Source organism: Desulfovibrio sp. X2 (genome assembly GCF_000422205.1).
In the GTDB taxonomy this organism is placed as follows: Bacteria; Desulfobacterota; Desulfovibrionia; order Desulfovibrionales; family Desulfovibrionaceae; genus Alkalidesulfovibrio.
Map to the genome: position 1 here is coordinate 1 of NZ_ATHV01000001.1, position 169180 is coordinate 169180.

A 169180-nucleotide genomic window follows, 5' to 3' on the forward strand; every position below is an offset into this window, starting at 1 on the left:
CGTATTTTGCGGACGTCACACGAGAAGAGGAATGCCTCCGGCGGCCAGGGCGGGGGCTGCGCGCCCCCGCCCTGGACCCACCCCGCGCCAGGCTGAGCCTGGACCCCTTTCGCGACGGACAGGCGGACGAACGGGCGGGGCGTCGCCCGGGCGTGGGAGGCCGCTCCCTTGATCCCCCGAGAGCGACGGAATCCCGTCCTCCTTTTTCGCCATCTCCTTTGCCCTGAGCCTTCAGAAGCGTCCGTCGGCATCGTCATGGTCAAAGGAGGCGGCGGGGAAGAAAAATCCGGTCCGTTCCCCCTCCACAGCCAGCAGCGTACCGGGCCTCGGCCCGGGCGGCTCGGGATCCATCGGGCGACGCTTCGCGGGCGAAGGCGGGTCGAGGGAGTGCCTCCCTCGCGTGAGATGGGCCAGGAAGGGGCGGGGACTCCGTAGGGATGATCCCTTCCTGGCCGCCGGAGGCATTCCTAGATCGGCACGAACACGAGGCAGAGGATGTCGTTGTCGTAGCCGTCACCGCGTTTGTATTCTCGGTAGCCGGAGGAGACCTGGGCGCCCATGGCGTAGGCGCGGCCGTCCATCTCCACGACGGCGGACTCGCGTTCGCCGTTGTCGAGGTGGAAGAAGCGGTCGGAGAGGTTCAGCCGTTTGCCCACGGGGTAGTCCGGGCTGGTGGAGGAGACGATGCGTTTGCCGCGGTCGGCGAAGACGCCGAAGCTGCCGTCCACGATCTGCTTCATCTCGTTGCGGGGCAGGGCGTCGAGGAGCATGGCCATGAACTGCGGCTCGGCGTCGAAGACGATCTGGATGACGCCGACCGCCGGCTCCCCGGCCGACTGGGCGCGCACGGCCGTGCTGTAGACGTAGGTGGGCCTGCCTCCGTAGAGCGGGGTGGGCTCGAAGGCGGAGACGCAGTAGTCCTTGCTCGTGCTGAGCCCCATGGCCCTGTGCACCAGGGCCGGGTCGAGCTTCATGCCCACGAAGTCCTGGCCCGAGGGCAGGTCCTGGTCGGTGAAGCGTTCGTTCAGGCCGTCCGGGGGGGTGGAGCAGGCCACGACCACGCCGTCGGCGTCGGCCAGCAGGAGGCGCAGGTAGGGGGTGTAGAGGTTGTTGATGTACTGCAGGTTGCCGGTCAGGGCTTCGCGTTCGGCGGCGTCGAGCCCGCGTTCGGCATGGCGGGCGAGCAGCGAGCGGAAGAGGGGGGTAAGGGCCCACCAGCAGACGTCGTTGGCGCGTTCGTAGAGGTTCCGGTCCGCGATGTTGTTGCCCTGGAAGGCGCGGAACTGCACGTCGTTGAAGAGGGCGTCCACGACGGTCTGCTGGAGGTTCTTGATGGCGTCGAAGAAGAGGCCGTCGATCTCGTCGCCGATCCAGTTGACGAAGCGCAGCACCTCGACGAAGCCGTCGGCCTTGAATTTGGCGGCCTTGACTTGGCCGTTCAGGCTGTCCAGCTTCATGTCGGCCAGGAGGTCGTCGGATTCGTTCTTGATGGCGGTGAGGTCGCGCGAGAAGTTGCGCAGCTGTGATCCGGAGGACTGGCCGCCGTTCTCCCCGCCGTGCCGGAAGGCCTCGGCGGTGCCGATCATGGCCATGCCGTACCACGTGAGGCCGTAGAATCCCTGGTAGCCGTCCGTGGCCACGGTGCTTACGAGATAGGGCTTGGCTTCGAACTCGAGCAGCCGGAATTCGGCCTCGACGTCAACGGGCACGGTGAGGCCGAGGGGCAGCGTCTGGGGATCGTTTCCGGCGATGATCCGCCCGCCCTCGTCGAGGACGGCCACGCGCATGAGGTCGTTGCCCTGGCGCAGGTCGCTGAAGATGCGCTCCATCTCGTCCTTGAAATCGAAGCAGAGGAAGAGGACGCCGAGGGCTTCCTGGGTGTCGGGGTCCTTGATGGTCTGGGAGTAGAGCAGGGTCTCGCCCTTGCCGGGCCTGAGGTCGGTCCCCCTGAAGGTCTCCAGGTACTTGTCCTGCGCCTGCATGCGCTCGATGCGCAGCGTCTCGGCGAGCAGAGGGTCGGCGGACTTCCTGCCGTAGGCCTCGCCGCGCGCGAGGCTCGAGCAGATCCTGCCCCGGGTGTCGAGGATGAGGATCTCGTCGTAGACGGTGTACTCGTGGCGGTAGTCCTCGAGCCGCCTGCGCAGGGTCTCGGAGCAGGCCGCGGCCTCTCCGTCCGCGTCGTCGTCCGAGGCGTCGCGCACGCGCCTCAGAAAGCTCACGATCTCGGCGTCCGTTGCCAGGTAGCCGACGTCGGCCGTGCGTTCGTATAGGTTCCGCTTGAGGATGTTGATGGTGAACTTGGCCGCGTCCGTGATCTCGAGCACGACCTTCTTGGCCATCTCGTAGAGGATCGCGTCCACGAGGCGGCGCTGAATCTCGCTGTACTTGGAGCGGGTGGAGCCCATGTCCTGGATCAGCGGGCCGAAGAGCCTGCCGGCGTCCGAATCCATGCGCCCGGTCTCGATCATGCCCGCGGTGATGGCGCCGTCCCAGCGCTTGTTGATGGAGCGGAACGTCCTGATATAACCGGAAACTTCCGGCATGGCCTGGAGCAGGTTATCCCGATGTTGCGCCACATGCTGTGTTTCCATATAACAATTTTTGTATTACCCCCTAACGAGATAGGTTTTATTATAGGTCAATTTTACAAAAAATGGAATGCTGGATTTTCGAGATGAACGCCGTAGCATCATGCCGCACGAGACCGAAGGACGCCTCGCGCAGGGACGGCGACTCAATCGGCGGCATGCCGCGAATCCCGCATCGGACGTGAAGATCGGGTCCGCAGGTGGTCCTCTCGTACAGGGGCGGGGAATTCGTCGGGAGATGCAGAGATTGCTGGAGAGGGCTGACGAAAAATGGAAAAAGATCGGAGCATGAAAAAAGAGCCGGGTCCCTCGCGGGGCCCGGCTCTTTCGAGGCGTATGGCGATGAAGCGGTCTAGATGACCTTGTTCAGGCTGTACTCGATGATGCCCTTGGCGCCTGCGGCCACGAGCTGGGGGATGAGGTCGCGGACCACGGACTCGCCGACCACGATCTCCACGGACAGCCACGGGGACTTGTAGAGGTGGGCCACGGTGGGGGCGGTGATGGCGGGCAGGGTCTGCATGATGGCGTCGACCTTGTCCTCGGGAACGTTCATCTTCAGGCCCACGAGCTTCTCGGCCTCGAGCGCGCCGGTCAGCAGCATGTTGATCTGCTCGATCTTGGTGCGCTTCTCCGGGTTCTCCCAGGCGGTCTTGTTGGCGATGAGGCGCGTGTTGGTGATCAGCACGTCCTCGATGATGCGCAGGCCGTGGGCCTTGATGGTCGTGCCGGTCTCGGTGACCTCGACGATGGCGTCGCACAGTCCCTGCACGACCTTGGCCTCGGTGGCGCCCCAGGAGTACTCGACGTCGACCTTGATGCCGCGTTCGGCGAAGTAGCGCTTGGTGAAGCCGACGAGCTCGGTGGCGATCTTCTTGCCCTGCAGGTCCTCGGGCTTGCGGTAGGGCGAGTCGCCGCCCACGGCCAGGACCCAGCGCGCCGGGCGGTTGGAGACCTTGGAGTAGACCAGGTCCGAGACCACGACCACGTCGGACTCGTTCTCCATGATCCAGTCCTTGCCGGTCAGGCCCACGTCCAGGGTGCCGTCGGCCACGTAGCGGGACATCTCCTGGGCGCGGCACATGGCGCAGGAGATGTCGGCGTCGTCGACCTCGGGGAAATAGTTGCGGTGGCTCGGGTTGATCTTCCAACCGGCCTTGGCGAAGAGCTTGATGGTGGCGTCCTGCAGCGAACCCTTGGGGATGCCGAGCTTGAGCTTGTCCTTGGACATTATTTGTAGACCTCCTTGGGGTCGAAGACTTTCTCGGAGACGATCTCGGGTTCGCCCGAGCCCACGATCTCGCGGTAGAAGCAGGAGCGGTAGCCCTCGTGGCAGGCGGCGCCGCCCACCTGCTCGACGATCAGCAGCACGGTGTCGGCGTCACAGTCCAGGCGCACGTTGTGCACCTTCTGCACGTGGCCGCTGGTGCCGCCCTTGTGCCACAGCGTGTTGCGGCTGCGGCTGTAGAAGTGGGCCTCGCCGGTCTCCAGCGTCTTGTCCCAGGCTTCCTCGTTCATGTAGGCGAGCATGAGGACCTCTCCGTCCTCGATGTCCTGCACGATGGCGGGGACCAACCCCCCGCACTTGGCGAAATCAGGCTTCATTGAGCGCTCCGCGTCATTGTCGAAATATGTACGAAAGGCACGAAAGACGCTTCGCATAACGTGTTTCCGCATGGGGCGCAAGCGGCCGGGAACGGGGGGAGTATGACGTTTTCGTTACGCGGCCCGACCCTCGGCCGGACCGGTCCTGCGGCGCGCCGCTGTCGGACGGCGGGAGGCGGGCGCCGTGCGGGGGACGGGGAAGGGGAGGGCCGGGCCCTCCCCCCCTGGGCATGGACGGCGGGGGTGCCTAGTCCAGGGCCTCGTCGATCCAGTTGAGCGCCGCGGCCACGTTGGGGAAGCCGAGCGTGGAGGTCAGGCAGATGACCGAGTGTTCGATCTCCTCGCGGCTGGCCCCGGCTTCCCTGGCGCGCCGCGCGTGGCTCTGCACCGAGCCGGTGGACAGCGAGGCCGCCGCCGCGCCGAGCTGGATGAGGCGCACGGTCTTGGCGTCCAGGGGGCCCATCTCCTGCACGGTCTTGCCCAGGGCCTGGACGGCGTCCATGAAGGCCGGATACCGTTCCGCTATCTTGCGGTAGTGCTTGGGCGGCTTGTCCTTCTTTTCCATGTTCGCCTCCGCGTTCGGCTGAGTGTCTGTGGACATGACGAAATCGGTCCCATGAACTAGGATACAGAAAAAAACGTGACCCGGCTAGGCATGCCGGAAAGGGGGCTCAGGTGGAGGAGAAGGGACGGACCGTTTCCGCCTCGCGCTTCGAGCAGGCGAGGATGATCCTGCCGCAGGACACCAACCCGTACGGCAGCGTGCACGGCGGCGTGCTGATGAAGGAGATAGACGAGGCCGCGGCCGTGGCGGCCATGCGCCATTGCCGCATGAACACGGTCACTGCCTCCATAGACCGCCTGGATTTCCATTCCCCGGTGCAGGTGGGGGAGCTCGTGAGCTTCAAGGCCTCGGTCAACGGGGTGGGGCGCACGTCGCTCGAGTGCGGCGTGCGCGTGGAGGCGGAGAACATGCTGAGCGGCGAGGTGCGCCACATCGCCTCGGCCTTCCTGACCTTCGTGGCCCTGGACGAAAACGGCCGCCCGGCCGGGGTGCCGCCGCTCGTGCCCGAGGACGCGGAGGACGAGCGCAGGATGCACGAGGCCTCCTGGCGCCGGGAGTCGCGCGCGGCCCGCCGCCGGGGCTGAGGCGCGGGGAAAGCCCGCGTCCGGCTCCCGGCAGGCAGTCGGGAATCAGGACAGGCCGATGCTCACGGGGTCGAGCTCGCCCGCGAACGAGATCTCGGCCTTGCCGCGCAGGAAGACCGCGCCGTCCGCGTAGGTGATGGTCAGCTCCTGGCCGCCGCTCGTGGTGACCGCCACCTCGGGGCCGGTGAGGCCCAGGGCGTGGGCCAGCACCGTGGTGGCGCAGGCGCCCGTGCCGCAGGCCAGGGTCTCGCCTTCCACGCCGCGCTCGTAGGTCCGCAGGAGCGCGGAGCCCTTGCCCGTGACCTGGGCGAAGTTCACGTTGGTCCCGGCCGGGGCGAAGCGGGTGTGGAAGCGCACGGCGCGGCCGAGCCGCGCCACGTCCACGGACTTCACGTCGTCCACGAAGATCACGGTGTGGGGCACGCCCGTGTTCACGAAGTGGGCCGTCAGCTTCTCGCCGCCCTCGAGCTCGAGGGAAATGTTCAGCTCCTGGCCCAGGGGCGCAGTCAGCCTGACGCGGGCCTCGTGCTCGGCCTCGAAGACCTCGGCGTCGACAACCCCGGCGTCCGTGCCCAGGCGCAGGTGCGCCGGGGCCATGCCCAGGAGGTGGGCCAGGCGCGCGGCGCAGCGCGAGCCGTTGCCGCACATCTCGGCGCGCGAGCCGTCCGCGTTGTAGAAGTCCCAGACCACGTCCACGTCGCTGCGCCCGTTCGGCAGGTCGAGGAAGAATATGCCGTCCGCGCCCACGCCGAAGGCACGGTGGCAGGCGGCGCGCGCGAAGTCGGCCATGCGCTCGCGGGGATACTTGAGCGTGCGGTTGTCGATGACCACGAAGTCGTTGCCGGTTCCCTGCATCTTGAAGAAGGGGATCGTGGCGGAAGAGGTGAAATTCATTGCTGCTCCGTTGGGCGAAGAATATCTGCTTAATTTACTACAGCGCCCGATGGGTGTCGAGGGGACGGGGTTTGAGATGGGCGAAGAGGCCCCGGGCCATTGCCCCAGGGGGTGCCTTGGGGTAAAGATGCGGGAATGGGGGCGCGCGAAGAGCCGTGTTGCTGCGGCTGGAGCGCGCCTCTGATTTGGAGCGTGCGAGTGAAGAAATCCCTGCAGCGCAAGGCGATGACGCCTGCAATGCCGTGCCGCAAAGCTCTCGGGAAGGCCGCGTGAAACGTCTCGCCGCGGCATTGCTGCTGCTGTTCCTGCTCCTGGGAGCTGTCTGGTGGGGGCTTCGCTACGCCTCCGAGAACGCGGCGCGCCGTGAGATGCAGACCCTCGCCGCACGCATCTCGACCCATGCCCGCCTGACCTGGCAGGGGCTCTCGGTCAACCTGCTGCAGCGCAGCGTGATCCTCTACGACGTCCGCGTGGCCGTGCCCTCCGAGGATCCGGTCGTGGTCTTCACGGCCGAGAAGGCCTACATCCGGCGGCCCGGGGAGAACCATTTCTACGTCGATCTCGTGGGCATCGCGCCCGAGCCCGACGAGGCGGCCAGGCTGTCCGGCCTGCTCGGCTGCGCACCCGGGGACCTGCGCGCGGCAGCGGCCGTGGACGCGGTCTGGGATCCGCTCACCTCGGGCCTCACCCTGAAGAGCCTCGAGCTCTCCGCGCCCGCGCTCTGCACCCTGCACCTCTCGGGCACGCTCCTGAACCTGCCGCCGCCGGACAGCATCGGGCCCACGCTCTCGGTGCAGGCGGTCTTCATCCAGCTGAAAAGGCTGACCGCCACCTACGTGGACCACTCCCTGGCCGACCGCCTGCTGGCCCGCGAGGCCAGGCGGCTGGGCGCCGATCCCCTGGCCTACCGCCGCGCCCTGGCCGGGATCATCGACCGCGACATCCAGGACTGGACCGGCAAGGCGACCACGCCCGAGGACAAGATCGTGCTGGCCAACGCCTCGCAGGCCGTGCGCACCTTCCTCGAGCGGCCCGGCACCCTGAGCCTGCAGCTCGCGCCGGACAAGCCCGCCTCGCTGGTCGAGATACTGCTCTTCCCCCCGCTGGAATCCGCGCGGCGCCTGAATCTCAGGCTCTCCGCCCAAGAGGGCCCGCCGAAGCCCGCCGCCGTGCCTCCGGCCCCCGCGGCCGAACCCGGCACCCCCGCTCCTCCGAAGGCCCCGGCACCGTCCACGGCCCCTGCGGCCCCTCCGCCGCCCGCGCCCGCGGCGCCGCCTCCACCGGCCCCGTCCGCCGCCAAGCCCGCGCCTTCGGCCAAGCCTCCGGCATCCGCTCCCGGGGGCACGTCCGCTCCTGCGCGGCCTGAATGAAGACCGCGGCGAAGAGGCCGGGCTCTCGATCCACGCCCTGCGCCGTCGGATAGCCGCCCCATCCCCGAGCGCATCCCCGGCGGTTGTCCCCCGCATCCGCCCGCTCCCCCAGACGATGGCCCAGACGATGGCCGAGACGATGGCCGCAGACCCGGGCGGCTCGATTGCCGCGCCGCCCCGTCCGGGCTACAAGCGGTCCATGGACGAAAAGAAGATACTTCGGCTCGGAGAGCTCCTGCGCGCCCGACACTGGAACCTGGCCACGGCGGAATCGTGCACGGGCGGCCTCATCGGCCATCTCGTGACCTCGGTCTCCGGGGCCTCGGACTGGTATCCGGGCGGCGTGGTGGCCTACGCCAACGAGATCAAGGAGCGGCTGCTCGGCGTGCCGGGCGAGGTCCTGGCGACGCAGGGGGCGGTCAGCCGCGGGACCGTGCGGGCCATGGCCGCGGGCGTGCGCGCCGCCTTCGGCGCGCAGGTCGGCGTGAGCGTCTCGGGCGTGGCCGGACCCACCGGCGGCACCCCGGACAAGCCCGTGGGCACTGTCTGGATAGGCTGGAGCTGGCCCGGCGGCGAACGGCAGGAGCTTTTTTCCTTTTCGGGCGACCGCGGCGCGGTCAAGGCGGCCAGCGCCGCTGCGGCCCTGTCCGGCGTGCTGTCCCTGCTCGAGGAGGCGGCCGAAGCCGCCGCGCCCGCCGAGGGGACCTGATGCGGCTCTTCGTGGGGTTGGCGCTGCCGCAGGAGTACCAGGACGGCCTGGCCGACCTGGCGGCCGCCTGCCGCAGGCGCGGCCTCGCGGGCCTTTCCTTCACCAGGCCCGGCAACTGGCACCTGACGCTGCGCTTCCTGGGCGAGGTGGACGAGGCGCGCGTCGAGGAGCTCGCAGGCGCCCTGCGCGGCGTGGCCTGGGAGGCCTTCACCCTGCGCGGCGGCGGGGCGGGCGCCTTTCCCGACCTCTTGCGGCCGCGCGTGGCCTGGATCGGCCTGGCCGAGGGAGGGGAGGAGTGCCGCAGGCTCGCCGAAAGCGTGCAGGTAGCGCTCGCGCCGCTCGGCTTCGCGCCGGAGGAGCGGAAATTTTCGCCGCACCTGACCCTGGCTCGGGTCAAAGGGGATCAGCGCCGGGAAAAACGCACCCGGACGACGGAGGGGGCCCGGAAAACGGCGGGGGGAAATGCGGCGGAAGACGTGACGGAATGTCTGCGCGAGGCGGCGCGCAGGCGTTGGCCAGCCTGCGTCGTGCGCGAGATGGTGCTGTGGCGGAGCGTGCTGGGCGGGGGCGGTCCCGCCTACACGCGTCTTGCGGAGTTTCCTGCTCTCGGGCCGGGCCCTAGATGTAGTCGCCCCGGTTGAATTTGTAGGTTTCGGTGACGTTCAGGATTTCCATCTCGTCGACCACGGACTTGAGACCCGGGTTGGTCTCGGCCATGTTCGGGTTCTCGGCCTTGAGACGTTCGATCTCGCCGCCGATGTGCTCGAGCTTGCTGTAGGCTTCCTTCAGTTCGGAACCGTCGCTGTTCGCGTCCAGCTTCCCGGCATAGTCTTCCCAGTCGCTCATGATGTTGTCGAGGCTCTCCATGACCTGTGGCTCCGCCTGAGTTTGCTCGACGGCCGGCGCGCTGGCCAGCAGCAGCGGATTGATCCCCAGCGGGGGCGTGGCCGCCGCATCCTGGGTCGAGACCGTCTCGCCCGACAGCTCCTGGGCCAGCAGATCCCCGAACGAGCCGCTCCCCTGGTTGGCTCGCTGGGTCTTCTGCTCCGCCTGTTGCTGCTCGACGGCGCTAACGGGATCGTTGGTGATCTTCATGGCCATCTCCTCTTCCGGTTTGGTCAGGGACGAGCAAAAATCCTGCCAACCCGTCAATTTTCTAACCTATCGGAACATCGTGAAATTTCTTTAGGAGGCCGCGGGAAGTTTTTTCCCCCCGCCCCGGGGCGGCCGATTGTGCCGCCCGCCCGAACCTGTTCCGACACAAGCACGATACGCACGAAGAAAGCCCTTGTCTATCAGTGGGCTATCTGGCAAAAAATAGGCTAAGTCGGTAAAGCGGCTCGGAGCCGCCATATTCACGGGATCGACCGACGTTGTATTGTCTGTTTTCAGTGAGGCCCTGAGCGGCCAGGAGGTGTGTCATGGCGGAGATCAAGCGTATTCTGTGCGCAGTCGATTTCTCGGAGGCCAGCCCCATCGTGGCGGAGTACGCCGGGATGCTGGCCAAGAAGACGGGGGCCGAAGTCCTCGTCCTCTACGTCGCCCCGTCGCTCTCCCAGTACGTGGGCTTCCACGTCCCGCCCAGCTCCATAGAGAACTTCGTCAAGGACATCGTCTCCGGCGCGGACGCCACCATGGCCAAGTTCCTCGAGGAGCACTTCCAGGGCGTGCAGGCCAAGGGCGAGGTCGTCACCGGCTACGCTGCCGAGGAGATCCTGAACCAGGCCAAGCAGGACAAGGTGGACCTGGTCATCATGGGCACCCACGGCCGCAAGGGCATCGACCGCATCCTCTTCGGCTCCGTGGCCGAGAAGGTGGTCAAGTCCGCCTCCATGCCGGTGCTCACGGTCCGGCCCGAACACTACGAGAGCGAGTAGCGCGGCCGGGTAGCGCGGCCAAGTATCTTCCGACCCGCGCGGGCCTGGCACGCCCGCGCGGGATCGCACCCCGTGCCCGAAGCCGCCAAGGGGCATCCCCTTGGCGGACGCATTTCGTCTCCCTCTCGGGGGAGGCCCCCCCGTCGGGGACCCTCGGCGGGAAGGAAACGGTATCCGTGAAGCTGCTCATGTTCTACGGACCGGAGTTCTGGTCCAAGCCCTTCCGGAAGACCCTGCCCGAGGCGGGCGAGGCCCCGGGCGAACTCTCGGTGAGCGCCGCCGCCGTGGTCTTCTACCAGTGCGAGGAGCATGACGCCGGACGGAAGGCGGCAGTGCTCCAGAAGACGCTCAAGAACATCAAGTGGCTGGCGGGCAAGTTCTCCACCAGGCGTGTGGTCCTGCACTCCTTCGGCCACCTCTCCGCGAGCAAGGCGGACCCGGGGTTCGCGCGCGGCCTGATGGACGAGGTGCGCGCCCGGCTCGAGTCCGTGGACTACGAGGTCCACGAGACCCCCTTCGGCTGGCTCAACGAATGGCGCATGCACGTCTCCGGGGAGTCCCTGGCCAAGGTCTTCAAGGACATCTGAGGCCAGGGAGGCGCGGCCGGAACAGCCTGAGCCGCGTCTCCGGCGTGCGCCCCGGCCGCTCGCACGACCGGGTGCCGGACCCTCGACGGCGTCCGGCGGCGAACGACTAAACCCGCCCCGGACCGGGGGGATGACCGGGGCGGAAGAGAGAGGACCATGGACCTCTACTCGGGAATCATCTCCAGCCTGCGCACGGCGGACATCTCGGCCGTCATCGAGGACGTCGCCGCCACCGCCTCCAGCAGGCTGGCCACGCCCTGGACCCTGGTCACCGTGCGTTTTCCCGACGGCACGCAGGGCCGCGGCATTTGCCATAACGGCCTGAGCCTCGGCAGGGCCGAGACCGTGGCCTCCCTCGTGGGCTGCGACGCACTGGGCGCGGCCGAAAGCCTGCTCACCTGCGCGGCGGGGCCCTTCTCGCGCTCCCTGGCCGCGGCGACGCTCAACGCACTCTCCGCGCCGCTTTTCTCGGACCCCTCCCTGCCCGGCCGCCTCGGCGTGCGCTGCTCGGACCTGCTCACCGAGCCCTGGGACCCGGCCGCCTTCGTCCCCGAGAAGGGGCGCGTCGCCTTCGTCGGCTACCCGCCGTGGGAGGTCGCGGTCGTGCGCGAGGCTTCCGCCCGCGTGACCGTCATCGAGGACGCGCCGCGCGGTGACTTCTCCGTCCTGGACACCCGGGGCACCGCGCCGGACGTCGCCGTGGTCGGCGTGGGCGAGCGCGAGGCCGTGCTGGCCGAGGCCGACACCCTGTTCATCCTCGGCGACGCCGCGGTGCACCAGGACCTGCGGAACATCCTGCGCGCCGCACCGAGGGCGCGGCACAAGGTCCTCTTCGGGCCGAGCACCTCCGTCTTCCCCGGGCCGCTCTTCGACATGGGCGTGACCGACCTCATGGCCATGACCTTCCCGACCACGGAAGACTTCCGCACCGAGTTCCTCCAGTCGCGCGGCTACTGGTACGGCCTGCCCGGCGTGCGCGCCTATCTCTTCTCGCGAACGCCCAAGGCCTGAGGACACAGCGGCTCCCCTTGCGCCCGGCCCCGCTTCCGGGTACATGCCGGGCGTCGGAACGAACAATCATCCTTTCCGGAGGAAGCGCATGCCGCTCTCCCGCATCCCCGCAATCTTCCGCATCATCCTCTCCGTCCTCTGCCTCGGGCTGCTGCTCCTGGCCTCTCCGGCCGCAGCGGCCCAGAACCAGCCTGCCCCGGCCCCCAAGGACGCCCTCGAAGGCACCTGGGACGTCAGCGGCTGGGAACCCGGCCTGAAGACCACGGCCGAGCCGTCCTACACCGGGCAGGTGCAGCTGCACAAACGCGGCGACGGCTACGCCTTCGACGGCATCATCGACGGCGGCGAATACTTCGGCGTCGGCCTCTACGATCCGGAAGCCAAGACCCTGAGCCTCGCCTTCCAGGGCCCTTCCGGCGAAGACGCCGGACTGGCCGTGTTCAAAGTCAAGGGCGACACCCTCGAAGGCCACTGGCTCTACCAGACCGACGAGGAAGGGCAGATCGGCACCGAAGTCTGGCACCGGACCGCGGCGGGCAAGTAGCCCGGATGCCTCCGGCGGCCAGGGCGGGGGCTGCGCGCCCCCGCCCGACGTGGTCGTCACGACCCACCCCGCGCCAGGCTGAGCCTGGACCCGCTTCGCTTGCGGCATCTGGGCAGGCCGGGCAGACGAAGCCTGGGCGTGAGGGGCAGCAGAATTGAAGTGCCCGGGTTTTTCCCCGCGCCAAAGCGCGCGGAAAAAATCCCGGGTACGGTCGCCGTCGGGGAAGATTCCCCGAACCCCTCACCCACGAACGAAAGCCCGCCTGTAGAACCTCTTCCCCTTCTCCTTTGCCTGAGCCTGCAAAGGCGCTCGCGCGGATTTTCAAAGGCAAAGGAGATGGCGCGGGCCGTTTTTTTCGCCGGACGGCGAAAAAAACGGCCCGATCTTCCCGTCCGGCCGCGGCGCACGACCGTACCAGCCACACAGGCCTTCCACGCCCAGGCAGCCCCGGGTGCATCGTCCGTGCGTATCGCGTGCGAAGGCGGGTCGAGGGGGTGACCCCCTCGCGGGGGGTGGGTCCAGGGAGGGGCGCGGAGCCCCTCCCTGGCCGCCGGAGGCAGTCTTACTCTTCTCTCACTCTGCCGCCGCCTTGACCACGGCTTCGGCGGCGAGCAGGGCGGCGCCCAGGGCGCCGCAGAAGTCGGGCTCGTCGGGCACGAGGAGGCCCGCGCCCTGCTCGGTGCCGAGCTCCGCGGCGAGCAGGGCGCGGGCGCAGGGGTTTCGCGCCACGCCGCCGACGAAGGCCACGGGCGTTGCGGCGGACACGCGGCGCAGGAGCGCGGCGCTGCGCCGGGCGATGGCCAGGTGCAGCCCGAGGGCGATGTCCTCGGGCCGCTTGCCCTGGGCCATGAGGCTCGTGGCCTCGGTCTCGGCGAAGACGGTGCACATGCTGCCGATGGGCGTGGGGTTGGAGCCTTTGAGCGCGTAGGCGCCGAACTCCTCCACCGGGATCTGGAAGGCCTGGGCGGTGTATTCGAGGAACTTGCCGGTTCCCGCGGCGCAGCGGTCGTTCATCTCGAAGCGTTCGGCCCGGCCCGCCTCGGAGAGCACGATGGCCTTGGTGTCCTGGCCGCCGATGTCGAGCACGGCGCGGGCCTCGGGCACGAGGAAGCGGGCGCCGCGCGCGTGGGCCGTGATCTCGGTGACCTGGCGCACGGGCCAGGGCAGGTCGAGCCTTCCGGCCAGTTCGCGGCCGTAGCCCGTGGCCATGAGCAGCGCCGGGCCCGCGCCCGCCTCGTGTGCGGCCAGCTCGTCTGCCAGAAGGCGGCGGCACTGCGCGGCGGGGTCGAAGGTCGTGGGCAGGCGTGCCCGGGAGACCTCCGCCCCGTCGGCAAGGGCCACGAGCTCCATGGAGCGCGAGCCGATGTCCAGGCCGAGGACCCTCGGGCCGCGCGCCTCGCGGACCCGCGCGTGCGTCGTTTTCGCCACGGCTAGTCCAGGGTCTCCACGAAGGCGCCGATGCGCGTCTTCAGCTGCTCCACGTCGTCCATGGAGTAGTCGGTCTCCACGGCGAGCATGGGGATCTTCTCGTCCGAGAGCTTCTTCGCCACCTTGAAGGCCTCATGGGTGTAAGGCTGGCAGAAGAGCAGGCTGTAGTGCAGCACGCCGTCGGCATGGGCGGCCTTGGCCTCGGCCGCGATGTTGTCCAGCCGCTCGTCGTTGGGGGTGAAGCAGGCGCAGTCGATGCGCAGGTAGCGGTCCACCAGGGCCTCGATCATGTCGTTCACGGTCTCGCCGGACTCGTCCACCAGGTCGCGCGAGTTGCGCGTGCCGATGCAGGACTCCTCGCCCACGACCACGGCGCCGGTGGACTCGGCCACGTAGGGCACCTTCCAGTTGGGCACGGCCATGGGGCAGCCGGAGAGCAGCAGGCGCGGCGCGCCCTTGGGGGCCACGCCCTCGCCCGCGGCCACGCGCGCCTCGAGCTCGTCGCACAGCTCGTTCATCTTGGCGGTGAAGCGCACGGGGTCGTCGTAGAAGCTGATCTGGTTGATGAGCAGGGCGTCGCGGCCGGAGATGGGCGCGGGATCGGCCGCGCGCAGGGCGTTCAGGCGCTGCAGGACGCGGCGCTTGGCGTTCACGGTCCTGATGGCCTCGCGCAGCTTCTCGGTGGTGATCTTCCTGCCGGTCAGCCTCTCCAGGGCCTCCTTGTAGCGCCAGACCTCGGCGCGCCACAGCTCGCGGTCAGAGGAGCGCTTTTGCTGCGGCACTTCCATGACGTACATGGGCGCCACCTTGCCGAAGGCCTCGTAGGCCTTCTTCTTGCCGTCGCAGGTGGTCTCGCCCACGATCATGTCGCAGGACTCGGTGAACGGGCAGAGCTTGGCCAGCTTGAAGCCGATGAAGGACTTGATCAGGGCGCAGGTGTTGCGCGGCACCATGGTCTCGGCCTGCTCGCGGCCCGCATCCGCGCCGGAGCACAGCCCCACGTGCACCGCGTCCGCGGCCAGGGTCAGCTCCTCGGGCACGAAGACGCAGAAGGTGCCCACGATCTTCTTGCCCTTCGCCTTCTCGTCCTGCAGCTCCTTGATACGCAGGCCGTGCACCTCGGAGAGCACGAAGTCGAGATACTCCGCGCCCTTGAGGCGTCCCTGCTGCGACATGTAGATGTCGCCGTAGAATTTGCCCAGGACCTCGAGGAGCGCGTTGTGCGCATCCAGGTCGAGGTCCAGCTTCTCCCACATCTCGTTGTAGCTCGCGGCCATCGTTTCCTCCGGTTGTGACGACTGGTGGCGGTTGGATCGCCCAGTCTCACGGAGCCCCACGGCCAAGACAAATCGTTTATTGCCAAATTTCGAGAGAGGACCGATCGATTTTTCCGATAAATCCGGAGCGGGGAACGGGCCTGTCGCCCCTGCCGGGCTGGGCCGCGGACGCCTGCCGCTCGAAGGGTTTTCAGGGGGAGGCAAAACGGATATCGTGCGGGCGGTGCCCGGCGGCACCGGACCGTATGGAAACGGAAAAGACACACGACATGCGCGAAGCACCGGCAACGGGCAGGCTCACGGCCAAGCTCGAGGCCCTGGGCAGCCTCGGCGTGCTGGTCAAGGCCGAGGAGACGCTCGCCCGGCCGGGGCGGCGCGTTCCGCGCCATATCTTCCACGACCACACGCCGGTCTGGGCCTACGAGAATCCCCGCCTGCAACGTCCCTGGGCCGACGCCTCGCGCCTGCTCTTCGAGATCCTGCCCGCCGGGCTCGGGCCGGACGAGGTCGCGGCCAGGACGCGCTTCATCGTCTTTCTGGGCGCGGCGGACAGCCCGGAGTTCGAGGCCTTCTTCGCGCGCGGCGACTGCCTGACCCTGCTCTTCGAGCCCTCCGCCGAGGTCCTGGGCGAGTTCCTGGACCGCGTCCGCCCCCGCGACCTGGCCCGGCGCAAGGGCTGCGTCTTCCTGGGCGATCCGGCCGAGTTCCCCACGCCGCTCGCGGCCCTCGTCCCCGAGGGGGCCTTCGCCGCGGGATTTCCGGTCTTCTATGTCCAGGAGGGGCTGGCCGGGGCCCTGCCGGAGTACGTCGCGGGCCTCGTGGAGCAGATCGAGTTCCTCTTCTGGCGCAGCCGCGTCTATCCCGTGGAAGGGCAGCAGTGCCAGCGGAGCCTGCCGCTGCGCGAGATCAAGCGCGGGGCCATGTACGACCAGCAGCTGCACTACTGCGCCAACCTGTCCGCCTACCTGCGCCATCCCTCCATCGCCGCGCTCAAGGACGCGCTCGCGGGCGAGACGGCCGTGCTCGTGGCCGCCGGGCCGGACATGGAGCGCAGGCTGCCGCTTCTGCGCCGTCTGCGGGAGCGCGCCGTGATCATCGCCGTGCACCGCGCCCTGCCCGTGCTCCTGAAGAACGGGGTGCATCCGCACTTCACGGTCATCAACGACAGCTCCATGGCCGCGGGCGCCTTCTTCGACCGCCTGCCCGAGCGCGTGCCCTCGACCCTGGTGGCGCACTGCCTGTGCGCGCTCGGCGAGGACCGCTTCGACAGGACGTTCCTCTTCGGCAACGTCTTTTCCGAGGTCTTCGGCGAGCGGCCGGGCCTGCGCGTGCACGGCTCGGTGATCACCGCGGCCTACTCCCTGGCCGCGTGGCTCGGCTGCGCGCGCTGCGTGCTGGTCGGCGCGCAGCTCTCGGGCAACGACCCCTGGAAGCTCGGCTACACGCCCTCGGACGTGTTCGGCGGGGGCGCGGACGGCGCGAAGCGGCCCGAGCGGCCCCTGACCGGGGCCTGGCCGCAGCTCTATCCCGTGGACACGCCCACCGGCCGCCTCTACACCACGCTCAACTTCCGCGACGCCGCGCTCTGGCTGCTGGACGAGATCCGCGCGCAGGGCGTGCCGTGCGTGAACACCACGGCCGAGAGCATCATCCGCGGCGCGGGCGTCACCTTCGAGGAGGAGCCCGAGGTGCCGGACTCTCCCGGCATGGCGGCGCGCCTGGCCGGGCTGGCGGAGACGCCGCCCCCGGCCGTGGACAGGGCCAGGGTCCTGGCGCACGCGGCCGCGGAGATGTTCCGCTGGCGCACCATCGCCCTCACGGCCGGACATGCCTCGGCCGAACTGCACGCGGCCCTCGTGGACGCCCAGGCCCTGGTCGGGACCGGCGTGGCGATGCCGGGCAGCCTGGGCAACGACCTGCCGTCCATGGTGAACAAGGCCATGGAGATCCTCGGCACCTTCGACAAGGACACGGTCAGTGGGCTGCTGGAGCGCTACCCGGACTTCAGCCACCCCCGCTTCCATGCCCTGGTCTTCGCCGCGCCCGGGGGGGCTCCGGGGGGCGTGCCCTATCTCCTGCGCCGGGCAGAGGGGCTCGTCTACTACTTCGACAACGTCGCGGCCATGGCGCGCGGCTTCTGCCGCGTCCTGGCCGGGCAGCTGGAGCGCATCGGCCGCCTGGGGTGAGCGGCCCGGCCCGAGGCGGCCCGCTTCCCGCGGCGCGGCCTTGCCGCTGCGACTCCTTTCCTGCATCATCCCCCAAATCCAGGCCCGCGCCCCGAGCGCGACGGACGGAAGGAGGCAGGAACGCATGAAGCCCCGCACGCAGGACCCCTCTCCCGAGGAGGCCCGATTCTCGGCGGACGTGCATGAAAGCGCCGTGGTGGACGAGGACGTGGTCATCGGTCCGGGCACGCGCGTCTGGCACTTCTCGCACCTCCTCTCCGGCACGCGCATCGGCGGCGGCTGCACCATCGGGCAGAACGCGGTCATCGGACCGGACGTGCGCGTGGGCAACGGCTGCAAGATCCAGAACAACGTCTCGGTCTACAAGGGCGTGACGCTCGAGGACGACGTCTTCTGCGGGCCGTCCGTGGTCTTCACCAACGTCAGGGTCCCGCGCAGCCGCATCCCGCGCATGCACGAGCTCTCGCCCACCCTGGTGCGGCAGGGCGCCACGCTCGGGGCCAACTGCACCATCGTCTGCGGCCTGACCATCGGGCGGCACGCCTTCGTGGGCGCGGGCGCGGTGGTGACGAAGGACGTGGCCGACCACGCCCTGATGGTGGGCAATCCGGCGCGGCGCATCGGCTGGGTCTGCGCCTGCGGCGAACGGCTCGACGCATCGCTGGTCTGCCCGGTCTGCGGCACGGCGCACGAACCCGCGCCGCACGGGCTGCGGCAGGTCGGAGAGAGGGAGAGGTAGCCGGACGGCGGGCCCGCCCGGACGGGATCTTCAGGGGGCCGTGGCCTCGGCCGCCTCGCATGTCCGGTCGGAGGCGCAGAAGAGCCCGCGGGCCTCGTTCACGGCGCCCGTGGCGCCCACCAGCAGCAGCACGTCGCCCGGGGCCAGGGGCCGGGCGGGCGGCGGGGGCATCAGCACCTCGCCGTCGCGGCGCATGGCCAGGACCGTGACCTGCAGCCGCTTGCGCAGGGAGAGGTCGGCCAGGCTCCTGCCGTCCGCGGCCGAGCCCCGGGCCACGGTCAGGCGCAGGGTGCGCACCCCGGGCAGGTAGAGCTCCACGTGCCCGGCCCTCTCGTTGCCGTCGGGCCCGACCGTTTTGCGCAGCATCTCGTAGCCCTCGGCGCGCACCTCCTTGATGAAGGAGGAGATCTCCTCCTCGGGCACGAGGAAGGCGGCCAGGACGCGCGCCAGGACCTCGGCCGAGGCCTCGTACTCCGCGGCCACCACCTCGTCCGCGCCGAGCCTCCTGAGCTCGGCCACGTCGCCGAGGTAGGGCGTGCGGGCCACGATCAGCACCTCGGGCGCCAGGTCGCGCACCGCGAAGACGATTCCCCGGCAGGCCGCGGGGTCCGAGATGGTCACGGCCACTGCCCGGGCCCGCGTGACGCCCGCGTGCTCGAGGATGTGCTCGGAGGTGGCGTCGCCGAAGAAGATGGGCCTGCCCGCCTCGCGCTCCGCGCGCACGGTGTCCGGGTTGCCCTCGACGACCACGTAGGGCAGCCGCCAGAGCTCGGCGGCCTGGGCCATCTGGCGGCCGCCCGGTCCGAAGCCCACGATGATCAGGTGGCCCTGCAGCCGCTCCGTGCCTTCGGGCGGCGTGGCCAGCCCGTGCCCGGCGAGCAGGCCGGGCAGGCGCGTGCGGCGCAGCGCCCGGGCCATGCGGACCCCGGCGCTCATGACGAAGGGCGTGGCGATCATGGTCAGCACCGCGGCGGCCAGGAAGATCTGGTACGCCTCGACCGGCAGCAGCCCGGCCGCCACCCCTCCCTGGGCCAGGATGAAGGAGAACTCGCCCACCTGGAAGAGGGAGAGGCCCGTGAGCAGGGCGGCGGGCAGCCCGAGCCCGGCCGCGAGGCCCGCGGCCGTGCCGGTCAGGGATTTGCCCGCGCTGAGCAGCAGGGCGGTCAGGAGCACGATTCCGATGTTCGCGGCCATGAAGTGCAGGTCGAGCAGCATGCCCACGGAGATGAAGAAGAAGCTCATGAACAGGTCGTGGAACGGCATGACCACGGCCACGGCCTGATGGCCGTAGTCCGATTCCGCGATCACCAGCCCGGCCAGGAAGGCGCCCAGGGCGAGCGACATGCCGAGCTTCCAGCTGAGGAAGGCCACGCCCAGGCACAGGGCGGCCACGGCCATGAGGAAGAGCTCGCGGTCGCGCGTGCGGGCCACGCGGGTGAGCACGGCCGGGGCCAGGCGCTGCGTGAGCAGCAGCGTCAGGCCCACGAGCAGCCCGGCCTTGGCCAGGAGCAGGAGCAGGTCCTCGGCCACGCCCAGGAAGCCGCCTCCGCCCGTGCCCGCGAGGATGGGCGTGAGCAGCATGAGCGGCACCACGGCGATGTCCTGGAAGATGAGGATGCCGAGCGCCGCGTTGCCGTGGGGCAGGTCCGCCTCGCCCCTGTCCTTCAGGAGCTTCAGGACCACGGCCGTGGAGGAGAGCGAGGCCAGGAAGGCGATGAAGACGTCCTGGCGCAGCAGGAGGTTCGGCCAGAGGACGAGCAGCACCACGATGCCGAGCGCCGCGGTGGCCAGCATCTGGACGGTCCCCCCGCCCAGGGCCAGGCGCTTGATGGTCGCCAGCCGCTTGACCGAGAACTCGAGCCCGATGGTGAAGAGCAGCAGGACCACGCCGAGCTCGGCCAGGAGCTCGATGGAGTGGGGGTCGCGGATCAGGGCCAGGCCGTGGGGCCCGCACAGGATGCCCGCCAGCAGGTAGCCCACTCCCGTGGGCACGCGGGCCATGCGGCAGGCGAAGACCACGGCCGCCGCGGCGCAGATGAGCAGCACGAGCTGTCCGAGAACGTCCATGAGAGCGAGTTGTACGTGGGCCCCGGCCGGGTGTCGAGACGAATCGGCGGGGCCGGGCCGTTCTCAGGACAGGCCGAGGAGCAGGATGCGCGCCCCCACGAAGGCCAGGGCCAGGGCCAGGCTCTGGATGATGAAGCGGCCCTTGATGTGGTTCGAGAGGTAGGCCCCGGCCTGCGCCCCGCCGAGCACGCCGATGGATAGGTAGAGCGTGCGCTCCAGGCCGTGGTGGAACGAGCCGATGGCCACGTGGGTCAGGGTTCCGGCCAGGGCCATGAGCATGAGCACGAAGTGCGAGGTGGCCGTGGCCACGTGGACGGGGAAGTCCAGGAGATAGATCATGGCCGGGACGTGGATGATGCCGCCGCCGATGCCGAGGAAGCTCGAGACGAAGCCCACGAAGACGCTGATGACGACCCCGCGCCTGAGGGGGAAGGCGTATTCGTGCACCACGCCCTGGCTGTCCACGATGCGCCTGTGCGTGAGGTGCCCGCCCTCGCCCTCCGTCCTGGCCCGGGGCTGCGACCCGGGGCGCGGCGAGCGCATGATGAGGAAGACGGCTCCGGCCACCAGCAGGGCGCCGAAGATGGTGTCGAAGGCGCGGCGCGGCAGGAGCCCGGTGCCGAGCGCGCCGAGCACCGCGCCAGGCGTGGCGGCCAGGGCGAAGGCCAGGCCGGAGCGGTAGTCGATGCGGCGCATGGAGGCGTAGGCCCCGGTGCCCGAGGCGGCGTTGAAGAAGACCACGGCCAGGGAGATGCTGGTCAGCACGTCGGCCTGCTCGTTCGGGAAGAGGAGCAGCAGCAGCGGCATGAGCACGAAGCCGCCGCCCGCGCCGATGAGCGTGCCGTACGCCCCGGTGCCGAAGCCCAGGAGGATGAAGCCGAGCGCCTGCGCGAGGTCCATGTGCGCCATACGCTGTGTAGTAGCGCGGCGGGACGGGAAAGGGAACCGCCGGGCCTCACTCTGCGGCGAGCAGTTCCGCTCCCGCCGCTGGGAAGGACAGGGTGACGCGCGTGCCGCTCTTCTCCCCGGCCTCGTCCTGTCCGGGCTCGATGGACACGTCGCCCTTCAGCTGCTCCACGAGGCCGCGCACGAGCATGAGCCCGAGCGACTTGGCCTCGGAGATGTCCGCCACTTCGGGCATGCCCACGCCGTCGTCGGACACGCTGAGCACGATCTGCTCCTGCTCGCGGCGCATCCTGAGGCGCAGGCTGCCTCCGGCGCGGCCCACGAAGGCGTGGCGCACGGCGTTGGTGATCAGCTCGTTCAATATCAGCCCGCAGGGGATGGCCTTGTCCATGGGCAGGGAGAGGGCCTGGGCATCGACCGCCAGGGAGATTCTCGAGCCGCGCTGGAACGAGGCCACGAGGCGGGAGGCGAGGTTCTTCAGGTAGGCGGCGAAGTCCACGCGGGCGAGGTCGTGGGAGCGGTAGATGCTCTCGTGGACCAGGGCGAGGGTGGTGATGCGGTTGCGGCTCTCGGCGAAGATCTCCTGCAGCCCCGGATCGTCGATGCCGCCGGACTGCAGGTTCAGGAGGCTCGAGATGATCTGCAGGTTGTTCTTCACCCGGTGGTGGATCTCGCGCAGCAAGATGTCCTTCTCCTCCAGGGAGCGCCTGAGTTGCTCCTCGTAGGCCCTGCGCTCGGTCATGTCGCGGCCGATGCAGAAGATCATGCCCGCGTCGAGCAGGGGCTGCGCGCTCCAGGCGATCCAGCGCGTGGTGCCGTCCTTGCAGCTGTGGCGGACCTCGACCTGGAAGACCGGGATGCCGCGCAGGACCTTGGCCGTGGCAGAGGAGGCCAGGAAGGCGTCTTCGTCCATGACGGTGTCGCGCCAGCCGCGGCCCAGCAGCTCCTCGGCCTCGTAGCCCAGGGCCTTGCCCCAGGCCGGGTTGATCTGGCGCAGCCTGGCGTCCGTGTCCACGATGCAGAGCAGGTCCGGGGAGAGGGTGAAGAGCAGGGCCTGCTCGCGCCGGGCCTGGGCGCGGTCGTCGCGGGCCAGCAGGGCGGGCACGGCCACGGAGAGGAATTCCGCCACCCCCGAGAGCACGGCACGCTCGCGCTCCGTCCATTCCCGCTCCACGGGCGCGTTGAGGCTCAAGAGGCCGTGCAGCCCCTCGTCGTGGCGCACCGGGACGTCGAGCAGGGCCACGGTGCCCTGGGCCGCGAACTCGTGCGCGAAGGGCCGAAGCGGCGGTGAGGCGGCCACGTCGCTCACGGCCACCACGTCGTTCTGCCTGAGCAGGGCCAGATAGTCCGGCGCGGCGTTGAGGTCGAAGCTGCCGCCCGCGAGTGGGGCCATGCCTTCGGGCGCGGAGCAGGCGATGACCGAGCGCGTCCCGTCCTTGTCGACCACGGAGTAGCTGGCCCGCATCCCCGGGGCGAAGTCAGCGATGCGGCGCAGAACGTGGTCCAGGAACTCCTGCAGGGTGAGCTCGAAGAGGTTGGCCGAGGCGATGGAGTTGACCATCTCCAGCCGCTCCGTGTGCAGGCGCAGCCCCTCCTCCGCCAGGCGCCGCTCGCGTATCTCCTCGGCCAGCCGCTCGGCCATCTCGTCGAAGGCCCTGGCCAGGCGGTGGATCTCGCCCTGGCCGGGCGGGAGGTTCGTGCGCGCCGTGAGGTCGCCTCCCCCGAGCCTGCGCACGGCGGCCATGAGGGCCGAGACCTGGCGGAAGACGAAGACTTCGCCGCCCACGAAGATGACGGCCATGGACAGGAGCGCGACCAGGCACAAGAGGAGGTTGTAGCGCGTGAGCCGCGCGCCCATGGCCGCGAAGGCCTGCTCCTCCGGGCGGCCGATGCAGACGTCCAGGGAGCTTGCGCCGATCTTGAGCGGCGAGCAGGCGAAGAGGTATCTGCCGGCCGCGAGCCCTTGGGCCACGAAGGCGCCCCGGCCCGCGACGTTCCGGATGCCGCTGAAGAGCTTGGTGTCGGCGATGTTTTGCCCCACGAGCGCCGTGCCGTCCGGATGGCGCGCCAGGATGGTGCCGTCCGGGGTCAGGAGCGTCAGGCTCGAATCGGGCGGCAGGGAGATCCTGCCGATGACCGCGAGGATGCCGTCCAGGCTGGCCGAGACGGCCAGGATCCCGGAGACCGAGCCCGCGTCGTCGGTCAGGGGCAGGGCGAAGTTGATCTCCGCCCGTCCCGTGGCCGGGTCGAGCCGGTATTCGCTGCTCGTGAAGCGGCCCGTGCGCATGACCTCCCGGAACCAGGCGCGTTCGGAGACGTCGTTTGCGCGCGGCTCGGCGGAGGAGGCGCAGACCGTGTGGCCGGACGGGGAGAGGAGGCGGATGGCCGAGTACCGCGGGTAGCGTTCGCGCATCTCGGCGAAGAGGAGGGAGCAGGCGTTCGCCTCCTTGTCCGCGACCTGCGGGGTGCGTGAGAGGGTAATCAGGAACTGTTCCACGCCCTCCACGAACTGGTGCTCGGCAAAGGCCACGGAGTCGGCCAGCCGTTCGGCCTCGTGCAGCACGTCGTTCTCGGCGGAGATGCGCATCTCGCGGCGGGCGGAGAGCGTCACGAGCACGATGGGCACGAGGCCGCAGACAATGATGAGCAGCAGCCGGAAGCGGAGGCTGCCCACGATGCGGCCTACTCGGGTCGCGGAACCGGTCCCCTGCGAGAGGTCCCTGGCGGACATAGCCCCTCCGTGGCATGCGTGACACGACGATTTCAATTTATACGATTCGATGATTTGTGCTAATGATATTTCAACGGAGCGTATTCCCACCGCGAGCCAAGGGAGGGCGAGGTGCACGAGGAACACTGCGGCAAGCCCCGGGGCGCGGCGCCCGGCAGGCCTTCGGGCGGACAGGACGCCGTGGTCCAAGACGAGCCCGGACTCGCGCGGATGATCGTGTCGCGCAGCCCGGTGATCCTCTTCAAGCGCCTCCCGTCCCCGGATCCCCGGCTGGTCTTCGTCTCGGAGAACATCTCCCGCTTCGGATACTCGGCCGCGGATTTTCTGGAGGAGCGCGTGACCTGGCGCGACATCGTGCTGCCCGAGGACATGGAGCGGATGCGCCGCGAGATCCTCGACCACGCCGACGCGGGCAGCGACGAGTACTCCCAGGAGTACCGCATCGTCACCCGCGGGGGCGAGGTGCGCTGGGTGCACGACGTGACCACGGCCGTGCGCGGGGCGGACGGGAAGATCGCCTACTACCAGGGCGTGGCCACGGACGTGACGGAGCGCAAGCTGGCCGAGCTCTCGCTGCGCGAGAGCGAGGAGCGCCACCGCCGCATCCTGGAGACCGCGGCCGAGGGCTTCATGCTGCTGGACCCCGACCTGCGCATCGTCGAGGTCAACGAGGCCTACGCGCGCATGCTCGGCTACCCGCGCGACGCGCTCAGGGGCAAGACGCCCGCTGAGCTGGCCACGCCGGAATACGCGCGCTGGCTCGCGCGCAACCGCGAGGTGCTGCTCTCGCACGAGCACCGCATCTTCGAGGGCACGCTGCGCGGCAGGGAGGGGCGCACCGTGCCCGTGCTGATCCACGCCAACACCCTGCGCGACGTGGAGGGCCGCGTGGAGGGGCACGTGGCCTTCGTCACCGACCTCACGGAGCAGAAGCGCTCGCTGCGCCTGGCGGCCGAGGTCCAGCGGAGCCTCCTGCCGAGCGAGATGCCGGTGGTCGCGGGGCTCGACGTGGCGGCGCGCTCCGTGCCCTGCGAGGACCTGGGCGGCGACTATTTCGACCTCGTGGCCGGGCAGGGGCCGGACGGCGCCGGACTCACGGCCGCGGTGGGCGACATCTCGGGGCACGGCGTGGATTCGGCCCTGCTCATGGCCGCGGCGCGCGGCAGCGTGCGCCAGCAGCTGGCCAGCGGCGCGGAGCTCGGCGCCGCCCTGGCCGCGACCAACCGCGACCTCTTCCGCGACTTCCTGGCCACCTCGCGCTTCATGACGCTCCTGGCCGTGCGCCTGGACGGCGGCGGCAACCTCGAGTGGGCCCGGGCCGGGCAGGACCCTCCGCTGCTCTACGATCCGCGCGAGGACGCCTTCGCCAGCCTGCTCGGCGAGGGTCTGCCGCTCGGCGTGCTCGAGGACGCCCCCTACGCCCAGGAGCACTATGGCCCCCTGCCGCCGGGCACGGTGCTGGCGCTCGGCACGGACGGCATCTGGGAAGCGTCCGACCAGAGCGGAGAGCTCTTCGGCAAGGACCGCTTCATGGACGCGGTGCGCAGGTCCGCCCAGGGCAGCGCGGCCGAGATAGTGGAGGCCGTCTTCGCCGCGGTGAGCGAGTTCCAGCAAGCCTTGCGGCCTCAGGACGACATCACGCTCGTGGTCGTGAAGACCCTGGCCTGAGGGATTCCTTTCCCTTCGCGGCCGCCGCAGGGCGGCCATTCCTTCCTCTTATCCTCCGAAATTCCCTTTTCTCCTGCCATTCGGGAGATTCGTCATCTGTCGTTATATTTTTGATCGCGAGACTGGCGGCAAGCGCGTGCATGCCCTATGGTGTGAACATAGAAAAATCTGTCAGCATGTACCAATCAGCAAATTTTTCGGGGGGTTGTATGAAAAACCTCAAGTTGGGGATCAAGATGGGGCTCGGCTTCGGCCTGCTCATCGTCATTGCCTGCGTGCTCGGCGGGCTGGCCGTCTACAGCATGCGCGGCGTCAGCCAGGATGCGGACAGGCTGGACACGCAGTTCGTGCCCGAAGTGGCCAAGGCCAACGGGCTCGAGCGCGCCTACAGGGCCGCCATGCTCGAGACGCGCACCCTCTCCTTCACGGGCGACGAGGAGACCCTGCAGGCCGTGCGCCGGACCATGGGCGAGGTCAAGGAGGCCTTGCGCAAGGTCGAGGAGCATGCGCAGGCATTTCCGCAGCTGACGATCCTGCGCGAGAACGTGGCCAAGGCCAAGGAAAAGATCGCGCTGTACGAGTCCCTGAGCGACGAGACGGCCGCGCTGCAGGCGGGCATCGCCAAGGACCGCGACAAGCTCGACACCGCGGGGCAGCAGTACATGCGGAATTGCACCACCTTCCTGGCCGACCAGAACACGAGCATGGAGCGGGAGATACAGGCAAAGGCCCCCCCCCAGGTCCTGGCCGAGCGGCTGCAGAAGATCACCTGGGTCAACGAGATCATCGCTGTGGGCAACGACACGCGGGTCAGGAACTTCAAGTCCCAGGCCATGCGCGATCCCGAGATGGCCAAGGCCGCCTTGGCCAACTTCCCGAGGATCGACGAACTGCTGGGCAAGCTGCGCTCGATCACGCACAAGGAGAACAACCTGCAGCAGATCGAGCTGACCAAGAAGGCGGCGGACGACTACCATGCGGCCATGGCCGCGCTGTTGGACGCCTCGGTCAAGTTGGATGAGGTCACGGTGAGGCGCAACAAGGCCGCCGCCGAGGTCTTGACCGCCTGTCGCGAGACGGCCGACGCAGGCATGGAGCACACCTCCAAGATCGCCCACGAGTCCGTGATATCGCTGAACCGGGCCTCCTCGGTCATGGTCAGCGGGCTGGCCGTGGCCCTGCTCCTCGGTATCGTCCTGGCCGTCTACCTGACGCGCTCCATCACCCGGCCGGTGATCATGGGCGTGGACTTCGCCAAGGCCATGGCCGGGGGCGACTTCAGCCAGCGCCTGAACATCGACCAGAAGGACGAGGTGGGCGTGCTCGCGGGCGCGCTGAACGACATGGTCGAGCGCATCGGCCAGGTCGTGGCCGAGGTGCGCGGCGGGGCGGAGAACGTGGCCTCCGGCAGCCAGGAGCTCTCCGCCTCCTCCGAGACCCTCTCGCAGGGGGCCACGGAGCAGGCTGCGAGCGTGGAGGAGATCTCCTCCTCCATGGAGGAGATGGCCTCCAACATCCGGCAGAATGCCGAGAACGCCCGGCAGACAGAGAAGATCGCCCTGCAGTCGGCCAAGGACGCCGAGGACGGCGGCCAGGCCGTCACCGAGACCGTGTCTGCCATGAAGGAGATCGCGGAAAAGATCTCCATCATCGAGGAGATCGCCCGGCAGACCAACCTCCTGGCGCTGAACGCGGCCATCGAGGCGGCGCGTGCGGGCGAGCACGGCAAGGGCTTCGCCGTGGTCGCGGCCGAGGTGCGCAAGCTCGCCGAGCGCAGCGGCCAGGCCGCGGGCGAGATCAGCGAGCTCTCCGGCCGCAGCGTGGAGGTGGCCGAGAAGGCGGGCGGCATGCTCTCCAGGATGGTCCCGGACATCAAGCGCACCGCGGACCTCGTGCAGGAGATCGCCGCGGCCAGCGCCGAGCAGGACGCGGGCGCGGAGCAGATCAACAAGGCCGTGCAGCAGCTGGACAAGGTCGTGCAGCAGAACGCCTCGGGCGCCGAGGAGATGGCCTCCACCTCCGAGGAGCTCTCCAGCCAGGCCGAGCAGCTGCAGTCGACCATCTCCTTCTTCCGCATCGGCGCGGACGAGGGGACCCCCGGCGGCGTGAAGCACGCCGCGCACAAGGCGGGACCCCGCGCGCTTGCGGCGCGGACACCGGCCCGGCCTGCCCGGTCCGCGCCGAGCGGGCTTGCCCTGGAAATGGACGAGGACGCAGCCGACGGCGACGAGGGTTTCGAGCGCTTCTAGCGGGTGATCCGGCGGGCGGGCCTCCGGGCGCCGCCCGTGCCGCCCGTGCCGCGCAAGGCGCGTGCTCCGGGTGAGGGAAGCCGAGCGCCGGGCGCGCTCAGGCGCGCGGCAGGATCACGTGCAGGGTGGTGCCCTCGGTCTCCGAGGTGGTGAAGGCGACGTCGCCGCCGTGGGTGCGGGCCACAAGCCGCGCGATGTAGGTCCCGATGCCCGTGCCGCCCGGCTTGCCCGAGGTGCTGTACTTCTCGAAGAAGTTCGCGCGCACGTCCTTGGGCACCGTGCCCTGGTTGTGCAGCTTGATGCGCGCCGTGCCGTTCTCGAAATGCAGCGCGACGCGCAGGGATGTGCCCGCGGGCATGGCCTCCAGCGCGTTCTTCACCAGGTTGTCGAAGAGGCACTGCAGCAGGTCGCATTCGCCCTGGACCTCGAAGGATTCGCCCTCCCGCGGAGGGCGGCCGTCCACCAGCACCTCGATGGCGGCCGACTTGGCCGAAAGCAGGGCCGCCTGCTCGCGCCGGATGGAGCCGAAGACCGCCAGGAGGTCGCACGGCGCGCGCAAAAGCTCGTATTCCCCCTGCTCCATGCGGTGCAGATCCAGGGAGAGGCTGATGATGCGCATGGCCCGCTTGCCCGATTCCTTGAGCAGCTCCACGAGGCGCTGCTGCTCCTCCGAGAGGCCGCCCATCATGGCCAGGGCCTGGGCTACGGACACGGAGTTGCCGAGCGGCGTGCGCAGGTCGTGGCGGATCATGCGCTCCACGTCCTCCCTGACCTGCTCGAGCCGCTTGCGCTCGCCGATTCCCATGTGGATGCCCGCGGCGCGCAGCGGCCTGCCTTCCTCGTCCCACTCCACGGCCCTGCCCGAGCCGAGTATCCAGACGTAGCCCCCGGTTTTGGTCCGCATGCGGAATTCCACGGCGAAGGAGGAGGAGTTCAGCACCATGTGCCGCCTGTTGACCTCGAGGACGCGCTCGCGGTCGTCGGGGTGCAGCATCTCCGCGAAGAAATCGACGGCAGGCGGGACCTCGCCCGGCTCGTAGCCGAGCAGGCGCTGCCACTGGTCGCTGTAGAGCACCTCGCCCGTTGCCACGTTCCAGTCCCAGTAGCCGAGCCCCGCGCCCTCGATGACCAGCTCCAGGCGCCGCTTGGCGCGCAGGGTCTGGCTCTCCTCCTCCTTGCGGGCGGTGATGTCGCGGATGACCACGATGCCGTGGGATTCGCCGTCGTCGGCGGTGTTGCGCCAGGCATGGAGCTCGGCGGGGAAGGGAGTGCCCCCGGACGTCTCGATCGTCCGCTCGAAGTTCACGCGCTCCTCGGAGGAGAGATGCGCGGCGATCTCCGCGACCTCTTTCCCGATGGCCGCGCGTACCGCTTCCTGCGAGCCGCCGAAGGCATTCAGGGCTGCGGGGTTGATTTCGGAAATGGTGCCGTCGAGCATGAAGCGGACGATGGGGTAGGGCGAGTTCTCGAGGAATGCCCGGGTCCGTCGGCGGCTTTCCTCCTCCTGCCGGGCTGCCTGGTGCAGCCGCCGCCTGGAGAGGATCGCGCCCACGGCCAGGACCAGGGCCGCGAGCAGAAGAAGGAATTCGCCTCCGGCGTCGCGCAGGGTGTCCGCGAACCAGGTGGAGAGCAGGGCCTTCTTGTCCAGGACCACGGCCACCAGCAGGTCGCTGTTCGGGATCCGCGCAGCGGCGACGACGCCCGAGGCGGTGACCGCGGAGAGGAATCCCTTGCCGCGCAGGAGCGCCTGCTCCTCCTCGTCGAGCACGGGCGCCTGCCCGTTTCCCCCGGCGGCAGGCTCGTCAGGGGAGGCTGCCAGAAGGCGCAGGCCCGAGGTGTACAGGGCCGCGACCCGGACGTTGTCCAGGGACAGGCCGGAAAGGGCGACTCCGAGCCGCTTTTGGCCGAACAGCGCGGCCGTCAGGGTGCGGGAGCCTGCCGGACCCGGCGCGAGCCGGGCCACGAGCAGGCCGGGCACGCCGCTTTCGGCCTGGCTCAGGCCGAGCACGGCCGTCTCGTCGCCGCCCTGCTTCAGGCGCGTCCTGAGGGCCGCGAGGAACCCGGGCTGAAGACGGGCGCCGCCGTTCTCGTAGAGCGTGGTCTCGTTTCCCTGCGCATCCGCCATGAGCAGGGCGTCGAGGCCTGCCTGGGCCGCGGGCCGGGCGAAGAGCCCCTGCAGTTCCTGCGTCGAGGTCGTGCCCCGACTCACGTGCTCGGCCAGGCTTGCGAGCACGCAGTCCGCGCTGCGCAGCAGCCCCTGCAGGCTGCAGCTGCCCAGCGCCGCCCCGTCCTGGGCCTGCTGCCTGGCGAGGCGCAGGAGGTCCGCGCGGCTCTGCTCGGCCGTGTAGACGATCTGCCCCGCGGCCAGAAGCACGAGAAGCGCCGCCGCCGCAATGCCCAGGATGCCGAAGCGGGACTTCATGGGGCCGGCTGCGAAAGGTTCGGAGGCGGGAGGTGGTCCGGGGCGGCGCCGTCCACTGCGGCCCGCCGGGCGGGCGGGAATGGCCGCGGCGTGGGGCGAAGGCCGCTTCCGTCCGCCGCCGGGGCAGGCTGCGGACACGCCCGTCTCGGCATGTTGCCGGAAAAGGCGGACGCACGGGCGGACAAGAAAATATCCAGCATGAAAAAGTCTATTACGTCATTGGAATGAGAATTTACACGCCATGGCATGGTGTTTTTTTCGGAGAATCACCCGGAAAGCGAAAACGCTCCGCCGTTCGGGAGGATGCGTTTCCGGGAGCCGGGACCGGACAGGAGGGGCCGCGCCCGGGCGGACGCGCTCAGTCCACGAGCGCGACCTCGTCCCCGGGCCGGGCCGTGCCGCCCGCCAGCACGCGGGCGAAGACGCCCTTCTTGGGCATGATGCAGGAGCCCACGAGGGAGTGGATGGCGCACTTGTCGTGGCAGCGCTTGCCGATCTGGGTGATCTCGAGCAGCACGTCGCGGCCCACGCGGAGCTTCGCGCCCACGGGCAGCGCGGCCGGGTCCAGCCCCTCGACGAGGATGTTCTCGGCATAGGCGCCGGGGCCGATCTTCGGATGCTCGGCGGCCACGCGGGCCACCTCCTCGGCCGACAGGAGGCTCACCTGGCGTTCTCCGCCGCCGTGGGCGTCTCCCTGCACCCCGTATTCCACGACCAGGGTGATGCGCTCCACCGGCATCTTGGAGATGCCCTTGCGCTCGCTCGTGCAGACCGCGGCCACGCGGCCGTGGGTGGCGGACGGACTGGACAGGGACTTGGACATGGCGACCTCCGAAGGAAGGAATCGAATGCCGCCTCAATATCCTACTTTTCGGGTATGAATCAAGCGTTGTGCTCTGCGTGCGGTACCGGTGCGAAGAAAGGGCATAAAAAACGGGGCGGGGCATCCATGGATGCCCCGCCCCTGATGGGCGGTCGGCCGTGGGGCCGGTTTCAGCAGATGATGTCCGCGCTGATGTCGGAGAAGACGATGCGGTCCATGTACTCGGCCTTCTTGCCCTTGTTCCACTGCGACACCGGGCGGTAGTAGCCCACGATGCGCGTGAAGACCTCGGTCTCGGCGCCGCAGTCCGGGCACTCGAACTGCTCGCCCCGGATGTAGCCGTGCTCCTTGCACACCGAGAAGGTCGGGGTGATGGAGAGGTAGGGGATCTTGGTCTTGGTGAAGGCCTTGACGATGAAGCTCCGCAGCGCCTTGGTGTCGGCCACGGCCTCGCCCAGGAAGGAGTGGAAGACCGTGCCGCCGGTGTACATGGGCTGGAGCATGTTCTGGTGCTCCAGGGCGTAGAAGACGTCCGCGGTCTCGCCCACGGGCAGGCAGGTGGAGTTGGTGTAGTAGGGCGTGCCGTTGCCCGAGGCCGCGATGCCCTCGTAGAGCGACTTGTCGATCTTGGCCAGGCGGTAGCTCGTGCCCTCGGCCGGAGTGGCCTCGAGGTTGTAGAGGTTGCCCGTCTCCTCCTGGAAGCGGCGCGTGAGGCCCTGCAGGTGCTCCAGGGCGTGCTGCATGAGGCGGACGCCCGCCTCGGTCTGGATGCCCTTGCCGAGCAGGTTCAGGCAGGCCTCGTGGCCGCCCACCAGGCCGATGGTCGAGAAGTGGGCCTTGTAGCCGTTCTTCAGGTAGCGCTTGGTCCAGGGGAAGAGGCCGCGCTCGAGGTTGTCGTTGACCAGCTTGCGCTTGAACTCCAGGGAGTCGCGCGCGAGCTCGGCGTACTCGGTGATCAGGTCGAGGAAGTCCTCCTCGCCCTGGGCGAGGTAGGCGAGCTTGGGCAGGTTCAGGGTGACCACGCCGATGGAGCCGGTCAGGTCGCCCGCGCCGAACAGGCCGCCGGTCTTCTTGCGCAGCTCGCGCAGGTCCATCTGCAGGCGGCAGCACATGGAGCGCACGTCCTCGGGGTCGAGGTCGGAGTTGATGAAGTTCTGGAAGTAGGGCGCGCCGTACTTGGCGGTCATCTGCAGGAGCAGCTCGCCGATCTCGGACTCCCAGGGGAAGTCCGGGGTGACGTTGTAGGTCGGGATGGGGAAGGAGAAGATGCGGCCGTGGAAGTCGCCCGCGAGCATGACCTCCACGAAGGCCTTGTTGATCATGTCCATCTCGGCCTGGTAGTCGCCGTAGGTGGAGTCGAGCATCTTCCCGCCCACGATGACCGCCTCCTTGGCGATGTGCTTCGGGGCCTTGAGGTCGAAGGTCAGGTTGGTGAAGGGCGACTGGCCGCCCCAGCGCGAGGTCGTGTTCAGGTTGAAGACGAACTTCTGCATGGCCTGGCGCACCTGCTCGTAGTCCAGGCCGTCCGCCCGGATGAAGGGCGCGAGGTACGTGTCCACGTTGTTGAAGGCCTGGGCCCCGGCCCATTCGTTCTGCAGCGTGCCCAGGAAGTTGACCATCTGTCCGAGGATGGAGTCGAAGTGGCGCGCCGGACCGGCCGAGGAGCGGCCTTCCAGGTTGAAGCCCTCGAGCAGCAGGTCGCGCAGGCTCCAGCCCGCGCAGTAGCCGGCCAGGCCGAAGGACAGGTCGTGGATGTGGAAGTAGCCGTGCTGATGCGCGGCGCGGATCTCCTCCGGATACTTCTCCAGGGCGTAGCGGGCCTGGACCGTGCCCGAGAGGTGCAGCATGAGCCCCTGGAAGGAGTGGGTCATGTTGGCGTTCTCGTTGACGCGCCAGTCCGCCTTGTTGATGTAGTTGTCGATCGTCTCCTGGATGTCCACGTACGCCTGCTTCTGCTCGCGCAGCTGGCGGCGCTTCTCGCGGTAGACGATGTAGCGGCGGGCCACGTCGAAGAGACGCGACTCCATGAGCACGGTCTCGACCAGATCCTGGAGCTGCTCCTGCTCGGGGACGTCCACGCCCTCGAGCTTGATCTCGACCTTACGGGCGAGGCGCCTGGCGAGAAGCGGGTCCTTGATCCCGCTGGCCTTCAGGGCCTTGAGGATGGCGTTCGCGATGCGGTCCGTGGACCACGTCTCCAGGCACCCGTCTCTTTTCCGGATCTGGCTGGGCATGACTCCTCCTGGGGGGAACATAGGCGTTGATGGTCAGGACGTGGCCTGCGGGCAGACAGGCCCGCACGGCCGCGATGTCGTCGTCGTCGAGCAGGGGCACGCGGGTGCAGCGGAAGGTGAAGACCCCGGGGCGGCTTCGGGCGAGGTCGAAGATGCGGGAGAGCCGCTCCTCGGCCTCTTCGGCCGTGGCGTGCCTGCCCGTCAGGGCGGGGTACTTGGCCCACGGACCCTTGACGTCCACGTGGACCTCCTCGACGAGGCCTGCGGCCAGGACCTCGGCGATGATCTCGGGCCGCATGCCGTTGGAGTCGAGCTTCACGGGCATGCCCGCGGCGCGGATGTCGCGCAGGAAGTCCGCCAGATGCGGCACGGCCGTGGGCTCGCCCCCGGAGACGGTGACGCCCTCGAGCCACCCGGCGCGGCGGGAAAGAAAGTTGAGCACGTCCGGCTTGTAGAGCACGGGCAGGGTCTCGGGCTCCCAGGCCAGGCCGAAGTTGTGGCAGGTGGGACAGCGCAGGTTGCAGCCGCCGAGGAAGAGGACGGCGCAGGGACGGCCGGGCCAGTCGCACAGGCTCAAGGGCTGTATGCCTCTCAGGTGTCCCCAGGCGTCTGCCGGAATGTCGAACATAGTCTCCCGTTGGTCGGCAGGCCGCGCCGCTGCCTTCCTCGAAAAGGAAAGGGGACGCGGGCGGGGCCTGCGCGTGCTGCGGCGCACCGTCGCCCGGCCCGCAGCGATGCCGGTTCGGCCGGTCCGCGCTCCGGCGCGGGCCGGACGAAGCCGCGCCTTCGGAAAGGGGGCTGTCCGGACTGCATCCGGCCGTGGGGGGGCGGCGGTGCTGTCGTCTGGCTGTCTGCCGTGCCCGGCCGCTGTGCGCGGCGCGGAATGTCAATACTGTTGTAGCGTTGCACAGTGTATGGCTGCGCTGTGCAATGCACGATGCATTCTAGTATAGCAGGCCGCGGCCTTTGTACAGCATCGCCCCCGTTTTTCGGGGCCGCGATTCGTCCACAGCCCCGTCTGCCTTGCCGTGCTCGTGCTCTGCGCCGTGCGCGCCCCATTTTCCACAGTGCATATTCCGAGGGAAGCGAGGCGCATCAAGGGTGTCGTGCTTCGGTTGTGGAGGATATTTTTTCTCCACAAAAAGCGACGAAAGTGTGACCTCCCGGCGTCCTTGTGCGTCACGAAGGGCCCGGGGCCGCGCGCCGTGCGCGTTTGTGCCGCGCGCCCGGACAGTCCGGAACGGTGTGCGTCGCCGGGCGGAGCCGGACGAGGGCCGCGTCGGCCGTCCCGGTGTACGCCTTCGGCGGACGGACTTCGTCCTGGGCCATACTCCGCAAGGGCTCCCGGAGGTCCGGCGACGTCCGCCCACCGGCGCCGCGGGGCGGACTGGGAAGGAAGGCGCAAGAATTTTGCACAGGATAGGGGGCCGGAATGGCGTCTCTTCTTGTCCCGACCAGGGGGCGCGGAGGGGCTGCGGCGCCGCCGCGCAGGCGTCCGAGGCACGCCGCCCCCCTTGCGCATCGGGCCGGATTGACTACTATATGCAAGGAACACGAACCTCAGACCTTCAGGGAGAACGACATGACCCATTTCGCCGCGCGCCGCCCGGTCGCCGCCTGCCTGACGCTCCTTCTCGCCGTGGCCCTGGCCTCGCTCTCCGCCTGCGACGGAGGCGGTGCCAAGGGCAGTCCCGGGGGGCTCGTGGGCTGGGAGAAGGGCAGCGCCTTCGACCAGAAGTACAACGTCGCCGAGTTCGACAAGATCAAGGGCTATTTCGTCAAGATCAGCGACGTCACGCCCCTGCCCGGCATGGCCGAAGGCTCGGCCGTGGTCCTGAAGGACCGCGCGGACGGCGAGCCCGTGACCGTGATCGTGGGACCCTCGAGCTTCGTGCACGAGGATCTGGAGAAGCTCGGCCTGCGCGACGGCGAGCGCATCAACGCCTACGGCGCCTGGACGCGCCTGGGCGACAAGGACGTGCTCATCGCCACCAAGATCAAGAAGAACGAGAAGGAATTCCTCAAGGTGCGCCGTACCAAGGACGGCATGCCCTACTGGTCCATGTCCAAGGAGGATTTGGCCAAGGAGCGCGAGGCCATGGCCGACGAATAGCCTGCTTCCCGGACGCGCCGACCGCGCCCGTCGGATGTGTCCGGATGGGCCCGGCGTCATGGTTCGGCACTGACCGGCACTGATCGGCACTGATACGTGCAAGCCCGCGGCCCGCGGCGCCCCATGCGGCGTCGCGGGCCGCGACGCGTTCAGGGTGCGTGGTTGAAGGCGCGTGCTCCGGAGGCGAGCCTCGCGGCGCCGCCTCAGCCGTCCACGGACAGGGTGGAGGGCGGAGCGGAGTCGTCGGTGTCGGGCAGGGACCCGGCAGGACGGCTCGGTTCGGCGTCGGCCTCGGGCGGCGCCACGTCCCACTCCTTGCCAGCGACCTGGGAGTACAGCCCGCGCGCGTCCCGAAAACCCGGGTTGCGGCGCAGGGCGCGCTCGAGGAAGGCCTCTGCCTGTCCCGTGTCGCCCGCGTAGAGGTAGGCCTTGGCGATGTTGTAGAAGAGGTATTCGTCGTCCGGGGTCAGCTCCAGGGCCTGGCTGTAGGCGTGGATCGCCCCGGCGTAATCGCCCTTGCGCCGAAGCTCCACGCCCAGCGCGTTGTAGGGATTCACGGCGTCCGGATCGGCCTTCAGGATCTCCACGAAGATCTCCTTGGTCTCCTGCAGGCGGTCCTGCAGGGCGTAGATCTCCGCGGCCGTGCGCAGCTCCTCGAGGTAGCGCGCCGTGTCGTTCAGCCCCCGGTAGGCGTGGGCCAGTCCCTTGTGGGCCTCGGCGAAGAGCTCGCCCAGGGCCACGGCGCGGTTGAAGGCGACCATGGCCGTGCCGTAGCGCTGCGCCTGAAGGTGGCGCATGCCCACGTCGAAATAGCGGTGGGATTCCTCCTCGCCGTCCACGATGCTGCGGAACTCCTCGGCCGCCTCGGAGAACTTGCCGAGGCTCAAAAGCTCGTGGGCCCTGGCCAGCTTGGCCTCGCCCTCCTCGTCCAGGGCGGCGGAGTCCACGGCCATCTGCAGGTGGCGCTCGAAGGTGGCCAGGGCGTAGGGCCTGAGCACGTAGCCCGAGCAGCCTGCGGAGATGGCGTTCAGGACCTGCTCGCGCCTGTTCTCCTGCGTGACCATGACCACGGGCAGGAGGCGGCCTTCGGGGCTGCGCCTGAGCATGCGCAGGAAATCGAGGCCGGACATGTCGTCCATCTCGTCGTCCACGAGCAGCACGTGCGCCGGGTCCGTGGGCATCTCCTCCATGACCTCGGCGCCGCTGCCGAGAACGTCGGGCTGCGGCAGGCGCAACCGCTTCAGCGAGCGCCTGTCCGTGGTGACGTTCGTCTCGCTGTGCGTCAGGATGGTGATCTTCTTGATTGTGCGCGCCATGGCCGAACTCCAAGGCCTTGTGTGTCAGAAAACCTCGCAGGCGTACACCCCCAAGGTTCCACCCGGTCCGGCACGCCCGGACAGAGGGCATACCGCCTCCGAGGCTTGGCCGCCGTGTTTCCGACCGCGCCATGTGGTTTTCTTCGAGCCGAACCGTGGTATGGTAACCGGGAAACCCTGTCCGGGAGGTCCCATGCGCCACGCTCACCCGCTCTGCTTCCTCCTGCTCGCGTTCCTCGCGCTGCCCGCGTGCGGCGGAGACGTCGCGCCCGGCCAGCGCGCCGCCCGGGAGGGGGAGCATGCGCCGCAGCAAAGCGCCCAGGCCGTGCGCCGCATGGTCCAGGAGAGCGAGGAGTCCGTGGGCACGGTCAGGCCCAAGACCGAGATCAGCGTGGCCGCCCAGGTGCTGGCCCGCGTGGCCTCGGTCCTGGTGCGGCCGGGCGCGCGCGTGGACAAGGGCCAGACCCTGGTCACGCTCGACCCGCGCGAGTTCGAGGCCCGGTCCGGGGCCGCGGCCCAGAGCCTGGCCGAGGCGCGCGCCTCGCTCGGCCAGTCCGAGCAGGCCATCACCGCGGCCCGCGCCCAGGCGGACAAGACCCGCACCACCTACGAGCGGCTGCGCGCCCTCTACGCCCAGGGCGCCGTGGCCGCCGAGGAGATGGAGAGCGCGCGGCGCGACATGCTGCAGGCAGCGGCCGCCCTGAACCAGGCCCGCGAGGGCCAGGCCCAGGCCCAGGCCGCGGTCAGGCGTTTCGAGAACCTCGAGCGCGAGGCGGACATCAACCAGGGCTACACGGTCATCACGGCGCCCGAGGCGGGCGAGGTGGTGCGCCGCCTGGTCGAGCCCGGGGACGTGGCCTCGCCGGGCAAGCCGCTGCTCGTCCTGCAGACCGGCGGCAAGCTCTGGCTCGAGGCCGCGGTGCGCGAGGGGCTGATCGGCCGGACCCCGGTGGGCGAGCGGCTGACCGTGCACATCGACTCGCTCTCGAGCGACCTGCCCGGCACCGTGGAGGAGGTCGTGCCCTCGGCCGACCCGGCCACCCGCACCTTCATCGTGCGCGTCGGCCTGCCTCCCGCACAAGGCCTCTACCAGGGCATGTTCGGCAGGCTCATCATCCCCGTGGGGCAGCGCGAGGCCGTGCTCGTGCCGCGCGCCGCCCTCCGCCGCGTGGGCCAGCTCTCCACGGTGCTCCTGAAGACCGCGGAGGGCTGGCGCGACGTCTACGTGCGCCTCGGCCGGGTCCAGGGCGGGGAGGTGGAGGTCCTGGCCGGGCTTTCGGGCGGCGAGACCGTGGGGCTTTCGGACGCCTCCGGAGGCGGGGCCGATGCCGAGTGAGGAGCGTCCCCCGCAGGGGACCCCGGGGGACGGCGCGCCGAATCCGCCCGCGGGCCACGCGCAGAGCGCGGCCGGGCGCCTGATCGGCACGGTCGTCGCGGCCTTCCTGGAATCGCGCCTCTCCCTCCTGCTGCTCATCTTCTCCCTGCTCGTGGGCATCATCGCCGTGCGTGCCACGCCCAAGGAGGAGGAGCCGCAGATCGTGGTGCCCCTGGCCGACGTCTCGGTCTCGGTGCCCGGGGCCTCGGCCGAGGAGGTCGAGAAGCTCGTGACCACGCCGCTCGAGCGCATCCTCTGGCAGATCGACGGCGTGGAGTACGTCTACTCGGTCTCGCGACGCGACCAGGCCCTGGCCACGGTGCGCTTCTACGTGGGCGAGAACCGCGAGGACGCGCTCGTCAGGCTGCACAACGCCATCACCCGGAACCTCGACCTCGTGCCGCCCGTGGTCCACGGCTGGACGGTCAAGAACGTCGAGGTGGACGACGTGCCCATCGTCCTCCTGACCCTCTCCTCGCCCAAGCTTTCCGACTACGAGCTGACGCGCATCGCCGAGGAGATGGTGCCGCGCCTGGCCGAGATCCCGGACGTCTCGCTCGTGCAGCTGGCCGCGGCCCGGCCGCGCGAGGTGCGCGTGGAGCTCTCGCCCGAGCGCATGGCCGGTTTCGGGGTCACGGCGCTCGAGGTGCGCGACGCCCTGGCCGGCGCGGACGCGGCCGTGACCGCAGGCGACCTGACGCGCGCGGACAAGGAGCTTCGCGTCACGGCCAACAGCTTCATCATGAACGCGGCCGAGGCCGGTTCCGTGGTCGTGGCCGTGCACGACGACCGCCCGGTAACGCTTTCGGACGTCGGCCGCGTGGTGGACGGCCCGGCCGAGCCGGACGCCTACTCGCGCCACGCCTTCTCCCTGCGCGTGGCCGCGGAGCGCGGGGCGGGGCATGAAGACGACTCCCGCTCCCTGCCCTCGGTGACCATCGCGGTGAGCAAGAAGCGCGGCAGCAACGCCGTGACCGTGGCCAAGGCCGTGCGCGAGCGCGCCGAGGAGCTGCGCGCCGACGTGCTGCCGAGCGGCGTGGAGCTGACCGTGACGCGCGACTACGGGGAGACGGCGCACGCCAAGGTCTCTGACCTCCTCTCCTCCCTCGGCTTCGCCATCGCCACCGTGGTCCTGCTGCTGGTCCTGACCATGGGCTGGCGGGAGTCCCTGGTGGTGGCCGTGTCCGTGCCGGTCAGCTTCTCGCTGGCGCTCGGCGTGAACTATCTCCTCGGCTACAGCATCAACCGCGTGACGCTCTTCGCCCTCATCCTCTCCCTCGGCCTGGTGGTGGACGACCCCATCACCAACGTGGACAACATCCAGCGCCACATCCGCCTGAATCCGGGCGAGCCCCGGCGCGCCGCGCTCGCGGCCGTGGCCGAGGTCCTGCCGCCGGTGATCATGTCGAGCCTCGCGGTCATCGTCTCCTTCCTGCCGCTGTACTTCATCACCGGCATGATGGGCCCCTACATGGCGCCCATGGCGGCCAACGTGCCCCTGACCGTGACCTTTTCCACCGTGGCCTCCCTGACCGTGGTCCCCTGGCTGGCCTACCTGCTGCTCAAGGACCGGGCCATGCGGCCGGTGTCCGAGGGCGCGCGGGCCGGGGGCGGGGCCAATCCCGTGGTGCGCCGCCTCTACGAGCGCGCGGTGCTGCCCTTCCTCGAGAGCCGGGGCCGCCGCCGCGCCCTGTGGCTGGTCATCCTCGGGCTGCTCGTCGTCTCCGTCTCCCTGCCGCTCCTGCGCCTCGTGCCGCTCAAGATGCTGCCCTTCGACAACAAGAACGAGCTGCAGCTGGTCATCGACATGGACGAGGGCACGCCGCTCGAGGCCACGGACCGCTGCGTGCGCGCCTTCGAGGAGTATCTGCGCGGCGTGAACGAGGTGCGCGACGTGACCACGTTCGCGGGCACGGCCTCGCCCGTGGACTTCAACGGCCTCGTGCGCCAGTACTATCTGCGCCGGGGCGGCAACGTGGCCGACATCCGCATCACGCTCGCCGACAAGTCGCGCCGGGCCGAGCAGAGCCACGCCATCGCGCTGCGGCTGCGCCGCGACCTGACGGCCATCGCGACAAAGTTCGGCGCGCGGCTGAAGATCGTGGAGACGCCGCCCGGGCCGCCCGTGGTGGCCACCCTGGTGGCCGAGGTCTACGCGGAGCCGGGCATATCCTACGGCCGCCAGCTCGCCGGGGCCTTCCAGGTCGAGGACATGATGCGCGGCCAGCCGCTGGTGGTGGACGTGGACGACTCGGCCGAGACCGAGCGCGACCGCCTGGACTTCGTGCTCGACAAGACCAAGGCCGCGCTGCACTCGGTCACGGCCGAGGACGTGGCCGCCACGCTCTCCCTGGCCCTGTCCGGCGCCGCCCCGGCCATGGTCCACGAGCCCTACGAGCGCCAGCCCCTGTACCTGCGCCTGGTCCTGCCGCGCTCGCGCATGGCCGACGTCACGGAGCTCGAGCGACTGCCCCTGCGCGGCAAGGGCGGGGAGATCGTGCCGCTGGGCGAGCTCGGCCGCTTCGAGAAGGTTCCCGAGGACCAGCCCATCCTGCACAAGAACCTGCGCCGCGTGGCCTACGTCTTCGGCGACACGGCGGGGCGGCCGCCGGGCGAGGCGGTGCTCGACATGCAGTCGTACCTGCGCGCGCATCCCCTGCCGCAGGGGTTGACGGCCGAGTGGGCGGGCGAGGGCGAGTGGAAGATAACGCTCGACGTCTTCCGCGACCTCGGCATCGCCTTCGCCGCGGCGCTCGTCTGCATCTGGGTGCTTCTGGTCATCGAGACCGGCTCGCTCGGGCTGCCCGTGCTCCTCATGTCCGCCATCCCGCTGACGCTGCTCGGCATCATGCCGGGCTTCTTCTTCCTCAACCTCGTGGCCGGGCGCACGGTGGACGGCTTCCCGGACCCCGTGTTCTTCACGGCCACGAGCATGATCGGCATGATCGCGCTGGGCGGCATCGTCATCCGCAACTCCGTGGTGCTCATCGAGTTCGTCAAGGACGAGCTGGCCCAGGGCACGCCGCTTCGGGAGGCCATCGTGCGCAGCGGCTCGGTCAGGCTCCGGCCCATCGTGCTCACGGCCGCGACCACGGCGCTCGGCGCCTGGCCCATCACGCTGGATCCCATCTTCTCGGGACTGGCCTGGGCGCTCATCTTCGGCATCGCGGCCTCCACGCTCTTCTCGCTGCTGGTGGTGCCGGTGGCCTATTACGCGGTGTACGGAAAGGAGGCGGAGGAAGGGCCGGGAAGCGGGGGAGGGGAGAGCGCCGTCTAGCAGCCGTTTCGCCGTTCACCGCCGCGGCGTCGCCGCTGGCCGAAAAAAGGCCGAGCCGGGCGGCATGCTTCTTGTAGATGGGAAGCCCAGGAGGCGCGGTCCAGGAGCGCGGCCTCCCGAACGAAATCCCAAGGAGGCGCGACATGTATCTCTACCATTGCTCGGACCCGGACTGCCGCGGCCACATCAAGGCCTGGGAGCGGTGCAGCGACGTCAAGGCCTTCGCGGCCACGCACGAAGGCTGCCGCAGCTGCTCCGAGCCCGCGGCCACCTGCCTGACCTGCCCGGGCTCCGCCGCCTCCGGACTCTACTCCTTCGGCCTTCTATCCGCTGGAGTAGCCTGATTTTGGCCGTTCCGCGGGGCGCGGGGGGTCTCGGAGACCTTCCGCGTCCCGCGTCCTCATTTCCCCTTTTTTCGGAATGAAATGAAACGTCCCGGTCCGGTTTCCTCGGACCGCGGGCGCGACCGGCGTCTTCCCGGAATGGGGAGCTAGGGGGCGACCACGGCGAGCCGACGCGTAAGGCGGATGCCCGCCTCGTCCACGCGGGCCAGCCAGGGCCAGGCCTCCACGCCCGCGTCGAGGGCGGCGTAGAAGGCGCGGGCGTAGTCCTCGTCCACGCACCAGGCCGGGCCGAAGCAGGCCGCGTCCGCCCGGGTGACGAGGTAGAAGGTGGCCACGCGCGCGCCCTGGGCGCAAAGCCGCATGAGCTCCTCCAGGTGCTTCCTGCCGCGCTCGGTCCGCGCGTCCGGGAAGAGCGCCGCCCCGTCCTCGGCCAGGGTCACGTTCTTGCACTCCACCCACAGCGGCCCGTCCGGCGTCTCGAAGCGCGCGTCCAGGCGCGATTCGCCGCTCCTGGCCTCGGGCCTGATCGCCGTGGCCCCGGCGAGCTCGGGCAGGAGGCCCTGCGCAAAGGCCCAGGCGAGCAGGCGGTTGGGCGCCAGCGTGTTCACCGAGCACCAGCCGCCGCCCGCGGCCACGGCCTCCAGGGTGTAGGGCAGCCTGCGCTTGGGGTTCGCGGCGGGCGAGAGCAGGGCCTCGGTGCCCCGGCGCACGAGGCCGAGCATGGAGCCGGAGTTGTTGGTGTGCGCCCACAGCCGCTCGCCGCCGAGCTCCACCTCCACCAGGAAGCGCTTCTCGCGCCGCAGCAGGACGCCCGGCCGCGTGCCGGGCGGGAAGGGGAAGACCGGGGCGCTCACTTTATGTGCTGCGTGGTCTGCGGCAGGGGGCCGAGTCCGCTCTCCTTGGAGCGGAAGGCGGCGAGACGCGGCAGGTCGGTCTTCATGCCGGTCTCGTCGAGGCGCACGAAGGTGATGGTCGTGGAGACGATGTGCGTCTCCTGCGTGGCGCCGGGCGCGTCCGCCAGCACGGCCACGTTGTAGGTCACCGAGGTGGTGCCCTGGCGCACGGGCTCGATGGAGAAGCGCAGGATGGAGCCGCAGGGCGCGGGCTTCTTGAAGACGATGTTGTCCATGGCCATGGTCACGAGCTTGCAGCCGGGAAAGTCGAGCGAGGCGGCCAGCCAGGCGAATTCGTCGATCCAGCTGAGCATGGCCCCGCCGAAAAGATGGCCGTAATGGTTCAGGTGCTCGGGCCGCACGATGCAATAGGTGTCCAATAGAATGCTCCTCGGATGGTGTGGACTTCCTTATGGGCCGGGCGCGGCACGCCGTCAACACGGCCCGCGTTGCTGTTTCGCCAGGGGGTCTCCGGCCGGAGGACGTAGCCTCAAAGCCCCATGTGCCAGGCCATACTCGCCGCCAGATGGCGTGTTTTGCACAATATCGTTCAAGCCGATTGAATATTTTTTTTGAACGGCGTACGAGTCGCGCATGGAATTCGAGTGCATGTCGCTGGAAGACCTCGGGATCGAGGGCGTGCAGCAGCTCCTCTACGTCGAGCGCTACGCTTGGCTGTCCCTTTCGCCGGACATGGCCGCTGTCATATCCCTGGACGGGATGTTCGAGGACTGCAACACGCACTGGGAGAACCAGGTCGGCTACCCGCGTGAGGTACTGCAGGGCGGCTATCTTGTGGAGTACATCCACTTCGACGACCGCGAGCGCGCCCTGGCCGAGATGCAGAAGCTGGTCACCTCGGACATCGGCTCGGCCAACCTCTCGTTCCGTTTCCTCTCCCACGACGGCGACTTCCATCGCCTCGGCCTGAACGTCGTCTACTCCCCCTTCCACGAGGCCTATTTCTGCACGGGCCGCGACCTCGACCGTGTTCAGGCCGCGGACAGCACGCGCCTGGCCTACCGCGACGCCCTCACCGGCCTGGGCAACCGCCTGCGCCTGGAGGAGGACCTGCCGCGCGCCCTGGCCCAGGCCAAGAACCAGGGCACCGTGGCCGCCGTGGTCTTCATCGACCTGGACGGCTTCAAGAACGTCAACGACACGCTCGGCCACCGCGGGGGCGATTCCCTGCTCGTGCGCGTGGGCGAACGCATGGCCCATTGCCTGGGCGACATCGGGCGCATCTACCGCCAGGGCGGCGACGAGTTCGTGGCCCTGCTGCCCCTGTGCGAGGGCCGGGACAAGGCGGAACAGGTCGCCCGCCTCCTGGTGGAGTGCCTGCAGCCCGCATTCCTGGTCAACGACCTCGAGGTGCGCGTCGGCGCCTCGCTCGGCGTGGCGCTCTATCCGCACGACGCGCAGGACACGAACGGCCTTCTGGAAAAGGCGGACCTGGCCATGTACCGGGTCAAGAAGGCGGGCAAGAACGCCTTCGCCTTCCACGGCGACACCGCCCAGACCTGCGCCTGAGCCGCGAGCAGGGCCCGGCCATGCCTCCCCCGGAAACCACGCCGCCCTCGGACCGCAAGCCCCTGTGCATCGAGGTGCCGGGCGTCGGGCGCCTCGAGCTTTCCCACCTGGTCCTCGACTACAACGGCACCCTGGCCCTGGACGGCGAGCTGCTCGAGGGCGTGGCCGAGCGCATGCGCGTCCTGGCGGGCCTGCTCACGGTCCACGTCCTGACCGCGGACACGCACGGCAGCGCCGCCGACAGGCTGGCCGGTCTCCCCGTGCGCCTGGCCCTGGTCACGCCGACCGAGCAGGAAGAAGCCAAGCTGCGCTACGTCACGGTGCTGGGCGCCGCGCGCTGCGCGGCCGTGGGCAACGGGGCCAACGACACGGCCATGCTGCGCGCGGCCGCCCTGGGAGTGGCCGTGATCGGCCGAGAGGGAGCGGCCTCGGCGGTCCTTGCGGCAGCGAGCGTGGTCGTGCGCGACGTGCGTGACGGCCTGGACCTCCTGCTGCGTCCCCTGCGCCTGGCCGCCACGCTGCGCCGCTAGCCGCTAGCCGCTTCCGCTCAGCCCTGCGCTACTGCGCAGGCTTCACGGTCAGGTTGTTTTCCACCTTCTTCACGCCGGTCACCGCCGCCGTCACCTTGCCTGCCTCGGTCACCATGTCCTGGTTGTTGACCGTGCCGCTCAGGGTGACCACGCCCTGGTTCGTGTCCACGCTGATCTGCATGGAGTTGAGCATGGAATCCTGCAGGATGGCGGCCTTGACCTTGGTCGTGATGGTCGCGTCGTCCACGTACTGCTCGGTGGACTTCTCCTTGCTCGCCATCTCCTTCTTCTCGTTGCCCGAGCACCCGAAGGCCAGGGACAGCAGGGCGAGGCATGCGAACGCCTTCATGATCTGCTTCAGTGTCGGCATGGCTGCACGCTCCTTTTGCGATAGCATCGCAAGTGGTTGTAACAGGTTTTGGAATATGAGGGGATTCCAGAGCCTAGCGGGGATATTACCGTAGCGGCACCAGCTGTCAACACGAAGGCTGCGTTTTTCTGCTTTGCTGCTGCGCGGGAAATACGTCCCGAACATGGCGTGACGCACGAGAAAAGAGACGTCATGCGCGGCCGCGCGCGATGCTCCGGGAAAACCGGATGCGCGGAGAAATCGGATTCGAGGGAGAGGGAGGAGTCCCTGGGCTACTGCAGGCGCACGAGGCGGAAGCCGGAGCTCGGGTCGCGCGCCTGCGCGTCGCGCTCGTAGCGGTTCACGCAGCGGGCGTTGCGCAGCGGGCTGCCCAGGCGGCCGCCGCGCAGCACGCCGGGCCCTTCGGCCTGCTGCCCCGCGTGCAGGGGGTAGGGGGCGTAGGTGTCGTCGGTCCATTCCCAGACGCCGCCGGACATGTTCTCGAGGCCCAGCAGGTTGGGGCCGGACGAGGCCTGGACAGGCGCCTCCAGGTTGCCGGACATGCGGCCGTCCGGCGTGGAGAAGGGGAAGAGGCGGCCGCCGCTGCGGCAGGCGTTCTCCCACTGCGCCTCGCTCGGCAGGGCGTAGTGCGCGCCGGTCTTCGCGGAGAGCCAGGCGGCGTAGGCCCGGGCGTCCTCGCGGCTGACCCCGCTGGCCGGGGCCGTGGCCGCGTCCGGCAGCGGGGCGTAGCTCCCGTCCGCGTGCGACAGGCCCGGAAAGTCCCCGCCGCGGCCCGTGGCGTTCAGGAAGGCGGCGAAGGCCGCGTTGTTCACCGGCGTGGTGGAGATGGCGTAGGCGCCCGGGCAGGCGGGAAAGACCGGCTGCTCGTCCGGTTCGCAGACCGGGTTCCAGGGGCCGCAGCCCATGTCGAAGCAGCGTCCGTCCAGGGGGATGAAGGTCAGGCCGCTCACCGGCTCGGGTTGAAGCTCCACGGCCACGAGCTCGCCGTCCACGGCGCCCGCCAGGCCGCCCGGAAAATCCTCGCCCGCCTCCCAGACGATGCGCTTGCCGGGCCCGGCCGTAACCGTGCCCAGGTCTCCAGAGAGGTGCAGGGCGCGCGGGTCGAGGAGCTTTTCGCCCAGGCGCAGGAGCAGGCCCACGTGGGCCGTGGGCGTGGTCGAGGCGAGGTCGTAGGTCAGCACGACCCGCTGCCCGTCCTGCGCTGTGGCCAGGTTGAGCGTCGCGGCCGCTCCGGCCGGGGCCGGGCGCAGCACGAGCGCGGCCAGGAGGCAGGCCAGGGCCGTGAGCAGGAAGGGACGCGCGCTTCGGCGGCGGGAGGGCTGGCTGAAAAGCGGCGCGTCGCTGCGCATGGGTCGGTCGGCCTAGCCTTTCCCCGCGCGCGGCGGGATGTTGAGATGCAGGCGGAAGAAGACGCTGTGCGGACCGGCCTGGTCCTGGGCGGAGGGCGGGACGTTCCCTGTCGCCGCCGCGGAAGCGGGAGCGGGCGGGGCCGGGGGAGCGGACTGCGCCGCCTGCTGCCCCGCCTGGGAGTTCGCGGCCGTCTCCACGGCCGGCCGGCCGGGCGCGTCGGACGCGGAGAAGAGCGAGACAGGCCGAAAGCCCAGGAAATAGGCGGCCACGGCGAGGCCCACGGCGAGAAGGAAGACACCCGCCACGGGCAGGAACCACGTCTTGGCCACGAGATAGCGCTTGAGGCAGGCGCGGCAGCGGAAGGGACGGTAGGGCAGCAGCGGACCGAAGAGCGATTCGGCCACGCGCTTGCGCGAGGGCCAGAATTCCCGGCTGCCGCAATGGGGGCACGTGTTGCTCGGCGTTCTTCCCTGCATGTCCTCGTTCCGAGTCCAGGTGGCCAAATTTCGTGGCCTTGTCCCGTGGGCGAATCCGGATGGCCGGAAGCAGATTCCTGTAACCTTTTACAGTATTTTCGTGCCGGAATCCAGAGCGGCGTCAAAAAAGGCCTGGCGTGGGCGGCGGACAGGGCAGGCCGCGGGCAGCGGCCAGATACCGCCCCCGGGCCTCGGGATTCTCGCTGGCCTCGGCCCAGTGCAGGAGGATCCGCCTGAGATGCGTCGCGCGGATTTCCTCAGCGCGGGCAAGGCGCCGGGACGCGTCGCCTGCGGCGGCGAGGGAGTCGAGGAGCGTGGCCATGGTGCGGGCACGGTGGCGCATGCGGTGGTGCGCCTCGACCTCGGCCCGTCCCGCCGCGGCCACGCGGGCGCGGCGCTCGGGCTCGGCCAGCAGGCGGCGGGCCAGGGCGGCCACGGCCGCGGCGTCGCCCTGCGGATAGGTGAAGAGGTGCTCGCCGTCCCGGAACAGCTCCTCCTGGCCGTTGGCGATGGCCGGGGTCAGCAGGCAGGCCCCGCAGGCCAGGGCCTCGGGCACGCGGTAGTTGAGGTCCCCGCGCTCGGCCACGTTGAGCACCAGCTTGGCCTTGGGGAAAAGTCCGCGGTAGTCGCCGCGCATGACCGCAAGGCCCGGGAAGAGCCTGCCCAGCTCGTCGAGGAAGCGCACGCGGCCGGGCGTGGTCTCCGGGTCCACGGTGCCCACGAAGAGCAGGTCCCATTCGGGCTCGGGCGGGCTCTCGGGCGGGCGGTCCGTGTCCTTGGCGAAAGGCGGCAGCCAGACCAGGCGGTCTGGCGCGAGGCGGGAGGCGAAGGCCGGGATGTGGTCCTTCAGGCTCACGGCGCAGGCGTCGAAGGCCTGGGCCCAGGCCGGGTACCAGGCGTGGATGTGGCTGTCGATGCAGAAGAAGCAGGTGGGGCAGGGGAAGCTCTCCACGCCCACCATGGGCAGCGCGGCCGAGCGATCCACGTAGACCAGGGCCTCGGGCTCCTCGCCCGCCGCGGCCCTGATCTCCTCCCAGCACAGCGGCACGCCGGGCCGGAGCGGCACGTGCAGCGGCCGCCAGCCGAACTCGGGCATGTGGTCCTTGAAGGCCAGCCCGCCGATCCAGGCCACGTTCCTCATGCGTCCTCCCCGCCCGTGTGCCGGGTATTCTCCTCGCTGCGCGCGGCCCGCAGGGCCATGACCCGCAGGTAGCCGATGAAATCCTTCTCCCCGATGAGCTTGCAGTCCACGTAGTGGCCCGCGTACTCCGCGAAGTCCATCTTCCTGCCGTAGACCTCCCACAGCCTGTCCGGCGCGGCGAAGGAGAGGCCGAAGCGGCTGGCCACGGCCGGATGCACGGGCAGCTCGATCTCCCCGAGCTCCTCGGGCACGGTCGCGGCCTCGGCGTCGGAGAGGGGCGGCAGCCCCAGGTGGGCGAGCACGCCGTCCGCCACATGGCGCAGCAGAGCCTTTTTCGGGTGGTTCACGGTGAAGAAGAGATGTTCCTTCCTGTACCGGCACAGGATCAGGTCCACGTACTTGATGGGCGTGTGCGCCTCCTTGCGCCGCTCGTGCTCGAGGGACGCGGCGGCGAGGGCGTCGAGGTCGCAGTATTTGGCCGGATCGGTGCGCAGGTAGAGGTGCAGGACCTGGGCGCGGGAGAGGCCGCGCTCGAGAAGGGCGTCGAGCAGCACGTCCGAGTAGTCGAAGTCCGGGGCCGAGGTCCACAGCGGCCAGTAGCCCTTGAAGAAGAGGTTCGGGATGCACAGGCTGGTCGCGCCGGGAGGGAGCCTGGAGAGGAGCGCGGCGGAGGAGAGCTCGCCCCACTCGGGGCCGAGGTGCTGGTAGAGGAACAGCCCGCAGGTGGAGAGCGCCTCGGCCGGGACCTCCTCGCGCGTGTAGTTCAGGACCACGCCGCAGCGATGGCGCGCGGCGAAGCCGGGCTGCGCCAGGAGCAGGCGCGCCAGGGGCTCGCCCTGGCAGTTGGCGTGGATCAGGCAGGTCTGCACGCCCCCTTGCTAGCACGAGGCGCGGCCCGGGCCAAGCGGGCGCCGCACAGGCGCCCGCGGGCAGGCCGTCGGCAGGCCGTCGGCGCAGCGATCCTCCGCAGGATACGGCTAGGCGTATCCTGCGGACGTCACACTAGAAGGACAGGTCGAGGTTCAGCTTCTGCCCCGCGGCGAGGTCGAAGACGTGGCTGCGCAGTGAATGGGTCTCCATGGTCACCATGATCTCGTAGCCCGAGGCGGGCTTGAGGCCCGAGAAGGCGTAGCCGCCGTCGAAGCCGGTCACGTCCGTGTCAACGGTGGTGCCGTTCAGGCTCAGCTCCACGATGGCACCGATCACGGAATCGCCCGAGGGCAGGGTGATCTGGCCCGAGACGGACGCAGACTGCTGGGCGAGCGCGGGGCTCGGGGACAGGAGCGGGGAGAGCAGCGCGCACAGGCAGGCGGCGGCGAGCAGCAGGACGAGCCCGGAAAAGGGGGCGGGAATGCGGACGCGCACAGGGGACTGACGCATGGGACCTCCGGTTCGGCCGCCCCTATCATTGCCGCATTCCGCAGTAAATGGGGTCGGCGATCGGCCCGGGACGAGCCTCGCCGGGCAGCACGGCGGAATGTCCCCGGACAGCCCCCCGGCCTATCTGGCCGCGGCGTCCTGGGCGATGTTCTCGAGCGCCCAGGGCACGCCCTTCTTGAGCACCTTGCCCAGGGCCTGGTCGAAGCCCCCCACGATGCCGGTCATGCCGTTTCGCGTGAACGGCACCTCGGCCTCGAAGGACCGCGAGTCCACGATGCGCGACGCGGGCTGGCGGACCAGCTTGAGCACGATGCGCACGTTGGCGCGCGGCGCGGACGGGCCGAAGTCGTCGATCTGGAATTCCCGGATGTCCGCGAGCAGCAGGTAGTCGGCGCGCAGGATGCTGGAGTCGCGCCCCACCGCCGTGATCAGGCCGGTGTTCTCGAAGGACTCGAGGAGCAGGGTCTGGACCATGGCGGGCAGGTGGCCTGTCCAGCGCACGCCCTTGTAGTAGCGGTACTCCAGGGGCTCGGGGCGCAGGGCGATGCGGTCCGTGTCCAGCGCCCGGCTGGTCGTGGGCATGGCCAGGGCGAGCTGGCTGTCCACCCTGGGCGCCTGGGCCTCGAAGGTGGACTTGGGCGAGAGGGTGTAGATGTCCGGGGCCGGGCCGTTGCCGGGCAGCCCCGAGCAGGCCGCGAGGACGAGCAGGGCGGCGAGCGCGGTCGCGGGCGCCAGGACGCGGGCGAGGATCTTCAGGCTGCGGGCGGGGCTCATTTCACGGGCTCCTCGGGCAGGCGGTTGCCGAACAGGAAGGATTGCGGGTTGGACTCCACGCGCTCGGACAGCCGCTCCAGGCTGGCCGCCAGGGCCGAGGCCTCGCGCAGCAGCCGGTTCAGGTTGGCCAGCCCTTCGTTGGAGAAGGCGGCCACGCCGGGCGAGGATTCCTTGACCGCGCGGTCGAGGTCGTCGGCCAGGGTGCGGAACGAGGCCGCGGCCTGGGCGAGATCCTTGTCGATGAACACGTCGGCCCGGGCGAAGGTGTCGCGGGCCGCGCTCATGGCCGTGTCGGCCTTGTCGAAGGCGGTCTGCGCCCGGCCCAGGATGACGTCCATGCGGTCGGCCATGGAGCGCATGCGGCCCGAGACCTCGGCGATGTTCCTGGCCGCGGCCCCGGCGTCCGCCAGGGTGCGGTCGATCTCCCCCCGCCTGTTCGCCACCGTGGCGGTCACGTCGCGCACGTTGCCGATGATCTGGGTCAGGGCCTTGCGGTTCTCGGGGCTCAGGACCTCGTTCAGGTTGTTCAGGAGCACGATGGCCCGGTTCAGGACCTCGGGCGCCGAGGCCACGAGCTCGGCGAGCTCGGAGCGCTGCGAGGGGATGACCGGGACCTCCTGGCCGGGCTTGGCGCGCAGCGGCGGGCTGTGGTTCGCTCCGCCGAGGATCTGGACGAAGGTCACGCCGGTGATGCCCTTGGGCTCGAGCTTGGCCACGGAATCCTCGCGAATCGGGGTGTCCTGGCGGATGTCCACGCGCACCCGGACCTTGGAGGGATCGTCCGGGACCACGGCGATCTCCTTCACCTGGCCGACCTTGATGCCGTTGAACTGCACGTCGCTCGCGGGCGCGAGGCCCGAGACCGGGGCCTCGAAGTAGATGTCGTAGAGCGCCGTGTTGCGTTCGAGCTGCGCCTTGGCCTTCCACCAGACGTAGCCGAAGCCGGCGAGGATCACGAGCAGGGTGAACAGTCCCACGGCCACGTAGCGCGCCCGGATCTCCATCAGGCGGCTCCCTGTCCGGCCGGGGCGGGGCCCGGCGCCTCAGCCCCGGGCGTGTCGTGGCAGGCGGCCGCGGCGCGGCCGCGGGGACCGAGGAAGTATGTCTTGATCCAGGGCTCGTCCACGCGAAGAATCTCCTCCAATGTTCCAATAGCACATATGCGCCGCTCCGCAAGCACGGCCACCCGGTCGCAGACCGTGTACAGGGAGTCGAGGTCGTGGGTGACCATGAAGACCGTGGGGCGCAGCGTGCGGTGCAGGTTCAGGACGAGCTGGTCGAAGCCCGCGGCGCCGATGGGGTCGAGCCCGGAGGTGGGCTCGTCCAGGAAGAGGATGTCCGGGTCCAGGGCCAGGGCCCGGGCGAGCCCGGCGCGCTTGCGCATGCCGCCGGAGAGCTCGGAGGGGTACTTGCACCCGGCCTCGGGCGGCAGGCCGACCATGGCCAGCTTCATGGCCGCCAGCTCGTCCATGAGCCGCTGCGGCAGGCGCAGGTGCTCGCGCATGGCGGTCTGCACGTTCTGGGTCACGGTCAGGGAGGAGAAGAGGGCGCCGTCCTGGAAGAGGACGCCCCAGCGCCGCTCCAGGGAGTGGAGCTCGCGCGCCGAGGCGTCGTGCACCTCGTGCCCCAGCACGCGCACCGTGCCCGCCTGGGGGCGGCGCAGCCCGATGATCGTCTGCAGCAGCACGGACTTGCCCGCGCCCGAGCCGCCGATCACGCCGAGGATCTCGCCGGGCAGGACCGCGAGGTCGAGATTCTCGTGCACCACCTGCCGCCCGAAGCGGTTGGTCACGCCCTTGACCTCGATGACCGGCCGGTGTCCGTCCACGTCCCCTCCTCAGTAGCCCAGGATGCTGAAGAACGCGGCGAAGGCCGCGTCCAGGACGATGACCCAGAAGATGGCCTCGACCACGGAGCGCGTGGTGCGCTCGCCCACCGAGGCGGAGGAACCCTGCACCTCGAAGCCCTCGAAGCAGCCGATGGCGCCGATGATCACGGCGAAGAAGGGGGCCTTGATGAGGCCCACGCGGAAGTGCCACGGCCAGGGCAGGCTCTGGAAGCGCTCGAGGAACGCGGCCGGGGCGATGCCGATGGACGACCAGCACATGAGCCCGCCGCCCAGCACGCCGAGCATGTCCGCGATGAAGGTCAGCAGCGGGACCATGAGGACCAGGGCCAGCAGGCGCGGCAGGACGAGCATCTCCAGGGGGTCGAGCCCCATGGAGCGCATGGCGTCCACCTCCTCGTTGACCACCATGGCCCCGATCTGCGCGGTGAAGGCGCTGCCCGAGCGGCCGGCCACGATGATGGCCGTGAGCAGGGGGGCCATCTCTCGGTATACGGCCACCTCCAGCATGTTGATGGTGTAGAGCTCCGCGCCGAAGCGGGCGAGCTGCTGCACGGCCACGAAGACCATGACCGTGCCGATGAGGAAGGAGAGCAGGGCCACGATGGGCACGGCGTCTATGCCCACGGCCTCCATGTGGTGAACGGCCGAGGTCAGGCGCAGCCGCGCGGGCCGGAAGAGGGTGCGCGCCGCGCAGGCGAGCGCCATGCCGGTGAAGCCGATCTGGCGCAGCGTATGGCTCGTGACTCGGATGAGGCCCGCGCCCATGCGGTTCAGCATCTCCAGGAAATAGAGGCGCGGTCCCGCTGGCAACGGCAGCTCCGGCGTGAAGGCGGCCACGTGGGCCAGGAGCAGCTCCTGCTCTTCTGACGCCCCGCTGAACTCGACCTCGCAGCCTTTCGTGCGCAGGGCCCTGCGCGCGCGCTCCACGGCCCAGGCCCCGGCGGAGTCCATGACCGTGACGCCGGAGACGTCGAAGCGCGTCCGCCCCCTGCAGTCCAGGCTCTCGAGCCCGGCGGCGGCCGCGGCGAGCCACTGGACGGTCCAGGCGCCGCGCAGCACGACGCGCCCGCCGTCCGCAGAGCCTGCGGACATGCCGTCCGCGGGCTCGACGGACACGCTCGGCGGCGTCTCCCGGGGCGGGCTGCCGGGAACGCCTGGGGTGGAAGGGGGCGCGGGAATATGCCGCATGGTTTCTGGTACATGCAACCGGGGCGAGGGGCAAGGTGGAGGAGAGGCAAAAGGGCCGGAAAGGCGGTTTACAAAGTTCTTTGAATGGTGTTCAGTCGTCACCATCTGGCTGGTGGAGGAAAAGGGATAATCGGAAGGAATTGAGGCCCTTCGCCGCTCCGGGGCGAGTTGTTTTTTCTTACCTGCCAGGGTATGATTTGAAAAATGCGGCAAGCCGTCGCGCGGGAGGCGGCGGCGCGGGAGGCGTATGGCCGATCAGGGCGGCAGCGGCGGACGACGTCCGGCCGGAAAGCCCGACGTGACGATGGCGGAATGCCCGAGCGGGAAGACCTGCGAAGGGTGCAACGGCTGTCCGCGGCAGAGCCGACAGCTGTCTGCCGCCGTCCGGGCCGGTCAGTTCGCCATGTGGGAACTCGACGTCGGCAGCGGCCGCCTGAATTTCGGCCCCGGCATGACCGAGGTCTTCGGCGACGAAGCAGCGCAACGCCTGGCCACCCTCGGGGATTTTTCCGCCCGCGTGCATCCGGCCGACAGGGGCATGGTCATGGAGCGGCTGCGCTCGCACCTGCAGGGCAGGACCCCGGCCTTCGACGCCGAGTTCCGCTTCCTGATGGAGAACGGATCGCCGCACTGGGTGCGCTGCTTCGGCGAGAGCGTGCCGAGCCTGGACGGGGCTCCGCAGATCGTGGCCGGGACCTGCGTGGACGCGGACGCCCCGCACCGCGCCCGGGCCTCCCTGGCCGAGGCGCGCGCCACCAGCCGCCGCGTGCGCAAGGCGCGCGACCAGTTCCTGGCCAATGCCAGCCACGAGCTGCGCACGCCCCTGCACGGGCTGGTGGGCATGCTGCAGCTCGCCACCTTCGCGGAGGAGCCCTCGGAGACCGCGGGCTACCTCGACATGGCCCAGCAGGCGGCCCGCCAGCTCCAGGAGACGATCGGCCGCCTCCTCGACATGGCCCACGTGGCCGCGAGCCCGCCGCGCTCCGGAGTCTCGGACTTCGAGCCCGCCCCCTTCTTCTCCGGCATCGCCGGGGGCATGGCCGCGCGCTGCGCCGACAAGGGGCTCTCCTTTTGCATGCAGCTGGACGGGGACCTGCCCGCCATGCTGCGGGGCGACGCCCGCCATCTTTCGGAGATCCTGCACCACCTCCTGGACAACGCCGTGCGCTTCACCGAGCGGGGGGAGGTGGCCCTCGTCGTCTCGGCCCTGCCCGGCCAGTTCCTGGGCGGGGTCAACCTGCTGGCCGTGGTGCGCGACAGCGGCCCGGGCATCCCGCCCGAGAAGCAGGAGCAGGTCTTCGAGCCCTTCGCCCTGGGCGAGGACGTGCTGACCAAGAGGAACAGCGGCATGGGGCTCGGCCTCGCCCTGGCGCGCAGCCAGGCCGAGGGCATGGGCGGCCGCGTCTGGTGCGAGAGCGAGCCGGGCTCGGGCAGCTCGTTCCACCTCCTCGTGCCCATGCGCGTCTCCTCCTGCACCCTCTAGCAGTCCGCCGGAAAAGGGCGATCCGTCGTCCCGGCGGCAGATTGCGCTGCCGCCCGGGCTTTCCCATCGGTCGGCCGGATGCATGGCTGATCGCCCCCGTTTTCTCCGGCGTGGCCTTCGCGGCGGCTTTGCCGTATGCTCGCGGACCGGAGGCGGCATGGAGCTCTATCTCGTGGGCGGCGCGGTGCGCGACGAAATCATGGGCCGCGCGGGCGCGGACCGCGACTGGGTCGTGCTCGGCGCGGGCGAGGGGGAGTTTCTCGCGCGCTTTCCCGGCGCTCGGCAGGTGGGGCGCAAGGGCATCACCTGGATCTGGCGCGGCGAGGAGTACACCCTCTCGGACGCGGCGGACATCGCGGCCGACCTCGCGGTCCGCGACCTGACGGTGAACGCCCTGGCCCGCGGCGGGGACGGGCGGCTTTTTGCCCACCCGCGGGCCCTGGCCGACATCAGGGACAGGATGCTTCGGCCCGTGGCCGCCGCGAACTTCCTGGCCGATCCCCTGCGCGTGCTGCGCGCTGCCCGTTTCGCGGCCTGCTTTCCGGACTTTGCCGCGGCCCCGGAGCTGATCGCGGCCATGCGCCTGGCCCGGCCGCACCTGGCCGAGCCAGCGGCGGAGCGCGCGGGGATGGAGCTGCGCAAGGCCTGCGCCTGCCCGGCACCGGGCCGTTTCATGGCGCTCCTGGCCGAGGCGGGCTGCCTGGCCCCCTGGTTCGCGGAGCTGGCTTCGCCGGAGACGGCCGCCGAGGCCGGAGCGCGCGCCCAGGCGACGGCCGAATTTCTGGCCGAATCCCAGGCCGAATCCCAGGCAGGAGCCCCGGTCGGGGAATCCGGTGCCCAGGCGGTCTTCATGGCGCTGTGCAGCGTGCTCGACGCGGCCGGGGCCGAGGCTCTGGTCGAGCGGCTGCGCCTGCCCGTGCCCTGGCGCAGGGCCGCCCTGGCGGCGACGCAGGAGCTGGCGCAGCTTCTCGCCTACCAGGACCTTTCTCCGGGCGACAAGGCCGCGGCGCTGCACCGCCTGCACGTCCTGAAGCTCACGGACCAGGCCCTGGCCGCGGCCGCGGCCCTCTGTCCGGGCTTTCCGGCCGAGAGGGCGCGCGCGGACCTGAAGACGGTCCTCTCCGTGCGCCTGCCGCCCACGATGCGGGATCGGGGCGAGGCCTCGGGCGAGCTTCTGGCCCGGCTGCGGGCCGAGGCCCTGGCCGCGCGGCAGGGCTGACCGCAGGGCGGCCTCGGAAGAGCGGGCCCGGCCCCCGGGCGGCCCCGGCGGCGCGTTCAGCGCCGCGTCCGCGGGGCCGCGCGCGGCGTGGGCGCGAGCCCCGGGAGGGGCGTCGCCAAATTTTCACTTTACAAATGCGGCACAAGGCCCTATCGGCCATGTCCCCGGCGTTTTACAACCCCGCTGGGTAGTGTATATTTCCGCGAAGATTCACGCGGTCTTGGAGGGCGGTACATGGTGAAGAAGGACGCGCTGGAACGCTGGACCGTCGAGCAGTCGGCGGAGCTCTACAACATCCGCAACTGGGGCGCGGGCTATTTCGACGTCGCCCGCGACGGCCACGTCGTCATCACGCCCTTTCTGGACAACAAGAAGGTCCGGGTCTCCATCCCCAAGATCATCAAGGGGCTGCGCGAGCGCGGGCTGGACATGCCGGTGCTGCTGCGCGTGGAGAACATCCTCGACTCGCAGATCTCGCTCCTGCACGAGTCCTTCCGCACGGCCATGGACCGCCTGGAGTACAAGAACGTCTTCCGCGGCGTCTATCCCATCAAGGTCAACCAGCAGGAGCAGGTGGTCGAGGAGATCACCCGCTACGGCGGCAAGTACCACCACGGGCTCGAGGCCGGCTCCAAGGCCGAGCTCATCGCCGCGCTCTCCATGCTGCGCGACCCCGAGGCCTGCCTGATCTGCAACGGCTACAAGGACGAGGAGTTCATCGACCTCGGCCTGTACGCCCGCAAGATGGGCTACAACATCTTCTTCGTCCTCGAGATGCCCTCCGAGCTCGAGCTCATCCTCGAGCGCTCCGAGGCGCTCGGCATCGAGCCGCTGCTCGGCGCGCGCATGAAGCTCGCGGCCAAGGCGGGCGGCCACTGGACCGAGTCCGGCGGGGACCGCTCCATCTTCGGCCTGGACACCGCCCAGCTCGTGCAGGTCGTGGACCGGCTGAAGGCCGGGGACAAGCTGCACTGCCTGCGCCTGCTGCACTACCACCTGGGCTCGCAGATCCCCAACATCCGCGACATCCGCACCGCGGTCTACGAGGCCTGCCGCGTCTACGCCGGGCTCGTGGACGAGGGCGCGACCATGGGCTATCTCGACCTCGGCGGCGGCCTGGCCGTGGACTACGACGGCTCGCACACCAACTACTCCAACTCGCGCAACTACACCCTGGACGAGTACTGCGCCGACGTGGTCGAGGCGGTCATGCAGACGCTGGACGAGCGCGGCGTGGACCACCCGGTGATCATCACCGAGTCCGGCCGCGCCCTCGTGGCCTACTATTCGGTCCTGCTCTTCAACATCCTGGACACCGCCCGCTTCGAGGCCCTGCCCCTGCCGCCCGCCCTGCCCGAGGACACGCCGACCATCATCGAGAACCTCTACGAGGCGGCCAAGTCCATGTCCGTGCGCAACGTGCAGGAGAGCCTGAACGACGCCATCTACTACCGCGACGAGACGCGCGCGCTCTTCCGCCACGGCCACATCACCCTGCGCCAGCGCGCCCTGGCCGAGAACATCTTCTGGCACATGGTCATCCAGGCCGCGCTGCACCTGAAACAGCTGAAGCAGGTGCCGCCCGAGCTCGAGGACCTGGAAGATTCGCTCTCCGACGTCTACTACGCCAACATGAGCGTCTTCCAGTCCGTGCCCGACTCCTGGGCCATCGGCCACATCTTCCCCATCATGCCGGTGCACCGCCTGGACGAGATGCCCACGCGCCGCGCCATCCTGGCCGACATCACCTGCGACTGCGACGGCAAGATCGACCGCTTCATCGACCAGCACGCCGTGGCCAAGGCCCTGCCCGTGCACGAGCTGAAGGACAGCGAGGAGTACTACCTCGGAGTCTTCCTCGTGGGCGCCTACCAGGAGACGCTCGGCGACCTGCACAACCTCATGGGCGACACCAACGTGGTCAGCTTGCGCATCCACGAGGACGGCAGCTTCGACTTCGTGCGCGAGATCGAGGGCGACGCCGTGGGCGACGTGCTCTCCTACGTGGAGTTCAACCCCAAGAAGCTCAGCTCCAAGTTCCGCGAGACCGCGGAAAAGGCGGTCCGCGAGGGCCTCATCTCGGCCCGCGAACGCCGCGAGATCATGCGCGCCTTCGAGGACGGCATGCGCGGCTACACCTACTTCGAACGCTAACGCGCCCCTTACCGCCCGGCGGCAGGGAGAAAAGGAGACACCCCCATGTCCAAGACGCTCATCATCGGCGCCGGAGGCGTGGGCCGCGTGGTCGCCCACAAGTGCGCCCAGGCCCCGGAAATCTTCTCCGAGCTCATGCTCGCCTCGCGCACCAAGGAGAAGTGCGACGCCATCGCGGCCGAGCTGCCGCGCCCCGTGTCCACCGCCCGCGTGGACGCGGACAAGGTCCCCGAGCTCGTGGCCCTGCTGAAGGACTACAAGCCGAAGCTCGTCATCAACGTGGCCCTGCCCTACCAGGACCTGACCATCATGGACGCCTGCCTCGAGTGCGGCGTGGACTACCTGGACACCGCCAACTACGAGCCGCCCGACGTGGCCAAGTTCGAGTACAAGTGGCAGTGGGCCTACCAGGACCGCTTCGAGAAGGCGGGCCTCATGGCGCTGCTCGGTTCAGGCTTCGACCCGGGCGTGACCAACGTCTTCACGGCCTACGCCAGGAAGCACCACTTCGCGCGCATGGACCAGCTCGACATCATCGACTGCAACGCGGGCGACCACGGGCAGGCCTTCGCCACCAACTTCAACCCCGAGATCAACATCCGCGAGGTCACGGCCCGCGGCCGCTACTACGAGCACGGCGACTGGGTCGAGACCGACCCGCTCTCCTGGGCCTGGACCTACGACTTCCCCGAGGGCATCGGCAAGCGCAAGTGCTTCCTCATGTACCATGAGGAGCTGGAGTCGCTCGTCCGCCACTTCCCGGAGATCAAGCGCGCCCGCTTCTGGATGACGTTCGGCGAGAACTATCTGAAGCACCTGAGCGTGCTCGAGAACATCGGCATGACCCGCATCGACCCGGTCGAGTTCCGCGGCCAGAAGATCGTGCCCCTGCAGTTTCTGAAGGCCGTGCTGCCCGATCCGGGCTCGCTCGGCCCCCTGACCAAGGGCCGCACCTGCATCGGCAACGTGATCGCGGGCGAGGGCAAGGACGGCAAGGCCAAGCGCTACTACATCTACCAGATCTGCGACCACGAGGAGGCCTACCGGGAGACCAACTCCCAGGCCATCTCCTACACCACGGGCGTGCCCGCCATGGTCGGCGCGGCCATGATGGTCAAGGGCATCTGGCACAAGCCCGGCGTCTGGAACATGGAGCAGTTCGATCCCGATCCCTTCCTGGAAGAGCTTGCCAGGCGCGGCCTGCCCTGGAAGGAGACCTTCCTTGACTGACGGGAGCGCGAAGGGAAGCCCGGCGGCGCTGTCCGCCGGGCTCGCCTTCGACCCGGCCCGCGTGCCCACGCCCTCGTACGTGGTGGACGCGGGCCTGCTCCGCAGGAACGCGGAGATCCTCGATTCCGTGCGCAGGCGCACGGGCTGCAGGATCCTCCTCGCGCTCAAGGGCTTCGCGACCTTCGCCGCCTTCCCGCACATCCGCTGGGCGCTCGACGGCTGCTGCGCCAGCTCCCCGCACGAGGCGCGCCTCGCGCGCGAGGAGTTCGGCGGCGAGGTGCACTCCTTCGCCGCGGGCATGACCGAGGCGCACGTGCGGGAGTTCGCCGAACTCTCCGACCACGTGGTCTTCAACTCCTTCGCCCAGCTCGACCGCTTCCGCCCGATCCTCGAGGCGGCCGCGCATCCGCCGCACGTCGCCCTGCGCGTGAATCCCGAGCACTCCGAGGGCCACACGCCCATTTACGACCCCTGCGGCCCCTGCTCGCGGCTGGGCATCCACCGCGCCGAGTTCGCGGGCCGCGACAACCCCATGCGCGGCATCTCGGGCCTGCACTTCCACACTCTCTGCCAGCACAACGCCGATGCCCTGGCCCGCACCCTGGCCGCCTTCGAGGAACGCTTCGCGGACCTCATTCCCGGCCTCTCCTACGTCAATTTCGGCGGCGGGCATCACATCACCCGGCCGGACTACGACCTCGACCTGCTCTGCGAGACGATCAACGCCTTCAAGGCCCGCCACGGCGTGCAGGTCTACCTCGAACCCGGCGAGGCCGTGGCCCTGAACGCGGGCTTCCTCGTCAGCGAGGTCCTGGACGTGGTCGAGCGCGGCATGCCCATCGCCATCCTCGACACCGCCGTGCCCTGCCACATGCCGGACGTCATCGAGATGCCCTACAGGCCGGAGATCATCGGCGCCGGGATGCCGGGCGAGAAGGCCCACACCTACCGCCTGGGCGGGCTCTCCTGCCTCGCGGGCGACGTGGCCGGGGACTACTCCTTCGATGCCCCCCTGCGCGTGGGCGACCGCCTCGTCTTCTGCGACATGGCCATCTACTCCATGGTCAAGAACAACACCTTCAACGGCGTCAACCTGCCCGCCATCTGCCTGCGCGAGCCGGATTCCGACTCCCCGCGCGTGGTCAGGACCTTCGGCTACCAGGACTTCAAGGAACGGCTCTCGTGAGCGGCCAGCCCCTCTTCCACGCCGACGAGTTCCCGGCCTGCGCGCCCGATCAGGCCTTCTTCCACGTCATCCCCTGCCCCTTCGAGGCCTCGGTCTCCTACGGCGGAGGAACCGCGGACGGCCCGGCCGCCATCCTCGCCGCCAGCGCCCAGCTCGAGGCCAACGTCGGCCGCCGCCTGCCCGGCAGCCGAGGCATATACACGGCCCCGGCCATAGACTGCTCCGGCTCGCCCGAGGACGTGCTTTTCCGCATAGAGGCCGCGACCGCAAAGGCCCTCGCGCTCGGCGCCGTGCCCGTGCTCCTCGGCGGCGAGCACACCGTCTCGCTCGGGGCGTTTCGCGCGTGCGCAAAGCTCGACCGACCCGTGGGCCTCATCCAGTTCGACGCCCACGCCGACCTGCGCGACACCTACGAGGACTCGCCGTACTCCCACGCCTGCGTCATGCGCCGCGCTCTGGACCTCGGCCTTCCCATCTTCCAGATCGGCGTGCGCGTGCCGAGCGTCGAGGAACTCGACTGCCGCGACGCGCACCCGGGCCGCATCCGCCACCTCGACGCACGCGCCGTCTGGGAGCGCGGCATCCCGGACCCGCTCCTGCCGCCCGACTTTCCCGAGGACATCTACGTCACCTTCGACGTGGACGGCCTCGACCCCTCCATCATGCCCGCCACCGGCACGCCCGTGCCCGGCGGACTCACCTGGCGCGAGGCCATCCTGGCCCTGGAGCGCGCCTGCACCGGCCGCAGGCTCGTCGGCTGCGACGTGGTCGAGCTGGCCCCCCGGCCGCACGACCACGCCTCCGACTTCGCCGCCGCCCACCTGACCTACACGCTCATGGATCTGGCCGCCGCCCGGTAAGGGCGAACGGAGAAGATGCCTCCGGCGGGCAGGGAGGGGGCTGCGCGCCCCCTCTCTGCACCCTCCCTGCGCCAGGCTGAGCCTGGACCCCTTTCGCACGCGTCGCTTCGGGTGATCGGATAAGCTTCTTCTGGGCGTGGCAGGCCGCAAAACGAAGCGGGCGGGATTTTCTCCTGCCCCTCGCTGCGCTCGGACCACGAAAAAATCTCGCCCTCGCACGAACGGAAGACCAAGTCTCCATTTCCTCCCGCAAGGCGGCTCAAAGCGTGTCGGATGCAAGGAGCAAGAAAAAATCGCGCCCGAAGCGTATTGCACATACGCGAGGGCGCGATTTTTTCGCAGCGACGCCGCAGGCGGCGCGTTTTCAGCGCCCGGTCAACGCAATAGGAAGTCGGCCTTGAGGGCAAACGAGACGAGCTCGGCCACGGAGTGCAGGTCGAGCTTCTTCATCAGGTTGGCGCGGTGTTTCTCCACGGTCTTGACGCTGATGCAGAGCTTGTCGGAGATTTCGCGGTTCTTGAGGCCGCCCGCGACCAGGGCCAGGATCTCCTTTTCGCGGCGGGTGAGCACGGCGAACTGGCCGTCCTCGTCCTCGCCGTCGTCCGGCAGCGGCGTGATGTGCAGGTCCGGCTCGAAGTAGCGGCCCTCGTCGAGCACGGCGTTGATGGCCTGGGCCAGCTTGTCGCGGTCGGCGTTCTTGAGCAGGTAGCCGTCTGCCCCGGCCTTGAGGGCCAGACGGACGAGGTTCTTGTCCTCGTAGGCGGTGAGGATGAGGATGCGCGTCCCGGGGCAGGCATCCTTGATGCGCGAGGTGGCCTCGATGCCGTCCATGCCGGGCATCCCGATGTCCATGAGCACGACGTCGGGAGAGAGCTCCGCGCTCTTCTCCACGGCCGTGCGTCCGTCGGACGCCTCGCCGCAGATGCAGAAGCCCGGGTGCGTGGCCAGCAACCGGCACAGTCCTTCACGGACTATGGCGTGGTCGTCTGCGACCAGAAGCCGGGCGCACGGCTGCATGTATCCTCCTCTTGCGGCAGCAGAAGTGCGGCTGTGCCGAGACTACTTCCGCGAGTTGTCTTATATACGCTTCCCCCTGTTCCTTCAAGTGAAATAAAGAGCAATGTCCGCCTCAGCCGATCTTCATGCCGGGCTCCTGCGTCGCGATGGTCATGTCGGACGCCGCGGCGCCTTTCCTGTCGGCGCGCCAGCTGATCTCGATATTGATCTTGGCCTTGTCCTTCTTGGATTCGAGTTCCATTTCAAAGTCCACCACCGTGGGCGGCACGAGGGTCACTGCATCGTCGCCGAGGCTGACGTGCAGGGTGCCGGCCTTGAAGGAGGCCAGCACGTCCTCGAGGGTGGCCACGACGCGGGAAAGTTCCATGACGCTGTCGATCTTGACCTTGCTCTTGCTCATGACCTGCTCCTTATGCGGGTTGCCTGGGAAGGCTTATCTTGAGTTCGGTGACGTCGTTGCGGATGAGGAAGATCGAGCCGCCGAGCCCGATGATGCGTTCGGCCATGCGGGAGAGAGGGGTGTCCTTCTTGTCGTGCAGCTTGAGCTTGCGGAAGAGCCGCCCGTTGTCTCTGGCCGATAGGCGCAACCGGTTGTCGGGCCCGTCCGATATCTCCACGCGCAAGGTCGCGGCCTTGAGCTTGGAGTGGGACTTGGGCAGGGCTCCGTAGAGCAGCTCGAAGACCATGAAGTCGAGGAAGAGCGCGGTCTCCTGGGGCACTGGGAGGCACTGCGCCAGCACCGAGGCCGACAGGGACGCCTCGGGTATCCCGAATTCCGCGAGGAGATGGGCCAGCCCGTGGTCCATGGACTCGGCCAGGCGCGCGGCGTCCCAGAGCGGGGCCGTGGTCCAGCCCTCGGCTCCCTGGGCGGCGAGGGCGCGCTCGAAGGCGCTCTGCGAGGCGCCGGTCCTGCCCGGTCGGGTGCCCACGCCCTCGCCCAGGATGCGCGAGAGCGTGAGGCGGGCCTGCAGGGGCAGCGCGGCCGGAGAGGAGGGGAGCGGCGGCGCCTGCAGGCGGCCCTCGAGGGGCCCGGCGTCCTCTGTCCGGGCCGCGGGCAGGTGCAGGAAGGTGAAGAAATAGGCGGGCCGTCCGGTTTCGTCCGTGCCCAGGTGGCGGTCGGCCTCCACGCTCAGGGGGCGTCCCTCCCTGGTGCGCAGCAGCAGACGCTGGCGCACGGAGGAGCCGCCGAGGAGCACCTCCTCGCAGAGCTGCTCCTCCTGATCGTCCGCCTCGCTGCCCAGGGGGCCGGGGCAGACGTCGTCGGGCCAGAACATGGTCGGGATCTGGGCCGGGCCCCAGCCGAGGAGTTCGCGGAAGGCCTGGTTGGCGTAGAGGAAGCGGCCGTCCAGGGCGGTCACGCAAAAGGGCAGCTGCGCCTGCTCGAGCACGCTGGAGGGGCTCCAGTCCGGGGCGAGGATCGAGGATGCCTCGGGCCGTGCCTGCCCCGGAAGGTTCGCTTTCTCCGCGCCTGCCTCGCCTTGCGCTGCGTCCTCCGCCGCGCCGGACCGCGCCTGGGCCTGGGGAGAGCGGTGGGCGGTGCCGGGCCGTTGCTCGTGCGCCATGGTCGTCTCCTCCTCGAGGTCTCGTTGCGCGGTGCCGTGCGCTGGCCGCGTCCGCCGGGCCGGGCCGGGGAGGGGAAGCGCGTGCGCAGCGTCCTTGTGCGTGCCGGGTGTCTGCATGGAGTGCTCCTGGGGCCGACGAATCGGCCGGATCCGATGATGGTCCCTCGTAGCGCGGCGCGGTTACGAAACGGCGGCGGACGCGCGGCAGGTTGCGGTCGTGTGTCGTTCGGTCGGCTTTTCGCGTCGCAAGGCAAAAAAAGGCGCCGTCCCGCATGCGGGACGGCGCCGGAAGCTTGTGCGGCAGGGCGCGGCTAGCGGATGACCTGCTCCAGGGTGGAGATCAGCGAGTCGGCCGTTGTGATGACCTTGGTGTTGGCCTGGAAGCCGCGCTGGTTGACGATCAGGTTGGCGAATTCCGTGGCCATGTCCACGTTGGACTGCTCGAGCGTGGACTGCTGCACCGTGCCCAGGCCCTTCTCCCCGGCCGCGCCTTCGATGGCCGCCCCGGATTCCTTGGTCGCGGAGAAGAGGTTTCCCCCCTCGTGACGCAGCCCGTAGTCGTTCGTGAAGTCGTAGAGGGCCAGCTTGTAGATCCCCTCGGTCTGGCCGTTGGTGAAGTGGCCCGCGATGACGCCCTTGGAGTCCACGGTCAGGTAGTTGAGGTAGCCCTCTGCGTAGCCGTCCTGGTTCTGGTTCAGGGTCACCGAGGAGGAGGAGTAGCTCGTTGTGGCCAGCGCGCCGCTCGGCGTGGCGTTCATGCTCGGCAGGTTCGAGGCGTTGGAGCCGATGCCCGCGGCCGTGGCGGCGTTGGACGTGGACCAGCCCGTGCCGTCGGAGGCGATGCCGAAGTCGAGCGCTATGGCCTGCTGGGCGGCGGCCGCGCCCGAGGAGAGGAACGAGGCGTCGAACTGCGGGTGGCCGTCGGCCGAAAGCGAGGCCAGATGCCACATGCTCAGGTTTCCGGCGCTCGAGGCCGAAGGGTCCATGATCCAGGCGGTCTGGTCCGTGAGGTTGCCGGCGGCGTTGAAGGTCAGGGTGCCCGCCATCAGCAGGCCCTTTGCCCCGGAATCCACCAGGCTGCGGCCGTCCTCCGAGGGATCGACGCCGACCACGTATTCCCAGACCCTGGTGCCGCCCGCGCCGAGTCCGCCCACGCCGGTCGAGGCCGGATCGAAATAGACGTTCAGGGTGTGGGCGTTACCGTTGGCGTCGTAGACCTGGATGCCGCTGCGGTAGGCGAAGGATTCGTCGGCCAGCGGCGGGGAGCTCGTGCCGTCCCAGGCCTTGGCCAGGGCGAAGAAGGGGTTGGACGTGTCCGTGCTCCTGTCCAGGCTTCCCGAATTGAGGTTGGTGTCCATGGTCACGCTCCCGGTCGCCTGGGGCAGGGAGCGGATCACGGAGACGGTCTGGCCGTTTATGGTCTCCTGGACCACGGGCAGGTGGATGTCGCTGGTCGAGCCCGCCGTTGCGCCGGTCTGCTGGTCCATGGCGTAGCCCTGCAGCGCCATGCCCGAGGGCAGGCGCAGCACGCCCTCCTTGTCGAAGCGGAAGTTGCCCGCGCGCGTGTAGAAGGCGTTGGCCTGGCCGTCCACGACCTTGAAGAAGCCGTCCCCCGCGATGGCCAGGTCCGTGACGTTGGTGCCTGCCTCGTAGGGGCCGTTCCTGAAGTCGGTCATGATGTCCGCGATGGAGACGCCCTTGCCCACGGCCCCGGCGCCGTAGACCGTGCCGCCGTCGGATTTGTAGCCGCCCGGCTGGTCCTGGTACATCAGGTCCTGGAACAGCGTCCGGCTGCTCTTGAACCCGATGGTGTTCACGTTCGCCAGGTTGTTGCTCGTGACCTGGATCGAATTGCTGAGCGCCACGGCTCCCGTGGCGCCGACGTACATGGAACCGAACATGGTATTCTCCCGGCGTGTTCCGCGCCCCCTTTGCAGACTGACCCTGGGGGCAAAAAGTTCTCGCCGTGGCTCCCATCGCAAGGCCGATGCCACCCGCTGCGTCCTGTTCGGTCAACCCATTGTCAACGTTTGTAAAAAAATAATTTTCAGAGGGGGCGGAACGATCCTTGCGGCGCACGGGGCTGAAAAAATTGCCCCCTGCCTGCCGGGTCTGCTAGGAAGTGGGGAAACGCCACCGACACGAGGAGTTCCCGTGGACATACGCATCGCCGCCTACGATTCCGCCTCCGGCCTGGACACCCTGATCCTTCCCCTGGCCGCCGATAGCGCCCCCGCGCTGCCCGAGCCATTCACGGGCCTTGCGGCCACCCCGGGCCTTGCCGAGGCCTCCTCCAAGCACAAGGAGACCGCCTTCCTCTATGCCCCCGAGGGCTCGCCCTGCCGCCGCCTGGCCGCGGTCGGGCTCGGGGAGGCCAAGGAGCTGGACGCGGCCCGCCTGCGCCAGGCCGTGGCCGCGGGCGCAAGGCTCGCGCGCGAGCGCAAGACCGCGCGCCTCGGCGTCTCCCTCGCCGGTCTGCCCACCGTCCCCGGCGTGGCGGACGAGGCGGCCCTCGTGCGCGAGGCCGCCCTGGCCGTGCGCCTGGCGCTCTACTCCTTCAGGGAGCTGAAGACCGAGGGCGAGGTGCCCGTGGACCCGGAAGAGGTCCTGCTGCTCACGAACGGGAGCGGAGAGGAGCTTTCGGCCGCCCTGGCCCTGGCCGAGGCGGAGGCCGCGGGCATGCTCATGGCCCGCACCCTGGTCAACCGGCCCTCCAACCTGGCCTCACCGGACGCCCTGGCCGAGACCGCGCGCGAGATCGCCGAACGCCACGGCTTCTTCTGCCAGGTGCTCGGCCGCGCCGAGATCGAGGACCTGGGCATGGGCGCGTTCGCGGCCGTGGCCCAGGGCTCGCGCTCCGATCCGCGCTTCATCGTCGTGGACACCGACCCCAAGTCCGCCGCCGCGCCCCTCGTCCTCGTCGGCAAGGGCGTGACCTTCGACACCGGCGGCATCAGCCTCAAGCCCTCGGCGGGCATGGAGGAGATGAAGAGCGACATGGCGGGCGCCGCGGCCGTGCTCGGCTGCCTGGAGGCCATGGGCATGCTCGGCCGCGCGGCCGGGCTCTGCCGCGTGGTCGGGCTGCTGCCCTGCACGGACAACATGCCGGACGGCGGCAGCGTGAAGCCGGGCGACGTGGTGCGCACCCTCTCGGGCCTCACCGTGGAGATCGTCAACACCGACGCCGAGGGCCGCCTGCTGCTCTGCGACGCCCTGGCCTACGCCAAGCGCTTCTCCCCGGAGCGGATCATCGACCTGGCGACGCTCACCGGCGCCTGCCGCATCGCGCTCGGCGTGCACTACGCGGGCGTCTTCTCGGCCGACGAGGCCCTTGCCGCGCGCATCCGGGAGACGGGGGCGACGCTTGGCGACAAGTTCTGGCCCCTGCCCCTGGACGAGGCCTTCGCCAAGGAGCTGGAGAGCGAGACCGCGGACCTGAAGAACGTTGGCCGCCGCGAGGGCGGGGCCATCACCGCGGCCATGTTCCTCAAGCGCTTCGTGCCCGAGGGCGCCTCGTGGGCGCACCTGGACATCGCGCCCACGGCCTTCGCGGACGCGGCCTCCGAGCTCTGCCCCAAGGGCGGCACGGGCTTCGGCGTGCGCACTCTCCTCGCGCTTGCGCGTGAATAGTGCAGGCCGCTGAGAACGCGCCGTCTGCGGCGTCGCTGCGAAAAATTCGCGCCCTCGCGTATGTTGCAATACGCGTCGGGCGCGAATTTTTCTTGCTCCTTGCATCCGGCGCGTTTTGAGCGGCCTCGGACGGGAGGTCGTGATCGGAACAGGGCGCTGTCCGCCGGGAGCGGGCAGCGCCCTGTTTCTTTCCCGTTTGGATGTCTGCCGGAAAAATCAGGGAGAGCTGATCGCCGTTTTGGGGCGGCCTGCTAGGGCTTCAGCAGGAGATTCTGAGCCGGGCCGAAGCAGCGGCGGCGGACCCAGAGGACCACGGCCAGGCTGCCCAGCGCCGTGGCGCCCACGAGCATGAGCATGACCACGATCTGGTAGCGGATGGCCGCCAGCGGGTCGGCCCCGGCCAGGATCTGGCCGGTCATCATCCCGGGGATGAAGACGAGCCCCACGCCCATCATCGAGTTCACCGAGGGCATGACGCCCGCGTGCAGCGCCTCGCGCACCGCGTCGGCCGAGGCCTCGCGCATGTCCGCGCCGAGCGCGAGCAGCATCTCCACGCGCTCGCGCTTGTCGCGCAGCTCGGAGAGCAGCCTGTCCAGGGCCAGGGCGATGGCGGTCATGGAGTTGCCCACGACCATGCCCGAGAGGGGGATGAAGTATTCCGGCTGCCACCACGGCCTGGCCTGGACGATGACCCCGGTGACCAGCACCGAGACCACGAAGTAGGAGGCGAACATGGAGACGAAGACCGGCACGGTCACGTTCACCTTCCGCTCCTTGACCCTGCCGCGCACGATGTGCGCGGCCGAGGCCACCATGACCACGAAGACCAGGGCCACGAGGGCCGGGTTGTGCACGGAGAAGACGAAGGTCAGCACGTAGCCCATGAGGAAGAGCTGGGCGAAGGTGCGGATCGTGCCCACCACCAGGTCGCGCTCGAGCCCGAGCCGCCAGACGCGCGAGCCCGCGAGCCCGAAGAGGATGAAGCCGAGGCCGAGGCAGAGCTGCAGCGGGCCTATCTCAGCGGGCATGGCCGCCTCCTTCCCCTGTCTCTCCGTTTTCCCACGAAGCGCCCCGGTCCACGCGCAGCACGCGGGCAGCGGGCGGCAGGACGAGATTCTCGGTGTGCGAGACCAGGATCACGGTCCGCCCCTCCTCGCCGTTCAGCCGCGCGGCCTCGGCCATGACCAGGGCCGCGCTCTCGGGGTCCAGGGCCGAGGTCGGCTCGTCGAGCAGGAGCACGTCCGGGTCGAGGAGCAGGCTGCGGATGAGGCAGAGCCGCTGGCGCTGTCCCACGGAGAGACCGGCCGCCTCGTCGGAGAGCGAAACGCCCGCGAGCAGGAAGCGCGCGAGCCAGGCCGAAAGCTCCTCGTCCGAGGGAGCGCGCAGACCGTGGTTGGCCTTCAGGCTGAAGGGCAGGCGCAGGTTCGCGGCCACGCTTGCCGGCAGCACCTGGGGCGACTGCTGGATGAGCGCGACGCGGCGGCGCAGCTCGCTCGGCGGCACGAAGGAATAGGGGCGGCCGTGGAAGAGCAGCTGTCCGGCCTGGGGCTCCTCCATGCGGCAGAGCAGGCGCAGGAGCGTGGACTTGCCCGCGCCCGAGGGGCCGCGCACGACGACGAAGGCGCCGCCCGCAAAGGCGAGCGAGACGTCGTCGAACACGGGCGGCTTGCCGGGATGGGCGAAGCGCACGTGCTCCAGGGCCAGGATGGGCCCGGGAGAGGCTGTGGTGTCCATATGGTCGCTCATGGTCAGAACCCGAGCATACGGTAGACGGCGCCCATGTCCAGCGACGTTCTGACGACCTCGGCCAGCCGGTCCAGGGCCGCGTCTATGCCGTAGCGCACCTGCACCCTGCCAAGGGGCGGGAGCCCCCTGCGCCCGCGCAGGCGGTCGAGCACGGCGCGGCGGTACTCGTCGGCGTCGAACACGCCGTGCAGATAGGTGCCCCAGGTGCGGCCGTGCCCGGCGGCGCGGCCCAGCCCCTCGTCCTCGGCGTAGAGCGGGCGGCCCTCGCCCTCGGAGTCCGTCAGGCCGTGGTGGATCTCGTAGCCCGTGACCGCGCGGCCCGTGGCCAGGTCCGTGGCCGTGCGCCGGGTCAGGGTCTTGTCCGCGGCCAGGACCGTGGAGAGGTCGAGCAGCCCGAGGCCCGGCGCGGACTCGATGGCGGACTCGAGCCCGAGGGGGTCCTCCATGCGCCTGCCGAGCATCTGAAGCCCTCCGCAGATGCCCACGATCTCGGCCCGGCCGTCGAGCGCCGCCAGGGCGTCCGCGATGCCGGAGGCGCGCAGCCAGGCGAGGTCGGAGAGCGTGTTCTTGGAGCCGGGCAGGACGACCATGTCCGGCTCGCCGAGCTCGTCGCCCGAGCGCACGAGGCGCACGGCCACGTCGGGCTCGGCGGCCAGGGCGTCGAGGTCCGTGAAGTTCGAGATGTGCGGCAGGTCGGCCACGGCCACGTCCAGGACGGCGTCCTTTTTTGCGCGCGGCAGGGAGATTCCGGCCTTGAAGGAGACGGAATCCTCCTCGGGCAGGCCGAGGTCGGGCAGCCAGGGCACCACCCCGAGCGTGGGGCGGCCCGTGTGCAGGCGCAGGAAGTCGAAGCCCTCGGCCAGCAGCGAGGGATCGCCCCGGAACTTGTTGAGCACGAAGCCCGCCACCAGGGCGCGCTCCCACTCCTGTAGACAGTCCATGGTCCCGGCCAGGGAGGCGAAGGAGCCGCCGCGGTCGATGTCCGCGGCCAGGAGCACGCGGGCGCCCGCGTGGCGCGCCATGGCCATGTTCACGATGTCGTGGGCCTTGAGGTTCACCTCGGCCGGAGAGCCCGCGCCCTCGAGGACCATGACCCCGGCTCCCGCGGCCAGCTCGTCGTAGGCCGCGCAGACCGTGCCGAAGACCCGCGGCTTGTAGTCCGTGTACTCGGCCACGCGCATGTTGCCCACGGGGCGGCCGAGCACGATGACCTGCGAGCCCGTGTCCGAGGAGGGCTTGAGCAGCACCGGATTCATGCGTGCGTCCGGCTCGCGGCCGGATGCCAGGGCCTGCGTCACCTGGGCGCGGCCCATCTCCCCCCCGTCCTGGGTGACGAAGGAGTTGAGCGACATGTTCTGGGCCTTGAAGGGGCAGGGGGCGTGGCCGTCCTGCAGGAGCACGCGGCACAGTCCGGCCGCGAGCACGCTCTTCCCCGCGTTGGAGCACACGCCCTGGACCATGATCGCGGGCGTGCGGCGGTTCTTTCGCGCGGGCGCGCGGCCGAGGACTCGGGCCAGGGCCTCGGCCAGGCGTGCGTTCTCCTCGGGCGGCCTGACGGCCAGGCGGAACCAGGAGGCGTCAAGCCCCGCGAAGTTGTCGCAGACGCGGACGGCGATGCGCTCGGCCAGGAGCCGTTCGGCCAGTCCGGGCGCGTCCGCGACGGGTCCCGCGCCCTTCGGGCCGCCCGCGAGCAGGCGGCAGAGCAGGAAGTCGGCCTCGCCGGGAAAGACGGCGATCTCCGGGAAGGCGGCGAGCAGGCCGCGCAGGTGCTCCCGGTACTCCCGGCAGGCGGCCACGCTTCGCGCGCGGAATGCGTCGTCGGCCAGGCCGCGCGCGCCCACGGCCTGGGCCAGGGTGGAGCACTGCCAGGGCGGCAGGAGGGCGGCGATGCGGCGGATCGTCTCCGGAGAGGCGGCGCACAGCCCCAGGCGCAGCCCGGGCACGGCCAGGAACTTGGTCAGGGAGAGCAGGACCACGACGTTCTCGGGCCGTCTGCCCGCCAGCCGGTCGGGCTCGCCGGGGAAATCCGCAAAGGCCTCGTCCACCACGAAGAGCGAATCCGGCCGCCGTCCGGCGAGGCCGCGCAGGTCGTCGGCCGCGAATCCCCGGCCCGTGGGGTTGTTCGGCCGCCCCAGGAAGACCATGGCCGGGGCGGCGGCAAGCTCGGCGTCCAGCCGGTCGAAGGGCAGGGCGAAGCCGTCCTCGGGCACGAGGGGCAGATGGTCCGGCCTGAGCCCGGCGAGGGAGGCGGCGCGCGCGTAGTCCACGTAGGCCGGGCCCGGGATCAGGGCGCGGGCGAAGGGCGCGCCGCGCGGACCCGCGAGGCGGGGCAGGGCGTAGAGGATGTCGCTCGTGCCGTTGCCCGCCAGGAATTCTTCGGGCGCGCCGCCGTAGCAGGCGGCTGCGGCCCGGCGAAGCTCCACGGCCTCGGGGTCCGGGTAGTGCACGGCGCTCGAGAGCGCGCCCGCGACCACGCTGCGCAGCCAGGGCGGAGGGCCGAGAGGGTTGATGTTGGCCGAGAAGTCCAGGATGTCCTCGGGACCGCAGCCTGCCTGCGCGGCCAGGGCCCTGAGGTTGCCGCCGTGCGGCGCGGTGCGGGGAGCCATATGGCCCGCTGCCTATCCCGAAAGGCCGCTGCGGGCAAGGGGCAGGGCAAAAGGGCCTGCCCCCTGGCGCAGTGCGGCGCCGCCGCTACTGCCCGGGCGCGCCCTGGGGCTCGGTTTCCCGCGTCGGGCCGGGAGACTGGGGATTCGTCTCAGACGGGAAGACCGTCGCGCCCGGCTGCACGCCCTGGGCGGGCGCCTGCACGGGCTCCCTGCCGGGCGCGCGATGGATCTGGGTGGTGGCCGGGGCCTGGTGGCGCTCGCGGAAGCTGCGGGTGTCGGCCGGGGCCTGGCCCGGGTTCTGTCGGCGCATCTGCTGCATCTGCTGCATGCGCTGGCGCATCTGCTCGCGCTCCTGCGGGGTGGCCTTCTGCCAGCGCTCGCGCGCCTGCTGTCGCTGCTCCGGGGTCATGGACTGCCAGCGCTGGCGAAGCTGCTCGCGCTGCTCCTTGGGCATGGCGTGGTAGCGCTGCCAGGCCTTGCGGATGCGCTCCTGGTCCTCGGGGGGGAGCTTCTTGTACTCCTCGTAGTGCTGGCGCACGTGCTCCTTCTGCTCGGCAGGGAGGCTCTTCCAGCGCTCGAGCTTCTCCTTGGCCGCGGCCTGCTGTTCCGGGGTCATGGACTGCCAGCGCGCCGCGCTCTGGCGCAGCCGCTCCTGGCGATCCTCGGGCAGGTTGCTCCAGTTCTCCTTGAGCGGGGCGAGCACGTTCTGCTCGGCCGGGGTGAGGGCATCCCAGGAGACGGCCCGGGCGACCCCGGGCAGGAGCGCCAAGGCCAGGGCCAGGCAGAGGATATGCTTTCTGATGCTCATCGGCGTGTCTCCCGAAGCCTCCCCAGGAGGGATCTTCCGCGAGGCGGCCCGCCATGGGCCGTGCCTGCCGCTACTGCGCGGCGGTCTCGCCCGTCTCCCGGGTCGTCTCGTTCATCATTCTTCTGCGTCCGGCCGAGCCGCTTGCGGAGCGCGGCCTGCTGTCCCGGCCCCTCTTCCCGCCCGCGGGGTCGCCGTGAAACGGCGGCAGCCGTGCGGGGGGTGAAGCGGCAGGCCGTGCATGCAGGGAGTTTCGTTCATCGGTGTCTTCTGCTCTTCGGCCGCGTCCGGCGTCCGTTCGGGCACCGGACGCGGCCGTCATCACGAGCAGGAGCGTCTCGAAAAGTTTCTCGGCGGGATCAGGTCCGGCTCGGGTTCTCGGCCGCCAGCCAGGTGTAGAACTCCAGGTTCTCATAGAGGTCCAGAGAGTCGGGCGCGGCAGCCAGCTCCACTTCCAGGGGGTGGTTCGCCTGGTGCGGCAGTTCGACCGGGCCGGGCACGAGGAAGAAGAAGGCCGCGGCCGTGGCCGCCGCCAGGGCGCCTCCGGTGAACAGGCGGCGCCCGGACAGGAAGTGCCCGGACAGGAGCCTGCCCTTGGCCGCGCGCTCCATGGCCCGGTAGCGGGCGCGGGTCAGCCGCGAGCGGGTGCCCCCGCTCATGGATTCGAGGGAATCGTCCAGCACCGCCGTGAGGTGACGCACGAAGGCGTCGGCGCGCGGGGCGAAGTCGTCGGCCCGCGCATCCGCACGGTCGTCCGGATGGAGGATCGTTCCGGGGGTGTCGTGGCACGAGGTCATGGCAGCCGTTCTCCGAGCAGGCCGCGCAGGCGTTCCACGGCCCTGTGGTAATGAGTCTTCACCGATCCCTCGGAGCAGCCCATGGCCTGGGCCGTCTCGGCGAGGGAGAGTTCCTCCCAGGCCCGCAGGAGGAACGCCTGCTGCTGGCGGGGAGGGAGTGTCCGTACCGCCGCCTCGACCGCTCCCAGGGTGTCGTTCTCGGCAGCCTGGGCCTCGGGAGTGCGGCATTTCTCGTCCGGGACCTCCTGGATCGGGTCCCGGGCGTCGTCGCTTGCGCCGTCCCTGGAGAAGGCGTCCAGGAAGGCGCGCCATCGGGATCTGACCATGCTTCGCCTGCGCCAGTCCCGGATCTGGTTGTGCAGGACGCCGAAGAACAGGGGGCGCCATTCCTCGGAAGGCTTGTCCGCGTATGTGCGCAGGAACTTGTAGGCAGCCTCCTGGAACACGTCGAGGGCCTCCTGTTCGTGCCCGGTCGCAATCCGGGCAATCCGGTAGGCCCGCCGCTCGATAGAGAGCAGAAAGGCGTCCAGTGTTTCGGCGGAGGGCTTCCCCATAAAAAGTATGGTCTATGTCGCGGACGGCCGCCCGGAGGGCTCGGGCGGCCGCCCGCCATCAGGCCGCGTGGCGCCGCGCTCCTTGTCCGCCTGCCTCCGGCCGGGTGCGTCCTCCGGCGGCGGCAGGGTATGGGTCGGTCGGCAAGGCTTTCATGCGCATGGCTTATCCATTGTTGACGCCCCGTGGCCCGTTTCACTTGATGCTAACGCGCGAAGCGCCGACCCGGTTGACCACACAACGATTTTTTTTACGGTCTACGGCCTTTGCACCCGGCGGGCAAGCGCCTTGCCTTGATTTCTGCAAGGATGTACGACATCCCACCTGTGCAATTTTCGTGTGGAAGGAGCTCTTTCGTGAACGTCTTCGATGAACTTTCCTGGCGCGGCCTCGTGCATCAGGTCTCGGACGCGGACAAGGTCCGCGGGTATTTCGCCACTCCGGGCCGCACCGCCTATTGCGGCTTCGACCCCACGGCCCCGAGCCTGCACGTGGGCAACATGGTGCCCCTCATCTCGCTCCTGCGGCTGCAGCGCGCCGGGCACCGCCCCATCTTCCTGGCGGGCGGCGGCACAGGGCTCATCGGCGACCCGAGCGGCAAGGACGCGGAGCGCCAGCTGCAGTCCATGGAGCGCATCGGGGCCTCGCTGGCCAAGATCCGCGCCCAGGTGGAGCGCATCTTCGGCGGTTCCGTGTGGATCGAGAACAACGCCGACTGGCTGCTCTCGCTCTCGGCCATCGGCCTTCTGCGCGACGTGGGCAAGCACTTCACGGTCAACTGGATGATGGCCAAGGACTCGGTCAAGACGCGCATCGCGCGCGAGGACGTGGGCATCTCCTACACCGAGTTCAGCTACATGATCCTGCAGGCCTACGACTTCTGCCATCTGGCCGAGGCCCACGGCTGCCTGCTGCAGATCGGCGGCTCGGACCAGTGGGGCAACATCACGGCCGGCACCGAGCTCATCCGCAGGAAGCTCGGGCTCGAGGCCTTCGCCATGACCTTCCCGCTGATCACCACGGCGGACGGCAAGAAGTTCGGCAAGTCCGAGAAGGGCGCCATCTACCTCGATCCCGAGATGACCCCGCCCGCCGACTTCCACAACTTCTGGATGCTGACCGACGACCGCGACGTGATCCGCTTCATGAAGTACTTCACCTTCCTCACCCAGGAGGAGATCGGCGAGTACGAGCGCGCCGTGGCCGAGCGGCCCGAGCTGCGCGAGGCCCAGGGCCGCCTGGCCGCCGAGGTGACGCGCATGGTCCACGGCGAGGAGGTCCTGGCCGGGATCGAGCGCGCCCACGCCGCCCGCTTCGGCGGCGGCGCCTCGAGCGCCGAGGAGCTCTACGCCGCGGTCAGGGGCAGCGCCCCGAGCGTGGAGTACGCCGAGCTTCCGGACGTTCCCCAGATGCTCGTGGACCTCGGCTTCGCCCCGTCCAAGGGCAAGGCCAAGGAGTTCCTCAAGCAGGGCGCGGTCAAGATCAACAACGCCGTCTTCTCCGAGCTGACCTTCGCGCCCGCGCCCGGCGACCTCATGGGCGGCGACGCCTTCCTGCTGGCCATGGGCCGCAAGAAGCTCGGCCTGGTGCGCCTCAAGGCCTAGAACGACCATGGCAGGACAGCTCGCCCTCGTTCTCATGGCCATCCTGGCCGGGGTCACCGCGCCGGTGCAGGCGGGGGTGAACGCCCAGCTGCGCACCTTCCTCGGCAGCGCGCTGGCGGCCTCCTTCGTCTCCTTCCTGGTGGGCACAGTGGCGCTCGCTGCCGTGCTGCTGCTGAGGCGCGAGGCGGTGCCCTTCGGCCCGGCCTTCGCCCAGGCGCCCTGGTGGACCTGGTGCGGCGGCTTCCTGGGCGCCTTCTTCGTCACCGTGACCATCGTGGCGGCCCCGCGCCTGGGCGCAGCCACGACCATGGCCCTGTTCGTCACCGGCCAGATGGTGGCCTCCCTGATCATGGACCACTTCGCCCTGGTGGGCTACCCGGAAAACCCCGCCACGCCCATGCGCATGGTCGGGGTGGTGCTGCTCATCGCGGGCGTGGTGCTCATCAGGGGATTCTGAGCGCAGGGGACCCGGAGCGGAAATTCAGGCGGAGAACGCGTCGGCGACGGCGAAACGACCGACAGGGCATTACAGGAGGAAGCGGATGGCATCGCAGCTCGGCGTGTTTGCGCGCATGGTCAAGATAGAGCACTCGGTCTTCGCCCTGCCCTTCGCCTTCACCGGCATGTTCTGGGCCGCGGACGGCTGGCCCGGCTGGCGCCCCTTCCTGCTGGTCACCGTGGCCATGGTCGCGGTGCGCTCCTTCGCCATGGCCTTCAACCGCCTGGCCGACCTGGACATAGACCGCAGGAACCCGCGCACGCAGGACCGCCCCCTGGTCACCGGCGAGATGGGCCGGGGCACGGCCTGGGTCCTCACCGCGGCCATGGGGCTCGTCTTCGTGGCCGCCTGCGCGGCCATGAACCCGCTGGTGCTCAGGCTCTCGCCCCTGGCGCTCGGCGTGGCCGCCGTCTACAGCCTGACCAAGCGCTTCACCTGGCTCTGCCACTTCGTGCTCGGCATGACGCTCGGGCTCGCGCCCATCGGCGGCTGGCTGGCCGTGACCCCGGAATTCACGCCCCCGGCCGTGCTGCTGGCGCTCGGCGTGACCTTCTGGGTGGCGGGCTTCGACATCCTCTACGCATGCCAGGACGAGGCCTTCGACCGCGCCCAGGGGCTGCATTCCCTGCCCGCCGACTTCGGCGTGACCACCTCGCTCACCCTCTCGAGCTTCTGCCACGTGAACACCGCGGTCTTCTTCCTGGTCGCGGGCTGGGCGGACGGGGCAGGCTGGATCTACTTCGCGGCCATGCTGCTCGTGGGCGCCGCCCTGGTCTGGGAGCACACGCTCATAAAGCCGGACGACCTCTCCAGGGTCAACCTGGCCTTCTTCACCCTGAACGGCGTCATCTCCATGGCCGTGCTGGCCGCCGTGCTCCTGGACATCTGGCTGGCCTGATCCGCGCAAGCCCCCTTGTCATCGCCGCCCGGGCACGGCACAATCCGCCGCCATGAGAGCCTGAACACGGGGCGCCGCCGCGTGCGGCCCGGATTGCGGTCCGCGGGCCGGGCGTCCCGCCTGGGAGACGTGCCATGGGTGTGCTCGAGCGCATTGTCGGCCGATTCCGTCCCCGCGAACTGCGCCTGGACTGGGCGCAGATCGAGGTCACCACGCGCTGCAACGCGCACTGCGTCTACTGCCCGCGCACGCAGGCCGGGACGGCGTGGCGGAACCGCGACCTCGATTTCGGCCTCTTCTCCCGCCTCCTTCCCCAGCTTTCCCGCACCGCCCACCTGCACCTGCAGGGCTGGGGCGAGCCCCTGCTGCACCCGCACCTCCTGGAGATGATCCGCGCGGCCCACGCGCAGGGGCTGCGCACCGGCACGACGACCAACGGCGTGCTCCTGACCCCGGAGCTTGCCGTGGAGCTCGTGCGCTCCGGGCTCGACATGCTGGCCGTCTCCCTGGCCGGCACGGGCCCGGCCCACGACGCGGCCAGGCCCGGCGCGGGGCTCGACGCGGCCCTGGCCGCCATGGACGCGCTGGTCGCGGCCCGGGCGCGGCTGCATTTCGCGACGCCCGCGCTGCACGTGGCCTACATGCTCCTGCGCGGGGCCGAGGACGAGCTCGAGGCCCTGCCGCGCCTGCTCGAGGGGCGCGGCGTCTCCACCGTGGTCGTCAGCACCCTGGACTACGTGGCCGCGCCGGACCTCACGCATCTGGCCTTCACCGATCCCGGGGAGATCGCGGCCGTGCGCGCGCGCCTCTCCCGCCTCGCCGCCGCGCTCGCCTCCAGGGACGTGGCGCTCGTCTACCGCCTGCCCGGGCGGCACGAGGCCGCGCAGTGCCCGGAGAATCCCACCCGCGCCCTGGTGGTGGACGCCGCGGGCGGCGTCTCGCCCTGCGTCTACACCTGCATCCCGGCCGCGCCGCCGCACCCGGCCGCCGCCCTACGCCTCTCCTTCGGCAGCGCCGAGGAGGAGGGGCTGGCCGCGATCTGGCAGCGGCCGGGCTACGCGGCCTTCAGGGCCGCCTGGCAGGCGCGGCAGACGCGGGATGCGGACGGGTACGGGACGAAGGAGAGAAAAGAGGCGGAGCAGGCGACGCAGAGGCCGGAGGACGGGCAGGACAAAGGGCCGCTGCCGCGGCCCTGCGACGAGTGCGCCAAGCGCTTCGTATCGTGAGGGGAAGGCCGCGGGCGCGCAAAAGGCCGGGCCCCCGCCCCGGCGCCGGGGAGCGGAGGCCTAGAAGCCTATGCGCTGGTATTCCTTGTCCGCGCGGTTGATGAGCTGCACGTAGCGGTAGCCGCCCTTGAGCTGCGCGTCCTCGAAGGCCCGGTAGCCCTCGGCCCGGCAGGTGGGGCAGGCGTCCGCCGGGATCTCGATGCCCAGGGACAGCGGGATGCGTCCCGAGCGCGTCTCGATCTTCAGCGTCCCGCGGCACTTGCGGCAGTCGAGCAGCATCTCGCGCTGCGACTCGTGGATGCCGTCGGTGTCGTAGAAGATCTCCTTCATGCGCACGTGCCAGCCGCCCACGAGGGTCTCCTTCTCGGGCGGGGGGCGGAAGTAGAGCTTGGGCAGCTCGGCGGAAAGCGCCTCGATGTACTGCGTGATCTTCTTCGACTGCCGCCAGCGCTCGGGGTCCCAGTCCGGCTCCACCACCTGGGAGTAGTCGAGCCCGGCCATGGCCAGGACGATGCCGAGGTTCACGTAGGGCAGGGCCCCCTGGATGGCGTAGCCGCCCTCGAGCACCGCGATGTCGGGCCTGAGCTTCTCGTTCATCAGCGCGTAGCCGTGGGCCGAGAAGTTCATGTTCGTGATCGGGTCGGTGAAGTGGTTGTCCTGGCCCGCGGAGTTGACGATGAGGTCCGGCTTGAAGTCGTCGAGCAGCGGCAGGACCACGTTGTCGATGACGTGCAGGAAGCCCTCGTCCGAGGTTCCGGGGGGGAGCGGAATGTTGATGGTCCTGCCCCGCGCCCTGGGCCCGCCCAACTCGTCCGGGAAACCGGAGCCGGGGTAGAGCGTGCGGCCGTCCTGGTGCAGGCTGATGTAGAGCGTGTCCGGGTCGTGCCAGTAGACGTCCTGGGTGCCGTCGCCGTGGTGGCAGTCCGTGTCCACGACGGCCACCCGCTTCGGCCCGTAGTGCTCCCTGATCCACTCGATCATCACGGCCTCGATGTTCACCGTGCAGAAGCCGCGCGTGCCGTGCACGCTCTTCATGGCGTGGTGGCCCGGGGGGCGCACCAGGGCGAAGGCGCGCCGGCTCTCCCCGCTCATGACCAGCTCGGCGGCCTTGATGGCGCCGCCTGCCGAGGCCATGTGCGAGCGGGTGCAGACCGAGTCCACGTCCGGGAAGCAGAAGTGGACGCGCTCGATATCCTCGCGCGAGGCGACGGTCGGCTTGAACTCCTCGATGCCTTCGATGTCGAAGACCCCTTCCTCCACGAGCTGGTCGTGGGTGTAGAGCAGGCGCTCCTCGCGCTCCGGATGGGTGGGGCCGAGCGACCAGTCGTAGGCCGGGAAGAAGACGATGCCCAGTTTGTCGGCTGCTTTCAGCATAAGCGTCCCAGAAGGGCCTTGTAGCGGTGCAGGATGCCCGGCCTGATCTGGCAGCCCACCCGGATGTTGCGTCCCGCGGTCACGCCGCCCTCGACCATGTTGAAGGATTCGGCGTGGGTCATTTCCAGGTTCTCCTCGCGCACGGGGATGCCCTCGTGGCGCAGGTGGTTCAGGAGTGCGCGCCTGGCGTCGCGCTCGGCGTCGTCCAGGGAGTAGCCGCGCTCCACGATGCGCGAGACGCCGAGCGTGGGCACGTACATGCGCCGCTTCTCGGTGTCCGCGAAGAGCTCTATGCCGGTGGTCGTGCGGGTCAGGGCCGCGCCCACGGCGTTGGCCACGTCGTAGTTGCGGGGCACGCCGACCGAGAGCTTGAACTCCTTGAACAGGCGGTCCTTCAGGATCTCGGCCGGGCCGCCCATGAGGTAGATCTTCTTGGGCACGATGCGCCTGCCCTCGATGAGCTCGTGCAGGGTGTAGACCGGGCGGGCGTTGATCTCCTCGATGAGCGCCCGGCAGGCCTTGGCGATGGAGGCCACGGCCGTGTCCGCGGCCTTGCGCGCCACGAAGTCCGGGGAGAGCGAATGGCTGGCCGCGAACTCCTCGATGCCCCGGCGCGAGGCCGCGACGTCGCCGAGAGAGGCCTCGCCCAGGTAGTTGAAGGCGTCCATGAGCGCGGGCCTCTCGCCGCCCGAGCACATGCAGGGGCCGAGGCGGCGCGGGCCCACGAAGATTTCCTCGCCGAGCATGGAGATGGCCGAGTCGCCGCCCACGCCGATGCTCGTGGTGCGCAGCGCGCGCACCAGGGTCGGGTAGGAGCCGATGCTGATGCCGCTCGGCTCCATGAGCGGCGCGCCGCCCGCGAACACCGCGATGTCCGTGGTCGTGCCGCCCACGTCGAGGATCAGCGAGTCCAGGGCGATGTCGCACATGGAGACGATGCCCATGACGCTGGCCGCGGGGCCGGAGAGGATGGACTCCACCGGGATGCGCTTGGCCGTGGACAGCGGCATGGTCCCGCCGTCGGCCTTCAGGATGTTCACCTTGGCCGCGATGCCGCGCTCGCGCAGGCTCTGCTCCACGGCGTAGGAGAACTGGTTGAACAGCCGCCAGACAGCGGAGTTGAAGTAGGCCGTGGCCATGCGGCGGGGAAAGCCCAGGCGGCCGGTGAGCGTGTGGCCCATGGTCACCACGTCGGCCCGCTCCCCGATGGCCGCGGCAATCTGCTCCTCCACGGCCGGGTTGCGCGGCGAGAACTTGCCCACCGCGGCGAAGGCGCGCACGCCGTCCGCCTCGCAGGCCGCTGCCGCCGCCTCCATCTCCGCGCGGTCGAGCTCCCTGACCACGCTGCCGCGGTGGTCCGTGGAGCCGGACAGGACGTGGAAGTGGCGGCAGAGCTGGAAGGTGTGCGGGTCGATGCCCGGACCGCCGACCACGAGGAGTCCGACCTCCTCGGTGGTGCCCTCGATGATCGCGTTGGTCGTCAGCGTGGTGGACAGGTTGACCCGCTCCACGTCCGAGGGAGAGCCCTCGGCCGCGACCCAGTCGAGCACGGCGCGCACCGAGGAGAGCAGGTCGGCGTGGTCCGTGGGCGTCTTGAAGGTCCCCCGGATGCCCCCGTCGTCTATGAGCACCGCGTCCGTGTGCGTCCCGCCGACATCTATGCCGAGCAGCATGGCAACTCCTGTGCGGACGGCCGTTGCCGTCCGAAAGTGCGGAAAGCCTAGCACCATCGAAAGGCACAGTCCACGCGCGCGCCGCGCTTCATCGGCCAATGGCGCTCAGAATCAGGTGAACGGCGGGAAACGGCTGCGGACAAAGGGGTTCGGAGCGGATCACGCCAGGAGCGCTGGCCGCCGGGCGCCCACGTGCAGTGGGCCGGATGGAGCGAGGGGGGGAGGGGGACGCGCAGGGGCGTCGCCGGGCACGAAAAAGGCGGGCGCACTTACGTGCGCCCGCCCTGCGTGTGGCGTTCGGGTGAAGCGTCCGGGCGCGGCCTAGTAGGCCTCGTCGTAGCTCAGGTCGCTTTCGTCCATGCGGTGGGCGAAGGTCTTGTAGGTCCAGATCTGGTAGATGAGCACGATGGGCACGAAGATGCAAGCCACCACGAGCATGATCTGCAGCGTCAGCGGGCTCGAGGAGGCGTTGGCCGTGGTCAGGCTGAACTCCGGCGAGATGGTGGACGGGATGAGCGCCGGGAAGAGGCCGATGACCCCGAAGAAGGTGCAGCCCACGATGGTCGCCGCGGAGGCGGCCCAGGCCAGCCACCACTTGCGCGCGCCGATCCAGATGCGCGTGGCCACGAGTCCGGCCACGGGCAGGAGCAGCTCGAGGAAGAGGATGGGGTTGTTCAGGTAGTTGACGAAGAGCTTGCTGGACACGGCCGTGAGGACCAGGAAGCCCACGATGGCGAAGGCCAGCACCGGCCACAGGGTCGTGGCCGCCCTGGCCGCGCGCGCGTGCAGCTCGCCGCCCGTGCGGATGCACAGCCACAGGGCCCCGTGCACCAGGAAGAGCATCAGGAAGAGCACGCCGCCCATGAGGCCGTAAGGGTTCAGCAGGTCCAGGAGACCGGCGCGGATGAAACCGTCCGGGCCCACGGGCAGGCCGCCGAAGATGTTGGCGAAGGCCACGCCGAGCAGGATGGCGGGCAGGGCGCTGCCCAGGAACTGGCAGGTGTCCCAGAGCTTGCGCCAGCCCGGGCCCTCGATCTTGCTGCGGAACTCGAAGCTGACCGCGCGGATGATCAGCGCGAAGAGCAGGAGCATGAGCGCGGTGTAGAGCCCGGAGAACATGGCCGCGTAGACCTGCGGGAAGGCCGCGAAGGTCACGCCGCCCGCGGAGATGAGCCAGACCTCGTTGCCGTCCCAGAAGGGACCCGCGGCGTTCAGGACGCTGCGCTTGTCGTCCTCGGTCTTGGCGATGAAGGGCATCAGCGTGCCCGCGCCGAGATCGAAGCCGTCGAGCATGAAGTACACGGCCCACAGGAGGCCCCACAGGAAGAACCAGATATCTGCAAGCATGGTGTCTCTCCTCGCTTAGGCGTGCGTGGGGGCTTCAGGACCCTTGGCCGCGTATTTGAACATCAGGAAGTATCCGGCCAGGCCGAGCACCGTGTACAGCACGCACATGGCGATCAGGCTGAACCAGATCTGGCCCGGGGCGACCACCGGCGAGAAGGCGTCCGAGGTGCGCATGAGCCCGTAGACGATCCAGGGCTGGCGGCCGACCTCGGCCAGGACCCAGCCCGCCTCGAGCGCCACGAAGGGCAGCGGGATGGAGAGCAGCAGGGCCTTCAGCAGCCAGGGCCTGTTCTCGATGTCCTTGCGCCAGAGGAAGGCGGCGCCCATGAGCAGGATGAAGAGCGTGCCGAGCCCGACCATGATGCGGAAGCTCAGGAAGGTGATCAGCACGGGCGGCCGGTCTTCCTTGGGGAAGTCGAGCAGCCCCTTCACCGTGGCGTTGGGATCGTTGTAGGCCAGGATGGAGAGCAGGTCCGGGATCTTCAGGGCCTGGATCACGTTGGTCTCGTTGGCCTCGTCCGGGTACTGGATGAGGTACATGGGCGCGCCCTGCTCGGTGTGCCAGTGGGACTCCATGGCCGCGAGCTTCGTGGGCTGGGTCCTGGCGACCTCGTTGCCGTGGAAGTGGCCCTGCACGGCGACGACCAGGGCCATGGCCAGGCCGAGCGGAGCGGCCACGGCGACGCACTTCTTGAATATCGCCGTGTTGCTCTTGCGCAGCAGGTGCCAGGACGAGATGCCGAGCACGAACATGCAGGCCAGGAGATAGGAGCCGGAGACCGTGTGCAGGAACTCCTGCCAGGCGAAGGGGTTGAAGACCACCGCCGCGAAGTCGGAAAGCTCGGCGCGGCCGTTGCGCAGCACGTAGCCGAGCGGGTTCTGCATGAAGCCGTTGGCGATGAGGATCCAGACCGCGGAGAGGTTGGAGCCGAAGAAGACCAGCCAGGCGACCACGGCGTGGGCCTTGGGCGAGAGCTTCTTCCAGCCGAAGACCCACACGCCGATGAAGGTGGACTCCAGGAAGAAGGCGGCCGTGGCCTCGATGGCCAGGAGCGAGCCGAAGATGTCGCCGACGTAGGTGGAATAGCGCGACCAGTTCGTGCCGAACTGGAACTCGAGCGTGATGCCGGTGACCACGCCGATGACGAAGTTGATCAGGAAGAGTTTCCCCCAGAACTTGGTCGCCCGCAGCCAGGCCTCGTCCCCTGTCCGCACATACCGCGTCTCGAAAATCGCTATGAGCAAGCTCAGCCCGAGCGTCAGCGGCACGAAAAGGAAGTGGAACATGGTGGCCGCGGCGAACTGCAGCCGCGATAAGAACAATGCATCCATGGCAGTCCTCGTTGGTTGGTGAACAGGATTCAAGGCTAGTCGGAATCTACCCCCCAGGAGTAAAAATGGCAATACGTGCTGTAAATTTCTTTGCTTCTTTGAACGCTTAACCAAGCCGGGCGTGAATCTATGTCTGACTCAACATAGTATTTTTTTTGACCAATTCCCGCCACGATCGTGAACGATGCACCCCCCACGGGAACGAAATATTCTTTTTTCTCTCCTCGCGGCCTCCGGCACAGGGCGCTCGCGACCAGCACAGATCGGGCGATCTGCTTGACCGGTTCTCCTCCTGGGATATGATGGAACCCATTTATGCACCCATTTGGAGGTCAGCCATGCATTACTCCGCAACCGTCGTCGTGTTCGCCGCATCGGTCCTGTCGCTTTTCCTGGCCGCCTGGAAGGGGCCCCCGGCCGTCGCGGACTCCCTGTCGGCCGCGGGCCAGCCCATGCGCAGCGCGGACGCAGTGCTCGCCCCCCGGGACGAGGAGCTCCTGCACCGCCAGGCCGCGATGATCCTGAGCCCCCTGCCGGAGGCGATGCCCGGGGCGGAGAAGGATTCGCCAGAGCTCGTCGCGCTCGGGGAAAAGCTCTTCTTCGAGACGGCCCTGTCCACGAACAGGACGCAGTCGTGCAACAGCTGCCACCGCGTGGACGGAAGCCATGCCGGGGTGGACAACCTGCCCACCTCGCCCGGGGCCATGAAGAAGCTCGGCGACCGCAACGCGCCGACCGTGCTCAACGCGGGTTTCGAGATCGCCCAGTTCTGGGACGGCCGCTCGCCCGACCTCGCGGACCAGGCCAAGGGGCCCATCCTGAACCCCGTGGAGATGGGCATGCCCAAGGCCGAGGAGGTCATGGGGCGCCTCGAGGCCGCGGGCTACGGGCCGCTCTTCGCCAAGGCCTTCCCAGGCGCGGCCGAGCCACTGACCTACGACAACCTCGGCCTGGCCATCGCGGCCTACGAGCGCACCCTCGTGACCCACGACCGCTTCGACGCCTACCTGAAGGGCGACCTCGGGGCGCTCACCTCCCTGGAGAAGCGGGGACTCTCGGAGTTCATGCAGACCGGGTGCGTGCGCTGCCACAACGGCCCGACCATGGGCGGCCTGCTGTTCGAGAAGATCGGCGTGGTCCACCCCTACGACTCCAAGGACGAGGGACGCTTCACGGTCACCAAGCGCACCGAGGACCGCTTCGTCTTCAAGGTCCCCATGCTGCGCAACATCACCATGACCGGCCCCTACTACCACGACGGCCGCGTGGCGACCCTGGCCGAGGCCGTGGACAGGATGGCCTGGCTGCAGCTCGGCGTGCGCCTCGACAACGCCAGGCTGGACTCCATGCTGCGCTTCATGACCGCGCTGGCGGACGAGCGGCGCGCCTCGGCCCCGCCCGCCGACTCGGCCCCTCCCGCGAAGCCGTGGACGCCGCCCGCCCTGGCCGACCTCGGCCCCGGCCCCGATGCGGAGCTCGTCCGCTACGGCTACCTGCTGCTCACCGACACCTACCAGTACCTCGGCAAGCCGGGGCTCGGATATTCCGGCAACGTCCTGGCCTGCCGCAGCTGCCACCAGGAGACCGGCACCAAGGCCTACGGGCTCAGCTGGATGGGCGTCACCGGGCGATATCCGCGCTTTCGGGCCCGCGAGGGCAGGGAGAGCACCCTGGCGGAGCGCATCAACGGGTGCATGCAGCGAAGCCTCGCCGGGCGGCCGCTGCCCGCGGACAGCCTGGAGATGAAGGCCATGATCGCCTACATGGGCTGGCTCTCCGGCCACACGCCGAAGGAGAACGCCGGGCTGCTCGCCGTGCGCTTCGACCTGCCCGCGCGCGCCGCCGATCCGGCCAAGGGCAAGGAGCACTACGCGGTCTTCTGCCAGAACTGCCACGGCGCGCACGGACAGGGCTACCAGCCCATGGCCGCCGAGGGCAGGGGGTCCTACTCCGTGCCGCCCCTGTGGGGCGCCGGGGCCTACAACATCGGCGCGGGCATGGCCCGCCTGCTCACGGCCACGGCCTTCATCCAGGCCAACATGCCGCTCGGCGCGCAAAGCGGCGCCCCGGCGCTGTCCGTCGAGGAGGCCTACGACGTGGCCGCCTACGTGAACTCCCAGGCCAGGCCGCAGATGGCCGGACTCGAGAGCGACTGGCCGGACAAGGTGACCAAGCCCGTGGACTCGCCCTACGGCCCCTATGCGGACGGCTTTCCGCCCGCGCAGCACCGCCTGGGCCCCTTCGGACCGCTCAAGGCATGGCAGGCGGCGCATCGCAAGCAGTAGCGAAACCGCCGCGCCGCGCAAAAAAAGGCGGGCAGGAGGTCATCTCCTGCCCGCCTTTCGCGTGGGCTTTCGGGGAATCGCCCGTTCTCAGGCGAAGGAGGCGATCTTGGCCTTGAGCGCCTTGGCGATCTCCTTGCCGTAGGCGTAGCAGGCCTCGAAGGTCTCGTGGGTCGGGGCGTTCTGCACCTTGACCGCGTCTCCGGCGACCTTCTCGATGCCGATCTTGTCCAGCCACTCGGCCAGGATCTTCACGGACTCGCCGCTCCAGCCGTAGGAGCCGAAGCAGCCGCCGACCTTGTTCAGGGGGCGCAGCCCCTTGATGTACTGCAGCGTGCCCGCGATGTTCGGCAGGATGCCGTTGTTGTGCGTGGGCGAGCCGAGGACCAGGGCGCCGCAGTCGAAGAGCTCGGTCACGATCGTGGAGTGGTGGTCCTTCTTGGCGTTCATGATCTTCACGGACACGCCTTCGCTCTGCAGCCCGCCGGCCACGGCCTCGGCCATCATCTCGGTGGAGTGCCACATCGTGTCGTAGAGGATCAGGGCGCGGTTCTTCGGCTTGGCCGTGGCGAACTCGCGGTAGCGGTCGAGCACCCACTTGCAGTCCTCGCCGCGCCAGATGAGGCCGTGGTCCGGCATCAGGGTCTGGATGTCGAGCGCAAGCTCCTCGATCTTGTCCAGGGTCTTCAGCGTCACCGGGGAGTAGGGCTGCACGATGTTGGCGAAGTATTCCTTGAGGGCGTGCAGCACCAGGCCGCGGTCGATCTCGTCGGCGAAGCGCTCGGAGGAGGAGATGTTCTGGCCGAAGGCGTCGGAGGAGATGAGCATCTTCTCCTCGGGGATGTAGGTGACCATGTTGTCCGGCCAGTGCAGCATGCGCGTCTCGAGGAACTTGAGGGTGCGCTTGCCGATGGAGACGCTGTGGCCCGAGGGGCAGACCTCGATGGGCCAGTCGGCCGAGGAGTGGTGGTAGAGCGACTTGATGTTCCGCTCGCCCATGGGGGAGCAGAAGATCTTCTCGGGCTTCATGCGCTCCACGGCCTCGATGAGGCAGCCGCCGTGGTCCGGCTCGAGGTGGTTGACCACGATGTAGTCGACCTTGTCGAGGCTGCCCAGCGTGCTGGTCACGTTGCAGAAGAACTCGTCCTTGTGCTCCGCCTCGACGGTGTCGAAGAGGGTGACCTTCTCGTCCTTGACCAGAAAGGCGTTGTACGTGGTTCCGAGCGGCGAACGGGAGTACCCGTGGAAGTTGCGCGTAGCCCAGGCCACCACGCCCACCCAGAATATCTCGTCGGTAATGGCGTATGGTCTCATGAGTATCCTCACTGTGCGGGAATAGGTAATATGTTCCGAAAAACGACTTTTCGTTTTTACCGGAATTGTTCAATCAAGGAAAGGTCGGGGGATGTGGCATTTTGGCCGAAAGGGGCGAAAGGCGGAGGGAGGCCGGAAAGGAGGAACGGCGGCCGGTGACCCGGCCGCCGTTCATTCTGCGGATCAGCCTTCCGGCGAGAACTCGTCCTTGCCCGCGCCGCAGACCGGGCAGACCCAGTCCTCGGGCAGATCCTCGAACTTGGTGCCCGCGGCGACGTTGTTGTCGGGGTCGCCGTTGGCGGGATCGTAGACGTAGCCGCAGATGTTGCAGACGTATTTCATGTGTTCCTCCCCTCGCGGGATTTCGGTTTAGCCCTGGGCCTTCCAGTGGCCGTGGAGGTTGCAGTACTCGCGCGCGGCGACCTGGGTGGCCTGGATGCAGAACTCGGCCTCCGGGGCGTCGCCGGGCTTCAGGTACTTGTAGTAGCTGCGGCCGTCGGCCATGAGCTCGATCCACTCGATGTAGTGCTTCTCCTCCATCGGATGGGGGACCGCGCCCACCTTGACCTTGTAGCCGTTCGCGGTCTTCTCGATGACCGGCACGTGCTTTTCCTTGGCCGCGTCGACCATGCCTTCCTTCATGTACTTCATGGGCTCGCCGCAGCAGACGAGTTCGCCCGCCCCGCCGTGCATGACGGTGACGATGTTGCCGCAGGCTTCACACTTGTAGACTTCGTAACGTTCGGCTGCCATATCATTGTCCTCCTTAGGATTCCGGCGCGTTGGGCCGCACCGTGGCGGTCGGCCGGATCGTCCCCCGCACGGGGCGTCCGGCGATGTAGCCCCTCGGCGGCGAAGCGGAGAGGCATTTTCCGTTTATACGCCTCTCGAAAATTATTTCAACGCCGGGAGAACAAAAAAACGCCACCTCCGGCCGGATATCCGGCAGGCGCCTCGGCAGAACCTTCGTCCGCACTCCCCGTCTCAGGCGGAAAGCATGCGCTGCAGCTCGGCGATGCCCACGGACAGCGGCTCGTGGAACTCGATGCCGATCTCGCCGTCCCTTGTCCAGCGCACGTCGCACGAAATCCCGGTCAGGGGGACGTTGTCGCAGACCATGTCGGACTCGAAGAGCACCCGCCGTGGCGGGACGATGCGCTGCTTCGCGTGCTCGACCATGCGGCAGCGCGCGCCGCCGCGGCTTATGTCCACGAGCCGCGCCTTGTGCCGCTCGCCCTCGGGCTCGAGGCGCAGGACGCAGAAGTGCTCGAAGCCGTAGGCCTTGAGGAAGAGCCGCGGGTGTGCGCGGCGCTCCCCGCCGTCGAAACGGGATTCGGACGGACACGTCATGGCGCCTCCTTCATCCGGGAGCGGCTCAGCTCTTGAAGCGCTCCACCAGTCCGGACAGGTCCTCGGCCATCCTGGCCACGTCCTGGATGCGGCCGTTGGCCTCCTGGATGCGGATCGAGATGTCCTGGGACGTGTTGTTGATCTTGGTCACGTTGGTGTTGATCTCCTCGCTCGTGGAGGACTGCTGCTCCGAGGCCGTGGCGATGTTGCGCACCATGTCCGCGATGGACACGGACTGGGCGATGATCTCCGAGAGCACGGAGCCCGCGTCCTCGACCATGCCCGTGGCCCGCTCCACGCGCTGGCGCGTGGAGCCCATCTCGCTGACCGCAGCCGCGGACACGTCCTGGATCTCGGCGATGGCCTGTCCCACCTCGCGGGTGGCGTTCATGGTCTTCTCGGCGAGCTTCCTGACCTCGTCCGCGACCACGGCGAAGCCGCGGCCCGCGTCGCCCGCCCGCGCGGCCTCGATGGCCGCGTTCAGTGCCAGCAGGTTGGTCTGGTCCGCGATGTCCGAGATCACGGAGAGCACGCGGCCGATGGCCTCGGCCTTGCCCGCCAGGCTGTTCAGGGTCCCGGCCAGCTCGTTGGTGGTCTTGGCCACCTCGCGCGTGGTCATCACGGTCTCCTGCACGCGGCTGCCGCCCTGCTGGGCCACGCTGCCCGCCTTGTCCGCCGCCTCGGCCGTCTGCCCGGCGTTGCGCGCCACCTCGAGCACCGTGGCGTTCATCTCCTCCATGGCCGCGGCCACCTGGGAGGTGCGGTCTGCGGTGTTGTCCACGCCGGAGGTCAGGTCCTCCATGCGCGAGGAGAGCTCCATGGCCGCGGAAGCGAGGTCGTGGGCCACGGTGGTGACCTGCCCCGCGACCTCGAGGAGGTTCTTCCTGTGCGCCTCGATGCGGCGCTTGTCCTGCTCCTCCTGGGTCAGGTCGATGAGCACGCCGATGGCGCCCACCACGCTGCCCGAGGAGTCGCGCAGCGGCGAGACCTCGTAGTGCAGGGGGAACTCCACGCCGTCGCGGCGCAGGTGGCGGAAGTTGCCGCTCACCGAGCGCCCCTGCCCGAGGACCGCGCCGGTCAGGTTGGCGTCCTTGCCGAAGACCTCGGCCACGGTCCTGCCCATGACCTCGTCCTCGCGCTTGCCGAGGATGTTGCGCAGGGGCACGTTGGCGACCTCGAGGCGGTCCTCCCCGTCGGTCACGAAGAGGGGGATGATGATGCCGTCGAGGATGCCCCGGTTGTACTCGAGCTGGTCCTTGATGCGCAGGATCATGGTCGTCAGGTACTCGCACAGGCTCGAGAGCTCGTCCTGCCCGCCCACGTCGAAGCAGACGTTCAGGTCGCCCTGGCTCACGCGCTCGGAATAGGCGGAGATGAAGCGGATGCGGCTGATGACGGCCTTGCGCATGAAGAGCACGAGCGTGGCCAAAAGGAGCACGAGGCCGGTCACGGAGATGACGGCGCCCTTGATCTGGATGGAGCGAAGCCCCCCCATCTCCTGCGAGAGGTCCTGGAGCATGACCAGGGAGCCGAGCACGGGCCTGCTCTTGCCGTGGCAGTGGTAGCAGCGCGGCTCGTTGGGGATGGTCGCGACCTCGAGGAAATAGGGCGTGCCCGCCATCCTGATGAGCTCGCCGCGCTTGGTCTCGCTCGCGAGGCTCTGGCCGAGCAGCTCGGCCACCTGGCCGTCCATGACCTGGCCGAGGTCCTTGCGCAGCAGCTCGGGCTTGGTGGCGTAGGTCACGTTGCCCGAATGGTTGGTGATGGAGATGGTGAACTTGCCGTATTCCTTGCCGATCTTCTCGAACTGGTGGATGGTCTCCTCGTTGTTGCCCTGGCGCATGGGCTCCTCGATGGCCATCTGCACGAGACGCGAGGTGCGCTCGGCGCCGGTCTCGATCTCGTGCAGGATGCCCTTGCGCTGCCAGTAGGAGTTGGCCAGGAAGAGGCCGAGGAAGGCAAGGATGGTCAGGCCGGAGGTGAGGAACAGGACTTTCGCGCCGAGGGACCGACGGATGAACTGCATGCTCCCTCCCCCCATCAGTGCGCGCCGCCGAAGAGGAGCGGCTTGAAGTTGAAGGAGGCCACCCGGTCACTGTTGTGGCACGTCTCGCAGTCCTTGAGCGTCAGGTTGCGCCTGATGAGCGAGGGATCGCCGCCCGAATCGACGTGGGCGCTGCCCGGGCCGTGGCAGACCTCGCACCCGGCGTTGGCCAGCCCCGGCGTCTTCTCGATGCTCACGAAGCCGCCCGGCCTGCCGTAGCCCGTGGTGTGGCAGCCGTAGCACTCCTTGACCTCGCCCGGGGCCAGGTCCGAGGCCATGATCTGCACGCTCTTCCAGGATTTGGCCTTCTTGGCGTACCTGGAATAGTTCTCGTATTCCTTTTGGTGGCAGTCCTTGCACGCCTCCGAGCCGACGTAGGAGGCGGACTGCTGCGCCTTGGAGAGCTGCGGGGCGGAAGTTGCGGACGGCGTCTGCGCCGCGACCGCCGCCGGGGACTCCATGGCGGGCTGAGGGACCGGTTCTGCGGTTTGCGCTCCAAGACGTCCGTTCGGGACGAAAAGTCCCAAGACGGCCAGCCCAAGGACCAGGGTGAGATGGCGACAGCTCACGGAAGACCCCCCTCCTCGCTGATCGGTTGCAGCGATACGCGCCGGAAAAAATGGTTGAAAAAAGTTATAACCTTTCCGGAGAAAGGTCAAAGCATCGGCGGGATTTTCGCCTCTCCGGAGGGGATTTCGGGGGGATTTCGGTGGAGTCGGGACGGACTCCGGGGCGGAACGGGGCCGGCCGGGCCGGCCCCGTCCTGTCTACCAGTCGAGCGTGGCCTTGAAGGCCCGGGCCAGCCCGTCCACGGGCTCGGCGAAGAGCTCCCGGCCGCCGCGCGCCACACGCACCGCGGCGTCGTCCGTGGTGCGGCCGAGGAGTCCCGCGGCCTGCCCGGCGAACAGGGCCTCGAAGTCCGCGGCCTTGTCCTCGGGCACGGTGACCAGCAGGCGGCTGTGCGATTCGGCGTAGAGCAGGGCCAGGTCGGAGAGCGGCTCGCCCGGCGCGGGCACGGCGTCGAGGTCGACGGCGGCGCCCATGCGGCCGCCGATGGCCATCTCGGCCAGGGCCACGCCAAGGCCGCCGTCGGAGCAGTCGTGGCAGGCGCTGACGAGCCCCCTGCCCGCGGCCGTGAACAGGGCGCGGTAGCGGGCCTGGGCGGCCAGGGCGTCCACCTGGGGCACGGCGCCGCCCGCAAGGCCCAGCTCCTGGGCGAGCTCGGTGCCCGCGAGTTCCGCGGCGGTGGCGCCGAGCAGGTAGATGCGCTCACCGGCCCGCTTGAAGTCGGAGGTCAGGCATTTCGAGACGTCCGGCACGATGCCGACCACGGAGAAGAGGACCGTGGGCGGGATGGAGATCTTGGCCCCGCCGCCCGTGTAGTCGTTCTTCATGGAGTCCTTGCCCGAGATGCAGGGCACGCCGTAGGAGCGGCAGAAGTGGGCCAGGGCGCGGTTGGCGCGCACCAGCTGGGCCAGCTTGTACTCGCCGTCCGGGGTCTTCTCGGACTGCACCGGGTCGCACCAGCAGAAGTTGTCCACGCCGATCATGCGGTCGGGGTCCGCGCCCACGGCCACGGCGTTGCGCACGGCCTCGTCCAGGGCGCCGGCCATCATCCAGTAGGTGTCGAAGTCGGAGAACTTGGGGCAGATGCCGTGCGACACGGCCAGGCCCTGCTCGCTCTCCAGTACCGGACGGATGACGCCCGCGTCGGCCGGGCCGTCCAGGCACAGGCCCACGAAGGGCTTCACCGCGCTGCCACCCTGGACCTCGTGGTCGTACTGCCGGACCACGTACTCCTTGGAGCAGATGTTCAGGCGGCCGAGCATGCGGCGCAGGAGCCCCCCCTGGTCCGCGACCTCGGGCAGGGGGGAGGCCTCGACGCGGGGGGCCTTCCACACGGCGCAAAGCTCCATCTGGGGCACGCCCTCGTGCAGGAACTCCATGTCCAGGCAGGCCACCGGGGTCTCGCCCCAGGTGGCGTGGAAATAGCCCGAGTCCGTGAACTCGCCGAGCACCGTGGCCTCCACGTCCATCTCGCCCGCGAGCTTCAGGAACTCGGGCAGGCTTTTTGGGGGCACGGCCAGGCTCATGCGCTCCTGGGCCTCGGAGAGGAGCACCTCCCAGGGGCGCAGACCAGGGTACTTGAGCGGGGCCTTTTCGAGGTCGATGCGCGCGCCGCCCGTGGCCTCGGCCATCTCGCCGATGCTCGAGGAGAGGCCGCCCGCGCCGTTGTCCGTGATGGCGCTGTAGAGCCCCATGTCGCGGGCGCGCATGAGGAAGTCGTACATCTTGCGCTGGGTGATGGGGTCGCCGATCTGCACGGCCGTGGCGGGCGATCCCTCGTGCAGCTCCTCCGAGGAGAAGGTCGCGCCGTGGATGCCGTCCTTGCCGATGCGGCCGCCGACCATGACCACGGCGTCCCCGGCCTGGTGGTACTTCTCGTAGGCCGGACGGCCCTGGAGCTCCATGGGCATGAGGCCAAGGGTGCCGCAATAGACCAGGGGCTTTCCGAGGTAGCGCTCGTCGAAGACGATGGAGCCGTTGACCGTGGGGATGCCGGACTTGTTGCCGCCGTGCTCCACGCCCTCGCGCACGCCCTCGAGCACCCGGCGGGGGTGCAGCAGGCGGGGGGGCAGCTCGGCCTCGTGGAAGGGCGAGGCGAAGCAGAAGACGTCCGTGTTGCAGATGAGCTCGGCGCCCATCCCCGTGCCCATTGGGTCGCGGTTCACGCCCACGATGCCGGTGAGCGCTCCGCCGTAAGGGTCCAGGGCCGAGGGCGAGTTGTGCGTCTCCATCTTCACGCAGGCCGCGACCTCGTCCGTGAAGCGGAAGACGCCGGCGTTGTCCTTGAAGACCGAGAGGCAGAGGTCGTCCTCGCCCTTGGCCGCGCGCACGTCGCGCGTGGAGGCCGCGATGCAGGTCTTGAACAGGCTGTCCACGACCTCCTCGCCGCCGCTCTCCTCGTCGCGGTAGGTGATGCGGGCGTTGAAGATCTTGTGCTTGCAGTGCTCGGACCAGGTCTGGGCCAGGATCTCGATCTCGGCGTCAGTGGGGAGCTTCGGCATGCCGAGCTTCGCGCGCGCCCGGACGACCTCGTCCGAGGCGAAGTGGTCGCGGATGGCGTGCAGCTCGGAAAGGCTGAGGGCCAGGGTGTTGGCCCGGGAGAAGTCCATGAGCTCGGCGTCGCTCATGGCGAAAATATCGATGGTCGCAACCTCGCTCACGCCCTGGGCCGTGACCTCGGCCGCCTTGGGCTCGATGTCCGCGCCCTCGCTCGCCGCGCGCAGCTCGTAGCGCTGGATGAGCTCGTTGGCCAAAAGGTCCGTGGCGATGTGCCCGGCCTGCTCGCGCGAAAGGTCGCCCGAGAAGAGATACTGCGTCGAGGTGTACACGGAGAGGCCGCGCGCGGCCTCGGGCGGGAGGCCGAGGACCACGGCCAGGGTTTCGCGCGCCGTGCGTCCCTCGTTGTCCGTCACGCCGGGGCGGAAGCCGACCTCGATCAGCCAGTCGTAGCCCGAGGCCAGGGGGGAGAGCGAGGCCTCGTGCAGCACCGGGTCGTGCAGCGCGCCGCGCGCGACCGCCGTCTCCACCTGCTCGGCCGTGAGGCCCTCCACGGTGAAGACCTTGACGATGCGCGCCGAGCGCACGTCCAGGCCCAGGGCGTTTTTCACGGCCGCGGCCGCCTTGCGGCCGGGGGTGTCGATGACGGTGGGCTTCAGAGCCACGTGGACGCGAAACAGCATGACGGTCTCCTTGGATGCGGCGTCGATGGGGCAGGGGATAGCAGATGCGGCCCCGGGAATAAAGTGCCGTGTCCGGCCGCGCGCCGGATTTCGGCCGCGCCGGGCGGGGCCCCTTTTCGGCGGTCCTCGGCAAGCCCGGCCGGCAGGCCGCGGCCGGCTACTCCGCCAGGACGATCCGGTGGCCGCCCCGGGCCTTGGCCGCGTATGCGGCGCGGTCGGCGCGGCGCAGGATGTCCTCGGCCTGCTCGTCGGGCTTCAGCATGGCCAGGCCCATGGAGACGCCGACCTCGCCGCCGAAGGCCTCGGCCACCATCTTCTCCAGGCGCGCGGCCAGACCCGCGAACTGCCTGGGCGTGATCTCGGTGAAGATGACGGCGAACTCGTCCCCGCCGTAGCGGCAGGGGAAATCCATGCCCCGGCGCGTGTGCTGGCGCAGGATGCGGCCCAGGCCGCGCAGGATGGCGTCGCCCTCCTGGTGCCCCTTGTGGTCGTTGATGCGCTTGAAGCCGTCCAGGTCCATGAACACGAGGCCCAGGCTGCGGCCGGTGCGCCGTGAGCGCTGCGTCTCGCGCTCGAGCACGCCCTGGAACTGCGAGTGGTTCAGGAGCCCGGTCAGGCCGTCGTACATGGCCTGGATCTTCAGCTTCTCCTCGAGGCGGCGCACCGCGCCGGTGTCGCGGGCCACGATGAGGAAGGCGCGCTGCCCGTCGCCGCCCAGGCGGGAGATGATGAGCTCGAGCGTCAGCATCCCCTCCCTGCCGGTGGTCAGCTGGACCTCGATCGGTGCCGGATGCTCGGCGAGCACCGAGGCGTCCCACTTGCCCGTGTAGGCGCCCGTGGGCTTGGAGATGGCGAAGAGGTTGTGGCCGGACAGGGCCGCTTCGCAGCGCGGCGAGCAGTAGGTGATGGTCCCCGCGGCGTCCACGGTGAGCACGAGGTCGCGCATGGAGGCCAGCAGGGCGGCCATGAAGTCGCGTTCGCGCAGGGCCTGGGCCTCGAGGTCGCCGATCTCGGTCACGTCCTCGACCAGGAAGACGATCTCCTCTCCCTCGGCCGCGGCCACCTTGTGGGCGCACAGGTACAGGCAGCGGTAGCGCGACCCGTCCTCGGCCGACTCGTCGCAGTAGATGTTCGAGATCGTGCGCCGCGGGCTCGACGGGAAGTCGCGCCAGACCTGCTCGCGGCCGATGCGCAGCCGCTCGGCCAGGAGGTCGAGGAGCGCGGTGCCCGTGGGAAGGCTGGACAGGCCGAGCAGGGCGCGCAGGGGCGCGTTGCCGTCCAGCAGGCGGCCTGCCCGGTCCGTGCGGGCCACGGCCATGGGAAGCTGGTCCAGGAGCAGGGCCTTGCGCTCGAGCAGGGCGCGGCTGCCCAGGTAGCGGGCGAGGGCCGAGGAGAGGAAGCGGAAATAGAGCCCGAGGCTCGCCTCGTCGGCCTCCCCGCGCTCCCCGGGTGCAAGGCGCACCGCGCCGACCTCGCGGCCGTCCGCGGCCAGGCGGAAGGTCGTTCCGGAAAGGTTCCAGGGCACCTTGTCCTGCACCGGCAGCACGGTGGATTCCGGAAGCACCCGGCCCTCGCGCATGGCGTAGAGGGTGCAGCTCGTGCCCTCCGGGGCGTAGACGCACAGCTCGGCCTCGGTCCGGCCGAAGTTCAGCCTGAGCTGGCGGAAGACCGTGGCGGCCAGCGAGGCGATGCCGCCCTGCGTCTCCTGCACCTCCATGCTCAGGAAATAGGCCCGCTGCATCTCCTGCAGGCTGTGGCGGTAGAGGCGCTCGTCCGGCTCCTCCTCGGCGATGCCGAGCGTCTGGAGCATGGAGCGGAAGCGGTCCACGCAGCGGCGGCGCAGCTCCTCGAGCCCGGCCTCGTCGATGCCGAGCTGGGCGCGCAGAAGGAGCTCGAAGCGGATGAGGGCCAGAGGGTCGCGGCCCGGGCCGTGCTCGAGCTCGGACCAGCGCGTGGCCAGGATGATGGCCCGGCAGTGGGGCTGGTGCTCGGCGAGGCCCTGCATGTCGTGGTGGTGGCGGATGCCCTCGCACAGGTCCGCGGGGATCTCCCACTGCGCCAGCAGAAGCTGCGTCAAGGCGCCGTGCTGCATGCCGAAGGCCTTCTCCTCGGCCGCGGCCTGGCCTCCGCCCTGGGTCATGTCCCCGCCCCCGGGCAGGGCCTCGGGCAGGATGCAGCGCATGAGCAGGAGCGAGAGGTCCTTCAGCAGGGCGCAGAGGTAGGCCAGGGAGATCTTGTCGGGCGCCAGCCGTTCGGCGATCAGCTCGGCGGCGATGGCCGTCCAGACGATCATCCGCCAGCCCGCGAAGCTGTCCGCGGCGGCGCCCCGCCTGTTCTTGCCCGAGGGGGCCAGGGCCTTGTGGAAGGAGACGGCCAGGGCGAGCTTCAGGATCTCGTGCGTGCCGAGCACCACGGCGGCGCGCTGCAGGTCGGTGCACTTCTGGGAGAAGCCGTAGTAGGGGGCGTTGACCAGGGTCAGGACCATGGCCGTGAGCGCCGGGTCCATGCCGATGATCCTGGCGATGGACTCGAAGTCGGGCTCCTCCTTGACCACCTCGCGGATGAGCAGGGGGGTGACCGGCGGGAATGTGGCCTTCAGGCACTCGGTCAGGCTGGCGACGATCTCGCTCATGCGTCCGTTCGGTTCCCGCCGCGCTGCCGCCCGAAAGGGGGACGGACGCGTGCGGGCTATTTCTGCCGCGCCAGGACGTACTGCAGGGAATCGGACAGCACGTCCGCGGCCCAGCCGCCCGGCAGCCCGGAGAGGGCTTCGGCGGCGTCGGCCACGTAGGCTGCGGCACGTTCGCGCGTGGCGGCGGCGTGGCCCTCCGCGCGGATGCGTCCGACGATCTCCTCGACGTCCGCCTCGGCAAGGCTCTTGTCCTTGATGCGGCCGAGCAGCCCGGCGCGCTCGGCGGGAGGCAGCGAGGAGAGGAAGAAGAGCAGGGGCAGGGTCAGCTTGCCCTCGCGTAGGTCCGAGCCCGCGGGCTTGCCGCTGACCTCGGGCAAGGAGGTGTAGTCCAGGGCGTCGTCCACGAGCTGGAACGCGATGCCCATGTTCAGTCCGAAGCTCTCGGCACGCTCCACGGCGTCCTTCGGGGCGCCCGCCGCGATGGCGCCCACGCTGGTCGCGGCCTGGATGAGGTAGGCGGTCTTGCCGGTGATGATCTCGAGGTAGCCCTCCTCGGAGAGCTCGAGCTCGCGGCTGGCCGCGATCTCCGCGATCTCGCCCACCGCCGTGCGCAGCACGGCCTCGGAGAGCACGGAGACGAGGCGGGGGACCTCGTAGTCGGCCACCAGGCGGTTGGCCAGGGCCAGCAGGGCGTCGCCCGCGAGGATGGCCTCGGAGCGGGAAAATTCGAGGTGGGCCGCGGTCTTGCCGCGGCGCAGGCGCGCGCCGTCCAGGATGTCGTCGTGCAGCAGCGTGGCGGAGTGCAGCAACTCGAGCGAGGCGGCCAGCGGGTAGACGCCGTCGCCCTCGAGCCCCAGGAGGCGGGCGAAGAGCACGGTGAGCATGGGACGGAAGCGCTTGCCGCCCGCTGCCAGGACGTGCGCGGCAACGGGACGGACCAGCGCGGGCAGACGCTCGGTCTCGTCGCGCAGGAAGGTTTCGATGGCCGTCAGTTCGCGGGCCAGACGCTCGGCGTGAGGACTCATGTCGCGCGGCATCCTAGCCGAGAGGCTGGGGTCGGGCAAGCCCTAAGTGCGGCCGGGCCGCGCCGCGCCGGAGGGCAAAACCCCCTCACGGCCGGGCCATGAGCGCGGCGAAGGCCTCGCCCAGGGCGGCGAGCGCCCCGTCGAGGTCCCAGCCCTCGGGCGGGCGGGCGCCCACGCGGTTGGAGACGGCGCGAAGGCCGAGACAGGGAAGCGAGGCCGCGGCGGCCGCGTAGGCGGCGGCGAACCCCTCCATGTCCTCCATGGCGCAGCAAAGGTGCGCTCTCGCGGCGGCCGTGCCCGGCGTGCCGCTGGCCGCGCACACCGTGAGGCAGGGCAGGCGGGGCCAGGAGGGATCGAGGCGAAGATCCATGGCCCGCGCCGCGCCGACCGGATCGAGGGGCAGGCTGTCGTAGACCGCTCGGCCGTCGAGGCTTCCCTGCGAGAAGCCGATGCCGCGCGGGTCGATACCGGTCTCCGTGGCCAGCCCGAAATCCGCGAAGCGGGCCTCGGACACGGCCGCGAGGCTTTTGATCGGCAGGGAGGAGGGATCGTAGGCCCCGGCCACGCCCAGACAGAGCACGCCCGTCGGCGCGTCGTCCGCGTGCGCGCGGCCGCCGAGCGCCCGGGCGATGTGCACGGCCGCGGCCAGGGGACCGACGCCGGTGACGAGGAGCAGGCAGTCGCGGTCGAATATCCTGGCCCGCGTCGGCCGCCCCTGCTCGGGCAGGGGCGGCGGCGCGGCATACGCCAGGGCGGCGGCCAGCTCCTTGCGCGTGGCGCAGGCGACGAGCAGGCTCACGGTGCGGGGACCTCTCCTCGGCCTAGAGCCGCCAGTAGGCGAAGCCCTGGGCCGAGAGGGCCGTGCGGTCGAGCATGCCCTTGACGTCCAGGATCAGGGGCACGGCGCCCGGCGCGAACATGGCGCGCAGGGCCTCGAGGGACAGGGAGCGGTATTCGGCGTGTCCCACGGCCACGATGATCGCGGAGAGGTCGTGCATCTCCTCGAGCGGCGCGAGGCTGAGGCCGTATTCGTGCATGGCCTCGGCCGGGTCGGCGTGCGGGTCGTGCACCAGGACGTTGGGGCAGTACTCGTGCAGCTCGGCGATGATGTCCGTGACCCGGGTGTTGCGCAGGTCCGGGACGTTCTCCTTGAAGGTCAGGCCGAGGACGCCGATGCGCGCCTTGGCGATCTGGCAGCAGTCGTTCTTGATGAGCATCTTCACGCAGGTCTCGGCCACGTGCTTGCCCATGGAATCGTTGATGCGCCTGCCCGCCAGGATGACCTGGGGGTGGTAGCCGATCTCCTCGGCCTTGAAGGTCAGGTAGTAGGGGTCCACGCCGATGCAGTGGCCGCCCACGAGGCCGGGCGAGAAACGCAGGAAGTTCCACTTGGTGCCCGCGGCCTCCAGCACCTCCAGGGTGTCGATGCCCAGGCGCTGGAAGATGAGTGAGAGCTCGTTCATCAGCGCGATGTTCAGGTCGCGCTGCGTGTTCTCGATGACCTTGGCCGCCTCGGCCACCTTGATGTTCGAGGCCAGGTGGATGCCCGCCTTGACCACGGAGCCGTAGACGCGGGCCAGGAGCTCGCGCACCTCGGGGGTCTGCCCGGCCACGACCTTGACGATGGTCTCGAGCGTGTGGACCTTGTCGCCGGGGTTGATGCGCTCGGGCGAGTAGCCGATGAAGAAGTCCTTGCCGCAGGCGAGCCCGGAGTGCTGCTCGAGGAGCGGCACGCAGACCTCCTCGGTCAGGCCGGGGTAGACCGTGGATTCGTAGCAGACGATGGCGCCGGGCGCGAGGTTCTTGCCCACGGTGACCGAGGCGCCGCACACGGGCGTCAGGTCCGGGCTCCTGTGCCCGTCGATGGGGGTGGGCACGGCCACTATGACCACGCCCGCGCGCCTGAGCTGCGCGACGTCGCTCGTGTACTCCACGTTCGCCTTGGCCAGGGCCTCGGGCGCGACCTCGCGCGTGCGGTCCCCGCCGGCTTTGAGTTCGGCCACCCGGGCCTCGGAAATGTCGAATCCGATGACCTCGAAATGGCGGGAAAGGGCCACTGCCAACGGCAGGCCGACATACCCCAGGCCCACGACTGCCAGGGGGGTGCGGCGGGATTTCAGATCGTCAAAGGTGACCATCGTGTCGTCTTCTCCTCGGGGAGTAATGAGATTCCTGCGTTTCCTTTACAGGGGATGGCGGCGCAGGTAAACGGCAGAGATGCAGATCGACTGGAAGCTCGTGCTCACGGCCCTGGGACTGGCCTTCGTTTTCGAGGGGTTGCCGTATTTCCTGTGGGCCGAAAAGATGCCGCGCGTCCTGTTGCAGCTCGCGACACGGCCGCCCATGATGCTGCGCATGCTGGGCATGACGGCCATGCTCGGCGGCCTGCTGCTGATCTATCTCGTCCGGAGCTGAGGACCCGTCCGGCCCCGTGCCGCTCTAGCCCGCCGCCTCCGGCGCCTTGCGCGCCACGTGCACATAGACGATGCCCGAGAGGAAGGGCTGCCAGAAGACCTCGGAAAAGCCCGAGGCCGTCATCTCCGCAGCCAGCTCGCGCGCGCTCGGGAAGGCGCGGATGGTGTCGGCCAGGTAGCGGTAGGCCTGCGCGTCGCCCGAGACCAGGCGGCCCGCCATGGGCAGGAGCCGGTCGAGATAGAGGTTGTAGACGCCCTTCCAGATGCGCGCCTTGCCGGTGCCGAACTCGAGCACGCAGAGCCTGCCGCCGGGCCTGAGCACGCGGAAGATCTCGCAAAAGGCCTGCTCGCGGGGCAGGATGTTGCGGATGCCGAAGGCGATGGAGGCGGCGTCCACCGAGGCGTCGGGCAGGGGCAGGCAGCGGCCGTCCGCCAGGGCGGGCACGACCACGGCGGCCTTGCCCGCGGCGGCGGCCTTGTCGCGGCCGCGCGCCAGCATGGGGCCGGAGAAGTCGAGCGCGGCCACGCGCGCGCCCGGATACTGGCGCAGGGCCTCGAGCGTCACGTCCATGGTCCCGCAGGCCAGATCCAGGAGCATGCCGTTCTCGGGCAGGCGCAGGCGCCGCACCAGGCGGCGGCGCCAGATCACGTCCTGGCCGAGCGACAGGGAATGGTTCAGGAAGTCGTACCAGCGGGCGATGCGCCCGAACATGGAGGCGACGCGGCGTCCGTGGTCGGCCTCGCCCGCCTCGCGCGGGCTCGTGCGGTCCTCGGCCACGGGGCTAGGCGTCCTTTCCGTCCGCGTCGTCCGCCTCGTCCGCGACCGACCCGAGGGAGCCGATGGGCGCGGAGGCGGTCAGCGTGCGCAGGACCTCACGGTAGATGGGCGCGAAGTGGTCGGTGAAGTTCGCCGGAGAGATGCGCTGCACCTCGATGAACTTGACCACTATTTCCTTGGCCACCTGCAGGGCGAGCTGGCGTTCCTTGTCCATGAAGCCTCCCGAACGAAAAACCCGCCCTGGGGAAATGGCCTGACCGACCGTCGGACAGGGCGCGGGGCGGGTAAAGCGGGAGAAACCTCATCAGCCACCCCCGCTTTTTTTGCTTCGCGCCTCGTAGCACGGCCACGGGGCGAAGTCGAGCCGGGCTGCCGGGCCCGCCCGGGCGTGCGGCGTCCGGGCCACATGTCTGACTGCCGGACGCCGAAAAAAAAGCGGCCGCGCAAGCGGCCGCTCGAAAGGGCGTATCGGTGGAGAGCCCGTAGACGGGGCCGAGGGATCTTCCTGTCCCCGTCTATTCCTCGTCCTCGTCCAGGGCCTCGGCCAGGGCGGCGATCTCCTCGCGGATGATGCGCGCGGCCGCGGCCGGGATGGCCCGCTCGATGTCCTGCATGATCTCGGCCTTGATGCTTGCCTTGAGCGCGGCCGCGAAGTCGTCCAGCTTGGCGTCGAGGATGCGCTGCAGCGCGTCCTCGAGATGGGCCTCGAGGTTGCTTTCCAGGGTGCCGAGGCGTTCGTCCAGGGCCGCGGCGAGGGGGGCGTCCTGTCCGGCCGCCGCTTCGGCGGCCGTGCCGCCGAAGGCCGCGCCCGCCATGGCCGTGGCCGTCGCCGCCTGGTCCTCGCCTGCCATGACGTCCTGGCCCGGGGCCACGTCGAACTCGCCTGCGAGGTCGCCTTCGGCCTCAAGCAGGCCCTCTTCCTCTCCGGCCTCGGCCATGACCGTCGTCAGATCGGCGGGCAGCTCTTCGGAAACCTCGGGCGCGTCGGCGTCGAGGTCGCTCAGCAGGGCGTCCAGCTCCCGGACGTCGGAATCGCTCTCCGGAAGGGCCTCGTCCGCGGCGGCGAGGGCCGGTTCCGCGGAGGACGCCTCCTCGGCCTCGAGCAGGGCGTCGATGTCCGCCGCGAAGTCGGGCTCCTCGGCAGGCTCGCCGCCCGCCGCGACCAGGGCCTCGTCCTGTCCGGCCTTCTGCGCCGCGAGAAGTGCCTCGATCTCGTCGTCGCCGACAGGCGCGTTCATCGGAGCGGCCGCCGAGGCGGCGGGCGCCTCCTCGGGCATCTCGGGCGGCATCGCGGGTTCGGCCGCGACGGCCTCCTCGGCCTCGGGCTCAGGGGAAATGTCGGGAATGTCCGCGGAAAGGTCCGCGGCCGCGGGCGCCTCTTCGGCGGCAGGCTCGTCGAGTCCGGCCAGCAGGTCGTCCAGGCCGTCGTCCGCGCCGCCGGGGGCCTTTGCCGCCTCGTCGGGCGCGCCGTCGTCAAGGCTCGCCAGGAGATCGTCGATGTCGTCCTGCGACGAGGGAGCCTTGGGCTTGGCCGGGGCAGCGGGCGCCGCCTCGTCGTCCAGGCCCGCCAGCAGGTCGTCCAGGTCGTCGCCGCCGCCTCCCGCGGAGGGCGCGCCGAGCATGGCCTCGAGGTCGTCCTCGGCCGGGGCCTTGGACGAGCCGCCGTCCATGTCCGCCAAAAGGTCGTCCAGTCCCTCCACGTCGATGCCCTCTCCCGCGGCGTTCTTGCCTTCGCCTCCGCTCGCCGGGATGTCCAGGTCGTCGAGGCCGGGGAGGTCGCTGCCCGCGCTGGGCGAGTCGAGCAGATCGTCGAGCGAGACGTCGTCGCTGCCGCCTCCGCCGAGGAGGTCGTCGAGGTCGGCGTCGGCCGAGTTGCCGGAGTCCGCGGGCAGGTCGCCGGGCTCGATGAGGTCGGTGAGCTCGATGATGTCGTCTGAGGAGAGGTCAGTGGACGATTTGGGCATTATCTCCTCCAGGCGCGACGGCGTGAGGAAAAAAAGGGGGCCGCCGTGCGGCAGCCCCCTCTGGAGTGCCGAAGCGCTCTAGGACTTCTTCGGATGGCACTGGGTGCAGGACGTGGGGGCCTTGGCCTTGCCGGCCTTCTTGGCTTCCCTGTGGCAGCCCAGGCAGGAATTCTTGCTCTGCGGGGCGTGGAACGCCGCGTAGAACGAGCCGCCGCCCTTCTTGGACTTCATGTCCGTGTGGCAGCCGGCGCTGGAGCACTTGGTGGGCTCGCCCTTGCCGTCCCAGGTGTGGTGGCAGGTCTTGCAGTCGTAGGACGCATGTCCCGTCTTGTGCGAGAACATGACCTGACCCTGGGTCAGGGTGGCACCCGCGGGGGGCGCGACCAGTTCGTCAGCCGGAGCCTTGGGGGCCGCCATGGACGGCAGCGCCAAAGCCAGCAGGGCCGCCACGGCCAGGCCGACAATGATGTGTTTCCTCATGCCTTGAAACCTCCTTCCATAACCATGCTGAACGTTCCACAATTCACATGCCACACGTTAGTGCAAGGCCTAGAACCCGTCAAGGACGGGGCTTTGCGGCCCTTCACCCATTCTGAAGCGAGAGTGGAAGTCCGGGTCGGGTGCCTGTGCCGGCCCAGCCCCGGGCGGATATCCGCCTGGGCTATCCTATCTCGTATTTCTTTCCGTAGCCACGCGGGGTCAGCATGATCTGCCGTCCTCCCCCGGGCTGCGCGGTCGCAATCACGCGTGTAGTTTCGTTTCCTATCACCAAAATGGAGAGCATATCAACCCTGGCGGGGTCGAATCCGGCGAGGGCGAAGACGGCCGTCTCCTGCCCCTCGCGCCAGGCGTTGCGCACGAGTCCCAGCGGCGTCTGCGGCGCGCGGTGCCGGGCCACGGCGGCCAGGGCCTCGGAGAGGATGTCCCGGCGGCGCTTGGAGCGCGGGTTGTAGAGCACGATCACGAAGTCCGCCGCGGCCGCCGCCTCCACGCGGCGCAGGATGAGCTCCCTGGGCGTCAGCAGGTCGGAGAGGCTGATCACGGCGAAGTCGTGCATGAGCGGCGCGCCGAGGAGCGCCGCGGCCGCGCACAGGGCCGGGATGCCGGGCACCACCTCCCAGGGCACGCTGTCCAGCAGCCCGCGCGCCTCGAGTATCTCGAGGACCAGACCGGCCATGCCGTAGACGCCCGCGTCGCCGCTCGAGACCACGACCGTGTCGCGGCCCGACGCGGCGGCCTCGACCGCCTGCGTGCAGCGCTCCACCTCGCCCATCATGCGGCCGCGCACCACCTCCTTGCCGTCGAGCAGGCCCGGGGGCAGGAGGTCCAGGTAGGTGGCGTAGCCCACGACCACCTGCGCGGCCGTGAGCGCGGCAAGGGCCTGCGGGGCGAGCAGGCGGGGATCGCCGGGGCCGAGCCCGACCACGAAGAGGCGTCCGGGCGTCATCGGGGATGCTCCGTCGCCGCCTTGGGTCGGGCCAGGGCCACGGCCGCGGTCGCTCGGGGACAGGTCTTCTTTGTGCACAGCAGTTCCTCTGATGTTCCGAAGGATCGCGCGAGCAGCAGGGCCGCGGCCTCGGCCACGCTCGGCGTGCCCACGGCCTGCCGCACGCGGGCCGAGGGAGTGGGCACGTCCACGCCCGCCAGCGCCTCGGCCGGGAAGAATGTCAGGTCCAGGCCCAGGCGTCGCGCGGCCTCGGCGAGCCCGGGCTCGTCCGCCTTCACGTCGGCGCTGGCGAGACCGCAAAGCGCCTGCTCGGCCAGGCCCGCGTCCGCGAGCGCGCCGCGCAGGCAGTCCAGTATCTCGTCCGCTCCGGCCCCCCTGCGGCAGCCGAGCCCCGCGCAGAGCACGCGCGGCGCGAGCAGCAGGTGGCCGGGCGCGGAATCGTCCGTCCGCCAGCCCACCCGCACGGCCAGGGGCTCGCTCCTGGCCTGCTCCGCGGTCATGGGCCGGAAGAAGGCGAGGCGCGCGTCTCCGGGCGCGAGGAGCAGGCCGTGCGGGTCCACGAGGCCTGGCCGCCCGCCGTCGAGCAGCGCGGCGCTCACGGCCTTGGCCGCGGCGAGGTCGCACACGGCCATGTCCCGCTCCTTGGCCAGGAGGTCCACCGCGGGCACGCCGGCAAGATCCGTGGCCGTGGTGATCACGGCCTGGCCGCCCGTGGCTTCCGCCAGCTCGCGGGCCAGGGCGTTGGCCCCGCCCAGGTGGCCGGAGAGCAGCGGCACGGCGAAGCGGCCGTCCTGGCTCAGCACGACCACGGCCGGGTCCGCGTCCTTGCTGCCGATGCAGGGGGCGACGGCGCGCACCGCGATGCCGCTGGCGCAGACGAAGACGTGGCCGGAAAACTGCGCGAAGCGCTCGCGCACCAGGGGCAGGAGCTCGTCGTAGCCCTCCTCGTCCGCGCCGCGCGCGTCTTGGGGCAAACCGGCGGGCACACCGGCGGTCAGGCGAGCGGGCAGGTGGACGCGGCCGGGCAGGCGCGCGGCCAGGCGCCGCGCGAGGGCGGCGCCTTCGGCCGTGCAGGCCCAGTAGGCCAGGGGGGAGGCGGGGCCGGGCATGGCTTCGAGCTCTGCTAGAGCTCGGCCTTGCGCGCCGCCTCCAGGGTGATCTCGAAGTCCTCGCCGCTGTGGGCGAAGGAGGTGAAGGAGACCTCGAAGGCGCTGGGCGCGAGGTTGACCCCGCCCTTGCGCATGGCCGCGAAGTAGCGGGCGTAGAGCTCGGTGTCCGCCTTCTTGGCCTCGTCGAAGTTGCGCACCGGCCCTTCGGTGAAGAAGATGGTGAAGGCCGAGGCGATGCAGTGCAGGGTCACGGGCAGCCCCTTGCCGCGCAGGATGGCGGCCAGCTCGTCGGCCAGGGCCTTGGTGCGGGCCTCGAGCGCGCCGTAGTCCGCGCTCTTCAGCGCCGTCAGGGTGGCCAGGCCCGCGGCCATGGCCAGCGGGTTCCCGGACAGGGTGCCCGCCTGGTAGACGTCGCCGCACGGCGAGATGCGCTCCATGTACTTGCGCTTGCCGCCGTAGGCGCCCACGGGCAGGCCGCCGCCGATGATCTTGCCCAGGCAGGTCAGGTCCGGGACGATGCCGAAGCGCCCCTGCGCGCCGCCGAAGGAGAGGCGGAAGCCGGTGATGACCTCGTCGAAGATGAGCAGGGACTCGTACTTGTCGCACAGCTCGCGCAGCCCTTCGAGGAAGCCGGGCTCGGGCAGGATGAGCCCCATGTTTCCGGCCATGGGCTCCACGATGACGCAGGCGATCTCCTCGCCGGAGGCCTTGAAGAGCTCGGCCGTGGCCTCGAGGTCGTTGTAGGGCGCGAGCAGGGTGTCGGCCACCGTGGAGGCGGGCACGCCCGGCGTGCCGGGGATGGAGAGGGTGGCCAGGCCCGAGCCCGCCTCGGCCAGGAAGGGGTCGGAGTGGCCGTGGTAGCAGCCCTTGAACTTGACCACCTTGGTGCGGCCGGTGACCGCGCGGGCGAGGCGCAGGGCGCTCATGGTGGCCTCGGTGCCGGAGTTGACCATGCGCACCATCTCCACGCTGGGCACGGCGTCCACCACGGCGCGGGCCAGGTCCACCTCGCAGGTGCAGGGCGCGCCGTAGCTCGTGCCGCGGCCCGCGGCCGCGACCACGGCCGCGGTGACCGAGGGGTGGGCGTGGCCGAGCAGCATGGGGCCCCAGCTCATGACGTAGTCCACCAGCCATTCGTCGTCCACGGTGAGCAGGCGCGCGTCCTTGGCCGACTCGATGAACAGGGGGCTCGTGCCCACGCTGCGGCAGGCCCGCACGGGCGAGTTCACGCCGCCGGGAATGAGTTGCTGGGCTTGGGCGAACAGTTCGTCAGAGCGGCTCATCGTCTTCTCCATCGTCCTTGGCGAAATAGACCATGGACGTCTTCTTGAGTTCCTTCACGCTTTCCAGGACGTCGTACTGGGTGACGCCCGTGGCGCGCACCAGCTCCTCGACCACGCGCAGGCAGTCGCCCGGCGAGGTGCCGTGGATCATGGTGTAGAAATTGTAGGGCCAGTCCAGGCAGTTGCGGCGGATGTAGCAGTGGGAGATCTCGGGCCGGGCGGCGAAGGCCTCGCCCACGGCGTCCGGGTCCATGCCGTCCTCCACGTACCAGGCGATCATGGCGTTGTGGCCGTAGCCCGCCTTCTGGTGGCGGAGCGTCGCGCCGAAGCGGCGGATGACGCCCTCGTCCTTGAGCCGCCTGACCAGGGCCAGGACCTCGTGCTCGGAAAGTCCCGAGCGCTCGGCCACCGCCGCGAAGGGCTCCTCGCAGTCCGGCAGGTCTCGCTGCAGGATGGCCAGGGCCCGTTTTTCGTTGTCCGTGAGTGTGAGTGCCATGGGGCACAAGCAATACAGTCCCGCGCCGGGCAAGGCAAGGCCCGGCCCGGCCGGGACATCCCCGCCGCCTCGCGCGGCCTTGCCGGGCCGCGCGGTTGCACGTACAAGCAGGCCATGAACGCCCGTGCCCCGGCCGCCCCCGTGCTCTCCGTGAAGGATCTCGTCACGGTCTTCGACCTGCCGCGCGGCGACGGCGCCTCCGGGACCTTCCCCGCCCCGGCCGTGGACGGCGCCTCGCTGGACCTCGCGCCCGGCGAGACCGTGGCCCTGGTCGGCGAGTCCGGCTCGGGCAAGACCATGGTCGCGCTCTCGGTCCTCGGCCTCGTGCCGCCGCCCGGCCGCGTGGCCTCGGGCTCCATACTCTTTTCCGGACGCGAGCTCGCGGGGCTTTCGGCGCAGGAGTACCAGGGACTGCGCGGCCGCCACCTGGCCATGATCTTCCAGGAGCCCATGACCGCGCTGAACCCGGTCTTCACCGTGGGCGAGCAGATCGCCGAGCCCCTGCGCCTGCACCTCGGGCTCTCCCCGCGCGACGCGGCGGCAAGGGCCGTGGAGCTCCTCGCCGAGGTCGGCATCCCGAACCCGGCGCGGCGCGCGAAGAGCTATCCGCACGAGCTCTCCGGCGGCATGCGCCAGCGCGTGGTCATCGCCATGGCGCTTTCCTGCGGCCCGGAGGTGGTGCTCGCGGACGAGCCGACCACCGCGCTCGACGTGACCATCCAGGCCGAGATCCTGGACCTGATGGCCAAGCTTCGCGAGGAGCGGGGCATGGCCGTGCTGCTCATCACCCACGACCTGGGCGTGGTGGCGGGCACGGCCGGCCGCGTGGCCGTGATGTATGCCGGACGGGTGGTGGAGCGCGCGGGCGTGGACGACCTCTTCCGCGAGCCGCTGCACCCCTACACCCAGGGGCTGCTGGCCTCCCTGCCGAGCCTCGAGGACCCGGGCGCGCGGCTCACGCCCATCGCGGGCTCGGTGCCGGACATCTCCGCCCTGCCCACGGGCTGCACCTTCCACCCCCGCTGCCCGCGCGCCTTCGCCCGCTGCCCGGCAGAGATCCCGCCGGACTTCACGCCGCGCGGCGGCTCCGGGCGCAGCGTGCGCTGCTGGCTCTACGCCTGAGGAGGACGGGAGACGCATGACCGCGAACGCAGCTGAAAAAGCCGCCCCCCCGGCCGCCGGGACCGGCCCCGCCGCCCTGCTCGAACTCGCGGGCGTCTCCCGGCGCTACACGGTGCGCGAGGGTCCCCTGGGCGTCAGGCGCCTCTCCGTGCAGGCGGTCACGGACGTGGGCCTTAGCCTCGAGGAGGGGCGCACGCTCGGGCTCGTGGGCGAGTCGGGCTGCGGCAAGTCCACGCTGGGCCGCGTGGCCGTGGCGCTCGAGCGACCGGACGCGGGCGAGGTGCTCTTCCGCGGCTCCCCGGTGTGGCCCGCGCTGCCGCAGGCCTTCCGCCGCGAGGTGCAGATGGTCTTCCAGGACCCCTATTCCTCGCTCAATCCGCGCATGTCCATCGGCCGCATCGTGCGCGAGGGGCTGGACGTGCACCGCGTGGGCGGCGCGGCCGAGCGGCGCGAGCGCGTGGCCGAAACGCTCTCCCTGGTGGGGCTCACGCCCGCGTACGCGGCGCGCTACCCGCACGAGTTCTCCGGCGGCCAGCGCCAGCGCGTGGCCATCGCCCGCTGCCTGGCGCTCGAGCCCTCGCTGCTGGTCTGCGACGAGCCGGTCTCGGCGCTCGACGTCTCCATCCAGGCCCAGATCGTCAACCTCCTGCGCGACCTGCAGGAGCGGATGCACCTGACCTACCTCTTCATCTCCCACGACCTCTCGGTGGTCGGCGCCATCTGCGACCGCGTGGCGGTCATGTACCTCGGCCGCCTCATGGAGCTCGCGCCGCGCGCGGAGCTCTTCGCAAAGCCGCTGCACCCCTACACCAGGACGCTGCTCTCGGCCGTGCCCGTGCCCGATCCCTCGATCGCGCGGCGCCGCATCCGGCTCGCGGGGGAGCCGCCGAGCCCCTTCGCCCCGCCGGGCGGCTGTCCCTTCCACCCGCGCTGCCCGGAGGCCTTCGCGCCCTGCCCGCACGAGTTCCCGGTCTGGCACGAGGCGGCGCCCGGCCGCTTCGTCAGCTGCCATCTGTACTGAGGCCTCCTCGCTGCTGATCGGTGCGGGCTTTGGCGCGCTTCGGGCTTTCCCCGGCCGCCTTTTGCGGGTAGAACGGAGAAAATCCCCGGAGGCCCCATGCCGCTGCGCCAGATCGAAATCCTCGCTCCGCGCGACAAGCTCGAAGAGATACTCGAGAAGATCACGAAGAACGGCGAGGACCACGAGCGCGACGTGCGCTGGGTCTCCCTCCTCGAGGACGACTCGGTCTCGGTCAAGACCATCCGCGACGTGGAGAGCCTGGAGGCGATCACCGACACCATCGAGAACACCTGGGACCTGAAGGAGAACGTGCGCATCCTGGTCTATCCCGTGGAGGCCACCATCCCCCGGCTGATCGCGCCGGAGGAGGAGGCCGCGGAGAAGGAGGCAAAGGCCGGAAACGGAGAGGGCGGCGAGGAGGTCGCCGAAGATCTCAAGGAGGAGGTCGAGGAGGGGCTCACCGCGCCGCAGCGCATCCACCGCGAGGAGCTGTATTCCGACCTCTACGACGTGGCCAAGCCCTCGCGCAACACGCTCATCCTGGCCGTGCTCTCGGCCGTGGTCGCGGCCATCGGCCTTCTGCGCGGCAGCGAGGCCGTGGTCATCGGCGGCATGGTCATCGCGCCCATGCTCGGCCCCAACGTGGCCCTGGCCCTGGCCACCACCCTGGGCGACTCGCTCCTGGCGCGCAAGGCAGCCCTGAGCGGCCTCTCCGGCGTGGTCGCGGCCTTTCTCGTGGCGGTCCTCATGGGCCTCTTCCTGCCCGTGGACCCGAGCTCCCACGTCTTCGCCTCGCGCTCCTCCGTGGAGCTCGGCGACCTCGCCCTGGCCCTGGCCGCGGGCATGGCCGGGACCCTTTCCTACACCATGGGCATGGCCACGGCGGTGGTCGGGGTCATGGTCGCGGTGGCCCTGGTGCCGCCGCTCGTGGCCTGCGGCCTGCTCCTGGGCGCGGGCAAGTTCGGCCTCGCCCTGGGCGCGGGCGGGCTGTTCGCGGTCAACGTGGTGGGCATCAACCTCGCCGGGGTGCTGACCTTCCTCTACCAGGGGCTCAGGCCCACCACCTGGTGGGAGAAGGAGAACGCCAAGCGGGCCACGCGGCACGCCGTGACCGCCTGGCTCGTGCTCCTGGTCCTGCTCGCCGGGCTGATCGTGGCTTTCGGCCGCTTCGGCGCCAAGGCCCCTGTCTGACAGGCCTTCCTCGCCGCTCGCCCGCCTTGGGGGCCGCCTTTCCCGCCCTTGACGCCCGGGCCGCTCATGGACATAGTGGCCGACCTGCCAATGCCCCAATGCGTTCAAGGAGCAACGACATGAGCAAGAGCAAGAAACCCGCCGCCCCCCTGAAGCAGGCGGTTGTCGACGCAGCCCAGGTGATGCGCTTCGACCACTGGATGCGTTTCTATTTTCTGAAGGAGAAGGACGGCAAGCTCGTCTACGAGGTGCCCGCCGAGGCGGTCGCCGAGGTGCAGGCCAACCACAGCCACCTCGAAGGACTGCTGGACATGGTCAACGAGCGCGAGACCGACCAGGAGCGCTCCACGACCGCGGTCTGCTCCTTCATCGCCGCGCGCCTGGACGGCATGGTCTACAAGGAAGGCACCATCTCCGAGGTCTTCGACTCCCCGGCCTTCAAGATCGAGATGTACCTCTTCAGCCTGTGGAACCAGTCCCACGAGGCCATGCTCGACGAGAATCCCGTGGACTTCACGGAATGGGAGCGCCTCTACGCCGAGTGGCGCGAGAGCTCCCAAGTCAAGGAGTACGAGGCCAAGCTCGTCTCCTCTCCGGCGCAGCGGCGCTCGGACTCCACGCAGTAGCGGACGGCGGCGGGGCGGCGCCCGGACAGTTCCGGCGCCGCCCTTCCCCGCGCGTCCCGCGTCCTCCCCGGCTCAACGCTTGAGCGCCTTGCCCTCGTGCCAGGCCCGGCCCACGATCCCGCCCATGCGGCGGTAGTGGTTGTCCGGCATGGTCAGGAGCAGGGGGTCGAGCTTCTCCGGATCGGGCACGCCGTCCGTGAGGCATGCCTCCTCGGCCCACACCGCCGCCACGTCGCCCACGAAAAGGATGTCCGCGCCCACGGGCACGGCCTGCGCCACGCGGCATTCCACGCACAGGGGGCATTCGAGGGCCAGCGGCGCGCCGGTCGCCTCGCCCGGCGCCACCGTGAAGACCCCGGACTTGTCCGCCCGCCTGCCCGAAACCAGCCCCACGTAGTCCACCTCGGCCATCAGGTCCGTGTCCGGACAGCAGATGCTGAAGACGCCCTCCTCGCCCTGACCGCGCAGGATCTCGGCCGTCAGGTGGCGGGCGTTCACCGCCACGGCCAGCATGGGCGGCTTGTAGCTCACCCGCGTGTACCAGGCCGCGGCCATGAAGTTGGCCCTGCCCTTGGCCATGGTGCCCACGAGCACGGTCTGCATGGGGCAGGGGAATGCCTCGGTGCCGATGTTCACGCGCGCCATTGCGTCACCTCCGTGTCCTGCGGCCTACCAGCCGTTGCTGTGCACCTTGGCCAGGTCGAAGCGCTCGGGCTGCTTGGGCTGCTGGTCCGGGCGGCCGACGACCGCGAAGCCGAGTGGGATGACGTGGGGCGGGAGGGAGAGCAGCTCGCGGAAGCCCCGGATGCGGTCCGGCATGGGGGTCACGCCGGTCCAGACCGCGCCGTAGCCCAGGCCGTGGGCGGCCAGGAGCAGGTTCTGCATGGCCGCGCTGCAGTCCTGCACCCAGTAGCCCGGGTATTTCTCCAGGGAGAGGTCGCCGCAGACGAGCACGCCGAGCGGCGCGTGGGCGGCCATGGCCGCGTAGGGGCTGAAGGAGGGGACCTTGGACAGCAGGGAGCGGTCGTCGACGAGGATGAACTGCCAGGGCTGGGCGTTGCCCGCGCTCGGCGCCATCATGGCCGCCTCGAGCATGGTCCGGATGTCTTCGGGCGCGACCGGGTCGGCGGTGAACTTGCGGATGCTGCGGCGGGTGTGCAGGGCGTCGAGGATTTCCATGTCTGCTCCTTGGTTGCTTCCGGGGTGGCCCGGTGTGCCGGGCAGCGCGCCAGCCGGGCGCTTGCCGTCCGGGGGGGAATCCGCCCCGGCGGCTTTTGACTCGGACTATTTTTTGGGGCATTGGGAGAGAAAAAGCAAGAAGCAACGTAAAAGTCGCATAGTCACCAAAAAGATACCGAGAAGGGGAACGGCCGTGGGCGGATCCTGCCATGTGCTCAAGCGTCTGGGGAACCATGAATACTACTGCGTCGTGGAGCTGGCGCTGCGCGTCATCGGCGGCAAGTGGAAGCCGCTCATCCTCTACCGCCTGGTCGACGGCGGGGTGATGCGCTTCTCCGAGCTTCGGCGCAGCATCCCGAGCATCACCCAGAAGATGCTCACGCAGCAGCTGCGCGAACTCGAGAACGACGGCATCGTGCTGCGCACGGTGCACGCCGAGGTCCCGCCGCGGGTGGAGTACGCCCTCTCGGACCTGGGACAGAGCGTGATGCCGGTGTTGCACCAGCTGTGCGAGTGGGGCAGGGACTACGAGCTGCGCATGGCCGAGGGCGAGGACGCCGGGGCCTGCCGCGCCGTGGGCGGCGCGTAAGGCGCAGGGGCCGTTCGCGGCCGCAGGCGGCTACAGGAAGCGGATCTCGGCGCGCGTGGTTTCGGCGTCCAGGGGCTTCATCTCCACCTTGACCTCGGTCTTGAAGTGGGCCGCGCTGCCCTTGATCACGCCCTCGAAGTAGTCGAACAGGGCGCGGGGCGAGCGGTAGTTCATGAACAGCACGTCGCCCTTGTCCTCGTAGGTGAACTTGGGCGGGTGCACGCCGGGCATGTCGCGCGTGATGCGCACGTGCATGGCGTCCATGCCGAGCAGGAACTCCTTCAGCGTCCGGGCCTTGAAATACTGCTTGTAGTAGCGGGCGAACTGGCCCGGGGTGAAGAAGCCCAGGTCGTGCAGGATCTTTTTGCGCGGCGTGCCGGTGAGCCTGGCCGCGATGTCCGCCATCTGCGCGATGACGCCGTCGGGGTAGCTCTCCTGGGGCAGGAAGACGGGCCCGCCCATCTCCTTGTCCATCGCGGCGAAGACCTTCTCGCCGTAGGTCTGGCGGATGTAGTCCTGCATCAGCTTGGGCAGGATGCCCTTCATCTTGCCGCGCGAATCGTCCTTTCCGCCGCCCGCGCCGCCCGCGCCGTTCTCCCCGCCCATGCGCCGCGCAAGGCCCAGGAGCTCCTGCGAGAGCTTGGCCAGGTCCTTGGTGGCCTGGGCCTGCTGGTCGGCGCCCTCGTAGGCGTCGCGCGCGATCTGCGCGATCTCCCCGGTGCTGCGCTTGATCTCCTCGGCGGCCGCGGACTGCGATTCCGACGACTGGGCGATCTGGCCCACGCGCCCGGCCACGTCCTCCACAAGGCGCTTGATGCTCTCCAGCGCCTCGCCCACCTGGCCCGAGAGTCCGGTGCTCTCCTCCACGCGGCGGCCGGTCTCCTCCATGGAGGTCACGGCCTCGCCCGAGCCCGTCTGGATCTCGGACACGGCCTCGCCCACCTCGCGCGTCGCGGACATGGTCTTCTCGGCGAGCTTGCGCACCTCGTCGGCGACCACGGCGAAGCCGCGGCCCGCGTCGCCCGCGCGCGCGGCCTCGATGGCCGCGTTCAGCGCCAGCAGGTTGGTCTGGTCCGCGATGTCGTTGATCACGCCGATGATGTCGCCGATGCGCCCGGCGCGCTCGTCCAGGCGGCGCAGGATCTCGGCCAGCTTGCCCGCGGCCTCCGAGGCCGAGGTGTTGCCGCTGACAGCGCGGGTCACCAGGTCCACGCCCGCGAAGGCGGCCTGCTTGGCCTCCTCGGCGGCGTCCGAGGCGCCGGAGGCGTTGCCCGCGACGTCGAAGATGGCCTCGGACACGGTGTCCACGCCCTGGGCCACGGCGTCGGTCTGGTCCTTCTGGCGGCGGGAGTTTTCGGCCTGCTCCTCGGCCGAGGCGCTCATGAGCTCCGAGGCGGAGGCCAGGCGCTGCGCGAGCTGGACCATGGCCCCGGCGGCCTCGGCAAAGCCCTTTTCCCGCTCGGCGAAGCGCTTCTGCTCCGCGACGAGCGCGGTCCGGTCGCGGAAGGCCACCAGGCGGCGGCCGCCCGCGTTCTCCAGCGGCGCGGAAGCCGCCTCGACCGGTTGCGTGCCCGCGATGAGCCCGGGCCTGAAGTCGCCCGCGTCGCGCAAAAGGTCCGCGGCCTCGCCCTTTTCGGGCTTGAAGAGGGACTGCACGGAAGAGGCCCGCCCCGAGCCGCCCGGCAGGGCCTGCATTCCCCGGCTGGCGAGCAGCACGTCGCCGCCGGGCCCGGCCAGGAGCAGCGGCAGAGGGCAGTCGGCCAAGGCCTTTTCGAGCTGCGCGGTCCTGGCCTTCTCCTCGCCCAGGGCCTGGGCGTGGACCGCCTCGCCGTGCGCGAGCGCCGCACGCAGGCGCGAGGCGAGATAGAATCCGGCGGCGGCCAGGAAGAGGGCCAGCAGGGCCGCGGCCCACAGGAGGCCGAGAAAATTCGCGACAAGCACGGCTGCGGCCGCGAACAGGCCGAAGACCGCGAGAACGGGTATGGCGGCGGAAGCGTCCCGGGACATCTGTTCCCCTCCTGGCGAACGGCGCGGTTGAGCGCCGAAGGCAATCTAGCCCAGGCGGGTATCGACCGCAAGGACGGGTCCGAAAGGCGCCACCCGCAGGGGATGTCAGGACGGGCGTCCCCGGGCGGCGCCGCTCCCTGTCCGGGAAACGGCGCCGCCCCGGGGGCGTCCGGGGGCCGTCAGGCTAGACGGCCGCGGCCAGGCGCGCGATCCACTCGTTCACGAGCCCGGTGGACTGGGCGGGATTCCTGTCGATCTTCAGGCTCGGCAGGAGAAGATCCGCGCCGCGCTCGCGGGCGCGCTGCTCCACGAAGTCCACGGCCTTGCAGAAGCGGTCGTAGCCCTTGTCCCCGCAGCCGAAGACGGCCGCCCGGCGGCCCTTGAGGTCGGCCGAGGCCATGTCCTCGTAGAAGGACTTGAAGTCCTCGGTGACCTCCTCGTCGACGGCGCCCCAGGTGGAGACGCCGAAGAGCAGGACGTCGCAGGGGGCCGCGAAGAATTCGGGGCCCGTGACGGCGGCGTCGGCGAGGCTGACCGTGTGGCCGCTCTTGCCGAGTCCGGCGGCGATCATTTCCGCCGCGCTCTTGGTGTTGCCCGTTTCGCTGCCGTAGACGATGCAGACGCTGGCCATAAAGCCTCCTTGAGGGTGCTTGCCGAAGCGGCGTGTCAGGCGTCGCGCGCCCTGAACCTGGCCTCCACGTCCTCGGGGCAGAGTCCGTAGAGGGCGTCGAGGAAGTTTTGCTGGAAGGAGCCGGGCCCCTGCGAGACGGCTCCGGCCATCTCGCCGCACACGGCCATGGTCCCCATGGCGTGCACGGCCGCCGTGAAGCCCGAGGTGTTGACCGCGGCGAAGGCGCCGATGATCGCCGTGGCCGTGCAGCCCATGCCCGTGACCCGCGGCATGAGCGAATCCCCGCCGTCCACGGCCACGGCCCGGGTGCCGTCCGTGACGTAGTCCGTGGCGCCGGAGACGACCACCACGCAGGCGAAGCTCCTGGCCAGGGCGCGCGCCGCGGCCACGGCCTCGGAGCTCGCGTGGGTGCTGTCCACGCCCTTGGTCTGCCCCTTGGCCGCAAGCCCGCAGGCCGCCTGGGCCAGGGCTATGATCTCGGAGGCGTTGCCGCGCACGATGCCCGGCGAGACGTCGGTCATGAGGGCCGCGGAGGTCTCGGTGCGCAGGGTGGAGGCCCCGGCGCCCACCGGGTCCAGGACCACGGGGATGCCGCGCTCGCGCGCCGTGGCCCCGGCCAGGCGCATGGCCTCTATCCAGGCGGGCGAGAGGGTGCCGATGTTCAGCACCAGGGCCCCGGCGATGCCCGCCAGCTCCTGGACCTCCTCGCGCGCATGAGCCATGACCGGCGAGGCGCCGATGGAGAGCAGGGCGTTGGCCGTGGAGTTCATGACCACGTAGTTGGTGATGTTGTGGACGAGCGGGCCCGTGGAGCGGATGCGCTCCACGTCCTGCCAGAGGGCGGTTGCGGGATGCATGGGCAGGTGTCTCCTTCTGAGGCGGAAAGTCCGTTTCCCACGGCTTACCGCAGGCCGGGGCGCCCGGCAAGGCGCAGACGGGCGGAGGGGGAAAATATCATGGCCCGGCATCCCCTCCGAAGGGTAAGCGACACAGAGGACGCGCACTCCCGAAGCGTCGTTTTGCGGCTGCGCGAAAACCGTGGACCAAGGTTTGACGAGGCCACGGCAGAGGGCGTATAAGGTGCGACTGTCATCCGGTATAGATGGTCTTCGAGGCTGGCTCGAGGGGACCGTTACGGGCAGGTTTTCTGCAGATATATCAAACTGTTTGGAATATATATCCGGTTGTCCGAAGTGATGCTCACCGCACCGATCGCCTGGCTCGGCCGCCAAGGCCTTTCCTTCGTCACCGAGTCCGGGCGCTACGTCTGTTTCTCGGTCCGGGCCTGCGCGGCCATGTTCCGTCTCCCCCTGCAGTTCGTGCGCAGCACGGAGCAGGTCTATTTCGTGGGCGTGCGCTCCATGTCCGTCATCCTGCTCATCGGCCTGTTCACCGGCATGGTCCTCGGCCTGCAGGGCTACTACGCGCTGGTCAAGTTCGGCTCGGAAGGCATGCTCGGCGCGGCCGTGGCCCTCTCGCTCATCCGCGAGCTCGGGCCGGTGCTCACGGCGATCATGGTCATCGGCCGGGCCGGCTCGGCCATGACCGCGGAGATCGGCGTGATGCGCATCTCCGAGCAGATCGACGCCCTGGACACCATGGACATCGACCCGGTGCGCTATCTGGTGAGCCCCAAGGTGGCGGGCTCCATCCTCTGCTTTCCGCTGCTCACGGCCTTCTTCGACGTCGTGGGCATCATCGGCGGCTACCTCACGGGCGTGGTCCTGCTCGGCGTCAACTCGGGAGTCTACTGGTACCGCATCCAGTCCGCCGTGGAGCTGCGGGACGTGAGCGGCGGCTTCGTCAAGTCGCTCATCTTCGCTCTCATCGTGGCCACCATGTGCAGCTACCAGGGCTACTACACGCACCTGCGCTCGCGCGGCTTCGGCGCCGTGGGCGTCAGCCTGTCCACGACCACGGCCGTGGTCATCTCCTGCGTCATGGTCCTGGTCAGCGACTACGTCATCACCACCTTCTTCATGTAGGCGCGCCATGGCAGAGCCGCTCATAGAATTCCGCGACCTGAGGAAGAGCTTCGGCGACAACGCCGTGCTCAAGGGGGTCGACCTGACCTTCCACCAGGGCGAGATCACGACCATCATCGGCAAGTCCGGGGTGGGCAAGAGCGTGATGATCAAGCACATCGTCGGCCTGCTGGAGCCGGACTCGGGCGAGATCCTGGTCAGGGGGCGCCCGCTCTCGAAGATGGACAAGGGCGAGCGCAAGGCCTTCAAGGGGCGCGTCAGCTACATGTTCCAGAGCAACGCGCTCTTCGACTCCATGACCGTCTTCGACAACGTGGCCCTGCCCCTGCGCGAGCGGCGCCATCTGCCGGAATCCGAGGTGCGCGGCAAGGTGCTCGGCCTGCTCGAGATCCTCGAACTGCCCCACGTCACGGACCGCTACCCCTCGCAGCTCTCGGGCGGCATGCAGAAGCGCGTGGCCCTGGCCCGGGCGCTCATCAGCGAGCCCGAGATCGTGCTCTTCGACGAGCCGACCACCGGACTCGACCCGCTGCGCAAGAACGCGGTCCTGGCCATGATCAGCCGCTACCAGCGCCACTTCGGCTTCACGGCGATCATGGTCAGCCACGACGTGCCCGACGTCTTCTACATCTCGAACCGCATCGCCATCCTCGAGGGCGGCGAGATACTCTTCCAGGGAAGCCCCGTGGATCTCGAGCGCTCGGGCAACTCGGTGGCCGTGGAGTTCCTGGCCAGCCTCGAGCGCCTGGAGAACGAGATCATGGGCCTTCTCGACTGCCACGAGCTCTCGGCCGCCCTGGCCGGGGAGCCGGACGGCGGAGCCGGGCGTCCCGCCGCGCTCCTGGCCGTGGAGGACATGGCCGGGGTCAAGGCCTCGGCCGGGGACATCGGCGCGCACAAGGTGCTGGACGCCTGCATCTCGCTCGCCCGCGACCACGCGGGCAAGGACGCGCTGCTCGCGCGCACCGGGGCGGGAGAATTCCTCTGCCTCCTGCCGCGGGGCGAGGACAAGGAAGTGGAACGTTTCCTCACGGATATTTCCCGTGATCTCAAGGACGGTTCGGCCCGCTGCTGCCTGAGCGCATCCATCGACCTCTCGGTCGGGGTGCTGGGCGGGCGCGCGGACCTGGACGCAGTGGACTGCCGCGAGGCGGCCCGGCGCGCCCGCGCCGGATCGACCCTGCTGGGCCGCATGCAGTGCGGCTGGCACGGCGACGGGGGAGAAGGACAATGAGTAGCAGCAACAGGTTGAATCTCGAGCTGGCGGTGGGGACCTTCGTCTTCATCTGCCTCCTGTGCGTGGGATACCTGACCATCAAGCTCGGCAAGATGGAGGTCATCGGCGGCAACGACTACCCGATCAGGGCCGAGTTCGCCTCGGTCACCGGGCTGCGCGCCGGAAGCTCCGTGGAGATGGCGGGCGTGCCGGTCGGCCGCGTGTCGTCCATCACCCTGAACACGCAGGACATGCGTGCCGTGGTGACCATGAAGATCGCCAAGGACATCAAGCTCTCCGACGATTCCATCGCCTCCATCAAGACTTCCGGGCTCATCGGCGACAAGTACGTCAGCATCTCTCCGGGCGGCTCCGGGGAGTACATCAAGCCCGGCGGACGCATCATCGACACCGAGTCCGCAGTGGACATCGAAGGCCTGATCAGCAAGTATGCCTTCGGCAACGTGGAAAAATCGCAGTAGTTCCAAGGGGGACTCAATGGCCAAGCGCGCGATCGCCCTCGCGATCCTCATCCTCTTCGCCCTGCCGCTCGCGGCCCGCGCCGACGCGCCCATGGACACCATGAAGACCTTCGTGGACCAGGCCCTGGCCGTGCTGCGCGATCCCGCCTACAAGCCCGAGTCCAAGAAGGCCGAGCAGCGCGACAAGCTCGCCGCGCTCGCGGATACCGTCTTCGACTGGGTCGAGCTCTCGCGCCGCACCCTGGCGCTCAACTGGAACAGGCTCGACGTGCCCCAGCGCAAGGAGTTCGTCGGACTCTACCGCCAGCTCCTGGAAAAGACCTACATGGACCGCATCCAGGCCTACAGCGACGAGAAGGTGGAGTTCACCGGCGAGAACAAGCTGGACCAGAACCAGGTGGAGGTCCTGACCGTGGTCAAGGCCAAGGACAAGGACATCCCCATCACCTACCGGCTCATCAACCGCACCGGAACGTGGCACGTCTACGACGTGATCATCGAGGGCGTGAGTCTCGTGCAGAACTACCGCACCCAGTTCAACAACATCCTGTCGAACAAGTCTCCCAAGGAGATGCTCGACGACCTGCGCCAGAAAGTAGCCACCGGCGATACGTCCGGGGCCAAGCAGTAGGAGACCTTCCATGATGTCGTCGATGCCGTCGATGTCGTCCATGCGCCGCATCGTGCTGCCGGTCGTCGCGGGCTGCCTGCTGCTTCTCGCCGCGCTGCCCGCCCTGGCCGCCTCCCTGGATTCGCCCACCGCCGCTCCCGAGCCCGGTCGCATGACCTGGGTGCGGATCATGAACGGCAACGCGCCAGAGCTGCCCACCAGCATGGGCCTGGCCGAGGCCCGCTGGGAGCTGCAGCAGTCCCGGATGGCCGCCTCCATGGAGGTCCTCTCTCCGGGCGCCGGCGCCGCCATGAGCGTGGATCCGACCGGCGTGCGCCTGGTCGAGCGCAGCTACTTCGACGACCAGGCCGTGCTCCTGACCCAGAACGACGCCGCGACCGGCGCGCAGCAGACCAAGGTCATCAACGACTCCGACCTCGAGGGGAACTACGTGCCCCCCGAAGGGGAGAAGGCTCCGCCCGCCGCCTCCCGCCCGGATCCCTGGGAGGGCTTCAACCGGGCCATGTTCCAGTTCAACGACCGCATGTATTTCTGGGTGCTGAAGCCCGCGGCCCAGGGGTATTCAATCCTGGTTCCCGAGCCCGCGCGCATCGGCATCGCCAACGTTTTCGACAACATCCGCTTCCCGATCCGCTTCGTGAACGACCTCTTCCAGGCCAAGTTCGAGAACTCGTTCCGCGAGCTTCTGCGCTTCCTCGTGAACACGGTCTTCGGCCTGGGCGGCCTGGTCAACAGCAGCCGCGACCACGCCTACCTGAACCCGCCGCGCCAGGACCTGGGCAAGACCTTCAAGACCTGGGGCATCGACAGCGGCCCGTTCGTGATCTGGCCCGTCTTCGGCCCCTACACCGTCCGCTCCTCGTTCGGCGACATCGGCGACTCCTTCCTCTGGCCGCCGACCTACATCAAGCCCTGGTACTGGCCCGTGATCATCTGGACGGGAGAGAAGGTCAACGAGCAGAGCCTGCGCATGGGCGACTACGAGGCGCTCAAGGCCGCGTCCCTGGATCCCTACGTGGCCGTGCGCGACCTTTACCTGCAGTACCGCGATCGTCCGGACTACGACCCCTACTACGACAGCCCGGACAAGAAGCCGCCCGAGCCCGCGTACACGCCGCTCAACCTGCAGAACAAGTAGGTTCGGCGGCCCCGGGAGACGCAAGGCGATGGACTGCGCGGACGTCCTGGAACTCATAGCCCGCAAGCGCGACGGCCTTCCCCTCAGGGGGGAGGCCGTCGCTTCGTTCGTGCGGGGCTACGTGCGCGGCGAGATCCCGGACTACCAGGCGAGCGCCCTGCTCATGGCCGTGTTCCTGCGCGGCATGGACGCGGCCGAGACCGCGGCCCTGACCCGGGCCATGCTCGACTCGGGCCTGCGCCTGGCGTGGCGCGGGGGGCCGGGCAAGACCGCCCCCCGCGTGGGCGACAAGCACTCCACCGGCGGCGTGGGCGACAAGACGTCGTTCTTGGTCGGCCCCATCTGCGCGGCCGCGGGCGTGGCCGTGCCCATGGTCGCGGGCCGTGGGCTCGGCCATACGGGCGGGACCGTGGACAAGCTCGAGGCCGTGCCGGGGCTTCGCACCGCCCTCTCTCCGGAAGAGATCACTGCCCAGGTGGGCGGGCTCGGCCTGTGCATCGCGGCGCAGAGCGCACAGATCGCCCCGGCGGACAGGAAGCTCTATGCCCTGCGCGACGTGACCTCCACGGTGGAATCCATCCCGCTCATCGCGGCCTCGATCATGTCCAAGAAGCTGGCCGAGGGGCTCGACGCCCTGGTGCTGGACGTGAAGTGCGGCCGGGGCGCCTTCATGAAGGAGCTTCCCCGTGCGCGCGAGCTGGCCGAGGCGCTCGTGGGCATAGGCCGCGAGGCGGGCGTGCGTGTCACGGCCCTGCTCACGGCCATGGACCAGCCGCTGGGCGCCGCCTGCGGCAACGGCGTGGAGCTCGAGGAGGCCTGCGCGATCCTTCGCGGCGAGCGGCCTCCCCTGGCCGAGGACGTGCGCGCGCTCTCGCTGGAGCTCTCGGCCCAGCTGATCTTTCTTGCGGGCGCGGCCTGGTCCGTGGACGAGGCGCGCGGGCTTTCCCGGCGCGTGCTGGAATCCGGGCGGGCCTACGAGCTTTTCTGCCGCATGGTCGCGGCCCAGGGCGGCGACCCGGCCGCGCTCGAGCCGCGGGCAGGACGGCCGAGCGGCCTGCCGCAGGCGCTCGACCGCATGGTCGTGACCGCACCCCGAAGCGGCCATGTGCACGGCTGCGACGCGCTGGCCGTGGGCCGGGCCTGCGTGCGCCTGGGCGCGGGCCGCTGCCTGCTCGGCGAGGCCGTGGACCCGGCCGCGGGCGTGGTGCTCTTCGCCAAGGAAGGGGATTTCGTTGAGCCGGGCGCGCCGCTCGCCGAGCTGCGCGCCGCGGACACCGCGCGCCTCGCGGCCGCACGGCCCCTCGTCGAGTCCGCCTTCACGCTCGAAGACGAGCACGCAGGCCAGGCTCCCCTGGTGCGCGGGCTCGTCTCGACGCTCCCCGGGCCGTGAGGCACAGAGGGATCAGCCCTTTTCCAGGCCGAAGCCGAAGGGCAGGAGCGCGGCCACCGCGACCGCGCCGGGCAGGGAGTTGCTGACCAGGAAGGCGCGGGGCGCGATCTCGGCCAGCCACTGGCGGCAGGCGCCGCAGGGCGCGGCCGCGCCCTCGGGGAGCGTGCCGTCAGGCCCGGGGCATGCGTCCAGGCACCAGACCGCCACGCCCGCGACCTCGCCCGGTTGCACCCCCTCGGCCACGGCCCGGGCCAGGGCCGCGCGCTCCGCGCAGAGCGAAAGCCCGTAGCTCGCGTTCTCCACGTTGCAGCCCGTGAACACCCGGCCGTCCGCGGCCAGCACGGCCGCGCCCACGCGAAAGGCGGAGTAGGGGGCATAGGCCCGCGCGGCAACGTCCCTGGCCGCGGCCAGAAGCTCGTGCTGCGCCGGGGTGAGAGGCGTGAAGCGATCGTTTCCGGTGGTATTTCCCGTGGTATCACCCGTGGTATCCGGCCGCGAATCGTGCATGGGCTGCTCCTTGCGTTTCCCTGCTCCTGTCGTATAGCTCCTGTTCCTGATCCGCAAACGTCCGGAGGTCAATGTGCCTTATATCGTCATCGGCGGCGGGCTCGCGGGCGCGGAGTGCGCCTGGTTCCTCTCCCGCGCCGGTCTTCCCGCGACCCTCTTCGAGATGCGGCCCGAGCGCCGCACCCCGGCCCACGAGACCGATCTCCTGGCCGAGCTCGTCTGCTCCAATTCGTTCCGCTCCGACGAGCCCACGGCTGCGGCCGTGGGGCTTCTGAAGGAGGAGATGTCCGCGCTCGGCAGTCTGGTCATGGAGGCCGCGCGCGCCACGGCGGTGCCCGCGGGCAAGGCCCTGGCCGTGGACCGCACCCTGTTCGCCGCGCGCGTCACCGAGGCGGTCGCTCGCAACCCGCTGATCACCCTCGAACGCCGCGAGATTCCCTCCCTGGACGACCCGGCCCTGGCTGGAGCCGAGGCCGTGGCCGTGTGCGCCGGGCCCCTGGCATCCGACTCGCTGTCCGCGTCGCTGCGCGAGGCCGTGGGCGGGAAGGAGCTCTATTTCTACGACGCCATCGCGCCCATCGTGGACGCGGCCTCCATCGACATGGAGCACGCCTTCTGGGGCTCGCGCTGGCGGCCCGAGGACGACGACTACCTGAACTGCCCGCTGACGAAAGAGGAATACGAGGCCCTGGTGGCGGCCATGCTCGCGGCCGAGAAGGTGCCCTGCCGCGACTTCGAGAAGGCCGTGCACTTCGAGGGCTGCCTGCCCGTGGAGGAGATGGCCGAGCGCGGCCCCATGACCCTGGCCTTCGGACCGCTGAAGCCCGTCGGGCTCACGGACACGCGGCCCGGCCACGAGGGCAGGCGTCCCTTCGCCGTGATCCAGCTGCGCGCCGAGAACCGCGAGCGCACGGCCTTCAACCTGGTGGGCTTCCAGACCAAGCTCAAGTACCCGGAGCAGGACCGCGTCTTCCGCATGATCCCGGCCCTGCGCAATGCCGAGTTCCTGCGCTTCGGCAGCATCCACCGCAACACCTTCGTCAACGCGCCCGCGGTCCTCTCCGAGGAGCTGGAGCTCGTCGCGCGGCCGGGGGTCTTCCTGGGCGGACAGATCACGGGCGTGGAAGGGTATCTGGAGTCGGCCGCCTGCGGGCTGTGGCTCGGCATGGTCCTGGCCGCGCGCCATCTGGGCGTCGAGCTTCCCAGGCCGCCGCGCGAGTGCGCGCTGGGCGCGCTGCTCTCGCATCTCAGGCCCGACGCAGAGGACTACGATCCGAAGCGGGGTTTTCAGCCGAGCAACGTGAACTTCGGGCTCATGCCCGCCTTCGAGGGCCGGGTGCCCAAGAAGAAGCGCAAGGAGGCCTACGCGGAGCGCGCCAGGACCGCGTTCGCGGCCTGGCTCCAAAGGCTGCCTAGGCTTGACGCTCCTGGTGCAGGATGACCGCGGCCAGGAGGCAGAAGACGCCGTTCAGCCCGAAGAGGCTCAGGTTGGCGTAGAGGTGCATGGACTGCGGGGTCGAGGCCAGGAGCAGCCCGGCGATCACGGCCAGCAGGACCAGCGCCGCGCCCACCGAGGCGAGGATGCCGAGCGGCGTGGCGTGCATGAAGCGGCGGTAGGCCCAGGGGATGCCGAGCATGATGGCGCCGGAGAGGAAGATCGAGCCCGGGATGAAGAGCGTGTCGGGACGCTGCAGGAAGTCCCCGGCGATGAGGGTCAGGTAGACGATGATGGTCAGAACGGTCAGGATGCCTTTCATGGCGGGCTCCGGTATGTCGTTTCGGTGGCCCCGGCATACACCATGAGGACCCGCTTGAAAAGGCTCGGGAGGGCAGGGTGAGGGAACGCCGCGACACGGCCCGCCTGCTCTGGCGGGCACGGCGCAGCGCGGAGCGGCGCGGCCCCGAAGCAGGGGAGGAGACGCCCTCGGGGCAAGCGCCCGCGCCTCTGCCCCAGGCCGACGGCCCCCTTGCGGAACGCTCGGAGAATTTGCAGCACGGACAGGAAGGCTGGCGGCCGGTGGCCAGGGGGCTCGGCCTTGCCGCGGCCGACGAGCTCGGGCTCGTGCTCGAGGCGCGCGGCGTGCCCTTCGTGCCCCGGCGCAGCGGCCGCAGCGCGGACATCCTCGTCCCGGCCGAGGAGCACGGCCGGGCCATGGCCGAGATCGCGGCCTACATCGCGGAGAACCGCGAGCACCTGCACGACCTGCGGCCCCCGCCCGCCACGCGCCTGGACCTCGCGGCCGTGGGGCTCTGCCTCTCGCTCCTGCTCATCAGCACCTACATGCTCAGCCGCTCGGTCCTGCCCGGGCTCGGGCTCTATCCCCACACCTGGGAGAACGCAGGGATCGCGGACGCGGGCAAGATCATGGCCGGGCAGTGGTGGCGCGCGGCCACGGCACTCATGCTGCACGCGGACGCCGCCCACCTCCTGGGCAACCTCTGCGTGGGCACGATCTTCGGCGCCGTGCTCTGCGCGGAGATCGGCCTCGGCTGCGGCCTGCTGGCCATGCTCGTGTCGGGATTTCTCGGCAATCTGGTGAACGCGGCCGTGCTCGGGCCGGACCACCTCTCGCTCGGCTTCTCCACGGCCGTGTTCGGCGCAGCCGGGCTCATCGCCGGGCTCCGCGCCATGGCCGGGCCTCTCTCCGGGCTTCGCGGCGGCTTCCTGCCCCTGGCCGCGGGGCTCTCCCTCGTGGCCATGCTCGGCAGCGGCGGGCAGCACACGGACCTCGGCGCCCACGCCTTCGGCTTCCTCGTCGGCCTCGCGCTCGGCCTGCCCATCGGCAGGCTGACGCACCGCCTGGGGCCGCCCGGGCCGCGGCTTGACCGCATCTGCCTGTTTCTCGGCTTCGTCCTGCCCGCGGCCGCCTGGGCCATGGCCCTGCGCTAGGCGCCCTCCGTTCGTTTCACGCCCTTTTCCGCGTCCCTTGCCGCCTTTTCCCTGGCCAGCAGGGCCTGCTTGCGGTCGAGGCCCCAGCGATAGCCCACGAGCTTGCCGCTGCCGCCCACGGCGCGGTGGCAGGGGATGAGCACGGCGTGCCGGTTCGCGCCGCAGGCGCGGCCCACGGCGCGGGCCGCGCCCGGGCGGCCGATGAGCCGGGCGAGCTCCGCGTAGCTCACGGTCGTGCCGGGCGGGAGCTTTTGAAGCGCCTTCCAGACCTTCTGCTGAAAGAGCGTGCCCGCCACGTCCAGGGGCAGGTCCAGGCTCCCGGCCGGGGACTCGACGAAGGCCGCGATCTGTCCGAGCCAGGCGGAAAGGGCCGTCTCGTCCTCGCGCAGGACGGCGCGCGGAAAGCGCTCGCGCAGCCCCTTTTCGAGCGCGGCCGGGTCGTCGCCGAACTCCACGTTGCAGATGCCCGAACGTGTCGCCGCCACCAGGACCCAGCCGAGCGAGGTGCGGGCCGCGGCAAAGGCGATCTCCTGCCCCTCGCCCCCGGCCGCCTTGCCGCCGTATGCCTTGGGCGGCATGCCGAGAAGGTGCGCGTCGCGCTCGTAGAGGCGGCTGCTCGAGCCGTAGCCCGCCGCATAGAGCGAGCCGGTCACCGAGGACTCGGCGGCCAGGCTCTGCTGCAGCCTGCGCAGGCGGCGCGCGGCGAAATACTCGCCGGGCGTGGCGCCGAGCGTCTTCTTGAACAGGCGGTGGAAGTGCGAGGGGCTGCATCCGGCCGCGGCGGCGAGCTCGGCCAGGCGCGGCGGGCTCTCGGCCGCGTCGAGCAGGGCCAGGGCGCGGCGCACGGCCTCGTGCGCCTTCCGCTCCTCCCCGGCGCGCAGCGTGTCATCCGGGGCGTCCGGGCGGCAGCGTTTGCAGGGGCGGAAGCCCGCGGCCTCGGCCGCCTCGGCGTTTGCGAAGAACACGGCGTTCTCGCGGCGCGGCAGGCGCGCGGGACAGCCCGGGCGGCAGTAGACGCCCGTGGTCGTGACCCCGTAGACGAAGCCGTCGCCGGGATCGTCCGCACCGTGCTTTTGCGCCAGCAGACGGGCCCAGCGGGCGTCGTCCAGGGGCGGGGCGGCGGGCGCGTCCTTCTCTTTTCGCGTCATATGCCCATCCCCTTGGAGAAGTCCGGATCGGGCACCTCGGGCGTCTTGCCGCCCGGGCGCCGCAGCCGGGCGGCAGCCCGGCCGGAGCGGGAGGCCAGGGCGTCGAGGAGAAAGGCCGCAAGGGCAAGGGCCCTGCGCAACGGTGAAAGCGCCGTGTCGTTCATGGCATGCATGGCGAGCGTCTCCTGCTGGTCGCATGGAGAGAGGCTAGCGCATGTCGCGCGGCGGAAAACTCCGTTTCCTGCTCGCGCATCGGGCCTGTCTCTCAGAGCACCCCGGCCATGAAGCCGAAGGCCGCGGCCACCTCGGCCACGGTTCCCGGTGCCAGTCGGCCGCGCATGGCCCACAGGGCGTTCTGCACCGGCCAGAGGTCCGGCGAGAGGCCCACGGCCCGGGCGCGGGAGAGCATGGACACGGCCTCGAGCGGAGTCTCCTCCTCCTTGATCAGGCGGGCCATCTCGCTCGCCAGCCGCTCCTTCAGGGCCTGCGCCCCGGGGTGGCCGGGCAGGCGCGCGGCCAGATAGCGGCCCATGTCCGCCTCTCCCTCGTCGCCCGCGGGCAGGCCCAGGCACCAGGCCCAGCCGAGGGCGGGCAGGTGGATCATCCAGCGGCCGGACAGGGGCTGGTCGGTCTGGGCCTCCTGCCAGGGCATGAAGAGTCGCGAGCCGCTCACGGCCTCGAGCACGGTCTCCTGCCAGACGCTGCGCTCCGCGTGCTCTATCCACTCCACGGCCAGGGCCTGGCGCTTGTTCCAGGGCAGGTCGCGGCCCGGCAGGCAGCTTTCCACGGACTTGGCATCGCCCTCCGGCGCGACCTCGAAGAGGCAGGAGAGCGGGTTCCTCTGCTCGTCCGGCACCATGCGCCAGCGGTAGAGCGGCCGCTCCGAGCGCAGCCGCCAGGCCACGGTCATGCTGCCCGAGAGGGGCTCGCCCGGCTCGAGCGACGGGTCCAGGGTGAAGACCAGGGAGAGGCCCGGCCAGGCGACCTCGGCGATCTCCCCGGGATCGGGCAGGCCCTGGCGCGCCCACAGGCGGATGAGCCCCTGGGCCGCGAGCCGCGCCGGGGTCTCCTGGCGCAGGACCACCTGGGTCCGCCACAGGTCCGCGCCAGTGCCGAGCTCGGGCAGGTTGGAGGGGGCCTTGTGCAGCTCGGCCACCACGCGCGGCGCCACGTCCGGCCCGCCCGTGGCGCGCACGAGCTCCATGGAGCGAAGGGCCATGGTCATGGCGTTCAGCGGCTCGATGCGCGAAAGCTCGTCGAAGAACCAGGCGCACGAGGCGAAGGAGGAGATGGTCTGCCACTGCATGTCCAGCAGCCGCCAGCCGAGTTCGCGTCCGGCCTGGGTGATGCCGGGCTTGAAGAATCCGGCCTCGAACTCCGCCTCGGTGAGCCCGCCCGCGGCCACGCGGCCGTATTCACGCAGCGCCTTGCGCGGATCGCCGAAGCACTCCGGCCCGCGGCTGAAGAAGTGGTTGTCCGCCGCCTCGCGGGCCACGTTCAGGGCGGCGCGCAGGGGAGCGCGCCACTTCTGGTGGTAGCCCGGGTGGTCGCCCGTGGTGCAGCCGCAGTCCGAGCGCCAGCGCTCCACGCCGTGGGCGCAGCTCCACGAGGAGGGCTCGTGCAGCCGGGCGCGCAGGCGGGGCGGGTGCTCGGCCAGGAAGGCCGCGAAGTTGGTCAGCCGCCAGCCGTCGCGCCCGGAGCGCGCCTGCTCCAGGACATAGGCCAGGGCCATCTCGCCGAAGTGGAAGTGATGCCCGTAGGTCTCGCCGTCCGTGCCGATGGCCCGCAGGCCGGAGGAGGGGTTCTCGGTCATGCGCTGCCAGAAGCGCTCGCCGTCGGCGAGCAGCCCCTGGAAGGCCACGGCCTGGGACAGTGGGCCGTGGTAGAAGAAGACCGCGATGGAGCGGCCGGACGGCAGCTCGATGCGGTAGGGGTGGGTGATGTCCACCTCCCATTCGCGCACCTCGCGCCAGTCGTCGTTCTCGAGCGAAGCCACGGCCTTGATCTGGGCCGGGGAGAGCACGGTGAAGGCGATGCCGTTCGCGGCCAGCTCCTCCAGCGTGTCCGTGTCCGCCGCGGCCTCGGAGAGCCACATGCCCTCGGGCCGCCTGCCGAAGCGCCGCTCGAAGTCCTGGATGCCCCAGGCGACCTCGAGCTCGCGGTCGAGCGGCGAGGCCAGGGGCATGATCACGTGGTGGCAGATCTGGGCCATGGCGTTGCCGTGCCCCAGGCGCTCGACGCTTCGGCGGTCGGCCTCGATGATGCGGCCGTAGGCGGCCGGATCGTGGCCCTCGAGCCAGCGCATGAGCGTGGGGCCGAAGTTGAAGCTCATCCATTCGTAGCAGTTGAGCAGGTCGCCGATCCGGCCCGCGCCGTCCAGGCGGCGCGCCCAGGCCAGGGGGGCGTACGACTCGCGGGCGATGCGCGCGTTCCAGTGCAGCGCCGGCGCTGCCGAGCCCTCGGGCAGGATGGTGTCCAGCCAGGGGTCTTCGCGCGGGGGCTGGTAGAAATGGCCGTGGAAGCAGAGATATTTGTCCATGCGTCACTCCGTGGCGGCGCGGCCGAAGGGGCTGCGCGGCTGCCTGCACAGGGTTGTCACGGGCGGGATCCGGGGAGGCCGGGCGGAAGACATGCCGGAAAGCCGGGCTGGACGCCGCCCAGGGAGCCTGGGGAGAGGCGGGCTCGTCCGGGAAAGGTGCGTTTCCATGACAAAGCCTAGCACGGAAGGGGCGCGGAGTTGAAGACAAAAAGGGGAAGGCCGTGCGGCCTTCCCCTTCGTATCGGATGTGGGTTGTGTCGGGTGGCCCGCCCTTATGCGGCAGGTCCGGGCTTGGCCTTCTTCCCGGCGCTTGCGGCGGTCTTCTTGGCCGGTTTCGCGGCCGCCTTGGGAGTCGCCTTGGCAGCAGCCTTGGGCGCAGCCTCGGCAGGGGCTTTCCTGGTCGCCCCGCCCGCCTTGGGCGGCAGGGCGCCCTGCTTCGCGGCGCAGGCCAGGGGCCAGACCTCGCTCATGCGTTCCACCAGCTTGACCTCGATCTTGCGCCGAAGCTCCGCGGGCACGTCCGCGAGGTCCTTTTCGTTGTCCCGCGGGATGAGCACGGTCTTCATGCCCGCGGCCACGGCGGCCAGGATCTTCTCCTTGATGCCGCCCACGGGCAGCACGCGGCCGCGCAGGGTGATCTCGCCGGTCATGGCCGTGTCGCTGCAGATGCCCTGGCCCGTGAGCGCGGAGATGAGCGCCGTGACCAGGGTGACTCCCGCGGACGGTCCGTCCTTGGGCGTGGCCCCGGCCGGAACGTGGATGTGGATGTCCATCTTCTCCGAGAACTTGGGGTCGATGCCCAGCGTCTCGGCCTTGGACCTGGCCCACGAGACCGCTGCCTGGGCGGATTCCTTCATCACGTCGCCGAGCTGGCCGGTGAGCGTGAGCCGGCCCTTGCCCTTCATGGTCGAGACCTCGATGTGCAGGATCTCGCCGCCGTAGGGGGTCCAGGCCAGGCCGTTGGCCACGCCCGGAGGCAGGTCGCGCTCGTGCTGCTCGTCGCGGAAGGGCGGGATGCCCAGGAGCTTGGTGATCGAGGCCGCGGTGACCCGGAAGGGGCCCTTCTGGCCCTCGGCCTTGCGTCGGGCGAGCTTCCTGAAGACGGAGCCCACCTCGCGCTCGAGATTGCGCAGCCCGGCCTCGCGCGTGTACTCGCGGATGATTTTGGCGAGCACCTGGTCGGACATCCTGACCTCGCCCGGCTCGAGGCCGTTCTCCTTGGCCTGGCGCGGGAAGATGTAGCGCGTGGCGATGCGCACCTTCTCCTGCTCGGTGTAGCCCGGGATGCGGATGATCTCCATGCGGTCGCGTAAGGGGCCGGGGATGGTGTCCAGCACGTTGGCCGTGCAGATGAACATGACCTTGGAGAGGTCGAAGGGCACGTTCAGGTAGTGGTCCTGGAAGGTGTGGTTCTGTTCCGGATCCAGCACCTCGAGCAGGGCGGACGACGGGTCGCCCCTGAAGTCCGCGCCGAGCTTGTCGATCTCGTCGAGCATCATCACCGGGTTGCGCGTCCCGGCCTGCTTGATGTTCTGGATGATGCGGCCGGGCATGGCGCCGATGTACGTGCGGCGGTGTCCCCTGATCTCGGCCTCGTCGCGCATGCCGCCAAGGCTCATGCGCTGGAACTTGCGTCCCAGCGCCCGCGCGATGGAGCGGCCGAGCGAGGTCTTGCCCACGCCCGGAGGGCCCACGAAGCAGAGGATGGGGCCCTTCATCTGCGGATTCAGCTTGCGCACGGAAAGGTACTCGAGGATGCGCTCCTTGACCTTGGGCAGGCCGTAGTGGTCCTCCTCGAGGATGGTCCGGGCCTCCTTGATGTCCAGGCGGTCCTTGGAGGCCTTCTTCCAGGGCAGCTCCACCATCCAGTCGAGGTAGGTGCGGATGACCGTGGCCTCGGAGGAGTCCGGGTGCATGGACTCCAGGCGCGAGAGCTGCTTCTCGGCCTCGCTCCGCACGTCCTTGGGCATGCCCGCCTTGGCGATCAGCTTGCGCAGCTCGTCGAACTCCTCGGACTCGTCGCCCGTGTCGCCGAGCTCCTTGCGGATGGCCTTCAGCTGCTCGCGCAGGAAGTAGTCCTTCTGCGCCTTGTCCATCCCTTCCTTGGCCATGGACTGGATCTTGGCCTGCATGGAGGCCACCTCGGCCTCCTTCAGGAGCTGCTGGTTCACGAGGCGCAGCCGGTCCACGTGGTCGGTGCACTCGAGGATCTGCTGGGCCTCCTCCACGCGCATGCGCAGGTTGGAGGCGATGAGGTCGGCCAGGCGGCCGGGCTCCTCGACCGAGGCCAGCACGCCCGCGATGTCCTGGCTCGAGACGCCGCGAAGGGCCATGATCTTCTCGCTCTGCTCGCGCGAGGAGCGCATGAGCGCCTCCACCTCGGTGGAGGTCTCGGGCAGCTCGCCCTCCTCAAGGACCTCGATCTCGGCCAGGTGGTAGGGATCGTCGGACACGAACTTCTTGACGCGCGCCCGGGTCAGCCCCTGCACCAGGACCTTCAGGCGCCCGTCCGGCATCTTCAGCATGCGCATGATCATGCACACGGTGCCGACGTCGTAGAGGTCGTCCGAGCCGGGCTCGTCCACCCCCTCGTCGCGCTGCGTGAGGATGAGGATGAAGCGGTTGGAATTGAGCGCCGCGTCCACGGCGCGCACGGATTTCTCCCTGCCCACGAACAGGGGCAGGATCATGTAGTTGAAGACGACGATGTCGCGCACCGGCAGGACCGGCAGTTCGGTGGGGATGTCCAGCTTGGCCTTCTCGCCGTCGTCTCCGGCCGAATCCTCGGCCGGAACGGCCAGTCCGCCGCCCTGGAGCAGATCTTCGTCCGCGCCGTGCAGGATGAAGGTGCGTTCGTCTGCCATATGTGAGCCTCCTGGGATCATGCGTGTGGGAAGCCCCAGGGAGCGCAGGTCTGTATGCACGGTTTTCGTCGGCTCGGCCGGGAAAAACGGTGCCCCTGCCCCTGGGAATGACCAAGAGTAATCATTTTCGCGCGGTCGTAAAGGGGGAAACAGGGGGGAGAGGGGAAAAATAAGCGCTTTCAGGGACCAAACTCCGCCAAGAGCGGGCTCAGAAACGGATTTCGAAGCCGAGAAGCCCGTCCGGCAGGGAGTATGGGGCACAGGTGATCCGGCTCACCCGGCCGTAGGGCGAGCCTTCCTCGCCGAGCCAGCGCTCGAACTCGTCCATGGCCCCGGGGGTGCCGGAAAAGACCGTCTCCACCCGGCCGTCGGGCAGGTTGCGCACGAAGCCGGAAAGGCCCAGGGAACGCGCCTTGTCGCGCGAGAAGGCGCGGAAGGCCACGCCCTGCACCAGGCCCTCGACGATGCAGCGCCGCGCCTCGGGCATCAGAGCATGCCCTCCTGCTGGAAGCTGTAGAAGGCGTGGTCCGTGACGATGATGTGGTCGAGCACGCGCATGCCGAGGTCCGTGGCCGCGCGCACCATGCGCCGCGTCAGCTCCACGTCCTGGGCCGAGGGGCGGGGGTCGCCGCCGGGGTGGTTGTGCACCAGGACCATGCCGCTGGCCTTGAGTTCCAGGGCGCGCGAGAAGACCTCGCGAGGGTAGACGATGGTCTGGTCCACCGTGCCCTGGCTCGCGCGCTCCCAGGCCAGGAGGCGGTTCTTGTTGTCCACAAGCGCCACCCAGAACTCCTCGCGGCGGTAGGGCCCTAGCCGGGCCTTGGCCAGCTCGGCCACGTTCTCCGGCCCCTGGATGACCACGCGGTCGGCCACGGGCGCCTCGTGCAGCCTGGCCCAGGTCTCGCGCCACAGCAGCCAGAAGTCCGCCGTGGCGTCGCCGAAGCCGTCGAGGTCGCGCAGCTCGGCCGGGTCGGCTAGGAAGACGCCGCGCAGGGTCTTGTGGCGGGCGAGCAGCTCCTTGGCCAGGGGCTTGGTGTCCCCGCGCCGGATGACTAGGCCGAGGAGCAGTTCGAGGATCTCGTAGTCGGCCAGCTGCCTGGGCTCGCGGGCCAGACGCTCGCGCAGCCGCTGGCGGTGGCCGTGATAGTGGGGCTGGCGCGTGCTCATGCGCCCCCGCCGCGGCCCGTGCCCCCGCCCGTCCTGCCATGCGTCGGGCCATGAGTCGGGCCATGCGGAGCAGGGGCGAAGAGCCGGGCGAGCCCGGCCACGAGGCGCTCGAGCGCCTGGGCCTCGCTCTGCTCGCCGGACTTCACGCCGTGCTCCGCCTCCATGGCCAGGCCGAAGATGGCGGCCACGCGCCCGGGCCCGGCCCGCTTGGCCGCGGGCACCTTCTTGCGCACCATCCAGTCCGGCAGGCCGCTGTTCTCGCCGTTTATGATCATCCACATCTGCCGCGCCTCGCGCACGAGGCCCGCGAGGAGGGGGAAGAGCAGGCCGTCGGAGGAGGAGCGCTCGCGCAGCACCTCGCGCCAGAGCGTGGTGGAAAGGCGGCCGCCTATGAGCGATTCGAGCATGGTCCAGGGATCCATGGAGGCCTCGGCGGCCACCAGGGAGAGGTCGTTCGGGCCGATCTCGCGCCGCTCGCCCAGCGAGAGCTCGAGCTTGGCGAGCTCGGTGTCCACGGCCGCGGCGTCCGGCGGCAGGCAGGCCGCCAGGGCCTGCAGGGCCTCGGGTCTGACGGCGATGCCCCTGTCCGCGGCCCAGGCGCGCACGTAGTCGGGCAGGGTGCGTTCCGTGAGCCCCGGGGATTCCCAGACCCAGCCCTGCTTCTCGGCAAAGGCCCAGAACTTCTGCTTCTTGAGGACGGCGGGGATCTTCGGCTTGCCCCGCTCCCAGGCGCTCTCCACGCAGAAGAGCGGCCAGGCCGAGGGATTGAAGCCCGCGAGCACGGGGGAGAGGCGGGCGAGCTCGCGCACGGGCAGGGCCTCGGCGCGGCGCACGACCACGGCCGCGCCGCCGCCCAGCAGCCCCTGGCTCGTGAGGTCCTGCCAGAAGGCGGGCGGCAGTTCCTCGTCGCCCCAGTAGACGCGGCGCGAAAGCCCTGCGCCCTCGAGCATGTCGGAGACGCGGCGCCGGATCAGTTCGCTGTCCGGACAGACGAGGAAGCTGAATCCGGGGCGGGTCATGGTCGCGTGGGTCTCCGATCAGTAGGCGTTGTAAAGCTGGTCCACGAGTCGCCTGACGGCTTCGTCCAGGGCGCGCTCCTGGGCCGACTGCACGTCGCTCGAGGTGTAGGCCTCGGAATAGCTGACCTGGCCTTCCCAGAGGCGGCTGTTGTCCGTGCGGCGGTAGTAGGTCGCGTAGAGGGTCACGCTGGCGCTGTACTCCAGGGTCTCCTCCTGCTTGTTCTGCAGCGAAGTATGGATGTAGAAGCGCTTGATGGTCAGGTCCACGACCGCGTCGGCCTGTTCCTTGTCCGTCCATTTGAGTACGTCACGCTGCGAGATCTCGTCGCGGTAGTTCGAGATGGCCCGCGCGGGCAGCCAGGTGTACATGGTCGGGTTCGTGACCTTGCGGATGGCTATGGTGTGCACGTCGGGCGGCAGGGCGAGCTTGGCGGTCTTGGGCGTGAAGCCGTAGCGGGCGCAGCCGGGAAGGACGAGGAGCGCGGTCGCGAGCAGCACCCCCGCGAGGACGCGCGGGAAGCCGCCGCGCCTCATCCTGGCGCCGCGCGGGGCGGCGCCGGGCGCCGGGGCAACGTTCAAGACCGCCTCCTGCATGGGCTCACGCTACAACGATGTTCACCAGTTTGCCAGGGATGACCACGACCTTTTTCACGGTCTTGCCTTCCACGTGGCGGGTCACGTTGGGCTCGGAGAAGGCGAGCTTCTCGATCTCCTCCTTGCCCGCGTCGGCCGGAACCGTCAGGCGGCCGCGCAGCTTGCCGTTGACCTGCACCACGACCTCGACCTCGTCGCGCACGAGCGCCTTCTCGTCGTAGGCGGGCCAGGGCAGCTCGGAGACGAGGCCCTGGTTGCCGAGCCTGGTCCAGATCTCCTGGCAGATGTGCGGGGTCATGGGCGAGAGCACGGTCAGCACCGAGGCCAGGGCCGAGGAGAGCACGGCGCGTCCGCTCTCGGTCTCCTTCAGCGCGTCCTTGGCCTGGTAGAGGTCGTTCACCAGCTCCATGACCGCGGAGATGGCGGTGTTGAACTGGAATCCCCGCTCCAGGTCCGCGGCGATCTTCCTGACGGTCTCGTGCTCCTTGCGGCGCAGGTCCTTGCCCGCGGCGTCGATGGCGGACGGGGCAGGGGCGCAGGCGACGCTCGGAGCGGTCACGTCGGCCAGCTCCTCGGCCAGGCGCCAGATGCGGCCCAGGAACCTGCCCGCTCCCTCCACGCCGGTCTCGTGCCAGTCGAGGTCCTTTTCCGGCGGCGCGGCGAAGAGCATGAACAGGCGGGTGGTGTCCGCGCCGTGCCGGGCGACCATCTCGCCGGGGTCCACGATGTTGCCCTTGGACTTGGACATCTTGGCCCCGTCCTTGAGCACCATGCCCTGGGTCAGGAGCGCCTTGAAGGGCTCGTTCTCGGCCGTGTAGCCCAGGTCGCGCAGCGCCTTCACGAAGAAGCGGGCGTAGAGCAGGTGCAGGATGGCGTGCTCGATGCCGCCGATGTACTGGTCCACGGGCATCCAGTAGTCCAGCGCGGGGCGGTCGAAGGGCGCGTCGGCCACGGTCGGGGAGGCGTAGCGCATGAAGTACCAGGAGGACTCCATGAAGGTGTCGAATGTGTCGGTCTCGCGCCGGGCCGCTCCGCCGCACTTGGGGCAGGTCGTCTGCAGGAACGATTCCGTGACCGTGAGCGGCGAGCGGCCGTCCGGCAGGGTCTGCAGGTCCTCGGGCAGGACCACGGGCAGGTCCTTCTCCGGCACGGGCACCATGCCGCAGGACTCGCAGTAGACCACGGGTATGGGCGCGCCCCAGTAGCGCTGGCGGCTGACGTTCCAGTCGCGCAGGCGGTAGTTGACCGTGGTCTTGCCGATCCCCTTGGCCGCGAGGTGGTCGGTGACGGCCTTCTTGGCCTCCTCGTTGGGCAGGCCGGAGAACTCGCCCGAGTCCACGAGCACGCCAGGCTCGGTGTAGGCCTGGGCCATGAGGTCGGCCGCGAGGCCGCCCTCGGCGGGCTGGATGACCACCTTGCGCGGAAGATTGTACTTGGCGGAGAACTCGAAGTCGCGCTGGTCGTGCGCGGGCACGGCCATGACCGCGCCGGTGCCGTAGCCCATGAGCACGAAGTTGGCCACCCAGATGGGCATGCGCGCGCCGGTCACGGGGTTGATGCAGTAGGCGCCCGTGAAGACGCCTTCCTTCTCCAGGTCGTCGGCCGTGCGCTTGATGCGGTCCATGTTGCGGACCTTGGCGCAGAATTCGTCCACGGCGGCCTTCTCGGGCCTGCCCGCGACGAGCTTCTCGATCAGCGGATGCTCGGCCGCGAGGCTCATGAAGGTGGCGCCGTAGAGGGTGTCGGGCCGGGTGGTGAAGACGGTCACGCCTTCGTCCATGCCCTCGACCTGGAAGGTGAGCTCGGAGCCGAGGCTCTTGCCGATCCAGTTGCGCTGCATGGTCAGCACGCGCTCGGGCCAGCCCTCGCCGAGCTTGTCGAGCCAGTCGAGCAGCTCCTCGGCGTAGTCGGTGATGCGCAGGAACCACTGCTCCATGTCCCGGTTCTGGACCTCGGCGTCGCAGCGCCAGCACTTGCCGTCCTCCACCTGTTCGTTGGCGAGCACGGTGTGGCAGTCCGGGCACCAGTTCACGGGCGAGTTCTTGCGGTAGATGAGCCCCTTTTCCAGGAACTTGAGGAAGAAGAGCTGCTCCCAGCGGTAGTACTCCGGACGGCAGGTGGTGACCTCGCGCTTCCAGTCCAGCGAGTAGCCCATGCGCATGAGCTGGGCGCGCATGTCCGCGATGTTGGCGTAGGTCCACGAGGCGGGCGGGATGCCGTGCTTGATGGCCGCGTTCTCCGCGGGCAGGCCGAAGGCGTCCCAGCCCATGGGGTGCAGGACGTTGAAGCCCTTCATGCGCATGTAGCGCGCGACCACGTCGCCGATGGTGTAGACGCGCACGTGGCCCATGTGGATCTTGCCCGAGGGGTAGGGGAACATCTCGAGCACGTAGTACTTGGGCTTGTCCGCGCAGTCCGGGGCGACGAAGAGGTCCCTGTCCGCCCAGTCCTTCTGCCACCTGGTCTCGATTTCCTCGGGATCGTATTTGCCGAAGCGCATGCTCACTCTTCCGTAGGTCGGGGTTGCGCGGGGATCAGATGGCCTTGACCGGGCCGAACTGGCCCTGCTGCACGGCGCGCGCAGCAGCGTCCAGGATGCCGTTGACGAAGTTCGGGGAGTTGCCGTCGCCGAACTCCTTGGCCAGCTCCACGGCCTCGTTGATGGAGACCTTGAGCGGGATGTCCGGCATGTGGAGCATCTCGTACAGGGCCAGGCGCAGAATGGTCAGCTCGATGCGCGCGATGCGGCTGATCTTCCAGTGCTGGGAGAAGCTGCCGATGGCCTCGTCGAGGTCGGCCATGCTCGAGTAGACGCCGCGCACCAGCTCCCAGGCGAAGGCGCGGTCCTTCTCGGCCAGCTCCTCGGCCTCGCCGGGCAGCTGCTCGGGGTCCACGAAGGCCGGGCTCACGGCGAAGAGCTTCTCGAGCCCCTCGAGGGAGTGTCCGGTGGGAAACGTCAGACCGTACAGGGTCTGGAAGGCCTTCAACCGGGCCAGTCGCCTGGCGCCGCCTTTCTTGGACATCTAGATCTGCTCCAGGACGCGGACGAGTTCGAGCGCCGCGGCTGCGGCCTCCACGCCCTTGTTGCCGGCCTTGGAGCCGCTGCGCTCGATGGCCTGTTCGATGGAATCGCAGGTCAGTACGCCGAAGCCGACCGGCACGCCGTGCTCGAGGGAGACGTGGGCCATGCCCTTGGTGCACTCGGCGGCCACGTAGTCGAAGTGCGGGGTGGAGCCGCGGATCACGGCGCCCAGGCAGATGATGGCGTCGTAGCCGCCCTTCTGCGCGAGGCGCTTGGCCGTGAGCGGGATCTCGAAGGCCCCGGGCACGCGCAACAGGGTGATCTTCTCCTTGTCGCCGCCGTGGCGCACGAGGTAGTCCACGGCGCCGCCGACGAGCTTGTCGACCACGAAATCGTTGAAGCGAGCGGCCACGATGGCGAAGGAAAGGCCCTTGGCGTCGAGCTGGCCCTCGATGGTCTTCAGGTGCAGCATGATTTACTCCCCGTTGCTTTTCAGGTGCAGAAGGTGGCCCATCTTGTCCTTCTTGGTCATCAGATACCCCAGGTTCTGCGCGCAGGGCTCGCACTCGATGGGCACGCGCTCCACGACCTCGAGGCCGTAGCCCTGAAGTCCGACCATCTTCTTGGGGTTGTTGGTCATGAGACGCATCTTGGTGACGCCGAGCGCCACGAGGATCTGGGCGCCCACGCCGTAGTCGCGCAGGTCCGCCGGGAAGCCGAGCTTCTGGTTGGCCTCCACGGTGTCCATGCCCTGGTCCTGCAGATGGTAGGCCTTGATCTTGTTGGCCAGGCCGATGCCGCGGCCCTCCTGGCGCATGTACAGGACCACGCCCTTGCCCTCGTGCTCGATCATGCGCATGGCCGCCTGGAGCTGGCCGCCGCAGTCGCAGCGCTGGCTGCCGAAGACGTCGCCGGTCAGGCATTCGGAGTGCACGCGCACGAGCACCGGCTCGCCGGGCTTGATGTCGCCCTTGACCAGGGCGATGTGCGTGCGGCCGTCCGAGGAGGAGTCGAAGGCCTTGATGGTGAATTCGCCGCCGTGGCAGGTGGGCAGCAGGGCCTCGCCGCTCTTGACCACCGTGTACTGGCCGAAGCGCAGGCGGTAGGCGATGAGGTCGGCGATGGTCGCGATCTTGATGTCGTGCTTCTTGGCGAACTCGACGAGGTCCGGCATGCGGGCCATGTTGCCGTCGTCGCGCATGACCTCGCAGATCACGGCCGCGGGCTTCAGCCCCGCGAGCATGGCCAGGTCCACCGAGCCCTCGGTCTGGCCGGTGCGCACGAGCACGCCGCCCTCGCGGGCGCGCAGGGGGAAGATGTGGCCCGGGGAGACGATGTCCTCGGGCTGTACGTCGTCGGCCACGGCGGTGAGGATGGTCGTCGCGCGGTCATAGGCCGAGATGCCGGTGGTCACGCCTTTTCGCGCCTCGATGGAGACGGTGAAGTTGGTGCCGAAGCCGGATTCGTTCTTCTTGGCCATGAGCGGCAGGTTCAGCCTGTCCACCCACTCGGGCGAGAGCGAGAGGCAGATGAGTCCGCGGCCGTGCGTGGCCATGAAGTTGATGATCTCGGGGGTGACCTTTTCGGCGGCCACTGTCAGGTCGCCTTCGTTCTCCCGGTCCTCGTCGTCCACGAGGATGATCATCCGCCCCTGGCGGATTTCCTCGATGGCCTCCTCGGGGGAGCAGAGGGGATAGTCTTTCGTGCTCATTGTCGGCTCCAAAAATCCGTGGCCGATCTGGCGGCCGTACGGCGGGCGAAAACCTTACACGGATTCGCCCCGCTTTGAAAGTGGCGCGGCCGGGACGCCCCCGGACGCGCACGGAAAAACGGTCGCGCGGCTCAGAAGCCGTGCTCGCGCAAGAACGCCTCGCTCAGGCCGCCCGACGGCTTGCCCGAGGACTTGTCCGAAGACTGGCCCGAAGACCGGCCGGAGGCCCCGGCCGCCTTGGCCGCGAAGGGGCCGACCATCCTGGCGACGTACTTGCCGATGATGTCGACCTCCATGTTCGCCCGGTAGCCGGGCTGCCAGCGGGAGATGGTCGTGACCCGCTGCGTGTCGGGGATGATGTTCACGGACAGGAAGTCCGCCCCGCACTCGTTGATCGTCAGGCTGATGCCGTCCAGGGCCACGGAGCCCTTCTCGACCACGTAGATGCCGAGCTCGGCCGGAAAGGACAGCACGTAGCGCCGCGATTCGCCCGCGGGCGCGGTTTCCGTGACCTCGGCCAGGCAGTCCACATGGCCGCTGACCATGTGGCCGCCCAGGCGGTCGCCCAGCGCCAGGGCGCGCTCGAGGTTCACCGTGTCGCCCGCGCGGAGCTTGCCGAGGTTGGTGCGCGACAGGGTCTCGCCCGAGGCGTAGGCCGCGAACGAGGCGCCCGAGACGCTCTCCACCGAAAGGCAGGCCCCGTTCACGGCGATGGATTCGCCGAGCACGTAGTCCGAAAGATCGAAGAGGGGGCGGATCTGGAAGCGCGTTTCCGCGCCGCGCCGCTGCGCGGCCTCCACGCGCCCCTGCCCCTGCACGAGTCCGGTGAACATCAGAGCGCCTCCTTGTGGGCAAGATCGTGCGCGGCAAACGTCTGCGGGCGAAGCGTCAGCATCATGTCCTCGCCGGACGGCTCGGCCCCGCAGAAGCGCAAGCGCAGGGCGCCCGCCATGCAGGGCGCGTCGCCTGCGTCCCCGGCGCCTTCGGGCGCGAAGCCGCCGCAGAAGGCGGGCACGGCGCAGGCGTCGCCGAGCACGCGGGGCGAGAGGAAGAGGCGCGTCTCGTCGGCCAGGCCCTGGCCGGCCAGGGAATAGGCCAGGCGGCCGCCGCCCTCGCACAGGGCGTAGTGCACGCCGCATTCGGAAAAGAGCCGTTCGAGTCCGCTCCGAAGCGCGAGGCCACGCGGCCCCTCGGGCAGCCCCCAGACCCGCACCTGGCTGGCCGCAAGCGCCTTGGCCGCGTCGCTTCGCGCGGCCTCCTCCGAGGTCCAGAAGATCAGCTCGCGATGGCGGTGCATGAGCAGCCAGTGGCGCTCCTCGTCCGGCCAGGGGAGCCTCCTCGTGACCACAACGGCCAGCGGCTGGGGGGCGTCGGGCCTGCGGTCCGGCTGGCGGCAGGTGAGCCTCGGGTTGTCCGCGCGCAGCGTGCCCCCGCCCACGATGACCGCCCCTGCGAGCGCGCGCAGGGCCTGGACCCGGGCGTGCGACTCAGGGCCGCTCACGGCCTCGGGCTCCGCCCTGCTGCCCCGTGCCGCGATGCGGCCGTCCAGCGTCTCGGCGAGCTTCAGGATGCAGTAGGCGCGGTGCTCGAGCTGCCAGGCCAGGAAGTCCGCGATCAGGTCCCGGCACTCCTGTCCGAGCACGCCCATGTCCACCGTGACGCCCCTCGAACGCAGAAATTCGCCGCCGCCGCCCGCCACGCGCGGGTTCGGGTCCGCCGCGCCCACGAAGACGCGCCTGATCCCGGCCTCGAGCACCGCCTCGGTGCAGGGCGGGGTCTTGCCGTGGTGGTTGCAGGGCTCGAGCGTCACGTAGAGGTCGCAGGCGGCCGTGTCCACGCCCCTGGCCCGCGCGTCGGCGATGGCCTCGCGCTCGGCGTGCGGCTTGCCGTGGGCCGTGTGCCAGCCGCGGGCGACGATCTCGCCGTCTTGGACCAGCACGGCGCCCACGCAGGGGTTGGGCGCCGTCGCGCCCAGGCCCTGCCGGGCGAGCCGCACGGCCTCGGCCATGAAGCGCTCGCGCCCGGCAATGTCCGGGTCGGCTTCGGCTCGGGGGCCTTGCTCAGGAGTCGGCACAGGGCAGCTCCTCGAAGACGATGCCCGACTCGAGGATCATCTCGCGGGAGAGCTCGTCCGGGTAGCTCTGGCTGAAATAGATCTCGCGCACGCCCACGTTGATGAGCATCTTGGTGCAGATGAGGCAGGGCTGGGTGGTGCAGTAGATGGCCGCGCCGTCGATGCTGATGCCGTGGCGGGCGGCCTGGACGATGACGTTCTGCTCGGCGTGCAGGGCGCGGCAGAGCTCGTGGCGCTCGCCCGACGGCACCTTCAGCTTCTCGCGCAGGCAGCCGATGTCCAGGCAGTGGGCCAGGCCCGAGGGCGCGCCGTTGTAGCCCGTGGCCAGGATGCGGCGGTCCTTGACCGCGACCGCGCCCACCTTGCGGCGCAGGCAGGTGCTGCGCTCGGCCACGATGAAGGCGATCTTCATGAAATACTGGGGCCAGGGCAACCTGCTGTCCATGTCACGTACTCCGATGAACCTGTTTCCGGCCGCGCCGTCGTCCGGGGGCGGGCCGTGCGTCGTGCGGGAGGGCGCTGCCGCACGCCCCGGGCCTCAGGCGGTCCCGGGGCGGGCGGCGGACGCCTCTGCCGCGTCTACCACGCGAAGAGCGGGAACTGGCGGGCGAAGGCCTCGACCTCGGCGCTGATCTGGGAAAGCCGGGTCTCGTTGGTCGTGTTCTCGAGCGCCGTGACGATCCAGGCCGCGACCTTCTGCATGTCGTCTTCGTTCATGCCGCGGGTGGACAGCGCCGCCGTGCCCATGCGCACGCCCGACGTCACGAAGGGCGAGCGGGTCTCGAAGGGCACGGTGTTCTTGTTCACCGTCATGCCCGCCTTGTCGAGCGCGATCTCCGCGTCCTTGCCCGTGATGTCCTTGTCGCGCAGGTCCATGAGCAGCAGGTGGTTGTCCGTGCCGCCGGAGACGAGCTTGTAGCCCGCGTCGGTCAGGGCCTTGGCCAGCACGGCGCAGTTCTTCACGACCTGGTTCTGGTAGACCTTGAACTCGGGGCGCAGCGCCTCGCCGAAGGCCACGGCCTTGGCCGCGATGACGTGCATCAGCGGTCCGCCCTGGATGCCCGGGAAGATGTTGGAATTGAGCGGCTTCATGTTCTCGTCCTCGGAGAGGATGAGGCCGCCGCGCGGGCCGCGCAGGGTCTTGTGGGTCGTGGAGGTGGTGAAGTGGGCGTGGCCGATGGGGGTCGGGTGCAGCCCGGCCGCGACGAGGCCCGCGATGTGGGCCATGTCCACCATGAGCATGGCGCCCACCTCGTCTGCGATGGCGCGGAAGCGGGGGAAGTCGATGATGCGCGGATAGGCCGAGGCGCCCGCGACGATGAGCTTGGGCTTGTGTTCCTTGGCCAGGGCCAGGACCTGGTCGTAGTCGATGGTCTGCGTCTCGGGGTCCACGCCGTAGAAGACGACGTTGTAGAGCTTGCCCGAGAAGTTCACGGGCGAGCCGTGGGTCAGGTGGCCGCCGTGCGAGAGGTCCATGCCCATGATCGTGTCGCCGGGCGTAAGCGTGGCGAAGTACACGCCCATGTTGGCCTGGGAGCCGGAGTGGGGCTGGACGTTCGAGTAGGTGCAGCCGAAGATGCGCTTCACGCGCTCGTTGGCCAGGTCCTCGGCGATGTCCACGTACTCGCAGCCGCCGTAGTAGCGCTTGTGGGCGTAGCCCTCGGCGTACTTGTGGGTCAGGACCGAGCCCTGCGCCTGGCGCACGGCCGTGGAGGTGAAGTTCTCCGAGGCGATGAGCTCGAGCTTGCCCATCTGCCGACCGCACTCGAGCTCGATGGCCCGGGCCAGCTCGGGATCGCGCATGATCAGTTCTTCCATGGCTGCACCTCTTTCACAGATCCGCAATCGGTCGCGGGTTGTCGAAACAGTCGCGGGGCGCCGAAGCGCCCCGTGCACGCGGAGCTATTCCGCGAATTTCTTGTAGATGATGCTGCAGTTCGTGCCGCCGAAGCCGAAGGAGTTGCAGAGCACGGTGTTCATGTCCTGCTTGCGCGGGCCGTCGGCCAGGCAGTCGAGGTCCAGTTCGGCGTCCGGGTTCACCAGGTTGGCCGTGCCCGGGGCCGTGCCCTCGATCAGGCTCATGATCGAGAAGACGCTCTCGATGGCGCCGGCCGCGCCCAGGCAGTGGCCGATCTGCGACTTGTTGGCCGCGATGGTCAGCTTCTTGGCGTGGTCGCCGAAGACCGTGCGCAGCGCCCTGATCTCGCACATGTCGCCCGCCGGGGTGGAGGTGGCGTGGGCGTTCACGTGGTCGATGGCCTCGGGCGCCATCCTGGCCTCGCGCAGCGCGGCGCGCATGGCCAGGGCCATGCCGGAGCCGTCCTCGGGCGGCGCGGCCATGTGGTAGGCGTCGCCGGACGCGCCGTAGCCCGCGATCTCGCAGTAGATGTGCGCGCCGCGGGCGCGGGCGTGCTCCAGGGACTCGAGGATCAGGATGCCGCTGCCCTCGCCCATGACGAAGCCGTCGCGGTCGCGGTCGAAGGGACGCGAGGCGTGCAGCGGGTCGGCGTTGTTCGTGGACAGCGCCTTCATGGCGTTGAAGCCGCCCACGGCCATGGGGGTGATCGTGGACTCGGAGCCGCCCGCGATGGCCATGTCGGCGCGGCCGAGCAGGATGTCCGTGTAGGCCACGCCTATGCCGTGCAGCCCGGAGGCGCAGGCCGAGGTGGTGCAGATGTTGGGGCCGCGCGCGCCGGTGGCGATGGAGACCTGGCCGGCGGCCATGTTGGCGATGAGGATGGGGATCATGAACGGGTTGATGCGGCCCGGCCCCTTCTCCAGCATGGTGGCGTGGTTGTCCTCCAGGGTGCGCAGGCCGCCCAGCCCCACGCCGATGATCACGGCCGTGCGCTCGGCGAGCTCGCCCGTGAGCGCCGGAAGGCCCGCGTCCCGCAGGGCGAGCTGGCTGGCGTACATGGCGTAGCGCGTGAAGGGCTCGAGCCTGCGCGCGCTCTTCTTGTCCAGGAACTCCGAATCGTCGAAGTCCTGCACCTCGCACGCGAAGGTCGTGTCGGTGGGAAACCTCTCCACATCGTAGCGGGTGATGGGGCCTGCCCCCTTCTTCCCGGCCAGCAGGTTCTCCCAGCTGGTCTTCACGTCGTTGCCCAGGGGCGAGACCGCGCCCAGGCCGGTTACGACAACACGCTGCATCGTGGATCCTCTCTTGTCCCGTTTCCAGAAAAATGGACGAGCGTCCTACGGCGTTTCAGCCATAAGACGCCCAGTGCCGGATCGAAGCGGGAAGCGCTGCTTACTGCTTGGACGAGATGTAGTCGACGGCGTCCTGCACCTTGATCAGCTTCTGGGCTTCCTCGTCGTCGATCTCGATGTCGAACTCCTCTTCCATGGCCATGATCAGCTCGGTGAGGTCCAGGGAATCGGCGCCCAGATCGTCAACGAACTTGGCCTCGGGCTTCACTTCGTCCTCGGAAACGCCCAACTGGTCGACGATGATGGATTTGACTTTTGCTTCGACGGACATTTTCATTCCTCCAGGGGTATGCTTGTGCGCTTGTTGGTTGCGGCGTGGTAGCCGAACAATGTTACATGTACATGCCGCCGTTCACGGAAAGAACCTGTCCCGTGATGTAGGCGGCGGCGTCGGAGGCCAGGAAGGAGACGGCCTCGGCGACGTCCTCCGCGGAGCCGAACCGGCCCAGCGGGATGCCCTTCAGCATGGATTCCTTCAGCTCGGGCGGAAGATCGCGGGTCATGTCGGTCTCGATGAAGCCCGGGGCCACGCAGTTCACGGTCACGCCGCGCGAGCCGAGCTCCTTGGCCGCGGTCTTGGTCAGGCCGATGAGGCCCGCCTTGGAGGCCACGTAGTTGGCCTGGCCCGGGTTGCCCATCAGCCCCACGATGGACGCCACGTTCACGATGCGGCCGCCGCGGCGCTTGGACAGCAGCTTGGCCGCCTCGCGCAGGCCCGTGAAGGCGCCCTTCAGGTTGACGTCGAGGACACGGTCGAAGTCCTCGTCCTTCATGCGGATGAGGAGGCCGTCCTTGGTGATGCCCGCGTTGTTCACGAGCACGTGCAGGGGTTCGTCCTTGAGGTCCTTGAAAAACTGGGTGATGGCCGCGCGGTCGCCGACGTCCAGCGCCACGGCCTTGGCCGTGCCGCCCGCCTTCTCGATCTCGCGCACGGTCTCGTCGGCGAGCTCCGGCTTGCTCACGTAGGTCAGGACGACCTCGAAGCCGTCCCTGGCGAGCGCCAGTGCGCAGGCCTTGCCGATGCCGCGGGAGCCGCCGGTGACTACGGCGATGCGTCGCGTGGTTTCCATGCTCTTCTCGCTTGGCAAAGTCGGGAATATGTAGCCCAAGAAGCCTTGGACTGCAAATTAAAAGCGAACCAGGGACGCGCCCCAGGTGAAGCCGCCGCCGAAGGCCGTGAGCAGCACCAGGGAGCCCTCCGTGATGCGGCCCTGCTGCCTGGCCTCGGCCAGGGCGATGGGCACCGAGGCGGCCGAGGTGTTGCCGTAGCGGTCCACGTTGATGAACACGCGCTCCGCGGCCACGCCGAGCTTGCGCCCCACGGCCTCGATGATCCGGCTGTTGGCCTGGTGGGGGATGAGCAGGTCCACGTCGTCCACGGACAGCCCGTTGCGCGCGAGGATGTCCTTGCACACGGACTCCATGCTGCGCACGGCGAGCTTGAAGACGTCCTGGCCCTTCATGCGGATGTAGTGGCTGGGGCCGACCACCTGGCCCGTGGCGTAGGGCTCGGACGAGGCGCCGCCCGAGATGACCAGGAGATCCGCGCCCGAGCCGTCGGAGCAGAGCAGGCTGTCCAGGATGCGGCCTGCGGGCCTGCCGCTTCCGGTCCCGGGGGCCGGCTCGCCGGAGATGATCACCGCGCCCGCGCCGTCGCCGAAGAGGACGCAGGTGGTGCGGTCCTCCCAGTTGGTGCGGCTGGTCAGGATCTCCGCGCCCACGAGCAGGATCTTGGCCTCGGGCTTCAGCGCCACGATGGCCCGCGCCTGCTCGAGGCCGTAGAGGAAGCCGGAGCAGGCGGCGTTCAGGTCCATGGCGATGCGGTGCGTGAGGCCCAGCTTGGCCTGCACGAGGCAGGAGCAGGCGGGCGTGTAGCAGTCGGGCGTGACCGTGGCGACCAGGATGTGGGTCAGCTCCTCGGCCTCCATGCCCGCGTCGGCCAGGGCCTTCTTCGCGGCCGCGGCGGCGAGGTCGGAGGCCGCCTCGCCCTTGGCGGCGATGTGGCGCTCCTTGATGCCGGTGCGGCTCGTGATCCACTCGTCGGAGGTCTCGACGATCTTTTCCAGGTCGGCGTTGGTCAGGATGCGGTCGGGGACGTGAAAGCCCGTGCCCCGGATGTAGGCGTTGGTCATGCTCATGATCGTATCTGCTCGGGATCAGGCCCCGCTGCCGTTGGCGGCCTTGCCGCGCGTGAAGCGCGTCAGGTCGCAGTTCTGGGAAAGGGTCGCGGCCATGGCCTGGTTGGCCTTGCTGGCCACGAAATTGGCCGCCATGTCCACCGCGTTCATGATGGCCTTGGCATTGGACGAGCCGTGGCAGACGATGGTGATGGCCGAGAGCCCCAGCAGGGGGGCTCCGCCGTATTCGGCATAGTCCAGAAGGCGCCTGAAGCGGCGCAGCGCGCCGATGGAGAACATCGTGCCGACCTTGGAGAAGAAGCCGGAGGTCAGCTCGCGTTTGAGCAGGCGGCCGAGCGAATGGGCCAGCCCCTCGGAAAGTTTGAGGCAGACGTTGCCCACGAAGCCGTCGCAGACCACGATGTCCGTGTCGCCCTTGAAGATGTCGCGGCCTTCCACGTTGCCCACGAAGTTCAGGGAGGAGCCGCGCAGCATGCGGTAGGCCTCCTGGACCTGCGTGGTGCCCTTGCCTTCCTCCTCGCCGATGGACAGAAGACCCACGCGCGGGCGCTCGAAGCCGAGCACGTTGCGGCACAGGGCGTCGGCCATGATGCCGAACTGGAAGAGGTGGAAGGCCTTGACGTCGGTGTTGGCGCCCACGTCCACGAGGACCATGGGCTTCTTTTCCGTGGGCATGATGGAGGCCAGCCCAGGGCGGTCCACCCCGGGCAGGCGGCCCAGGATGAACATGCCGCAGGCCAGGGTGGCGCCGGTGTGCCCGGCGCTGACCACGCCGTCGGCGTGGCCCTCCTTGACCAGACGGCAGGCCACGACGATGGAGGCGTCCTTCTTGCGGCGCACCACGTCGGTGGGCTTGTCGGTCATCTCCGCCATCTGCGTGGCGTGCACGACCTCGATGGCCAGGCCGGAGACGTCCATCTTCTCCAGCTCGGCCTCTATGCGTGCGGAATCACCCACCAGGACCAGGCGGATGTTCCTGTGGCGCGCGGCCTCGATCGCTCCGGGCAGGACCACGGAGGGACCGAAATCGCCGCCCATGGCGTCGACGGCTATGCGCGGGGCCGCCTGGGCGGCCCCGGTCGACGACTCGGTCGTGCTATTCGTCATCGCCCTTGGTGAGCATCTGGCGGCCCTTGTAGGTACCGCAAGAGGCACACACGGTGTGCGACACGACAGGCTCGCCACAAGAGCAGTAGACCACGTTGGGGGTGGCGACCTTGTCGTGGGAACGGCGCATACCCTTGCGGGCCTTGGAAGTGCGTTTCTTGGGAACTGCCATGGTTACTCTCCTTAATATAAAGACGCTTCGGCCGGGGATTCTCCCCTGCCGCGTATCGCCTAGTGGCGTCGTACCTTGAGCCCGCGAAGCACGGACAGGCGCGGATCGCCCTCGTCCGGGCCGCAGTCGCAGGGCCCCTCGTTCAAATCCTTGCCGCAGTGCGGACAGATTCCCTTGCAGCCACGGCTGCACAGGGTCTTGACCGGCAGGTCGAGCAGGAAGTGCTGCCAGACGAGCCCGGCGGCGTCGATCTCGAGCATCCCGCGTTCGTTGCGCAGCACGTTTTCGCCCGGGGCCAGCTCCTCGTCCTCCAGGTCCTCGAAGCCCTCGAAATGCACGTCGACGGCGTGTTCCACGTCGGCGGCGCACCTGTCGCAGGTGAGGATCACGGAGCCCGTGAGCGAGCCCTCCACGAGGCAGCCCGTGCTTCCGGCCTCCTGCACGCGCACGTGCAGAACGGCCCGAAGCGGCTTGCCCGGCCGGACCTGCATCCCGTGCTCGGCCCAGAATGCCTCCCAGAGGCTCTGGTCGTCCAGCACGATTTCCCTGACCTCATCGGGGTCACGGGGAAGTTCAATCCATAGTTCAGGCATAGTCCCTCGCGAAGAAAGGGGAACCTAGGAGCAACCGTCGTCCTTGTCAAGAAAAAAGCCTTGCCATTTTTCAGCGGAGCAGCTAAGGAGCTTGGTCTTCGCGCCCAAACGGGGGCGCGGGAGACTTTCGGGAACCATCCGCCGTCGCGCACAAGGCCGACGGCGCGGATATACAGGAGGACAGGGCCATGGGCAAGGAATGCTACATCTGCGGCAAGAAGCGCCAGACCGGGCAGAACGTTTCCCACTCGAACATCAAGACCAAGCGCGTCTTCAACGCCAACCTGCAGAAGGTCAAGGTCGTGCTCGAGAGCGGCGAGGTGTGCACCAGGAACGTCTGCACCTCCTGCATCCGTTCCGGCTTCGTGACCAAGCCCACGGTCAGCACCGCCGAGTAGGCGGCCCGGACGGGCAGAGCCCGCCCGGCCGACCGTGCACGTTCCCGTACACGCGCCGCTTCCCATGCGGCGCTTCGGCCCCAGGGGCCGAAAAGGCGGGGAGGAAAGGAACTCTTTCCTCCCCGCGCCTTTTTTCGCGCGCGTCTGACGGCGCATCCCTTCCCCCCGTTTTTCCAGCTTCTCTGACATCCCCCCGGCGCACCCCGATGCCTCCAGAACCGGCGCCGCAGGCCCCTGCGGCCTCGTGCGCGACTCGTGTGTGCGCCGTCCATGCGTCCTTTTCTCCTTCCTCCCTTTCCCGTCTTCCCGTCCCGGTCGAAAAGGGCGCAAAAAAAAGGCGGGGAGGGCCGAAGCCCTCCCCGCCCGGGGATGCTCTTGCGAGCCGCTGCGCCTACTGCTTGGCGGGCGCTTCGGGCTTGGCCTCGGGGGCCTTCTGCGGGGCGGCGGCCTCGGGAGCGGCGGCCTTGGGCTGCTCGCCCAGGTCCTTCTCGGCCGGGGCGGCGGCCTCGGGCTTGGTCTCGGGCTCGGCCTTGGGGGTGACGTCGATGTTCATGGCGTCCATGGCGGCGACGATGGCCTTGGTCGCGTCGGCCTCGGGAGAGACGGCCAGGGCCTGGTCCTTGACCAGGATCACGTCCAGGCCGTTCTTGGCGCGGTAGTCCTCCACGGCCTTCTCGAAGGAGGACTGCAGGATGCCCATGATCCGGGACTGCTCGCGGTTGATCTCCATGCGCGCCTGGCCCAGGGCCTGCTGGAAGACGTCCAGCTTGTCCTTGGCCTTGTCGTCGCCCATGTCGGACTGCATCTTCTTGAGCTTGTCGGTCAGCTCGTTGCTCTTGGCGCGCAGGATGTCCATGCCCTTCTTGCCGGCCTGGCACTCGGTCAGCACCTTCTCGGCATCGACGACGGCCACGCGGGGCTTGCCCGAATCCTTGCAGGCGGCCAGGCCGAGCAGGGCCAGGCACAGGGCGACGGTCAGCAGGGTCTTCATCTTCATAAGCTTCTTCGTCCTCATTCGTCGTTTTCCCCGGCCGCGGCCTTCAGGGCGTCCATGACTTCATAGTCCGTGAAGTCGAAGCGCAGGGGGGTTAAAGTGATATGGCCGTCGCTGAGCAGCGCCCGGTCCGTGTCAGGCGAGAGCAGCTCCGGCGGGATGACGCCGGCCAGCCAGAAATATTCGCGTCCGCGCGGGTCGGTACGACGCTCGTACCAGTCGCGGTAGGCGGCGCGCGTGTGGCGGCAGATGCGGAGACCCTTGGACTCGGAGACGGCGCAGGCCGGGAAGTTCAGGTTCAGCACGCAGCCGCGCGGAACGATGCTCCAGTCCGTGGTCGAGACGAAGCGCGCTGCCCATTCGGCCTGGGCGGCGAGGTCGTCGGGATTGTAGTTGTCGTAGGAGACGGCCAGGGCCGGGATGCCGGTGAGCGCTCCCTCGGTGGCCGCGGAGACCGTGCCCGAGTAGAGGATGTCGACCCCGCAGTTGGCTCCGGCGTTGATCCCGGAGACGACCACGTCGGGCGCCGCCTCGCACAGGGAGGAGAGGCCGAGCTTCACGCAGTCCGCGGGCGTGCCGGAGACGCCGGAGCCGCGGAAGCCGTTTTCCTTGAAAGTCTTCACGCGCAGCGGCATGGACAGGGTCACGGCGTGTCCCACTGCGGACATCTCGGAGATGGGGGCCACGCAGGCCACCTCATGGCCGGCGGCGACGAGCGCCTTGTGCAGGGCGCGCAGGCCCACGGCCTGGATGCCGTCGTCGTTGGTCAGAAGAATGCGCATCGATAATCCTCGGGGTCGTCCTCGGGGCGGTCCTCGCGCGGGATCGCGCGGGATTTTCCCGATCGTTTGCCGGAATCGCGACCCGGCGCGTTTCAACCGCGATCGGGCCACGGCTTACCCGGGTCGCCTGCATTTGACAAGGGCCGCCCATTCGGGGCACTTCACCATTGCCCGCGCCCGCGTGCAAATACTACCCCTTAGGGCAGCCGCCGGAGTTTCGCAAGCGAATGACCCAAAAGACCGCCTTCGTCCAGGACCTGGCCCCGGGCCAGAACGTCGCCGACCTCTTCGTCATCGCGGAGGCCAAGCAGGCCACGTCGCGCAACGGTCCCTACTGGAGCCTGACGCTCTCCGACCGCAGCGGCCGCGTGGAGGCCAAGGTCTGGAGCCCGCTGGCCCAGACCTGCCCGCCGCTCGCCGGGGGACAGGTGGCCCGGGTCGCGGGGAGCGTGGAGACGTATCGCGACAAGCCGCAGATCGTGGTGCGCGAGATCGAGCTCGTGGAAGGGGAGCTGCAGCACGCGGAGCTGGCCGCGCTCCTGCCCGTGAGCGCCGTGCCGCCCGAGGAGCTTCTGCGCCGGCTCGAGGATCTCCTGCAGGCGGGGCTCGCGCACAAGCCCTGGCGCAGGCTCTGCTCCCTGCTCCTGAACGACGACGAGGTGCGCGCCCGCCTGCTGGCCGCGCCGGGCGCCAAGTCCATCCACCACGCCTACCAGGGCGGGCTGCTCGAACACACCCTGGCCGTGTGCCGCATCTGCCACGCGGCGGCCGCGCTCTATCCCCATCTCGACGGCGAGGTCCTGCTCGTGGCCGCGGCCCTGCACGACCTGGGCAAGGCCTGGGAGCTCGCCGGAGGGCTGGCCCAGGACTTCACGGACGAGGGGCGGCTGCTCGGCCACATCCAGATCGGGGTCGAGAAGCTCGAGCCCTTCCTGCGCAAGGCCAGGCTCGAGCCCGAGCTGGCGCTGCATCTGAAGCACATGATCCTGGCGCACCACGGCGAGCTGGCCTACGGCTCGCCCAAGCGGCCCAAGACCGCCGAGGCCGTGGTGCTGCACTTCGCCGACCAGATGGACTCCAAGCTCGGCACCTTCGCGTCGGCCTTCGACGCCGAGGCCCCGGACGGCTCCTGGTCGCCCTACGTGCGCTCGCTCGAGCGCTTTCTCTACCGGCCCGCGCCCACGCCGAAGGCCCAGTCCAAGAACGACAACAAGGAACCCACGCAATGTTTGTTACCTTTGAAGGCATAGAAGGCACCGGCAAGTCCACCCAGATCTCTCTGCTGCGCGAGTGGCTCTTGGCCAAGGGCCGGGAGGTCCTGACCACGCGCGAGCCGGGCGGCTCCCGCCTGGGCGGCGAACTGCGCCGCATCCTTCTGTCCATGGAGAGCATCGACCTCACGGGGCAGGCCGAGCTCTTCCTCTACCTCGCGGACCGCGCCCAGCACGTGGCCCGGATCATCCGGCCCGCGCTCGACGAGGGCAAGGTCGTGCTCTCCGACCGCTTCGCGGACTCCACCGTGGTCTACCAGGGCTACGGCCGGGGCCTGGACCCGCGCCTGCTGCACACCTTCAACGACGTGGCGGTCTCCGGGCTCTGGCCGGACCTGACCATCCTCCTCGACATGGACGCCGAGGCGGGGCTTCGCCGCGCGCTCGGCCGCAACCTGCGCGAGGGCGTGCAGAACACCGAGGGCCGCTTCGAGGCCGAGGACATCGACTTCCACAACCGCGTGCGCGAGGGCTATCTGGCCTGGGCGGCGCTGCATGCCGAGCGCTTCCGGGTGGTGGACGCCTCCCTCTCCCCGGAGGAGGTCTTCGCCCACATCCGCGAGCACGTGGAAATGTTCCTGGAAGCGTAGGCGGGGAAGGGCAGGCGGGCGCTCCCCGTCCCCCCTTCCTTGCGCACCCGCCATGCGCACCAGCCGCCCGCCCGGGGTCGGCCCGCGAGGCCGTCCCGGCGGGCGACGTCATTCCCGGCCCGCCGGGCCTTCCCGCCTGACCCGGGGTATCTCCGCTTTTCTTCCGCCGCCTTGCCACTGCCGCGCGCCTGTGGCATCATCCGGGCTAGCCTCGGCACCATCTTCGTCGCCGTCGGTTCACATCGTCCAGAGTCGTCATCGGGAGGAATCGTCCAATGCGCAGGATCGGCTGCACCGTCGCCCGCCACGGCGGCAGGGCGTTTCGCATCGTGGACTGCACCGAGCCCTCGGGCCCCGGCGACAGGCCGGGCGTGAACAGGCCCGCCCCGTCATGATTTCCAGCCCCTCCCGTCCCCGCACATCGCGCCTCGCGCACCGGCTCCCCGGCAGCCTGCCGGACGTCGCGGCCTTCCTCGTCCTCGCAGGACTCCTGGTCTGGCTCTTCCTGCGCGGCTCGGAGAACCTCGGCTACCACTGGCAGTGGTACGCCGTGCCCCGCTATCTCGTGAACTTCACGGATTCCGGCCCCGCGGCCGGGCTTCTGCTGCAGGGGCTGTGGCTCACGCTCGCCGTCTCGGCCCTGGCCCTGCCGCTGACCTTCGCCCTGGGGCTCTGCTCCTGCCTCCTGGCGCTCTCCCCGTCCTTCACCGGCCGCGTCGTCGCCCGCGGCTACCTGGAGACGATCCGCAACACGCCGCTGCTCATCCAGATATTCGTCGTCTACTTCGTGCTCGCGCCGCTCCTGGACATGGACCGTTTCTGGGCCGGGGTGCTGGCCCTGGCCCTGTTCGAGGGGGCCTACGCCTCGGAGATCATGCGCGGCGGCATCCTCTCGCTGCCGCGCGGGCAGTGGGAGGCCGCGCACAGCCTGGGCCTCTCCACGCTGCAGACGTATTCGCGCGTGATCCTGCCCCAGGCCCTGCGCCGCGTGCTGCCGCCGCTCACCGGGCAGGCCGTCTCCCTGGTCAAGGACTCGGCGCTGCTCTCCACCATCTCCATCTTCGAGCTGACCCTGCGGGCGCAGCAGGTGGTCTCGGACACCTTCATGACCTTCGAGATCTGGTTCACCACGGCCGCGCTCTACCTGGCCGTCACCTTCACCCTGTCCGCCGCCTCGAGGACGCTCGAGAGGCGGCTGCGTGCGACGGCCTGAGGAGTCGGCGAGGATGACCCTGCTCATGGAAAACCAGCCGTCCCGTCCGGACGTCGCCTGTCCCGGGTCCAAGGCCCTGGGCGCCGAGATCGTGGCCGTGCGCGGGCTCGTGAAGACCTTTCCGAGCGGCGTGAAGGCCCTGGACGACGTCTCGCTCTGCGTGCGCAAGGGCGAGGTGGTGGTGGTCATCGGCCCCTCGGGCTCGGGCAAGTCCACGCTGCTTCGCTGCATCAACGGGCTCGAGGAGCCGGATGCGGGGGAGGTGGTGGTGGACGGCGTGCGCCTTCCCGGACCGCGGAAGAACCGCGACCGCATCCGCACCGAGGTGGGCATGGTCTTCCAGCAGTTCAACCTCTTCCCGCACATGACCGTGCTCGAGAACGTCTGCCTGGCCCCCACCCTGGTGCGCGGCAAGTCCCGCGCCGAGGCCGCGGAGGAGGGGCGCGGGCTGCTTTCCCGCGTGGGCCTCTCGGACAAGGTGGACGCCTACCCGGCGCATCTCTCGGGCGGCCAGCAGCAGCGCGTGGCCATCGCCCGCGCCCTGGCCATGCGGCCCGGGGTCATGCTCTTCGACGAGGCCACCTCGGCCCTGGACCCGGAGGTCATCGGCGAGGTGCTCGAGGTCATGCGCGGCCTCGCGGCCGAGGGCATGACCATGGTCGTGGTCACGCACGAGATGGGCTTCGCCCGCGAGGCCGGGGACCGCGTGGTGTTCATGGACCAGGGCAGGGTGGTGGAGGAGGCGGCCGCGGCCGACTTCTTCCTGGCCCCGCGCGAGGAGCGCACGCGAAGGTTCCTGAGCCAGATCCTCTGAGAACGGACAGACACTGACGCGCGCTCCGGACGGCCGGGCGCGCCCGGCATCATCGGCTCATCAGCATCATCGGCATACGGCGCCGACAAAGGAGACAGCCTCATGACCACCGGCAAACGGTTTCCCCCCCTCTCCCGCCTCGGGGCCCCGCTTCTGGCCCTGGCCCTGGTTTTGATCATGGGGCTCGCCTCGGCCCTGCCCGCCCCGGCCGCCAGCGTGCGCCAGGACCTGGCCGCCGAGAGCACCATGGAGCAGGTGCTGCGCCGCGGCACGCTGCGCGTGGGCATGGACACCTTCGAGCCCTGGGCCATGAAGGACAAGGACGGCAACTACATCGGCTTCGAGATCGACGTGGCCCGCCGCCTGGCTTCCGACCTGGGCGTCAAGCTCGAGCTCGTGCCCACGCAGTGGGACGGCATCATCCCGGCGCTCCTGACCGGCAAGTTCGACGTCATCATCGGCGGCATGTCGATCCGCGTCGACCGCGCCAAGAAGGTCAACTTCACCATCCCCTACAACTACACGGGCATGTCCATCGTGGCCAACAAGGAGAAGCTGCCGGGCAAGAGCAAGCTCACGGACTTCGACTCGCCCGACGTGACCATCGCCGCGCGCGCGGGCACCACCGCGGCCAAGGCCGTGGAGAAGATTCTGCCGAGGGCCAAGCTGCTGCTCTTCGCCGAGGAGCCGCAGGCCGTGCAGGAGGTGCTCTCCGGCCGGGCGCAGGCCTTCGCCTCCATGGCGCCCAAGCCCGCCTTCGAGGCCGTGGCCCATCCGGACAAGCTCTACCTGCCGTTCTCCGGCACCTTCACGCGCGAGCCCAATGCCATGGCCGTGCGCAAGGGCGACCCCGACACCCTGAACGTGCTCGACTCGTGGATCAGGGCCGTGGACGCCGAGGGCTGGTTCACGGAGCGCTTCCACTACTGGTTCGAGACCCGGGACTGGGCCAAGCAGCTGCCGCAGTAGCCGCGCGCGCCGCCCGGGCCCTGGGTCCGGGCGGCGCGGCCGGACAGCCGCGCCGATCCCCCAGAAATTCCCAAGACCCCATGGCCCCTCCCGCATCCTCGGTCCGCCCCGCACGGCTCGACGCCGTGCTCCTGCCCGCGCTCGCGGCCCTCGCCGGGCTCGGCCTGTGGCAGCTCGGGCGCGGGCTCGACTACCAGTGGCACTGGGGCGTGGTCTGGCACTCCTTCCTGCGCTACGACCCGCACAAGGGCTGGGTCGTGAACCTGCTCACGCAGGGTCTTCTGGCCACGCTCAGGCTCTCGGCCTGGAGCATGGTCCTGGCCCTTGCCGCGGGCACGGCCGCGGGCATCGCCTCGGCCACGGGCAGGCTCTTCTGGCGCATGTGGGCCAGGAGCTACGTGGAGCTCGTGCGCAACCTGCCGCCCCTGGTCCTGGTCTTCCTCTTCTACTTCTTCATCGGCGACCAGATCATGACCTGGCTCGGCGTGGACGAGCTGATGCGCTCCCTGCCGCGGGGCGCGGCAGGGGTGCTCTCCGTGGTCGCCGCGCCGCCGGACCGCTTCGCCTCGTTCCTCTCGGCCGTGCTCACCCTGGCGCTCTACGAGGGCGCCTACATCGCGGAGATCGTGCGCGCGGGCATCGAGTCCGTGCCCCGGGGGCAATGGGAGGCGGCCTACGCGCTCGGCCTCTCGCCCTGGCAGCGCCTGCGCCGGGTCGTCCTGCCCCAGGCCCTGCGCAGCGTGGTCCCGGCCCTGGCGGGGCAGTTCATCTCCACGGTCAAGGACTCGGCCATCGTCTCGGTCATCTCCGTGCCCGAGCTGACCTTCGAGGCCATGGAGATCATGGCCACCACCTATCGCACCTACGAGATCTGGCTCACGGTGCTCGGCGTCTACCTCGTGCTCTGCCTGGGGCTTTCGTGGGCCTCGCGCCGCGTGGAGACGGCCCTTGCGCGCCGCGGGGCCGCCGCGGCCTGAGGCGCCCGCGCCCCCGTTCCTTAGCTGTTGACACCGGCCCTCTGGTGTACCATCTTCAATCGGATCGTTGTCCGAACAAACAAGCGCGAGGATCAGCATGCCGAGCACCAAGATAAAGTTCTGGGGCCTTTCCACCTGCATCCACTGCGAGAAGGCCAAACGGTTCCTGGACGACCACGGCTACGCCTACGACCTGACCTACGTGGACCGCCTGACCGGCGACGAGCGCACCCAGACCATCGCCGAGATCAAGAAGCACAACGCCTCCCTGTCGTTTCCCACCATCCTCGTGGGCGACAAAGTCGTGGTCGGCTTCAACGAGTCCGAGCTCAAGACCGTCCTGGGCATCTAGGCGCATCCAGGGAGGGCGTTCATGACCGCGAAGGAACTGCGCGACAAGCTGGCTCCCTTGCAGGAGAAGCAGGGCTACCTCTTCAACGCCGACGAGACCTACACCATGCCGCTCCTCGAGAGCCTCCTGGTGAACAAGGAACGCTACGGCTACATGGCCTGTCCCTGCCGCCTGGCCTCGGGCGTGTACGAGAAGGACAAGGACGTCATCTGTCCCTGCGTCTACCGCGCGCCCGATGTCGAGGAATACGGCGCCTGCTTCTGCGCCCTCTACGTCTCCAAGGAATACCAGGACGGCGGCATCGAGCGCAAAACCGTGCCCGAGCGCCGTCCTCCCGAGAAGCTCCTGGAGGCGCTCGAGGCCTCCATGGGCTCCTAGAGCCGTCCCCCGTCCGCGCCCCGCTCCCGTGACGCGGCCGCGGACGGGAGCACGATCCACGCCATGAGCGAATACGACGCCACATCCACCACGGGCGCTTCCGTGGGCGTGGTCACGAAGCGTTTCGTGACCCTGGGCGAGCCGCCCCACGCCCTGCGCCTGCAGTGCGGCCGCGAGTTCGGCCCCTTCACCCTGGCCTACGAGACCTACGGCGAGCTCGCCCCCGGGGGCGACAACGCCGTGCTCGTCTGCCACGCCCTGACCGGCGACTCCCACGCGGCGGGCCTGTATGCCGCGGACGACGCCAAGCCCGGCTGGTGGGACATCATGATCGGGCCGGGCAAGCCCATCGACACCACCAAGTATTTCGTCATCTGCTCCAACGTCATCGGCGGCTGCATGGGCTCCTCGGGCCCGGCCTCGCCGCGCCCCGGCTCGGACGAGTTCTGGGGCATGGACTTCCCGGTGGTGACCATCGGCGACATGGTCTGCGCCCAGAAGCTTTTGCTCGACCACCTCGGCGTCACGCGGCTGCTCTCCGTGGTCGGCGGCTCGGTGGGCGGCATGCAGGTCCTCGAATGGTCCGTGCGCTTCCCGGAGATGGTGGCCTCGGCCGTGCCCCTGGCCACGACCACGGAGCACTCGGCCCTGGCCATCGCCTTCAACGAGGTGGCCCGCCAGGCCATCATGGCCGATCCCGACTGGCAGAACGGCGCCTACTACGGCGGCGCCTTCCCGGACTACGGCCTGGCCGTGGCGCGCATGATCGGCCACGTGACCTATCTTTCGGACGCGGCCATGCGCCGCAAGTTCGGCCGCAACCTCCAGGACCGCTGCGAGCTGAGCTACTCCTTCGCGCCCGAGGTCCCCGAGTTCCAGGTCGAGAGCTACCTGCGCCACCAGGGGAAGAAGTTCGTGGAGCGCTTCGACGCCAACTCCTTCCTCTACCTGACCAAGGCGGCGGACTACTTCAGCCTGGGCCGCGGCTGGGGCGAGGGCTCGCTGGTCACGGCCTTCTCGCGCGCCAAATGCCGCTATCTCGTGGCCTCCTTCACCTCGGACTGGCTCTATCCGACCTACCAGTCCAAGGCCATGGTCCAGGCCATGAAGAAGAACGGGCTCGAGGTCAGCTTCTGCGAGGTGGCCGCGGACCTGGGCCACGACGCCTTCCTGCTGCCGAGCCCGAGGCTCAACGAGTTCCTGACGGGCTTTCTTGCGAGCACGCTGGCCCGCGTGCGGGGAGGGACCGGTGCGCTTTGACCTTAGCGTCATCGCGAGCTGGGTCGAGCCCGGCGCGCGGGTGCTGGACCTGGGCTGCGGCACGGGCACGCTGCTCGAGCACCTGGTGCGCGAGCGCGGCGTGCGCGGCACGGGCGTGGAGCGCGACGAGGAGAAGGCCTCGGCGGCCATCGCCAAGGGGCTCTCCGTGATCCACGGCGACATCTTCGAGGAGATCGAGGACTACCCGGACAGGAGCTTCGACTACGTCATCCTCTCCCAGACCCTGCAGCAGGTCTACGAGCCCGCCCGGCTCATCGGCGAGATGCTGCGCGTGGGGCGGCGGGGCATCGTCAGCTTCCCCAACTTCGCGGTCTGGTACAACCGGCTCATGTTCCTCCTGCTCGGCCGCGCCCCGGTCTCGCGCGAGCTGCCCTTCGAGTGGTACGACACGCCCAACATCCGGGTCATCCCCATCAAGGATTTTCGCCGCTTCTGCCGCAAGAAGGGCTTCTTCGTGGACCGGGAGCTGACCATCACCACCCACCACCACGAGGAGACCGGCCGCGTGGTCACCTTCCTGCCCAACCTGCGCGCCTCCTACGGCGTGTACATGCTGGCCCGGGCCTGAGGCCCGCGTCCCCGGCGCCCGGCCGACCGGGGGAGCACGCCATGCCGCACGCACCCGGGCAGACCGCACCGCAGCCGCCCACGCCGGGCAGGCTCCCGGACGGGGAGGGCGCGGCCACCGGCCGCCTGCTGCTCCTCTGTCTGGCGGTCTTCGTCTGCTATCTCACGGTGGGCGTGCCCCTGCCGGTCATCCCGCTCTTCGTGCGCCACAGCTTGGGCTTCGGCGACATCCTGGTCGGCGTGGCCGTGGGCTGCCAGTTCTTCGCCACGGTCGGCACGCGCAAGTACGCGGGCGCGGTCTCGGACCGCGCGGGGCCGCACGTGGCCCTGCGCAAGGGGCTGCTCTTCTGCGCCGCGGCCGGGGCCTTCTACCTGGCCGCTGCCCTGGCCCCGGTCCATCCCGTGGCGAAGCTCGGCGTGCTGCTGCTCGGACGCCTCTGCCTCGGCGTGGGCGAGAGCCTCGTGCTCACGGGCATGGTCACCTGGGGGCTCGGCCTGTGCGCGCCGCAGAGCGCGGGCCGGGTCTTCGCCTGGGCCGGGGTGGCCGTGTACGGCGCCCTGGCCGCGGGCGCGCCCGTGGGCATGGCGCTCTTCCGTTCCCTGGGCTTCGCGGGCACGGCCCTGGCCATCACCGCGCTGCCCCTGGCGAGCCTCCTGCTCTGCCGCTCCATTCCCCCCGTCGCCCCGGTTGCCGGGCGGCGCTGGCCGTTCCTGCGCATCGTCGGCTTCATCTGGCGGCCGGGCGTGGCGCTCGGGCTGCAGGGCGTGGGCTTCGCGGGCATCGGGGCCTTCGTCTCGCTCTATTTCGGGAGCATGGGCTGGGCCCGGGCCGGGCTCGCGCTCACGGCCTTCGGCCTGTCCTTCGTCTGCGCGCGGCTCCTCTTCGGCCACCTGCCGGACCGCCTGGGCGGGCCGCGCGTGGCCCTGGCCTCCTTCGTCGTGGAGTGCGCGGGCCAGTTCCTGCTCTTCGCCGCGCCCGGCGAGCCCGTGGCCCTGCTCGGCGCCGCGCTCACGGGCTTCGGCTGCTCGCTCGTCTATCCCTCGCTCGGGCTCGAGGCCGTGCGCCTGACCCCGCCCGAGGCGCGGGGCACGGCCATGGGCGCCTTCGCGGCCTTCCAGGACGTGGCCTACGGCGTGACCGGCCCGGTCACCGGGGCCATCGCCGAGGTCATGGGCTACGGCTCGGTCTTCCTGACCGGCGCGCTCTGCGCCGTGGCGGGCTTCCTGATGGTCCTGCCCATGCTGCGCCGCGCGCGGGCCTGACCGCCGCGCGCCGTGGCGGGTCACGGACAAAAAAAGGCCGACGCAGGAAACCCGCCGTCGGCTTCACTTCGTTCCCCAGGGCGCTCAAAAAGCGCCGGATGCAAGGCGCAAGAAAAGTGCAAGCCCTCGCGTATTTCACATACGCGAGGGCTTGAACTTTTCACGGCAACGCAGCAGATGGCGCTTTTTCAGCGCCCTGGGACCAGGGCTTCCTTGAGGCAGCGGCCCAGCCGCTTGATGCCCTCGGCGATGCGCTCGGGCGTGGAGTTGGAGAAGTTCAGGCGGAAGCCGTTGTCCGTGCCGTCCACGTAGAAGGGCTTGCCCGGCACGAAGGCCACGTTGCAGGCGATGGCCTTGTCGAAGACAGCCACCGAGGAGACGTCAGCGGGCAGCTCGCACCACAGGAACATGCCGCCTTCGGGCGAGCTGGCCTGCACCTCCGCCGGGAAGTGCTCGCGGATGGCGTCCACCATGCAGTCGCGCCGCGCCTTGTACTCGCGGCGGATGACCTCGATGTGCGCGTCCAGGTCGTTGTCCGCGAGGAAGCGGGCCAGGATGCGCTGGGTCAGGGTGGAGGTGTGCAGGTCCGAGGCCTGCTTGGCCGTGACCAGATGGTGCATGAGCCCGGGCTTGGCCGCGACCCAGCCCAGGCGCAGGCCGGGCGAGGCGATCTTGGAGAAGGAGCCCATGAGCACGGCGCGCTCGTCGTCCAGGTAGGCGCGCACGGGCGGCATGTCCTGGCCCATGAAGCGCAGCTCGCCGTAGGGGTTGTCCTCGAGGAACACGGCGTGGTTGGCGGCCAGGAGGCGCGCCGTCTCCTGGCGCGTGGTCAGGTCCCAGGCGGTGCTGGCCGGGTTCTGGAAGGTGGGCACGGCGTAGAAGAGCCGCGCGCCCTCCTCCAGGCGCAGGGCGAGCTGCTCCAGGTCCGGGCCCGAGGGGGTCAGGTCCACGGTGCTGAAGTTGACGCCGAAGAGCGAGAAGCACTGGATGGCCCCGAGATAGCCGGGCCGCTCGATGAGCACGGTGTCGCCCTCGTCGAGCAGGACCTTGGCCACGAGGTCGAGCCCCTGCTGCGAGCCGGTGGTGACGAGGATCTCGTCGGCCGGGATGTCCAGGCCCCACTTGGTTTTGTAGCGGTCCGAGATGAACTGCCGCAGCGGCAGGAAGCCTTCGGTGGTGGAGTACTGCAGGGCCTGCGGCCCCTCCTCGGCGAGAACGGCCGCGGCCGCGTCGGAGAAGCCCGCGACCGGGAAGTGGTCCGGGCTCGGCAGACCGCCGGCGAAGGAGATGATCTCCGGACGCTGGGTGACCTTCAGGATCTCGCGGATGTAGGACCGATGAACGTTGGCCATGCGGCGGGAAAGACGCATGATTCGCTGCCTCCTGCGCTTTTAGGTGCACAAAACTCTGCACCCGGGCCGGGGGAAAGGCAACACAAGTATTGTCACCATGACGCCTTTGCTGGCGCGGTTTTCGGGGCGCGGTGCAGGGCCCGGCCAAAGGGGCGAGGCGGATGGTCAGCGGCGCGTCAGGCCGTACTTCTTGAGCTTGTACTGCAGCGTGCGGCGGCTGATGCCCAGGGCCTCGGCCGTCTTCTCGCGGTGGCCGCCGTGCGCCGCCAGGGCGCGGGCGATGGCCTCTCGCTCGGCGTCGTCCAGCGAGGGGTGGGCGGCGGGGGCGGAGACGTCGTCCACCTCTCCGGCCGCAGTGCCCGCCATGCTGCCCGCCGTGGGGCCGGGAACGGCGCCGGGAGCCGCGCCGAGGGGGGATGCTCCGCCAGGGAATGCCCCTTCCGGGGCTGACCCGCCCCAGGCGCGCACCAGCTGCGGGGGCAGGAGGTCGGGCGTCAGGGTGTCGGAGCGGGCCAGGATCAGGGCGCGCTCGAGCACGTTCTCGAGCTCGCGCACGTTGCCCGGCCAGCTCCAGGCGCGCAGGGCGTCCAGGAAGGAGGGGGACGGGTCGCGCACCTGCTTGCGGTTCTTCTCGCCCAGCTTGCGCAGCAGGTGGGCGGCGAGCAGGGGGATGTCCTCGGCGCGCTCGCGCAGGGGGGGAATGGTGATCTCGAGCACGGCCAGGCGGTAGTAGAGGTCCTCGCGGAAGCGCCCGGCCTCGGCCTCGGCCTTGAGGTCGCGGTTGGTGGCCGCCAGGATGCGCACGTCCACGGCCACGCCGCGCACGCCGCCCAGCGGCTCGACCACGCGCTCCTGCAGGGCGCGCAGGAGCTTGGCCTGCAGCGGCAGGGGAAGCTCGCCCACCTCGTCCAGGAAGAGCGTGCCGCCCTCGGCCAGCTGGAAGCGGCCGGGCTTGTCGCGCACCGCGCCGGTGAAGGCGCCGCGCACGTAGCCGAAGAGTTCGGATTCCAGCAGGTCGCCGGGCAGGGCCGCGCAGTTGACCTTGACCAGCGGCCCCTTGGCGCGGTGGCTGGCCGCGTGCAGCAGCTCGGCCACCAGCTCCTTGCCCGTGCCGGATTCGCCCAGGATGAGCACCGTGGCCTCGGAGGGGCCGACCTGGGCGATGACCTGGCGCAGCCGCTCCATGCCCGGTGCCTGGCCGATGAGCTCGGGGCCGCGCGCGAGCCCGGCGCGCAGGGCGGCGTTCTCGCGCAACAGCCGCGCGTACTCGAAGGCCTTGTCGAGCACCGCGGCCAGCTCCTCGTTGTCCGCGGGCTTGGTCAGATAGTCGTAGGCCCCGTGCTTCATGGCCTCCACGGCCGCGCCCACGGAGCCGAAGGCGGTCAGCATGATCACCGGCAGCCCGGGCCATTCGACCGTGATCTCGTGCAGCACGGTCGAGCCGTCCATGTCCGGCATGCGCATGTCCAGGAGCACCACGTCCGGCTCGGACTCGGCGAGCCGGGCGAGCCCCTCGCGGCCGCCCGAGGCCTCGTCGACCTGCCAGCCGCGGTCCTCGAGCACCGCGCGCAGCATCATGCGGTGGCTCGGCTCGTCGTCGATGACCAGCACGCTGCGCGTCTCAGACATGGGGGGCCTCCTTGAGCAGGCAGTGGACCGTGGTGCCCCTGCCCGGCGCGCTGTCCAGCTCGACGCTGCCGCCCCAGGACTCCACGATGCCCTGCACGATGGACAGGCCGAGACCGGTGCCGCCGGCCCGCGTGGTGAAGAACGGTTCCAGCGCCCTCTCGCGCTGCTCCTCGTCCATGCCGGAGCCGTTGTCCGAAACGCTCAGGCGGACCATGCCGCCCTCGGCCTGGGCCGCGCTGACGCTCACGAGGCCGCCGTTCCCGGACTCGGGGCCGCCCTGCGCCTCGCCCTGGGGCAGCGCGGCCAGGGCGTTCAGCAGAAGGTTCAGGAGGATCTGCTTCAGCCCGTCCGCATCGCCGAGCACGGCCTGGCCGTCGAGCGCGAGGTCGAGGCGCGCGCCGCGCTCCTCGAGGTCGAACTTGAGCAGCCGCGCCACGTCCTCGGTGACGGGCCGCACGGCCACGGCCTCCAGGGCCTGGGCGCGGGGGCGGGCGAGGTAGAGCAGGTCGGTGATGACCTTGTTCAGCCGGTCGGCCTCGCGCACCATGGTCGCGGCGTAGTCCTCGTCCGGCTTGGTGCCTGCCAGCCGCTTGGTGAAGAACTGGGCGAAGCCGCGCAGGCTCGAGAGGGGGTTGCGCACCTCGTGGGCCACGGCCGCGGCCATGCGGCCCACGGCCGCCAGCTTCTCGGCCTGGCGCAGCCGCTCCTCCAGGGCCAGGGCCTCGGTGCGGTCGCGCAGGAGCACGATCCGTCCCTGCCCCTCGCCGAGCGAGCGCATGATGATCTCGAGCCTGTGGCCCGCGGCCTCCGCCGCCAGCACGCCGTCTCCCGGCACCGCGGCGGGCAGGACTTCGGCCAGGGGGCGGCCGACCAGGGCGTCGGCGGTGCCCGTCCCGTCGCCGGGAGCTCCCTCGCCCTGCGCCTCGCCGGCGAGGAGCCTGCCCGCGGCCGCGTTGACCGCGCTCACGCGGCCCTCGGCGTCCACGGAGAGCAGGCCGTCGGGCATGGTGTCCAGGAGGCGGGAGTTGAAGCGCTCGAGCACGGCCAGCTGGTGGCCGGTCTCGCGCCGCCTGGCGTAGGCGTTGGCCAGGTAGAGGAAGAGCGTCGCGGCGCAGAGGATGAAGCCGGTCTGGTACATGGCCGCGCGCATGTCCTCGGCGTAGATCTTCAGGTATTCGTCGACGCCCAGGCCGAGCACCAGGTACGAGGCGCCGCCCGGGCCCTGGGCGGGCAGCTCGCAGGAGGTCTCGCCCGGGGAGTCGCAGAGCGCGGCCAGGGGCGGAGCGGCGTGGTCGAGCAGGAAGAAGACGCGCTTGCCGTCGGCCTCGATGAAGCCGTGCCAGGTGCGTCCCTGGCGCATGGCCTCCAGCGCCTTTGGCGGCAGTTCGGGCAGCGGGCCCGAGGCCGGGTCCTTGAACGAGGCGAGGTAGCGGCCGTCCGGCCCCACCAGGGCCAGATAGCGCACGTCGCTGCCCTGCACGGTCTCGCGGAAGAGCTCGCCCGCCAGGGAGCCGAAGCCCCGGCCCCGGCCCGGACCGCGGCCGCGCGCTCCGGGTTGCTCCGCCTGGGGACCGTTCTGCGGCGCGGGGACCTCGCCGGGCTCGAAGGCATGACGGTCCATGCCGCCGCCCATCATTCCCTGCCCCATCATGCCGCCGCCCATCATGCCTTGCCCCATGCCCCGGCCCATGAGCGGGCGCAGGCGGTGCATGAGCTGCGCCTCCACGCCGCGGGCCACCACGCCCGCGGTCAGGGTCAGGTGGCGGTCGAGCAGGTCCCGCTGGCGCAGGACGCCTGCCCAGGCCATGTAGATCAGGCTCGCGGTGACGACCACGACGCCCAGCACGGTCATGAAGGTGACGCTCTTGGTCGCGGGCTGCGTGGTGATGTCCATGCGGGGCTACCTAGCGCGATTTCGCGGCTCTTGGCTAGAGAGGGGGCCCCCGGAGGGGGCCGGACCCGGCGTTGTGGTCGCCGGGTCCGGCAGGGTGTGTGGCATCAGGAGTGGAGTCGAGGCGTAAGGCAGTGAACGTTGTCGTCCGGTCGGGTGTTACCAGCCGCGGCCGGGGCAGCCGTAGCCGTAGCCGTTGTCGTAGCCGGGACCCATCATGCCGGGGCCCATGCCGTGGCCGTGGCCGTAGCCGCCCATCATGCCGGGGCCCATGCCGTAGCCGGGACCCATGCCGTAGCCGCCGCCGGAACCGGGGCCGACGTCGATGCCCGCGGCGTCGAGCTTGTCGCGGAAGCTCTCACGCTCCTGGTGCATCTTCACGCGCAGGTCCTTCATCTCGCCCACGAGGGCCGGGATGCGCTTGCTGTCCGTGCCGCGCAGGGAGTCCAGCTCGGTCTGCTTGGCCCAGTAGTCCTGGCCCAGGTTGAACATCTTTTCCTGGTGCTCCTTCATGAGCTTGTCGAAAGTCTGCTGCTGCTCGGGGGACAGGGCGGTGTAGGCGCCGGAGCCGTAGCCGTAGCCCGGGCCGCGGGCGAAGGCAGAGGCGCCGACGAGGCCGACCAGCAGGGCGGTGACGGCGAGGATGGTCAATGTACGCTTCATGATGATGCCTCCTATCGGTTGCATGTGCGTTCGTTAGTGCCTTTTCTTAGGCATGACTCGTGCCAAACGTGAATATTCAACGATTGCTGCGTACTGGAGTTTTGTCGGAGGGATTTGCAGGCCGTTTTTGTGCAAGCAGATGCACAAGATGTCTGCACGTCCTTGCACATCCTTCTGCACATGAAGCGGCCGGGCTGCACTTTTCGCGCGTTCCCGGCGGGGAACGGCAGGCGCGGCCGGGCGCGTTGACATCGCCGGGCCGAGGGGCTACCCATCCGCCAGCCCAAGGATGGAGCAGGCCGCTGAAAAAGCGCCATCCGCCGCGCTGCCGCGGAAAGTGCAACCCCCCGCGCATCTTGAGAATGCGCGCCGGACGTGAACTTTCCTCGTGCCGCGCACCCGATGTGTTTCGAGCGGCCTGCGGAAATGGGATCGATCGTCATTCAGAGAGGTTCGCCATGCGCGAGAAGGTGGAGGCCGCACTGGCCAAGGTCCGGCCGTTTCTGCAGAACGACGGCGGAGACATCGAGCTGGTCGGCGTGACGCCCGAGGGCGTGGTCCAGGTGCGCCTTACCGGCGCCTGCAAGGGCTGCCCCATGTCCCAGAAGACTCTCAAGAACGCCGTGGAGAAGATGGTGCTCAAGGAAGTGCCGGAAGTCACGCGCGTCGAGGCCGTCTGAGGCGGCGGAGGCCCCGGAGACGTCCGGGCCCCGTGGTTCTTTCCAGTTTTTTTCCTTAAGGACGCACCATGAGCATCGTCACCAGATTCGCGCCGAGCCCCACCGGCTATCTCCACGTGGGCGGCGCGCGCACCGCGATCTTTTCCTGGCTCCTGGCCCGCCACGAGGGCGGCAGGTTCCTTTTGCGCATCGAGGACACGGACCGCGAGCGCTCCACGCCCGAGGCCACCCGGGCCATCCTGGACGGCATGTCCTGGCTCGGCCTCGAGTGGGACGGCGAGATCTGCTACCAGTCGAGCCGCGAGGAACGGCACAACGCCGCCGTGGACCGGCTCCTGGCCGAAGGCAAGGCCTACTGGTGCGAGTGCACGCCCGACGAGGTCGAGGCCATGCGCGAGCGCGCCCGGGCCGAGGGCAGGAAGCCCAAGTACGACGGCCGCTGCCGCGAGCGCGGCCTCGGCCCCGGGCCCGGCCGCGTGGTGCGCCTGAAGGCCCCGCTCGACGGCGCCACCTCCTACGAGGACATGGTCAAGGGCTACATCAGCATCGCCAACGAGGAGATGGACGACCTGATCCTCCGGCGCTCGGACGGCTCGCCGACCTACAACCTGGCCGTGGTCGTGGACGACGCCGAGATGGGCGTGACCCACGTCCTGCGCGGCGAGGACCACGTCTCCAACACCCCGCGCCAGATCCTCATCTACAAGGCGCTGGGGCTGCCCGTGCCGCGCTTCGGCCACGTGCCCATGATCCTCGGCCCGGACAAGAAGAAGCTCTCCAAGCGCCACGGCGCCACCTCGGTCTTCGAGTACCACCACCAGGGCATCCTGCCCGAGGCCATGGTCAACTACCTGGCCCGGCTCGGCTGGTCCTCGGGCGACCAGGAGATCTTCTCGCGCGAGGAGCTGGTGAAGCTCTTCACCGTGGACAACCTGGGCACCTCGGCCGCGGTCTTCGACATGGACAAGCTTTTGTGGCTGAACGCCCACTACATCAAGGAGTCGAGCCCCGAGCGGCTGGCCGACCTGCTGCCCCCGTTCTACGAGGCGCAGGGCATGGCCGCGCCCGAGCGCGACTACCTCCTGAAGGTCGTGCCGCACTATCAGCCGCGGGCCAAGACCCTGGTCGAGTTCGTGGAGAACTCCGCCTTCTTCTTCACGCCCGACGAGGCCCTGGCCTACGACCAGGCCGCGGCGGCCAAGTTCCTGACCCCGGAGGCCAAGGAGCACGTGAGGGCCATCCGCGACATCCTGAAGGACCTTCCGGACTTCGAGGAGGCCACCGTGGAGGCCGCGCTGGCCGCCTACGTCGAGTCCTCGGGCGCGAGCTTCAAGGTCATCGCCCAGCCGCTGCGCGTGGCCGTGACCGGCTCCACCAGGAGCCCCGGCCTGCACCAGACCCTTTCCGCGCTCGGCCGCGGGCGGACCCTGGCCCGCATCGAGCGCGCCCTCGCGCTTTAGCCTTTCCCAAGGATTCCCACGCCGAAGGGGGCGGGGCGC

The 169180-nt window shown here is 69.7% G+C and carries 156 protein-coding genes; 59 read left to right on the forward strand and 97 right to left on the reverse strand.

Translation table 11 applies throughout. The features are described 5' to 3' along the window. Positions 1 to 467 precede the first annotated feature (467 nt). The 4 genes from DSX2_RS00005 to DSX2_RS00020 all read right to left on the reverse strand — a co-directional run bounded on the left by DSX2_RS00005 (position 468) and on the right by DSX2_RS00020 (position 4758). Positions 468 to 2543, reverse strand: a complete 2076-nt coding sequence (locus tag DSX2_RS00005) for a cache domain-containing protein (RefSeq protein ID WP_020878957.1) — start codon at positions 2541 to 2543, stop codon at positions 468 to 470. Between the two features lie 397 nt (positions 2544 to 2940). After that, positions 2941 to 3822 carry an ATP phosphoribosyltransferase gene (gene hisG, locus DSX2_RS00010; protein WP_152512784.1) on the reverse strand — a complete coding sequence of 294 codons (882 nt, stop codon included), beginning with the start codon at positions 3820 to 3822 and terminating at the stop codon, positions 2941 to 2943. Then, a complete protein-coding gene (gene hisI / locus DSX2_RS00015) occupies positions 3819 to 4193 on the reverse strand; it encodes a phosphoribosyl-AMP cyclohydrolase (RefSeq protein WP_020878959.1) in 375 nt (124 codons plus the stop codon). The genes hisG and hisI overlap by 4 nt, the downstream gene beginning before the upstream one ends. Positions 4194 to 4440: 247 nt before the next feature. After that, complete coding sequence (locus DSX2_RS00020; RefSeq protein ID WP_020878960.1) at positions 4441 to 4758, reverse strand: carboxymuconolactone decarboxylase family protein; 318 nt, start codon at positions 4756 to 4758, stop codon at positions 4441 to 4443. A gap of 161 nt (positions 4759 to 4919) precedes the next feature. Between DSX2_RS00020 and DSX2_RS00025 the strand changes: the two genes are divergently transcribed. Further along, the gene (locus DSX2_RS00025; protein ID WP_052014655.1) at positions 4920 to 5342 is read left to right on the forward strand and encodes an acyl-CoA thioesterase; all 423 of its coding nucleotides are present in this window, start codon (positions 4920 to 4922) and stop codon (positions 5340 to 5342) included. Between the two features lie 45 nt (positions 5343 to 5387). On the opposite strand, the gene dapF is transcribed toward DSX2_RS00025, so the two are convergent. Continuing rightward, complete coding sequence (gene dapF, locus DSX2_RS00030) at positions 5388 to 6236, reverse strand: diaminopimelate epimerase (RefSeq protein WP_020878962.1); 849 nt, start codon at positions 6234 to 6236, stop codon at positions 5388 to 5390. Between the two features lie 269 nt (positions 6237 to 6505). Here dapF and DSX2_RS00035 point away from each other — a divergent pair, with 269 nt between their 5' ends. From DSX2_RS00035 to thpR, 3 genes are all read left to right on the forward strand, one after another. Continuing rightward, positions 6506 to 7606, forward strand: a complete 1101-nt coding sequence (locus tag DSX2_RS00035; protein ID WP_020878963.1) for a hypothetical protein — start codon at positions 6506 to 6508, stop codon at positions 7604 to 7606. Positions 7607 to 7733: 127 nt separating this feature from the next. Beyond that, entirely contained in the window at positions 7734 to 8315 is a 582-nt protein-coding gene (locus DSX2_RS00040; protein WP_236615048.1) for a CinA family protein, read from the forward strand. Next, positions 8315 to 8956 (forward strand): RNA 2',3'-cyclic phosphodiesterase, encoded by a 642-nt coding sequence (gene thpR, locus DSX2_RS00045; RefSeq protein ID WP_020878965.1) that lies wholly within the window; start codon positions 8315 to 8317, stop codon positions 8954 to 8956. Before DSX2_RS00040 ends, thpR begins: the two co-directional genes overlap by 1 nt. Here the strand turns inward: thpR and DSX2_RS00050 are convergent. Further along, positions 8934 to 9410 carry a hypothetical protein gene (locus DSX2_RS00050; protein WP_020878966.1) on the reverse strand — a complete coding sequence of 159 codons (477 nt, stop codon included), beginning with the start codon at positions 9408 to 9410 and terminating at the stop codon, positions 8934 to 8936. The two genes, thpR and DSX2_RS00050, sit on opposite strands and share 23 nt — an antisense overlap. Before the next feature lie 326 nt (positions 9411 to 9736). Here DSX2_RS00050 and DSX2_RS00055 point away from each other — a divergent pair, with 326 nt between their 5' ends. The 4 genes from DSX2_RS00055 to DSX2_RS00070 all read left to right on the forward strand — a co-directional run bounded on the left by DSX2_RS00055 (position 9737) and on the right by DSX2_RS00070 (position 12334). Next, positions 9737 to 10192, forward strand: a complete 456-nt coding sequence (locus DSX2_RS00055) for a universal stress protein (protein WP_020878967.1) — start codon at positions 9737 to 9739, stop codon at positions 10190 to 10192. Positions 10193 to 10368: 176 nt separating this feature from the next. Then, the gene (locus DSX2_RS00060; protein ID WP_020878968.1) at positions 10369 to 10779 is read left to right on the forward strand and encodes a threonyl-tRNA synthetase editing domain-containing protein; all 411 of its coding nucleotides are present in this window, start codon (positions 10369 to 10371) and stop codon (positions 10777 to 10779) included. Positions 10780 to 10935: 156 nt separating this feature from the next. After that, positions 10936 to 11790 (forward strand): DUF364 domain-containing protein, encoded by an 855-nt coding sequence (locus DSX2_RS00065; protein ID WP_020878969.1) that lies wholly within the window; start codon positions 10936 to 10938, stop codon positions 11788 to 11790. Between the two features lie 88 nt (positions 11791 to 11878). After that, positions 11879 to 12334: a hypothetical protein gene (locus DSX2_RS00070; RefSeq protein ID WP_020878970.1), complete on the forward strand. Its 456-nt coding sequence runs from the start codon at positions 11879 to 11881 to the stop codon at positions 12332 to 12334. 573 nt (positions 12335 to 12907) lie between these two features. On the opposite strand, the gene DSX2_RS00075 is transcribed toward DSX2_RS00070, so the two are convergent. Next, positions 12908 to 13762 (reverse strand): acyl-CoA dehydratase activase, encoded by an 855-nt coding sequence (locus DSX2_RS00075; protein ID WP_020878971.1) that lies wholly within the window; start codon positions 13760 to 13762, stop codon positions 12908 to 12910. Positions 13763 to 13764: 2 nt separating this feature from the next. Next, a complete protein-coding gene (locus DSX2_RS00080; protein WP_020878972.1) occupies positions 13765 to 15039 on the reverse strand; it encodes a double-cubane-cluster-containing anaerobic reductase in 1275 nt (424 codons plus the stop codon). 269 nt (positions 15040 to 15308) lie between these two features. On the opposite strand from DSX2_RS00080, the gene DSX2_RS00085 reads away from it, so the two are divergent. Continuing rightward, entirely contained in the window at positions 15309 to 17225 is a 1917-nt protein-coding gene (locus DSX2_RS00085; protein ID WP_035039902.1) for a 6-hydroxymethylpterin diphosphokinase MptE-like protein, read from the forward strand. Between the two features lie 124 nt (positions 17226 to 17349). Then, positions 17350 to 17964, forward strand: a complete 615-nt coding sequence (locus tag DSX2_RS00090; protein ID WP_020878974.1) for an acyltransferase — start codon at positions 17350 to 17352, stop codon at positions 17962 to 17964. 30 nt (positions 17965 to 17994) lie between these two features. On the opposite strand, the gene DSX2_RS00095 is transcribed toward DSX2_RS00090, so the two are convergent. The 3 genes from DSX2_RS00095 to DSX2_RS17330 form a co-directional block, all read right to left on the reverse strand. Continuing rightward, complete coding sequence (locus DSX2_RS00095; protein WP_020878975.1) at positions 17995 to 20031, reverse strand: cation:proton antiporter; 2037 nt, start codon at positions 20029 to 20031, stop codon at positions 17995 to 17997. Positions 20032 to 20094: 63 nt separating this feature from the next. After that, entirely contained in the window at positions 20095 to 20931 is an 837-nt protein-coding gene (locus tag DSX2_RS00100) for a sulfite exporter TauE/SafE family protein (protein ID WP_020878976.1), read from the reverse strand. A gap of 55 nt (positions 20932 to 20986) precedes the next feature. After that, complete coding sequence (locus DSX2_RS17330; protein ID WP_020878977.1) at positions 20987 to 23668, reverse strand: histidine kinase dimerization/phosphoacceptor domain -containing protein; 2682 nt, start codon at positions 23666 to 23668, stop codon at positions 20987 to 20989. Positions 23669 to 23779: 111 nt separating this feature from the next. On the opposite strand from DSX2_RS17330, the gene DSX2_RS17335 reads away from it, so the two are divergent. Both DSX2_RS17335 and DSX2_RS00115 read left to right on the forward strand, forming a co-directional pair. Continuing rightward, the gene (locus tag DSX2_RS17335; protein WP_020878978.1) at positions 23780 to 25336 is read left to right on the forward strand and encodes a PP2C family protein-serine/threonine phosphatase; all 1557 of its coding nucleotides are present in this window, start codon (positions 23780 to 23782) and stop codon (positions 25334 to 25336) included. A 209-nt stretch (positions 25337 to 25545) separates the two neighbouring features. After that, positions 25546 to 27585 carry a methyl-accepting chemotaxis protein gene (locus DSX2_RS00115; protein ID WP_020878979.1) on the forward strand — a complete coding sequence of 680 codons (2040 nt, stop codon included), beginning with the start codon at positions 25546 to 25548 and terminating at the stop codon, positions 27583 to 27585. 97 nt (positions 27586 to 27682) lie between these two features. Here the strand turns inward: DSX2_RS00115 and DSX2_RS17340 are convergent, their stop codons facing one another. From DSX2_RS17340 to DSX2_RS17880, 4 genes are all read right to left on the reverse strand, one after another. After that, positions 27683 to 30007, reverse strand: a complete 2325-nt coding sequence (locus tag DSX2_RS17340; RefSeq protein ID WP_020878980.1) for a PAS domain-containing protein — start codon at positions 30005 to 30007, stop codon at positions 27683 to 27685. A gap of 358 nt (positions 30008 to 30365) precedes the next feature. Continuing rightward, complete coding sequence (locus tag DSX2_RS00125; protein WP_020878981.1) at positions 30366 to 30830, reverse strand: MOSC domain-containing protein; 465 nt, start codon at positions 30828 to 30830, stop codon at positions 30366 to 30368. 170 nt (positions 30831 to 31000) lie between these two features. Next, entirely contained in the window at positions 31001 to 33031 is a 2031-nt protein-coding gene (locus DSX2_RS00130) for a ribonucleoside triphosphate reductase (RefSeq protein ID WP_236615052.1), read from the reverse strand. Next, complete coding sequence (locus DSX2_RS17880; protein ID WP_236615049.1) at positions 32931 to 33692, reverse strand: anaerobic ribonucleoside-triphosphate reductase activating protein; 762 nt, start codon at positions 33690 to 33692, stop codon at positions 32931 to 32933. The genes DSX2_RS00130 and DSX2_RS17880 overlap by 101 nt, the downstream gene beginning before the upstream one ends. Positions 33693 to 34646: 954 nt before the next feature. On the opposite strand from DSX2_RS17880, the gene DSX2_RS00140 reads away from it, so the two are divergent. Then, complete coding sequence (locus DSX2_RS00140; RefSeq protein ID WP_020878983.1) at positions 34647 to 35177, forward strand: hypothetical protein; 531 nt, start codon at positions 34647 to 34649, stop codon at positions 35175 to 35177. 203 nt (positions 35178 to 35380) lie between these two features. Here the strand turns inward: DSX2_RS00140 and DSX2_RS00145 are convergent, their stop codons facing one another. After that, positions 35381 to 36493: a tetratricopeptide repeat protein gene (locus tag DSX2_RS00145; protein WP_020878984.1), complete on the reverse strand. Its 1113-nt coding sequence runs from the start codon at positions 36491 to 36493 to the stop codon at positions 35381 to 35383. 193 nt (positions 36494 to 36686) lie between these two features. Between DSX2_RS00145 and DSX2_RS00150 the strand changes: the two genes are divergently transcribed. From DSX2_RS00150 to DSX2_RS00160, 3 genes are all read left to right on the forward strand, one after another. Further along, positions 36687 to 37829 (forward strand): efflux RND transporter periplasmic adaptor subunit, encoded by a 1143-nt coding sequence (locus DSX2_RS00150; protein ID WP_020878985.1) that lies wholly within the window; start codon positions 36687 to 36689, stop codon positions 37827 to 37829. Continuing rightward, positions 37819 to 41145 carry an efflux RND transporter permease subunit gene (locus tag DSX2_RS00155; RefSeq protein WP_020878986.1) on the forward strand — a complete coding sequence of 1109 codons (3327 nt, stop codon included), beginning with the start codon at positions 37819 to 37821 and terminating at the stop codon, positions 41143 to 41145. The genes DSX2_RS00150 and DSX2_RS00155 overlap by 11 nt, the downstream gene beginning before the upstream one ends. Positions 41146 to 41288: 143 nt before the next feature. Continuing rightward, positions 41289 to 41489: a hypothetical protein gene (locus DSX2_RS00160; protein WP_020878987.1), complete on the forward strand. Its 201-nt coding sequence runs from the start codon at positions 41289 to 41291 to the stop codon at positions 41487 to 41489. 146 nt (positions 41490 to 41635) lie between these two features. Here DSX2_RS00160 and sfsA read toward each other — a convergent pair whose 3' ends face one another. Continuing rightward, positions 41636 to 42343 (reverse strand): DNA/RNA nuclease SfsA, encoded by a 708-nt coding sequence (gene sfsA, locus DSX2_RS00165; RefSeq protein ID WP_020878988.1) that lies wholly within the window; start codon positions 42341 to 42343, stop codon positions 41636 to 41638. Continuing rightward, positions 42340 to 42762: an acyl-CoA thioesterase gene (locus tag DSX2_RS00170; protein WP_020878989.1), complete on the reverse strand. Its 423-nt coding sequence runs from the start codon at positions 42760 to 42762 to the stop codon at positions 42340 to 42342. The genes sfsA and DSX2_RS00170 overlap by 4 nt, the downstream gene beginning before the upstream one ends. Before the next feature lie 214 nt (positions 42763 to 42976). Here DSX2_RS00170 and DSX2_RS00175 point away from each other — a divergent pair, with 214 nt between their 5' ends. Both DSX2_RS00175 and DSX2_RS00180 read left to right on the forward strand, forming a co-directional pair. Continuing rightward, entirely contained in the window at positions 42977 to 43912 is a 936-nt protein-coding gene (locus DSX2_RS00175) for a sensor domain-containing diguanylate cyclase (RefSeq protein ID WP_020878990.1), read from the forward strand. Between the two features lie 20 nt (positions 43913 to 43932). Beyond that, on the forward strand, positions 43933 to 44442 hold the full coding sequence (locus DSX2_RS00180; RefSeq protein WP_020878991.1) for an HAD family hydrolase: 510 nt from the start codon (positions 43933 to 43935) through the stop codon (positions 44440 to 44442). A 28-nt stretch (positions 44443 to 44470) separates the two neighbouring features. Here the strand turns inward: DSX2_RS00180 and DSX2_RS00185 are convergent, their stop codons facing one another. From DSX2_RS00185 to DSX2_RS00230, 10 genes are all read right to left on the reverse strand, one after another. Next, the gene (locus DSX2_RS00185) at positions 44471 to 44812 is read right to left on the reverse strand and encodes a BON domain-containing protein (RefSeq protein ID WP_020878992.1); all 342 of its coding nucleotides are present in this window, start codon (positions 44810 to 44812) and stop codon (positions 44471 to 44473) included. A gap of 272 nt (positions 44813 to 45084) precedes the next feature. Continuing rightward, a complete protein-coding gene (locus DSX2_RS00190; protein ID WP_020878993.1) occupies positions 45085 to 46161 on the reverse strand; it encodes a formylglycine-generating enzyme family protein in 1077 nt (358 codons plus the stop codon). 12 nt (positions 46162 to 46173) lie between these two features. Next, positions 46174 to 46638, reverse strand: a complete 465-nt coding sequence (locus DSX2_RS00195; protein ID WP_020878994.1) for a hypothetical protein — start codon at positions 46636 to 46638, stop codon at positions 46174 to 46176. A 121-nt stretch (positions 46639 to 46759) separates the two neighbouring features. Continuing rightward, complete coding sequence (locus DSX2_RS00200; RefSeq protein ID WP_020878995.1) at positions 46760 to 47779, reverse strand: glycosyltransferase; 1020 nt, start codon at positions 47777 to 47779, stop codon at positions 46760 to 46762. Then, positions 47776 to 48648, reverse strand: a complete 873-nt coding sequence (locus tag DSX2_RS00205; RefSeq protein ID WP_020878996.1) for a WcbI family polysaccharide biosynthesis putative acetyltransferase — start codon at positions 48646 to 48648, stop codon at positions 47776 to 47778. Before DSX2_RS00205 ends, DSX2_RS00200 begins: the two co-directional genes overlap by 4 nt. Before the next feature lie 133 nt (positions 48649 to 48781). Then, positions 48782 to 49159: a carboxypeptidase-like regulatory domain-containing protein gene (locus DSX2_RS00210; protein ID WP_020878997.1), complete on the reverse strand. Its 378-nt coding sequence runs from the start codon at positions 49157 to 49159 to the stop codon at positions 48782 to 48784. A 120-nt stretch (positions 49160 to 49279) separates the two neighbouring features. Beyond that, complete coding sequence (locus DSX2_RS00215; protein WP_020878998.1) at positions 49280 to 49933, reverse strand: ABC-type transport auxiliary lipoprotein family protein; 654 nt, start codon at positions 49931 to 49933, stop codon at positions 49280 to 49282. After that, complete coding sequence (locus tag DSX2_RS00220) at positions 49930 to 50937, reverse strand: MlaD family protein (RefSeq protein WP_020878999.1); 1008 nt, start codon at positions 50935 to 50937, stop codon at positions 49930 to 49932. Before DSX2_RS00220 ends, DSX2_RS00215 begins: the two co-directional genes overlap by 4 nt. After that, positions 50937 to 51761 carry an ABC transporter ATP-binding protein gene (locus DSX2_RS00225; protein WP_020879000.1) on the reverse strand — a complete coding sequence of 275 codons (825 nt, stop codon included), beginning with the start codon at positions 51759 to 51761 and terminating at the stop codon, positions 50937 to 50939. Before DSX2_RS00225 ends, DSX2_RS00220 begins: the two co-directional genes overlap by 1 nt. Before the next feature lie 9 nt (positions 51762 to 51770). Beyond that, positions 51771 to 52898 carry an ABC transporter permease gene (locus tag DSX2_RS00230; protein ID WP_020879001.1) on the reverse strand — a complete coding sequence of 376 codons (1128 nt, stop codon included), beginning with the start codon at positions 52896 to 52898 and terminating at the stop codon, positions 51771 to 51773. Positions 52899 to 53373: 475 nt separating this feature from the next. Here DSX2_RS00230 and DSX2_RS00235 point away from each other — a divergent pair, with 475 nt between their 5' ends. The 6 genes from DSX2_RS00235 (at position 53374) to speB (ending at position 61102) form a co-directional block, all read left to right on the forward strand. Continuing rightward, the gene (locus tag DSX2_RS00235; RefSeq protein WP_020879002.1) at positions 53374 to 54453 is read left to right on the forward strand and encodes a HAMP domain-containing sensor histidine kinase; all 1080 of its coding nucleotides are present in this window, start codon (positions 53374 to 53376) and stop codon (positions 54451 to 54453) included. Positions 54454 to 54610: 157 nt separating this feature from the next. Then, positions 54611 to 55672, forward strand: coding sequence for a CCA tRNA nucleotidyltransferase (locus DSX2_RS00240; protein WP_020879003.1), 1062 nt, complete (start codon positions 54611 to 54613; stop codon positions 55670 to 55672). A gap of 234 nt (positions 55673 to 55906) precedes the next feature. Continuing rightward, positions 55907 to 57826: a biosynthetic arginine decarboxylase gene (speA, locus tag DSX2_RS00245; RefSeq protein ID WP_020879004.1), complete on the forward strand. Its 1920-nt coding sequence runs from the start codon at positions 55907 to 55909 to the stop codon at positions 57824 to 57826. Positions 57827 to 57871: 45 nt separating this feature from the next. Next, positions 57872 to 59056 carry a saccharopine dehydrogenase family protein gene (locus DSX2_RS00250; RefSeq protein WP_020879005.1) on the forward strand — a complete coding sequence of 395 codons (1185 nt, stop codon included), beginning with the start codon at positions 57872 to 57874 and terminating at the stop codon, positions 59054 to 59056. Next, positions 59049 to 60242: a carboxynorspermidine decarboxylase gene (nspC, locus tag DSX2_RS00255; RefSeq protein ID WP_020879006.1), complete on the forward strand. Its 1194-nt coding sequence runs from the start codon at positions 59049 to 59051 to the stop codon at positions 60240 to 60242. The genes DSX2_RS00250 and nspC overlap by 8 nt, the downstream gene beginning before the upstream one ends. After that, the gene (gene speB, locus DSX2_RS00260; RefSeq protein ID WP_020879007.1) at positions 60239 to 61102 is read left to right on the forward strand and encodes an agmatinase; all 864 of its coding nucleotides are present in this window, start codon (positions 60239 to 60241) and stop codon (positions 61100 to 61102) included. Before nspC ends, speB begins: the two co-directional genes overlap by 4 nt. 375 nt (positions 61103 to 61477) lie before the next feature. On the opposite strand, the gene DSX2_RS00265 is transcribed toward speB, so the two are convergent. The 4 genes from DSX2_RS00265 to DSX2_RS00280 form a co-directional block, all read right to left on the reverse strand. Next, positions 61478 to 62119, reverse strand: a complete 642-nt coding sequence (locus tag DSX2_RS00265; RefSeq protein WP_020879008.1) for a response regulator transcription factor — start codon at positions 62117 to 62119, stop codon at positions 61478 to 61480. Between the two features lie 112 nt (positions 62120 to 62231). Further along, positions 62232 to 62519: an amphi-Trp domain-containing protein gene (locus DSX2_RS00270; protein WP_020879009.1), complete on the reverse strand. Its 288-nt coding sequence runs from the start codon at positions 62517 to 62519 to the stop codon at positions 62232 to 62234. A gap of 10 nt (positions 62520 to 62529) precedes the next feature. Next, complete coding sequence (locus DSX2_RS00275; RefSeq protein WP_020879010.1) at positions 62530 to 63681, reverse strand: PAS domain-containing protein; 1152 nt, start codon at positions 63679 to 63681, stop codon at positions 62530 to 62532. A gap of 311 nt (positions 63682 to 63992) precedes the next feature. Then, complete coding sequence (locus DSX2_RS00280; RefSeq protein ID WP_020879011.1) at positions 63993 to 65582, reverse strand: flagellar hook protein FlgE; 1590 nt, start codon at positions 65580 to 65582, stop codon at positions 63993 to 63995. Positions 65583 to 65835: 253 nt separating this feature from the next. Here DSX2_RS00280 and DSX2_RS00285 point away from each other — a divergent pair, with 253 nt between their 5' ends. Beyond that, on the forward strand, positions 65836 to 67311 hold the full coding sequence (locus tag DSX2_RS00285; RefSeq protein ID WP_020879012.1) for a leucyl aminopeptidase: 1476 nt from the start codon (positions 65836 to 65838) through the stop codon (positions 67309 to 67311). Positions 67312 to 67562: 251 nt separating this feature from the next. On the opposite strand, the gene fetB is transcribed toward DSX2_RS00285, so the two are convergent. From fetB to DSX2_RS00305, 4 genes are all read right to left on the reverse strand, one after another. After that, positions 67563 to 68339: an iron export ABC transporter permease subunit FetB gene (gene fetB / locus DSX2_RS00290; protein WP_020879013.1), complete on the reverse strand. Its 777-nt coding sequence runs from the start codon at positions 68337 to 68339 to the stop codon at positions 67563 to 67565. Next, entirely contained in the window at positions 68329 to 69045 is a 717-nt protein-coding gene (locus DSX2_RS00295; RefSeq protein ID WP_020879014.1) for an ATP-binding cassette domain-containing protein, read from the reverse strand. The genes fetB and DSX2_RS00295 overlap by 11 nt, the downstream gene beginning before the upstream one ends. 14 nt (positions 69046 to 69059) lie before the next feature. After that, complete coding sequence (locus tag DSX2_RS00300) at positions 69060 to 71663, reverse strand: cobyric acid synthase (RefSeq protein WP_020879015.1); 2604 nt, start codon at positions 71661 to 71663, stop codon at positions 69060 to 69062. Positions 71664 to 71748: 85 nt separating this feature from the next. After that, positions 71749 to 72471, reverse strand: a complete 723-nt coding sequence (locus DSX2_RS00305; RefSeq protein ID WP_020879016.1) for a DUF3106 domain-containing protein — start codon at positions 72469 to 72471, stop codon at positions 71749 to 71751. A gap of 53 nt (positions 72472 to 72524) precedes the next feature. On the opposite strand from DSX2_RS00305, the gene DSX2_RS18475 reads away from it, so the two are divergent. Next, positions 72525 to 72668 (forward strand): hypothetical protein, encoded by a 144-nt coding sequence (locus tag DSX2_RS18475; protein ID WP_020879017.1) that lies wholly within the window; start codon positions 72525 to 72527, stop codon positions 72666 to 72668. A 159-nt stretch (positions 72669 to 72827) separates the two neighbouring features. Here the strand turns inward: DSX2_RS18475 and DSX2_RS17345 are convergent, their stop codons facing one another. Together DSX2_RS17345 and DSX2_RS00315 are read right to left on the reverse strand one after the other, a co-directional pair. Beyond that, entirely contained in the window at positions 72828 to 73265 is a 438-nt protein-coding gene (locus DSX2_RS17345; RefSeq protein ID WP_020879018.1) for a hypothetical protein, read from the reverse strand. After that, positions 73262 to 73819 (reverse strand): RNA polymerase sigma factor, encoded by a 558-nt coding sequence (locus tag DSX2_RS00315; RefSeq protein ID WP_020879019.1) that lies wholly within the window; start codon positions 73817 to 73819, stop codon positions 73262 to 73264. Before DSX2_RS00315 ends, DSX2_RS17345 begins: the two co-directional genes overlap by 4 nt. Positions 73820 to 74173: 354 nt before the next feature. On the opposite strand from DSX2_RS00315, the gene tyrS reads away from it, so the two are divergent. The 4 genes from tyrS (at position 74174) to DSX2_RS00335 (ending at position 78044) form a co-directional block, all read left to right on the forward strand. After that, complete coding sequence (gene tyrS / locus DSX2_RS00320; protein ID WP_020879020.1) at positions 74174 to 75421, forward strand: tyrosine--tRNA ligase; 1248 nt, start codon at positions 74174 to 74176, stop codon at positions 75419 to 75421. A gap of 7 nt (positions 75422 to 75428) precedes the next feature. Next, a complete protein-coding gene (locus DSX2_RS00325) occupies positions 75429 to 75878 on the forward strand; it encodes a DMT family transporter (RefSeq protein WP_020879021.1) in 450 nt (149 codons plus the stop codon). Positions 75879 to 75963: 85 nt separating this feature from the next. Beyond that, positions 75964 to 76818, forward strand: coding sequence for a UbiA-like polyprenyltransferase (locus DSX2_RS00330; protein ID WP_020879022.1), 855 nt, complete (start codon positions 75964 to 75966; stop codon positions 76816 to 76818). Between the two features lie 134 nt (positions 76819 to 76952). Next, the gene (locus tag DSX2_RS00335; RefSeq protein WP_020879023.1) at positions 76953 to 78044 is read left to right on the forward strand and encodes a radical SAM protein; all 1092 of its coding nucleotides are present in this window, start codon (positions 76953 to 76955) and stop codon (positions 78042 to 78044) included. A 60-nt stretch (positions 78045 to 78104) separates the two neighbouring features. On the opposite strand, the gene DSX2_RS00340 is transcribed toward DSX2_RS00335, so the two are convergent. The 4 genes from DSX2_RS00340 to DSX2_RS00355 all read right to left on the reverse strand — a co-directional run bounded on the left by DSX2_RS00340 (position 78105) and on the right by DSX2_RS00355 (position 83770). Continuing rightward, positions 78105 to 79418 carry a histone deacetylase gene (locus DSX2_RS00340; protein ID WP_020879024.1) on the reverse strand — a complete coding sequence of 438 codons (1314 nt, stop codon included), beginning with the start codon at positions 79416 to 79418 and terminating at the stop codon, positions 78105 to 78107. After that, a complete protein-coding gene (locus DSX2_RS00345; protein WP_020879025.1) occupies positions 79412 to 81091 on the reverse strand; it encodes a hydantoinase/oxoprolinase family protein in 1680 nt (559 codons plus the stop codon). Before DSX2_RS00345 ends, DSX2_RS00340 begins: the two co-directional genes overlap by 7 nt. Before the next feature lie 321 nt (positions 81092 to 81412). Further along, complete coding sequence (gene cydB / locus DSX2_RS00350; RefSeq protein WP_020879026.1) at positions 81413 to 82438, reverse strand: cytochrome d ubiquinol oxidase subunit II; 1026 nt, start codon at positions 82436 to 82438, stop codon at positions 81413 to 81415. Positions 82439 to 82453: 15 nt separating this feature from the next. After that, positions 82454 to 83770 carry a cytochrome ubiquinol oxidase subunit I gene (locus DSX2_RS00355; protein WP_020879027.1) on the reverse strand — a complete coding sequence of 439 codons (1317 nt, stop codon included), beginning with the start codon at positions 83768 to 83770 and terminating at the stop codon, positions 82454 to 82456. Between the two features lie 338 nt (positions 83771 to 84108). Here DSX2_RS00355 and DSX2_RS18480 point away from each other — a divergent pair, with 338 nt between their 5' ends. Next, the gene (locus DSX2_RS18480; protein WP_020879028.1) at positions 84109 to 86055 is read left to right on the forward strand and encodes a cytochrome c peroxidase; all 1947 of its coding nucleotides are present in this window, start codon (positions 84109 to 84111) and stop codon (positions 86053 to 86055) included. A gap of 87 nt (positions 86056 to 86142) precedes the next feature. Here DSX2_RS18480 and DSX2_RS00365 read toward each other — a convergent pair whose 3' ends face one another. From DSX2_RS00365 to DSX2_RS00415, 11 genes are all read right to left on the reverse strand, one after another. Next, positions 86143 to 87366, reverse strand: coding sequence for an FprA family A-type flavoprotein (locus tag DSX2_RS00365; protein WP_020879029.1), 1224 nt, complete (start codon positions 87364 to 87366; stop codon positions 86143 to 86145). Between the two features lie 183 nt (positions 87367 to 87549). Next, positions 87550 to 87708 carry a rubredoxin gene (gene rd, locus DSX2_RS00370; RefSeq protein WP_020879030.1) on the reverse strand — a complete coding sequence of 53 codons (159 nt, stop codon included), beginning with the start codon at positions 87706 to 87708 and terminating at the stop codon, positions 87550 to 87552. Between the two features lie 27 nt (positions 87709 to 87735). After that, complete coding sequence (locus DSX2_RS00375) at positions 87736 to 88119, reverse strand: desulfoferrodoxin (protein ID WP_020879031.1); 384 nt, start codon at positions 88117 to 88119, stop codon at positions 87736 to 87738. A 231-nt stretch (positions 88120 to 88350) separates the two neighbouring features. After that, entirely contained in the window at positions 88351 to 88716 is a 366-nt protein-coding gene (locus DSX2_RS00380; RefSeq protein ID WP_020879032.1) for a PilZ domain-containing protein, read from the reverse strand. Positions 88717 to 88741: 25 nt separating this feature from the next. Beyond that, positions 88742 to 90742 carry a methyl-accepting chemotaxis protein gene (locus DSX2_RS00385; RefSeq protein WP_020879033.1) on the reverse strand — a complete coding sequence of 667 codons (2001 nt, stop codon included), beginning with the start codon at positions 90740 to 90742 and terminating at the stop codon, positions 88742 to 88744. Between the two features lie 14 nt (positions 90743 to 90756). Further along, positions 90757 to 91329 carry a cytochrome c family protein gene (locus DSX2_RS00390; RefSeq protein ID WP_020879034.1) on the reverse strand — a complete coding sequence of 191 codons (573 nt, stop codon included), beginning with the start codon at positions 91327 to 91329 and terminating at the stop codon, positions 90757 to 90759. A 198-nt stretch (positions 91330 to 91527) separates the two neighbouring features. Further along, a complete protein-coding gene (locus tag DSX2_RS00395) occupies positions 91528 to 94506 on the reverse strand; it encodes an AIR synthase-related protein (RefSeq protein WP_020879035.1) in 2979 nt (992 codons plus the stop codon). A 157-nt stretch (positions 94507 to 94663) separates the two neighbouring features. Continuing rightward, positions 94664 to 97138 (reverse strand): HDOD domain-containing protein, encoded by a 2475-nt coding sequence (locus DSX2_RS00400; protein ID WP_020879036.1) that lies wholly within the window; start codon positions 97136 to 97138, stop codon positions 94664 to 94666. A gap of 56 nt (positions 97139 to 97194) precedes the next feature. Continuing rightward, on the reverse strand, positions 97195 to 98163 hold the full coding sequence (locus DSX2_RS00405; RefSeq protein ID WP_020879037.1) for a polyprenyl synthetase family protein: 969 nt from the start codon (positions 98161 to 98163) through the stop codon (positions 97195 to 97197). 85 nt (positions 98164 to 98248) lie between these two features. Continuing rightward, complete coding sequence (gene mqnB, locus DSX2_RS00410; protein ID WP_020879038.1) at positions 98249 to 98962, reverse strand: futalosine hydrolase; 714 nt, start codon at positions 98960 to 98962, stop codon at positions 98249 to 98251. Between the two features lie 22 nt (positions 98963 to 98984). Continuing rightward, the gene (locus DSX2_RS00415; protein WP_020879039.1) at positions 98985 to 100301 is read right to left on the reverse strand and encodes a nucleotide sugar dehydrogenase; all 1317 of its coding nucleotides are present in this window, start codon (positions 100299 to 100301) and stop codon (positions 98985 to 98987) included. Between the two features lie 79 nt (positions 100302 to 100380). Here DSX2_RS00415 and DSX2_RS00420 point away from each other — a divergent pair, with 79 nt between their 5' ends. Then, positions 100381 to 100578 carry a DUF2065 domain-containing protein gene (locus DSX2_RS00420; RefSeq protein WP_020879040.1) on the forward strand — a complete coding sequence of 66 codons (198 nt, stop codon included), beginning with the start codon at positions 100381 to 100383 and terminating at the stop codon, positions 100576 to 100578. Between the two features lie 24 nt (positions 100579 to 100602). Here DSX2_RS00420 and DSX2_RS00425 read toward each other — a convergent pair whose 3' ends face one another. The 8 genes from DSX2_RS00425 to DSX2_RS00460 form a co-directional block, all read right to left on the reverse strand. Beyond that, entirely contained in the window at positions 100603 to 101355 is a 753-nt protein-coding gene (locus tag DSX2_RS00425) for a ubiquinone/menaquinone biosynthesis methyltransferase (RefSeq protein ID WP_020879041.1), read from the reverse strand. A 4-nt stretch (positions 101356 to 101359) separates the two neighbouring features. Then, the gene (locus tag DSX2_RS00430) at positions 101360 to 101569 is read right to left on the reverse strand and encodes a hypothetical protein (protein ID WP_020879042.1); all 210 of its coding nucleotides are present in this window, start codon (positions 101567 to 101569) and stop codon (positions 101360 to 101362) included. 301 nt (positions 101570 to 101870) lie between these two features. After that, the gene (locus DSX2_RS00435) at positions 101871 to 103319 is read right to left on the reverse strand and encodes a hypothetical protein (protein ID WP_020879043.1); all 1449 of its coding nucleotides are present in this window, start codon (positions 103317 to 103319) and stop codon (positions 101871 to 101873) included. Positions 103320 to 103397: 78 nt separating this feature from the next. Beyond that, complete coding sequence (locus DSX2_RS00440) at positions 103398 to 103799, reverse strand: cytochrome c3 family protein (protein ID WP_020879044.1); 402 nt, start codon at positions 103797 to 103799, stop codon at positions 103398 to 103400. A 181-nt stretch (positions 103800 to 103980) separates the two neighbouring features. After that, positions 103981 to 104766 carry a precorrin-3B C(17)-methyltransferase gene (gene cobJ, locus DSX2_RS00445; protein WP_020879045.1) on the reverse strand — a complete coding sequence of 262 codons (786 nt, stop codon included), beginning with the start codon at positions 104764 to 104766 and terminating at the stop codon, positions 103981 to 103983. Continuing rightward, positions 104763 to 105875, reverse strand: a complete 1113-nt coding sequence (locus DSX2_RS00450) for a cobalt-precorrin 5A hydrolase (protein WP_020879046.1) — start codon at positions 105873 to 105875, stop codon at positions 104763 to 104765. Before DSX2_RS00450 ends, cobJ begins: the two co-directional genes overlap by 4 nt. 14 nt (positions 105876 to 105889) lie before the next feature. After that, complete coding sequence (gene hemL, locus DSX2_RS00455) at positions 105890 to 107158, reverse strand: glutamate-1-semialdehyde 2,1-aminomutase (RefSeq protein ID WP_020879047.1); 1269 nt, start codon at positions 107156 to 107158, stop codon at positions 105890 to 105892. Next, positions 107145 to 107654, reverse strand: a complete 510-nt coding sequence (locus DSX2_RS00460) for a winged helix-turn-helix transcriptional regulator (protein ID WP_020879048.1) — start codon at positions 107652 to 107654, stop codon at positions 107145 to 107147. Before DSX2_RS00460 ends, hemL begins: the two co-directional genes overlap by 14 nt. 114 nt (positions 107655 to 107768) lie before the next feature. Between DSX2_RS00460 and DSX2_RS00465 the strand changes: the two genes are divergently transcribed. The 4 genes from DSX2_RS00465 to DSX2_RS00480 all read left to right on the forward strand — a co-directional run bounded on the left by DSX2_RS00465 (position 107769) and on the right by DSX2_RS00480 (position 111614). Beyond that, complete coding sequence (locus tag DSX2_RS00465; protein ID WP_020879049.1) at positions 107769 to 108776, forward strand: ABC transporter ATP-binding protein; 1008 nt, start codon at positions 107769 to 107771, stop codon at positions 108774 to 108776. Between the two features lie 16 nt (positions 108777 to 108792). Further along, positions 108793 to 109797, forward strand: a complete 1005-nt coding sequence (locus DSX2_RS00470) for an ABC transporter ATP-binding protein (protein WP_020879050.1) — start codon at positions 108793 to 108795, stop codon at positions 109795 to 109797. Positions 109798 to 109893: 96 nt separating this feature from the next. Then, a complete protein-coding gene (locus DSX2_RS00475; RefSeq protein ID WP_020879051.1) occupies positions 109894 to 110988 on the forward strand; it encodes a TIGR00341 family protein in 1095 nt (364 codons plus the stop codon). A 119-nt stretch (positions 110989 to 111107) separates the two neighbouring features. Then, positions 111108 to 111614, forward strand: coding sequence for a hypothetical protein (locus DSX2_RS00480; RefSeq protein ID WP_020879052.1), 507 nt, complete (start codon positions 111108 to 111110; stop codon positions 111612 to 111614). A gap of 72 nt (positions 111615 to 111686) precedes the next feature. On the opposite strand, the gene DSX2_RS00485 is transcribed toward DSX2_RS00480, so the two are convergent. Together DSX2_RS00485 and DSX2_RS00490 are read right to left on the reverse strand one after the other, a co-directional pair. Beyond that, on the reverse strand, positions 111687 to 112259 hold the full coding sequence (locus DSX2_RS00485) for a flavin reductase family protein (RefSeq protein ID WP_020879053.1): 573 nt from the start codon (positions 112257 to 112259) through the stop codon (positions 111687 to 111689). A 24-nt stretch (positions 112260 to 112283) separates the two neighbouring features. Then, complete coding sequence (locus DSX2_RS00490; protein WP_020879054.1) at positions 112284 to 112793, reverse strand: nitroreductase family protein; 510 nt, start codon at positions 112791 to 112793, stop codon at positions 112284 to 112286. A 211-nt stretch (positions 112794 to 113004) separates the two neighbouring features. Here DSX2_RS00490 and DSX2_RS18750 point away from each other — a divergent pair, with 211 nt between their 5' ends. Then, positions 113005 to 113382 carry a helix-turn-helix domain-containing protein gene (locus DSX2_RS18750; protein ID WP_236615050.1) on the forward strand — a complete coding sequence of 126 codons (378 nt, stop codon included), beginning with the start codon at positions 113005 to 113007 and terminating at the stop codon, positions 113380 to 113382. 30 nt (positions 113383 to 113412) lie between these two features. Here the strand turns inward: DSX2_RS18750 and DSX2_RS00500 are convergent, their stop codons facing one another. The 3 genes from DSX2_RS00500 to thiM all read right to left on the reverse strand — a co-directional run bounded on the left by DSX2_RS00500 (position 113413) and on the right by thiM (position 116877). Beyond that, a complete protein-coding gene (locus tag DSX2_RS00500) occupies positions 113413 to 115389 on the reverse strand; it encodes a methyl-accepting chemotaxis protein (RefSeq protein WP_020879056.1) in 1977 nt (658 codons plus the stop codon). 184 nt (positions 115390 to 115573) lie between these two features. Further along, a complete protein-coding gene (locus DSX2_RS00505; RefSeq protein WP_020879057.1) occupies positions 115574 to 116020 on the reverse strand; it encodes a flavodoxin domain-containing protein in 447 nt (148 codons plus the stop codon). 35 nt (positions 116021 to 116055) lie between these two features. After that, entirely contained in the window at positions 116056 to 116877 is an 822-nt protein-coding gene (thiM, locus tag DSX2_RS00510) for a hydroxyethylthiazole kinase (RefSeq protein ID WP_020879058.1), read from the reverse strand. 339 nt (positions 116878 to 117216) lie between these two features. On the opposite strand from thiM, the gene DSX2_RS00515 reads away from it, so the two are divergent. The 6 genes from DSX2_RS00515 to DSX2_RS00540 are packed head-to-tail and all read left to right on the forward strand — an operon-like array spanning position 117217 to position 122862. Beyond that, positions 117217 to 118005 (forward strand): ABC transporter permease, encoded by a 789-nt coding sequence (locus tag DSX2_RS00515; RefSeq protein WP_020879059.1) that lies wholly within the window; start codon positions 117217 to 117219, stop codon positions 118003 to 118005. 7 nt (positions 118006 to 118012) lie between these two features. Beyond that, positions 118013 to 119239 carry an ABC transporter ATP-binding protein gene (locus DSX2_RS00520; protein ID WP_020879060.1) on the forward strand — a complete coding sequence of 409 codons (1227 nt, stop codon included), beginning with the start codon at positions 118013 to 118015 and terminating at the stop codon, positions 119237 to 119239. Then, positions 119236 to 119703: an outer membrane lipid asymmetry maintenance protein MlaD gene (gene mlaD / locus DSX2_RS00525; RefSeq protein WP_020879061.1), complete on the forward strand. Its 468-nt coding sequence runs from the start codon at positions 119236 to 119238 to the stop codon at positions 119701 to 119703. Before DSX2_RS00520 ends, mlaD begins: the two co-directional genes overlap by 4 nt. Before the next feature lie 16 nt (positions 119704 to 119719). Beyond that, the gene (locus DSX2_RS00530; RefSeq protein ID WP_020879062.1) at positions 119720 to 120334 is read left to right on the forward strand and encodes a phospholipid-binding protein MlaC; all 615 of its coding nucleotides are present in this window, start codon (positions 119720 to 119722) and stop codon (positions 120332 to 120334) included. A gap of 10 nt (positions 120335 to 120344) precedes the next feature. Continuing rightward, positions 120345 to 121472 carry a VacJ family lipoprotein gene (locus DSX2_RS00535; RefSeq protein WP_020879063.1) on the forward strand — a complete coding sequence of 376 codons (1128 nt, stop codon included), beginning with the start codon at positions 120345 to 120347 and terminating at the stop codon, positions 121470 to 121472. A 28-nt stretch (positions 121473 to 121500) separates the two neighbouring features. Beyond that, a complete protein-coding gene (locus DSX2_RS00540) occupies positions 121501 to 122862 on the forward strand; it encodes a thymidine phosphorylase (protein WP_020879064.1) in 1362 nt (453 codons plus the stop codon). Positions 122863 to 122874: 12 nt separating this feature from the next. Here the strand turns inward: DSX2_RS00540 and DSX2_RS00545 are convergent, their stop codons facing one another. Further along, positions 122875 to 123369: a cytidine deaminase gene (locus DSX2_RS00545; RefSeq protein ID WP_020879065.1), complete on the reverse strand. Its 495-nt coding sequence runs from the start codon at positions 123367 to 123369 to the stop codon at positions 122875 to 122877. Positions 123370 to 123442: 73 nt separating this feature from the next. On the opposite strand from DSX2_RS00545, the gene trmFO reads away from it, so the two are divergent. Beyond that, on the forward strand, positions 123443 to 124810 hold the full coding sequence (gene trmFO, locus DSX2_RS00550; protein WP_020879066.1) for a methylenetetrahydrofolate--tRNA-(uracil(54)-C(5))-methyltransferase (FADH(2)-oxidizing) TrmFO: 1368 nt from the start codon (positions 123443 to 123445) through the stop codon (positions 124808 to 124810). Here trmFO and DSX2_RS00555 read toward each other — a convergent pair. Then, positions 124782 to 125126: a hypothetical protein gene (locus DSX2_RS00555; protein WP_020879067.1), complete on the reverse strand. Its 345-nt coding sequence runs from the start codon at positions 125124 to 125126 to the stop codon at positions 124782 to 124784. The two genes, trmFO and DSX2_RS00555, sit on opposite strands and share 29 nt — an antisense overlap. A 77-nt stretch (positions 125127 to 125203) precedes the next feature. Between DSX2_RS00555 and DSX2_RS00560 the strand changes: the two genes are divergently transcribed. Further along, positions 125204 to 126259: a rhomboid family intramembrane serine protease gene (locus tag DSX2_RS00560; RefSeq protein ID WP_020879068.1), complete on the forward strand. Its 1056-nt coding sequence runs from the start codon at positions 125204 to 125206 to the stop codon at positions 126257 to 126259. Here the strand turns inward: DSX2_RS00560 and ada are convergent. The 23 genes from ada to DSX2_RS00670 all read right to left on the reverse strand — a co-directional run bounded on the left by ada (position 126256) and on the right by DSX2_RS00670 (position 149563). Next, positions 126256 to 127407 (reverse strand): bifunctional DNA-binding transcriptional regulator/O6-methylguanine-DNA methyltransferase Ada, encoded by a 1152-nt coding sequence (gene ada, locus DSX2_RS00565; RefSeq protein WP_020879069.1) that lies wholly within the window; start codon positions 127405 to 127407, stop codon positions 126256 to 126258. The two genes, DSX2_RS00560 and ada, sit on opposite strands and share 4 nt — an antisense overlap. Then, the gene (locus tag DSX2_RS18485) at positions 127404 to 127580 is read right to left on the reverse strand and encodes a hypothetical protein (protein ID WP_020879070.1); all 177 of its coding nucleotides are present in this window, start codon (positions 127578 to 127580) and stop codon (positions 127404 to 127406) included. Before DSX2_RS18485 ends, ada begins: the two co-directional genes overlap by 4 nt. A 92-nt stretch (positions 127581 to 127672) precedes the next feature. After that, a complete protein-coding gene (locus DSX2_RS00570; protein WP_020879071.1) occupies positions 127673 to 129946 on the reverse strand; it encodes a DUF3536 domain-containing protein in 2274 nt (757 codons plus the stop codon). Positions 129947 to 130218: 272 nt separating this feature from the next. Beyond that, positions 130219 to 132810 (reverse strand): endopeptidase La, encoded by a 2592-nt coding sequence (lon, locus tag DSX2_RS00575; RefSeq protein ID WP_020879072.1) that lies wholly within the window; start codon positions 132808 to 132810, stop codon positions 130219 to 130221. A 208-nt stretch (positions 132811 to 133018) separates the two neighbouring features. Beyond that, positions 133019 to 133297 (reverse strand): acylphosphatase, encoded by a 279-nt coding sequence (locus DSX2_RS00580; RefSeq protein ID WP_020879073.1) that lies wholly within the window; start codon positions 133295 to 133297, stop codon positions 133019 to 133021. After that, on the reverse strand, positions 133297 to 133977 hold the full coding sequence (gene radC / locus DSX2_RS00585; RefSeq protein WP_020879074.1) for a DNA repair protein RadC: 681 nt from the start codon (positions 133975 to 133977) through the stop codon (positions 133297 to 133299). Before radC ends, DSX2_RS00580 begins: the two co-directional genes overlap by 1 nt. Beyond that, positions 133974 to 134996 carry a DNA polymerase III subunit delta gene (locus DSX2_RS00590; RefSeq protein ID WP_020879075.1) on the reverse strand — a complete coding sequence of 341 codons (1023 nt, stop codon included), beginning with the start codon at positions 134994 to 134996 and terminating at the stop codon, positions 133974 to 133976. The genes radC and DSX2_RS00590 overlap by 4 nt, the downstream gene beginning before the upstream one ends. A gap of 18 nt (positions 134997 to 135014) precedes the next feature. Next, the gene (lptE, locus tag DSX2_RS00595; RefSeq protein ID WP_020879076.1) at positions 135015 to 135575 is read right to left on the reverse strand and encodes an LPS assembly lipoprotein LptE; all 561 of its coding nucleotides are present in this window, start codon (positions 135573 to 135575) and stop codon (positions 135015 to 135017) included. A gap of 19 nt (positions 135576 to 135594) precedes the next feature. Further along, on the reverse strand, positions 135595 to 138090 hold the full coding sequence (gene leuS / locus DSX2_RS00600) for a leucine--tRNA ligase (RefSeq protein ID WP_020879077.1): 2496 nt from the start codon (positions 138088 to 138090) through the stop codon (positions 135595 to 135597). Between the two features lie 34 nt (positions 138091 to 138124). Continuing rightward, the gene (nusB, locus tag DSX2_RS00605; protein ID WP_020879078.1) at positions 138125 to 138613 is read right to left on the reverse strand and encodes a transcription antitermination factor NusB; all 489 of its coding nucleotides are present in this window, start codon (positions 138611 to 138613) and stop codon (positions 138125 to 138127) included. Further along, positions 138614 to 139084, reverse strand: coding sequence for a 6,7-dimethyl-8-ribityllumazine synthase (gene ribE, locus DSX2_RS00610; protein ID WP_020879079.1), 471 nt, complete (start codon positions 139082 to 139084; stop codon positions 138614 to 138616). 3 nt (positions 139085 to 139087) lie between these two features. Next, complete coding sequence (locus tag DSX2_RS00615) at positions 139088 to 140323, reverse strand: bifunctional 3,4-dihydroxy-2-butanone-4-phosphate synthase/GTP cyclohydrolase II (RefSeq protein ID WP_020879080.1); 1236 nt, start codon at positions 140321 to 140323, stop codon at positions 139088 to 139090. A gap of 131 nt (positions 140324 to 140454) precedes the next feature. Further along, on the reverse strand, positions 140455 to 141156 hold the full coding sequence (locus DSX2_RS00620) for a riboflavin synthase (protein ID WP_020879081.1): 702 nt from the start codon (positions 141154 to 141156) through the stop codon (positions 140455 to 140457). Further along, the gene (ribD, locus tag DSX2_RS00625) at positions 141156 to 142397 is read right to left on the reverse strand and encodes a bifunctional diaminohydroxyphosphoribosylaminopyrimidine deaminase/5-amino-6-(5-phosphoribosylamino)uracil reductase RibD (RefSeq protein ID WP_328285321.1); all 1242 of its coding nucleotides are present in this window, start codon (positions 142395 to 142397) and stop codon (positions 141156 to 141158) included. The genes DSX2_RS00620 and ribD overlap by 1 nt, the downstream gene beginning before the upstream one ends. Further along, positions 142384 to 142842, reverse strand: a complete 459-nt coding sequence (locus DSX2_RS00630) for a cytidine/deoxycytidylate deaminase family protein (RefSeq protein ID WP_020879083.1) — start codon at positions 142840 to 142842, stop codon at positions 142384 to 142386. Before DSX2_RS00630 ends, ribD begins: the two co-directional genes overlap by 14 nt. Before the next feature lie 134 nt (positions 142843 to 142976). Beyond that, the gene (gene glyA / locus DSX2_RS00635; protein WP_020879084.1) at positions 142977 to 144215 is read right to left on the reverse strand and encodes a serine hydroxymethyltransferase; all 1239 of its coding nucleotides are present in this window, start codon (positions 144213 to 144215) and stop codon (positions 142977 to 142979) included. Positions 144216 to 144299: 84 nt separating this feature from the next. Continuing rightward, a complete protein-coding gene (gene fabF, locus DSX2_RS00640; protein ID WP_020879085.1) occupies positions 144300 to 145547 on the reverse strand; it encodes a beta-ketoacyl-ACP synthase II in 1248 nt (415 codons plus the stop codon). A 100-nt stretch (positions 145548 to 145647) separates the two neighbouring features. Then, entirely contained in the window at positions 145648 to 145878 is a 231-nt protein-coding gene (acpP, locus tag DSX2_RS00645; RefSeq protein WP_020879086.1) for an acyl carrier protein, read from the reverse strand. 61 nt (positions 145879 to 145939) lie between these two features. After that, complete coding sequence (gene fabG / locus DSX2_RS00650; RefSeq protein WP_020879087.1) at positions 145940 to 146677, reverse strand: 3-oxoacyl-[acyl-carrier-protein] reductase; 738 nt, start codon at positions 146675 to 146677, stop codon at positions 145940 to 145942. A 57-nt stretch (positions 146678 to 146734) separates the two neighbouring features. Next, entirely contained in the window at positions 146735 to 147739 is a 1005-nt protein-coding gene (locus tag DSX2_RS00655; RefSeq protein ID WP_035039977.1) for a beta-ketoacyl-ACP synthase III, read from the reverse strand. 24 nt (positions 147740 to 147763) lie between these two features. Beyond that, positions 147764 to 148852: a phosphate acyltransferase PlsX gene (plsX, locus tag DSX2_RS00660; protein WP_020879089.1), complete on the reverse strand. Its 1089-nt coding sequence runs from the start codon at positions 148850 to 148852 to the stop codon at positions 147764 to 147766. Continuing rightward, positions 148842 to 149024 (reverse strand): 50S ribosomal protein L32, encoded by a 183-nt coding sequence (rpmF, locus tag DSX2_RS00665; RefSeq protein WP_020879090.1) that lies wholly within the window; start codon positions 149022 to 149024, stop codon positions 148842 to 148844. Before rpmF ends, plsX begins: the two co-directional genes overlap by 11 nt. A gap of 59 nt (positions 149025 to 149083) precedes the next feature. Beyond that, entirely contained in the window at positions 149084 to 149563 is a 480-nt protein-coding gene (locus tag DSX2_RS00670; protein ID WP_236615051.1) for a DUF177 domain-containing protein, read from the reverse strand. 242 nt (positions 149564 to 149805) lie between these two features. Here DSX2_RS00670 and rpmB point away from each other — a divergent pair, with 242 nt between their 5' ends. Next, complete coding sequence (gene rpmB, locus DSX2_RS00675; protein ID WP_020879092.1) at positions 149806 to 150015, forward strand: 50S ribosomal protein L28; 210 nt, start codon at positions 149806 to 149808, stop codon at positions 150013 to 150015. A 391-nt stretch (positions 150016 to 150406) separates the two neighbouring features. Here the strand turns inward: rpmB and DSX2_RS00680 are convergent, their stop codons facing one another. Continuing rightward, complete coding sequence (locus DSX2_RS00680; RefSeq protein WP_020879093.1) at positions 150407 to 151012, reverse strand: OmpH family outer membrane protein; 606 nt, start codon at positions 151010 to 151012, stop codon at positions 150407 to 150409. Between the two features lie 14 nt (positions 151013 to 151026). Then, positions 151027 to 151791 carry a 5'/3'-nucleotidase SurE gene (gene surE / locus DSX2_RS00685; protein ID WP_020879094.1) on the reverse strand — a complete coding sequence of 255 codons (765 nt, stop codon included), beginning with the start codon at positions 151789 to 151791 and terminating at the stop codon, positions 151027 to 151029. Positions 151792 to 152018: 227 nt separating this feature from the next. Between surE and DSX2_RS00690 the strand changes: the two genes are divergently transcribed. The 11 genes from DSX2_RS00690 (at position 152019) to DSX2_RS00740 (ending at position 161466) form a co-directional block, all read left to right on the forward strand. After that, positions 152019 to 153041 carry a 3'-5' exoribonuclease YhaM family protein gene (locus DSX2_RS00690; RefSeq protein ID WP_020879095.1) on the forward strand — a complete coding sequence of 341 codons (1023 nt, stop codon included), beginning with the start codon at positions 152019 to 152021 and terminating at the stop codon, positions 153039 to 153041. Next, positions 153017 to 153652 (forward strand): dTMP kinase, encoded by a 636-nt coding sequence (gene tmk / locus DSX2_RS00695; RefSeq protein WP_020879096.1) that lies wholly within the window; start codon positions 153017 to 153019, stop codon positions 153650 to 153652. The genes DSX2_RS00690 and tmk overlap by 25 nt, the downstream gene beginning before the upstream one ends. A gap of 391 nt (positions 153653 to 154043) precedes the next feature. Then, positions 154044 to 154865: an amino acid ABC transporter permease gene (locus tag DSX2_RS00700; RefSeq protein ID WP_020879098.1), complete on the forward strand. Its 822-nt coding sequence runs from the start codon at positions 154044 to 154046 to the stop codon at positions 154863 to 154865. Between the two features lie 88 nt (positions 154866 to 154953). After that, the gene (locus tag DSX2_RS00705; RefSeq protein ID WP_035039980.1) at positions 154954 to 155679 is read left to right on the forward strand and encodes an amino acid ABC transporter ATP-binding protein; all 726 of its coding nucleotides are present in this window, start codon (positions 154954 to 154956) and stop codon (positions 155677 to 155679) included. A 102-nt stretch (positions 155680 to 155781) separates the two neighbouring features. Then, complete coding sequence (locus DSX2_RS00710; RefSeq protein ID WP_020879100.1) at positions 155782 to 156648, forward strand: transporter substrate-binding domain-containing protein; 867 nt, start codon at positions 155782 to 155784, stop codon at positions 156646 to 156648. A gap of 80 nt (positions 156649 to 156728) precedes the next feature. Then, positions 156729 to 157625: an amino acid ABC transporter permease gene (locus tag DSX2_RS00715; protein WP_020879101.1), complete on the forward strand. Its 897-nt coding sequence runs from the start codon at positions 156729 to 156731 to the stop codon at positions 157623 to 157625. Between the two features lie 97 nt (positions 157626 to 157722). Next, positions 157723 to 157977, forward strand: coding sequence for a glutaredoxin family protein (locus DSX2_RS00720; RefSeq protein ID WP_020879102.1), 255 nt, complete (start codon positions 157723 to 157725; stop codon positions 157975 to 157977). A 21-nt stretch (positions 157978 to 157998) separates the two neighbouring features. Beyond that, a complete protein-coding gene (locus tag DSX2_RS00725) occupies positions 157999 to 158355 on the forward strand; it encodes a ferredoxin-thioredoxin reductase catalytic domain-containing protein (protein WP_020879103.1) in 357 nt (118 codons plus the stop codon). 63 nt (positions 158356 to 158418) lie between these two features. After that, on the forward strand, positions 158419 to 159615 hold the full coding sequence (locus tag DSX2_RS00730; protein WP_020879104.1) for a homoserine O-acetyltransferase: 1197 nt from the start codon (positions 158419 to 158421) through the stop codon (positions 159613 to 159615). Continuing rightward, positions 159605 to 160204, forward strand: a complete 600-nt coding sequence (gene metW / locus DSX2_RS00735) for a methionine biosynthesis protein MetW (RefSeq protein ID WP_020879105.1) — start codon at positions 159605 to 159607, stop codon at positions 160202 to 160204. The genes DSX2_RS00730 and metW overlap by 11 nt, the downstream gene beginning before the upstream one ends. Before the next feature lie 41 nt (positions 160205 to 160245). After that, positions 160246 to 161466 carry an arabinose transporter gene (locus tag DSX2_RS00740; RefSeq protein WP_020879106.1) on the forward strand — a complete coding sequence of 407 codons (1221 nt, stop codon included), beginning with the start codon at positions 160246 to 160248 and terminating at the stop codon, positions 161464 to 161466. 188 nt (positions 161467 to 161654) lie between these two features. On the opposite strand, the gene DSX2_RS00745 is transcribed toward DSX2_RS00740, so the two are convergent. The 4 genes from DSX2_RS00745 to DSX2_RS00760 form a co-directional block, all read right to left on the reverse strand. Next, positions 161655 to 162836, reverse strand: coding sequence for a PLP-dependent aminotransferase family protein (locus DSX2_RS00745; protein WP_020879107.1), 1182 nt, complete (start codon positions 162834 to 162836; stop codon positions 161655 to 161657). 147 nt (positions 162837 to 162983) lie between these two features. Further along, the gene (locus tag DSX2_RS00750) at positions 162984 to 164447 is read right to left on the reverse strand and encodes a sigma-54 dependent transcriptional regulator (protein ID WP_020879108.1); all 1464 of its coding nucleotides are present in this window, start codon (positions 164445 to 164447) and stop codon (positions 162984 to 162986) included. Next, entirely contained in the window at positions 164440 to 166341 is a 1902-nt protein-coding gene (locus tag DSX2_RS00755) for a nitrogen regulation protein NR(II) (RefSeq protein ID WP_020879109.1), read from the reverse strand. Before DSX2_RS00755 ends, DSX2_RS00750 begins: the two co-directional genes overlap by 8 nt. A gap of 156 nt (positions 166342 to 166497) precedes the next feature. Continuing rightward, entirely contained in the window at positions 166498 to 167001 is a 504-nt protein-coding gene (locus DSX2_RS00760; RefSeq protein ID WP_020879110.1) for a Spy/CpxP family protein refolding chaperone, read from the reverse strand. A gap of 458 nt (positions 167002 to 167459) precedes the next feature. On the opposite strand from DSX2_RS00760, the gene DSX2_RS00765 reads away from it, so the two are divergent. Together DSX2_RS00765 and gltX are read left to right on the forward strand one after the other, a co-directional pair. Next, positions 167460 to 167681, forward strand: coding sequence for a NifU family protein (locus DSX2_RS00765; RefSeq protein WP_020879111.1), 222 nt, complete (start codon positions 167460 to 167462; stop codon positions 167679 to 167681). A gap of 68 nt (positions 167682 to 167749) precedes the next feature. Beyond that, positions 167750 to 169141: a glutamate--tRNA ligase gene (gene gltX / locus DSX2_RS00770; protein ID WP_020879112.1), complete on the forward strand. Its 1392-nt coding sequence runs from the start codon at positions 167750 to 167752 to the stop codon at positions 169139 to 169141. Positions 169142 to 169180 lie beyond the last annotated feature (39 nt).

Coding starts and splice junctions, on each gene's coding strand:
- DSX2_RS00005 (WP_020878957.1), bottom strand. CDS start 2,543: ATGCCGGAAGTTTCCGGTTATATCAGGACGTTCCGCTCCATCAACAAG.
- hisI (WP_020878959.1), bottom strand. CDS start 4,193: ATGAAGCCTGATTTCGCCAAGTGCGGGGGGTTGGTCCCCGCCATCGTG.
- DSX2_RS00020 (WP_020878960.1), bottom strand. CDS start 4,758: ATGGAAAAGAAGGACAAGCCGCCCAAGCACTACCGCAAGATAGCGGAA.
- DSX2_RS00025 (WP_052014655.1), top strand. CDS start 4,920: ATGATCCTGCCGCAGGACACCAACCCGTACGGCAGCGTGCACGGCGGC.
- dapF (WP_020878962.1), bottom strand. CDS start 6,236: ATGAATTTCACCTCTTCCGCCACGATCCCCTTCTTCAAGATGCAGGGA.
- DSX2_RS00040 (WP_236615048.1), top strand. CDS start 7,734: ATGGCCGAGACGATGGCCGCAGACCCGGGCGGCTCGATTGCCGCGCCG.
- thpR (WP_020878965.1), top strand. CDS start 8,315: ATGCGGCTCTTCGTGGGGTTGGCGCTGCCGCAGGAGTACCAGGACGGC.
- DSX2_RS00050 (WP_020878966.1), bottom strand. CDS start 9,410: ATGAAGATCACCAACGATCCCGTTAGCGCCGTCGAGCAGCAACAGGCG.
- DSX2_RS00055 (WP_020878967.1), top strand. CDS start 9,737: ATGGCGGAGATCAAGCGTATTCTGTGCGCAGTCGATTTCTCGGAGGCC.
- DSX2_RS00065 (WP_020878969.1), top strand. CDS start 10,936: ATGGACCTCTACTCGGGAATCATCTCCAGCCTGCGCACGGCGGACATC.
- DSX2_RS00070 (WP_020878970.1), top strand. CDS start 11,879: ATGCCGCTCTCCCGCATCCCCGCAATCTTCCGCATCATCCTCTCCGTC.
- DSX2_RS00080 (WP_020878972.1), bottom strand. CDS start 15,039: ATGGCCGCGAGCTACAACGAGATGTGGGAGAAGCTGGACCTCGACCTG.
- DSX2_RS00085 (WP_035039902.1), top strand. CDS start 15,309: ATGCGCGAAGCACCGGCAACGGGCAGGCTCACGGCCAAGCTCGAGGCC.
- DSX2_RS00090 (WP_020878974.1), top strand. CDS start 17,350: ATGAAGCCCCGCACGCAGGACCCCTCTCCCGAGGAGGCCCGATTCTCG.
- DSX2_RS00095 (WP_020878975.1), bottom strand. CDS start 20,031: ATGGACGTTCTCGGACAGCTCGTGCTGCTCATCTGCGCCGCGGCGGCC.
- DSX2_RS00100 (WP_020878976.1), bottom strand. CDS start 20,931: ATGGACCTCGCGCAGGCGCTCGGCTTCATCCTCCTGGGCTTCGGCACC.
- DSX2_RS17330 (WP_020878977.1), bottom strand. CDS start 23,668: ATGTCCGCCAGGGACCTCTCGCAGGGGACCGGTTCCGCGACCCGAGTA.
- DSX2_RS00115 (WP_020878979.1), top strand. CDS start 25,546: ATGAAAAACCTCAAGTTGGGGATCAAGATGGGGCTCGGCTTCGGCCTG.
- DSX2_RS17340 (WP_020878980.1), bottom strand. CDS start 30,007: ATGAAGTCCCGCTTCGGCATCCTGGGCATTGCGGCGGCGGCGCTTCTC.
- DSX2_RS00125 (WP_020878981.1), bottom strand. CDS start 30,830: ATGTCCAAGTCCCTGTCCAGTCCGTCCGCCACCCACGGCCGCGTGGCC.
- DSX2_RS17880 (WP_236615049.1), bottom strand. CDS start 33,692: ATGTTCGACATTCCGGCAGACGCCTGGGGACACCTGAGAGGCATACAG.
- DSX2_RS00140 (WP_020878983.1), top strand. CDS start 34,647: ATGACCCATTTCGCCGCGCGCCGCCCGGTCGCCGCCTGCCTGACGCTC.
- DSX2_RS00145 (WP_020878984.1), bottom strand. CDS start 36,493: ATGGCGCGCACAATCAAGAAGATCACCATCCTGACGCACAGCGAGACG.
- DSX2_RS00150 (WP_020878985.1), top strand. CDS start 36,687: ATGCGCCACGCTCACCCGCTCTGCTTCCTCCTGCTCGCGTTCCTCGCG.
- DSX2_RS00155 (WP_020878986.1), top strand. CDS start 37,819: ATGCCGAGTGAGGAGCGTCCCCCGCAGGGGACCCCGGGGGACGGCGCG.
- DSX2_RS00160 (WP_020878987.1), top strand. CDS start 41,289: ATGTATCTCTACCATTGCTCGGACCCGGACTGCCGCGGCCACATCAAG.
- DSX2_RS00175 (WP_020878990.1), top strand. CDS start 42,977: ATGGAATTCGAGTGCATGTCGCTGGAAGACCTCGGGATCGAGGGCGTG.
- DSX2_RS00180 (WP_020878991.1), top strand. CDS start 43,933: ATGCCTCCCCCGGAAACCACGCCGCCCTCGGACCGCAAGCCCCTGTGC.
- DSX2_RS00185 (WP_020878992.1), bottom strand. CDS start 44,812: ATGCCGACACTGAAGCAGATCATGAAGGCGTTCGCATGCCTCGCCCTG.
- DSX2_RS00190 (WP_020878993.1), bottom strand. CDS start 46,161: ATGCGCAGCGACGCGCCGCTTTTCAGCCAGCCCTCCCGCCGCCGAAGC.
- DSX2_RS00195 (WP_020878994.1), bottom strand. CDS start 46,638: ATGCAGGGAAGAACGCCGAGCAACACGTGCCCCCATTGCGGCAGCCGG.
- DSX2_RS00200 (WP_020878995.1), bottom strand. CDS start 47,779: ATGAGGAACGTGGCCTGGATCGGCGGGCTGGCCTTCAAGGACCACATG.
- DSX2_RS00210 (WP_020878997.1), bottom strand. CDS start 49,159: ATGCGTCAGTCCCCTGTGCGCGTCCGCATTCCCGCCCCCTTTTCCGGG.
- DSX2_RS00215 (WP_020878998.1), bottom strand. CDS start 49,933: ATGAGCCCCGCCCGCAGCCTGAAGATCCTCGCCCGCGTCCTGGCGCCC.
- DSX2_RS00220 (WP_020878999.1), bottom strand. CDS start 50,937: ATGGAGATCCGGGCGCGCTACGTGGCCGTGGGACTGTTCACCCTGCTC.
- DSX2_RS00235 (WP_020879002.1), top strand. CDS start 53,374: ATGTGGGAACTCGACGTCGGCAGCGGCCGCCTGAATTTCGGCCCCGGC.
- DSX2_RS00240 (WP_020879003.1), top strand. CDS start 54,611: ATGGAGCTCTATCTCGTGGGCGGCGCGGTGCGCGACGAAATCATGGGC.
- speA (WP_020879004.1), top strand. CDS start 55,907: ATGGTGAAGAAGGACGCGCTGGAACGCTGGACCGTCGAGCAGTCGGCG.
- DSX2_RS00250 (WP_020879005.1), top strand. CDS start 57,872: ATGTCCAAGACGCTCATCATCGGCGCCGGAGGCGTGGGCCGCGTGGTC.
- DSX2_RS00265 (WP_020879008.1), bottom strand. CDS start 62,119: ATGCAGCCGTGCGCCCGGCTTCTGGTCGCAGACGACCACGCCATAGTC.
- DSX2_RS00270 (WP_020879009.1), bottom strand. CDS start 62,519: ATGAGCAAGAGCAAGGTCAAGATCGACAGCGTCATGGAACTTTCCCGC.
- DSX2_RS00275 (WP_020879010.1), bottom strand. CDS start 63,681: ATGGCGCACGAGCAACGGCCCGGCACCGCCCACCGCTCTCCCCAGGCC.
- DSX2_RS00280 (WP_020879011.1), bottom strand. CDS start 65,582: ATGTTCGGTTCCATGTACGTCGGCGCCACGGGAGCCGTGGCGCTCAGC.
- fetB (WP_020879013.1), bottom strand. CDS start 68,339: ATGCCCGCTGAGATAGGCCCGCTGCAGCTCTGCCTCGGCCTCGGCTTC.
- DSX2_RS00295 (WP_020879014.1), bottom strand. CDS start 69,045: ATGGACACCACAGCCTCTCCCGGGCCCATCCTGGCCCTGGAGCACGTG.
- DSX2_RS00300 (WP_020879015.1), bottom strand. CDS start 71,663: ATGGCTCCCCGCACCGCGCCGCACGGCGGCAACCTCAGGGCCCTGGCC.
- DSX2_RS00305 (WP_020879016.1), bottom strand. CDS start 72,471: ATGAGCATCAGAAAGCATATCCTCTGCCTGGCCCTGGCCTTGGCGCTC.
- DSX2_RS18475 (WP_020879017.1), top strand. CDS start 72,525: ATGGGCCGTGCCTGCCGCTACTGCGCGGCGGTCTCGCCCGTCTCCCGG.
- DSX2_RS17345 (WP_020879018.1), bottom strand. CDS start 73,265: ATGACCTCGTGCCACGACACCCCCGGAACGATCCTCCATCCGGACGAC.
- DSX2_RS00315 (WP_020879019.1), bottom strand. CDS start 73,819: ATGGGGAAGCCCTCCGCCGAAACACTGGACGCCTTTCTGCTCTCTATC.
- DSX2_RS00325 (WP_020879021.1), top strand. CDS start 75,429: ATGGCAGGACAGCTCGCCCTCGTTCTCATGGCCATCCTGGCCGGGGTC.
- DSX2_RS00330 (WP_020879022.1), top strand. CDS start 75,964: ATGGCATCGCAGCTCGGCGTGTTTGCGCGCATGGTCAAGATAGAGCAC.
- DSX2_RS00335 (WP_020879023.1), top strand. CDS start 76,953: ATGGGTGTGCTCGAGCGCATTGTCGGCCGATTCCGTCCCCGCGAACTG.
- DSX2_RS00340 (WP_020879024.1), bottom strand. CDS start 79,418: ATGCTGAAAGCAGCCGACAAACTGGGCATCGTCTTCTTCCCGGCCTAC.
- DSX2_RS00345 (WP_020879025.1), bottom strand. CDS start 81,091: ATGCTGCTCGGCATAGATGTCGGCGGGACGCACACGGACGCGGTGCTC.
- cydB (WP_020879026.1), bottom strand. CDS start 82,438: ATGCTTGCAGATATCTGGTTCTTCCTGTGGGGCCTCCTGTGGGCCGTG.
- DSX2_RS00355 (WP_020879027.1), bottom strand. CDS start 83,770: ATGGATGCATTGTTCTTATCGCGGCTGCAGTTCGCCGCGGCCACCATG.
- DSX2_RS18480 (WP_020879028.1), top strand. CDS start 84,109: ATGCATTACTCCGCAACCGTCGTCGTGTTCGCCGCATCGGTCCTGTCG.
- DSX2_RS00365 (WP_020879029.1), bottom strand. CDS start 87,366: ATGAGACCATACGCCATTACCGACGAGATATTCTGGGTGGGCGTGGTG.
- rd (WP_020879030.1), bottom strand. CDS start 87,708: ATGAAATACGTCTGCAACATCTGCGGCTACGTCTACGATCCCGCCAAC.
- DSX2_RS00375 (WP_020879031.1), bottom strand. CDS start 88,119: ATGGCAGCCGAACGTTACGAAGTCTACAAGTGTGAAGCCTGCGGCAAC.
- DSX2_RS00380 (WP_020879032.1), bottom strand. CDS start 88,716: ATGACGTGTCCGTCCGAATCCCGTTTCGACGGCGGGGAGCGCCGCGCA.
- DSX2_RS00385 (WP_020879033.1), bottom strand. CDS start 90,742: ATGCAGTTCATCCGTCGGTCCCTCGGCGCGAAAGTCCTGTTCCTCACC.
- DSX2_RS00395 (WP_020879035.1), bottom strand. CDS start 94,506: ATGCTGTTTCGCGTCCACGTGGCTCTGAAGCCCACCGTCATCGACACC.
- DSX2_RS00400 (WP_020879036.1), bottom strand. CDS start 97,138: ATGAGCGAGATCGTCGCCAGCCTGACCGAGTGCCTGAAGGCCACATTC.
- DSX2_RS00405 (WP_020879037.1), bottom strand. CDS start 98,163: ATGAGTCCTCACGCCGAGCGTCTGGCCCGCGAACTGACGGCCATCGAA.
- DSX2_RS00415 (WP_020879039.1), bottom strand. CDS start 100,301: ATGGTCACCTTTGACGATCTGAAATCCCGCCGCACCCCCCTGGCAGTC.
- DSX2_RS00420 (WP_020879040.1), top strand. CDS start 100,381: ATGCAGATCGACTGGAAGCTCGTGCTCACGGCCCTGGGACTGGCCTTC.
- DSX2_RS00430 (WP_020879042.1), bottom strand. CDS start 101,569: ATGGACAAGGAACGCCAGCTCGCCCTGCAGGTGGCCAAGGAAATAGTG.
- DSX2_RS00435 (WP_020879043.1), bottom strand. CDS start 103,319: ATGCCCAAATCGTCCACTGACCTCTCCTCAGACGACATCATCGAGCTC.
- DSX2_RS00440 (WP_020879044.1), bottom strand. CDS start 103,799: ATGAGGAAACACATCATTGTCGGCCTGGCCGTGGCGGCCCTGCTGGCT.
- cobJ (WP_020879045.1), bottom strand. CDS start 104,766: ATGACGCCCGGACGCCTCTTCGTGGTCGGGCTCGGCCCCGGCGATCCC.
- DSX2_RS00450 (WP_020879046.1), bottom strand. CDS start 105,875: ATGCCCGGCCCCGCCTCCCCCCTGGCCTACTGGGCCTGCACGGCCGAA.
- hemL (WP_020879047.1), bottom strand. CDS start 107,158: ATGAGCCGCTCTGACGAACTGTTCGCCCAAGCCCAGCAACTCATTCCC.
- DSX2_RS00460 (WP_020879048.1), bottom strand. CDS start 107,654: ATGGCACTCACACTCACGGACAACGAAAAACGGGCCCTGGCCATCCTG.
- DSX2_RS00465 (WP_020879049.1), top strand. CDS start 107,769: ATGAACGCCCGTGCCCCGGCCGCCCCCGTGCTCTCCGTGAAGGATCTC.
- DSX2_RS00470 (WP_020879050.1), top strand. CDS start 108,793: ATGACCGCGAACGCAGCTGAAAAAGCCGCCCCCCCGGCCGCCGGGACC.
- DSX2_RS00475 (WP_020879051.1), top strand. CDS start 109,894: ATGCCGCTGCGCCAGATCGAAATCCTCGCTCCGCGCGACAAGCTCGAA.
- DSX2_RS00480 (WP_020879052.1), top strand. CDS start 111,108: ATGAGCAAGAGCAAGAAACCCGCCGCCCCCCTGAAGCAGGCGGTTGTC.
- DSX2_RS00485 (WP_020879053.1), bottom strand. CDS start 112,259: ATGGCGCGCGTGAACATCGGCACCGAGGCATTCCCCTGCCCCATGCAG.
- DSX2_RS00490 (WP_020879054.1), bottom strand. CDS start 112,793: ATGGAAATCCTCGACGCCCTGCACACCCGCCGCAGCATCCGCAAGTTC.
- DSX2_RS00500 (WP_020879056.1), bottom strand. CDS start 115,389: ATGTCCCGGGACGCTTCCGCCGCCATACCCGTTCTCGCGGTCTTCGGC.
- DSX2_RS00505 (WP_020879057.1), bottom strand. CDS start 116,020: ATGGCCAGCGTCTGCATCGTCTACGGCAGCGAAACGGGCAACACCAAG.
- thiM (WP_020879058.1), bottom strand. CDS start 116,877: ATGCATCCCGCAACCGCCCTCTGGCAGGACGTGGAGCGCATCCGCTCC.
- DSX2_RS00515 (WP_020879059.1), top strand. CDS start 117,217: ATGCTCACCGCACCGATCGCCTGGCTCGGCCGCCAAGGCCTTTCCTTC.
- DSX2_RS00520 (WP_020879060.1), top strand. CDS start 118,013: ATGGCAGAGCCGCTCATAGAATTCCGCGACCTGAGGAAGAGCTTCGGC.
- mlaD (WP_020879061.1), top strand. CDS start 119,236: ATGAGTAGCAGCAACAGGTTGAATCTCGAGCTGGCGGTGGGGACCTTC.
- DSX2_RS00530 (WP_020879062.1), top strand. CDS start 119,720: ATGGCCAAGCGCGCGATCGCCCTCGCGATCCTCATCCTCTTCGCCCTG.
- DSX2_RS00535 (WP_020879063.1), top strand. CDS start 120,345: ATGATGTCGTCGATGCCGTCGATGTCGTCCATGCGCCGCATCGTGCTG.
- DSX2_RS00540 (WP_020879064.1), top strand. CDS start 121,501: ATGGACTGCGCGGACGTCCTGGAACTCATAGCCCGCAAGCGCGACGGC.
- DSX2_RS00545 (WP_020879065.1), bottom strand. CDS start 123,369: ATGCACGATTCGCGGCCGGATACCACGGGTGATACCACGGGAAATACC.
- DSX2_RS00555 (WP_020879067.1), bottom strand. CDS start 125,126: ATGAAAGGCATCCTGACCGTTCTGACCATCATCGTCTACCTGACCCTC.
- ada (WP_020879069.1), bottom strand. CDS start 127,407: ATGACGCGAAAAGAGAAGGACGCGCCCGCCGCCCCGCCCCTGGACGAC.
- DSX2_RS18485 (WP_020879070.1), bottom strand. CDS start 127,580: ATGCATGCCATGAACGACACGGCGCTTTCACCGTTGCGCAGGGCCCTT.
- DSX2_RS00570 (WP_020879071.1), bottom strand. CDS start 129,946: ATGGACAAATATCTCTGCTTCCACGGCCATTTCTACCAGCCCCCGCGC.
- lon (WP_020879072.1), bottom strand. CDS start 132,810: ATGGCAGACGAACGCACCTTCATCCTGCACGGCGCGGACGAAGATCTG.
- DSX2_RS00580 (WP_020879073.1), bottom strand. CDS start 133,297: ATGCCCGAGGCGCGGCGCTGCATCGTCGAGGGCCTGGTGCAGGGCGTG.
- radC (WP_020879074.1), bottom strand. CDS start 133,977: ATGAGCACGCGCCAGCCCCACTATCACGGCCACCGCCAGCGGCTGCGC.
- DSX2_RS00590 (WP_020879075.1), bottom strand. CDS start 134,996: ATGACCCGCCCCGGATTCAGCTTCCTCGTCTGTCCGGACAGCGAACTG.
- leuS (WP_020879077.1), bottom strand. CDS start 138,090: ATGCGCTTCGGCAAATACGATCCCGAGGAAATCGAGACCAGGTGGCAG.
- nusB (WP_020879078.1), bottom strand. CDS start 138,613: ATGTCCAAGAAAGGCGGCGCCAGGCGACTGGCCCGGTTGAAGGCCTTC.
- ribE (WP_020879079.1), bottom strand. CDS start 139,084: ATGCTGCACCTGAAGACCATCGAGGGCCAGCTCGACGCCAAGGGCCTT.
- DSX2_RS00615 (WP_020879080.1), bottom strand. CDS start 140,323: ATGAGCACGAAAGACTATCCCCTCTGCTCCCCCGAGGAGGCCATCGAG.
- DSX2_RS00620 (WP_020879081.1), bottom strand. CDS start 141,156: ATGTTCACCGGACTCGTGCAGGGGCAGGGGCGCGTGGAGGCCGCGCAG.
- DSX2_RS00630 (WP_020879083.1), bottom strand. CDS start 142,842: ATGGACAGCAGGTTGCCCTGGCCCCAGTATTTCATGAAGATCGCCTTC.
- glyA (WP_020879084.1), bottom strand. CDS start 144,215: ATGGAAGAACTGATCATGCGCGATCCCGAGCTGGCCCGGGCCATCGAG.
- fabF (WP_020879085.1), bottom strand. CDS start 145,547: ATGCAGCGTGTTGTCGTAACCGGCCTGGGCGCGGTCTCGCCCCTGGGC.
- acpP (WP_020879086.1), bottom strand. CDS start 145,878: ATGTCCGTCGAAGCAAAAGTCAAATCCATCATCGTCGACCAGTTGGGC.
- fabG (WP_020879087.1), bottom strand. CDS start 146,677: ATGGAAACCACGCGACGCATCGCCGTAGTCACCGGCGGCTCCCGCGGC.
- DSX2_RS00655 (WP_035039977.1), bottom strand. CDS start 147,739: ATGACCAACGCCTACATCCGGGGCACGGGCTTTCACGTCCCCGACCGC.
- plsX (WP_020879089.1), bottom strand. CDS start 148,852: ATGACGAATAGCACGACCGAGTCGTCGACCGGGGCCGCCCAGGCGGCC.
- rpmF (WP_020879090.1), bottom strand. CDS start 149,024: ATGGCAGTTCCCAAGAAACGCACTTCCAAGGCCCGCAAGGGTATGCGC.
- rpmB (WP_020879092.1), top strand. CDS start 149,806: ATGGGCAAGGAATGCTACATCTGCGGCAAGAAGCGCCAGACCGGGCAG.
- DSX2_RS00680 (WP_020879093.1), bottom strand. CDS start 151,012: ATGAAGATGAAGACCCTGCTGACCGTCGCCCTGTGCCTGGCCCTGCTC.
- surE (WP_020879094.1), bottom strand. CDS start 151,791: ATGCGCATTCTTCTGACCAACGACGACGGCATCCAGGCCGTGGGCCTG.
- DSX2_RS00690 (WP_020879095.1), top strand. CDS start 152,019: ATGACCCAAAAGACCGCCTTCGTCCAGGACCTGGCCCCGGGCCAGAAC.
- tmk (WP_020879096.1), top strand. CDS start 153,017: ATGTTTGTTACCTTTGAAGGCATAGAAGGCACCGGCAAGTCCACCCAG.
- DSX2_RS00700 (WP_020879098.1), top strand. CDS start 154,044: ATGATTTCCAGCCCCTCCCGTCCCCGCACATCGCGCCTCGCGCACCGG.
- DSX2_RS00710 (WP_020879100.1), top strand. CDS start 155,782: ATGACCACCGGCAAACGGTTTCCCCCCCTCTCCCGCCTCGGGGCCCCG.
- DSX2_RS00715 (WP_020879101.1), top strand. CDS start 156,729: ATGGCCCCTCCCGCATCCTCGGTCCGCCCCGCACGGCTCGACGCCGTG.
- DSX2_RS00720 (WP_020879102.1), top strand. CDS start 157,723: ATGCCGAGCACCAAGATAAAGTTCTGGGGCCTTTCCACCTGCATCCAC.
- DSX2_RS00725 (WP_020879103.1), top strand. CDS start 157,999: ATGACCGCGAAGGAACTGCGCGACAAGCTGGCTCCCTTGCAGGAGAAG.
- DSX2_RS00730 (WP_020879104.1), top strand. CDS start 158,419: ATGAGCGAATACGACGCCACATCCACCACGGGCGCTTCCGTGGGCGTG.
- DSX2_RS00740 (WP_020879106.1), top strand. CDS start 160,246: ATGCCGCACGCACCCGGGCAGACCGCACCGCAGCCGCCCACGCCGGGC.
- DSX2_RS00745 (WP_020879107.1), bottom strand. CDS start 162,836: ATGCGTCTTTCCCGCCGCATGGCCAACGTTCATCGGTCCTACATCCGC.
- DSX2_RS00750 (WP_020879108.1), bottom strand. CDS start 164,447: ATGTCTGAGACGCGCAGCGTGCTGGTCATCGACGACGAGCCGAGCCAC.
- DSX2_RS00755 (WP_020879109.1), bottom strand. CDS start 166,341: ATGGACATCACCACGCAGCCCGCGACCAAGAGCGTCACCTTCATGACC.
- DSX2_RS00760 (WP_020879110.1), bottom strand. CDS start 167,001: ATGAAGCGTACATTGACCATCCTCGCCGTCACCGCCCTGCTGGTCGGC.
- DSX2_RS00765 (WP_020879111.1), top strand. CDS start 167,460: ATGCGCGAGAAGGTGGAGGCCGCACTGGCCAAGGTCCGGCCGTTTCTG.
- gltX (WP_020879112.1), top strand. CDS start 167,750: ATGAGCATCGTCACCAGATTCGCGCCGAGCCCCACCGGCTATCTCCAC.